The following is a 222,115-nucleotide window of genomic DNA, read 5'->3' as shown; positions in this document are numbered from 1 at the left end:
TACTGCAGGGGGGACCCTGTGGGAGAGTAGGACGCCGCCGAACTAATTGTGAATGGGGAAGCCCCGCACCGTGAGGTGCGGGGCTTCCCTGCGTTCGGGGCCTTCTACAGTGAGCGCCATGCGCTATGACATGGTTGTCTTCGACAACGACGGGGTACTCGTCGACAGCGAGCCGATATCGAACACGATTCTCGCCGCCTTTCTCACCGAACTGGGACACCCCACCACCTACGAAGAGTCGATCCGGGACTACATGGGCTCCGCGATGCACCGGATCCACGATCTGATCCTGGAGCGCTCGGGACAACGGCTGCCCGCTGACTTCGACGAGACATTCCACGCCCGTGTCTTCGCCGCCTTCGAAAGGGAGTTGAAGGCGGTGGCGGGAGTTCCCGACCTCCTCGCCGGGCTGGTCGCGGCAGGGGTGCCGTACTGCGTCGCCTCGTCGGGGAGCCATGAGCGGATCCGCGTGGGGCACCGTACGACCGGACTCGACCGATGGTTCGACGACGGCATCGTCTTCAGCGCGGAGGACGTCGGCCGCGGGAAGCCGGCGCCGGACCTGTTCCTGCACGCCGCGGAGCGGATGGGAGTGGCTCCCGGGCGGTGCGTGGTGATCGAGGACAGCCGGCTCGGCGTCGCCGCGGCCCGGGCGGCCGGCATGGACGTGTACGGGTTCACCGCCATGACGCCCGAGGACCGACTCACGGACGCTGACGGGCACTTCGCGGACATGGGTCAGCTGCTCGAATTGCTCGCGTGATCCGGCTATCCCCGGAGTGAGGGCGGGCCTACGCTGTGCCGCCATGACCGAAGCGACCGACCGGCGGCTGCGGCACGGCAGAGCGGCGCTGGCGCTGAGTTTCTGCGCACAAGGCGTGGCCTTCGCGCTCCTGGTGACCCGCATACCCGCCGTCCAGGACCGGTACGGCATCTCCGACGGCCTGCTGCCCGCCTTCCTGGCGGCCGTACCCGTCCTGGCCGGCGCCGGGAGCATCCTCACCGAGCGGCTGGTGAGCCGGGTGCCGGCGAGCGTGGTGCTGCGCTGGTCGCAGCCCGTGGTGCTGCTGTCTCTTCTGGCGGTCGCGGCGGGTCGGGAGATGTGGCAGGCGGCGGTGTCGCTCGCCGTGTTCGGCCTCGCCGTGGGCGCGCTCGACGCGTCCATGAACATGCTCGGGGTCAGCCTTCAACGGGCCTACGGGCGGAGCATCATGCTCGGCTTCCACGCGGCGTACAGCCTCGGTGGCATCGTCGGCGCGTCGCTCGCCTGGGCCGCGGCGCACTGGCACCTGCCCCTGTTCGTGTCCTTCCTGCCGGTCGTCGCGGTCCTGGCGCCGGGCATGCTCGTGGTGGGCCGCCGGTACGTGTCGGGCAAGGAGGGCACCGGGGCGGGCTACGCCACCGGCGGTGCGGCGTCCGGACGGGTGGGATTCCGGCTGCTGCTGCCGTTCTGCGTGGTGATGACGTTCGCGTACATCGGGGATTCGACGGTGTCGAACTGGGGCGCGAAGTACGTCCAGGACGTGGTCGGGAGCTCGGAGCAGACGGCGACGCTGCCGTACAACGTGTACATGGTGACCACGCTGCTGGGCCGCTCGCTCGGGGATCTCGGGGTGCGGCGGTTCGGGGCGGCGGCGGTCGTGCGGGGCGGGGCCGTGCTGGGGGCGGCCGGATTCGGGATCGTGGCGGCGGCGCAGGAGGCCGGGACGGCGCTGCTCGGCTTCACGCTGCTTGGGCTGGGCTTGTGCGTCCTGGTCCCGCAGACCTTCGCCGCAGCGGGGCGGCGGGTGTTCGAGGAGCACGGTCCCGGTGCGGCGGACACGGCGATCGCCCGGCTGAACGTCTTCAACTACGCCGGGTTCCTGATCGGCTCGCCGCTCGTGGGTGCCCTCGGAGACACCTGGAGCTACCGGGGCGCGATGCTGGTGCCGATGCTGCTCGTCCTGGCGACGCTGTTGTACGCCGGATCATTCGGCCCAGGAGGTGCCCGATACGGTGGCGGGCATGAGCGGCCGCGCACTCTTGATGTGGGACGAAGCAGTAACGGGGTATGACTTCGGGCCGAGCCACCCGATGGATCCGGTCAGGCTCGCGCTGACCATGGGTCTGGTGCGGGCGTACGGACTCGACCGGGTCGTCGACGTGGTGGCCGCCAGGCCGGCCGGGGACTCGACGCTGCGGCTCGTCCACCGTGAGGATTACGTGGCCGCAGTGCGCGCCGCCTCCGCCGATCCTGACTCGGCCGACGAGGCGTACGGTCTCGGGACGATGGACGATCCGGCGTTCGCCGGGATGCACGAGGCGTCGGCACTGATCGCGGGACAGTCGGTCGCGGCCGCCGAGGCGGTGTGGCGCGGCACCGCGGAGCATGCGGTGAACTTCGCCGGCGGGCTGCATCACGCGATGCCGGGCGGCGCGGCCGGCTTCTGCATCTACAACGACGCGTCTCTGGCCATCGCGCGGCTGTTGGAGCTGGGCGCCGAGCGGGTCGCCTACGTGGACGTGGACGTGCATCACGGGGACGGTGTGCAGGCGGCGTTCTGGGACGATCCGCGGGTCCTGACGATCTCCCTGCACGAGCATCCGCGGATGCTGTTCCCCGGGACGGGCTGGCCGGAGGAGACGGGCGGCCTGCGAGCCGAGGGTTCCGCGGTCAATCTCGCGCTGCCGCCCGGCACCGGGGACGCGGGCTGGCTGCGGGCGTTCCACGCCGTGGTGCCGGAGCTGCTCGCCGGCTTCCGGCCGCAGGTGCTGGTCACCCAGCACGGTGCCGACACCCATTTCGAGGACCCGCTGGCCCATCTGACGGTGTCGCTGGACGCCCAGCGGGCGGTCCAGCAGGCGTGCCACGCGCTCGCCCACGAGCATGTGGACGGCGGGCGCTGGGTGGCGCTGGGAGGCGGCGGTTACGCGGTCGTCGACGTCGTACCGCGGTCCTGGACGCATCTGGTCGGGATCGCGGCGCACGCCCCGGTCGATCCGGAGTCCGTGGTCCCGGAGTCGTGGCGGAGCGAGGTGTACGCGCGGACGCGGCAGTTGGGGCCGGGGCGGATGACGGACGGGCGGACGGTGTCGTGGCGGGAGTGGGAGGCCGGCTACGACCCGGCCGACCGGCTCGACCAGGCGGTCCTCGCGACGCGGCGGGCGGTCTTCCCGCTGCGCGGGCTCCTCGCCTAGGGGCAATGCCGCTGACTTTGCGGGCTTCCAGGGCATGCCGATCGGAGCATCGTTACAGGTCAGCAAATCGCGAACCCTGTTAGGTCAGCGGCATTGCCCCTAGGGGGTGTCCGCCCGGCGGGATGGCGGGCAGCTCGGCCGTTAGGCCAAGTGTGGGGTGTTCGCCGGGAATCGGGGCCGGCTCCGGCGGGTTGCGGGAGCATCGGCAGGGTGTTGAGCACCGGAGCATTGCGTGCGCATCTGCTGGCTGCCCGGCTGGCGGGGCCGGTGGCGACGGCGCGAGAGGACAGCCTGCGCAGCTACCGGCTCTTCGCGGTGCGCGACCCGCGGGTGACGCTCGGGCTCGACCCGGAGCGGGGCTGGGGCGAGCAGGACCTGCTCCGGCTGATGGCCGACAAATGCGGGGTGTCCGCCGATCCGGACCATGTCTCCGGGCCGGACGTGATCGACCCGGAGCGGACCCTTGCGGGGCTGGACGCGCTGGCCGAGCGGTTGCGGTCGGTGGCGGCGAGAAGGGAGCCGGTGCTCTTCGGCACCGGGCATCCGCACCGGCTGCTGGGCTTCTACGCCGGGCTGGCAGACGCCTTGTCGGCGGCCGGCTGTCTTGTTCTCACCCCCGCGCAGGGGCGATGTGTCGACATAACGACGCGGTTCGGGGTACGTACCTTCCACCTGGACTACGTACGGGGCGTCGCGCTGGTGCGCGAACCCGGGGTGCTGGGGCCCGGCAGTGTGACCGGCGCGCACACCCATTCCCCGCTGCCGGTTCGTGCCGTTCTGGAGGCTGTGGCGGAGTCCGGCGGGCCGCTTCCGGCTCTGGTCGTCGGGGACCACGGATGGGTCTGCGGGGCAGGTCAGCTGGGTATCGAGGCAGTCGGTCTGGCGGACACGGACGATCCCGCGCTGTTCGTGGGGGAGGCGGAGGGCCGGGTGTCGGTCGCCGTTCCGCTTGATGACGGCGTGCGGCCCGCGTACTACCGGCCGCTGACACGCTATGTACTCAATCGAGCGTGTCTGTCACAGTAGCGGCCCTTGGCGGCTCCTCTTCCCCACTCGCACCACCCGCCCCTAGTCTGGTGAGTGAGCGCGCAACGACGAAGAGTTACCGGAGGGGAAGCCGGTGCCCGGCGTGCGCGGAAGGTTCAGGTGGGTCATGGCTGCTGCTGGCGAGAGGCCTCTCAACGAGGTCAAGTTCCTGACCGTGGCGGAGGTCGCCTCGGTGATGCGAGTGTCGAAGATGACCGTGTACCGGCTGGTGCACAGCGGTCATCTGCCGGCGATCCGGGTGGGGAGGTCCTTCCGGGTGCCGGAGCAGGCGGTTCACGAGTACCTCCGGGAATCTTTTGTGGGGGTGGAATCAGCCTGACGTGTCCCTCGGATTACCTCCCTCACGCGGTGGCGGGTAGGCTAGGCCGACGTAGGTCGTGTGGGCCCAGACGCCCCGCACCGAGTGAGAAGAAGTGAGCGAGGGTAGTCGTGGGCTCTGTTATCAAGAAGCGGCGCAAGCGGATGGCCAAGAAGAAGCACCGCAAGCTGCTCAAGCGCACCCGCGTTCAGCGTCGCAACAAGAAGTAAGCGACGCTGTTTCGGGATCGGACCGCAGCCCTTCCGCCTTTCCGGCGGGAGGGCTGCGGTGCTTTTCCGTGTCGTCCTGTCCCGCTCGGCCGTGGTTTGCCAAAACCTTGCGCCACTCGGGCAGCACGCGGTCATCACAGCGCAACGTCAACCCGCTACGGTGGCGCGGAGGGCACCTCGGAGAGGACCGAAGGAAGGCGCTGATCTTGGGCAGGACCGTGCTCGTCACCGGGGTGGCCCGGCAGCTCGGCAGCCGTTTCGTACGGCGGATCCAACGCGAACCGGACGTGGACCGGGTCATCGCGGTCGATGCGGTCGCGCCCGACCACCATCTCGGTGGCGCCGAGTTCGTACGGGCCGATATCCGGCAGCCGGCCATAGCGAGGGTGCTGGCCGAGTACGCGGTCGACACGGTGGTCCATATGGACGTCACCGGAACGCCGCTGGGCTCCGGGGGCCGCTCGTCGGTCAAGGAGACCAATGTCATCGGCACCATGCAGCTGCTGGGCGCGTGCCAGAAGTCTCCGGCTGTGAAGCGGCTGGTGGTGAAGTCCAGCACCAGTGTGTACGGGTCGGCGCCCCGGGACCCCGCGGTGTTCACCGAGACCACCCCGCCGAAGTCGCTGCCCAGTGGGGGCTTCGCCAAGGACGCTGTCGAGGTGGAGGGCTATGTGCGGGGCTTCGCGCGCCGCCGGCCCGATGTGGCCGTGTGCGTGCTGCGTTTCGCGAACATCCTCGGCCCGTGCGCCGACTCGCCGCTCGCCGACTACTTCTCCCTTCCCGTCATGCCGACCGTGTTCGGCTATGACCCGCGCCTGCAGTTCGTCCACGAGGACGACGTGATCGACGTACTGCGGATCGCGGCGAACGAGCCGCGGCGCGCCACCCTCAACAGCGGCACCTTCAACATCGCCGGGGACGGGGTGCTGTTGCTCTCGCAGTGCTCGCGCCGGCTCGGACGGCCGACGGTGCCGGTGCTGCTGCCGGCCGTCACCTGGGTCGGCACGACGCTGCGCACGGTCGGGTTCACGGACTTCTCGCCGGAGCAGATCCGTCTCCTGACCCACGGCCGGGTGGTGAGCACCGTCCAGATGCGCGAGACGCTGGGCTTCGAACCGAAGTACACGACCGCGGAGGCCTTCGCGGACTTCGCGCGCAGCCGGGCGCCGGGCCTGCTGCCCCCCGAGACCCTCGCCCGAACCGTGGACCGGCTCTCCACCCTCGTGAGCAAGGAGCGCAACTGACATGGCCGACGCCAAGGTCATTCCCTTCGGTGACGAACCGAGGACGAGGAGGGCGGCGCCGAGACCCAAGGGCAAGGACGGGGCGATGAAGCGGCCGTCGGGCCGCAGCACGGCGCCGCTCGCGCCGGTGCCGGAACAGGCCGCCACACGGGAGGAGGAGACCTCCGGGGGCGCCCCGGACCCGGACGGTGCGCTCCCGGTGACGCCCGCAGAGGCCGCCGAGGCCGGTGCCGAGGGCAAGTGGGACCGGCGTATCGCGGGTGGTCTGGCGTTCCTGCGCCGCCGTATCACCGGTGAGTACGAGGTCGACGACTTCGGCTACGACAAGGAGCTGACGGACCAGGTCCTGATGTCCCTGCTGAGGCCGCTCTTCGACAAGTATTTCCGGGTCGAGGTCAAGGGCATCGAGAACATCCCGTCGGAGGGCGGGGCGCTCGTCGTCGCGAACCATTCGGGGACGCTGCCGCTCGACGGCCTGATGATGCAGGTCGCGGTGCACGACCACCATCCGGCGGGTCGGCATCTGCGGCTGCTCGCGGCGGACCTGGTGTTCGTGCTGCCGGTGGTGAACGAGCTGGCGCGGAAGGCGGGGCACACCCTCGCGTGCGCGGAGGACGCCGAGCGTCTCCTCCAGCGGGGCGAGGTGGTCGGCGTGATGCCGGAAGGCTTCAAGGGCATCGGGAAGCCGTTCAGCGAGCGGTACAAGCTGCAGCGGTTCGGGCGTGGCGGGTTCGTGTCGACGGCGCTGCGGGCGGGGACTCCGATCGTGCCGTGCTCGATCGTCGGGGCCGAGGAGATCTATCCCATGATCGGCAACGCGAAGATGCTCGCACGCGTGCTGGGATTCCCGTACTTCCCACTGACGCCGACGTTCCCGTGGCTGGGTCCGCTGGGTGCGGTGCCGCTGCCGACGAAGTGGACGATCCAGTTCGGTGAGCCGATCCCGACGGACGGGTATCCGCCGGAGGCGGCGGAGGACCCGATGCTGATGTTCAACCTCACGGACCAGGTCCGTGAGCAGATCCAGCACACCCTCTACAAGCTGCTCGTGCAGCGGCGGTCGGTGTTCTTCTGACGAAGTGACACCGACCGCCGGGGTGGGTCAGCCCGCGTCCTGGCCGTCGATACCGATGCCTGGCAGCAGGCCGGGCAGGATCGGGGGCAGGGTGACGTCCGTGTCGGGGGTCCCACTGCCGCCGGTGCCGGGCTGGCTGGGGCTGGTACCGGTCGTGGGCGGTTCGAGCAGACCGCCGGTGCTGCCGCCCAGCAGGCCGTCCTGCGCCGGTGCGGTGGAGCCGGATCCGGTGGTCGGCTGGGGCGTGGTGCGGGTGCCGTCGGCCGTGCCCGACGAGGCGGGCGCCGAGGGAAGCTGCCCCTCCGGGACCGAGGAGCCGGTCGCCGAGCCGCCGGGGCGGGCGTCCTCGGACTGCCGGCCCGGCTCGGGGGCGGCCGGCAGCAGCGACTGGAGCGGCGCGACCTCTTCGTCTATGGCGTCGAAGACCGAGCTCACCTCATTGCTGACGTCGGTCAGCTGAGGGGGCAGCTGCTGTCGGAGTCTGCTCCACCCGTCGCGGTGCGACTGGGTGAACGAGGACAGGGCCTGGATGGGGCCCAGGGAACCGTCCCGCTCGTACACCTCGTGGAGCAGCCGGTGGCCCTCGGTCGCGTCGTGCCGCATGCCGGTCAGGGCACGCCGGATCTCGCCGAGCGTCTCGTGGTCCAGTTCGGCGGCCCGGCCGCGTTCCATCAGTCGGCGGGCTTCGCTGAACCGGGTGGAGGCCTGGTCCAGATAGACGAGGCCGCGGTCGGCGTCGCCGTCCGTGATACCGAGCTTGATGTCCTCCATGCCCCGCTTGAGTCCGTACAGCGAGTCACCGGGGAGGGCGTCGGAGCTGGCAGCGGCGACCCCCCCGAACGCCCCCGCGGCCACACCGACGGTGAGGCCGCCCGCCGCGATGCCCTTGGACCAGCGGGAGCGGGGTCGCATCTTCCGGAGCGAGGCCGCCCGATGGGCGCCACGGCCGGTCCGCTGCTCGGGCAGGGGAGGGTCTGCCGTCGCACCGCTCCCGGCGAACATCGCCTCCATGGCGGCTACCAGCTGGGCACGCTGCACCACTTTGACCTCTGGGTCCATTTCCGGTGACGGCAGGGTGCCGAGACCATGGGCAAGGGTCAACATCCGGTCGCGCTCGGTCCGTTCGTCGGGACCACCGGGCTGTTCGGCCGCCGGGTCCTGGAGTGTCCGGTCCTCCAGGGCCTGGGCGAAGGCGTTCGCCCGCCGGTGCGGCGACACATGTGCGATCACTGGCGGCACCTCCTCTCGTCATGACGGTCGACTCCCCAAGGGGTCCGAAAGGTTGCCCGCCTTGAGCACATCCACACGAACGAGTGATTGGCTGCGGGCGTGGCGTGACCACAGGGAGCCTGCATCCCGCTCAACGAGCGGTGAGGCGCTTGGGTTACGGACGAAGGATGATCCGACCACAGCGTCATGAAAGGGTCACCAGCAGTGAGTAGAAAGGGAGTTGGGCCGTTCGGGGCAGCGGCCGCCGGTCAGCGGGCGTCGTCGGGCAGCAGCCGGGCCAGGGTGCGGACGGCCCGGTACTGGAGGGTCTTGATGGCGCCTTCGTTCTTGCCCATCACGCGGGCGGTCTCGGCGACCGAGAGGCCTTGGAGGAAGCGCAGTGTGACGCATTCCTGCTGCTGGGGGTTGAGCTTGCGGACGGCCTCCAGCAGGGCCGCGTTGGAGAGGGATTCGAGGACGGACTCCTCGGGGCTGCGCTCGACCTCGTTGGCGTCGAGCATTTCGCCCGTGGTCACTTCGAGCCGGAACCTGCTCGACTTGAAGTGGTCGGCGACCAGGTTGCGGGCGATGGTGACCAGCCAGGCGCCGAAGTCCCGGCCCTGCCAGGTGAAGGTGGAGATCCGGCGCAGGGCCCGCAGAAAGGTCTCGCTGGTCAGGTCCTCCGCGGTCGCCTTGCCGCCGACCCGGTAGTAGATGTACCGGTACACGGTGTCGCTGTACTGGTCGTACAGCCGGCCGAAGGCCTCGGCCTCGCCTGCCTGGGCGCGTTCGACCAGGTCCATCATCCGCGCGCTGTCGCTGTCCGCGCTGGGGCGGCGTGCCGTGGTCCCTGCGGCGCGCGCGGGGGTGCCCGAGGCGGTACGGGTGCCCGCCCGTCTCCCTACGGCCGCTCCGCCCTCGGCCAGGGCGTAGCACGGGCCGACCGGTCCGCTGGTGGCGGTGACCGGCACGGCGAAGGCGGGGACGGCGTACGCGGTGGGGACGAAGCCGCGCAAGTGGCCGAGGACCGTTGCGCGCAGCGTAGCCAGGCCCGAGGCGTCAACCCCGACGTGTGGGTACACGGGACTCCCAGAGGCAGAGCTTCCATCACGTGCAGTGCGGGACCGTTCACTCGTCGTGGCGACGTGTGGGTTCCCTTGTGCGTCTGAGGAGAATAACGCTTCGTGCAGGGACTGCTACACCGAGTTGCTCAAATCATCGATTCCGTCGCTTCTGTTACGTCTGGGCGGCGGATCAAGTAGCACTTTGTGAGCATTTGCTGATCGGGCGAGAACGTCATCTGCCTGATTGCGGAATGGGTTGTGCCCGCGAGGGATGCTGCGGGACCGCCGGGGGCCGGGGGCGGGCAGGCGGGAGCGCCTGCCCGGACGCATCCCGTGAAGCGGTGTCACGGGGCCCATTGGGGGCCGAGGGGCAGGTGGGACGGTCAGCGGCGACGGCGGTGCAGGGCGACCGCGGCGGCCGTGCCGCCCGCGATGGCGCCCACGCCGGCCGCAGCCGGGATGCCGACCTTGGCGGCCTTGCGGCCGGTGCGGTAGTCGCGCAGCCGCCAGTCGAGGGCGCGGGCGTGTTTGCGCAGTTTGGTGTCGGGATTGATCGCATACGGATGCCCGACGAGCGAGAGCATCGGAATGTCGTTCGCCGAATCGCTGTAGGCGGCGCAGCGCGAGAGGTCCAGGCCCTCGGCGGCGGCCAGGGCGCGCACCGCCTCGGCCTTGGCGGGGCCGTGCAGCGGTTCGCCCACCAGTTTGCCGGTGTACACGCCGTCGACGGACTCGGCGACGGTGCCCAGGGCGCCGGTCAGGCCGAGCCTGCGGGCGATGATCGTGGCCGTCTCGACGGGTGCCGCGGTGACCAGCCAGACCTTCTGGCCCGCGTCGAGGTGGGCCTGCGCCAGGGCGCGCGTGCCCGGCCAGATGCGGTCCGCCATGTACTCGTCGTAGATCTCCTCGCCGATGGACGTCAGCTCGGAGACCCGGTGGCCCTTGACGATCGACAGCGCGCTGTCACGGGCGTCGGCGATGTGCTCGGGGTCCTCGACGCCCGCCAGCCGGAACCAGGCCTGTTGCCAGGCGAACCGGACGAGTTCGCGGCGCTGGAAGAACTTGCGCTTGTACAGTCCGCGTCCGAAGTGGAAGATCGCGGCGCCCTGCATCACGGTGTTGTCGAGGTCGAAGAACGCGGCCGCGCGGTCGTCCCCGATGACGGGGAAGGCCTGTTCCTCGGGCTCGGCCGGTGCCGGTTCCCCCGCCGGTGCGAGCTCCTGCGACGTCTTGCGCGCTGCCTCGGCCGACGCCTCGCCCGCCAGCACGCTGCGTGCGGTTGCGGGGCGCCTACGAGGGGTGAGCCATCCCAATGCGGCCATGTCGTGAGCATAGCCAGTCTGTTCGGGCCTTCCGGCCCTGCCGGGGTGCGAAGGTGTGAACTCTCCGCGACCTGTGTGTTAAACGACCCGTTGGAGGGCGCCCGGACGGCCGACGGCGCGGCGGAGAATGGGGACATGAGTCCATTGCTGCGTCGCGGGAACAAGAAGCCGGCCGAGCGCCTGGTGACCCTGGTGGGGAAGCCGGGCTGTCATCTGTGCGACGACGCCCGGGTGGTGATCGAGAAGGTCTGCGCGGAGACCGGTGCCTCCTGGGAGGAGAAGGACATCGCCCAGGACGAGGCGCTGCACCGTGCCTACTGGGAGCAGATCCCGGTGGTGCTGGTGGACGGGGAGCAGCACACGTTCTGGCGGGTGGACGAGAACCGGCTGCGCCGGGCCCTCGGGGCGTGATCGCCGGGCGGACGGCCGTGCCGTGGTGCTCCGCGGGTGCTCGGGGACGTACCGGGGGCGCGGGTGTGAGCGGGGTGAGCGGCCATGCGCCCTTCGTGTTCCCGGCGCCGCCCCCTTCGGGCTTCCGACGCCCGGGGCTCCCGGAGAGTTCCCGGCGGCCGCGATCGGCGTGCGTGAGCCCGGTCACTTTGGACGGACAAACCGGACACCATCTTTGTGCACGTGTTCACAAAGACATAGCCTGCTGTCGACGGGGCGGCCATGGGTACGACGGCCGCCCGGAGCCTCGCTCATCCCGCAGGAGCACCGTGGCAACTGGCCGAACTCACCGACCGGCGACCCGTAGCCGAGGAATCCCCGAGGCCACCGTCGCCCGGCTTCCGCTGTATCTGCGTGCGCTGACCGCGCTCTCCGAGCGCTCGGTCCCCACGGTGTCGTCCGAGGAGCTCGCCGCCGCCGCAGGGGTCAACTCCGCCAAGCTCCGCAAGGACTTTTCCTACCTCGGCTCGTACGGTACGCGCGGCGTCGGTTACGACGTCGAGTACCTCGTGTACCAGATCTCCCGTGAGCTGGGGCTCACCCAGGACTGGCCGGTCGTGATCGTCGGCATCGGCAACCTCGGCGCCGCCCTCGCCAACTACGGAGGGTTCGCCTCCCGTGGCTTCCGGGTCGCCGCGCTGATCGACGCCGACCCCGCGATGGCGGGCAAGCCCGTCGCCGGCATGCCGGTCCAGCACACCGACGACCTCGAGAAGATCATCACCGAGAACGGCGTGTCGATCGGCGTCATCGCGACCCCCGCCGGGGCCGCCCAGCAGGTGTGCGAGCGGCTGGTGGCCGCCGGTGTCACCTCCATCCTGAACTTCGCGCCGACCGTGCTCTCCGTGCCGGACGGCGTCGACGTGCGCAAGGTGGACCTGTCCATCGAGCTGCAGATCCTGGCGTTCCACGAGCAGCGCAAGGCAGGCGACGAGTCCGGGGCCGACGCGACCCCGGTGCCTTCGTCGGCCGCGGCCCCCGACATGGGCGGTGCCGCCATCCGCACCGCCGCGCCGTCCGAGCGCAAAGGGCCGGACGGGGATGTTCCCGCGGTGATGCCGGCATGAGCCTCCTCGTGGTCGGCCTCAGCCACCGCAGCGCCCCGGTCAGCGTCCTGGAGCGGGCCTCGCTCGCCCCGGACGCGCGGGTGAAGCTGCTGCACGACGCCCTCGCCGCCGAGCCCGCGGCCGAGGCCACCGTGCTCTCCACCTGCAACCGCATCGAGCTCTACGCCGACGTGGACAAGTTCCACGCCGGTGTCGCGGAGCTGTCCACCCTGCTCGCGCAGCACAGCGGCGTGGGGCTGGAGGAGCTCACCCCCTATCTGTACGTGCACTACGAGGACCGTGCGGTCCACCACCTGTTCTCGGTCGCGTGCGGGCTCGACTCGATGGTCGTGGGCGAGGGCCAGATCCTCGGTCAGATCAAGGACGCGCTGGCCGTGGGACAGGAGCAGCACACCGCGGGACGGCTGCTGAACGATCTGTTCCAGCAGGCCCTGCGGGTCGGCAAGCGCGCCCACAGCGAGACCGGCATCGACCGGGCCGGCCAGTCCCTGGTCACCTTCGGCCTGGAGCAGCTCGCCGTCGACCGGCCGGTCGCGGAATGGGCTGCGGGCAAGCGGGCGCTGGTGATCGGCGCCGGCTCGATGTCCTCGCTCGCCGCGGCCACCCTGGCCCGTGCCGGAGTCGCCGAGATCGTCGTCGCCAACCGCACGCCGGAGCGTGCGGAGCGGCTCGTGCAGATCCTCAGCGAGCCCGGCGGCACCGGCGTCGCCGCCCGGGCCGTGGGCATGGACGACGTCGACGGCGAACTGACACGAGTCGACGTCGTGGTGTCCTGCACCGGCGCGACCGGCCTGGTGCTGACGGCGGAGGCCACCGCCGCCGCCGTGCCGGGTGCGTCCGAGGCGCTGGCCACCGCGGAGCGGGCCGCCGCGCAGACGTTCGCGGACGAGTCCGCCGCCGGTGGGCCGGAGCAGCGGATCGCGGCCGACGCCGAGGTCATCGCACGGCTCGCCACGCTGGAGCGGGTGCCCGAGAACCCGGCACCGGCCGCAGCGGAGGACGGCTGCCCGGTCGGGCTCGACGACCTCGCCGCGTCCGGCGTGGCCGCCGACGACATGGGCCTGCACGGCGCCTGGATGGAGAACGCCGCCGCCGACCGCCGGGGCGCCGTACGGCGTGCCGCCCCGGTGCGTGACACCGGACCGGTCCGGCTGGCGCTCCTCGACCTCGCCATGCCGCGCGACATCGACGCGGCCGTCCACCGCATCCCGGGCGTACGGCTGGTCGACATCGAATCCCTCGCCGAGGCGTCCGCCGACGCGCCGATGGCCGCCGACGTCGACCAGGTGCGGACGATCGTGTCCGACGAGGTCTCCGCCTTCGGCGCGGCCCAGCGCGCCGCGCACATCACCCCGACCGTCGTCGCACTGCGCGCCATGGCTGCCGACGTCGTCGCCGGGGAGATCGCGCGGCTCGACGGCCGGCTGCCCGACCTGGACGAGAAGCAGCGCGCCGAGGTCACCCAGACCGTGCGCCGCGTCGTCGACAAGCTCCTGCACGCGCCCACCGTGCGGATCAAGCAGCTCGCAAGCGAGCCCGGCGGCGCCGGGTACGCCGATGCGCTGAGGACTCTCTTCGACCTCGACCCCGAGACGGTCGCCGCCGTCAGCCGGGCCGATCTGAACGAGGCCGACATCAAGAACCGAGGGCGGTCATGACCGAGAAGGCATTGAGGCTGGGGACGAGGCGCAGCCAGCTCGCCATGTCCCAGTCGGGGCAGGTGGCGGAGGCGGTGAGCCGGGTCACCGGCCGCCCCGTCGAGCTGGTGGAGATCACCACGTACGGGGACACCTCCCGTGAACACCTTGCGCAGATCGGCGGCACCGGTGTGTTCGTCGCGGCGCTGCGCGAGGCGCTGCTCGCCGGCGAGGTGGACTTCGCGGTTCATTCGCTGAAGGACCTGCCGACGGCGCAGCCGGACGGCCTGGTGCTCGCGGCGATACCGCGGCGCGAGGACCCGCGCGACGTGCTGGTCGCGCGTGACGGGCTGTCGCTCGCCGAGCTGCCCGAGGGTGCCAGGATCGGCACCGGTTCGCCGCGCCGCATGGCGCAGCTCAACGCGTTCGCGCGCGACCACGGCCTGCGGATCGAGACCGTGCCGATCCGCGGCAACATCGACACCCGGGTCGGATACGTCCACAAGGGTGAACTGGACGCGGTCGTGCTGGCCGCGGCCGGCCTCAGCCGGATAGGCAGGCTGGGCGAGGTGACCGATTTCCTCCCGGTCGACGTCGTCCTGCCCGCCCCGGGCCAGGGGGCCCTGGCCGTGGAGTGCACCACCACGGCCACGGAACTCGTGGCCGCGCTCGCCGGACTCGACGACCCGCACACCCGGGCCGCCGTGACCGCCGAGCGGTCCCTGCTCGCCGCCCTGGAGGCCGGCTGCAGTGCACCTGTGGGTGCGCTGGCCGACCTGCTGGGCGACGGACAGGTTGTCAACGAAATGCGCCTGCGCGGTGTCGTCGGAACCACCGACGGATCCACGCTGGTGCAGCTGTCCACCACCGGTCCCGTGCCCTCGTCCGACGACGAGGCCGTGGCACTCGGGCGCGAACTCGCGGCCGAGATGCTCGCCAAGGGTGCGGCCGGTCTTATGGGGGAGCGAGCACTTTGAGCCCCACCACCGCATCTTCGGTCCACTCCGCACATGGGCAGGTCACTTTCCTCGGTGCCGGCCCCGGGGATCCGGGTCTGCTGACGCTGCGCGCCGTGGAGGCGCTCGGCAACGCGGACGTCCTGATCGCCGAGCCGCATGTGCTCGACGTCGTACGTGTGCACGCCCGGGCGGGCGTCACCGTGCTCGAGCAGGGCGCGACACAGCTGACGGTTGTTGACGAGACGTCAAAAACCGTCGGAGCGCCCGCATCGAGGGACGCGTCCAATCTTGTCATGGAGGCCGCGCGCTCCGGCAGGCGGGTCGTCCGTGCGGTGTCCGGCGACCCGGGACTGGACGGGAACGCGGGCGAGGAGATGCTCGCCTGCGCCTCCGAGGGCATTCCGTTCGAGGTCGTGCCCGGTGTCGCGGCCGCGGTCGGTGTGCCCGCGTACGCGGGTGTGCCGCTGCGCGACGCGATGGGCACGGACGTGCGGTTCATCGACGCCCGTACCGCCGACGCGCGGTGCTGGAACGAGGTCGGGGCGAGCGACGGCACGGTCGTGGTGTCGACCGCGCTGGACGCGGTGGCCGCGGCCGCGAGCGAGCTGGTCTCGGCCGGCCGCAAGCCGGACACCCCGATGACCGTCACCGTCGCCGGTACGACGACCCGCCAGCGCACCTGGACGGCCACGCTCGGCACCATCGCCCAGGTCCTGAAGCAGGCGAAGGTGCTGCCCTCGCCCGAGGGCCACCAGCCGGTGATAGCCGTGGTCGGGGAGCGCAGTGCCGCGGCGCAGCGCGACCAGCTCGCGTGGTTCGAGTCCAAGCCGCTGTTCGGCTGGAAGGTGCTCGTGCCGCGCACCAAGGAGCAGGCCGCCTCGCTCTCCGACCAGCTCCGCTCGTACGGCGCCGTGCCGCACGAGGTGCCGACGATCGCCGTCGAGCCGCCGCGTACCCCGCAGCAGATGGAGCGCGCGGTCAAGGGCCTGGTCACCGGCCGGTACGAGTGGATCGCGTTCACGTCAGTCAACGCCGTCAAGGCGGTGCGGGAGAAGTTCGAGGAGTACGGTCTCGACGCCCGTGCCTTCGCCGGTATCAAGGTCGCCGCGGTCGGCGAGCAGACCGCGAAGGCGCTGGTCGAGTTCGGGGTGAAGCCGGACCTGGTGCCGTCGGGCGAGCAGTCCGCCGCCGGTCTGCTGGACGACTGGCCGCCGTACGACCCGGTGTTCGACCCGATCGACCGGGTGTTCCTGCCGCGCGCGGACATCGCCACCGAGACGCTGGTGGCCGGGCTGATCGAGCTGGGCTGGGAGGTCGACGACGTCACGGCGTACCGCACCGTGCGCGCCTCGCCGCCGCCTGCCGAGACCCGCGAGGCGATCAAGGGCGGTGGATTCGACGCCGTGCTGTTCACCTCGTCCTCGACGGTGCGGAACCTCGTCGGCATCGCGGGCAAGCCGCACAACGTGACGGTGATCGCCTGTATCGGCCCCGCCACGGCGAAGACCGCCGAGGAGCACGGGCTGCGGGTCGACGTGATGGCGCCCGAGCCGTCGGTGCACAAGTTGGCCGAGGCACTCGCCGAGTTCGGCGCGCGGCGCCGGGCGGCGGCGCTGGAGGCGGGCGACCCGGTCACCCGGCCGAGCGAGCGCCGGCCGGGTGCGCGGAGGCGCCGCACGACCTGAGGCGGGCGGTGGAGCCTGATGGGCGGGACGTGACGGGCGGAACACAACCGGCCGGACCGTGGCCATCAGTTGCGTGACTGCCCGCCCCGGAGTGTGCCGGAGGGGGTACGGGAGCTTCCCGTGCCCCTCCGCCCGTGTCCGGCCGTCCTCCGGCAAGGTGTCGGCAAAGGCACCCCCGGCGGCGGCGTAGCGTTGGCGTATGACTGTGTACGGATCCTTTCCCGGCGCGCGGCCCCGGCGGCTGCGGGTCAACCCGGCGATGCGGCGCATGGTCGCCGAGACGCGGCTCCACCCGGCCGATCTGATCCTGCCTGCGTTCGTGAAGGAGGGCGCCGCCGAGCCGGTGCCGATCTCCTCCATGCCGGGCGTCGTCCAGCACTCCCTGGACACGCTGCGCAAGGCGGCGGTGGACGCGGTGTCGGCGGGCGTCTCCGGGATCATGCTGTTCGGTGTCCCGCTCGACGAGAAGAAGGACGGGGCGGGGACCGCGGGCACCGACCCCGACGGAATCCTGCAGGTCGCGATCCGTGCGGTGAAGGACGAGGTCGGTGACGAACTGGTCGTCATGTCCGACCTGTGTCTGGACGAGTACACCGACCACGGTCACTGTGGTGTGCTGGACGCCGACGGCCGTGTCGACAACGACGCGACGCTGGAGCGGTACGCCGAGATGGCCCAGGTCCAGGCCGACGCCGGTGTCGATGTCGTCGGCCCGTCCGGGATGATGGACGGTCAGATCGGGGTCATCCGGGACGCGCTGGACACCATCGGCAGGGAGGACGTCTCGGTCCTCGCCTACACCGCGAAGTACTCCTCGGCGTTCTACGGACCGTTCCGTGAGGCCGTGGCCTCGTCGCTGAAGGGCGACCGCAAGACCTACCAGCAGGACCCGGCCAACGTCCGAGAGTCGCTGCGGGAGCTGGCGCTCGACCTCGCCGAGGGTGCGGACATGGTCATGGTCAAGCCGGCGCTGCCGTACCTGGACGTCCTGGCGCGCGTCGCGGCCGAGGCCGACGTGCCCGTCGCCGCGTACCAGATCTCCGGGGAGTACTCGATGGTCGAGGCGGCCGCGGAGAAGGGCTGGGTCGACCGCGACGCAGCGATCATGGAGACGCTCACCGGCATCAAGCGGGCCGGGGCGAGCATGATCCTCACGTACTGGGCGACGGAGGCGGCGCGGAAGCTCGCGCGCTGAGCCGGCGCCGGTCGTGGCGAGGCCCCGCCGTCCACCCCCGGGACGGCGGGGTCTCGTCGTGCGGGGATCAGAGACGCTCCGGCGTCCGGATGCCCAGCAGGGCCATTCCCTGGTGCAGGGTGCGGGCGGTGAGGTCGCACAGGAAGAGACGGTTCTCGGCGACCTCGACCGGCGGCTCCGGCTTGATGACCGGGCACTTGTCGTAGAACGTCGTGTAGAGCGACGCCAGCTGGTACAGGTAGGCGGCCAGCCGGTGCGGCTCGTACGACGCGGCGGCCTCGGCCACGACCTCGCCGAACTGGTCCAGGTGCAGGGCGAGGGCACGCTCCGCGGGGACGAGTTCGAGCTCGGGGTGGACCGCCGGGCTGCGGTCGCCCGCCTTGCCGAAGATCGACCGGATACGCGCGTACGCGTACTGGAGGTACACCGACGTGTCGCCGTTCAGCGACACCATCTGGTCCAGGTCGAACTTGTAGTCCCGGGACGCCGACGTGGACAGGTCCGCGTACTTCACCGCGCCGATGCCCACCTGGGCTGCGCGCTCGGCGATCTCGTCCTCCGTGAGGTCCCTGGCCTTCTCGCGGACCACCGCGGCGGCCCGGTCGATCGCCTCGTCCAGCAGGTCGACCAGCCGGACCGTCTCACCCTCACGCGTCTTGAACGGCTTGCCGTCCTTGCCGAGGACGGTGCCGAACGCGAGCTGGACGGCCTTGACGTCCTCGTTCAGCCAGCCGGCCCGCCGCGCGGTCTCGAAGACCATCTTGAAGTGCAGCGACTGCCGGGCGTCCACGACGTAGAGCAGGCTGGTCGCCTTCAGGTCCTGCACGCGGTCGCGGATCGCGGAGAGGTCGGTCGCCGCGTAGCCGAAGCCGCCGTCGGACTTCTGGACGATGAGGGGGACGGGGTTGCCGTCGGGGCCCTTGACGTCGTCGAAGAAGACGCACAGCGCGCCGTTGGAGCGCACGGCGACGCCGGACTCCTCCAGCAGTCGGCAGGTCTCCGTGAGCATGTCGTTGTAGCCGGACTCGCCGACGACGTCCTCGTCACGGATGTCCATGTCGAGCTTGTCGAAGACCGAGTAGAAGTAGATCTTCGACTCGTCGACGAACTTCTGCCAGAGCGCCAGGGTCTCCTCGTCGCCCGCCTGCAGGTCGACCACCCGGCGGCGCGCCCGGTCCTTGAACGCGTCGTCGGAGTCGAACAGCGCCCGCGAGGCCTTGTAGAGGCGGTTCAGGTTCGACATGGCCTCCTCGCCGGAGACCGCGCCCTCGTCCTTGTGGTCCAGCTCGTGCGGGTGCTCGATCAGGTACTGGATGAGCATGCCGAACTGGGTGCCCCAGTCGCCGATGTGGTGCCGGCGGACCACCTTCTCGCCGGTGAACTCCAGGATCCCGACCATCGAGGCACCGATCACCGCGGACCGCAGGTGGCCGACGTGCATCTCCTTGGCCACGTTGGGCTGCGCGTAGTCGATCACGGTGGTGCCCGCGCCCTCGGCGTACGGGACGCCCAGGCGGTCGTCGGCGTGCCGCGCCGCGAGCGTCCGCAGGATCGCCTCGTCCGCCACGGTGATGTTGAGGAAGCCGGGGCCGGACACCTCGATGTCCTTGATCAGTTCGCTGCCCGGGAGGGACTCGACGACCTTGGCCGCCAGCTCACGCGGGTTCCCCTTGAGCTTCTTGGCCAGCGCCAGGATGCCGTTGGCCTGGAAGTCGGCCCGGTCGCTTCGTCGCAGCAGCGGGTCCGCGGAACCGGCCTCCGGCAGGGCTGCCGAGAGGGCGTCCGCGAGGCGCTGCTGGACGAGAGCTGCGAGGGAAGGGACCGAGGCCATGAGGTGCCGTTCCTGTCGATGGGTGCTTGGTGCGTACGGTTGTCAAGTATTCCATGGCGGGCCTTGCCGGTTCCCCGGAGAATTCCCGGAACACCCCCCGGAGGGACCCCGGAGGACGGCCCTGCGGAGGGCTCGGGGAAGTGCCGGGGCCACGCAACCGCGGAGGGGTCCCTTCCGTCTGGGACAATGGCGATTGCCGGCTTACGAGAAAGAAGGACGTGCCGATCGTGGCTCAGAGCGCTCAGAGCACCGAGACCGACTGGGTCTCCCGTTTCGCGGACGAGGTCATCGCCGAGTCGGAGCGTCGTGCGCCTGGCAAACCCGTCGTCGTCGCGTCCGGCCTGTCGCCCTCCGGCCCCATCCACCTGGGCAACCTCCGCGAGGTCATGACCCCGCACCTGGTGGCCGACGAGATCCGCCGCCGGGGGTACGAGGTCCGGCACCTGATCTCCTGGGACGACTACGACCGCTACCGCAAGGTGCCGGCCGGTGTCCCCGGCACGGACGCGTCCTGGGCCGAGCACATCGGCAAGCCGCTGACCTCCGTCCCGGCCCCGGCCGGCTCGGCGTACCCGAACTGGGCCGAGCACTTCAAGGCGGCCATGGTCGAGGCGCTGGCCGAGCTCGGCGTGCAGTACGACGGCATCAGCCAGACCGAGCAGTACACCTCCGGTGTGTACCGCGAGCAGATCCTGCACGCCATGAAGCACCGTGCGGACATCGACGCCATCCTCGACCAGTACCGCACCAAGCAGAAGGCCCAGGCGAAGAAGCAGCAGCAGAAGCCCGTCGACGAGGCCGAACTGGAGGCCGAGGAGGGCTCCGGCGCCGCGACCGAGGACGACGGCAGCGGCGGTGCGGGCGGCTACTACCCGTACAAGCCGTACTGCGGCAACTGCAACAAGGACCTCACCACGGTCACCTCGTACGACGACGAGACGACCGAGCTGTCCTACCGCTGCACCGCCTGCGACTTCTCCGAGACCGTCCGGCTGACCGAGTTCAACCGCGGCAAGCTGGTCTGGAAGGTCGACTGGCCGATGCGCTGGGCGTACGAAGGCGTGATCTTCGAGCCCTCAGGTGTCGACCACTCCTCGCCCGGCTCCTCCTTCCAGGTCGGCGGCCAGATCGTCGGCATCTTCGACGGCAAGCAGCCGATCGGCCCCATGTACGCCTTCGTCGGCATCAGCGGCATGGCCAAGATGTCCTCGTCGAAGGGCGGCGTGCCCACCCCGGGCGACGCGCTGAAGATCATGGAGCCGCAGCTGCTGCGCTGGCTGTACGCCCGCCGCAGGCCGAACCAGTCGTTCAAGATCGCCTTCGACCAGGAGATCCAGCGGCTCTACGACGAGTGGGACTCCCTGGAGCGCAAGGTCGCCGACGGCAGCGTGCTGCCCGCCGACGCCGCAGCGCACTCCCGGGCCACCCGCACCGCCGACGGCGAACTGCGGCGCACCCCGCGCCCGCTGCCGTACCGCACGCTCGCCTCGGTCGTGGACATCTCGGCCGGCCATGACGAGCAGACCCTGCGGATCCTCAGCGAGCTCGACCCCGAGAACCCGCTCACCTCGCTCGACGAGGCCAGGCCGCGCCTCGACCGCGCCGAGAACTGGATCACCACCCAGGTCCCGGCCGAACAGCGCACCCTGGTGCGCGAGGAGCCGGACACCGAGCTCCTCGCCTCGCTCGACGACACCGCCCGCGAGTCGCTGCGGCTGCTCCAGGAGGGCCTGGACACCCACTGGTCGCTGGACGGGCTCACCACGCTCGTCTACGGCGTGCCCAAGGTGATGGCCGGTCTGGAGCCCGACGCCAAGCCCACGCCCGAGCTGAAGGTCGCCCAGCGTTCCTTCTTCGCGCTGCTCTACCGGCTGCTCGTCAGCCGTGAGACCGGACCGCGCCTCCCCACCCTGCTCCTCGCCGTCGGCGCGGACCGGGTGCGCAAGCTGCTCGGTTCGTAACCGGCCGCCGGACGCGGAGGGCCGTCACCGGATGTTCCCGGTGACGGCCCTCGTCGTTGCCGGCGGCGGGTGCGCGGCGGTCTGCGTCCGTGGCCTTGTGCGTCAGGCCCTACGCGATGTGGTCCTCCAGCAGCTCGTTGTTGAACTGGGCCGTGAACCGCTCCATGTACTGGTTCAGCTCGCGGGACGGGAGGCGCAGCCCGTAAGCGGCCTCGACGTTCGAGGCGAAGGCGCCGGGCGTCGGCATGCCCTCACCCTCTATCGACTGCCGGAACACCTGGTACAGGTTCTCGTCCGAGGGCAGCGCCTCTTGCACGCCCTCCCCCAGTGGCCGCGTGCCGCCCGCCCCGTTCGGCACCTGGAACTGCGGCTCCGGTGCCTGCGCCTGGGCCGGTGCCTGTCCTGGCTCCGCCGTGCGCGGCTGAGGCACCGGCTCGGGTTCCGCGGTGCGCGGCTGCGGCACCTGGATCTGCTGCGGCTGCTGGTCGTACCGGGTCTGCTGCTCCGGCCCCGGGGCGTACCCGGGCGGCTCGTAGTTCGGGTCGTAGTTCGGGTCGTAGTCGCCCTGATAGCGCCCGTACTGCTCTGCGGCGAACCACTGGCTCGGGCCTTCCGCAGCGGCCGCGACCGGCGTCTGCGCGTGGGTGGCCCTGGTGGGCTCCAGCGCCGGTGCCGCAGGCTGCGCGGGCAGGAGTTGCGGCTCGATCCCTGCCGCCGCGAGGCCGGCCGGCGCGGTCTCCGCCAGCGGCACGCCGTACCGGGCGAGGCGCAGCGGCATCAGTGCCTCGACCGGGGCCTTCCGCCGCCAGGCGCGTCCGTACCGGGCCTGCAGCCTGGCCTGATAGATCAGCCGGTCCTGCTCCAGCTTGATCACCTGGTCGTACGACCGCAGCTCCCACAACTTCATCCGCCGCCACAGCCGGAACGTCGGCACGGGCGCCAGCAGCCAGCGGGTCAGTCGCACGCCCTCCATGTGCTTGTCGGCCGTGATGTCCGCGATCCGGCCCACGGCGTGCCGTGCGGCCTCGACGGCGACGACGAACAGCACCGGGATCACCGCGTGCATGCCGACGCCGAGGGGGTCGGGCCAGGCGGCTGCGCCGTTGAACGCGATGGTCGCGGCCGTCAGCAGCCATGCGGTCTGGCGCAGCAGCGGGAACGGTATGCGGATCCAGGTCAGCAGCAGGTCCAGTGCGAGGAGCACGCAGATGCCCGCGTCGATGCCGATCGGGAAGACGAGGGAGAAGGCGCCGAAGCCCTTCTTCTCGGCGAGTTCGCGCACGGCAGCGTACGAACCCGCGAAACCGATGCCGGCGATGATCACGGCACCGGCGACGACGACACCGATGAGTATGCGGTGTGTGCGTGTCAGCTGCATCGCGGCCACCCGCGATCCCCTCCCGTACTCGAATCCGGCGGCACACAGACTGGCACATGCCCGCGGAGCCCGCCCTCAGGGGGGAGGGCCGGGTTCCGCGGATCCGTGCGGAAGGCGGTGGAACGCGGTCACGTGAACGCGCCGGGTGACCGCGGTCATGGGAACGCGCCGGTGGAACCGGTCACTTGTTGGCGGCGGAGACCGCTGCCAGGGCGTCCTTGACGGCCTTCTTCGCGTCGTCGAGCATCTCGTCGTGCTCGGGCGCCGCGGCACCCTGGTAGCCGGCGCCGTTGTAGTCGAGGGTGATGACGACGTTCTCCGTCTTCACCACGATCACTTCGTACTTGAAGTTGGTGTCGGTCTTGCGGAGGTCGAAGGTGATCAGGCTGGCCTGGTCGCCCAGGCCGGACAGCTTCTCGTCCTTGACGTTCTTGGCGCCCTGCGTCTGCTTCGTGGCCGCCACCTGACGGTCGAAGGCCTCCTTGGCGCGCTCGTCGGCGCTGCCGAGGCTCTTGGCGGACTCCAGGCGCTTGAAGGAGACGTCCAGCCAGCGGTACTGGGAACCCTTGACGCCGTTGTCGTCCAGACCGTTCCAGGAGCAGCTGCCCTGGGTGCTGATCTCAGAGGACTTCCCGGCCGTGCCCGTGGCGTCCTTCGCCTCCGGGACGATGTCGTCGATCGTCTTCCCGGTGATCGCCTTGCAGGCGTCCGGCAGCTTCGCGTACTTCGCGGGCTCCAGCGGCTTGTCCGCCGACGGCTTGGCGGCGGACGGGGCGGCGGCGGCCGGGGACCCCTGGCCCTTCGCGGCTCCGGCGTCACCGCCGCCGTCGGAGTCGGACGAGCAGCCGGCGACGAGAAGCATGGCCGGAACGGCTGCGCAGGCGAGTATGCGGGTGAGTCGCGTGGCTGATCGGTGCATGTTTCCTTCGCTCATTCGTCGTCGGTCGTTCTCGCCGCTCGTCCGTACGTCGAGGCGCGTCGCCCGTCGGTACGCCGTCCGGTCCGCCCGCCACGGTACGCCGACGACGTCGCGGTCCGGAGTGATCGCTGTACGACGCAACTGCACGGGCGGGGGTGTCGGGGAGGGGGTCAGTCGTTGAACTGCTCGGCCAGTCCGTCGGCCAGGGCCTGGGCTTTTTCCTGTAGTTCCTTGCTGTCGGGGACCACGGTCACGACGGCGGGCTGCTCGGTGTACTGGATGGTCACGATGACGTTCGATGTGCGGAACACCACGCTGACGGTGCGGCTCTGCGCGGTGGAACCGGCCCGGCCCAGGACGTCGTTCAGGAACGCGGAATCGCCAAGATTGTCGAGAATGCGCGGTTTGAGGTCGTCGGGGGAGGCATTCGGGGACGGCGAACCGGGGGCAGGGGAGGAGGGGGTGGCGCCCGCCGCGGCGGTTCCCGTGGCCGGGCCTCCGGAGGCCTTGCCGGTGTTCCTGGCGGCGGCCCCGTCCGCGGCTCCGCCCGCCACCCCGCCGGTCGCCTTGCCGGGCGCCGCGGGTCCGGCCGGGGCGGGGAGTCCGGCGGCCGTGACCTGCTTCGCGTAGAGCGCGCGGGCGCGGTCGTCGTCGCTCACGGCGGGGTCGTAGGAGACCACGCGCTCGAAGTCGACGACGAGGCGGTGGGTGCTGTCCGGGGACTCCGACTTCCAGCGGCAGCCGACACGGCGGTCGGTGTCGTAGGTGAGCGCCGCGGTCCCGGCGTAGACCGTGGCGCGCTGCTCCTGCGGCAGGTCGGCCGGGACCGGCAGCATGTCCTTCAGGATCTCCCGGTCGACACTGCCGCAGGGCTCGCGAAGAGTGCGGTACTTGCCGGGCGGAGCCTCGGCCGGCTTGCTCGCGCCGATCTTCGGGTCCGCGGCGGAGGTGTCGTCCCCGGACGCGGCCGTGCAGCCGGTGACCAGTACGGCGAGCAGTGCGACACCGGATGCGTAGGCCTTGCGCTGCAAGGTTCCGGGCCCCCTTCGGACGGAAAAACGTTTGCCGCCGGGAGGCGGTCGCTGGAGACAATGTGTATCGCACGCACTGGTGCGGCCGCCGGTCTCCCGTCGCTTTTGCTGCCACTTGTCGCCAGTTTTGCGTTTTCAGTCTCATCGGGGGAATCGAGGAAGTGTGTCGTACATAGAGGTGCCCGGGGCGAAGGTTCCGATCCGGATGTGGACGGATCCCGCGACGGTCGAGGACGTCGCGATGCAGCAGCTGCGGAACGTGGCGACCCTCCCGTGGATCAAGGGCCTGGCAGTGATGCCCGACGTCCACTTCGGCAAGGGCGCCACGGTCGGCTCGGTGATCGCCATGCGCGGCGCGGTCTGCCCGGCGGCGGTCGGCGTGGACATCGGCTGCGGGATGTCGGCGGTCAGGACGTCGCTGACCGCGAACGACCTCCCCGGCGATCTGTCCCGTCTCCGCTCCAAGATCGAACAGACCATCCCGGTGGGCCGAGGCATGCACGACACCCCGGTCGACCCCAGTGGCCTGCACGGCTTTCCGACCGGTGGCTGGGACGACTTCTGGAGCCGCTTCGACGGCATCGCGGAAGCGGTCAGGTTCCGCCAGGACCGCGCGACGAAGCAGATGGGAACCCTCGGGAGCGGGAACCACTTCGTGGAGTTCTGCCTCGACGAGAACGGCTCCGTGTGGCTGATGCTCCACTCCGGCTCCCGGAACATCGGCAAGGAACTGGCCGACTACCACATCGGCGTCGCACAGAAGCTCCCCCACAACCAGAACCTCGTCGACCGCGACCTGGCAGTGTTCGTCGCGGACACCCCGCAGATGCAGGCGTACCGCAACGACCTCTTCTGGGCGCAGGAGTACGCGAAGTACAACCGGGCGATCATGATGACGCTCTTCCAGAACGTCGTCCGCCGGGAGTTCAAGAAGGCCAAGGTGACCTTCGACCCGGTGATCTCCTGCCACCACAACTACGTGGCGGAGGAGCGGTACGAGGGCATGGACCTGCTCGTCACCCGCAAGGGCGCGATCCGTGCGGGCAGCGGCGACTACGGCATCATCCCGGGCTCGATGGGAACCGGTTCCTACATCGTGCGCGGTCTCGGCAACGAGCTGGCCTTCAACTCCGCGTCCCACGGTGCCGGCCGCCGCATGAGCCGCAACGCGGCGCGGCGCCGCTTCTCGACGCGGGACCTGGAGGAGCAGACCCGCGGCGTCGAGTGCCGCAAGGACTCGGGCGTCGTGGACGAGATCCCCGGCGCGTACAAGCCGATCGAGAAGGTCATGGACCAGCAGCGCGACCTGGTCGAGGTCGTGGCGAAGCTGAAGCAGGTCATCTGTGTGAAGGGCTGAGGTCCAGCACATCACGTGATCGACGGGCCCCGGACTGCCGTCCGGCTTCGTGCGCAAAAGGAGAGCCGTAGGCCGGCGGCCTGGAGATCGAGGTGAAGACGACTCGGAACCGGCCGACGCTTCCCGCACGCCGACCCTCGGGCGGACCGCCTGAGGGTCGGCGTGCGGACAACTCGTGTCAGGTGGCGGAGGCAGTGGGCGCGAACCGTTCAACGCCGACTGGGTTCCGGGCCTCGTCTGCTTTGCCCGGCGAGGTCCACGACAACGAAATCACCTCCAGGTGATCGACGGGTTCCTGTACCCGGTGCGGACCCGGGTGCAGTGGCGCGACCTGCCCGAGCGGTTCGTGTCGCGGAAGACCGTCCACGAACACCACCGGTTGTGGTCGGCGAACGGCACAGGGGAGCGACATGCGCTGATCCCACTGCTCCGCCGGGCGGACGACCGGGCGCCAACGCCGACCCCGGCGCACAGCCGGAGCAACGGCCGGATGATCCTCGGGGAAACGTTCTATACCCCTGCAGCGCTGTCGGGGGCGGCGTCGTGGACGATCAGGGCGATCTGGACACGGTTGGTGACTTCGAGCTTGGCCAGGATGCTTGACACGTGTGCCTTGACGGTGGGGACGCTCATGAACAGCCGGGCGGCGATCTCCGCGTTCGTCCGCCCCTGACCGACCGCACGTGCGACGTCGTACTCGCGTGCGGCCAGACGCTCCAGTCGGGCCCGGGCCCGGGCCCGGGCGTCGGTGGCGGGCTCGGCCGGCGGGGTCCTGATCTGCGCGATCAGCTGCTGGGTGACTGCCGGGGACAGGACGGGGTCTCCGGCTGCGACACGGCGCACGGCGCCGACGATGTCGTTCGGCGGGGTGTCCTTGAGGAGGAAACCGGCGGCGCCGGCCCGCAGGGCGCGCAGGACGTAGTCGTCCGGGTTGAAGGTGGTCAGGACGATGACGGCCGGGGCGGTGGGGAGCGCGCGCAGGGCCTGGGTCGCGGCCAGGCCGTCGCGGACCGGCATGCGGATGTCGAGGAGGGCCACATCGGGGGCGTGTTCGGCGGTGAGGGCGACGGCCTCGTCGCCGTCAGCCGCTTCCGCGACGACGTCGATGTCCTCCACGCCGGCGAACATCACGCGCAGGCCCATGCGTACCAGTGGGTCGTCGTCGGCGAGCAGGAGTCGGATCACGCGGGCCACGGTATCCATGCCTGGAGGAGGAAGTCACCGGCACTGGGTCCGTGCCGCAGTTCGCCGCCTGCCAGCGCCGCGCGCTCGGCCAGGCCGATGAGGCCTCGGCCGGATCCCGGGACGGCACCGTCTGGCGTGCCGGGCGACGCCGGGCCTCCGGGGGAAGCTGCCGAGCCCGAAGGCCCGGACGGTACGGCGGGGTTGCGGACGATGATGTCCAGACCGGCGCCCCGTCCTCCGCTCACCTCGACGTAGACGGGGGCGCCCGGTGCGTGCTTGCGGGCATTGGTCAGGCCCTCCTGCACGATGCGGTAGACGGTGCGGCCCGCGAGCGCCGGGGCAGTGGCCGGCTCCTCGACGTCGACGTCCAGGCGGAGCCGCATGCCGGCGGCACGGGACTCGTCGGCGAGCCTGCCGAGGTCGGCCAGGGAGGGCTGCGGTGCCTCGGGGAGCGCTTCGCCGGAGGTCTCGTGGTGGGCCCCGGGAGCAGCCCGCGGTGCCGGGGCCGCGGACGGCGGGAGGGAGGGGTAGCGGTCGCCGGGAGTGCGCAGGAGTCCGATGACGGTACGAAGGTCCTCAAGGGCCTGGTGGGCGCTCTCCCGGATGACCCCCGCCGCACGCCCCACGTCGGTGGGATCGGGGGAGGAGTTGAGCTCCAGGGCACCGGCGTGCACGCTCAGCAGCGAGAGCCGGTGGGCCAAGACGTCGTGCATCTCGCGTGCGATGTCCTCACGGGCCCGTTGCTGCGCTTCCAGGGTCCGCCGGGTGGCTTCCTGATCGGCCCGCCGGGCGCGCTCGGTGAGGGCGGCCTCCCGCTTCCGGCGCGAGCGGACGAACCGGCCCCAGCCCACCGACAGGGCGACCAACGTCCAGGCGATGAGCAGGGTACCCAGGACCGCCGGGTCCAGGACGCTCGTACCGCGCCACGCCTGGGCCACGGCGACGGGAACCGCCGCGGCCGCCGCGAGCCAGGCCGTGACACGCACGGGGCGCAGTGCCGCGGCGGTGAACAGTGCGACCATCGCGGAGACCGTGACCGCCGGGGACAACAGCCCGAGTACGAGCGTGAGGACGGCGACGGCGACGGGAAACCGGCGCCGCCACCACAGGGCGCACGCCGCCCCGGCGGAGACGACCGAGCCGGCGTCCACGAAGACGAACCAGGGCTCGTACAGCGCGACGACTTTCACGACGGACAGCGACGGCGTGCCCGGGACACGAGGGAACATCAGCAGCGGATTGGCCGCGGTTCCGGCGAGCGCCACGGACAGGCAGACGGCGAACACCACGACGGTGACGTCGACGAAGCGCCGACGGGAGGCAGGGGGAGGGTGCACGGGGCGGAGCCTACGCGACACAAACCACGTAAAACCCTCGTCTCGACCTTCGTCAGGAAACCCCCTACCTTGGTCGGCCCGCCACCGGGTCCGGGCACCGCCCAAGGTCACCGACGCGCTCGACCAACTTCCGATGCGTGACGGGCGCGGCGGTTCCTAGCGTCGGGTCCATGAACACCGAACAGAGGCCCACACCCCTCATCACTCCCTGTGCCGCCGTCGGCACCACTGTCGCGGCACTGCCCGCAACGGCCGTACGGAAAGCGGGGCACGGCCGGTGAACCGCATCGCCAACGCCGCGGACCCGGCGGGCCCCGCACTGCGAGCCATCGGGCTCGGCCGGCGCTATCGGCGCGGATGGGCTCTGCGTGACTGCACCTTCCAGATCCCGGCCGGCCGGGTGTGCGCCCTCGTGGGTCCGAACGGGGCGGGGAAGAGCACCCTGCTCTCCCTGGCCGCCGACCTGCTGACCCCCACCGAGGGATCGATCCACGTCTTCGGCAGGTCCCCACAGGATTCCGGCGCCCGGGCCACGACCGCCCTGCTCAGTCAGGACAAAGCGCTCCTCCGCGGCTTCCGTGTTGCGGAGATCCTCCGGATGGGCCGCGAGATGAACCCGACCTGGGACCAGGCCGTCGCCGAACGCGTCGTCGCGGGCGGCGACATACCCCACCACGCCCGCGTCGGCTCACTCTCCGGGGGCCAGCACACCCGGGTGGCCTTGGCGCTCGCCTTCGGCAAACGCCCGCGCCTGCTGATGCTGGACGAGCCGATGGCCGACCTCGATCCGCTGGTACGGCGTGAGATGTCCGAACTCCTCCTGTCGGAGGCGGCCACGCACGGAACCACCGTCCTGCTGTCCTCGCACGTCGTCTCGGAACTCGAAGACGCCTGCGACTTCCTCCTTCTTGTCGGCTCCGGGCGCATCCGGCTGGCCGGTGACGTCGACGACCTCCGCGCCGCACACCGCCACGGTGCCGACGGCTCCGTCCCCTCCCTGGAACAGCTGATCATGACGTACCTGCGCGACCCCCTCCTGCCCGCGGTGGCCACACCGGCCGCCCGCCCCGAGCGCGTCGGGGGTGCGGCATGATCGGCGTACGAGGCGTCACCTGGCTGGTCTGGCGCCAGCACCGCGCCGCGCTGTGGGCCTTGCTCGCCCTGACCGTGCTCGTCGGCGGGTACCTCGCGTTCGGGGGGTACGCGTCGGCGGAGGCCGCCCGGGCGCTGGACGGGTGCGCCGGGCAGGCCGGGGCGCCGCAGTGCTCCCAGACCCTGATCGACTACCAGCAGGAGCACCAGTACCCGCTGCGCCTGCCACTCCAGTTGCTCCTGCTCCTCCCGCTGCTGCTCGGGGTGTTCCTCGGCGCACCGCTGTTCGCGCAGGAACTGGAGTCGGGCACCCTGCGCACCGCGCTGTCGCAGTCGGTGTCACGCGCCCGCCTGCTCCGGGCGAAGCTGGCCGTGCCCGTGACGCTGACCCTGGCCGCGGCAGGCGTGATCACCGCGTGTGCCACGTGGTGGTGGCATACGGTCGCCGGTGCGGTCGGCAGCAATTTCCCGTGGTACATGCCGATACCGTTCGATGCCGTCGGGCCCGCGCCCGTCGCCAAGGCGCTGCTGGTGCTGATGATCGGCGTCACGCTGAGCCTGTTGTTGCGGCGCACCGTCGTCGCCATGGCGGCCACCGGGGCGGTCGGCGGTTCCGCCTTGTTCGCCCTGGAGCAGGTCCGCGGCGGCCTGTGGCCGACGGTGACGGCGCAGCGGTCGGGCCTGGGCGTGGATGCGGCACCCGGCGACGCCTGGCTGTTCGACGACGGGCTGGTCGTGGCCGCCGGCCGACGCGTACCGCAGTCCGGCGAGTGCTTTGCTGCGGACAACTACAAGCAGTGCCTGGCAGGAAAGGGGGTCACCGGGCACTGGGCGGAGTTCCACCCGTCGAGTCACTTCTGGCCCCTCCAGTGGGCCGAGACGGGCCTGTGCCTGGCCGCGGCTGCGGCGCTGGCCGGCCTCTGCTTCTGGTGGACCCGGCACCGCCTCACCTGAAAGGTCCGTCGTCATCGACCCGCGGCTGGGCGCGCGATCCCCGGCCGACGCGGAGGACGGTCACCGCTCCCGGACGGCACCGCGAAGTACTGACCTGGAGATCCCGATGTTGCGAGCCTCGGCTGTCTCGGCCCACTGGGACGGTCGGGGCACGACCCCCTTCGCAGGGCGACGCTGAAACCGCGTAATGCGGTCACGGGCTTCGCCGTCAGAGCTCCCGGTGGACCTTCGTGTTGGAGGCCTGGGCGCGGGGGCGGAGGACCAGGAGGTCGACGTTGACGTGGGAGGGGCGGGTGACGGCCCAGGTGATGGTGTCGGCGACGTCGTCGGCGGTGAGGGGTTCCGCGACGCCGGCGTAGACCGTGGCGGCCTTCTCGGCGTCGCCGCGGAAGCGCGTGGTGGCGAACTCCTCCGTCTTCACCATGCCGGGGGCGATCTCGATGACGCGGACGGGGGTGCCGACGATCTCCAGGCGGAGGGTCTCGGCGAGGACGTGGGCGCCGTGCTTGGCGGCGACGTAGCCGCCGCCGCCTTCGTAGGTGGCGAGGCCGGCGGTGGAGGACAGGACCACGACCGTGCCGTCGCCGCTCGCGGTGAGGGCGGGCAGCAGGGCCTGGGTGGTGTGGAGGGCGCCGATCACGTTGACCTCGTACATGCGGCGCCAGTCCTCGGGGTCGCTGGTGGCGACCGGGTCGGCGCCGAGGGCTCCGCCGGCGTTGTTGACGAGGACGTCGACGGAGGGCAGCTCGGCGAGCGAGGCGGCGAAGGCGTCGACGGCGGCGCGGTCGGTGACGTCGAGGACGTGGGCGGTCGCCCGGTGGCCGGCCTCGGTCAGTTCGGCGGCGAGGGCCTCGATGCGGTCCTTGCGGCGGGCGGTGAGGACGACGTGGTAGCCGGCGGCCGCGAGGTGCCGGGCCGTGGCGGCCCCGATTCCGCTGCTCGCTCCGGTGACGACTGCGGTGCGGGAGGCGGCGGCGGTCATCTGGTACTCCTCGTGCCCTGTGATCGACGGTTGGCGCCAGGATAGGCGGTACGGGTACCGGCGGCCGTGGGGGCGTCGGCGGCCGCCGGCTCGTCAGCGGCAGGCCGTGGGGACGCCGGCGACTGTCGGGACGTCAGCGCCGTGGGGGCGCACGTGATCAGGCGGTGCCGGTGGGGGACACCCGGTGACGGAACCGGCCGAGAGCATGCGGGTCGCGTGCCACAGGGCCGGCCGGCGCCGGGACGGTGGGCCGGGGTCATTCCCCGGTCCAGCGGGCGAGGGCCGCGCGCAGCGCGGCATCGTCCGGCTGGTCGGCGGCCCAGGCGACGTATCCGTCGGGGCGGATCAGGAGCGTGGTGGGCCGGTCGCCGGTCCAGTGGGCGGGGACGGTCCGTCCGGGCGCCGGGTCGTCCGGGGACACGAGGACGAAGCGGCCCTTGCGGAGGAGTTCGTAGAGGCGGCCCTCCGCCAGGTGCAGATCGGGGACGCGTCGTCCGACGAGGCGGTGGGCGCCGCGCTCGGCGGGGTAGGAGATGCCGACGCCCGAGATCATGCCCACGGCCTTGTCCGCGACGGGACGCCATGTGCTGAGCAGTGCGGCTGCCGACCGGGCGGCGCGCTGGAGCGGGGTGTGCGCCATGGCGAGCCGGATGAGGGCGCCACTGCTGCGGAGCACCATGGCGCCGACGGGGTGGCGTTCCGCGGCGTAGCTGTCGAGCAGCGCCTCGGGGTCGTGGGTGTCGCCGCACAGGGCGGCGGCCAGCTTCCAGGACAGGTTGGCGGCGTCCTGCATGCCGGTGTTCATGCCCTGGCCGCCGGCGGGGGAGTGCACGTGTGCGGCGTCCCCGGCGAGGAAGACGCGTCCGGTGCGGTAGGCGGGGACCTGCCGTTCGTCGCTGTGGAAGCGGGACACCCAGCGGGCGTCGTGCATGCCGTGGTCGGTGCCGAGCGCCCGTCGGGCGATGTCCCGCACCTCGTCGAGGCCGACGGGTTCGGTGTCCGGCACCTGGCGGCTGCGGTCCCAGCCCATGACGCGGAACCACCCGTCTCCGAAGGGGATGAGGACGGCGAAGCAGTCCCCGTCGCCGGTGGCGGCGAGCACGGCGCCCGGCTGCTCGGTGAGCCGGACGTCGGCGAGGACCATCGAGCGGATCACGGACGAACCGGGGAAGGGCAGCCCGAGCGCCCTGCGGACGGTGGAGCGCACTCCGTCCGTGCCCACGAGATAGCGGGCCCGGAGCGTGGCGGACCGGCCGGACCCGTCGCGCACCTCCGCGGTCACCGAGTCCGCGTCCTGGCGCAGACCGGTGAGCTCGGTGCCGTACCGGAAGTCCACACCTGTGGACAGAGCGCGGCGCTCCAACAGCCGCTCGACTTCGTACTGCGGCGTGATCAGCAGGTACGGGAAGCGGGTGCGGAGTCGCGAGAGGTCGATGGCTGCCGTACCGAACAGGCGCAGACCGGTGGTCTTCGAGCCGGTGCCGACCAGTTCGTCGGCGAGGCCGCGGGCGTCGAGCAGTTCGAGCGTGCGGGCGTGCACACCGAACGCACGGGTCAGATTGCTGGTCCCGTCGGGCCGGCGCTCGACGAGGGTGACCCGCAGTCCTGCGGCGGCCAGGTCCCCGGCGAGTGTCAGTCCGGTCGGGCCCGCGCCCACGACGAGGACGTCGGCGGCGAATGGGGTTTCGCCGTCCTCGGTGTGCCGACGGGTGGTGCTGCTGCTTGCGGACTTGCCGTTCATGGCGGCCTCCTGAGCCGACGGGCGATCGTCGTCCGATCCCGTGCCAACGCTTGTTGGTCAACGCTTGTTGGCAATGTACGGCGGGGGAATCTGGCGTGTCAACACCCGTTGGCCTACAGTTGTTGACCATGACGACCGATGCCTCGGCGGCCCCTCGCCGCTCCGACGCCACCAAGGCCGCGATCCTCGAGGCCGCCCGCGAGCGCTTCGCCGCCGACGGCTACGAGCGGGCCACCATCCGCGCCATCGCCCGAGACGCGGACATCGACCCGTCGATGGTGATGCGGTACTTCGGCAACAAGGAGAGGCTGTTCGCCGCCGCCTCGGAGATCGATCTGCGTCTGCCCGAGCTGGGCGGACTCCCGGCCACGCACATCGGAGCCGTGCTCGCCTCGCACTTCCTCGACCGCTGGGAGCGCGACGACGTCCTCACGGCCATGCTCCGGGTCGCCGTGACCAACCAGGCCGGCGCCGAACGGATGCGCGCGGTCTTCGAGGAGCAGGTGGGGCCCATCGCCGCGGCCGTGTGCCCGGACCCGGCGGACGCACCCCGGCGGGCCGTGCTCGTCGCCTCCCAGATACTCGGCATGGCCATGGCCCGGTACGTCCTGCGCATCCCGCCCGCCGTCGCGATGGACCGCGAGGAGGTGATCGCCTGGCTGGCGCCGACCATCCAGCGCTACCTCACGGCGGAGCAGGCCTGACCCCGGGGCGCCGTAGGGTTCGGAAACGAAGCACGCGTCGGCGGGTGGCGCGCGGCGCCGGGGGCAATCCCGCTGCGCGCGGCAGGACTCGTGCGGGTGCGGAGACAGGGCGGACACCAACGAACGGCGAGCGATGGGCGAGCGGCAGCAGCGGCAGTCGGGAGACAGCGAGAGGGAGAAGCGGCGCCTGGGCGACGATGAGTGGGGGAAGCCGCGACCGGGCGGCGGCGAGCAGGCGGTGACGGGGCGATGACCGGGGCGATGACCGGCCGGAACGCGGGCACAGGAGGTGCCGGAGACGCAGGCGGTGCCGGCGCCGGGCGCCGTGCGCTGATGGCGGACATGGCCACCGAGACACGCCGGTACATGGCTGCCTACGCCCTCTTCAACCAGGCGGTCGCCGACACGCTCGGCCTCCACCCGACCGACCTGCAGTGCCTCGACCTCCTGGCCCTGGAGGCCGGACCCGTCACCACCGGACGGATCGGGGAACTGACCGGGCTCACCACGGGGTCGGCGACCAGGCTGGTCGACCGACTGGAGAAGGCCGGCTACGTCACCCGGCACCGGGACACCGAGGACCGGCGGCGCGTGCTCGTCGTCACCGTGCCGGAGCGCATGGCCGAGCTGGGCGAGGTGTGGCGGGAGCTGAACGGCCCGTGGTGGGAACTGATCGACACCTACGAGGACCGGGAACTCGCTCTTCTCGTCGCCCACATGCGCAGGACGGTGGAACTGAGCGCGGCGCAGATCCGACGCCTGCGCGACAGCGGCCCCGGGGGCGCCAGGGCCATGAGGTCCTGAGCGCGTCCGTGTCCTCTGCTCGTGGGGTACGCCGCGGCGCCTGACCGGGCACCTGCGGGACCACGGCCTCGCGGGACCGGGTCTCCAGTCACCGCGAGATCCCAGAGGAACGGAACCGCCTCGGCAGTCGCGTCGAAGACGGACAGCTCACCAAGCCACAGCCCGAGATCACTCAACGCTGAAGCGCTGGCTGCCGCATCCCCCGAAAGGCACGGCCCAAGGATGCAGGCCTCCAGCCGCGGGCCTCGCAGGTGAGGGCCCCCAGGCGTGCCGCCCTTTGTCCGAGGCCCGGGCCCTGATCCCAGGTCCGGGCTCTGATCCCAGGTCCGGGCTCTGATCCCAGGTCCGGGCTCTGATCCCAGGTCCGGGTCCTGACCCTAGGTCCGGGTCCTGGCCCTAGGTCCGGGTCCTGATCCCAGGCCCGGGTCCTGACCCCAGGCCCGGCCCTACGCCGCCGCGTCGCCGCCGAAGTCGCGCATCGCCGTTTCCACGATCTTCTCCAGGCGGGCGTGGTGGGCACCCCGCCAGTAGACGCGTCCGCAGTCCGGGCATTCGGCGAAGGCGTCGTACGTGCGTCGCGTGCCGTGTTCGAGGCGCTCGACGACGGTGTCCTTCGCGGCGTCCTTCAGTACGCCGTTGCACGCGGTGCACCGTGTCCACGGGGCGAGGGCCGGTGCGAACCGGGCGAGCACGTCGCGGAGTTGGTCGTCGGGGCGGTGGCTGTAGACGTATCCGCCGGCCCAGAGCTCACGCCGTCGCAGCAGCCCGCGGTCGCGGGACAGCAGGACCCGTCGTTCCCTCGCGGAGAGGGCGGCCAGGGCCGGATCGCCGATGTCCTCGCTCTCGTACGCCGCGTCGACGCCGAGCAGCCGCAACCGCCGGGCCAGCGTGCCGAGATGGACGTCGAGGAGGAACCGCAGCGGGGCGCCGGGCACATGCTGCGGCCGTGCCACGCCCAGTACTTCCACGGTCTCGCCCGCCCCCGGCACGTGCGAGACAGGTACCTCGCGGCCGTCGACGAGCAGCCGGCCCGCCTCGGTGAGGGGGACGCCGAGCGATTCGACGACGTGGCCGAGCGTCGACGAGCCGTCCGTCGTCACCGCCGTCCGCCCCTTGCGGCGTTCCGCGGCGACGAAGAGGTGCAGCTCGCGGGCGAAGGCGATGTGGATCTCCGGTCCGTTCACGCCGTCAGGATGCCATCGCTCCCGGGGCGTCAGCCAGGGCATTCTTCTTCCCCGTGCGCTCGTCCGGCCGGCCGTCCGGCAGCTCGCGGAAGGCGTCCGCATGCTCGTCCGCCCATGCGGAGTGGTCGACGCCGGCCGCGGCGGCCTGCTCGGCGAACGCCTGCAGATGGGCGGGGTCCGCGTAGAGGAACACCGAGCGGATTCCGTCCAGGGCGGCCGGGAAGCAGTCCGGATCGCCGAGGTCGCAGCGTATCCGCGGCACGCCGGGAGGCGGGGAGAGGCGCTCGGGGTCCGCCGAACCCGCCCGCACGGCAAGGCTCTTGGCGCGGAGCAGTCCGATGAGGGCGGTGGCGGTCCGGCCGCGGCTCCCGGTGACGAGAACGGTCATGGAAATACTCCTTCGTAGAGAAGAATCTGTGTGACGCAGATAAATATGGAGGGTGTCGGCTGCCCGTCAAACACCTTTCGTGCGGGCGCGCCCTGGCCTGCCTACAGTGAGGTATGAAGATCATCGACCTGGCGCCGGGAGACCCCCGGCTGTCCCGTGAAGCGCTTCCCGTGCTGCGCGAACTCCGCCCCCATCTCACCGAGGACCTCTTCCACGAGATCTACGAGGAGGGGCATCCCCAGGGGCTGCGCTTCAGCGCCGCGTACACCGACGACGCCACATGCGTCGGCGTCGCCGGCTGGCGGTTCGTGGTGAACACCGTCTCGCGGCGCAAGCTGTACATCGACGATCTGGTGACCGCCTCGGCCGCCCGGTCGTCCGGTGTGGGCCACGCGCTCCTCGCCTACCTGGAGGGCCGCGCCCGCGAGGCCGGGTGCACCAGCCTCAACCTGGACTCCGGTACCCAGCGCACCGACGCCCACCGCTTCTACTTCCGTGAGCGGATGGCCGTCACCGCGTTCAACTTCGACAAGCCGCTGGAGGGAACCGGCCCCGCGTCCGAACTGCCCTGAACCGGCCCGGTGCGCCCGGCGGGAGGACTCCGCGCCGGTGCTCAGTCGAGGACCGCCGACCTGAGGGCGGCCGGAGGCACACCCACGACGGCCGTGAAGTCCCTGACCAGGTGGGCCTGGTCGCTGTAGCCCAGGTCCGCGGCGATGCCGGGCCAGTCCACGCCGGACCCGCCGGGCACGGCCGATTCGGCGTGCTCCAGTGCCTCGTGGATGCGGTACCGGAGGATCACCCACTTCGGGCCGACGCCCACGTGGGTGTCGAACAGCCGTTGCAGGGAGCGCGGCGACAGGCCCTCGGACGCGGCGAGTGCGTCGACGCGGCGGATCGTGCGGTCCTCGCGCACTCGGTCGACCAGGGCCATCGCGAGGCCGGCGCGGGCATCGGGGCGCGGGCCCGCGGCGAGCAGGAAGGCGTCGAGCGCGGCCACCCGCGCGTCCTCGTCGTCCGGATCCAGGACGAGTGCGGTGTCACGGTCCGCGTCGGCCCCGGTGAAGACGTCCTGGAACGGCACCCGTCGGCCCGTCCACTCGCTCACGCGATGCGCCGGGGCGAATGGCCGGAAACCGCCGGGGCGGAACTGTACGCCGCACACCCGCCCGCGGCCTTCGAGCTTCTGCGTGAACATTTCCAGTCCGATGCCCGCCACCTCGCCGGCGGGCGGCCGGTCCGTGTACCGCTGGAAGACGAGGTTGACCGAGGGATGCGGCACGACCTGGGTGAGGAACGGTTCCTCCAGGTCCCAGTCGATCAGCCAGTAGTGCTCGAGGAAGGGCCGCAGCGCGGGGGCGGGGACGCGGCGCCGGAACCGGACGCGGGCGAACAGCCCGGCGGCGTCGACGATGCCCCGGGTGTCCCGCCGCGGCCCGGTCACGACACCGGCCCTCCGGCGATCACGGTGCCACCCTTCCGCTTCTCCAGAGGCCATGACGTCGGCACCGCAGTGTCGCGTTTCTTCAAGACGGGCGCGGTCACGGCTGCGTACGTTCGTCCCATGACGAACACGATCAGCGACCTGCTGGAGCGGGCCGTGGCGCGCGCCGTCCCGGTCGTCCGCGGCATCCCCGACGAAGCGCTCGACGCACCGACGCCCTGCGCCGAGTACGACGTGAAGGACCTGGTGGAGCATCTGCTCCAGGTCGTGGTGAACTTCCAGGCGCTCGCCGCCAAGGAGGAGACCGACTTCTCGCAGTCCCCCGAGCCGCTCGGCGGTGACTGGCGCGGCCACTTCGCCGAGGAGACCGCCCGGCTGGTCGAGGCCTGGGGCCGGCCGGGTGCCGACGAGGGCACCACGGGGAGCATGGGCCTTCCCGCCACGACGGTGGGCGGGATGGTGCTGCTCGACCTCACCGTGCACCCGTGGGACCTGGCCCGGGCAACCGGCCAGGAATTCGAGCCCGATCCGGCCGCCGTAGCCGCGCTCACCGGGGTGGTGACGGACCTGGCCCCCACGGCCCGGCAGATGGAGGTCTTCGCCGACGAGGTGCCGGTATCGGCAGGGGCTTCCGCCTTCGAGGCGCTGCTGGCACTCACCGGCCGCGACCCCCAGTGGCGCCGCTCAGGCGGGTGACCTCGGTCAGCCGAGTGACACCGCTCAGTCGAGTGACCCCCGGCGGACGAGCGACCCCGAGCCGGCCAAGGCACGGCGCGCTCCGACGCCCGCACCGCCCGGTACGGGCCGGAGAGCCGGACCGAACGCTCCGCCCCGGGCCCGGCGACGCCAGGGCTCAGGGCCAGACCAGGCAGTACGGCTGGTGTCCCGCCTCGTGCAGGCGGTGGCTGAAATCCTGCCATTCGTGCAGCAGTTGGTAGACGTTGTACGCGTCGCGCGGGCCGCCGCGGTCCGGGACGGTGGACCAGATGAAGGCCGCGGCGCCCACCGACTCCTCGCCGATCCCGCGCAGCGGGTCGACGACCGTCATGGGCAGTTTGACCACGGCATAGTCGGGGTGCAGCACCACGAGCTCCAGCGGCGGCACCTTGTGCAGGGGTATGCCCTGGATGCCGGTGAGGACCATCGCGGCCATCGTCTCCGGCTTGATCTTCGTGAACATGCCCCCCATGCCGAGCTCGTCGCCGCCGAGCTCCTCGGGGCGCATCGAGATCGGCACCCGGGCGGCGGTGGCTCCGTCGGGCGCGCCGAAGTACTTGTAGGTCACCCCCATCCGACCACCTCTGATTCCCGCATGCTCGTCGGACGTGGGAACCGGTGCGATCGGTTCCGTCGTGTCCGTTTCCCTGGCCCCCGCTGCGTCCGATTCGTGACCCTGCGCGTCGCGGCGGCGATGCCTGCCGCGCCCCTTACCGCCGGTAGGGGGGACCCCAGGGCGACGCGGACCCAGGTCGTCGGTCCCCTCGCCCAGTCCGCCACCGCGATGCATATCTCCACCCGACCACTCGCGGCCCCCGCCGCGCAACCCGATCATCGTGTCAGTGACCTCCCCCACGGTCGTGCAGTGAAACACCTGTCCGCAAGACGGTCCGGGCCTCTGACACCATGGCTACCGTGAGCTACCCATACCAGGCCCCAGTTTCGCAGACGCTGTTCGACCGCGCGTCCCTCGTGACGCCGGGCGGCGTGAACTCTCCCGTGCGCGCCTTCCGTGCCGTGGGCGGTACGCCCCGGTTCATGGTGTCGGGTGCGGGTCCGTACCTCACCGACGCCGACGGCCGGGAGTACGTAGACCTCGTGTGCTCGTGGGGTCCGATGATCCTCGGCCATGCGCACCCCGAGGTGGTCGAGGCCGTGCAGGCCGCCGTGGCGCGCGGCACGTCCTTCGGCACCCCCGGCGAGGGCGAGGTCGCCCTCGCCGAGGAGATCGTCGCCCGGATCGAGCCGGTCGAGCAGGTGCGTCTGGTGTCCTCCGGCACCGAGGCGACCATGTCCGCGATCCGGCTGGCCCGCGGGTTCACCGGGCGCGCCAAGGTGATCAAGTTCGCCGGCTGCTATCACGGCCACGTCGACGCGCTGCTGGCCGCGGCCGGATCCGGCGTGGCGACCTTCGCGCTGCCCGACACCCCCGGTGTCACGGGCGCGCAGGCGGGCGACACGATCGTGCTCCCGTACAACGACCTGGAGGCGGTCCACGAGGCCTTCCACGCGCACCCTGGCGAGATCGCCTGTGTGATCACGGAGGCGTCGCCGGGCAACATGGGTGTGGTCCCGCCGCTGCCGGGCTTCAACGAGGGCCTGAAGAGGGCGTGCGAGCGGAACGGCGCGCTGTACATCTCGGACGAGGTCATGACCGGTTTCCGCACCTCGAAGGCGGGCTGGTACGGCATCGACGGGGTGCGCCCGGACCTGATGACCTTCGGCAAGGTCATGGGCGGCGGCTTCCCGGCGGCGGCGTTCGGCGGCCGTGCGGACGTGATGGCCCACCTCGCGCCGGCCGGTCCGGTCTACCAGGCGGGCACCTTGTCCGGTAACCCGGTCGCGACGGCCGCGGGTCTCGCGCAGCTGCGACTGCTCGACGACGCGGCGTACGCGAAGGTGAACGCGGTCTCGACGCAGATCCAGCAGCTGGTCACGGAGGCGCTGGGCAAGGAGGGCGTGGTCCACCGGCTGCAGACCGCGAGCAACATGTTCTCGGTGTTCTTCACCGGCCGTGAGGTGCGCGACTACGACGACGCGAAGCGGCAGGAGGCCTTCCGCTTCAACGCGTTCTTCCACTCGATGCTGTCCCAGGGCGTGTACCTGCCCCCTTCGGCGTTCGAGTCATGGTTCGTGTCGACCGCGCACGACGACCGGGCGATCGAGCGGATCGCCGCCGCGCTGCCGGCCGCCGCCCGCGCCGCCGCGGAGGCCACGGCATGAGCGGCACCACGACCGTCGTGCACGTCGTTCGGCACGGCGAGGTCCACAACCCGGACGGGGTCCTGTACGGGCGGCGGTCCGGCTACCACCTGTCCGAGGTGGGCCGGCGGATGGCCGACCGGGTGGCCGAACACCTCGCGGCGCGCGACATCGCCTACGTCGTGTCCTCCCCCCTGGAGCGGGCGCAGGAGACGGCGGCGCCGATCGCCAAGTCGCACGGGCTGGACATCGCGACCGACGAGCGGCTGATCGAGGCGGCGAACATCTTCGAGGGCAAGACCTTCGGCGTGGGCGACGGCGCGCTGCGCAAGCCCGGCAACTGGAAGCACCTGACGAATCCGTTCCGCCCGTCGTGGGGCGAGCCGTACGTCGAGCAGGTCGTCCGGATGATGGGCGCGCTCGACGCGGCGCGGGACGCGGCACGCGGGCACGAGGCGGTCTGCGTCAGCCATCAGCTGCCGATCTGGATCCTGCGGAGCTTCGTCGAGCGGCGGCGGCTCTGGCACGACCCGCGGCGCCGGCAGTGCACGCTGGCCTCGCTGACGTCCTTCACGTACCAGGACGACAAGATCGTTTCGGTGGCCTACAGCGAGCCCGCGATCGAGCTGGTGCCCGAGCATCTGCGAGCCGGCGCCAAGCCCGTGAAGGGCAGGGCCAAGGCCTTCGGCGCGTAGGACGAGGCGGCCGGTCGCCTGGTCCTGCTCCTGGTCCGGGTCGCCGGTCACCGGGCCGCCGGGACTCGGGGTCCCCCGTGAGTCCTGGCCGTCACCTGAGCCTCGGCGGCAACATCCGCACTTTTTCATCCTTTCCCGTATCACTTCCACCAACTTGTACGGTTTACGGAAATCAGGGCGACTCTTCGGGAACCGCCCTGTCCCGTTCCCGCCTCTCTGTCGGTGTCCACAGCGACGGCATTCGGCCACGGCGAGCGTGCAGGGGGACGGCATGCGGGACATCAGTCGGAGGAGTCTGCTCGGTCTCGGCCTCGGAGTCGCGGCCGGCATGGGGATCGCGGGGTGCGGCGGCCCGGGAGGTCCGTCGTCCCGTGCCGGCGGACCCGGCAACGGGAAGGGCGGGGGCGGCGCTGCGAAGACGCGGCCCATCGGCGACGGCTCCACCGCCGACACCGGCAGGCAGCCGAACCAGCCCGAACCGCCCGTACCGCTCGAACCCGGCGCGACGCCGCCCCAGTTCGTGGTGTTCTCCTGGGACGGCGCGGGCGAGGTCGGCAACGGTCTGTTCCCGCGCTTCCTCGACCTCGCCGCAGACCACGGCGCGTCCATGACCTTCTTCCTCTCCGGCCTCTATCTGCTGCCCGAGTCGAAGAAGGACCTCTACCGTCCGCCGAACAACCCGGTCGGCGCATCCGACATCGGGTACCTGACCGACGCGCACATCAAGGACACCCTCGCGTGCCTCCGCCGCGCCTGGCTCGAAGGCCATGAGATAGGCACCCACTTCAACGGCCACTTCTGCGGCGGCTCCGGATCGGTCGCCCACTGGACGCCCGCGCAGTGGCGGAGCGAAACGGACCAGGCCGTGTCCTTCGTCACCCGGTGGCGCACCAATGGCGGGTGGACGGACCTCGACCCGCTGCCCTTCGACTACACGAAGGAACTCGTGGGCGGCCGCACTCCCTGCCTGCTCGGCCAGGACAACCTGCTGCCGACCGCCAGGAAGCTCGGCTGGCGCTACGACGCCAGCTCGCCCGGCGGCACCCAGCGCTGGCCCGTCGAACGGCAGGGCGTCTGGGACCTTCCCCTCCAGGCCGTGCCCTTCCCCGGGCACTCCTTCGAAGTCCTGTCCATGGACTACAACATGCTCGCCAATCAGTCGCGGAATTCCACCCAGGGAGTTCCCGCGCACTATCCCGGATGGCGGAAGCAGGCCACCGAGGCCTATCTCGCAGGATTCCACCGCGCCTACGAAACGAACCGCGCACCGTTCTTCATCGGCAATCATTTCGAACGGTGGAACGGCGGAATCTATATGGACGCCGTCGAGGAGGCGCTGAAGGGGATGGCGGGTGAGAAGGATGTGAGGCTGGTCTCTTTCCGTCAGTTCGTCGACTGGCTCGACGTCCAGGACGCGAAGATCCTCGCCAGGCTCCGCACCCTGGGAGTCGGCCAGCGGCCCGCCGGAGGCTGGAACGCTTTCCTTAAGTCGGTCTGACAAGGGACGACGAGGAGTTTTACGGGCAGTCAGGGGGGCGCGGAAGATCCCCCAATACGGTCATGCGAAACTTTTCACATGACCTTCAGCAGCGCCCTCCGCCGCCGCTCCCAGCGCCGTCGCGCCGCCCTGCTCATCGCGGGCACGGCCACTGCGGCCCTCGCCCTGTCCGCCTGTACCGGCGACGGCGCGAAGTCAGGAGGGGGTGGTGACACCAACTTCGTCACCAACACCGGCGGCATCTCGACGGTCGCCAAGGGTGAGCGGCAGGCGGGCCCCGAGCTGGACGGCAAGACGCTGGCCGGGGAGCCCCTCGACCTCGCCGCCTTCAAGGGCAAGGTCGTCGTGCTGAACGTGTGGGGCTCCTGGTGCGGCCCCTGCCGCCTCGAGGCGAAGCATTTCAAGAAGGTCGCGGAGGAAACCCGGGCGAAGGGCGTCCAGTTCGTCGGCATCAACACCCGGGACTTCACCGCCGGTCCGGCCGTCAAATTCGAGAAGGACTACGGAATCACCTATCCGAGCTTCTACGACCCGAACGGAAAGCTGATTCTCCGCTTCCCCAAGGGCAGTCTGAATCCGCAGGCGATTCCCTCCACCATCGTCCTGGACCGCGAGGGGAAGATCGCCGCGAGGTCCCTCATGGCCATCAGCGAGGAGCAGCTGCGCAGCATGATCGACCCGCTCATCGCGGAGAAGTGACCAGGTGAATGTGCTCGCCGCCGCACCCGGTATGAACGAGACCGTCTACAGCGGGGCCCTGCTGCTCGCGCTGCCCATCGCCGTACTCGGCGGACTGGTCTCGTTCTTCTCGCCCTGTGTCCTGCCGCTCGTGCCCGGCTACCTCTCGTACGTCACCGGTGTCAGCGGCACCGACCTCGCCGAGGCGCGCCGTGGGCGCATGGCGGCCGGAGCGGGCCTGTTCGTCCTCGGGTTCACCGCGGTGTTCGTGTCGACCGGGGCGCTGTTCGGCTACGCCGGCGTGACCCTGCAGGGGTATCGGGAAACGCTGTCGATGGTGCTGGGCGCCCTGATGGTCCTGCTCGGACTGTTCTTCATGGGGCTGATGCCGTGGCTCACGCAGCGCGAGTTCCGCTTCCATAAACGGCCGGTGTCCGGGCTCGTGGGGGCACCGCTGCTCGGCGCCCTCTTCGGCATCGGCTGGACGCCCTGCATCGGACCGACCCTGGCGGCCGTGAACGCCCTCGCCATCACGGAGGCGAGCGCCGCCCGGGGCGCCGTACTGACCGTGGCGTACTGCCTGGGACTCGGGCTCCCGTTCGTCCTGGCGGCCGTCGCCTTCCGCAAGGCGCTCGGTGCCTTCGGCTGGGTCAAGCGGCACTACACCTGGGTGATGCGGATCGGCGGCGGCATGATGATCGCGACCGGTCTGCTGCTGCTGACCGGTGCCTGGGACAGTCTCATCCAGCAGATGCAGACCTGGTCGGACGGCTTCACGGTAGGGATCTGAGGACATGGGTGAGACCAAGAGCCGTGGGCCGGTCGCGGCCGGGGAGCGGATGACGACGGCTCCGCAGGACGACGGCCCGGACGAGACGACGGGCGGGCCGGCTCTCGGCGTCATCGGCTGGGCCCGCTGGTACTGGCGCCAGCTGACGTCCATGCGGGTTGCGCTGATCCTGCTGTTCCTGCTGTCCCTGGGCTCCATCCCGGGGTCGCTGATCCCGCAGAACAGCGTCGACGAGATGAAGGTCGCCGCGTTCAAGGAGCGGCACGACACGCTCGCCCCCCTCTACGACAAGCTCCAGCTGTTCGACGTGTACAGCTCGGTGTGGTTCTCCGCGATCTACATCCTGCTGTTCGTCTCCCTCATCGGCTGCATCGTGCCCCGCACCTGGCAGTTCGTGGAGCAGCTGCGCAGCCGCCCCCCGGGCGCCCCGAGCCGGCTGACCCGGATGCCCGTCTACACCACCTGGCGCACCGAGGCCGATCCCGAGCGCGTACGGGAGGCGGCGCTCGCACTGCTCCGCAAGCGGCGTTTCCGCGCCCACACCGTGGACGACGCCGTCGCCGCCGAGAAGGGCTTTGTCCGAGAGGCCGGGAACCTCGCGTTCCATGTCGCGCTGATCGTCATGCTCGTCGCGTTCGCCTCCGGACAGCTGTTCAAGTCGGAGGGCGGCAAACTGATCATCGAGGGCGGCGGGTTCTCCAACACCCTCACCCAGTACGACGACTTCAAGTCCGGCTCCCTCTTCGACACCGACGACCTGGCGCCCTTCAGCTTCACCCTCGACCGGTTCACGGGCACCTACGAGAAGAACGGACCGCAGAAGGGCACCCCGCGCACCTTCGAGGCGGCGGTGACCTATGCGAAGGGCGCGTACGGCAAGGAGCAGAAGACCGTCGTCCAGGTCAACAAGCCGCTCCACGTGGAGGGCTCGAAGGTCTATCTGCTGGCGCACGGCTACGCACCGGTCGTCACCGTGCGGGACGGCAAGGGGCAGGTCGTCTACCAGAGCGCCGTGCCGCTGCTGCCGATCGACAACAACATCACGTCGACCGGCGCCATCAAGGTGATGGACGGCTACCGGAACGCCAAGAACCGGAAGGAACAGCTCGGGTTCCAGGCGTTCTTCGTCCCGACCTTCGCGGGCGCCGGCAACGGCACGATGTTCTCGCAGTTCCCCGCCCTGGACTTCCCGGTCCTGGCGCTCACCGCCTACCACGGCAGCCTGGGCGTGGACGCCGGTCTCCCGCAGAACGTGTACCGGCTGGACACCCGCAAGCTCACCCAGTTCAAGGACGCCAAGGGCCAGATCCTCAAGCAGCGTCTGCTGCCCGGCGAGACGATGACGCTTCCGGGCGGCGCCGGCTCGATCACCTTCGAGAAGGAGGTGAAGGAGTGGGCGAGCTTCCAGATCTCGCAGCAGCCCGGCAACTCCGCGGCGCTGGCGGGTGCCGTGATCGCCGTGTTCGGACTCGCCGCGTCGCTGTTCGTCCAGCGCCGCCGGGTCTGGGTCCGGGCCGTACGCGGCGAGGACGGGGTGACCGTCGTCGAGATGGCCGGCCTCGGCCGCAGTGAGTCCTCCAAGCTCCCCGAAGAGCTGGCGGACCTGGCCGTACTGCTCCACACCGAGACGCCCACGGCACCCGGCGCACCCGCGACCACCGGGACCGAAGAACCTGCCGCAGCAGCCGAAGGGGCTGACAAGTGACGCTCGCCGCCGCAACGAACGAGAACCTGGCGAACATCAGCAACGTGCTGGTCTATTCGTCGATGGCCGTCTACACCCTGGCCTTCTTCGCGCACATCGCCGAATGGCTCTTCGGCAGCCGCAGCAAGGTCGCCCGTACCGCGGCCGCGCTCACCGCGCCGAAGGAGACCGCGGCCCCCACGGTCTCCGTGCAGGTGAAGAAGGGCGGTACCACCGCCGTCGTCGACCGCCCCACGATCGTCACCCGGGCGGCGTCCGGCATCCGTGACGTACCGGACGGTCCCGGCGCCCACGGCGGCGACGCACAGGGAGACCTGTACGGCCGGATCGCCGTCTCGCTGACCACCCTCGCCTTCCTGGTCGAGGCGGGCGGCGTGGTCACGCGCGCGCTGTCGGTGCAGCGCGCGCCCTGGGGCAACATGTACGAGTTCTCCACCACCTTCTCGACGGTGGCGGTCGGCGCGTACCTGGTGCTCCTCCTCGCGAAGAAGAACGTCCGCTGGGTCGGACTGCCGCTCGTCACCACCGTGCTCCTCGACCTCGGTCTGGCCGTGACGGTCCTCTACACCGAGAGCGACCAGCTGGTCCCGGCACTCGACTCGTACTGGCTGTGGATCCACGTATCCACCGCGATCCTGTGCGGCGCCGTCTTCTACCTCGGTGCCGTGGGCACGGTCCTGTACCTGTTCCGCGACTCCTACGAGGCGAAGCTCGCGGGCGGCGGCAAGCCCGGCGCGCTGGCCACCTCCGTGCTGGAGCGGCTGCCCTCCGCGGCCGCCCTCGACAAGTTCGCCTACCGGATCAACGCCGCCGTGTTCCCGCTGTGGACGTTCACGATCATCGCGGGTGCGATCTGGGCCGGCGACGCATGGGGCCGCTACTGGGGCTGGGACCCCAAGGAGGTCTGGTCGTTCATCACCTGGGTCGCCTACGCCTGCTACCTGCACGCCCGGGCGACCGCCGGCTGGAAGGGTCGCAAGGCCGCGTACCTGGCGCTGATCGCCTTCGCGTGCTGGCTCTTCAACTACTACGGCGTGAACATGTTCGTGAACGGTCTGCACTCCTACTCCGGCGTGTGAGGCCCCCGCTCCGGAGTGTGAGGTAGCGGGTGGCCTGCCGTCGGGTCACGCTGGTGGTATGTCGGGATCGATCTCGTACGGCACCAGCGAGACCCACGACGGCACCCATGTCCTGCGTTTCGTCCTGCGGCTCCCGCACCCCCCGGAGCAGGTGTGGGCGGCGGTCGCGACTCCCGAGGGCCTGCCGGCCTGGCTGGCCGCCGCTGATGTCCTCGAACCCCGGCTCGGCGGCGCGGTCACCCTGCGCTGGCTCAACACCGACGACCGGGGTGCCCACACCGTCGCGTCGGGCACCGTCACCGCCTGGGACTTCGAACGCGTCGCCGAGTACACCGTCACCGTGCACGGCCGTATCCGCTTCCACCTCGAACCGGCCGGGGACAGGGCCACCGTCGTGCGCTTCACCAACGAGGTCCGCGGCTCCGACGAATACCGCCTCGACTGCCTGGCCGGCTGGCACAACCACTTCGAGTGCCTGATCGACGCCCTCGACGGCCGGCCCGCCGACTGGTCCGCCTGGACCCCGGAACGCTGGCTTCAGCTCCGGGAGGAGTACGAGAAGTAGTGATCCGCCCCTGATCCACCGGACACCCCTAGCCGGCCGTGATCGCGTCCAGTCGCCCCCGCAGATAGACGTGCGAGTCCAGTGAGCCGATACGGGTCCCCGGGTCGCATTCGTAGAAGTAGACGAGCGACATCAGCTCCTCGGACGGTGCCTCGGACGACGGCGGCAGCACCCGGTGGCGTCCCGCGGACCAGCGGCCCCCGGTCCAGCGGGCCATCAGATCGCCGATGTTGACCGTGAAGGCCTCCGGGTCGTACGGCGCGTCCTCCCAGCCGCCCTCCTCCGTCCACACCTGGAGCCCGCCCCGTCCCGCCTCCCGGTCGAGCACGGTGACCGTGCCGAAGTCCGTGTGCGGACCGATGCGGAACTGGCCGGGGCGCGGGGTGCCCACGACGTCCGTGCCCGGGTACCAGTTGACGTTGAACCCCCAGGTGGGGTGCCCGGTGTGCCGGGTGAAGTAGTCCTCGGGCCCGCCCAGCGCTGCGCCGAGCAGTTCCAGCAGCCGGTCCGACAGGGCCTGCATCCGCGCCAGGTACTCCTCGACCGGCGGCCGCAGGGCCGGCGCCTCGGCCGGCCAGGTGTTGGGCAGGAACCACTCGGCGTCCACCACCGGGTCCCCGGTCGGCGCCTCGGCCGCGAACGACAGCGACTCCTTCAGATCGGGCGGCGTCTCGGTCCCCTCGGCGTACCCGTTGGCCTCGGCCCCGGGTCCCAGCCAGCCGCGGCCGCCGACCTTCACCGCGTACACCCGCTTGACGTCCTCTTCCAGCCGGAAGAAGCCGCGTGCCGCCTCCCGGATCCGGTCGCGCAGCTCCCGCTCCACCCCGTGCCCGGTGACGAGGAGGAACCCGGCACTTCGCAGGGCCCGGTCGACGGTGGCGGCGATCCCGGCCCGTTCGCCCGGGCCGCCGGACAGCCAGGCGCGGAGGTCGACCGTGGGGATACGGGGCTGCTGCGTCATGGCCTCACTCTTCCCGCCGGAGGCACGGCGAAGCCCGGCGTTCAGCCCTTCGCCCTTCGAAGCCCTCGTTCAGCCCTTCGGGGTGTTGCCGTCCGGCTCGTCGCCGTTCTCGCGGCGCTTCAGCTCCTCCTCGCGGCGGCGAAGGTCGGCCTCCCAGTCCTTGAGGACCGCCTCGTCCTGCTTGGTCTCGTCCCGGAGGGACGCGAGGAACTCCGGATTGTCGTCGGGAGCCACCCACTTCGTACGGTGGTTGCGGTGCCACTGGGAGGGCGTGGAGCCGCCGGCCGGGGCGTGACGGAGCTTCCCGGCGGCGAACCAGACAATCGGGCCGACGATCGAGAACAGCAGGATGATGATCACCCAGATCACCTTGGGGAGGTGCTTCACCTCGTCCTCGGGCGTGTTCAGGCAGTCGATGAACGCATAGATCGTCAGCGCCAGGATCAGGATGAACGGAAGGTATCTGATCACGGTGGAGCGAGCCCCCCAGGAGCGGTTGCGGGGCGTGGGACGCCCCCGGTGACCGTTCCAGCCTAGTGGGTGGCGGATACTGGACGGCATGGCTTATGACGATCTTCGCTCGCTGCTCCGGGCTCTGGAGCGCGAGGGCGACCTCAAGCGCATCAAGGCCGAAGTGGATCCCCACCTGGAGGTCGGGGAGATCGTCGACCGGGTGAACAAGGCGGGCGGACCGGCGCTGCTCTTCGAGAACGTCAAGGGCTCCTCCATGCCTCTGGCGATGAACGTCTTCGGCACCGACCGGCGGCTGCTCAAGGCGCTGGGCCTGAAGTCGTACGACGAGATCAGCGAGAAGATCGGCGGCCTGCTCAGGCCCGAACTCCCGCAGGGCTTCGTCGGGATGCGCGAGGCGTTCGGCAAGCTCGGCGCGATGGCGCACGTGCCGCCGAAGAAGGTGAAGGCGGAGCACGCCCCCGTCCAGGAGGTCGTCCTCACCGGCGACGATGTCGACCTGGACCGGCTGCCGGCACTGTTCACCTGGCCCGAGGACGGCGGTTCCTTCTTCAACCTCGGTCTCACCCACACCCGCCACCCGGAGACCGGGATCCGCAATCTGGGCCTCTACCGGCTGCAGCGCCACGACAAGCGCACCATCGGCATGCACTGGCAGATCCACAAGGACAGCCGCAACCATTACCAGGTAGCCGCGCGACGCGGTGAACGGCTGCCGGTCGCCATCGCGTTCGGCGCTCCGCCCGCGGTGACGTACGCCTCGACCGCCCCGCTGCCGGAGGACATCGACGAGTACCTGTTCGCCGGCTTCGTGCAGGGCAAGCGGATCGAGATGGTCGACTGCAAGACCGTCCCGCTGCAGGTCCCGGCGAACGCCGAAGTGGTGCTGGAGGGCTGGCTGGAGCCCGGGAAGATGCTCCCCGAGGGCCCCTTCGGCGACCACACCGGCTTCTACACCCCGCAGGAACCCTTCCCGGCGCTCACCATCGACTGCGTGACCATGCGGAGGCGTCCGCTGCTCCAGTCGATCGTGGTCGGCCGGCCGCCGACCGAGGACGGCCCGCTGGGCCGGGCGACCGAGCGGTTCTTCCTGCCCCTACTGAAGATCATCGTGCCGGACATCGTGGACTACCACCTGCCCGAGTCGGGCGGCTTCCACAACTGCGCGATCGTCTCGATCGAGAAGAAGTACCCGAAGCACGCCCAGAAGGTCATGCACGCGATCTGGGGCGCGCACATGATGTCGCTGACGAAACTGATCGTCGTCGTGGACGCGGACTGCGACGTGCACGACCTGCACGAGGTGTCCTGGCGGGCGCTCGGCAACACGGACTACGCACGGGACCTCACCGTGGCCGAGGGCCCCGTCGACCACCTCGACCATGCCTCGTACCAGCAGTTCTGGGGCGGCAAGGCGGGTATCGACGCGACCGCCAAGTGGCCCGAGGAGGGGTACACGCGGGACGGCGGCTGGCCGGAGATGGTCGTCCCGGACCCGGCGACCGCCGAGCTGGTGACCAGGCGCTGGAAGGAGTACGGCCTGTGACGGCCGCCGAGGAGGTGCTGCAGCCCGGCCCCGTACCGCCGGGCGGCAAGGTCCGCGGGTTCCTGCGGCTCGTCATGATCGAGCACTCGGTCTTCGCGCTGCCCTTCGCCTACATCGCCGCACTCACCGCGATGTTCCTGCAGGACGGGCGGATCGACTGGGTCGCCCTGCTCCTCGTCACCGTGTGCATGGTGGGGCTGCGGACCTTCGCGATGGCCTGCAACCGCATCATCGACCGCGAGATCGACGCCCGTAACCCGCGCACGGCCGGCCGGGAGCTGGTCACCGGTGCGGTGTCGGTGCGCTCGGCCTGGACGGGCGCCGGCATCGCGCTCGTGCTGTTCCTCGGCGCGGCGGCGCTGCTGAACCCGCTGTGCCTGGCGCTCGCCCCGGTCGCGGTGATCCCGATGGTGGTCTATCCGTACGGGAAACGGTTCACCGACTACCCGCACGCCATCCTCGGACTGGCCCAGGCGATGGGCCCGGTGGGCGCCTGGCTGGCCGTCACCGGCACGTGGTCCTGGGACGCGGTGATCCTCGGGCTGGCGGTCGGCGTGTGGATCGGCGGCTTCGACCTGATCTTCGCCTGCCAGGACGTCCAGGCGGACCGCGCCGAGGGCGTGATGTCCGTGCCGGCCCGCTTCGGCGTCCCGGCCGCCCTGTACGGCGCGCGCGCCGCGCACGCCGTGACGACGGTCCTGCTGGTCTGGTACGCGCTGGCCACCGGCGCCGGTGCGTTCTTCTGGGCGGGCCTGGGGATCGTCACGGTGGCGTTCCTGTACGAGCACACGATCGTCCGCCCGCACGACCTGTCGCGGCTGAACCGCGCGTTCTTCACGGTGAACGGTTTCATCGGCGTGGTCCTTTTCGTATGCGCCCTGCTGGACCTCGTGGTGCGCGGTCTGACCGTGTAGTGCCGATGGGTGCCGGATAGGCTCGGCGCCATGAACAACGGCAAGCGCACCCCCTGGGTCGTGGGGGTCTCCGGGGCGTCCGGGACGCCGTACGCCGCTGCCGTGCTGCGCGGCCTGCTGGCCGCTGGTGAGAGCGTGGACCTGGTGGTCAGCCGGGCGTCGCGGCTCACACTGCTCGACGAGACGGGGATCGCGTTCCGCGACGCCCACTGGCGGGACGATCTGGCGGCGTGGCTGGCGCGGGGCGCGGACGGGAAACCGGACACGTTCCCCGGTGTGGACGTGTCGGACGTGCGGTACTGGGCGGCCGGGGATCTGGCGGCCGGGCCGTCCTCGGGGTCGTATCCGGCGAAGGGGATGCTGATCGTGCCGGCCTCGACGGCGTGCGTGGCCGGCGTGGCGCTGGGTCTGTCGAAGGATCTGCTGCAGCGGGCGGCGAGCGTCATGCTCAAGGAACGGCGCCGGCTGGTGGTGGCGGTGCGGGAGACTCCGCTGAACGGCCAGACGCTCAAGGCCCTGGTCGTGTTGGACGAGGCGGGAGCAGTGGTGCTCCCGGCCTCGCCGGCGTTCTACGCGGGGGCGACGCACATCCAGGATCTGGTGGACTTCGTCGCTGGGCGGGTGCTGGACGCGGCCGAGGTGCCGCACCGGCTGTACCGCCGCTGGGAGGGGGAACTGGGGGGTGCCCAGAACCGGCCGGACTAGTGCTTCCTGGAGCCGGCGGCGACGCGCGCGATGCGCTCCCGGAGCGGGGCGCGGCGGGCGGCTCGCGGCAGGTGGTGGGCACGCGAGCGGTCGGCCTCGTCCCGGAGCTCACGCATCCGGACGTACGCCATCTCGATCGTGTACACGGTGTAATCACTCCTGAAAGATCGTCGCTGATCCGATGAAGGATTCACAGGGTGTTGCCCTGTGTCGCCTTAGATTCTATACGTAAACTCGCGATATTGCTGAACAATGGAAGGCTTCAGGGTATGGACGCGGTGGACAGGCAGCTCATTCAGGCGCTGCGGGAGAACGGCAGGGCCTCGTATGCCGAGCTCGGCCGGCTCGTGGGCCTCTCCGGGCCCAGCGTCACCGACCGCATCAACCGCCTCGAGGCGGCGGGTGTCATCACGGGCTACCGCGCCACGGTCGACTCGGCCTCGCTCGGTCTCGGGGTGACGGCCCTCATCGGCATCTCGCTGTCCGACGCGGCGGACCACGAGGACGTGGCGCGCCGGCTGCGCGACCTCGCGGAGATCGAGGACTGCTGGTTCATCGCGGGCGACGACTCGTACATGCTCAAGGTGCGGGCGACGGACGTCGACGGTCTGGAGAAGACGATCCGCCGGCTCTCCGGCACCAAGGGCGTCTCGCGGACCCGCACCACGATCGTGCTCTCCACCAAGTGGGAGAACCGGGTCGGCGACCTGCCCGAAGAGGCCTGACGCGCGGCGTCGGTGCGGGTGCCTCCGCCGGAAGGGCGGGGAGTAACGTGGGCGAGGCCCGATTGGTTGACGTATGGGAGGCGGGCGCATGGACGCTGGGCTCAAGCGCGAGCTCGAGGAGAAGGTCCGGGCCGGTGAGCGGCTGACCCGCGAGGACGGCATCGCGCTCTACGAGTCGGACGACCTGGCCTGGCTCGGCGGCCTCGCCCACGAGGTGCGGACCCGCAAGAACGGCGACCTCGTGCGGTTCAACGTCAATCGCCACCTCAACATGACGAACGTGTGCACGGCTTCGTGCGCGTACTGCTCCTTCCAGCGCAAGCCGGGGGAGAAGGACGCGTACACCATGCGCATCGAGGAGGCCGTCCGTCTCGCCAGGACGATGGAGAGCGAGAACCTCACCGAGCTCCACATCGTCAACGGGCTGCACCCCAACCTGCCCTGGCGCTACTACCCGCGGTCGCTCAGCGAGCTGAAGAAGGCGCTGCCCAACGTCTCGCTGAAGGCGTTCACCGCGACGGAGATCCACCATTTCGAGACGATCTCCGGCCTGTCCGCCTCCGAGATCCTCGACGAGCTCATCGAGGCCGGTCTGGAGTCGCTGACCGGCGGCGGCGCCGAGATCTTCGACTGGGAGGTCCGGCAGCACATCGTCGACCACCGCACCCACTGGGAGGACTGGTCCCGCATCCACCGCCTCGCGCACGAGAAGGGTCTCAATACCCCGTGCACGATGCTCTACGGGCACATCGAGGAGCCGCGCCACCGCGTGGACCACGTGCTGCGGCTGCGCGAACTCCAGGACGAGACCGGCGGCTTCCAGGTCTTCATCCCCCTGCGCTACCAGCACGACTTCGTGGACATGAAGGACGGCAAGATCCGCAACCGGCTCCAGGCCCGCACCACGATGGCCTCCGGCGCCGAGGCGCTGAAGACCTTCGCGGTGTCCCGGCTGCTGTTCGACAACGTCCAGCACCTGAAGGTGTTCTGGGTGATGCACGGCCTCCAGACCGCCCAGCTGGCGCTGCAGCACGGCGCCGACGACATGGACGGCTCGGTGGTCGAGTACAAGATCACGCACGACGCGGACAACTACGGCACGCCGAACAAGCTGACCCGTGACGATCTGCTGGAGCTGATCAGGGACGCCGGCTTCCGTCCGGTGGAGCGCAACACGCGCTACGAGATCATCCGCGAGTACGACGGGCCGGACCCGGCGCGACGCGAGTCGCCCCAGCCGATGCGTGTCTGACCCGGCGTCGTCCGAGGACGCGATCGGGAAGCCCCGGCCTGTTCAGGCCGGGGCTTCCCCGTGTCCGGCCCGGGTTTCCCCTCTGCCGGTTCGCGGTGCATGAGGGGGCGAAAGCCTCTTGAGGGCAGCATGTGTAAGGGATAGCCTCCGCGCATGTCCCTTACGTTCGAGCTGGACCCGGCCGTCGACCCCGCCCTGCGCGAGGCGATACTCACCCTCTGGGCCGACGTCAGCAACGCGGGCGGAGCCGTCGGTTTCGTGCCGCCGGTCACCCCCGACGACATCCGGCCCGTCATGATCAAGAGCCTCGGTGATATCGCCGACGGTCGCAGCAGGCTGCTCGTCGGACGCGACGCACAGGGAGGGGTCGCCGCCACGGCGTTCCTCACCTTCAACACGCACCGGCTGATGACCCACTGGATCTGGGTCTACACGGTGATGGTCCACCCCCGCCACCAGGGCAAGGGGCATGGGCGGGAGCTGATGGCCGCCGTCGCCGACGCGGCCCGCGGCTTCGACGGCATCGACGCCATCCGGCTGGCCTGCCGGGGCGGAACCGGAGCCGACCGCTTCTACGCCTCCTGCGGCTTCAAGGAGGTCGGCCGGGTGCCCGGGGCCATCCGGGTGGCACCCGGTGACGACCGTGACGACATCACGATGCTCCTCCCGCTGAATTGATCGCCTTTGCGGCGTGTTTCACTAGTCGTGCGGTGCCCCCTCGCCGGGTGCTGCAGCAGTGCATTCGAGGGAGAAGAGAGAAGGCCAGCCGTGTCCGCTGCCAAGCCGAGTGCGACGATCCGGTACACCGCCATGCGACTGGGGATCTTCGTCGGCTGCTTCGCCGTCATCGCCGTCCTGGTCCGGTTCGGGCTGCTGCCGGCGGGTCTCGGGGACTCCAACTTCGTGTGGGTCGTCCTGTTGTCCCTCGTGGTGTCCGCGCCGCTCAGCTTCGTCCTCCTGCGCAGGCAGCGCGAGGAGATGTCCGAGCAGATCGTGGGGAAGGTCGACCGCGCCAAGGCGCGCCTGGAGGCCAACCGTTCCCAGGAGGACGACGCCGTGGACGGCGCCGTCCGCTGACTCCGGGCACCGCCGGCTCCTGGCACCGCCGTCGTCCGACGGCATCGGCTGCCGGTCGCACAGTACTTCCGGGTCCCGAGGCCCCGGTCCGAAGCATCCCTTCGGGCCGGGGCCTTCGGCGTTTCAACTGTGTGAAGTATCAAAGGACAGCTTTGAGGTTCTCAAAGTTCAAGTGTTAACGTGTTGGCCTTCCCCCACCTCACCAGGAGTGTGTTCTGTGCCCGCCAACGCGGCCCCCACGGCTACCACGGCCTTCCGCATACGTATGGCCACGATTCCGTTCTGGGCCCAGACCGTCGCCGGTCTGGGCCTCGGAGTCCTGCTCGGGTGGCTCGCCCGCAGCCAGGAGATCGGGTGGCTGCACACGACCCTCGACCAGGTGGGCAGCCTCTTCGTCCAGCTGCTGAAGCTGGCCGTCGCCCCGCTGGTGTTCTTCGCGATCCTGGTGTCGATCACCAATCTGCGGAAGGTCGACAACGCCGCCCGGCTGGCCTCCCGCACCCTGCTCTGGTTCATGATCACCTCGCTGATCGCCGTCTCGATCGGCCTCGCCATCGGACTGCTCACCGACCCGGGCGCCGGCACCGGCCTCACCGCCAAGGACGGGAGCAAGCCGGAGCGGGCCGGGTCCTGGACCGACTTCCTCACCGGCATCGTCCCGACGGACGTCGTCACGCCCTTCAGCGAGCTGAACGTCCTTCAGATCGTCTTCCTCGCCGCCGTCGCCGGCGTCGCCGCGCTCGCACTGGGCGACCGGGCCAAGCCGGTCCTCGCCCTCAGCGAGGCCGTCCTGGAGCTCCTCCAGAAGGCCCTGTGGTGGGTCATCCGGCTCGCCCCCCTCGGCACCGTCGGCCTCATCGGCTACGCCGTCGCCGACTACGGCTGGAACATCGTCGCCAAGTACGCGACCTTCACCGCCGACGTCTACGTCGGCTGCGCCCTCGTCCTCTTCGGCGTCTACCCGCTGCTGCTCGCGACCGTGGCCCGGGTCAACCCGCTGCGGTTCTTCCAGGCCGCCTGGCCGGCCGTACAGCTGGCCTTCGTCTCCCGCTCCTCGGTCGGCACCATGCCGGTCACCCAGCAGGTCACCGAGCGCCTGGGTGTGCCGAAGGAGTACGCCTCCTTCGCCGTCCCCTTCGGCGCCACCACCAAGATGGACGGCTGCGCCGCCGTCTACCCGGCCCTCGCCGCGATCTTCATCGCGCAGATCTTCGACGTGCCGCTGGGCATCCGCGAGTACGCGCTCATCGTGTTCGTATCCGTGATCGGCTCGGCCGCCACCGCCGGGCTCACCGGTGCGACCGTCATGCTGACCCTCACCCTCACCACCCTCGGGCTCCCGCTGGAGGGCGTCGGCCTGCTCATGGCCATCGACCCGATCCTCGACATGATGCGGACCGCCACCAACGTCGCCGGCCAGGTGGTCAGCCCCGTCCTGGTCGCCGCACGCGAGGGGATCCTCGACCGGGACGCCTACGACTCGGCGTCCTCGTCCCCGCTCGGCCCGGACCACCCGGCCGCCGAGCCCGCGCAGGCCGAGACCGCGCCCGCCGGGGGCGGCACCGCCCGCGAACCTGAGTCCGCCGCACCGGTCGCCGTCTGAGCTGTGCGGATGCCTGCGACGGCTGACAGGTGAGCGCCGTAGGCTACCCCCACGTAAGGGGGTTGTGTGAGAAGCAAGCGGATGCCGCGCGCCGTGCGGGAGCAGCAGATGATCGACGCTGCCGTCCAGACCTTCGGGCAGCGGGGGTATCGCGCCGCGTCCATGGACGACATCGCGGAGCTGGCCGGGGTCTCCAAGCCTTTGGTCTACCTGTACCTGAACTCCAAGGACGACCTGTTCACGGCGTGCATCCGGCGGGAGGCGACCGCGCTCGTCACGGCGGTGCGCAACGGCATCGACCCGGCCGCCCCGCCGGACCGGCAGCTCTGGGACGGGCTGTGCGCGTTCTTCGCGCACACCGGGCGGAATCCGTACGGCTGGGCGGTCCTGCACCGACAGGCCCGTACGCACGGTGAGCCCTTCGCCGCCGAGGTCGACGAGATGCGCGCCGAGATCGTCGCGTATGTGACCGAACTGATCGGTGTGGCCGCCGCCGAGGCCCAGCAGCACCAGCCCTTCACGGAGCGCGACATCGCCGGCCTCGCACAGTCGCTGGTCGGCGCGGCGGAGTCGCTGGCCGCATGGGCGAACGACTCGGAGGCGCTCTCGCCCCAGGACGCCGCGGCGACCCTGATGAACTTCGCCTGGGTGGGCCTCAGCGACCTCATGGGCGGCGGACGCTGGTCACCCCCGTCGGATGCTGCTCCGAAAGGGCGGCGATTCCTGTGGGAGGAGCGTGTTCCGGGAGAGGAGCGAGTCCCGGGGGAGGCACGGCGTACGGCGCGTTCCGGCGGAGAGCCGACGGACCGGCGGCCTCCGGGGGAGGGAGGCCCGGACCTGGCTCAGGGAGGGGACCCGGGCCGAAACCGGGACCAGGGCCAGGACCCGGGCCGGGCCCCCGACCGGCCCGCTGAGGGGCGGCTCTCCGAGCACGGGCTTCCGGGGGAGGGCCGCCGGCCGCTCGGCTGAATACTCGCCGGATTCCCTCGATCGATCGCGGGGAACCCGCCGGGCCCGGTCACGGGACGGGCCGTTCCCGGTGCCGGAAGGGCCTCTCCCGGTCCTGGCAGGTCGCGCCCCGGTCCTGGCAGGTCGCGCCCCGGTCCTGGAGAAAGGCCCGGGGTATCAGCCGTCCCCGCCCCGGAAAAGGCAGGAGCCCCGCTCCCGTACGCGATGTACGGGGCAGGGCTCCTTGGGTACTGCTAGGAGTCGGTAGCGATCGCCGACCGGGCAACTTAGGCCGGGGTGACGTTCTCCGCCTGCGGGCCCTTCGGGCCCTGGGTGACGTCGAAGTTCACGACCTGGTTCTCCTCGAGGGAGCGGAAGCCGGACGCGTTGATCGCGGAGTAGTGGACGAAGACATCCGGGCCGCCGCCGTCCTGGGCGATGAAGCCGAAGCCCTTTTCAGCGTTGAACCACTTGACGGTTCCGGTAGCCATAAGCCCTCCTTGGGCCAAAGGGTTGCCCTGCTCCAGAACCTGCAAACAAGTCTGAAAACTACAAAAGCCTGCGGGTCACATGCTCCGCAGGCTCTGTACTGCAAGGGAAACCAAACTGCAACTTGCGGCGAGCGTAGCACGCGGCCCGTCCACGGCGATAGAGGGAAAGATCACGTCACCCGGTTGCCGCACAGTGTTTGACCCGCAGGAACGAGGGGCAACGCACCCCCCGCAACTCACTGGTCGAACCCACGGCTAGTCTCGCCAGGTGGACAATGCAACCGGTGACCACCGGCCCCGCCGCAGCCGGCCGCGTGTCGGCCACATCCAGTTCCTGAACTGTCTGCCCCTGTACTGGGGACTCGCCAGAACCGGCACCCTCCTCGATCTCGAGCTCACCAAGGACACGCCGGAGAAACTGAGCGAGCAGCTGGTCGCCGGCGATCTCGACATCGGCCCGATCACCCTCGTCGAGTTCCTGCGCAACGCCGACCGGCTGGTCGCGTTGCCGGACATCGCGGTCGGCTGCGACGGCCCGGTCATGTCCTGCGTGATCGTGTCCCAGAAGCCGCTGGAGCGCCTGGACGGCGCCCGGGTGGCGCTCGGCTCCACCTCCCGCACCTCCGTGCGCCTGGCGCAGCTGCTGCTCGCCGAGCGCTACGGCGTGACCCCCGACTACTACCGCTGCCCGCCCGACCTGGGCCTGATGATGCAGGAGGCGGAGGCGGCGGTGCTGATCGGCGACGCCGCGCTGCGCGCCTCGCTGCACGAGGCGCCGCGCCTCGGACTGCAGGTCCACGACCTCGGGCAGATGTGGAAGGACTGGACCGGGCTGCCGTTCGTCTTCGCCGTGTGGGCGGCCCGCAAGGACTACCTGGCGCGGGAGCCGGAGACCGTGCGCGAGGTCCACGAGGCGTTCCTGGCGTCCCGCGACCTGTCCCTGGAGGAGGTCACCAAGGTCGCCGAGCAGGCGGCACGCTGGGAGGCGTTCGACGAGGGACTGCTGGAGCGGTACTTCACCACCCTGGACTTCCGGTTCGGGCCGGCGCAGCTGCGGGGCGTGCAGGAGTTCGCCCGGCGCACCGGTCCGTCGACCGGGTTCCCGGCCGACGTCGCGGTCGAGCTGCTGACCCACTGACGAAGGGCCGGGGCAGGGGCCTGGCCCCTGCCCCGGCCTCCTTCGCCCCGGTCGCCTCGCCCCGGTCCGTCGGAACGGCCTCAACGGCCCTCTACCGCCCCGCAGCCCCTAGCGCTCTCTGTGCTCCCGCAGCCCCCAACGGCCCTGGGCGGTCAGGACGAGGGAATGGGCGCCTGCATGTGCTCGCTGATCCACTTCATGGTGCCGTCGCCCATGCCGCGGACGTAGGTCCGGGCGTTGTGCTCCCCGTCCTGGATCTCCTGGAGCCGGGTCTTCACCGGGCCCTTGCCGTACGTTTGGATGAATTTCCGAACATTGCCGAGAACGGATTCCTTGGTGCCCACCTGGAACGCGAGATAGACGTCCGGGCCGTTCTTCGCCGCCAGTTCCCGGGCGAGCTTCTCCGGATTGTTCTCCTGCTTCTCCTTCTCGTGGCCGGCCCACAGCGGGGAGTCCGGCACGGTGTCCGGTCCGGAGGCGATCACCGCCTTGAATTTGTCGGGGTGCTTCAGCACGGACTTCAGGCCCACGAAAGCGCCCGACGACGACCCCATGAACGCCCAGCCGTCCCGGGACTTGAACGTGCGGAAATTGGCCTTCACGAAGTCGGGCACGTCCTCGGTCATCCAGGTGCCCATCTTCGGCTGCCCGGGGATGTCGCTGCCGTCGTAGTAGTACTTGTCGTCAGGGTTGAGGACCGGCATCACGACGATGAACGGCAGGCCCGTGCCCTCCTTCGCCCACTCGCTGATGCTGCTCTGCAGCTTCAGGTCGGTGCCCATCCAGTAGTTCTTGGGGTAGCCGTTGCCGCCGGGCAGGGCGATGAGCACCGGGAAGCCGCTCTTCGCGTACTTGGCGTCGAAGTACTCCTTGGGCGCCCAGACCCACACCTTGCCCGTGAAGCCCGACTTCTTGCCCACCAGCGTGGTCATGGCGATCTTGGTGCCGTCCTCGATGGTGTTCTGCGTGGTGAACTCCGCCTTGGGACCCGTCGGCAGCAGCGTCTTCTGTTCCACTTCGGGAACCGGCTCGCCCTTCTTTCCGGCGGCTTCCTTCGAGGCGGCCGGTGCGCTCGGGTTGTCGAAGCTGACCGGGTCCCCCTCTTCGGAACAGCCCGTCAACAGCACGGCGGAACCGATTACGGCGGCAGCTGTCAGGGTGGCGGTCAGGCGTTTCATCAGCGGGCTCCGAGAGTGCGTGTCGGCGAGGGGAGAGCGGGCCGGACAGACCGGCGGCCACGTGCCCGGACCGGGAGGCCGGGACAAGAGGTGCGAATGACGTTTTGAGAGATGTCGGAACGCGTGGTTCGGTTTCGCCTGGTCCCTTGCCGATCGCCGTGACCCGTCGCACGCCTTCGCGGCACCGGGTGCGCGACCGGCGAGAGCGGCCCGGAAGACGCGACCGGCCGGTCAGAGGCTCGTCACAGCGCTGGCGTAGGCTGTTTCGGTCCGTCCACACCCGCCGAAAGGGACACCCCGGTGACCGAGAAGGCCGACCTTCAGTCCGTCCTCGACCGTGCCGCAGAGGGTGGGCGGATCACCCCCGAAGAGGCGCTCGACCTCTACCGCTCCGCGCCGCTGCACGCTCTGGGCTCTGCGGCCGACGCCGTGCGCCGCCGCCGCTACGCCGGCACCGAGCACATCGCGACGTACATCATCGAGCGGAACATCAACTACACCAATGTGTGTGTCACCGCCTGCAAGTTCTGCGCGTTCTACGCCCCGCCGAAGGACACGGCGAAGGGCTGGACCCGCGATCTGGACGACATCCTGCGCCGCTGCGCGGAGACCGTGGAGCTGGGCGGCACGCAGATCATGTTCCAGGGCGGCCACCACCCGGACTACGGCGTCGAGTACTACGAGAAGCACTTCGCCGCCATCAAGAAGGAGTTCCCCGAGCTGGTCATCCACTCCCTCGGCGCGTCCGAGGTCGAGCACATGGCCCGGATCTCCAAGGTGTCCGTGGAAGAGGCCGTCCAGCGGATCCACGCCGCGGGACTCGACTCCTTCGCCGGTGCGGGCGCCGAACTGCTGCCGGCACGGCCGCGGAAGGCGATCGCCCCGCTGAAGGAATCCGGCGAACGCTGGCTGGAGATCATGGAGATCGCCCACGGCCTCGGCGTCGAGTCGACCTCCACGATGCTGATGGGCACGGGCGAGACCAACGCCGAGCGGATCGAGCACCTGCGGATGATCCGGGACGTGCAGGACCGGACGGGCGGCTTCCGGGCGTTCATCCCGTACACGTACCAGCCCGAGAACAACCACCTCAAGGGCCGCACCCAGGCCACCATCTTCGAGTACCTGCGCATGATCGCCGTGGCGCGCCTGTTCCTGGACAACGTCGCCCACATCCAGGGCTCCTGGCTCACCACCGGCAAGGAGATCGGCCAGCTCTCGCTGCACTACGGCGCGGACGACCTCGGCTCGGTCATGCTGGAGGAGAACGTGGTCTCCTCGGCCGGCGCGAAGCACCGCTCCAACCGGCTGGAGATCATCGACCTGATCCGCCGGGCGGGCCGGGTGCCGGCGCAGCGCTCGACGACGTACGAACACCTCGTGGTGCACGACGACCCGGCGAACGACCCGGTCGACGACCGAGTGGTCTCCCACCTGTCCTCGACCGCGATCGAGGGCGGCACCGCCCACCCCGAGCTGAAGCTCCTGGCCGCCGACTGAGCCCGGCCGGACCCGCTGTGCTGACGGTTCACACCGCCGCCCTGCTGCTGCCCGGCGGCGGCCTCCGCCCCGTGCCGCACGGGGCGGTCGCCGTCCGTGGACGGGAGATCGCCGCGGTGGGGGCGTACGACGACGTCATGGCCGCCCACCCGGGCGCGCGGGTGCGCCGCTGGCCCGGTGTCATGACTCCTGGGCTGTGCAATCCGTACGGGCCGGAACTGCTGGAGGACGCCTACCATCCCGACCCGCGTGAGGCGGCGGAGCTCGGCACCGAGCCGCTCACCGGCGCCGCGCTGGCCGCGCTGGACATGACCGACGCCCGCTGGGGAGCGAGCGCCCGGCGCGGGGCGCAGCGGCTGCTGGCGCACGGCACCGTCGCGGTCGCCGGTGCCCTGTGGCGGGAGCCCGTCCTGGACGCCGTCACCCGCGCAGGACTGCACCGGGAGGAGCGTTTCACCGAGCCCCCGGGGCCCGCCTCGCTGGACCCGTTCGCGGGCCGTCCGGTACCGGAGGCGTTCCTGCCGCCGCCGCTCGCGTACGAGGGCCGGTACGCCGATTTCGCCGTCTTCGACGTGCCGGCCGGCGGCGACCCGTACGAGACCCTGGCGGAGGCGGGCGCGGTGAGCTGCGTCGCGACGGTCCTGGGCGGCCGCCTGGTGTTCCGGCGGCGGTAGGGCGTCGCGTTTCCGCGGGTGCCCTGCAGGGACGGCCGGCGGCCGTCCCTGCGGTGTGCACCGATACGGGGCGGACCGGTGCAGGGCGGACCGGAGTACGACGGCGGACCGGTGCAGGGCCGGCCGGAGCGCGACGGCGCGCCCGACGGGTACGCCCCCGCCGGGGCGGCCCGAACGTGCCTGAGACAATGACGGAGTACCCGTCCGCACCCGAACCTGTGAGGCCGAACGCCAGTGACCCGCGCATTCCTGGACAAGCAGCCGCACGAAGTCGCCTCCATGTTCGACGGCGTGGCGGCCAACTACGACCTCACCAATGACGTGCTGTCGCTCGGCCAGGACCGCCGGTGGCGGAAGGAGGTCGCCAAGGCGGTGGACGCGCGCCCCGCGCAGAAGATCCTCGACCTCGCCGCGGGCACCGCCACGTCGTCGCTCCCCTTCGCCGCCACCGGCGCGTACGTCGTGCCCTGCGACTTCTCCCTCGGCATGCTCCGCGAGGGCAAGAAGCGGAACCCGCACCTGCCGCTCACCGCGGGCGACGCGACGAAACTCCCCTTCAAGGACGACACGTTCGACACCGTGACGATCTCCTTCGGGCTGCGGAACGTCGTCGACACGGACGCCGCGCTGCGGGAGATGCTCCGCGTCACCAGGCCGGGTGGACAGGTCGTCATCTGTGAGTTCTCCCAGCCCACTTGGGCGCCCTTCCGCACGGTCTACATCGAGTACCTGATGCGCGCCCTGCCGCCGGTCGCCCGCGCGGTCTCGTCGAACCCCGACGCGTACGTCTACCTCGCCGAGTCCATCCGCGCCTGGCCCGACCAGCCGGCGCTCGCGGCGCGTCTCCAGAAGGCCGGCTGGTCCCGTGTCGCCTGGCGGAACCTCTCGGGCGGCATCGTGGCGCTGCACCGCGGTGTGAAGGCGTAGCCACCCCGGGAGCCGTGGGCCCGCGTCCGGCGGACACCTCCTAGCCGAGGCTCAGCCGGTAGCAGTGGGCCGGTCGCCGTGACACCGGTGACGTGTACGTCTCGGCCTGCTGCATGCCGAGGCGGCGCGCCACCGCGATCGAGCGCTCGTTGGCCGCGTCCACCATCGCGACCACGCCGCCGACGCCCGCCGCGCGCGCCCGCTCCAGGGTGAGCTGCGCCGCGGCGGTGGCGTAGCCGTGGCCCCAGGCCCGGCGGGCGAGCCGCCAGCCGATCTCGATCTCACCGGCCGGGCCCCAGGAGTGCGGCCAGGGCTGGGCGCCGGTGAAGCCGACGAGCTCGCCGTCGCCGTCCAGCACGCTCCACAGACAGAAACCGAGCTCGGCGTCGTGCCTGCGCTGCCGGGCCGTCAGTTCCTCGTAGACCGACAGTTCCGCGGGCGAACCGCCGTGGAACTCCATGACGTCGGGGTCGGCGAAGACCCGGTGCCAGGCCAGGGCGTCCTCGTCCGTGGGCACGCGCAACTGCACGGCGGGAAGCGTTTCGCTCATGGGACAGCCCTTCGGTCGGTGGATCGGTACGCCCCCATAGACTGCACATGTCCAGTGCCTTTGAGCACATGAAATCGAGTCTTCGGGAGACCCCGCCGTGGCCGAGATCCTTTCCGAACGCACCGCGGATGTGATCGTCGTCGGGGCAGGCCCGGCCGGTTCCACCACCGCGTACTACCTCGCCAAGGCCGGACTCGACGTGCTGCTCCTGGAGAAGACGGCCTTCCCGCGCGAGAAGGTCTGCGGCGACGGGCTCACCCCGCGGGCCACCAAGCAGCTGGTGTCGATGGGCATCGACATCTCCGAGGAGGCCGGCTGGCTGCGCAACAAGGGTCTGCGCATCATCGGCGGCGGGGTGCGGCTCCAGCTCGACTGGCCGGAGCTCGCGAGCTACCCGGACTACGGACTCGTGCGCAAGCGCGACGACTTCGACGAGCAGCTGGCCCGGCAGGCGCAGAAGGCCGGTGCGCGGCTGTACGAGCGCTGCAACGTGGGCGCCCCGGTCGTCGACGACCGGACCGGCCGGATCACCGGTGTGCGGGCGAAGCTCGGCGAGGAGAAGAAGGACGTCACCTTCCACGCGCCGCTCGTGGTCGCCGCCGACGGAAACTCGACCCGCCTGTCCCTGGCGATGGGCCTCCACCGGCGCGACGACCGCCCCATGGGTGTCGCGGTCCGCACGTACTTCACCTCGCCCCGGCACGACGACGACTACCTGGAGTCGTGGCTGGAGCTGTGGGACCGGCGCGGGGGCCAGGAGCGGCTGCTGCCCGGCTACGGCTGGATCTTCGGCATGGGCGACGGCACGTCCAACGTCGGACTGGGCGTCCTCAACACCTCGGCCTCCTTCAAGGAGCTGGACTGGCGCGAGGTGCTCAAGGCGTGGTGCGCGTCGATGCCGGAGGACTGGGGCTACACCCCGGAGAACATGACCGGCCCCATCCGTGGGGCGGCGCTGCCGATGGCGTTCAACCGGCAGCCGCACTACACCAGGGGACTGCTGCTGGTCGGTGACGCCGGCGGGCTCGTCAACCCGTTCAACGGCGAGGGCATCGCCTATGCGATGGAGTCGGGACAGATCGCCGCCGACGTGATCGTCCAGGCGCACGCCCGCGCCACCCCGGCCCAGCGCGAACTGGCTCTGCAGGCCTACCCGAAGATCCTCAAGGACACCTACGGCGGCTACTACACGCTGGGCCGCGCCTTCGTGAAGCTGATCGGCAACCCCAAGGTGATGAAGGTGGCGACGCAGCGGGGCCTGACCCACCCGCTGCTGATGAAGTTCACGCTGAAGATGCTGGCGAACCTCACCGACCCCACGGGCGGCGACGCGATGGACCGCATCATCAACGGACTGTCGAAGGTCGCACCGCGCTCATGACGGGCCGCTGACGGGTCCCCGCGCGGGGAACAGCCGGGAGCGGGCGCCGGACAACCGGCGCCCGCTGGGCGGGGGGCCCGCGGGCGGTATTGGGCCCTGTGGCGGCTTCTTGCCCGGCGGTGGGCCCGCGGGCGGTATTGGGCCTTGCGACGGTTCCTTGCCCGGCGGTGGGCCCGCGGGCGGTATCGGCCCCTGTGGCGGCTTCCTGCCCGGCGGCGGGCCGCGCTCGGCAACGGATCCCCGGCTGCCGCGGGCGACTCCGTGGTCCGCGACCGTCTCGGGTACGAAAAGCGCGCCGGGCCGCCGCTCCCCGGAGGGAGCGGCGGCCCGTGCATGTGTGCGGTGCGCGCTGACCCGGCAGGGTCAGAGCATGCGGACCGCGCCGCTCGGCGGGTCCCAGTCGAGGCTGCGCTCGACGACGCCGGTACCGGAGTTCTGTGCTCCGACGAACTTGCCGCCGCCCACGTAGATCGCCACGTGGTACGAGCTGCTGCGGCCACCCCAGTAGAGGATGTCGCCGGGCTTCAGGTTGCTCAGCGAGACGGCGGTGCCGCGGGACGACTGGTCGCTGGAGATGCGCGGCAGCTCGATGCCGGCCTGACGGTAGGCGGCGCGCACGAGGCCGGAGCAGTCCCAGGCGTTCGGGCCGGTGGCCCCCATGACGTACGCGTCGCCGATCTGGGCGCGCACGAAGTTGACGACGGCGGCGGCGGAGCCGGTGTTGGTCTGCGGGGCGGTGGCCACCTTGCCGGCCGTGGTGGTGGCGTTGGCGGTGAGCGCCACGCGGGCAGCGGTGCGGCTGGCACGCTGAGCGGTGGACTCGGAGGCCCGCACGGTCTGGGCCGTCTTGCGGGCGGCCTCGGCCTTGCGGACGGCCTCTGCCTTGGCGGTCTTGGCGTCCTTCGCCGCCTGCTGCGTCGCGGCGTCCTGCGTGGCCTGCAGGTCCTGGTCGGCGGCGGCCTGCTGGACGGCCACTGCGGACTGGGCGACCGCGGTCGCGAGCCCGTCGGTGAGGGTGGGCATCTCGATGGTCTCGGTCACCGGCTCGGCGTTCGCCGCACCGGCCGTACCGGCGACCGCGATGGTGCCGAGGACGCCACCGGCAACTCCGGCTCGGAGCGCGAGCTTCGAAGCGCTGCGGCGCGGCTTCCGGTGGCTGGGTATGTGAGCGGTGGTGGACATGGGAACAACCGCTATCAGGGCGCGAGGGTTCCCTTCAAGAAACGTGTGTTGCGCCACAGTTGCCGCCGGAGTGGCCGAATCCGGTGAGCCGGGACCTTTATTGACGCCGTAACGGGCAAACCGGGCATGGGCGTTCAAGGCTGTGATCACGCACTTTCAGAAAAACGCCCGAATTGCCCCACGCTTACCACCTGTTCACGAGGATGGCCAAGCCCGCTTTTCTGGCCCGAAGTCGGGAGTGGTGTAGGTCACACTTTGGTGACGGTTCCGCGGCGGTCCGGGTTCGTGAACGGGTGAACGCGTCCACCCGTCGCCCGCCAAGCCCCCCTCGCGAGTGAGGGCGCTCCTTTATCAGCCCTCCGTGCCCGTCGCCAATTTGCCCGTAGTGGCCCCTGCTTGATAATGCAAGACCGCCCTGACCAGCGGTAACAGCTGTAGATGTCACGTCTGGTGATCACTTGAGTGCTTCTCGTATGAAGATCACCGCTCATCCGACTTCATGATCCTTCGCCAGGTGGTGGAGATCACAAAGACGGCCGGGTACCCCGTGTCGCAGATCACAGACCGGCGGGCATAGGATGCGCAGCAGCCGGGCTTGTGAACTGCCTCACATGTGCAAGATCCGCGAGGCGGCGACGCGTGTCCGGTGCGGTCCAACGGTCAAGGACGACTGGAAGGAGCGAGGAGCGTGAATGCCTACGCGCCCATCCTCGTGCTCGGCGCCCTCGGGGCAGGCTTTGCGATCTTCTCCGTGGTCATGGCCACGCTTGTCGGCCCCAAGAGGTACAACCGGGCCAAGCTCGAGGCGTACGAGTGCGGCATCGAGCCGACACCCACGCCGGCCGGTGGCGGCCGCTTCCCGATCAAGTACTACCTGACGGCGATGCTCTTCATCGTCTTCGACATCGAGATCGTCTTCCTCTATCCCTGGGCCGTCACCTTCGACGCCCTGGGGTTGTTCGGGCTCGTGGAGATGCTGCTCTTCGTGCTCACCGTCTTCGTCGCCTATGCGTATGTATGGCGGCGCGGCGGCCTGGAATGGGACTAAGGGTCTGAGGGGCCACCAATGGGACTCGAAGAGAAGCTGCCGAGCGGATTCCTGCTGACCACCGTCGAGCAGGCCGCGGGCTGGGTGCGCAAGGCCTCGGTCTTCCCCGCCACCTTCGGCCTCGCCTGCTGTGCCATCGAGATGATGACCACCGGCGCCGGCCGTTACGACCTCGCACGCTTCGGCATGGAGGTCTTCCGCGGCTCGCCGCGGCAGGCGGACCTGATGATCGTGGCCGGCCGGGTGAGCCAGAAGATGGCGCCCGTCCTGCGGCAGGTCTACGACCAGATGCCGAACCCCAAGTGGGTGATCTCCATGGGGGTCTGCGCCTCGTCGGGCGGAATGTTCAACAATTACGCGATTGTGCAGGGCGTGGACCACATCGTCCCGGTCGACATCTATCTGCCGGGCTGTCCTCCGCGCCCGGAAATGCTGATGGACGCGATTCTGAAGCTGCACCACAAGATCCAGACCTCCAAGCTCGGCGTGAACGCCGAGGAGGCGGCCCGTGAGGCGGAGGAAGCGGCCCTCAAGGCGCTCCCCACCATCGAGATGAAGGGGCTGCTGCGGTGACCGACGTCAACGGGCCCAACCCCGAGAAGGACCTCAGCGCCCAGAACCTCCCCGGCCAGCGCGGCGACCACGGGGAGGAGATCCGCGTCCAGCGCGGCATGTTCGGCGCGAACAACGGCGGCGACACCTCCGGCTACGGCGGCCTCGTCCGCTCCGTACGGCTGCCGGGGCCGGCCACCCGCCCCTACGGCGGATGGTTCGACGAAGTCGCCGACGAACTCGAAGGCGCCCTCGACGAACAGGGACTCCTCCCCGAGAACGCGATCGAGAAGACCGTCGTCGACCGCGGCGAGCTGACCTTCCACATCGCCCGCGAGCACCTCGTGCGGGTCGCCAGGACCCTCCGCGACGACCCCGCCCTGCGCTTCGAGCTGTGCACGGGCGTCTCCGGTGTGCACTACCCGGGGGACAAGGGCCGCGAGCTGCACGCCGTGTACCACCTGCGGTCGATCACTCACAACCGGCTGATCCGGCTGGAGGCGAGCGCCCCCGACGGCGACCCGCACGTCCCGTCCCTCGTCGCCGTCTACCCGACCAACGACTGGCACGAGCGCGAGACGTACGACTTCTTCGGCCTGGTCTTCGACGGCCACCCGGCCCTCACCCGGATCATGATGCCGGACGACTGGCAGGGCCACCCGCAGCGCAAGGACTACCCCCTCGGCGGCATCCCCGTCGAGTACAAGGGCGCCCAGATCCCGGCTCCGGACCAGCGGAGGTCGTACTCGTGACCACCCCACACGCCCACCACGCCTCACCGGGTCCCTCCGGGACGCACCCCTCGGACGCGGAAACCCGCGAGACCACCGAGGGCACCGTCTACACGGTCACCGGCGGCGACTGGGACGAGATCGTGCAGTCCGCCGCAAAGGCCGACGACGAGCGCATCGTCGTCAACATGGGGCCCCAGCACCCGTCCACCCACGGCGTGCTCCGCCTCATCCTGGAGATCGACGGCGAGACGGTGACCGAGGCCCGATGCGGCATCGGCTACCTGCACACCGGCATCGAGAAGAACCTCGAGTACCGGACCTGGACGCAGGGCACCACCTTCGTGACGCGCATGGACTACCTCACGCCGTTCTTCAACGAGGCGGTCTACTGCCTGGGCGTCGAGAAGCTCCTCGGCATCGAGGACCAGATCCCGGACCGGGCCACGGTCATCCGGGTCCTGCTCATGGAACTCAACCGGATCGCGTCCCATCTGGTGTGCATCGCCACCGGCGGCATGGAACTCGGCGCCACCACGATCATGATCTACGGATTCCGGGACCGCGAAATGATCCTGGACATCTTCGAACTGATCACCGGCCTGCGGATGAACCACGCCTTCATCCGCCCCGGCGGCCTGGCCCAGGACCTGCCCCCCGGCGCGATGGACCAGCTGCGCGAGTTCGTGAAGACCATGAAGAAGAACATGCCCGAGTACGACAAGCTCGCCACCGGGAACCCCATCTTCAAGGCCCGGATGCAGGGGATCGGGTACCTGAACCTGGCCGGCTGCATGGCGCTCGGCGCCACCGGCCCCATCCTGCGTTCCGCGGGACTGCCCCACGACCTGCGCAAGGCCCAGCCCTACTGCGGTTACGAGACCTACGACTTCGACGTCCCGACCGCCGACACCTGCGACGCCTACGGCCGCTTCCTGGTCCGCCTCGAGGAGATGCGCCAGTCCCTCCGGATCGTCGAGCAGTGCCTCGACCGGCTGGCGCCCGGCCCGGTCATGGTCGCCGACAAGAAGATCGCCTGGCCCGCACAGCTCGCCCTGGGCCCGGACGGACTCGGCAACTCCCTCGACCACATCAAGAAGATCATGGGCACCTCCATGGAAGCCCTGATCCACCACTTCAAGCTGGTGACGGAGGGCTTCCGGGTACCGGCCGGACAGACCTACGCCACCGTCGAGTCCCCCAAGGGCGAACTCGGCGCGCACATCGTCAGCGACGGCGGCACCCGCCCCTACCGGGTCCACTTCCGCGACCCGTCCTTCACCAACCTCCAGGCCATGGCGGCGATGTGCGAGGGCGGCCAGGTCGCCGACGTCATCGTCGCCGTGGCGTCCATCGACCCCGTGATGGGAGGCGTCGACCGATGACGGCCACACCGGCGAATCAGGGGGTCGCCCTGGGGATGCCGCAGCTCCCCGCCCCCGCCTACCCGGCCGACGTGCACGCCCGGCTCGCGTCCGACGCCGAGAAGATCATCAGCCGCTACCCGGACAGCCGGTCCGCGCTGCTGCCCCTGCTGCACCTCGTCCAGTCCGAGGAGGGGTACGTCACCCGCACCGGCATGACGTTCTGCGCCGAGACGCTCGGCCTGACCACCGCAGAGGTCACCGCCGTCGCCACCTTCTACACGATGTACCGGCGCAAGCCCTCCGGCGACTATCAGGTCGGCGTCTGCACCAACACCCTGTGCGCCGTGATGGGCGGCGACGCCATCTTCGAGGAACTCAAGGAACACCTCGGCGTCGGCAACAACGAGACCACCGAGGACGGCAAGGTCACCCTCGAACACATCGAGTGCAACGCGGCCTGCGACTTCGCCCCCGTCGTGATGGTCAACTGGGAGTTCTTCGACAACCAGTCACCGGAGTCGGCACGCCGGCTCGTCGACGACCTCCGCGCCGGCCGGGACGTCACCCCCACCCGCGGCGCCACCCTCTGCACCTTCAAGGAGACCGCCCGAATCCTCGCCGGCTTCCCCGACGAACGTCCGGGCGCCATCGAACAGGGCGGCGGCGCGGGTCCCGCCTCGCTCACCGGACTGCGCCTGGCCAAGGGCGAGCACCCGCAGGACACCGACCACGGCCGGATCGTCTCCCCGCGCGACGCCGAGGAGGGTGAGTGATGACCATGTCCACCGAAGAATACGGGGGCACCTCCCGGCCGGAGGCCGGAGGAGGGACCAGCCCCGAGAAGCTGCTCTCCCCGGTACTCTCCGCCTTCTGGGACGAGAGCGCCCCCTGGACGCTGGAGACCTACCGACGGCACGAGGGCTACGAGGGGCTGCGCAAGGCCCTCGCGATGTCCCCCGACGACGTGATCGGCTACGTCAAGGACTCCGGTCTCCGCGGCCGCGGCGGCGCGGGATTCCCCACCGGGATGAAGTGGCAGTTCATCCCGCAGGGCGACGGCAAGCCGCACTACCTCGTCGTCAACGCCGACGAGTCGGAACCGGGCACCTGCAAGGACATCCCCCTCCTCTACGCCAACCCGCACTCCCTCATCGAGGGCATCGTCATCGCCTGTTACGCGATCCGCTCCTCGCACGCCTTCATCTACCTGCGCGGCGAGGTCGTCCCCGTGCTGCGCAGGCTCCACGAGGCGGTCCGCGAGGCCTACGCGGCCGGCTACCTCGGCCGGAACGTGCTCGGCAGCGGACTCGACCTCGAACTCACCGTGCACGCGGGCGCCGGCGCGTACATCTGCGGCGAGGAGACCGCCCTGCTCGACTCGCTCGAAGGCCGCCGCGGCCAGCCCCGGCTCCGTCCCCCGTTCCCCGCTGTCGCCGGTCTGTACGCGTGCCCCACCGTGGTGAACAACGTGGAGTCCATCGCGTCGGTTCCCGCGATCCTGACCAAGGGCAAGGACTGGTTCCGCTCGATGGGGAGCGAGAAGTCCCCCGGCTTCACGCTCTACTCCCTGAGCGGACACGTCGCCCGCCCCGGCCAGTACGAGGCCCCGCTCGGCATCACCCTGCGCCAGCTCCTCGACATGGGCGGCGGCATGCGCCCGGGCCACCGGCTCAAGTTCTGGACGCCGGGCGGTTCCTCCACCCCGATGTTCACCGACGAGCACCTCGACGTGCCCCTCGACTACGAAGCCGTGGGGGCCGCCGGCTCCATGCTCGGCACCAAGGCCCTCCAGTGCTTCGACGAGACGACCTGCGTCGTCCGCGCCGTCACCCGCTGGACCGAGTTCTACGCCCACGAGTCCTGCGGAAAGTGCACCCCCTGCCGCGAAGGCACCTACTGGCTCGTCCAGTTGATGCGCGACATCGAGGCCGGCAAGGGCGTCATGGAGGACCTCGACAAGCTGAACGACATCGCCGACAACATCAACGGCAAGTCCTTCTGCGCCCTCGGCGACGGCGCCGCGTCCCCGATCTTCTCTTCGCTGAAGTACTTCCGCGCGGAGTACGAGCAGCACATCCGCGGGCACGGCTGCCCCTTCGACCCGGCCAGGTCGACCGCCTGGGCCGACGAGCACCTGGAGGTGAACGCATGACGGTAACCAGTGGCGCTCCCTCCGGGAGCGGCGAGGCCGTGGCCCCCGCCGAGGACCTGGTGACCCTCACCATCGACGGCATCGAGACCAGCGTCCCCAAGGGGACCCTGGTCATCCGCGCCGCCGAACAGCTCGGCATCGAGATCCCCCGGTTCTGCGACCACCCGCTCCTCGACCCCGCCGGCGCCTGCCGCCAGTGCATCGTCGAGGTCGAGGGCCAGCGCAAACCGATGGCCTCCTGCACCATCACCTGCACCGACGGCATGGTCGTCAAGACGCAGCTCACCTCGCCCGTCGCCGAGAAGGCACAGGTCGGGGTGATGGAACTGCTGCTGATCAATCACCCGCTGGACTGCCCGGTCTGCGACAAGGGCGGAGAGTGCCCCCTGCAGAACCAGGCCATGTCCCACGGGCAGGCCGAGTCCCGTTTCGACGGGCGGAAGCGCACCTACGAGAAGCCGGTGGCGATCTCCACCCAGGTGCTCCTGGACCGCGAGCGCTGTGTGCTCTGCGCCCGCTGCACCCGCTTCTCCCAGCAGATCGCCGGCGACCCGATGATCGAACTGGTCGAACGCGGTGCCCTCCAGCAGGTCGGCACCGGCGAGGGCGACCCGTTCGAGTCGTACTTCTCCGGCAACACCATCCAGATCTGCCCCGTCGGCGCGCTCACCTCGGCCGCGTACCGGTTCCGGTCCCGTCCGTTCGACCTCGTGTCGTCCCCGTCGGTCTGCGAGCACTGCGCGGGCGGCTGCGCGACCCGCACCGACCACCGCCGCGGCAAGGTCATGCGGCGGCTCGCGGCGTACGACCCCGAGGTCAACGAGGAGTGGATCTGCGACAAGGGACGCTTCGCGTTCCGCTACGCCCAGGGCCGTGACCGGCTCACCACCCCCCTCGTCCGCAACGCCGACGGCGTCCTGGAGCCGGCGGGCTGGCCCGAGGCCCTGGCGGCAGCCGCCGCCGGACTCACCGCCGCCCGCAGCCGGGCGGGTGTGCTCACCGGCGGCCGGCTCACCGTCGAGGACGCCTACGCGTACGCCAAGTTCGCCCGGGTCGCCCTCGGCACCAACGACATCGACTTCCGGGCCCGCGCGCACAGCGGCGAGGAGGCCGACTTCCTCGCCGCCCGGATCGCCGGACGCGGCCGGGACATCGACGGCACCGGAGTCACCTACACCTCGCTGGAGCAGGCGCCGGCCGTCCTCCTCGTCGGCATCGAGGCGGAGGAGGAGGCACCCGGAGTCTTCCTGCGGCTGCGCAAGGCCTGGCGGAAGCACGGCCAGCGGACCTTCGCCATCGCCTCGCACGCCACCCGCGGACTGGTGAAGGCGGGCGGCACCGTGCTGCCCGCCGCTCCGGGCACCGAGACCGAATGGCTCGTCGCGCTGGCCGCCGGTTCCGGACTGGACGAGGTCGCGGCCGCCGCGGCGGTGGCGCTGCGCACCCCCGGAGCGGTGATGGTCGTCGGTGAGCGGCTCGCGGCCGTCCCGGGCGCGCTCTCCGCCGCCGTACGGGCCGCCGCGGCGACGGGCGCGGAGCTGGTGTGGATTCCACGGCGGGCCGGGGAGCGCGGGGCGATCGAGGCGGGCGCCGTCCCCTCGCTGCTGCCCGGCGGCCGCCCGGCCACCGATCCGCGGGCCCGTGAGGAGGTCGCGGCCGCCTGGAACGTGCGCGAACTCCCGCTGCGCTACGGACGCGACACCGGCGGGATCGTCGAGGCCGCGCTCTCCGGTGAACTGGGCGCCCTGGTCGTGGCGGGCGTCGACCCCGACGACCTCCCCGACCCGGAGCGGGTGCTGCGGGCGCTCGACGAGGTCGGCTTCCTGGTGTCGCTGGAGCTGCGGCCCAGCGCGGTCACCGAACGGGCCGACGTGGTCTTCCCCGTCGCGGCGGTCGCCGAGAAGGCCGGCACCTTCGTCAACTGGGAGGGCCGCGTGCGGCTGTTCGAGGCCGCTCTCAAGCCCGACCAGATGACCCGGGCCGTGGCCCCGGCGGACGGCCGGGTGCTGCACATGCTGGCCGACGCGATGGACGTCGGACTGGCCCTTCCCGACGTGCGGTCCGCCCGCCTGGAGATGGACCGGCTCGGCGGCTGGCGGGGCGCCCGCGCCGAGGCGCCGCAGGAGTCGCCCGCGGCGCTGCCCGCCCCGGGCGACGGCGAGGCGGTCCTCGCCGGGCACCGGCTGCTGCTGGACCAGGGCCGGCTCCAGGACTTCGACGAGGCCCTGGCCGGCACCCGGCATGCCGCGGTCGCCCGGCTCTCCGCGGCCACCGCGGCCGAGACCGGGGTGGAGGACGGCGATGTGCTGGCCGTGTCCGGTCCCGCAGGCACGGTCCGGCTGCCGCTCCGGGTGACGGTCATGCCCGACCGGGTGGTGTGGCTGCCGCTGGACTCCGTGGGCCGCGGTGTCGCGGCCGACACGGGGGCCGGTCCCGGCGACGTCGTCCGTATCGCAGCTGCCACGGAGGTGGAGGCATGAGGTACCTCGCTGCCGAAGACCTGTCGATGTTCGGCACCGACCCCTGGTGGCTCGTCGTCGTCAAGGCGGTCTTCTGCTTCGCCTTCCTGATGCTGACCGTGCTGTTCTCCATCGTGTGGGAGCGCAAGGTCGTGGCCTGGATGCAGCTGCGCATCGGACCGAACCGGCACGGCCCCTGGGGTCTCCTCCAGTCCCTCGCGGACGGCGTCAAGCTGATGCTGAAGGAGGATGTGGTCGTCCGGCGCGCCGACAAGGTGGTGTACATCCTCGCGCCGATCGTCGCCGCGGTGCCCGCGTTCATGGCGATCGCCGTGATCCCGTTCGGCCCGGCCGGCAACGAGGTGTCGATCTTCGGTCAGCGGACCAGCATGCAGCTGACCGACCTGCCGATCGCGATGCTGTACGTCCTCGCGGTCGCCTCGGTCGGCATCTACGGCATCGTCCTCGCCGGCTGGTCGTCGGGCTCGACGTATCCACTGCTCGGCGGCCTCCGCTCGTGCGCGCAGATGATCTCTTACGAGATCGCGATGGGAGCGGCGTTCGCGTCGGTGTTCCTCTACTCCGGGTCGATGTCGACCTCGGCCATCGTGGAGGCGCAGCAGGACCGCTGGTTCATCGTGCTGCTGCCGGTGTCGTTCATCGTCTACATCGTGACGATGGTCGGTGAGACCAACCGGGCGCCGTTCGACATGCCGGAGTCCGAGGGCGACCTGGTCGGCGGCTTCAACACCGAGTACAGCTCCATCAAGTTCGCGATGTTCATGCTCGCCGAGTACATCAACATGGTCACCGTCTCGGCCGTGTCGGTCACCCTGTTCCTGGGCGGCTGGCGGGCGCCGGCCCCGATCTCCACGTACTGGGAGGGCGCGAACCACGGCTGGTGGCCGCTGCTCTGGTTCGTCATCAAGGTCCAGCTGCTGCTGTTCTTCTTCATCTGGCTGCGCGGCACGCTGCCGCGGGTCCGCTACGACCAGCTGATGAAGCTGGGCTGGAAGGTGCTCATCCCGGTCTCGGTGGCCTGGCTGATGCTGGTCGCGACCGTGCGGGTGCTCCGCAACGAGAACGTGGCCTTCCAGAGCATCCTCCTCTACGTGGCCGGCGGAGTCCTCGCCGTGCTGCTGCTCTCCTTCGTCGTCGACGCCTTCCGGGACCGGAAGGCCAAGGAGGCGACCGCGGGGAAGGCCGCGGGGGCCGCCGCCTTCGACCCGATGGCGGGAGGTTTCCCCGTCCCGCCGCTACCGGGACAGACCCTGCCGTCGGTGCCCCGCCGACGTCCGCGCCACGACCGCGAGCTGATTGTCAGTGGCGGCCCCACCAGTGACATTTCCGGGGGACACCCCCGAACCCCCGGCGACAGTGACGGAAAGGAGGCTGACGGTGTCTGAGGGGACCGAGGACAAGTTCCAGAATCCTGTGGCCGGCTTCGGCGTGACCTTCAAGGCCATGTTCAGGAAGCGGCTGACCGAGCAGTACCCGGAGGAGCAGAAGACCACGGCGCCGCGCTTCCACGGCCGGCACCAGCTCAACCGTCATCCGGACGGGCTGGAGAAGTGCGTGGGCTGCGAGTTGTGCGCCTGGGCCTGTCCGGCCGACGCCATCTATGTGGAGGGCGCGGACAACACCGACGAGGAACGCTACTCGCCGGGCGAGCGCTACGGCCGCGTCTACCAGATCAACTACGCCCGCTGCATCCTGTGCGGTCTGTGCATCGAAGCCTGTCCGACCCGTGCGCTCACGATGACGAACGAGTTCGAGCTGGCCGACAGCAGCCGCGCCTCCCTGATCTACACCAAGGAGGAGCTGCTGGCGGGCCTGGAGCCCGGCATGGTCGACACGCCGCACGCGATCCACCCGGGCATGGACGAGCAGGACTACTACCGGGGGCGGGTCACGCAGGCCGCGCCGGGCACCGTCCGGCAGGTCGCCGTCTCCAAGGGAGAGGAGCCCCAGGAGGGTGCCTCGGACTTCGGGGAGCAGGAGCCGGCTTCCAAGAAGGTGATCGACGCATGAACGCCATCGCCGCCACGGCCACCTCGACCGGTGAGGCGGTCCAGTTCTGGGTGCTGGGCACCGTCGCCGTGATCGGCGCGCTGTGCACGGTGCTGATGAAGAAATCCGTCCACAGTGCGCTGTGCCTCGCCGGGACCATGATCGTCCTGGCGGTGTTCTACCTCGCGAACGGGGCGTACTTCCTCGGCGTCGTGCAGATCATCGTCTACACCGGCGCGATCATGATGCTCTTCCTGTTCGTCGTCATGCTGGTCGGCGTCACCGCGGCGGACTCGCTGAAGGAGACGATCAAGGGCCAGCGGTGGTGGGCGGCGGCCTGCGGGCTGGGCTTCGGCATCCTGCTGATCGCCGGGATCGGCCACGCCTCGCTGACGGAGTTCAACGGCCTCGCGCAGGCCAATGCCGGCGGCAACGTCCAAGGCATCGCCGCACTCCTCTTCACCAAGTACGTGTTCGCCTTCGAGGTCACCGGCGCGCTGCTCATCACCGCGGCCGTCGGCGCGATGGTGCTGACGCACCGGGAGCGCACCGAGGCCGCCCGGACCCAGCGCGAGCTGTCCGAGAAGCGGGTGCGCGAGGGCAAGCACGTGCCGCCGCTGCCCGCCCCCGGCGTCTACGCCCGGCACAACGCGGTGGACATCGCGGGCCTGCTGCCCGACGGCACCCCGTCCGAGCTGACCGTCAGCGGCACGCTGCGGGATCGCGGCCAGATCCGTGACGTGTCGGCGAAGGCGCTGGCGGATCTCAAGGCGTTGGAGCGGCGCTCCGAGGAGCGTCTGGAGCGCACCGAGGAGGCCTCGAAGTGAACCCGGTCAACTACCTCTACCTCGCCGCCCTGTTGTTCACCATCGGCGCGGCCGGGGTGCTGATCCGGCGGAACGCGATCGTGGTCTTCATGTGCGTCGAGCTGATGCTCAACGCCTGCAACCTCGCATTCGTCGCGTTCTCGCGGATGCACGGCAACCTCGACGGCCAGATCATCGCCTTCTTCACGATGGTCGTCGCCGCGGCGGAAGTCGTGGTCGGCCTCGCGATCATCGTGTCGCTGTTCCGTTCCCGCCACTCGGCCTCGGTCGACGACGCCAGTCTGATGAAGCTCTGAGGGGTCGCTGAATCGTGGAGAACCTGATTGCGCTGCTGATCGCGGCGCCCTTGCTCGGAGCGGTCGTACTGCTGTGCGGCGGGCGGCGCCTGGACCGTGCCGGCCACTGGCTCGGCGCTCTCCTCGCGGTCGTGTCCTTCGTGATCGGCGTGGTCCTCTTCGCCGAGATGCTCGGCCGCAGTGCCGACGACCGGACGATGTACCAGTCGCTGTACACCTGGATTCCGGTGGAGAGCTTCCAGGCCGACGTGGCCTTCCAGCTCGACCAGCTGTCGATGACCTTCGTGCTGCTGATCACCGGCGTGGGCTCGCTGATCCACGTCTACTCGGTCGGCTACATGGAGCACGACGACCGCCGTCGCCGCTTCTTCGGCTATCTGAACCTCTTCCTGGCGGCGATGCTGCTGCTGGTCCTCGCCGACAACTACCTGCTGTTGTACGTCGGGTGGGAGGGCGTGGGCCTCGCCTCGTACCTGCTGATCGGCTTCTGGCAGCACAAGCCGAGCGCGGCGACCGCGGCGAAGAAGGCCTTCCTGGTCAACCGGGTGGGCGACATGGGCCTGTCCATCGCCATCATGCTGATGTTCACCACATTCGGGACGTTCACCTTCGGGCCCGTCCTCGCATCGACCGGTCGGACCAGCGAGGGCATGCTGACGGTGATCGGCCTGATGCTGCTGCTCGCAGCCTGCGGCAAGTCGGCCCAGGTGCCGCTGCAGTCCTGGCTCGGGGACGCCATGGAGGGCCCGACCCCGGTCTCGGCCCTCATCCACGCGGCCACCATGGTGACCGCCGGCGTGTACCTGATCACCCGGTCCGGCGCCATCTTCAACGGCGCCCCGGAGGCGCAGCTCGCAGTCGTGGTGGTCGGCGCGGTCACCCTCCTCTTCGGTGCGATCGTCGGTTGCGCAAAGGACGACATCAAGAAGGCGCTGGCCGGTTCGACGATGTCGCAGATCGGCTACATGGTGCTGGCCGCGGGGCTAGGCCCGATCGGCTACGTCTTCGCGATCATGCATCTGGTGACCCACGGCTTCTTCAAGGCCGGACTGTTCCTCGGGGCCGGTTCCGTGATGCACGGAATGAACGACGAGGTCGACATGCGCAAGTACGGCGGTCTCCGCAAGTACATGCCGATCACCTTCGTGACCTTCGGTCTCGGCTACCTGGCGATCATCGGCTTCCCGGGCCTGTCCGGCTTCTGGTCCAAGGACAAGATCATCGAAGCGGCGTTCGCGAAGGGCGGCACCGAGGGCTGGATCCTCGGCGGTGTGGCCCTGCTGGGCGCGGGCATCACCGCCTTCTACATGACCCGGGTCATGATCATGACGTTCTTCGGCGAGAAGCGCTGGCAGCCCGCGCCCGACCCGGAGACGATCCCCGGTATCGAGCCCGGCGCGGACGTGCACGCCGGCGACATGCCCCACCCGCACGAGTCGCCGAAGTCCATGACGATCCCCATGGTCGTCCTCGCCTTCGGTTCGGTCTTCGCCGGTGCCCTGTTCTCCGTCAACGACGCCTTCCTGAAGTGGCTGGAGCCGGTCACCTCGTACGAGCACGGGCACCCGCCGATCAGTGCCGGCGCGATCACCGCCGCGACGATCGTGGTGCTGCTGATCGGCGCCGGCCTCGCCTACGGGCAGTACGGCCGGCGGCCCGTCCCCGTGGTCGCCCCGCGCGGCAGCCTGCTCACCCGGGCGGCCCGCCGCGACCTGCTCCAGGACGACTTCAACCACATCGTGCTGGTGCGCGGCGGCGAGCACCTCACCCGCTCGCTCGTGTACGTCGACCACACCCTGGTCGACGGGGTCGTCAACGGCACGGCGGCCTCCGTCGGCGGGCTGTCCGGCCGGCTGCGCAAGCTGCAGAACGGCTATGCCCGCACCTACGCGGTCTCGATGTTCGGCGGTACGGCGATCCTGATCGCCGCCACCCTGCTCATGAGGGCGGTCTGACCATGGCATTTCCCCTTCTGACGGCGGCTGCGGCGGTTCCCGCGCTCGGCGCGGTGCTCACCGCCGCCGTGCCGGCCGCCCGCCGCACCGCCGCCAAGTGGCTCGCGCTGGCGTTCTCGCTCGTCACCCTGGTGGTGGCCGCGCTCATCGCGGTGCGGTTCGACCCCGCAGGCAGCCGCTACCAGCTCACCGAGTCCCACGCCTGGATCAAGGACTTCGGTGTCCGGTACGAACTGGGCGTGGACGGCATCGCGGTCGCCCTGATCGCACTCACCGCCGTACTGGTCCCGTTCGTCATCCTCGCCGGATGGCACGACGCCGACCCCCTGGAGACCAGGTCCCCGCGCTGGCGGCCCACCCAGGGCTTCTTCGCGCTGATCCTCGCCGTCGAGGCCATGGTGATCCTCTCCTTCGAGGCCACCGACGTCTTCCTCTTCTACATCCTCTTCGAAGCCATGCTCATCCCGATGTACTTCCTCATCGGCGGCTTCGGGGACCGCGCACACACGGGCGGGGACGAGGCGGCGGCCACCCAGCGGTCGTACGCGGCGGTCAAATTCCTGCTGTACAACCTGGCCGGCGGACTGATCATGCTGGCTGCCGTCATCGGCCTGTACGTCGTCGCGGGCAGCTTCTCGCTCACCGAGATCGCCGCGGCCCGTGCCGACGGCAGCCTGGAGATGGCGGCCACCACGGAACGGCTGCTGTTCCTCGGCTTCTTCTTCGCCTTCGCGGTGAAGGCACCGCTGTGGCCGCTGCACACCTGGCTGCCCAACGCCATGGGCGAGTCGACCGCCCCGGTCGCCGTGCTGATCACCGCGGTCGTCGACAAGGTCGGCACCTTCGCGATGCTCCGCTACTGCCTCCAGCTGTTCCCGGAGGCGTCGAACTGGGCCACGCCCGTGGTGCTCGTCCTGGCGCTGATCAGCATCATCTACGGGGCGCTGCTCGCCGTCGGCCAGCGGGACATCAAGCGTCTGGTGGCCTACGCGTCGATCTCACACTTCGGCTTCATCATCCTCGGCATCTTCGCGATGACCAGCCAGGGCCAGAGCGGCGCGACGCTCTACATGGTCAACCACGGCATCTCGACCGCCGCGCTGATGCTGGTGGCCGGATTCCTGATCTCCCGGCGCGGCTCCCGGCTCATCGCCGACTACGGCGGTGTGCAGAAGGTGGCGCCGGTACTCGCCGGCACCTTCCTGATCGGCGGACTCGCCACCCTCTCGCTGCCCGGACTGGCACCGTTCGTCAGTGAGTTCCTGGTCCTGGTCGGCACCTTCACCCGGTACCCGGCGGCCGGCATCGTCGCGACGCTCGGCATCGTGCTCGCCGCGCTGTACGTCCTCGTCCTCTACCAGCGGACGATGACCGGCCCGGTGAAGCCCGAAGTGCGGGCGCTGCCCGATCTCCGGGCGCGGGAACTGGCCGTGGTCGTCCCGCTGATCGCGCTGCTCGTCCTCCTCGGCGTCTACCCGAAGCCGCTGACCGAGGTCGTCGACCCGGCCGTGCAGTACACCCTCTCCGACGTCCAGAAGACCGACCCCAAGCCCGAGGTGGAGGCGGCCAAGTGAGCACCGCAACCGTTGTCCACAGCCTGTGGACGACCATGGCGGCCGAGCCGATCGACAGGATCCCGGCCCCGCACATCGAGTACGCCCAGCTCGCGCCCGCCCTGATCGTCGTCGGCGCGGCCGTCGTGGGCGTGATGGTCGAGGCGTTCGTGCCGCGCAGGGCCCGCTACCACACGCAGGTCTTCCTGTCCGTGGTCTCCCTGGCCGCGGCGTTCGCGGCGGTCGTCGCCCTCGCGGCCGGGGGCCACGGCACGACCAAGGCGAAGGTCGCGGCGATGGGCGCGATCGCCGTCGACGGCCCGGCACTGTTCCTCCAGGGGACGATCCTGCTGGCGGCGATCATCGCCGTCTTCACCTTCGCCGAGCGCCGGCTCGACCCGGCGGCCCACGGCAACCGTGTGGACTCGTTCGCCGCCCAGGCCGCGTCCGTGCCCGGCGGCGACAGCGAGAAGGCCGCGGTCAAGGCGGGGTTCACCACCACCGAGGTGTTCCCGCTCGTCCTGTTCGCCGTGTCGGGCATGCTCGTCTTCCCCGCGGCGAACGACCTGCTGACCCTCTTCATCGCCCTCGAAGTGTTCTCCCTGCCGCTCTACCTGCTGTGCGCGCTCGCCCGGCGCAAGCGCCTCATGTCGCAGGAGGCCGCGGTGAAGTACTTCCTGCTGGGTGCGTTCTCCTCCGCGTTCCTGCTGTTCGGCATCGCCCTGCTGTACGGCTACGCGGGCTCCGTCTCCTACGCCGCAATCGCCGAAGTCGTCGACGGCACGGTTGCGGAGACCGACCCGGCGCTTGCCACCACAATGGGCAACGACGTGCTGCTGCTCATGGGCTTCGCGATGGTGCTCATGGGGCTGCTGTTCAAGGTGGGCGCGGTCCCGTTCCACATGTGGACCCCGGACGTCTACCAGGGCGCTCCGACCCCGGTCACCGGCTTCATGGCCGCCGCGACGAAGGTCGCCGCGTTCGGTGCGATGCTCCGCCTGCTCTACGTGGTGCTGCCGGGACTGGCCTGGGACTGGCGCCCGGTCATGTGGGGCGTCGCGATCATCACCATGCTGGGCGGGGCGATCGTCGCGATCACCCAGACCGACATCAAGCGGCTGCTCGCCTACTCGTCCATCGCGCACGCCGGGTTCATCCTCGCCGGTGTCATCGCGGCCAACGAGCAGGGCATCTCGTCCGTGCTCTTCTACCTGGCCGCGTACTCGTTCGTCACGCTCGGCGCGTTCGCGGTCGTCACCCTGGTGCGCGACGCGGGGGGCGAGGCCACCCACCTGTCCAAGTGGGCCGGACTCGGCCGTCGTTCGCCGCTGGTGGCCGCCGTCTTCGCGGTGTTCCTGCTCGCCTTCGCCGGTATCCCGCTGACCTCCGGCTTCACCGGGAAGTTCGCCGTCTTCCGGGCGGCGGCCGAGGGTGGTGCGGGTGTGCTGGTCGTGATCGGTGTGATCGCGTCCGCGGTCGCCGCGTTCTTCTACATCCGGGTGATCGTCCTGATGTTCTTCAGCGAGCCCAAGCCGGAGGGCCCCACGGTCGCCGTCCCGTCGGCCTTCACCTCGCTGGCGATCTCCCTCGGCGTGGCCGTCACGGTGGTCCTGGGCGTGGCACCCCAGTACTTCCTGGACCTGGCGAACCAGGCGAGCGTGTTCGTGCGCTGACCGGCGGACACATCCACGCAGTGCAGCCCGGCCCCCCGACAGCGGGGAGCCGGGCTGCGCCCGTGGAGGGCGGGCGGCGCCGGGCTACTCGCCTCCGCTGCGACGCGGTGTGATCCTGGTGAGGTCCAGATCGGCGGTGAACGGAGCCGCCACCTTCATCCGCTCGCGGAAGATCCCGACGCTCGTGTAGGCGCCGGTGGCCGGTTCGAGCTCGAAGGCGTGGACCACGGCGAGGCCCTTCTCGTTCTCGACCCGCCAGTAGTGGGGGATGCCCGCTCGCGCGTACTTCAGCGGCTTGGTCTCCCGGTCCCGCGAGACGGAGTCGGCCGAGACGACCTCCACGGCCAGCAGGACGGCTCCGGCCGGGAAACGGGTCTGGTCCGCGTCCTCGACCACGTCGGCACGCACCACGATCACGTCCGGCTCGGGCCGGTTCTGGCGGTCGATGTCGATGGTGAACTCGCGGATGACCTCGTAGTCGTCCGGGGCCAGTGACTGGAGCTGCCATTCGAAGAAGCTCACAGCGCGCGAGTGGAAGAGAGTCTGCGGACTCACGAAGACCAGGCTCCCGTCGATCAGTTCCGTGTGGGGAGGCAGATTCGGAAGCCGGTCCAGGTCGTCGGCGGTCCAGCCGCCCTCCGGCGGCATCGGCCAGGTGGGGGTGGACGCCTTCGGGTCGACGCTCATCAGTGCTCCCATGGGACGGAGTCTCGCCGGTCCCTTCAGACTATCGACCGCAAACGGGCAGGCGGTTCCACGTACGTGGGAACGTCATCGTGCGCTTGACGTGGGCAGCCTGTGGAAAAGTCCGGACGTGTCGGCGGGGACGCCTATGGTGGAGCAAGTGGTGACGCCCGAGACACGGGGGATGACGATGGACGCGTCCGTGAGGACAACGGACAGCGAGGCGCTGGCCGCGCTGCGGCGGGTCTTCGGGTACGAGGCCTTCCGCGGCGAGCAGGAAGCCGTCATCGAGCATGTGGTGGCCGGCGGGGACGCCGTCGTCCTCATGCCGACCGGCGGCGGCAAGTCGCTCTGCTACCAGATCCCGTCCCTGGTCAGACCCGGCACGGGCGTGGTCGTCTCGCCCCTCATCGCGCTGATGCAGGACCAGGTGGACGCGCTGCGGGCGCTCGGTGTGCGTGCCGGGTTCGTCAATTCCACGCAGGACTTCGACGAGCGGCGCGTCGTCGAGGCCGAGTTCCTCGCCGGTGAACTGGACCTGCTCTATCTGGCGCCTGAGCGGCTGCGGCTCGACTCCACCCTCGGTCTGCTCTCGCGCGGGAAGATCTCCGTCTTCGCGATCGACGAGGCGCACTGCGTGTCGCAGTGGGGCCACGACTTCCGTCCCGACTACCTGGCCCTGTCGCTTCTCGGCGAGCGCTGGCCGGACGTCCCGAGGATCGCGCTCACGGCGACGGCCACGCCCGCGACGCACCAGGAGATCACCCAGCGGCTGGGTATGCCGAGGGCACGCCACTTCGTGGCGTGCTTCGACCGGCCCAACATCCAGTACCGGATCGTGCCCAAGGCCGACCCCAAGAAGCAGCTGCTGTCCTTCCTGCGCGAGGAGCACGCGGGCGACGCGGGCATCGTGTACTGCCTGTCGCGCAGCTCCGTGGAGAAGACGGCGGAGTTCCTCACCCGCAACGGCGTCGCGGCCGTGCCGTACCACGCCGGCCTGGACGCCGGCACCCGCGCGGCGCACCAGGCCCGCTTCCTGCGCGAGGACGGCCTGGTCGTGGTCGCCACGATCGCCTTCGGCATGGGTATCGACAAGCCGGACGTACGGTTCGTCGCCCACCTCGACCTGCCGAAGTCCGTCGAGGGGTACTACCAGGAGACCGGCCGCGCAGGCCGTGACGGGCTGCCGTCGACGGCCTGGATGGCGTACGGCCTGAACGACGTCGTGCAGCAGCGCAAGCTGATCCAGTCGGGGGAGGGCGACGAGGCCTTCCGCCGGCGGGCCGCCGCGCACCTGGACGCCATGCTCGCGCTGTGCGAGACGGCCCAGTGTCGCCGTGGCAATCTGCTCTCCTACTTCGGACAGGACCCGCGGCCAGGGGGCTGCGGCAACTGCGACACCTGCCTCACTCCGCCGGAGACCTGGGACGGCACCATCGCGGCACAGAAGGTGCTGTCCACGGTGGTGCGGCTGAAGCGTGAGCGCGGGCAGAAGTTCGGCGCGGTGCAGATCGTCGACATCCTGCTGGGCCGCCGCACCGCCAAGGTGATCCAGTTCGACCACGACCGGCTCTCCGTGTTCGGTATCGGCGAGGAGCTGGCCGAGGGCGAATGGCGGGGCGTGATACGCCAGTTGCTGGCGCAGGGGCTGCTCGCCGTCGAGGGCGAGTACGGGACGCTGGTGCTGACCGAGGAGAGCGGGTCCGTCCTCAGGCGGGATCGGGAGGTGCCGCTGCGCAAGGAGCCGAAGCGGCCGACGGCCGCGCGGCCCGCCCGGGGCGAGCGCAAGCCCGCGGCTGCGGCCGCCGAACTGCCACCGGAGCTGCTCCCCGCCTTCGAGGCCCTGAGAGCCTGGCGCGCCGAACAGGCCCGCGAGCAGGGCGTCCCGGCGTATGTCGTCTTCCACGACGCCACGCTCCGGGAGATCGTCACGGCCTCGCCCACGTCGGTGGCGGACCTGGGCCGGATCGGCGGCGTGGGGGAGAAGAAGCTCGCGACCTACGGGGAGGGTGTGCTGCGGGTGCTCGCCGCCCTGGAGGGGAACGCGGTCCCGTCCGGCACCCAGGGAGGGGAAGAGGACCCGGGCGGGCCCGCCCCGGCCACGGGCACGGAGCACGTCTCCGAGCCCGCCCCGGCCACGGGCGCGGAGCCCGAGCCGTACGACTGGCCCGAGCACGAGCCGGACGACTGGGCGTAGGAGCAGCACGGGAACGGCGTAGGAACGGCACGGGAACGCTCACAGGCCGCGCGCCGCAGGCCCCGACGTCCGCGTCGGAGCCCGTGCCCGCGGGTACGCGGTGTGCGTCCCCCGACGACGTGATCGGCCACGTCAGGCACTCCGGTGTCCGTGGACCGGGGTCCTCACGACCCTGTCGTGTGGTCATGCCCGCACACACGGAGGCGGCGCACAAGGAGACCCGCACGCACGGAGGCGGCCCGCCCCGGATCTGCGGCTCCCGGTTGGTCGTGCCCGAAGCCTTGACGCTGTACAGCGTCAGTGCTTCTCTCCTGTCACCGCTTACGCCGTAAGTTTCCGATACTGCCGTGGAGTGCTGGAGAGATGCCCGTGCGGACCACTCGGATCGGCCGACGGCGCACCGCCACCACCGTCCACCATCTCGACTGCGCCCCCATGCGTCCGATCGCCGGCGCACCGCTGGTGGCGCACTGCCTGCTGGTGCTGACCGGACGTGGTCTCGCCCTCGTGGACACCGGCCTCGGCTCGGCGGACGTATCCGACCCGCGGCGACTCGGCGGCCTCTTCCGCCGGGCCGCGCGGCCCGTGCTCGACCCGTGCAACACCGCGGCGCACCAGATCAAGGCGCTCGGCCACCACCCGGACGACGTGCACGACATCGTGCTCACCCACCTCGACCTGGACCACGCCGGCGGGATCTCCGACTTCCCGCGGGCGCGGGTCCACGTCATGGGCGACGAGTACCGCACGGCGATGCGGCGCGACACCCGCCTCGAAGCGAGCCGTTACGTGCCCGACCAGTGGGCGCACGGACCCAGGTGGGTCGTCCACGACCGCCCCGACACCGACTGGCTCGGACTGCCCGCCGTGCAGGTGATGCGGGCGCCGGACATCCTGCTCGTGCCGATGCCCGGCCACACCCGCGGTCACGCCGCCGTGGCGGTCCAGGAGCGCGACCGCTGGCTGCTGCACGCGGGCGACGCGTACTTCTTCCGCGGCGAGGTCGACCTGCGCCGGCAGCACTGCCCGGGCCTGGTAGCCCTCCAGCAGCGGTTCCTCGCGGACGACCACGAGCTGCGCGTCAGCGGGCTGGAGCGGCTGCGCGAGCTGCGCCGCGCCAATCCGACGCAGGTGCGGATGTTCTCGGCGCACGACGCCCACGAGTTCGAGCTGCTGAGGGACGGCTGAGGGGGTGTCCGGCCCTGATCCACCGGACACCCGTCGGTGCCTACGCGGCCGGGACCACGCGTCCCGTCACCTCGCCGAGGCCGATGCGCGTGCCGTCGGGGCCGGGCGCCCAGGCCGTCAGGGTGACCTCGTCGCCGTCCTCCAGGAACGTCCGCTTGCCTTCGGGGAGGTCGAGCGCGTCACGGCCGTTCCACGTCAGCTCCAGCAGTGAGCCGCGCTGCTGCACCTCGGGGCCGCTCACCGTGCCGGAACCGAACAGGTCGCCGGTGCGCAGCGAGGCGCCGTTGACCGTCATATGGGCGAGCTGCTGGGACGCGGTCCAGTACATGGAGGCGAACGGCGGCTCCGCCACCGTCCGGCCGTTGATCCGGACCTCGATCCGCAGGTCGTAGCCGCCCGGCTCGTCCTCGCCGGAGTCGTCCAGATACGGCAGCACCGGGACGTCCCGGGCCGGCGGCGCCACCCGGGCCGCGTCGAGGGCCTCCAGCGGGGTCACCCAGGCCGACACGGATGTGGCGAAGGACTTGCCGAGGAACGGGCCCAGCGGCACGTACTCCCAGGCCTGGATGTCCCGTGCGGACCAGTCGTTGAGCAGGGACAGCCCGAAGACGTGGTCCCGGAAGTCGCCGAGCGCCACCGGGCGGCCCTGCTCGGACGGGACGCCGACGACGAAGCCGACCTCGGCCTCGATGTCCAGCTTCACGGACGGGCCGAAGACGGGTGCCGGGTCGGTGGGCGCCTTGCGCTGGCCGGCGGGCCGCACCACGTCGGTGCCGGACACGACGACCGTGCCGGACCGGCCGTGGTAGCCGATCGGCAGGTGCTTCCAGTTCGGGGTGAGCGGCTCGCCGTCCGGGCGGAACATGCGGCCGACGTTCGCCGCGTGGTGCTCGCTCGCGTAGAAGTCGACGTAGTCGGCGACTTCGTACGGCAGGTGCAGGGTCACGGCGGAGAGCGGGTGCAGCAGCGGCTCGATCTCGGTGCGGTGGGACGGCACGGTCACCCAGGCCGTCAGCGCACGCCGGACGTCGCGCCAGGTGGTGCGTCCGGCGGCCATCAGGGGGTTCAGGGACGGCTGGTCCAGCAGGGACGCGTAGGGGGAGCCCAGGGCGTGGGCGGCCGCGCCCGCGTCCAGCACGTGGTCTCCGATCCGGACACCGACGCGGCGGCGCCCGGGCTCGTCCGGGGTGGAGAAGACGCCGTACGGAAGGTTGTGCGGGCCGAAGGGATCGCCCTCGGCGAGGTCGAGCGGGCTCTGCTCGGGCATCAGGGTCGTGCCTGCCTTTCCGCGGAGTCCGGGGTGTCGTGTGCCCCCCGGTGTGACGCATGTCGAGGGACACGTTACGTCGGGCCGTCACGCCAGGGCAGCGCGGCCGGTGAGTACCGGCGTCGCCCGTGTCCGTGGCGGTCGTTGCGGGGTGGTGCCGGGACGGGCGGACACGGCGCGCGGGGCATGCCCGTGCCGCGGCCGGCCCGGCGCGGGCACGCCCCGCCAGGGCGGTACGTGCCCGCGGCGCCGGTCACCCCGCGACGCGCGGGATCCGCTTCTCCCATGTCCGGTGGAAGACGACCTCGCCCGCCTCGCGGCACATCAGCGTGTCCGTGGTGATGAAGTCGTCCGCGTCGCAGGTGATCTCGGAACGGGTCTGGACGGTCACGTCCCAGCGGGAGGTGGGGCGGTGCATCCGGATCGCCCAGTCGGACCGGGTCCGGGCGGAGAGGGGGTCGTCGTCGAGGACCGTGTAGGTCTCGGAGGCGTCCTCGGTGACCTCCAGGCCGTCCGGGAGCACACGGGTGCCGCCGTGCCGGGGATCCACCTCCAGCCGCCATTCGCCGCGCGCCACGTCCCGGACGACCACCCGCGCGGGGCGCTGCTCCGCGGGCTCCGGGGCCGCCCCGGCGAGCGGCTCGGACTGTTCGGGCTCGGCGAAGGCGAGTCCGTCCTGGGAGGGGGACCGCAGCGGCAGCTCCAGGACGCAGCCCGCCGGGTCGAGGACGAAGCCGTCCGCGTGGGGCTGCGGCCAGACCCACGGCCAGTACGCGGAGGAGACGGCGAGCCGGATGCGGTGGCCGGGCTCGAACGAGTGGCCGATGCCGCCCAGTTCGAACTCGACGTCCTCCTTGGCGCCCGGCGGCCACGGTTCGGCTTCCTCGTGGCCGTTGCGCATCGCCAGGTTGAGCGCTCCCCGGGTGACCAGTGCGGACGAGCCGTCGGGGGCGATGTCGCAGAGCCGGGCGACCACCTGGCCGGCCGGTGCCTCGCAGCGCAGTCGCAGCCGTACCCGGGGTCGGCCGAGGACGTCGACCGGTTCATCGGCGACCGGGAACTCGAAGCAGGCCGACTTGGCGTCCTCGTCGCGCTGGTCGGGCGGCAGGTCCCCGTCGCGGCCGAGCGGCCGGACGGCTCCGGCGTCGATCCCGGTGTGCTGCGGGGACCGGACGACGACGGGTCCGCCCTGCATCCGGTAGGCGACGACGGACACCTGGGGGGACGGCCAGGCGGTGTCGGCGGCCCAGCGGCCGGGCGTCTGCGGGCTGTCGGTGCCGGGGCGGCGGGAGCCGCCGATCCAGGACCGCAGCAGCGGCTCGTCCATGATGCCGGTGTCCCGGCCCTTGAGGTGGTGGTCCCACCAGCGCAGCGTCTCCTGGAGGAAGCCGATCGCCGGTCCGGGGGGCAGTTCCTGGTCCGGGTAGTGGTGGGACCAGGGGCCGACGAGTCCCCGGACCCGGTCGGGGCCGAGCTGCTCGACGAGCCGCAGCACGGCGTCGCGGTGCGGATCGTGCCAGCCGCCGACGACGAGGACCGCGGCCCGGATCTCGCCTGCATCGGCTCTGAGGCCGCCGTGGTGCTGCCAGTACTCGTCGCGGGTCTGGTGCGCGAGCCAGGTGTGCACGGGGGGCTCGACCGCTTCGAGCCGCTTCAGCCACAGGTCGCGCCATTCCTTTCCGGCGTGCGCGGGGTCGGGTGGCCGCGCGGTGAAGGCGAGCGCGGCCGCCGCGCCGGAGTGCATCCCGGCGGCGAGGACCGAGCCGCCCAGGTAGTGCACGCCGTTGTCGTAGCCGTCGTCGGTGGAGCAGACGGCCACCACGGCCTTGAGCGGCTCGGGCGCGAGCGCGGCGATCCGCAGCGCGCGGAGTCCGCCGTGTCCGAGGCCGAAGGCCCCGACGTTGCCGTCGCACCAGGGCTGTTCGGCGAGCCAGAGGACGACGGCGGCGCCGTCCTCGTCCTCGGTCGTGTCGCGTGCGTCGCCGGGGACGCCCTCGCTGTTGCCGTGGCCGCGCACGTCGACGCGTACGGAGGCGTAGCCGTGGCCGGCATACCAGGGGTGCCGTTGCCGGTCCCGGGGCGCGGACCAGTCGGTGAGCCGGTCGGCCTGGTACTCCAGCAGGGCGGGGACGGGTTCGCCGGTCACCGGACGCCGGACACGGGCGTACAGGTGCGTGCCGTCCGGGAGCGGGATGCGGATGTCTTCGCAGGTGGTCTCGTACGGGAAGCGGGTGCGGATCTGCATGGCGTTCGACCTCGGTGGACGGGAATGCGCGGGGGGTGGGGGTCGGGGCGGCACGGAGGGGGTCGGGGCGCGGCACGGGGACCGATGACGCTTCGGAGTAAAAAGACTACTTCAGGTCATATCAACCGATCCGGAACATACCGGTGGTCACGGGAAGGCGCCCACGGCGATCGAAAGTCGACCGGATACGCTGACTTGAGTGAAGGCAGCGACACATCGACAATCCGTGTGATCGTCAGCAGACAGGAGTACCCCTCGTGACCGTCGTCGGGCCGTTCGGACTGAGCGTGCGGGACCAGGCTCTTGAGGCCGATGTCCAGACCGGGTTGGCGGCTGTCGAGGCGGGACTGCTCGATGCCACCAAGAGTGAGGTCCCGTTCATCACGGAGGCCGCGCAGCATCTCGTCCGCGCGGGGGGCAAGAGGTTCCGCCCGCTGCTGGTGATGCTCGCCGCGCAGTTCGGCGATCCGCACGCGCCGGGTGTCGTGCCCTCCGCGGTGGTGGTCGAACTGACCCATCTGGCGACGCTGTACCACGACGACGTCATGGACGAGGCGGACGTCCGCCGCGGCGTGCCGAGCGCCAACAGTCGCTGGGGCAACTCGGTCGCGGTGCTCACCGGTGACTTCCTGTTCGCCCGTGCGTCGCACATCCTCGCGGACCTGGGCCCGGAGGCCGTCCGGATCCAGGCCGAGGCGTTCGAACGGCTGGTGACCGGTCAGATCCTGGAGACCGCCGGTCCGCGCGACGGCCGTGACCCGGTCGAGCACTACCTCGAGGTCCTCGCCGGCAAGACCGGTTCGCTGATCGCGGTGTCGGGCCGGTTCGGCGCGATGATGGCCGGCGCCGACGAGCGGGTCGTGGACGTCCTCACCCAGTACGGCGAGCGGCTCGGCATCGCCTTCCAGCTCGCCGACGACGTCCTCGACATCGCCAGTGACTCCCACGAGTCCGGCAAGACGCCCGGCACCGACCTGCGCGAGGGCATCGCGACCCTGCCCGTGCTGCGACTGCGCGAGCAGGCCGCACAGCACGGCAGCCCGGAGGACCTGGAGCTGCTGGAGCTGCTCGACGGCGATCTCGCCGACGACGCCCGGCACGCGGAGGTGCTGGCCCGGCTGCGCGTCCACCCCGCGCTGGAGCAGGCCCGCCGGGACACCGTCCGGTACGCCGAGGAGGCGCGCGCGACGCTGGCGCCGCTGCCCGACGGCTTCGCCAAGGCGGCGCTGGTCGAACTGTGCGACGCGGTGGTCCACCGGGCCGGCTGACGCCCCGTTCGGGAACCCGCTGTTCACCTTCCCGGAAGGGCGCCGACGGCACCTGCGCGTTCGAGCAGCGGGACGTCCGGGCGGTGCCGGCGGCGGGATCGCCCCTTCCTTCGCCGTACCCGGCTCCGGGACCCCGCAGTGCGTCGCCCCGACCGCAGCGCGGTCACCGGAAAGGTGCTCCAAGCCGCCGGCCGGGGAGGGCGACATCCCCGAGCTCGACCTCCGGGCGACTCCGTCCGGTGCGCAGCACGGGCTGTTCTCGAAGACCGGCGAGATCCTCCGGCCTCCGGCTGGACACGGTGGGTGGCTTCGTCCCCGGCCGACGCCTGCCGGGGGCTCGGTCGTGGGCGTCCCCTACGGGGCGGACCACGTGTTCGTCCAGCGGTGACACAAGGGCCGGTGACGCCGAGCGGTCGAGACGCCCGGCCTCCGTGTCATCCCCAAGCAGTACGCCGAGTTGAGCCCGCGGGCTGACGCGCGGGGCAGGGGCGGTTTGGTCAGATGGTGGTACAAGGCGACCACGGAGGTAAGGCAATCATGGCACCGAACGACAGCGCACCGGTCACCGCCGTGACCGAGGAGCCCGGGGGGCGCCGGCGGAAGGCGGCGCGCTACCTGGTTCCGGTCACGGTGGCGGGCGTGGCCGCGGCGACCATCGGACTGGTCCCGGCACTGGCCGCGTCCGGTGACCCCGATCTGCCGAAGATCACCGCCCAGGAGCTCATCGAGAAGATCGCGCAGTCCGACACGGAGCAGCTCTCGGGCACGGTGAAGATCCGCACCGATCTGGGTCTGCCCTCGCTGGCCGGTCTCGACCTGGGGGCGTTCGCCCCGAGCGGTGCGGCCAAGGCTGACGGGGCGAAGGGTGACGGGGCGGCTGCCTCGCCCCAGGAGAAGCTGATGGAGCTGGCGTCCGGCACGCACACCGTGCAGGTCGCCGTCGACGGGCCGGACCGCCAGAAGGTCACCGTGACGAGCGGCGGCTCCGAGTACAGCATGATCCACAACGGCAAGGACGCCTGGATCCACGACAGCACCGCCAAGGAGGCCGTCCACTTCGAGACCGAGCCGGCGGGTCGCGGGCACAAGGACGAGCAGCCGCCGGTGACCCCGAAGGACATGGCGCAGGAGGTGCTGAAGGCGGCCGACAAGACCACCTCGATCACCGTCGACGGCACGGCCAGTGTCGCGGGTCGCGACGCCTACCAGTTGCTCGTCAAGCCCAAGCAGAGCGGTTCGACGGTCGGCGGCATCCGGATCGCGGTCGACGCCAGGACGGGCACGCCGCTGAAGTTCACCCTGACCTCGTCCGAGGGCGGGAAGGCCGTGGTCGACGCGGGGTTCACCACCGTCGACTTCGGCAAGCCGGCCGCGAGCACCTTCGTCTTCACCCCGCCCAAGGGCGTGAAGGTCGTCGAGGGCGACGAGGCGCACGACGCCCGCCCGGGCAAGGGCGCCGGCAAGGACAGGCACGACGGCCCGTCGCCGGAGGAACTGAAGGCGCTGGAGAAGGAGTTCGGCGGCCTCGCCCCGGACGGGGCCGAGGGCGTGAACGTGATCGGCGAGGGCTGGACCGCCATCGCCGAGATCAAGGCCCCCGGCGGCGCGGACGTGCCCACGTCGAAGGACGCCGAGAAGCTGCCGCCCGAGGCGGGCCGGCTGTTCGACGCGCTCGGCGACAAGGTCTCCGGCAAGTTCGGGTCGGGCACCATCTTCAAGACCCGACTGGTCAACGCCCTGCTCACGGACGACGGCCGGGTCTACGTCGGTGCGGTCACCCAGGACATGCTGGTGAAGACGGCCGACGCGGCCACCAAGTAGCCGTCGGCGCTCGGGGCGGCAGCGGCCCCGGGAAGACGGAGGACGGGGTTCCGCGCGCCACTCTGCGCGGAGAACCCCGTCCTCGTGTCCGGTGCCGGACCGCGGAGCCGACCCCCGTGACGGCTCCGCGGTCTGGTATCGACACGATACGTGCCGTTTCCTCTGCGGGACATTGTTGAAGCGGAATATTCCGGTGTCAATACGCTGTGTAATGCCCGCCCCTAGACTGGACGAGTGACCGCGATCCCCAATCCGCAGCGCCGCAGCGAGAAGTCACACCAGGCGATCCTCGCCGCCGCCCTCGCTCTGTGCGCGGAGAACGGATACGGGCGGGTCACCGTCGAGGCCATCGCCGCGCGCGCCGGTGTGAGCAAGAAGACGATCTACCGCTGGTGGCCCTCCAAGGGGGCGGTGCTGCTGGAGGCGCTGACGGACATCGTGGTCGCGAACACACCGTTCCGCGACACCGGAGATCTGGCCGCCGATCTGCACACCCACATCTGCGGGGTGGTGAAGCTGCTCTCCACCGCACCGCTCGGCCCCGCCTACAGCGGGATCCTCTCCGAGATGAGCCATGACGAGGACCTCGCGCAGTCGGTCAACGAACAGCTGGTCGGCCCGCGTGTCGAAGCTGCCAAGGAGCGACTGCGCAGCGCACAGCGGCAGGGAGACCTCGGCGGGGACGCGGACCTCGACCTGATCGTCGAGATGCTCTACGGGCCGGTCTACTACCGCCATGTGCTCCGCCGCCCCCCGCACACCCCGGAGCGCGTCCAGGCCCTGGTGGGGCGGGTGCTGCGCGCGTACGGCTGACGCGGTCCGCCGTCCGCCGTCAGGACAGGAACGACTTGGCGCGCGCCAGGGCGGCCGTGTCGTCCAGTACGTCGCCGGGGGCGCTGCCGACCCCCAGCAGCACACCGCCCCAGTTCATCCCCAGGTAGTCCGCGGTGCTGCGAAGGATGCCGACGAGTGGGTCGGCCTGTGTGTGATCGCTGTCGGCGAGCGCGGTGACGCCCCACATCGTGCGGCCGGCCATCCGCTCCTTGAAGTCCGCGCCCGGCACCCGCAGCCATCCCGACCAGTGGTCCAGGTAGCGCTTCACCGGCGCCGAGACGCTGTACCAGTACAGCGGTGAGGCGATCACCAGATCGGTCGCGGAGAGCGTGGCGTCGAGCAGGCGGGCGGCGTCACCCTCGGGCTCGGGGTGGACCCCGTCGCCCTCGTGCCGCAGGTCCTCGAACTCGGGCAGCTGCAGATCGGTCAGTCGCAGCCACTGCTGCCCGGTGTCCTCGGGCAGCTGCTCGGCGGCGACACGGGCCAGGGTCTCGGTGTTGCCGTCGGTGCGATTGCTGCCCAGCAGGAACAGGAAGGATCGGGACATGCTGTTTCTCCCCACATACGCCGCATACGGGTGACTCCATGCGTGTGCAGTATATGCACACGCATGGAGTCGTGGGGCCGGGCCGGGACAGCCGGCAGCGAGGACCGGCCGGGTCAGACGGCGAGTCGGCTCAGACGGCGAGCCGGCTCAGAAGACCAGCTTCCAGCTGTTGATGTATCCGGTGTCCAGCGCGGCCACGTCCTGGACCCTCAGCTTCCAGGCACCGTTGGCCGCCTCCGAGGAGGCGTTCACCGTGTACGTGGTGATGACGTTGTCGGCCGAGTCGCCGGAGCTGGAGTTCTTCAGCCGGTACGCCGTGCCGTCCGGTGCGATCAGGTCCACGACCAGGTCGCCCCGCCAGGTGTGCCTGATGTCCACGCCCACCTGCAGTGCCGCGGGGGCGTTGCCCGTGCGGCCGGCCACGGAGATCGTGGACGTCACCGCGGCGCCGTTGTCCGGAATCGAGACGTCGGTGCCGTTCTCGTACGCCTCCGGCGGGACCGTCGTGCCCGTGCCGAGCGTCCAGATGGCGTGGGCGATGGCGTCGCTGTTCCGGTCCAGGGCGGTGTCGTTGATGTTCGACGTGGTGTCGCAGGACGAGTGGTAGCAGCGGTCGAACGCCTGGCCGGACGTACCGCCCCACTTCTGGGCCTGCGCGGCCGTCTTGGTGCGGCCGGCGCCGGTGAAGAGCCCGCCGACCCGGATGCCCGCGTTCTTGAACGACGCGTGGTCCGAGCGTCCGTCGCCCTCGGTCTCTATCTCGGTTGCCACGCCGATCCCGGTGAACCAGTCCTTGAACACCTTCTCCAGTTCGGCGTCGTCGTCGTAGACGAAGTAGCCCGGGTTCGGCGAGCCGATCATGTCGAGGTTCAGGTACGCGGAGATCTTGGAGCGTTCGGCGGCCGGCAGGTTGTTGACGTAGTACCGCGAGCCGACCAGGCCGAGCTCCTCGGCGCCCCACCAGCCGAAGCGGAGGTGCTTCGTCGGCTGGAGCTGGGCCCGCGAGACGGCGAGCGCGGTCTCCAGGACGGCCGCGGAGCCGGAACCGTTGTCGTTGATCCCGGCGCCGGAGCTGACCGAGTCGAGATGGGCGCCGGTCATCAGCACCTGGTCGGGATCGCCGCCGGGCCAGTCGGCGATCAGGTTGTAGCCGGTGGCCCCGCTGGAGGTGAACTGCTGGAGGGTCGTGGTGAATCCGGCCGCGTCCAGCTTGGCCTTCACGTAGTCGATCGAGGCCTTGTAGCCCGTTCTGCCATGGGCCCGGTTGCCGCCGTTGGCGGTCGCTATCGACTGCAGCTGGGTCAGGTGCGCCTTGACGTTGGCGACCGGGATGTCCGGCGCGGCCGCCGTCGTGACCGGGGCCGCCGGGGCGGCCTGTGCGGAGGGGGCCACCAGGCCCGCGAGGGCGAGTGCGGCGGCCGCGGCGACGGCCGGTCGTATGGAGAGTCTCATGTGTGTGGGGGCTCCGAATTCCGTATGGGTTGGACGGAACGTGCGAGACGCCCTGCGGCTTCGGAGCCGCAGGGCGCTGGAGCAGATGGAGCGGGCGGAACGTCTGGAGCAGTTCGGCGCTGTGATGCGTCGTGCGTGCCTGATGTTCAGCGAGGGTTTGACTCTCCGTCAAGAGAAGAAACAGGACACCGTGGTTCGGCTATCGGACGCTCTCCGGCTCCGGTGCGTCCGCGGCGACGGCCGACGGGACCCGGGCCGCCGCGAGCGCGGCCCGCCCCTTGCGGGCGGTGCGCAGCGCGTCCCAGGTCAGCACGGTGAGCGCCAGCCACACCAGGGAGAAGCCGGCCCACCGCTCGGCGGGCATGGCCTCGTGGAAGTAGGCGACGCCGAGCAGGAACTGGAAGACCGGCGCGAGGTACTGGAGCAGGCCGAGCGTGGACAGCGGAACCCGGATCGCGGCGGCCCCGAAGCACACCAGCGGGACGGCGGTCACCAGACCGGTCGAGGCGAGCAGCGCGGAGTGACCGGCGCCCTCCGCGCCGAAGGACAGGCCGCCGTCGACGCCCAGCCACACGAGGTAGCCGAGGGCGGGCAGGAACTGGAGGGCCGTCTCCGCCGCCAGCGACTCCAGGGCGCCGATGTTGACCTTCTTCTTCACCAGGCCGTAGACGGCGAAGGAGAAGGCGAGCGTCAGGGAGATCCACGGGAGCCGGCCGTGTCCGACGGTGAGGACGACGACCGCGGCGAAGCCGGTGCCGACCGCGGCCCACTGGACCGGCCGCAGCCGTTCCTTGAGCAGCAATACGCCCATGGCGATGGTGACCAGGGGATTGATGAAGTACCCGAGCGACGCCTCGACCACCTGGCCGTCGTTCACGGCCCAGATGTAGACGCCCCAGTTCACGGTGATGACGGCGGCCGCGAGGGCGAGGAGCGCGAGCTTGCGGGGGGCGCGCACCAGTTCGCGCAGCCATACCCACCGGCGCAGCGCCAGCAGGGCGACACCGACCACCGCCAGCGACCACACCATCCGGTGGGCCAGGATCTCGACCGCGCCCGCGGGCTTCAGCAGCGGCCAGAAGAGGGGGACGAGTCCCCACATCGCGTAGGCGCCCATGCCGTACAGCAGACCTGCCCGCTGCTCGTCCGCTGCCTTCACTGGCCCTCCCCGTACCTCGCCGTTGCGTCGACGGTACGCGGCGGGAGCGTATCTGTCATGTCCGTTCCGGCATACGGTACTGACGCCGGTGGGGTCCGGTGTCCGGGACCGCCGTGGGCCGCGCAAGGAACGAGGTCCGGACCTGGTGAGCCAGGTCCGGACCTCGATGCGTTCCGGTTCTGCGGATGCGCATGCGGACGCGGATGTGAATGCGGATGTGCGTGCGGATCCGGGATCCGCGTCAGCCGATCACCGTCCAGGTGTCGTTGCCGGCGAGCAGCGCCGCGAGATCCCCCTTGCCGTGCTGTTCGATGGCCGTGTCGAGCTGCTCGGTCATCTGCTCGTCGTAGACGGGCCGCTCGACGCTGCGGAACACCCCGATGGGGGTGTGGTGCAGCGTGTCGGGGTCGGCGAGCCGCGACAGCGCGAACGCGGTGGTCGGGCTGGCGCTGCGCGCGTCGTGGACGATCACCCGCGACTCGTTCTCGGGGGTGACGTCGACGACGACGAGATCGCCGGTGGCCTCGTCGCGGACCACGCCCTTGGACAGGTCCGCGCCGAAGCGGACCGGCTGCCCGTGCTCCAGCCTGATCACCGCGTTCTCGGCCTGGTCCTTGTCCTTGAGGATCTCGAACGCGCCGTCGTTGAAGATGTTGCAGTTCTGGTAGATCTCCACCAGTGCGGTGCCCGGGTGGTCGGCGGCGGCCCGCAGCACCTCAGTGAGGTGCTTGCGGTCGGAGTCCACGGTCCGGGCCACGAACGAGGCCTCCGCGCCGATCGCCAGCGACACCGGGTTGAAGGGCGCGTCCAGCGAGCCCATCGGCGTCGACTTGGTGATCTTGCCGACCTCGGAGGTGGGGGAGTACTGGCCCTTGGTCAGACCGTAGATCCGGTTGTTGAACAGCAGGATCTTGAGGTTGACGTTGCGGCGCAGGGCGTGGATCAGGTGGTTGCCGCCGATGGACAGCGCGTCGCCGTCACCCGTGACGACCCATACGCTCAGGTCGCGCCGCGACGAGGCGAGCCCGGTGGCGATGGCGGGTGCACGGCCATGGATGGAGTGCATCCCGTAGGTGTTCATGTAGTACGGGAAACGGGACGAGCAGCCGATGCCCGAGACGAAGACGATGTTCTCCTTCGCCAGCCCCAGCTCCGGCATGAAGCCCTGGACTGCCGCGAGGATGGCGTAGTCACCGCAGCCGGGGCACCAGCGCACTTCCTGATCGGACTTGAAGTCCTTCATGGACTGCTTGGCCTCGGCCCTGGGCACCAGCTTCAGCGTCGGATTCGCCTCAGTCATCGATGGCCTCCTTGAGGGCTGTGGCGAGCTGCTCGGCCTTGAACGGCATGCCGTTGACCTGGTTGTACGACTGCGCGTCCACCAGGTACCTGGCCCGGATGAGCGTCGCGAGCTGGCCCAGGTTCATCTCCGGTACCACCACCTTGGGGTAACGCTTCAGGACCTCCCCGAGATTCCTGGGGAAGGGGTTCAGATGGCGCAGGTGCGCCTGGGCGATCCGGCCGCCCTCCTTGCGGATGCGGCGAACCGCTGCGGTGATCGGCCCGTAGGTGGAGCCCCAGCCCAGGACCAGGGTGCCGGCGCCGTCCGGGTCGTCGGCCACGAGGTCGGGCACCTCGATGCCGTCGACCTTCGCCTGCCGGGTGCGCACCATCAGGTCGTGGTTGGCCGGGTCGTAGGAGATGTTCCCCGTGCCGTCCTGCTTCTCGATACCGCCGATCCGGTGCTCAAGCCCCGGCGTGCCCGGCACGGCCCAGGGGCGCGCCAGGGTCTGCGGATCGCGCTTGTACGGCCAGAACACCTCGGTGCCGTCGTCCAGCGTGTGGTTCGGTCCCTGGGCGAACCGGACCTGCAGATCGGGCAGGTCGTCGACGTCCGGGATCCGCCACGGTTCCGAACCGTTGGCGAGGTAGCCGTCGGAGAGCAGGAAGACGGGCGTGCGGTACGTGAGCGCGATCCGCGCCGCCTCCAGGGCCGCGTCGAAGCAGTCGGCCGGCGTCTTCGGTGCGATCACCGGGACCGGGGCCTCGCCGTTGCGGCCGTACATCGCCTGCAGCAGATCGGCCTGCTCGGTCTTGGTCGGCAGGCCCGTGGACGGGCCGCCCCGCTGGATGTCCACGATCAGCAGCGGAAGCTCCAGCGACACCGCCAGGCCGATCGTCTCGCTCTTGAGGGCCACCCCCGGACCGGACGTCGTGGTCACCGCCAGCGAACCGCCGAACGCCGCGCCCAGGGCGGCGCCGATGCCGGCGATCTCGTCCTCGGCCTGGAAGGTGCGGACACCGAAGTTCTTGTGCTTCGACAGCTCGTGCAGGATGTCCGACGCCGGTGTGATCGGGTAGGAGCCGAGGTAGAGCGGCAGGTCGGCCTGCTTGCTCGCGGCGATCAGGCCGTAGGACAGGGCGAGGTTGCCGGAGATGTTGCGGTAGGTCCCCGTCGGGAAGGCCTGCGTCGCCGGGGCCACCTCGTAGGAGACGGCGAAGTCCTCGGTGGTCTCGCCGAAGTTCCAGCCCGCGCGGAACGCGGCGATGTTCGCCTCCGCGATCTCCGGCTTCTTCGCGAACTTCGACCGCAGGAAGGTCTCGGTGCCCTCCGTAGGCCGGTGGTACATCCACGACAGCAGGCCCAGCGCGAACATGTTCTTGCTGCGCTCGGCCTCCTTGCGGGACAGGCCGAAGTCCTTGAGCGCCTCGACGGTGAGCGTCGTGAGCGGCACCGGATGGACGCTGTAGCCGTCCAGCGACCCGTCCTCCAGCGGCGAGCTGTCGTAGCCGACCTTGGCCATCGGCCGCTTGGTGAACTCGTCCGTGTTGACGATGATCTCCCCGCCGCGCGGGACGTCGCCGATGTTCGCCTTCAGCGCCGCCGGATTCATCGCGACCAGCACGTTCGGCGCGTCGCCGGGGGTGAGGATGTCGTGGTCGGCGAAGTGCAGCTGGAACGACGAGACACCCGGAAGCGTCCCGGCGGGGGCCCGGATCTCCGCGGGGAAGTTCGGCAGCGTCGACAGGTCGTTGCCGAACGACGCCGTCTCGGAGGTGAACCGGTCACCCGTGAGCTGCATACCGTCACCGGAGTCACCCGCGAAGCGGATGATCACCCGGTCCAGGCGGCGGATCTCCTTGTCGGGCCCATCGGCGCCGGCGCCCTCGGCGGACCGCACGGCGGGCGCACCGCGCTGCTCCCCGACGACAGCCTCATGGCCCCCGTCGGACCGTTCCGACCCATCGGCCTGTCCGGCCGGGCTGCTGACCTGGCTGGTCACTGAACTGGACCTCCCTCGAGGCAGTGGGGTCTCCCCACCGGAGGTGGGGAGAGACTCGGGACCGGATCATCACCCGGCCTCCCCACCGCCAACCCTACGTCGGTAAGGGTCGCCTTCCTTGAGCCGCTCATATGGTGGACGACTTTTTGAGACGACCCTTCGTCATGGTTTGCCATGATTCCTCCGTCCGTCCGTCCTTGCCCGAAGACGCTCCGCATCGGCCCTCGGGTTGTCTTCCTCGGGTTGTCCTCGGTCGTGGTCGCCTGGTCGTCCTCGGTCGTGGTCCCGGGGACGGGTCGTGGTTCCCGGCTGTGCGGCCGCCGCCCGGGGAGCGGACTCCCGGATCAGGAATTCAGGTACGTCAGCACGGCCAGCACCCTGCGGTGGTCGCTGTCGCTGGGGGGCAGCCCGAGTTTCAGGAAGATGTTGCCGATGTGCTTCTCCACGGCCCCGTCGCTGACCACGAGCTGCCGGGCGATCGCCGAGTTCGTCCTGCCCTCCGCCATGAGCGCCAGCACGTCCCGCTCCCGCGGGGTCAGCCCGGACAGCACGTCCTGCTTCCGGCTGCGGCCCAGCAGCTGCGCCACCACCTCGGGGTCGAGCGCGGTGCCGCCCCCGGCCACTCGCACCACGGCGTCCACGAACTCCCGGACCTCCGCGACCCGGTCCTTGAGCAGGTACCCCACGCCGCTGCTGCTCCCGGCGAGCAGTTCGGTCGCGTACTCCTGCTCGACGTACTGCGACAGCACCAGCACCCCGATGCCGGGGTGCTCTCGCCGCAGCTCCACGGCGGCCCGCACCCCCTCGTCGGTGTGCGTGGGCGGCATCCGTACGTCGGCGACCACCACATCCGGCTGCTCGCCCTGGGCGACCAGGTCCCGCACGGTCTTCAGCAGGGCCTCCGCGTCCCCGACACCCGCCACGACCTCATGGCCGCGATCCGTGAGCAGCCGGTTCAGTCCCTCCCGCAGCAGCACCGAATCCTCGGCGATGACCACCCGCACGCTGTTCTCCACGACTCGCAGCCCCCATGTCTACGACGGCCCGGCACAGGCTCCGCCATTCGAACCGCACCAGCATCGCAGGAAACCGGCCCCGCGGCCGGGCGTTCCGGTCCTGGGTGGTGTCACTGCGGCGCGGGGCGTCGGGAGCAGGTGCAGGTGCAGGTGCAGGGGCGGGGCAGGGGCGTCGGCCGGGGAGCAGGGGCAGGGGAGGGACCGCTGTGAGGGGGTGACGGGGCCGGAACCGCCGGGGAGTTCCGGAGGACGGGAGCTCCGGAGGGCCGGGGTGCCTCGTAGAGGCCGGGGAAGTCCGGAAGGCCGGGGAAGTCCGGAAGCCGGGGTCCGGAGGCCCGGGAAGTTCCGCAGTCAGACGCGCCAGGGAAGTTCGCCCGTGACCGTGGTCGGGCCGCCGGGCGGGGAGTCGATGGCGAGACTCCCGTCGACCGCGTCGAACCGCTGGGCCAGGCCCGCGAGCCCGGACCCGGCGGACACGGCCGCCCCGCCCCTGCCGTCGTCGTGCACCCGGACGAGGAGCCGGTCGGCGGTCTTCCGGACGTCGACCGTGGCGGTGCCGGCCCCGCTGTGCTTGCTGATGTTCTGGAGCAGTTCGGAGACGGAGAAGTAGGCGATGGCCTCGATGGCCGCGGCGGGGCGGGCGGGCAGGTCGACGGTGACCGTGACCGGGACGGTGCAGCGGGCGGCGGCCGAGGAGAGCGCGGCGCCGAGTCCGCGGTCGGTGAGGACCGCCGGGTGGATGCCGCGGGCTAGGTCGCGGAGTTCCTGGAGGGCGAGCTTCACCTCACCGTGGGCTTCGCCGACCATGCGTGCGGCCGCTTCCGGGTCCTCCACGAGCTTCTCCTTGGCGAGTCCGAGGTCCATGGCGAGGGCGACCAGGCGTGCCTGCGCGCCGTCGTGCAGGTCCCGCTCGATGCGCCGCAGATCGGCGGCCGCCGTGTCGGCCACGACGACCCGGTCCGACTCCAGCTCGGCGATCCGCCGCTCCTGCTCGTCGGAGGGCGAGAGCAGGCCCCGCACCATCAGCCGGTCGCCGTCGGCGAGCAGCCGCACGGCGAACGGCAGCACCGGCCACAGCACGAACAGCCCCGTCAGTGTGACCGTGAACGTGAGTACCGCCCATGGCAGCTGCACGGTCGCGTACAGCACCGCCCGCCAGGCCACCGGGTCCTTCAGCCGCGCCCACAGCCAGGCGGGCGCCCCGCCGTGGTGCCGCACCCTGGCCGGGAAGGCGCTCGGCTCCTCCACCCGTACCCCGAGCAGCAGCCGGGCCCGCGCCCGCTCCAGCCGGCCGAGCTGCCGGGCACCCATCAGCGCGACCACCAGCAGCGGAAGTCCGATCATCGTGACCGACAGCCACACCCCCGTGATCACGAACACCGAGACCAGGGTGAAGGCCGGCAACGCCACCGGAAGACCGAGGAGGAGATGGGCGATCTCCTTCCAGGTGTGTGCGTCGTACGCGAACCGGGGGCGGGGGCGCCGCGTCCCGTCGTCGACTGGGCGTATCCCGGAGGCGTACGGTTGCTGCTGGTGAAGGGCATCGGCGGTCATGCCCGACAGCCTGCCCGGCCCGCTCCGCGGCCGCCATGGGGTGCCTGGGTGGACACGACGGGGGGCTAGCCCTACCCGTAGCGTGAGACGCCTGCTTACCCTCCCCTTATCAGGGCCTAGACTCCCGTGCGTACAGATCGTCGAATCGGGCCAGGGAGCGAGGGGCTGACGTGCCGGAAGAACCGACCGCTGCCGTGCTCGCGGCGGACTACTTCCAGAGTTACTCGGTCGTGGGTCTGCTCGCCGTCATTGGTGTGCTCTTCGTCGCGGTGGCATTCGGAGCGGGACGCCTGCTGCGGCCCGTCGTGCCCACCCCGGAGAAGCTGCTCACCTACGAGTGCGGTGTCGACCCGGTGGGGGAGGGCTGGGCCCACACACAGGTCCGGTACTACGTGTACGCCTTCCTGTACGTGATCTTCGCCGTCGACTCGATCTTCCTCTTCCCGTGGGCGACGGTCTTCGCCGAGGCCGGATACGGCGGCACGACGCTGGTCGAGATGTTCATCTTCCTCGGCTTCCTGGCCGTGGGACTGCTCTACGCATGGAAGAAGGGCGTCCTCGAATGGACGTGACCCCTCAGGCCCCCGAGCCCCAGCTGCTGCCCGAGCCCAAGCGGCTCGGAACCCTCGCACGCCTGGCCCCCGAACCCATGAAGGTGATCCTGAACTGGGGTCGCCGCTACAGCCTCTGGGTCTTCAACTTCGGCCTCGCCTGCTGCGCCATCGAATTCATCGCCGCGTCCATGGCACGGCACGACTTCATCCGGCTCGGAGTGATCCCCTTCGCGCCCGGCCCCCGCCAGGCCGACCTGATGATCGTCTCCGGCACCGTCACCGACAAGATGGCCCCCGCGGTGAAGCGGCTCTACGAGCAGATGCCCGAACCGAAGTACGTCATCTCCTTCGGAGCCTGCTCCAACTGCGGCGGCCCCTACTGGGACTCGTACGCGGTCACCAAGGGCGTGGACCAGATCATTCCCGTCGACGTGTACGTGCCGGGCTGCCCACCGCGCCCGGAGGCCCTGCTCCAGGGCATCCTCAAGCTCCAGGAGAAGATCGCCCGCGAGTCGCTCCACGAGCGGTATTCCCGGCACCACCGGCCGACCGCCGGCGCCCTCCGCAGCGGGCTCGTCACCCCGCCGCCCGCGCCCGGGGGCGGTGACGCCGAATGAGCACCTTCGAGACCTCCGAGGCCGAGGCCATCGACGGCTTCGTCGCCGCCGAACTGGCCTACGACCTGCTCACCGTCGACGTGGAACCCGCGGAGTGGGTGGCTGCCCTCAGCTTCGCCCGCGACCGGATGGAGTGCACCTACTTCGACTGGCTGAGCGCGGTAGACGAGCCCGGCACCGGATTCCGCGTCTGCGCCCATGTCGCCTCCCTCCAGGGAGGCCGGGTCCGCCGGCTGCTCGTCCGGACGACCGTGCCGCACGACGCCCCCGCCCTGGAGTCGGCGGTCACCGTGTACCCCGGCGCGGCCTGGCACGAGCGCGAGACCCACGAGATGTTCGGCATCGCCTTCGAGGGCCATCCCCACCTGGTGCCGCTGCTGCTCCCCGACGGCTTCGAGGGGCACCCGCTGCGCAAGGACTTCGTGCTCGCGGCCCGCGTCGCCAAGGCGTGGCCCGGCGCGAAGGAACCGGGCGAGTCCGAGCACGGCGGTCCGAAGCGCCGCCAGATGCTGCCTCCGGGTGTGCCCGACCCCAACGAGTGGGGCCCCCTCAAGGGCCAGCTCCCGCCGGCCCCCGCGCGCCCGGCCCGCACGCCCCGCGCGGGCGCCGCCGGGGCCCGCGCCGGCGCGGCAGCCGGTGCGGGTGCTGCCGGCGAGCGCCCGGCCCGCCGTGCCCGCACGGCTGCCGAGGGCTCCGCGTCCCAGACTCCCGCGGCGGCGCCCGCGGCCCCGCGCCGCGCCCGCACCGCGGCGGAGGGCTCCGCCTCGCAGGCGGCTGCGTCCGATGCCGTGTCCACGCCGCCGACGGGCCCGCGCCGCTCCCGCAGTGCCTCGGAAGGTTCCGCGTCCCAGCCGACCCCGGGCGCGGAGCAGCCCGCCGAGCCGACGCCGACGTCTGATGCGGCAGCCACCACGCCCGAGGGCCCTGCGTCTCCGGACACCCCGGCTGCTGCATCGCAGCGCCCGGCACCGCGCCCGCGTGCGGCCCGCAGCTCCGACGCCCCCTGGCACCACGCCCGCCCGGCGTTCGACGACGAGACCACGTCCGCCGCGGAGGCGGCTCCTTCCGAGTCGGCGGGGGCCGACGCCGAGGAGCGCGTGGACGAGGCGGGCCGGACCACGGCCTCCGGAACGGCCGGCGCGGCGGTCACACCGTCCGCCGGGAAGCCGGACGCACCCCCCGCCGAGGCCGACACGGCAGAGGACGCCGCCGCGCGGGACGCGCGGCGGGATGAGGACACCGACCCCACCGGAGGAGACGCGTGAACGACGCACTCGACGTCGCGCTGCGGCTGCTCGTCGTCTTCGTCGTGTTCCTGGTCATGCCGCTCGTGATCGGGCAGACCGAGCACAAGGTGATGGCCCATATGCAGGGCCGGCTCGGGCCGATGTACGCGGGCGGCTTCCACGGCTGGGCACAGCTCGTCGCCGACGGCGTGAAGTTCGCACAGAAGGAGGACGTCGTCCCGGCGAACGCCGACCGGCGGATCTTCCAGCTCGCGCCGGCCGTCGCGCTGCTGCCGTACCTGCTGGTGCTCGTCGCCATCCCCATCGGCCCGAGCGAGAGCGCGGTCGGCCAGGTCGTCGACGCGGGCATCTTCTTCGTCCTCGCCGTCATGGGTGTCGGCGTGCTCGGCTCGCTCATGGCCGGCTGGGCGTCCGCCAACAAGTTCTCCCTCCTCGGCGGCCTGCGCACCGCCGCCCAGCTGCTCGCGTACGAGCTGCCGATGCTGCTCACCGCCGGATCCGTCGCCATGGCGGCGGGCACCGTCTCGCTGCCCGGCATCCTCGACGCCTTCGAGTGGTGGTGGCTGCCGTGGCAGATCGTCGGCGCGGTCGTCTTCTTCGTGGCGGGCCTCGCGGAGCTCCAGCGGCCCCCGTTCGACATGCCGGTCGCCGACTCGGAGATCATCTTCGGTGCGTACACCGAGTACACCGGGCTGCGGTTCGCGCTCTTCCTGCTCGCCGAGTACGCGGGCATCGTGGTGCTCTGCGGTCTGACCACCGTCCTGTTCCTCGGCGGCTGGCACGGCCCGTTCGGCGCCGACGGACTGGGCTGGGTCTGGACGCTGCTCAAGACCGCCGTCCTCGCGTTCGTCGTGATCTGGCTGCGCGTGACCTACCCGCGACTGCGCGAGGACCAGCTGCAGAAGCTCGCCTGGACCACGCTCATCCCGCTCGCCCTCGCCCAGATCGCCCTCACCGGCATCGTCAAGGTGGTGATCCAGTAATGTCCCCGATCCCGGGAGCGGGCCTCGCCAAGGGCCTGGCGGTCACCCTGCGGACGATGACCAGGCGGTCCCACACCGCGCAGTACCCGGACGTGCAGCCCGAACTGCCGCCCCGTACCCGTGGCGTGATCGGTCTGTTCGAGGAGAACTGCACGGTCTGCATGCTGTGCGCCCGCGAGTGCCCCGACTGGTGCATCTACATCGACTCCCACAAGGAGACGGTGCCGGCCGCCACCCCGGGTGGCCGTGAGCGCAGCCGCAACGTCCTCGACCGCTTCGCCATCGACTTCTCGCTGTGCATGTACTGCGGTATCTGCATCGAGGTGTGTCCTTTCGACGCGTTGTTCTGGTCCCCGGAGTTCGAGTACGCGGAGGAGGACATCCGCGACCTCACCCATGAGCGGGACAAGCTGCGCGAGTGGATGTGGACCGTTCCGGCACCGCCCGCGCTCGACCCGGGGGCCGAGGAGCCCAAGGAGATCGCCGCAGCCCGCAAGGCCGCCGACAAGCTCGCCGCCGAACAGCAGGCAGCCGCCGAACAGCACGAACAGCAGGCAGTAGCCGATCAGCAGCCGCAGGCAGCCGCCGATCAGCAGCCGCAGGCACCCGCGGAACAGGCGGCAGCCTCCGGTCGGCAGGCGGCGCAGAAGCCGGCGGACCAGGCCGGCGAGCGCACCGCGGCCGGGCGGGACGCCGCCGAGACGGACAAGGGGACCGGCACCGGCACCACACCGGGCACCGCGCCCGGATCCGACGAGGGAGGCACCGCATGAACCACCACGCCGCCCTGCTCGCCGCCCAGGCGTCCGGCCCCGGCTTCATGTCCCCGACCGGCGTCGAGATCGCCTTCGTCCTCGTGGGCCTGGCCACCCTCGGGGCGGCCCTGATCACGGTCTCCACCCGCCAGCTGGTGCACGCCGCGCTCTGGCTCGTCGTCGCCCTCGGCGGACTCGCCGTGGAGTACCTCCTGCTCACGGCCGAGTTCATCGCCTGGGTGCAGGTACTGATCTACGTCGGATCCGTCGTCGTGCTCCTCCTCTTCGGACTGATGCTCACCAAGGCCCCCATCGGCCGCTCCCCGGACGCCGACTCGGGCAACCGGCCCGTCGCGGTCGCGGTCGCCGCCGTAGCCGCGGCCGCCCTCGTGTGGGTCGTCGTCGACGCGTTCCGCACCACCTGGATCGACCTCGACGGACCGGCCCAGGGCTCCACCAGGGTGTCCGGCGAGATCCTGTTCTCGCACTGGGTGCTGCCCTTCGAGGCACTGTCCGTGCTCCTCCTGGCCGCTCTCGTCGGCGCGATCGTCCTGTCCCGCAAGGACGCCACCAAGAGCGGTAAGGAGCAGCGCTGATGCACCTCGCCTACCCCGCCGTGCTGTCGGCCCTCCTCTTCTGCACCGGCCTCTACGGCGTGCTGGCCCGCCGCAACGCCATCCTGGTCCTGATGTCCGTCGAGCTGATGCTCAACGCCGTCAACCTCAACCTCGTCGCCTTCGACGTCTGGCTGCGCGACACCCTGCACGCGGGCCAGGCCCTCACCCTCTTCACCATCGCCATCGCCGCCGCCGAGATCGGCATCGGCCTGGCGATCGTGCTGGCGGTGTACCGCAACCGCGGCACCTCGGACATCGACCGGCTCCGCGACGCCGCCGAGGGCTCCGGCGACACCGCCCCCGAAGCAACCGCCCCGGCACAGAAGGCTGAGGCCGCCGCGTGACGACCACGACCCTCGCCGTCCTCGTCCCCCTCCTTCCGTTCCTGGGCGCCGTCGCCGGACTGCTGCTCGGCCGCACCGCACCCGGCTTCGTACGGCCTCTCGCCGTGCTGCCGGCCCTCGGCGCGTTCGCGCTGGCGGCCCTCGTCGCCGTACGCCAGGGCGGCGGCAGGCCGATCGTCGCCGCCACCGGGCTCACGCCGACCGGCTCCGTGCCGATCGAGCTGGCGCTCTACATCGACGGCTTCGCCGCGCTCTGCGCCGTCCTCGTGGGTCTGGTGGCCTCGTGCGTGCAGATCTACTCGACGGGCTACCTCCGCCACGACCCTCGCTACCCCTCGTACGCCGCGCTCGTCTCCCTCTTCACCTCCGCGATGCTGCTCGTCGTCTACTCCGGCGACCTGATGGTGCTGCTGGTCGGCTGGGAGATCATGGGCATCTGCTCGTACTTCCTCGTCGGCCACTACTGGGAGACGCCCGAAGCCCGCGCCGCCTCCCTGAAGGCCTTCCTGGTCACCAAGCTCGGCGACGTCCCCTTCCTCTTCGGCCTGTTCGCGCTCGCGATCGACGCCGGCTCGTTCCAGATCCCCAGGGTGCTCGGTGCCGTCGCAACCGGTTCGCTCGAGCACCCGACGCTGATCGCCCTGCTGCTCCTGGCCGGCGTCGCGGGCAAATCCGCGCAGTTCCCGCTGCACACCTGGCTCCCCGACGCCATGGCGGGCCCCACCCCGGTCTCCGCGCTGATCCACGCGGCCACCATGGTCGCCGCCGGCGTGTACTTCGTGGCGCGCCTGCTGCCGGTCTTCGCCGAGTCCGCCGCCGCGATGACCGTGCTCGCCGCCATGGCCGCCATCACCATGATCGGCTCGGCGCTCGCCGCGATCGCCCAGGACGACATCAAGCGCGTCCTCGCCTACTCGACGGTCGGGCAGCTCGGCTACATGACCGGCGCCCTGGCCTCCGGCGACCGTGGCGCCGCCGTGTTCCACCTCCTCTCGCACGGCGCGTTCAAGGCGCTCCTCTTCCTCGCCGCCGGCGTGATCATCCACGCGGCGGGCACGAACTCCCTCGCCGCCATGTCCCGCATGACCGGCCTCCCCAAGCGCATCCCGGACGCCTACTGGACGATGACCGTCGCCCTCCTGGCACTGGTCGCGATCCCGCCGTTCGCTGGCTTCTTCTCCAAGGAAGCCGTCCTCGTGGCCGCAGAGCACACCGCCTTCGGCCAAACCGAGGGCGTCCCGGCCGCCGCCGGCTGGACCGTCCTCGTCTCCGGCCTGATCACCGCGGTACTCACCGCGGCGTACGCGGCCCGCCTGTGGCTGCTCGCGTTCCGCGGCAGGGGGCACGAAGCCCCCGACCACGGCCGGCAGCCGCTCGCCATGACCACGGTGCTCTGGGTCCTCGCCGTCCCGACGGTCGGCTTCGGCCTCACCACCGGCTACCTCGGCCGCTGGTTCGACGGGGGCAGCCTCGCTCCGGCGCTGACCACCGCCGTGCTGTCCACCGGCCTAGCCGTCGCCGGAGGGGTCGTCACCTACGGCGCCTGGCGGGCCGTGTCAGCCAAGGCACTCGTCACGGCTCCGGCCGGCGGCGTCGTCCCGCACCCCGACGCCGAACCGGGAAAGGTCGAGGCCGAAGCGCTGCACATGCCGCACCCGGCCGCCGACCCGGCCGACCCGGGCAGGCTGCTGCTCGGCCCGCTGCACCGCCATGCCGCCGTCGGCTTCCACCTCGACGCCGTCTACGACACCCTGTTCGTCCGCCCCGTCCGGGCCGCCGCCTCGCTGGTCGCCTTCCTCGACCGCGAAGTCGTCGACACGTACGTACGCGGCGCGGGAACCGCCCCCCGGTGGTTCGGCTGGGCCGTACGCCGCGCCCAGACCGGCAATGTGCAGACCTACCTCGGTGCCCTGCTCGCCGGCTCCGTCGTCCTGGCGATCGCCGCCGTCGTCCTTGCCAACGTCAACGCCGGATCGTGAGCCGTGATCGATATCAGCGCATCCGTGATGCAGTTCCTTCTCGCGTTCGTCGTCGTCGGCCCGCTCATCGGCGCCGCCGCGGCCCTCCTGCCGGCCCCGCCCGGACTGAAGGGGAGGAGTCCCGAACAGGCCGTGCTCCGCCACGGCGTCACCGTCACCGGCGCCGTCCTCGCCGCGACCGTCGTCATCGCGCTCGGCTTCGACCACGACAGGCCGTCGACGATGCAGGCCACCACGGACATCAGCTGGATCCCCGCACTCGACGTGCGCATCCACCTCGGCATCGACGGCATCTCGCTCCCCCTCCTCGTGATGACCGCGCTGCTGACCTTTCTCTGCGCGCTGTACAGCTACTACAAGATGCCCGCGGGCCCCTCCCCGAAGGCCTTCGTCGCCCTGCTGCTCGTACTCGAGTCCGGCACCCTGGCGACCTTCGCCGTCCTCGACCTGCTGCTGTTCTTCCTGGCGTTCGAGATGGTCCTCATCCCGATGTACTTCCTGATCGCCCGCTGGGGAGGCGACCAGAGGCAGTCCGCCGCCTGGAAGTTCATCCTCTACACACTGCTCGGTTCCGTGGTCATGCTGCTCGGCCTGCTCCTCGTCGGGCTGAAGGCAGGCACGTTCGACATGGTGGCACTCGCCACTGACAACGGCCGCGGACTGACCCAGGCGACCCAGATCGCCGCGGTCCTCGCCATCGGTCTCGGCCTCGCCGTGAAGACCCCGATGTGGCCGCTGCACAGCTGGCTGCCCGACGCCCACACCGCCGCCCCCACCGTCGGATCCGTGCTCCTCGCCGGCGTCCTGCTGAAGATGGGCACCTACGGCTTCGTCCGCATCCTGCTCCCCGTCACCCCCGACGGCATGCTGGTCCTCGCGCCGTACCTCGCCGCGTTCGCCGTCATCGGCATCGTCTACGGATCCCTGGCCTGCCTGAACCTCGCCAAGCGCGGGGTGGGCGGCGACCTCAAGCGCCTCATCGCCTACTCCTCCGTCGGCCACATGGGCTTCGTGCTGCTCGGCATCGCCACCCTGACGGCGACCGGAGTGAACGGCGCGCTGTTCGCCAACATCGCCCACGGACTCATCACCGGCCTCCTCTTCTTCCTCGTCGGCGCGCTCAAGGACCGGTACGGCACCAGCGACCTCGACAGCCTCGCCCGGGAGTCCGGCGCCGCCCTCTACGGCCGCGCCCCCCGTCTCGGCGGCCTCGTGGTCTTCGCCGCCGTCGCCTCCCTCGGGCTTCCCGGACTCGCCGGGTTCTGGGGCGAGATGCTCGCCATGTTCGGCGCGTTCCAGCCAGCCGAAGGCCTCAGCCGCCCCGCCTTCCTCACCTTCATGGTGATCGCCGGCCTCGGCACCCTGCTCACCGCCGCGTACCTGCTGGTCGTCGTACGCCGCGTCTGCATGGGTGCCGCTCCCGCCCCCGACGCGCCGCCGCTCGCCGACGTCCAGGGGTACGAATTCGCCGCCTGGACCCCGCTCGTCGCCCTCACCGTCCTCGCCGGACTCTGGCCCGCGGTCCTCCTCGGCCTCACCGACCCGGCCGTCCAGCAGCTCCTCGCAGGAGGCAAGTCGTGACCGTGGCCGCTCCCGCCGTCACCACCGGTGCCGTCACCCTCGCCGGGGACCTCGTCCAGTCCGTCGACTGGCTCGCGATCGCCCCGCCCACCCTCGCCGCCGCCGTCGGCCTGATCGTCCTGGTCGCCGACCTGTTCCTGCCCGACGGCCGCAAGCAGCTCCTCGGAGCGCTGTCCGTCGCCGGCCTCGCCGCATCCCTGCTGCTCCTGGTGCCGCTCGCCCCCGGCGACCGCTCGACCTTCTGCCTGGTCGGCGATCCGGACGCGTGCAGCTACACCGCCGACCACTTCACCCTGGCCATCCAATTCCTGGTGTTCGGCGGCGCGCTGCTCGCCGCCCTGCTGTCGCTGACCGAGACCAAGGAGAGGCTCCCCGCGGGGGAGTACTGGTTCCTGCTGCTGTCGTCGGCGGCCGGCGCGGCCCTGCTGCCCGCCTCCCGCGACCTGGCCACGCTGGTCGTGGCGCTGGAGGTCGCCTCGCTGCCCGCGTTCGCCCTCGTCGGCCTGAAGCGCGGTGACCGGCTGTCCTCCGAGGCCGCCCTGAAGTTCTTCCTGTCCTCCGTCGCCGCGACCGCCGTGACCCTCCTCGGCGTCAGCTTCGTCTACGCCGCGACCGGCACCCTCCACCTCACCGAGATCGCGGGGCGGGTCGACGAGGTGCCCGGACAGTTCGGGACCCTCATCAGGACCGGCGTGATCCTCACCCTCGTCGGCTTCGCCTTCAAGACCGCCGCCGTCCCCTTCCACTTCTGGGTCCCCGACACCTACGTCGGCGCTCCGCTGCCCGTCGCCGGCTATCTGTCGGTCGTCGGCAAGGCGGTCGGCTTCACCGGACTGATCCTGGTCACGGTCATCGCGTTCCCCGACTACGCGGACGTGTGGGGGCCGGCGGTCGCCGTGCTCGCGGCGCTCACCATGACCGTCGGCAACGCGGCGGCCCTCCGCCAGTCCCCGGACCGCGACTTCAGCGCGGTACGGCTGCTCGCCTGGTCGTCCGTGGGCCAGGCCGGCTACCTCCTCGTGCCGATCGCGGCGGCCGCCTACTCCGGTGACCGCCTCATCGGTTCGACCGTCGCGTACGCCCTGATGTACGCGGTGGTGAACCTCGGCGCGTTCGCCGTCGCCGCACTCGTCGCCCGTACGCACCCGCGGAACCGGATCGCCGACTACCGCGGCCTGTACGCGACCCGGCCGCTCACGGCGCTCGCGCTCGGCTTCTTCCTGCTCTGCCTCGCCGGGCTGCCGCCGGGCATCATCGGTCTCTTCGCGAAGGTCACGGTGTTCTCCGCGGCCGTCGACGCGGGGCTGGGCTGGCTCGCCGTGATCATGGCGCTGAACGTGGTCGTCGCGCTCTACTACTACCTGCAGTGGACCGCGGTCCTGTTCCGCGCCCCCGAGGGAGAGGCCGCGCGGCCGCATGTCCCGGCGGCGATCACCGTCACGATCGGCATGACCGCCGTCGCCGGGATCGTGCTGTCCGTGGCCCCCCAGCTGGTCCTGCGGTTCGCCGCGGTGGGCCTTTTCTGACAAGAGCCGAAGAACGGCTTCGAGAGCGAGGAACGGCTTCGAGAGCCGGACAACCGCTTCCGAGAACGCCGAAGAACAGCGAGGAGCAACACCGTGCTGAGCGGATTCAAGGACTTCATACTCCGCGGGAACATCGTCTCCATGGCGGTGGGCCTGGCCGTCGGCTCCGCCTTCACCGCCGTCGTCACGGGCTTCAGCACCGCGTTCATCACTCCGCTGATCGGTGTGGCGACCGGCTCCGTCGGCGACTTCAGCGCGGCGACGTTCAACGTCAGCGGCGTGCACTTCCCCTACGGCAAGTTCCTGGCCGCCGCCATCGCCTTCGCGATCACCGCGGCGGTCCTCTACTTCCTCGTCGTCCTCCCGATGATGAAGGTCCAGGCGCGGTTCGACGGCGGCAAGCCCGTCGACATCAAGGCGAGGCTCCGGGACTGCCCCCGGTGCTACACCGCGATCCCCGGCATCGCCACCCGCTGCGCGCACTGCACCAGCGAGATCGAGCCCGACCCGGAGGCCCTGAGGATCGCCGGACTCGTGTCGAAGTCCTGAGCGCTCGCCCCACCCGAACGGAGTACGCCCGCGCCCCGGAGCAGCGGGAACCCCCCGCCTTCGCCTGGCGTTGACCAGGAGGGAAGGGTCCACTGGAAGGCATGGGTTCCCCAGCCGCACCACCTGGAGGGCGTACCGTGCACCGCCGGCACAACGGGCTCAGGACGGCCGTACTTCTCGGGGGACTGTCCGCGCTCATCATCCTGATCGGCAGCTTCTTCGGACGTACGGGTCTGATCATCGCGCTGCTCGTCGCGATCGGGACGAACGCCTACGCGTACTGGAACAGCGACAAACTCGCTCTACGCGCGATGCGTGCCCGGCCGGTCAGTGAATTCGAGGCGCCCGCGCTGTACCGGATCGTCCGCGAGCTGTCGACCGACGCCCGCCAGCCCATGCCGCGGCTCTACATCTCGCCGACCCAGGCGCCCAACGCGTTCGCGACCGGGCGCAATCCGCGCAACGCCGCGGTGTGTTGCACCGAAGGGATCCTGCGGATACTCGACGAGCGCGAGCTGCGCGGCGTCATCGGACACGAGCTCAGCCATGTCTACAACCGCGACATCCTGATCTCCTCCGTGGCAGGGGCGCTCGCCTCGGTGGTCATGTTCCTGGTGAACTTCGCCTGGCTGATCCCCATAGGCCGCTCGGACGACGACGAGGGCCCGGGACTGCTCGGCCTGCTGCTGGTCATGATCCTCGGACCGATCGCGGCCGCGGTGATCCAGCTCGCCGTGAGCCGCTCCCGCGAGTACGAGGCCGACGCCTCGGGTGCCAGGCTCACCGGGGACCCGCTGGCCCTGGCCGGCGCCCTCCGCAAACTCGACGCCGGTACGAAACAGCTGCCGCTGCCGCCCGAACCGCGCATCGAGACCGCCAGTCACATGATGATCGCCAACCCCTTCCGGCCCGGGCAGGGATTGTCGAAGCTCTTCTCCACGCACCCGCCGATGGCGGAGCGCATCGCCCGGCTCGAACAGATGGCAGGTCACCGCCCGTGAAAACGATCCTGAACGTCATTTGGCTGATCCTGTGCGGCTTCTGGATGTTCCTCGGCTACCTTCTCGCGGGCGTCCTGCTGTGCATCACGATCATCGGCATCCCCTTCGGCCTGGCCGCGTTCCGCATCGGCATCTACGCGCTCTGGCCCTTCGGTTACACCGTCGTCGACCGCCATGACGCGGGTGCCCCATCCTGCATCGGAAACGTGCTCTGGCTGATCCTCGCCGGATGGTGGCTCGCCCTCGGCCACATCGTCACGGGCATCGCCCTCTGCATCACGATCATCGGCATCCCGCTCGGTCTCGCGAACTTCAAACTGATCCCGGTGTCGCTGCTGCCCCTGGGCAAGGAGATCGTGCCGACCGACCAGCCGTTCGCGGCACGGTGAGCCGCCGGGCCGCGTACCCGGATCCTCGATGACGGCGGTGCCGAAGAGATCCTGGCCCTGTGCGCCGGCGCGGAGGGCTGCTTCGCCGACCCCGCCGACCCAGCCCCGCTGACCCGCCGGCGCCCGTACGCGACCGCTACGGCCTTCCCGGGTGTCGCCGGAGGGGCGGGGCTGTGTGAGGCCCTGAGCGAGGAGCCGGAGCACGGCTCGGTGCCCCTCGGGCTGCTCGTCGTCTCACCCCTGGATGGAGCCGTGCCCGGACTGCACGGCGCGATCGCGTATGTGACGCCCCGGCAAGCTCACGATCGCGCCGAGCGGTGCGCCCGTACCGCGTAGACCGCCGCGCCCACCGCCAGTACCGCCGCGCCCTGCACCACCGACGACACCGGCAGGGTGGCGGCGAGCACCAGGCATCCGAGGAGGCCCATCACGGGCACCGCGCGCCGCAGTGCCGTCGAAGGGAGCGTCCACGCGGAGGCGTTGGCGATCGCGTAGTAGACCAGCACCCCGAACGACGAGAAGCCGATCGCGCCCCGGATGTCCGCGGTGGCGGCCACGACCGCCACGACGGCGCCCACCGCGAGCTCCGCCCGGTGCGGCACGCGGAAGCGCGGGTGCACCGCCGCAAGTGGGCGGGGTAGGTGCCCGTCACGGGCCATCGCCAGGGTCGTGCGGGAGACACCGAGGATCAGCGCCAGCAGCGAGCCGAGTGCCGCGACCGCCGCGCCGGCCCGCACGACCGGGACCAGGCCCGGGACGCCCGCGGCACGTACCGCGTCGGCGAGCGGGGCGACCGCCTGCGCGAGCCGCTCGGCGCCGAGGACGGAGAGGAGGGACACGGCCACGAACGCGTAGACGACCAGGGCGATCCCGAGCGCGAGCAGGATGGCGCGCGGGATCGTGCGGGCCGGGTCGCGCACCTCCTCGCCGAGCGTGGCGATCCGCGCGTAGCCCGCGAAGGCGAAGAAGAGGAGGCCCGCGGCCTGGAGGACACCGCCCACGGTGACGTCCGCGCCGAGCTCCAGCCGCGCCGGGTCGGCGGCCGGCGAGCCGAGCGAGGCGACCACGACCGCCGCGAGAACGGCCAGCACCACGGCCACGATCGCCCGGGTCACCCAGGCCGACTTCTGGACCCCGCCGTAGTTCACCGCGGTGAGCGCCACGACCGCGGCGACCGCCACGGCGTGTTCCCGGCCGGGCCAGAGGTACGCGCCGACGGTCAGTGCCATCGCCGCACACGACGCGGTCTTGCCGACCACGAAGGCCCAGCCGGCGAGATACCCCCAGAACGGTCCGAGCCGTTCCCGCCCGTACACGTACGTTCCGCCCGACTGCGGGTGGAGGGCGGCCAGCCGGGCTGAGGAGACGGCGTTGCAGTAGGCGACGACCGCGGCCACCGCCAGGCCGACCAGCAGCCCCGTCCCGGCGGCACCGGCCGCGGGGCCGAGAGCCGCGAAGATCCCCGCGCCGATCATCGAACCGAGGCCGATGACGACCGCGTCGGGCACACCCAGAGCGCGCCGCAGTTCGTATGCCATGCGCGCACCCTACTGGCCGGCGCAACCGTCGCAGGCAGCTCCGGCGTCCGAACTCACAAGAGCGTACGAAAGGCAGGTATGCGGGACATGGGCTTCATCAGCTGGATCGTTCTCGGGCTCGTCGCCGGAGTCGTGGCCAAGGTGCTCCTGCCGGGCCGTGATCCGGGCGGGCTGATCGGCACCACGGTGATCGGCATCGCGGGTGCGTTCCTCGGAGGGTGGCTCTCCGCCCGCTTCCTGGACCGGCCGATCGTCAAGGAGTTCTACGACGGGGCCACATGGGCCGCGGCGATCGGCGGCTCGCTGGTGCTGCTGATCCTGTACCGGATCCTGTTCGGCCATTCGCGACGCAGCTGAGCCGGGGCCGCGACGCAGTTGGGCCGGGCAGCTACGCGACTGAGCCGGGCAGCTACGCGACTGAGCCGGGCCGCGACGCCACTGAGCCGTGCCGTGGGGTGGCCGGCGGACGGTCAGTCGTCCGGCCGGTCGCTCAACCCGGTCTGCCGCAGGGTGATGTTGAGCCTTCCGCCACCGCGCAGGCCGAGGTCCGGATCACCGGTCCCGGCGAGCACCCTGGGCACTCCGTGGTACGCGAAGCGGGACGGCCCGCCGAAGACGAAGAGGTCCCCGGAGACGAGTTCGACATCCTGGTAGGGCCGCCCGCGGCCCTCGGTGTTGCCGAACCGGAAGACACAGGTGTCGCCGATGCTCAGGGACACCACGGGCGCCCCGCATCGTTCCTCGCGGTCCTGGTGCATGCCCATCTTCGCTGTGGCGTCATAGAAGTTGATGAGCGCCGCGTCCGGTTCGTACGCGGTCCCGGCGGCCTCGTCCTGGTAAGCCGCGGTGACGGCTGCGCGGCCCAACGCGACCAGCCACTCGGGAAGTTCGGCCACCCGTGCGCCGTTCACGTCGTCGGCGGTGCGCGAGTAGCGGTAGGGCTGCCAGTGCCAGCCGAGGCACACCGTCCGTACGGACATCACGCCGTTGCCCGGGAGAACGGTGTGCCGGATCGGTACGGGCGCCCGAGCCCACGCGCGGCAGGCCGCGACGAGTTCGCGCTGACGACCCGGCGTCAGCCATCCCGGTACGTGCACGGCACCGGGTGCGATCACCGCCCGCGAGCGGGGGAAGAGCGCGTCAGTCGGCATGGTCCGGCTCCCCGGGGGCGTCCATGGCTGCGGACGGTAGCACACCGATCGCGCAGGGTATGATTCCGGCCGTCGGGACGCCGTGCAGGCGCCGACGAGGGTGACCGTCGCGGGCTGAGGTCAGAGGGTCGCCGCGAGGGCGGTCGAGGGTCTCGTACGGGGTCATGGCGAGAGTCCCTCCGCTTCCCGACGCATTGCTCCTCCGGTCTCCGCCCTCCACGATACGCCGGGTGACCTGCACCGTTCTGTGCCGTAATGCCTCGACGGCCCATCAGGTCCAGACCAAGTGAGCGGCCCTGCACACCCCCTGTGCGAAGCGGCCCGGTCCCTCGCGCCCGACAAGGGTTTTCCCCGTATCGGCTTCATCCCGCCGTTGCCTAGTGTCTGCGCACCGGTGGTTTTCAGCCTCTGATCAGGCGAATGGCAGAGGCGTGCGAATCATGAGGCTGCCGGTGGCGTCCCCCCGACCAGGGGCCGTCGCGCCGACGACGGCGAGTGGGCACCCCCAAGCCCCGGGTGCTGCGCTCTGCAACCCCCACGCGCATCGCAGCACCCGCGCCGTCGCCCGTGCACCGCACCGTCAGCAGCTCCGGCAACGCACCGGAGACGCCCTTGAAAGGGAACACCTTGAACGGTTCCAGGCGGAGACTCATATCCGTCGTGGCGGCCACCGCCACGATCCTCGGCGTCACGGCCACGTCCTCCGTGGCGCTGGCGGCCCAGGCGGCGCCCTCGCCGAAGCCGGCCCCTGCCTCCCAGGCCATGGCCGCACTGCCGTCCGCGCCGGTCGAGAAGGTCATCGTGACCTACAAGAACTCGACCGCGGAGGCCACTTCCAACACCGCCGCCAAGAGCGACACCGCGGACAAGGCCGAGGAGACCGGCGAGAGCCTCTCCTTCGAGCGCCGGCTCGCCGGCGGCGCCGCCCTCGTCGACCTGGGCAGCGGCACCAGCAAGCAGGACGTCGCCGAGGTCATGGCCGCCTTCAAGGCGGACCCGAACGTCGCCTCCGTCGAGCCCGACATCCGCGCCTACGCGATGGCGGTCACCCCCGACGACACCGAGTACACCAAGCAGTGGGACCTCTTCGAGGCCACCGGCGGCATGAACGTGCCCGGCGCCTGGGACAAGACCACCGGCTCCGGCGTCACCGTCGCCGTGATCGACACCGGCTACGCCGCCCACTCCGACCTCGCCTCGAACGTCGTCTCCGGCTACGACTTCATCTCCTCCGGCTCGGACGCCCGCGACGGCAACGGCCGTGACGGCGACGCCAAGGACGAGGGCGACTGGAACGCCACCGACGGCGAGTGCGGCGTCGGCTCCAAGGCGAGCAACTCCTCCTGGCACGGCACCCACGTCGCCGGCACCATCGCCGCGACCACCCACAACGGCAAGGGTGTTGCCGGCATCGCCTACGGCGCCAAGATCCAGCCCGTCCGCGTGCTCGGCAAGTGCGGCGGCTCCTCCGCGGACATCGCCGACGCCATCACCTGGGCCTCCGGCGGCAGCGTCCCCGGCGTCCCCGCCAACCCGACCCCGGCCAAGGTCATCAACCTGAGCCTCGGCGGCCCCAGCTCCAGCTGCCCGAGCGTCTACCAGAACGCCATCAACGGCGCCGTGTCGCGCGGCACCACCGTCGTCGTCGCGGCCGGCAACAGCAACGCCAACGCGTCCGGATTCACCCCGGCCAACTGCTCCAACATCATCAACGTCGCGTCCACCAGCCGCGAGGGCAACCGCTCGTTCTACTCGAACTACGGCAGCATCATCGACGTCGCCGCCCCGGGCGGTGAGACCCGCCGCGGCACCGACACGCCCGGCACCGTCACCACCCCCGAGAACGGCATCCTCTCCACGCTGAACTCCGGCACCACCACCCAGTCGCTGGAGAACTACAAGCCCTACCAGGGCACCTCGATGGCCGCGCCGCACATCGCCGGCCTCGCCGCGCTCCTCAAGTCGGCCAAGAGCACCCTCACCCCGGCCGAGATCGAGACCGCGATCAAGAACAACGCCCGTCCGCTGCCCGGCACCTGCACCGGCGGCTGCGGCACCGGCATCGCCGACGCCGCCAAGACGGTCGAGGCCGTCACCGGCACCACGCCCGGCGGCGCCACGTTCACCAACACTACGAACGTGACCATCGCGGACAACAGCACAGCCACCTCGTCGATCGCCGTCACCGGCCGCACCGGCAACGCCCCGGCCGCCCTCAAGGTCGGCGTCGACATCAAGCACACCTGGCGCGGTGACCTGGTCATCGACCTGATCGCCCCGGACGGCACCGTGCGGAACCTGAAGACCTCCTCCGGCTCCGACAGCGCCGACAACGTCCTCGCGACGTACACCGTCGACGCCTCCAGCGAGGTCGCCAACGGCACCTGGCAGCTGCGGGTCCGCGACGTCGCCTCGGGTGACACCGGCTACATCGACTCGTGGAGCCTCACCTTCTAAGAGGTGCCACAAAACTGAAAACAGCAGGTCAGGGGCCTGTCGTCGGTGAATCGCCGACGACGGGCCCCGCCGCCGTCCCGTCCGAATGCCGGACGCAGGGCCTGGACTCCGGCGGTTGACTTCGTATCCTCTGCACGCGGGCCCGTCGCGGAAGGACCCGGGGGAACGAAGTCCGCGCACACCAGAGGGTGGTGGTCGCACGTGGAGTCGGCGGCGTACCGCCACGCGCCGGACCGTCATGCTCCGGTCGGGCGGAGCGAACTTCTGGCACGCCTCGACAGAGTGCTGGCCACCCGCGGCCGCGCCCTGCTCAGCGGACCCGCAGGCGTCGGCAAGACCGAGGTGGCCCTCGCGGTGGCCGCCCGCGCCGAAGCCCGCGGCGAGACCGTCCTCCGGCTGGCGCCCCAGCCCGCCGACCGCTCCGTCCCCGGCGCCACGGCCGCCGCGCTCCTCGCCTCCGTACCGCCGTCCGCCCTCACCGGCCTGCCCGGCCCGCAGAGCGCCGCCGTCGCCATGCTCCGCCGCGAGGCCCCCATACCCGAGGGCGGCTGGGACCCCATCGCCCTGCGCCTCGCCGTCGCCCAGGTCCTGCGCTCCCTCACGGCCGAGGGCCCCGCCCTGCTCATCGTCGACGACACCCACCACGTCGACACCGTGAGCGCGGACCTGATCCGGTTCGCCCTCCACCTCGCGCCGCCCGCGCTCCGCGTCGTCGCCGTCGACACCCCGACCCTGGGCGCCCCGCCCGTCGGCACACCGCCCTACGGCGCACCGTCCTTCGCGGTGCCGCCCTTCGGCGCCCGGGAGCACCTTGCCCCGGCCTTCGGCGCCCAGACCGTGGCCGGCGGGGATTCCGGCCCGCACCCGATCCCCGACAGGGCTATCCCGGGCGGCCCGTCGGCGGGTACGCCGACTCACGGGGTCGTGCCGTCGGCCGGTGCGTCGGCGCAGGGGCTCGTGCCGTCGGTGGACACGCCGCCGCACGGCATCGTGACCTCGGCCGGTACGCCGATCGAAGGAATCCCGCCGTCGGGTGCGACGCCCTTCGCCGCCCAGTACCCGGGCACCACCCCCCAGTACCCGGGCACCACCCCCCAGGACGTGCCCGCGGCCCCCGCCCCCGAGGCACCCGCCCCGGCCGCCCCCGGCGCCCTGCCCTACGGCGTCGATCCGCCCGGACCCACGCTCCCCGGAGCCGCCCCCGCCTCCGTTCCGGCCCCCGCCCCGCAGTCCTCCGGCGCGCTCGTCCCGGGGACACCGGCCCTGGCAGGCGTACCCCTCCCTGCCCAGCGGCTCGGTGCCGATGTTCCCGGGGCCAGGCACTACGGCGCCGGGCAGCGGCTCGGCGCTTCCGAGGTCGGCCTGCCGGGCGACACCGGCGTGGCCGAACCCCTGTGGGCACCCTCCGAGGCGGACGTGCTGCTCGTGCCGCCCCTGCACGCCGACGAGATCGCCGAACTGCTCGTCCACCACCACCTGCCCGCCCGCATGGCCGGACGCATCCACCGCGCCAGCGGCGGCAATCCGCGCCTCGCCCTCGCGGTGGGCCACTCCCTCGCCGACACCAGGGCACGGGTCCACCACGCCGAGGAACTCCCGCTGTCCGGCCGCGCGCGGGACCTTGCACGCCAGATGCTCGCCTCCGTACCGCCGTCCGTCCACGGGACCCTTCTGCTCGCGGCGCTCGCGCTCCGCCCCACGGCGTCACTGATCCGCCGTACGGGCCGTCCGACCGCCGAAGCCGACCTCGCCACCGCGGAACGCGCCCACCTCATCTCCCTCACGGAGGACGGCGCCGTCACCTTCACCGCGGGCGTGCTCGCCTCCACTCTCGTCCACGACGCGTGCTGGACGCAGCGCAGTGCCGGCCACGCCGCCCTCGCCGCTGCGTCCGACGACCCGTTGGAGGCGGCCCGGCACCGCGCCCTCGCCACGGACGTGCCGGACGAGCGGATCGCCGCCGACGTCGCGGCGGCCGCCGATGCGGCCCGCCGCCGCGGCAACCGCGCCCTCGCCGCCGAGCTGGCGCTGCTCGCCGCCGAGTCCACCCCCGTCCACCACGGCGCCGAGCGCCTCACCCGGCTCGTGGAAGCCGCGGAGGAGGCGGCCCGGGCCGCCCGCTCCGACCTCGCCCGGCGCGCCGCCACCGAGGCGCTCGCCCGCGACGCCTCACCGCCCCAGCGCGTCCGGGTACGCATCGCCGTCCTCGACACCGCCGGACAGGGACTCGGGGACCTCGACGAGACCTATCTGCACGCCATGGAGGATGCCGCCGGCGACACCGCGCTCCGGGCCGCCGTCCATCTCAGGCTCGCGGTGAAGTACGTCCTCGCCGACGGCGATCCCGTCCGGTCGCGCGCCGCGGCGGTCGCCGCGGCCACCCTCGCGACCTCGGTCGGCGACCAGCGGACCGCTGCCAGGGCGCTGACCATACGCGCACGCATGGACCGCGTCCTCGGAGCACCGGAAGCCGAACGCACGCTTGCCGAGGCACGCACCCTCGAAATGCTCGAACAGCCGTCAGGTGTCCGCAACGCCGCCCAGATCCTGACCATCCGTCACGCACTCTTCGACGACCGTCTCACCGAGGCGCGCGAACAGCTCCACGCCCTGCTGCCGCTCGTCGAACGCCGCGGGCCCGTCGAGGACGCGATCGAGCTCTTCCGTACCCTCGCCGAGATCGAGGCCCGGCAGGGACTCTGCGCCGCGGCCGTCTCCCACGCGGGCAGGTCGCTCGCCCTCACGCTGGAAGCCGGACTCTCACCCGGCCCCGCGTGGTACGCCATCGCGATCGCCGAAACCGCCGGGGGCAGCTTCACCCGCGCGGAACACTACGCACGCCGCAGCGCCCAGGCCTCCGAGGAGGAGGGCGACCACGTGTTCCTCTCCCGCAGCCTGTACGCGCTGGGCCGGATCCAGCTCATCACCGGCGACGTGGCGAACGCCCTCGACACCCTCCGTCGCGTCCAGGACGGGGAACGCGCCCAGGCCACCGCCGACCCCTCCGTGCTCCGCTGGCACGAGGAGCTCGCCGAGGCCCTCATCGCCAACGACTGCCCCGAGGAAGCCGCTGGACTGCTCGCCTCCGTACGGCCCGTCGCGGAGCGGCTCGGCCGTACGACGGTGCTGCTCGGCTGCGACCGGGTACGCGCCCTCCGCCTCGCGGCGACCGGAAAGCCGGGCGAGGCGGTCGAACTCCTCGCCGCGGCCGCCGAACGCTACGCCGCCGCCGGCCTCCCGCTGGAGCAGGGCCGCGCCCTGATAGCCCTGGCCCGTGTCGAACGCCGCCGCCGCAGGAAGTCCCCTGCCCAGGCTGCGCTCCAGGCCGCCGCCGCGGTCTTCGAACGCGCCGGCGCACGTCCATGGCTCGCCCTGGCCAACGAAACACCGGCCCGCTCCGATGCACCCCCCGCCCAGGGCGGAGCACTGTCCCCCTTGTCCTCCCTCACCGAGGCGGAGCGCCGCCTCGCTCTGCTGGTCGGCCAGGGCGCCAGCAACCAGGAGGCAGCCGCCAAGCTCTACCTGAGCGTCAAGACCGTCGAGGCACGTCTGACCCGCATCTACCAGAAGCTCGATGTCCGCTCACGGGCCCAGCTCGCCACCGCGCTGAGCGCCCGGACCTCTCAGCCGGGTCTCTGAACGCCTCCGGCGCCCGTACGGTGAGGCGGCTCCCGTCGCGGTACGTCGGTGAAGGAACGCCTTCGCGGACGGCGTCGGCCGAGTCCTCCGGCCGGCCGTCCGCGCTCGACACGTACGCACACCGCGGCGCCATACGACGAGGGCACAACGCGGGCAGCCGTCGAGGCGGTCCTCGGCGATGTGCCCCGTTGTGCCCTTTCAGGGTCGGTCAGGGTCGGTCAGCCGCGTTCGTGCAGGCCGAAGACCTGGATCAGCGGTAGTTCACGAACTGGAGGGCGAAGTCGAAGTCCTTGCCCTTCAGCAGCGCGATCACAGCCTGCAGGTCGTCACGGCTCTTGGAGCTCACCCGCAGCTCCTCGCCCTGCACCTGGGCCTTGACTCCCTTCGGACCCTCGTCACGGATGATCTTCGCGACCTTCTTGGCGTTCTCCTGGGAGATGCCCTCCTGGATCGACGCGAAGATCTTGTACTCCTTGCCGGACAGCTGCGGCTCACCGGCTTCCAGCGCCTTCAGCGAGATGCCGCGCTTGATCAGCTTCGACTGGAAGACGTCGAGGATCGCGTTGACACGCTCCTCGGAGTTCGCCTGCATCAGGATCTTCTCGCCGGACCACGAGATCGAGGCGCCCACGTTCTTGAAGTCGTACCGCTGCGCGATCTCCTTCGCGGCCTGGTTGAGGGCGTTGTCGACCTCCTGCCGCTCGACCTTCGAGACGATGTCGAAACTGGAGTCGGCCATGTCCTGTGGCTCCTTGCATCGGATGTCGGGGATACGCCCAAAGCCTAGCCACCCCCGCACCCCCCACCCTGATCAATCCGGTGGCGAAGCACCCCCCGGCATCAGGTATTGTTTACGTCGTTGCCACGGGGAACCGCGAGAGCGCGGTCGATCCATAGGCGACATCCCATGGCGGTGTGCCCGAGTGGCCAATGGGAGCGGACTGTAAATCCGTCGGCTTAGCCTACCCAGGTTCGAATCCTGGCGCCGCCACGTGAAGAGATGGCCCCTGATCTGCGGAAACACGGATCAGGGGCCATCGGCGTATTGCGTGGCCGCAACGCAACCGTCTCGCGTGGTTCACGCTGGTATGTGACGGGGGAGGGAGCCCTGAGGGGCGGGCGGCCGATACCAGGGGGGCAATGCCGATGATGTTCGGGTACTCGGACGAGTGGTGGGTGCTGCTGCTGTTCCCGGCGGTGCTGTGGGTGCCGGCCGGGCCGTTCGCCATGGTGTCGCTGGGGGCGTGGTGCGCCTCGACGCCCGGACCGCGGCCTCGGCTGTGGTCGGTGCTGGTCCCGCTGATACCGGTGGTGACCTCGGCGATCTTCATGGTCTTCCCGCTGAGCAAGTGGGACCGGCCGGTGCGGGTGGACGGTGCCGTGGAGCCGCCGGCGCACTTGGACGAGTTCCTCGGCTACCTGGCCGTGTACGTCGGGGGCATCACGGTGCTGCCCTGGGTGCTCGGCTACGGCGTCGCACGCCTGCTGCGCTTCCTACGGGCCCGCCGGTGCGGCCCGGGGAAGCTTGTCCGGGGCGCTGCGCACGGCAACGGAGACTGACGCGGCGTAGTCGCGTCAGGGGCACGGCGCCGACCGTCCTGCGGGCACGCTCGGGCGCCCGGCTTCGCCGGGCCCGGGCCCGTCACGGGGCCGTTTGCCGCTTTCGCTTCGGATGGCTCACCGCGTCCTTCAGCTCAATTCCTCCTCAACTTCCTTGCCCGCCTGGGGCGATCACGGTTAGAAAAGCTTCGGTGACCGAGGGTGACAGGGCCCGGCGGTGGCGGCGCCTCGACGCTCACATTCGGCGAGCACTTCAACGCTCGTATTCAAAGGGGGAAATGAACGAGAAGTTCGCTGCCGCGGCTGCGGCCGCCTTTATGGCTGCGTCCCTGATGACCGTGCCGGCGGCCACGGCCACCGCACTACCGATCATCTGCAACCCGGGTGCCGGCCGCGCAGAGGGTCCGCGACGAGGATGCCGTGCAGAGGAATCCGCCGATCCTGCGATCAGGGAATCGCGGTCGGCGCAACACCGGACCGCTGTGGCGTTACCCACTGGTTTGTAAAGATGCGCAAAGCGGTGCCCAAATCGTGATCGCCGGCCCGGCTCGGAGCTGCTGACAATTCACCGTGCGGAGCCTAGGGTCGGCTCCGCCGGGCGACACTCGCGCTCCGGCCGCAGAGCTGAAGGTGATGCTTTCCGAGAGCACACTTCCGCACTCGAACCAAAGAATGATCAACGAGGTGCTGGAAGTGGTCACGGCAACTCGCCCGGGGGCGGCCGACATCGTGTTCATCGCCAGGACGGCCGTCGCGACGCACGACGCGCCGACCGAGTGGTGTCCACGGCCCCTGACCGGAGCACTGCCGGACCGGAAGCCACCGCGCTGCCGGGGAATTGCTCCGGTCCTTGCGTTCGCCACACCCCCGGCCCCCTGCGGCAGCGTCGCCGCTCTCCGGTCCGGGTCCGCTCACCGTATGTCCGACGATGCAAGGTATGTCTCTCCATGAAATCCTTGAAAGTTGCCTCCGGGTTCGCCTTCGTGGTGCTCGCCGCTGTTGTTGTCGCAGTGCTCGTCCTGACCATTTGGACGCCCGGTGACGACTCCGGTTCCTCGCGCAAGAAGGAGGACACGGCTCGGGCTTATACGGTGGCGGCGGATGTCGATCTCACGGGCTCGCCGACGATCGACCGCATCGGCAAGGACGGCCGGATCACCATCGGCGTCAAGGGAGACCAGCCCAACCTCGGCTTCTACGACTCCTTTACGAAGAAGTACTCCGGGTTCGACATCGAGATAGCCAAGATGGTCGCCGCCGACCTCGGATTCGGCGAGGACAAGATCGACTTCAAGACGGTCCCGTCGTCGGACCGCGAGAAGGCGATCGTCAACGGCCAGGTCGACTTCTACGTCGGCACCTACACGATCACCGACGAGCGCAAGCGCGTGGTGGACTTCGCCGGCCCCTACTTCATCGCGGGTCAGGACCTCCTCGTCAGAGCGCGGGGCACCGAGAGGGACATCAACAGCACCAAGGACCTCAAGGGCCGGACCGTGTGCTCGGTGACCGGATCGACGTCCATCAAGCGAATCCGGAGCGGGGACTACGACGCCGTTCCGGTCGAGTACAAGTCCTACTCGAACTGCGTGGAAAGCCTGCTGGCCGGCAAGGTCGACGCCGTCACCACGGACGACGCGATCCTCACGGGCTACGCCGTCGAGCACATCGGCGAGCTCCGCATCCTCGGTGAGAAGCTGTCCGAGGAGCCGTACGGGGTCGGCCTGCTCAAGGGGGACTCGGTCCTGCAGAACGCCATCACGGCCGCGCTGAAGAAGCACGCGCAGAACGGCGACTGGAGGAAGGCGTACGACTCCACGCTCGGCAGGTCCGGGTTCGGCATCCAGATGCCGCCGATCGGCTGACGTCGGCCCCCACATTCTGAAATGGCCCCTGATCTGCGGAAACGCGGATCAGGGGCCATTTGTGCAGTGATGCTGAGCCGGTGCGGGCAGTGCAGGACCGTCGGCCGTCTCGCGTCGGGGCACCCGCTGAGGCTCCCGGTGGGGACGGCCTCGTTCAGCCGTGCTGGTGAGGGACTGCAGTGGCGACGGTTACGGCACCGAGACCAGGATGATCACGAAGTTGCTGTCGAAGTTCCTCGGGAAGAAGAAGTCGCAGTGGTGGCGGCTGTCCCAGCCCCTCCAGCTGGAGCAGCGGTTGTCGACCCTGGTGTCGTTCGCGGCGAACGCGTCGGCCGCCGGCAGCACGCCGAGTACGAGCCCTGCGACGCCTGCCGAGACTGCAGCAATGATCCTGCGGCGCATACCCACGCACCTCCGAGCATCAATCGCTTACGGGACTTTTATCCCGTATCCACCCTCCACCCGTCTCGGAGCACTGTCAAAAAGAGAGCGGAACGGCCGCCGCGCGACTGGTCCGCCGAGTGGAGCGGTCCCGCTGGACATCCCTGTGCGGTCTCTGCGCGCAGCCCGTAACCCGTAGCTCAACTCTTGCTCAGGAAAGCCCACTTGGACCGAGGGCCGTGCTGAACTGACCGGAGCGGACGGTGCATGGGAGGGGCGTCCGCTCTCGAACGGCAGGAGGTTTCGATGCGCAGGACAGCGGCGCTTCTCGCCGGCGGAGTCCTCCTCTGCGGCGCCCTGACGGCGTGCAGCAGCGGCGGCCTCGTCCGCACGGCGGCCGAGGCTCCCCCGAAGCTGCAGCCGACGGCCGGGACCAGTGCCCGGACCGGTACCCCGACCGTGGCCGTCGCGGTTCCGGGCGCGAGCCCCGTGGCGCCGCCCGGCGGCCACTCGAGCGCCGACCGGAGCTCCGGGAGCAGGGTGAGCGAGACCGTGCCGTCCGCGCTTCCGGACGAGCGGCCGATGGCCCGTGTGGCCGGCGCGACGGGCAGCGTGCAGATACCCGTGGAGGGGACCGTCGGTCCGGGAACCGTGTCCGTCGGCGTGGTGTGCCGGGGTGAGGGGAGGGTGACGGTCAGGCTGCTGCCGAAGGACGTCACCTTCACTCACGAGTGCGAGGCGAAGGAAGCGAGCGGTACGTACGACCTCATCGGAATGGTGACATCGCATCCCGGCTCGTGGCTGTCCGTCACGGCGTCCTCGGGTGTGCGCTGGTCCCTGGCGATGGGAGAGGTGTCCGAGTCTTCGGCGCCGGCGGTGTGAAACGGGACGGCTCCCTGCCGGCGCCGCGGAGGGCGCGAACAGGGAGCCGGTCGTACGCGGCTCGGCTCAGCCGAAGAGGTTGAAGTTGTTCCAGCCCGTGCCGATCTTTATGCGGCTGGAGAGGTTGAACGGCTTGGTGGACGAACCACTGCCCGGGTAGACGTACAGCGTCCCGTCGGACGCCCGGACGATGAAGTCCGACTTGCCGTCGCCCGTGAAGTCGCCGGGGGAGACGTAGGCGGTGAAGTTCCAGCCGGTGCCGATCTGGACGCGCGCCTTGAAGGGGGTCGTGGACACGCCGGTGCCCTTGTACATCCACATCCGGCCCTGCGGGTCGCGGGCCAGCAGGTCCGCCCTGGCATCGCCGCTGTAGTCGCCGTGGCCGATGACGATGTAATTGCCCCAGCCGGAGCCGACCTTGGTCTTGCTGCCGAAGGTGCCGTCGCTGCGGCCCTTGAAGAGCCAGAGGTTGCCGGCCGCGTCGGTGGCGTTCAGGTCGGCCTTGCCGTCACCCGTGACGTCACCGGTGACGGTGATGTTCTTGTAGCCGCCCCAGCCGCTGCCGATGAGCACCCAGTCCTGGATCTCGGTGCTGTACGTGAACAGGTAGCCCTCGAGGTCCCGCAGGATGAGGTCGACGATGCCGTCGTCGTCCGTGTCGGCCTGACGTGCCAGGTCGGCCCCGGGGATGGCGCTCCAGAACTCGCCCGCGCCAAGGCGGTTGCCGCGGGAGATGTAGACGTAGGAGTCGCCGTTGGTCTTACGGGCGAACAGGTCGGCGAGGTAGTCGCCGTTGTAGCTGATCTCGGGGCCGCCAGCCACCTGCCGGGCCGGCTTCGACAGTGCCTGCTGACTCCGGGCCTCACGGTACTTGGTGAGGGCGGCGCTCGTCTCGGGGCTCACGACGTCGTACGGCGTGGGCGGCGTGACGGCCGGAGCGGCCTGGGCGGCGGGGGCGCCGGCGAGGACTCCGGCGCCGAGCGCGAGGGCGGCCACGGCGGCAGGGAGGGCCTTGCGGACTCTCCGGGGCATGGATCTCACACAGATCTCCTGTCGATCGACAACACGGCCGTGTGGCATGGGCGGTGCGCACGTCACGGGCCGGTGGGCAAGAAAGGTCCGGAGAAGAGAGAAGGCCGTCGTACGGAAGGCGCACGGAAAGGCGCGTGGTCGATTCGGACGCGCACATCTGCGGGCATGTCCGGTGGACACGCGGAACGTTCATCCCCCCACCCCAGGATGGCCGATCCTACAATCACTCTCCTTGCGCGTCACCAGGCAATAAAGGGAACGCTCCTGACGCCGGAAAGCGATCGGCCCGGCTTCCGGGAAAGCGAACGGCTCCGCTCCTCGCCGTGCGAGGAGCGGAGCCGTCATTGCGTCCGGGGGTGTCAGCCGAAGAGGGTGAAGCTGCCCCAGCCTGTGCCGATCTTGAAGCGGCTGGAGAGCTTGAACGGCTCGGTGGCGGAGCCGCGGCCCGGGTAGCCGTACATCGTGCCGGTCTTGTCGACGACGATGAAGTCCGCCTTGCCGTCGCCCGTCATGTCACCGGTGGACACGTAGTGCTTGAAGTTCCAGCCGGTGCCGATCTGGACGCGCGCCAGGAAGGGCGAGCTGGAGCTGCCGGTGCCCTTGTACATCCACAGGCGCGCCTGCGGGTCGCGGGCCAGCAGGTCGGGCTTGCCGTCGCCGCTGTAGTCACCGCGGCCGATGACGGTGTAGCTGCCCCAGCCGGAGCCGACCTTGGTGCGGGCGCCGAACGTACCGTTGCCGTTGCCCTTCCACAGGTAGAAGTTGCCGGCCGCGTCGGTGGCGTTCAGGTCGACCTTGCCGTCGCCGGTGACGTCACCGGTGACGGTGAGGTTCTTGTACGAGCCCCAGCCGGATCCGATCGTCACGGGCGTGGTGCTCTTGGCCAGCCCGGCGTACAGCACACCGTCCCAGCGACGGAACAGCAGGTCCGGCTTCTTGTCGTTGTCGAGGTCGGCCTGGCGGACCGTGTCGAAGGCGTTCCAGAAGGATTCCATGTACTGCTGGCCGCCGAGAGAGGTCCCCCGCGAGTAGTACATGTAGGCCTTGCCGTCGGACTTGCGGGCGAAGAGGTCCGCACGGTCGTCGCCGTTCCAGGACGTCTCGTACGCGGCGCCGCCGAAGCGGGCGCTCTTGCCGTTCGTGGCTCCCTTGGCCACCTGGGCGATGACCCGTGCGGCCGCGTCGGCCGGCTGCGGGTCCGCGGCCTGCGCCGCCGGCGCCGAGGCCAGTGCGGCGCCGCCGAGCGTGATCGCGGCCAGGGCCGCGGGCAGCGCCTTGCGCATCGTGCGCGAAATGGATGTCACTCGGTCTCCCGTTGATGAGCGGAAAGCTCAAAGCGAGGGACGGCCGACGGAGTCGCAGCGCGAAACGGTGCGCGCGCATGCCCGACTGACGGCAAGAAAGTGTGTTCCCCCCACCTTGGCTAGTTGATGGTACAAGCGAGCCGTACGCCCGGCGCGGGGGATTACGCGGGTGTGACGTCCGTTACGAGACGAAGACGAGGGAACGCCCCGGCCGCGCGAGAGCGATCGGGGCGTTCCGCTGCGAACCGCGTGGCCCGGCCTCAGCCGAAGATGTCGAAGCTGTTCCAGCCTGTGCCGATCTTGAAGCGGCTGGAGAGCTTGAACGGCTCGGTGGCGGAGCCGCGGCCCGGGTAGCCGTACAGCGTGCCGCTCTTGTCCCGGACGAGGAAGTCGGACTTGCCGTCGCCGTTCATGTCGCCGGTGGAGACATAGGCGGTGAAGTTCCAGCCGGTACCGACCTGGACGCGGGCCTTGAACGGGGTGGTGGCGTTGCCCGTGCCGATGTACATCCACAGGCGGGCCTGCGGGTCACGGGACAGGATGTCGGGCTTGCCGTCGCCGCTGTAGTCGCCGTGGCCCATGGAGGTGTAGCTGCCCCAGCCGGAGCCGACCTTGGTCTTGGCGCCGAAGGTGCCGTTGCCGTTGCCCTTCCACATCCAGAAGACGCCGGCCGTGTCGGTGGCGTTCAGGTCGGGCTTGCCGTCGCCCGTGACGTCACCGGTGATGGTGATGTTCTTGTAGCCGCCCCAGCCGGAGCCGAGATCGGCGCTGCTCCCGTTGTGGCTGGTCGTCACGGCCATGCCGCCGGCCTCGTCACGGAACAGGAGGTCGATCTCACGGTCGCCGTCGACGTCGGCCTGAAGGATGACGTTGATCCCCTTGTAGCCGTCGATGAACTCCGGCGCGCCGAACGAGGTGCCCTGCGAGTAGTACGCGTAGCCGAGGAAGGTGTCCTTGTTGCGGACCATCAGGTCCGCCTTGTTGTTGCCGTCGAGGGTGATCTCGTCGGCGGCGCCGGCGAAGCGCGAGGGACCCTGGGCCGCCTTGGCCTTGGCGGCGTGCTGTGCGGCGTTCGCGGCCGCACCGGTCTTGGGGGTCTCGGCGGCCACGGCGGCCGGCGCGGCCGCGAGGGCGGCGCTGCCGAGGGTGATTGCGGCCAGCGCCGCGGGAAGGCCCTTGCGGATCCTCCGGGAAATGGACGTCACTCAGATCTCCTGTGTTCCAACAGCCGGGACGCACGATTGCGCGCGACTGAGCAGCAAGAATCGAGGAAAGAGAACGGGGCTGGTCAGATGCCGCGAGTCGAATCGCAGGCACACCCCATACGTGAAAAGGTCCCCCCACCTCAGGTTGTGAATGGTATATCCCGGGATCTTTGTGTGTCACTCGGTATCACCAACCTCCGGTGACATCTGTGTTGACGGCAGGGGAACGAATGCGGTTGCCAGCCACGGCTGTTCGTTCCGGAAGTCGTCATATGGCTTTGGTCGCAGTCCACTTGTGCAGGGGCCGACAGGCGCGGTAGGCCCTGGGGCACCGCCAACCGCGGCTTCCGGAACGGCCGTCGGGGCGGACGGCGGTCATCCGGGACAACTGGTTTCAGCCACGGGGCGTTTGGCGCGAGGCGGAACGAGCAGGCGTCGGCCGGGAGCCGGGAGCCGGGAGCCGGGAGCCGGGAGCCGGGAGCCGGGAGCCGGGAGCCGGGAGCCGGGAACGGGAACGGCCCCGACCGCGTCCGGGGACGAGGTCGGGGCCGTTCCGTTAGGCCGGAGGCAGGCTCAGCCGAAGAGGTCGAAGCTGTTCCAGCCGGTGCCGATCTTGTAGCGGCTGGAGAGGCTGAACGGCTGGGTCGACGAGCCGCGGCTCGGGTAGCCGTACAGCGTGCCGTCGGACGCCCGGACGATGAAGTCGGACTTGCCGTCACCCGTCATGTCGCCGGTCGAGGCGTAGGCGGTGAAGTTCCAGCCGGTGCCGACCTGGACCCGGGCCTTGAACGGCGTGGTGCTGTTGCCGGTGCCCATGTACATCCACAGGCGGGCCTCCGGGTCGCGGGCCATGAGGTCCGGCTTGCCGTCGCCGCTGTAGTCGCCGTGGCCGATCACGGTGTAGCCGCCCCAGCCGGAACCGACCTTGGTCTTACCGGTGAAGGTGCCGTTGCCGTTGCCCTTCCACAGGTAGAAGTTGCCGGACGCGTCGGAGGCGTTCAGGTCGATGTTGCCGTCGCCGGTGACGTCACCCGTGGTGGTGATGTTCTTGAAGCCGCCCCAGCCGGTGCCGATGGTGCCGTCGCCGGGGTGCCCGGCGGCGGTCGTGTAGAGGGCACCGTCGATGCCGCGGAGGATGAGGTCCGGGACGCCGTCCTTGTCGAGGTCGCCGGACTGGCGGACGACGTTGAAGACGTCCCAGAAGTTGCCCAGGTCCTCGCGGGCGCCGAAGGTGGTGCCCTTCGAGGAGTAGACGTAGGCCTGACCGCTGTTCTTCACGCGGACGAACAGGTCCGCCATGTTGTCGCCGTCGAAGCTCGGCTCCGCGGTCGTGGCCGTGAACCGGGACGGGGCGGCCTTCGTGTCGGCCTTCAGCTGCTTCACGGCCTCGGCGGGCGTGGGTGCCTCGGCGGCCTGGGCGGCCGGGGCGGCCATGAGGGCCGCGCTGCCGAGGGTGACGGCGGCGAGCGCCGCGGGAAGGGCCTTGCGGACCTTCTGGGAAATGGACGTCACTCAGATCTCCATGTGATCCAACGGCGCGACGCACACGGAAGTGTGCACCGGCCGAGCAGTAAGAGCCCGAGCGAGGAGAAGCGCGAGGGTCTGACCTATGGCGGCGCGGCTTGACGGCGCACTCGCGCCATGGTGGACCCGTCGAACATGTGCCCCCACTCAGTGCGTTGATGCTACAACCGGGTAGCCCGCCCATCGCACGGGCGTTCGTTACTGCTGTGCAACAAACGCAGCGGGGTGACGCCGACCCTCAATGTTCCGAAATGCCTCAATTCCCCGCAACGTCCTTGACCGCCACGGCCACCGGCACCTGACCCGAGATCAGTTCGAGCGTGAGTCCGGCCGTCGCGGGGGTGTCGACGAGCTCCGCGAGGACGGTCGCCACGTCGTCGCGGGGGACGGGGCCGCGGCCCGTCGAGGCCTCGAGCCGGACGAGGCCGGTGCCCGGGTCGTCGGTGAGCATGCCAGGGCGCAGGATCGTCCAGTCCAGCTCGGTGAGCGAGTGCACATACGCGTCGGCCGCGCCCTTCGCGCGCAGATACACGTCGAAGACCTCGTCGCCCGGGTGGCCGGGGTCCGCCCCCATGGAGGAGACGACCAGGAAGCGCCGGACGCCGGCCAGGACCGCCGCGTCCGCGAACAGCACGGCGGCCGCGCGGTCCACGGTGTCCTTGCGGGCCGTTCCGCTGCCCGGCCCGGCTCCCGCCGCGAAGACCGCGGCGTCCGCGCCCCGCAGCACGTCGGCCACCTCCGACACGGACGCCGACTCCAGGTCCAGCACGGCCGGCTCCGCGCCCGCCTGCCGGAGATCACCGGCCTGTTCCGGTTTGCGGATGATCCCTACCGCTTCGTCCCCGCGCGCCGCCAGCAGCCGTTCCAGCCGCAGCGCGATCTTTCCGTGTCCTCCGGCGATGACAGTGCGCATGCCTCGACCGTAAGGCCCGGACGCGCGCGGCGCAGGACGGTCGTCCCCGCACGGTTCCCGGATGCCCGGGCAGGGCCGGGGCCTGCGGCCGCTCAGGCTCCGGGCTGCTCCGGCCTGCCCTGACGGGGCAGGTCCAGGGCGACCGCCGCGGCCGAGTCGCAGTACTCGCGGACCGCGCTCGTGCGGGCCACCACCCGGCCGCGGTGGATCACCACCCTGCTGTACGCGAGGGACAGCACCCCCGTGAGCCGTTCGCCGCGGACCGCCAGCAGCTCCGCCGGGAACCCCGCCTCCACCCGGACCTCCGGCAGGCCCATGGCCTCCCGTGCGGCGGTCGACACGGCGGCGTACGCCTCCTCGGCGCGCAGCCCGCCCTGGGACGCCAGCAGATACGCGGCCTCCAGGGGATCCCCTCGGCCGACCGGGTTGCCTGCGTCCCGCAGGGCTCCGCTGCCCGCCGCGACCCGGACGCCGGCCGCGCGCAGCAGCCGGACGGGGGCGTGGCCGGCGCCGCGCTGCTCGACGCCCGGGCAGTCGCCCTGGGGCAGGCACACCACGGTGACCCCGGCGGCGGCGAGCTGGTCGGCGGCGCGGGCGGCGGCTCCCTCCGGCAGCCGGGACAGGCCCGCGCACGGGCCGATGGCGACTCCGGGCCGCAGCCCGCCCGTCATCGCCGCCAGCCGGGCGAGCCGGGCCGGGTCGGCGCCGTCGGTGTGCAGATCGACGGGACAGCCGTGCTCGGCGGCGACCTCCAGTACGGCCTCGACGTATCCGGCGGGGTCGGGGTCGAGGTCGGGGCAGCCGCCGACGACACCGGCGCCCATCTTCACCGCGTCCCGCAGCATGGCCAGCCCGTCGGCGCCGGCGACGCCGGTGAGGAGCCGGGGGACGGCCACGGCGGTGAGGTCGGCGAGCCCGCGCATCGAACGACGGGTCTGCAGTACGGCCTCCAGGGCGTCGAGCCCCTGGACGTCGTCGATGCGGACGTGCGAGCGCAGGGCGGTCGAGCCGTGGCCGAGCTGGAGCAGCGCGGCCTCGGTGGCGCGCCGCTGGACGTCCTCCGTGACGTACGACAGGGGCCCCGGGGTGTCGGCGGTGAGGGCCGTGTCGCCGTGGGCGTGCGGTTCGGCGGGGGCGGGGAGGAGCAGGAACCCGGTCAGGTCGACCCGGGCTGACGGTGCGGTGAGACTGCCGGCGGTGCCCACGGCCTCGATGCGTCCGCCGCTCAGCCGGACGTCCACCGTGCGTCCGTCGGTGAGCCGGGCACCGTGAAGCAGCAGGGTGGTGGTGTCGGCGGTGGCGCCGTCGGAAGGCTGAGGCCGGCTGTCGGGCATCGCGCTCCTGATGGTGCTCGGGGTGCGTGTTCGGTGTGCCGTCCGGTTGTTCGTGGGCACAAGATCACGCAGCGTGAGTCGAGCCTAGGGGCGGGCCGTCCCGGCATCGAGTAGGAGCGCAATAGTCGTACCGGAGTGGCCACGAGTGGCGTACGGGGCGGGTGGGATGACGGCCCGAAGGCGTGCCGCGAGCGGGACGGGCGGCTGCCGGCAGGAGGGTGGCGGGGCACGGTACGAGGTGCGGAGAGGGCGTCGTCCCGGCGCGACGGCGACTCGGTCGCCGCCCCCGGATACGGATTTGGGTGAACGGCCGCGGACCGTGTAATGTCTTCATCGCTCGCCCCAATAGCTCAGTCGGCAGAGCGTCTCCATGGTAAGGAGAAGGTCTACGGTTCGATTCCGTATTGGGGCTCTGGTGTCAGGTGATCCTCACCTTCGGGTGAGGGGATCTATGGCATCAAAGCGGTGTAGCTCAGTCGGTAGAGCAAGCGGCTCATAATCGCTGTGTCACCGGTTCAAGTCCGGTCACCGCTACACACAGTAGCCGATTGTGGGGTCGGTCCTTCGATCGGCTACTCTTTCTTGCGTTCATCCGTCCATCCGTCCGTCAAGGAGCACTCACGTGGCTGCCACCGACGTCCGCCCGAAGATCACGCTGGCCTGCGTGGAGTGCAAGGAGCGGAACTACATCACCAAGAAGAACCGGCGTAACAACCCGGACCGTCTTGAGATGAAGAAGCACTGCCCTCGCTGCAACGCGCACACCGCGCACCGCGAGACGCGATAAATCAGGCTCGTATACGAGGCCGCCCCCGATCGGGGGCGGCCTCGTGTCGTTTGTTCCGGAATACGGATTCGGCAGTCGGATCCTTTCGCCATACGGAACGGTCAGCTCAGTCAGCACAGTCAGCAGGAGGAAGGCCATGGCGCTCGACCAGTCTTTCGTGGGGCGGACCTATCCGCCCACGGCGCCGTACGAGGTCGGCCGGGAGAAGATCCGCGAGTTCGCGACGGCGGTGGGGGACACGAATCCCGTGTACACCGACCCCGACGCGGCCAAGGCGCTGGGCCACTCCGATGTGATCGCTCCGCCGACGTTCGTGTTCGCGATCACGTTCCGGGCCGCGGGCCAGGTCGTCGAGGACCCGCAGCTCGGCCTGGACTACAGCCGGGTGGTGCACGGTGACCAGAAGTTCGCCTACACGCGGCCGGTGCGCGCGGGCGATCGCCTCTCGGTGACCTCGACCATCGAGGCGATCAAGTCCCTTGCGGGCAACGACATCCTGGACATCCGCGGTGAGGTGCACGACGAGTCCGGCGAGCACGTCGTGACGGCGTGGACGAAGCTGGTCGCCCGGGCGGCCGAGGAGGAGGGCCGATGACCGCGAGGATCGCCTACGACGAGGTCGAGGTCGGCACCGAACTGCCCGCGCAGTCCTTCCCGGTGACGCGCGCCACGCTCGTCCGGTACGCCGGTGCCTCCGGGGACTTCAACCCCATCCACTGGAACGAGAAGTTCGCCAAGGAGGTCGGGCTGCCGGACGTGATCGCGCACGGCATGTTCACCATGGCCGAGGCGATCCGCGTCGTGACGGACTGGGCCGGCGACCCGGGCGCGGTCGTGGAGTACGGGGTCCGTTTCACCAAGCCGGTGGTCGTGCCCAACGACGAGACCGGCGCCCTGATCGAGGTCGGCGCCAAGATCGGGGCGAAGCTCGACGACAACCTGGTACGGGTCGACCTGACCGCGGTCGCCGACGGGCAGAAGGTCCTCGGCATGTCCCGCGCGGTGGTCCGTCTCGCCTGAGGCTGCCGGAGAAGCACGCCGGAGAGTCCCTCCGGCGGGCCGGCCGTGGAGGGGACAGCCCGCCCCCCGATGGCCGTGCGGCCGTGTGGCGAGCCTCACGTCCTTCCCGCGTACCGCCCCGCACCCCGGGGCGCCTGCACGGGCCCCGATACTCTGGGCCCGTGCAGGAACTCCATGACGCCCCCCTCGCCCCCCTGACCACCTTCCGGCTCGGCGGGCCCGCGAACCGGCTCGTGACGGCCACTACCGACGACGAGGTGATCGCCGCCGTCCGTGAGGCGGACGCCGCCGGTGCGCCGTTGCTCGTGATCGGCGGCGGCAGCAACCTCGTCATCGGGGACAAGGGCTTCGACGGCACCGCGCTGCGGATCGCCACGAAGGGCTTCGCCCTCGACGGGACGCGTCTGGAGCTCGCCGCCGGGGAGGTCTGGAGCGACGCCGTGACGCGGACCGTCGAGGCGGGCCTGGCCGGCATCGAGTGTCTGGCGGGCATCCCGGGCTCGGCGGGTGCCACGCCCATCCAGAACGTGGGCGCGTACGGCCAGGAGGTCTCCAGCACCATCACCGAGGTGGTGGCGTACGACCGCCGCAGCGGCGAGACGGTGACCCTCGCCAACGCCGAGTGTGAATTCTCGTACCGGCACAGCAGGTTCAAGCAGTTCCCCGACCGGTTCGTCGTGCTGCGGGTCCGCTTCGAGCTGGAGGACGCGGGCGGGCTGTCCGCGCCCGTCAAGTACGCGGAGACGGCCCGCGCCCTGGGTGTCGAGGCGGGGGACCGGGTCGACGCCGCCCTCGCCCGCGAGACCGTGCTGAAGCTGCGCGCCGGCAAGGGCATGGTGCTGGACCCCGAGGACCACGACACCTGGTCGGCCGGCTCGTTCTTCACCAACCCCATCCTGACCGCGGCCGAGTACGAGACCTTCGTCGCCCGCGTGCACGACCGGCTCGGCGACGGCGCCACGCCCCCCGCGTACCCGGCGGGGGACGGCCGCACCAAGACGTCCGCCGCCTGGCTGATCGACAAGGCGGGATTCACCAAGGGCTACGGCACAGGCCCGGCGCGCATCTCCACCAAGCACACGCTCGCCCTGACGAACCGGGGCGAGGCGACGACCGAGGACCTGCTCGCACTGGCCCGCGAGGTCGTCGCCGGGGTCCGGGACGCCTTCGGTGTGACCCTCGTCAACGAGCCGGTGACGGTCGGCGTCACGATCTAGCGGGTGTCCCACGGGGGTCAGTACGCGACCCCCACCGCCTGCTTCACCGCCGCGGGGTCGTCGAGCAGCGCGAGCATCGCGTGGGCCACGTCCGCGCGGCCGATTCCCGTCGCGCCCCGCGGATTCCCGCCGACGACGGTCCGGTAGACCCCGGACACCGGGCGGTCGAGGAGCCGGGGCGGACGGACGACGGTCCAGTCCGTGGCGCTCGCCCTGACGGCGTCCTCCATGGCGGCGAGGTCCGCGTAGACGTCCCGGTAGACGGCTCCGACCAGCGGGGTGACGATCCTCCGGTTCAGGAACGGTTCACCGTCCGGGACGGGGCCCAGCGGTGAGGCGCTGACGGCGAGGAAGCGCCGCACGCCCTCCGCCTCCATGGCGCGCAGCACGGGGCGGGTGATCTTCGTCGCCGTTCCGGCGTCCTTGCGGGTGCGGGCGCCCAGTCCCGACAGCACGGCGTCCCGCCCGGTGACGGCCTCGCGCAGAGGTTCGGGGTCGTCGAGCCGGGGCGCGATGTGGACGTGGACCCCGGTGAGGGGTACGTCCAGGCGTGCGGGGTCGCGGACCACGGCGGTGACCTCGTGACCGGCGGCGACTGCCTGCCGGACGATCTCCCGGCCGATGCCGCCGGTCGCCCCGAAGACGGTCAGTCTCATGATGAACCCCCGAAGAGTAGTGGGTGAGTGCTTACTCACCTCTAGGGTGGGTAAGCACTCACCCACTCGTCAAGACCCGAACGAATGCCAGGCCTGAAAGGGGCAGTGATGCAACCCGCTCGGACCCGCATCCTCGACGCGGCGGTACAGCTCATGCGGACCGTCGGACTCGCCCGCGCGACCACCAAGGAGATCGCGAAAGCGGCGGAATGCTCGGAGGCCGCGCTCTACAAGCACTTCGCGAGCAAGGAGGACCTCTTCCTCCACGTGCTGGAGGAACGCCTCCCCAGGCTCGGCCCGCTGCTCGCCGGGCTGGCCGAGGACCCCACGGCCCGCGGCGTCGAGGAGAACCTCGTCGAGGTCGTCCGCAGCGCCGCGCTCTTCTACGAGTCCACCGTGCCCATCGGTGCGTCGCTCTTCGCGGAGCCCACCCTGCTGCGCCGCCACGCGGAGGGGGTGCGCGACCTGGGTTCCGGCCCGCACCGGCCGCTCGAAGCGCTCGCCGCGTACCTGCGCGCCGAGCAGGACGCCGGCCGGATCGCGCCCCGCGCCGACCCCGAAGCCGCCGCCGCCCTGCTCATGGGCGCCTGCATGCAGCGCGCGTTCCTGCAGGCCTTCCCCGACGGCCTGCCGGTACCGCCGCTGGACACCTTCGCGCCCGCCCTCGCCCGTACGGTCCTGAGCGGCATCGGCGGTAATTCCGTTGCCGGGGATTCTCCGGAGCCGTCACGCTGACCGGCATGACAGGACCTGTATGCAGCTGAGGCTGCGCCGCTTCCAGCCGCGTATCGGACCCAGGGAGTACCGCGTGGTGCAGCCCTGGACGCCGCTGCGCCACACCACGCTCTCGGACCCGTTCGTGGAATGGGGGAACTTCATCGGCGACCACGACGGGCTGTCCCGGCTGGCCGCCCTGTTCTCCTTCGCCGCATACTCCCGGCACACGATCGTCCACGTGCCGCTGAAGAAGGACGTGGACGACGACCTGCTGTTCCCGCTCCACTACGTCGACCTGGTGCTGGTCCACCACTCCCTGGGACTGCGCAGGTCCGAGTGGCCGGCCCTGAGGGCGCGGCTCGGCGGCGGCGCCGGCACGCCGCTCACCGTGCGCACCGACGAACGCCGCACCTCCTTCCACGCCGCCGCGTGGAAGGAGCGCGACCACCACAGGGACATGCGCGACTGGTTGCTCGCCGACGTGCGGGCGGACACGCTCTTCCTCGTCGGCAGCCGGGACGTGTTCGCCTCCGCGTCGAAGGAGTTCGAGTACGCGGCGTGCAAGGGCCCCTGGCAGAAGGACGCCGTCAAGGGCCACCGGGCGCTCGTCGCGGGCCTGGACGGGCTGCTGTGGCCCGACGACGACTGGCGGCGCCGGCCGGAGATCGCCGTCCTCTTCCAGGGCTTCCCGCCGTATCCGCACTTCAGGCGGCCGGGGCGGACCTCAGCCAGTCGTCGACCCCGTCGAGCAGCTTGACCTTCACCTCGTCCGGCGCGACCGAGGCACGGACCGACTGGCGGGCCAGTTCGGCGAGCTCCTCGTCGGTGAAGCCGTGGTGCCGGCGCGCCAGTTCGTACTGGTCGGCCAGCCGGGAGCCGAAGAGCAGCGGGTCGTCCGCGCCGAGGGCCATCGGAACGCCCGCGTCCCACAGCGTGCGCAGCGGGACGTCCTCGGGCTTCTCGTAGACGCCGAGTGCCACGTTCGAGGAGGGGCAGACCTCGCAGGTCACGCCGCGTTCGGCCAGTCTGCGCAGCAGCCGGGGGTCCTCCGCGGCCCGTACGCCGTGGCCGATCCGCGCCGCGTGCAGATCGTCCAGGCAGTCGCGGACGCTCGACGGGCCGGTGAGCTCCCCTCCGTGCGGGGCGGCCAGCAGCCCGGCCTCCCGGGCGATCGCGAAGGCCCGGTCGAAGTCGCGCGCCATGCCGCGCCGCTCGTCGTTGGAGAGGCCGAAGCCGACGACTCCCCGGTCGGCGTACCGGACCGCGAGCCGGGCGAGCGTACGGGCGTCCAGCGGGTGCTTCATGCGGTTCGCCGCGACGAGGACCCGCATACCGAGGCCGGTGTCCCGGGAGGCGGTCTCCACGGCGTCCAGGATGATCTCCAGGGCGGGGATCAGCCCGCCGAGCCGGGGCGCGTACGAGGTCGGGTCGACCTGGATCTCCAGCCAGCCGGAGCCGTCCGCGAGATCCTCCGCGGCGGCCTCGCGCACCAGCCGCCGGATGTCGTCGGCGTCACGGAGACAGGAGCGCGCCATGTCGTACAGCCGCTGGAACCGGAACCAGCCGCGTTCGTCGGTGGCCCGCAGCTTGGGGGGTTCGCCGCCGGTCAGCGCGTCGGGCAGGTGCACCCCGTGCTTGTCGGCGAGCTCCAGCAGTGTGGTGGGCCGCATCGAACCGGTGAAGTGCAGGTGCAGGTGGGCCTTCGGCAACAGGCGGACGTCTCGTACTTGCTCCATTGAGGGATCCTGCCGCACGAGTCCGCCGCGGGGCAGCCCCTTTCCCCGATCGGGTTCTTGCCCGAACGCAGTGACGGGCCCCCGGCCGAAGCCGGGAGCCCGTCCGCTCGCCTGCCGGATCCGGCAGGCGGTGCCTGAGCGCGACGCCTAGCTAGTCGCGCGCCTCCGCGAGCAGCTTCTGCATGCGGGAGACACCCTCGACCAGGTCCTCGTCGCCCAGTGCGTAGGACAGTCGCAGGTAGCCGGGCGTGCCGAAGGCCTCGCCGGGGACGACCGCGACCTCGACCTCGTCAAGGATCAGCGCGGCCAGCTCGACCGAGGTGGCGGGGCGCTTGCCGCGGATCTCCTTGCCGAGCAGACCCTTCACCGACGGGTACGCGTAGAACGCGCCCTCCGGCTCCGGGCAGACCACGCCGTCGATCTCGTTCAGCATGCGCACGATGGTGCGGCGCCGGCGGTCGAACGCGGCGCGCATCTCGGCGACCGCGTCGAGGTCGCCGGACACGGCCGCGAGGGCGGCGACCTGCGCCACGTTGGACACGTTGGAGGTGGCGTGCGACTGGAGGTTGGTCGCGGCCTTCACGACGTCCTTGGGGCCGATGACCCACCCGACCCGCCAGCCGGTCATGGCGTAGGTCTTCGCCACGCCGTTGACCACGATGCACTTGTCGCGCAGCTCGGGCACCAGGGCCGGCAGCGAGGTGAACTCGGCGTCGCCGTAGACGAGGTGCTCGTAGATCTCGTCGGTCAGCACCCACAGGCCGTGCTCGTGGGCCCAGCGGCCGATCGCCTCGGCGTCGGCACGGCTGTAGACGGCGCCGGTCGGGTTGGAGGGGGACACGAACAGGACGACCTTGGTCCGCTCGGTGCGTGCGGCCTCCAGCTGCTCGACCGAGACGCGGTAGCCGGTGGTCTCGTCGGCGACGACCTCGACGGGGACGCCGCCCGCCAGCCGGATCGACTCGGGGTAGGTGGTCCAGTACGGGGCCGGGACGATGACCTCGTCACCCGGGTCCAGGATCGCGGCGAAGGCCTCGTAGATGGCCTGCTTGCCGCCGTTCGTCACCAGGATCTCGGCGGGGTCGACCTCGTAGCCGGAGTCCCGCAGCGTCTTCGCGGCGATGGCGGCCTTGAGCTCGGGAAGGCCGCCGGCGGGCGTGTAGCGGTGGTACTTCGGGGTGCGGCAGGCTTCGACGGCGGCCTCGACGATGTAGTCGGGCGTCGGGAAGTCGGGCTCACCCGCACCGAAGCCGATCACGGGACGCCCGGCGGCCTTCAGGGCCTTGGCCTTGGCGTCGACGGCGAGGGTCGCGGACTCGGAGATCGCGCCGATGCGGGCGGAGACCCGCCGCTCGGACGCAGGAGTGGCAGCGCTCATACGAGCCATCGTCCCAGACCCGGTGGGCCCCCGGTACATGGGTTCCGAAGACCGGACACCTCCGTTCCGGAGCCGCGGGCCGGGGCCCCGGAAGCGCTTCCGGCGGTATCTGTTCGACGCCATGCCCTCTGACCACGTACACTCACTCCTCGTTGGCCCTCAGCAGCCACTCCGCCTCGTGCACTCGGAGCACTCGGTCGGATGCGGTAGGTTGGGGGAACCACAAAGGGTCGTAGCTCAATTGGTAGAGCACTGGTCTCCAAAACCAGCGGTTGGGGGTTCAAGTCCCTCCGGCCCTGCTACACACACCTTCGCCAGGATGTGTGCGCATGTACGTACTGCATTGCACCGCCGTGCGGCTCCACCGGGCGCGGCACGGCCACGACCCGGAATCAGGTGAGAAACGTGACGGACGCCGTGGGCTCCATCGACATGCCTGATGCCCAGGACGAGGCAGCAGAGTCGAAGAAGTCGCGCAAGGGCGGCAAGCGTGGGAAGAAGGGCCCGCTGGGCCGTCTCGCGCTCTTCTACCGACAGATCATCGCAGAGCTCCGCAAGGTCGTCTGGCCTACGCGTAGCCAGCTGACGACCTACACGAGCGTCGTCATCGTCTTCGTCGTCATCATGATCGCTTTCGTGACCGTGATCGACTACGGTTTCCAGGAAGCCGTCAAGTACGTCTTCGGCTGATCCCGCGAAGGGCGCCTCTCCGGCGCCCGCTTTCGCATGTTCCACCCATCTGTATCCAGGAAGAAGCAGCCACCGTGTCTGACCCGAACCTGAACGACGCCGGCGAGTCGGTCGAGTCCGCCGAGGACGAGCTCGACATCGTGGAGGCGGCCGACGAGGACCAGGCCGAAGCTGCTGACGCCGGCGAGTCCGCCGAAGAGGCCGCGGTCCACGCCGAGGACGAGGACGCCCCGACCGTCGAGGCCGAGGCTGCCGAAGAGGCCGTGGAGTCCGAGGAGGAGCCGGCCGAGGCCGCTCCCGTCGACCCGATCGAGGCGCTGCGCCAGGAGCTGCGGGGCCTCCCGGGCGAGTGGTACGTGATCCACACCTACGCGGGCTACGAGAAGCGCGTGAAGGCGAACCTGGAGCAGCGTGCCGTCTCGCTGAACGTCGAGGACTTCATCTACCAGGCCGAGGTGCCCGAGGAAGAGATCGTCCAGATCAAGAACGGCGAGCGGAAGAACGTCAAGCAGAACAAGCTCCCCGGCTATGTGCTGGTCCGCATGGACCTGACGAACGAGTCGTGGGGCGTCGTCCGCAACACGCCCGGCGTCACCGGCTTCGTGGGCAACGCCTACGACCCGTACCCGCTGACCCTGGACGAGATCGTCAAGATGCTCGCCCCCGAGGCCGAGGCGAAGGCCGCCCGTGAGGCCGCCGAGGCCGAGGGCAAGCCGGCTCCGGCCCGCAAGCTCGAGGTCCAGGTGCTGGACTTCGAGGTGGGCGACTCGGTCACCGTCACGGACGGTCCGTTCGCGACCCTCCAGGCCACGATCAACGAGATCAACGCCGACTCGAAGAAGGTCAAGGGCCTCGTCGAGATCTTCGGCCGCGAGACCCCGGTCGAGCTGAGCTTCGACCAGATCCAGAAGAACTGACTCTTTCTGGAACACGATCCTCCGAACAGGTCGGGCGGGCTTTCACAGCCGCCTGACCTGCTCGGTTTTTGGCCGCACAGTGGTACCCGTTATCGTGGTGCGGTATGCCTCCATCCGGATGACCCGGATGTGGGCGGAAAACTCTCACTAGGACCCGGAGAGAGCAATGCCTCCCAAGAAGAAGAAGGTCACGGGGCTTATCAAGCTCCAGATCCAGGCCGGCGCCGCCAACCCGGCTCCGCCGGTCGGCCCCGCGCTGGGTCAGCACGGCGTCAACATCATGGAGTTCTGCAAGGCCTACAACGCCGCGACCGAGTCGCAGCGCGGTTGGGTCATCCCGGTGGAGATCACGGTCTACGAGGACCGTTCCTTCACCTTCATCACCAAGACTCCGCCGGCGTCGCGCATGATCCTCAAGGCCGCGGGCGTGGAGAAGGGCTCCAGCGAGCCGCACAAGACCAAGGTCGCGAAGCTCACGCGTGACCAGGTCCGCGAGATCGCCACGACCAAGATGCCGGACCTGAACGCGAACGACCTGGACGCCGCCGAGAAGATCATCGCCGGCACCGCTCGTTCCATGGGCATCACGGTCGAGGGCTGACAGCCCCCGTAACCCCTTCAGTGGCAGGGCCAGCGCCGGCCCGGACCACGACTCCACGCTCAAGACAAAACAGGAGCAGAAGTGAAGCGCAGCAAGACTCTCCGCGCTGCGGACGCCAAGATCGACCGGGACAAGCTCTACGCCCCGCTCGAGGCCGTCCGTCTCGCCAAGGAGACCTCCTCCACCAAGTTCGACGGTACCGTCGAGGTGGCCCTCCGCCTGGGTGTCGACCCGCGGAAGGCCGACCAGATGGTCCGTGGCACCGTGAACCTTCCGCACGGCACCGGTAAGACCGCCCGGGTCCTGGTCTTCGCGACCGGCGACCGTGCCGAGGCCGCGCGTGCCGCGGGCGCCGACATCGTCGGCGCCGACGAGCTGATCGACGAGGTCGCGAAGGGCCGCCTGGACTTCGACTCGGTCGTCGCCACCCCGGACCTCATGGGCAAGGTCGGCCGCCTCGGCCGTGTGCTCGGTCCGCGTGGTCTGATGCCGAACCCGAAGACCGGCACCGTGACGATGGACGTGGCCAAGGCGGTCACCGAGATCAAGGGCGGCAAGATCGAGTTCCGCGTCGACAAGCACTCGAACCTGCACTTCATCATCGGCAAGGTGTCCTTCGACGACACCAAGCTGGTGGAGAACTACGGCGCCGCGCTGGAGGAGATCCTCCGTCTGAAGCCGTCCGCCGCCAAGGGCCGGTACGTCAAGAAGGCCTCCATCACCACCACGATGGGCCCCGGCGTCCCGGTCGACCCCAACCGCACCCGCAACCTCCTCGTCGAGGAGGACCCGGCCGCGGTCTGAGCCTGACGGCTCACCGAGTGGCATCGGGCCCCGCACCTTCCACAGGTGCGGGGCCCGATTTGCTTGTCGGCACCCCCTTCACGTACTGTTCCACGGAAGCCAAAGACCGCTGGTTGTCGCTGTTCCCGTGAGGGGGCGGTGGCCGAAGGATCCGCTGAACGTGGACGGCCCGCGCAGGTGACAGAGGAGAGCTCCCGGACATCGTCCGGTCGAGCGAAGCCCCGTGCGCCTGCGCCCGGGGCGTTTCGTTTTGTCAGCTCCTTCCGAGCGGTCCTCATCACCCGGAAGGAGGCCGACGCTCTATGGCAAGGCCCGACAAGGCTGCCGCGGTAGCCGAGATTGCGGAGCAGTTCCGCAGCTCGAACGCTGCTGTGCTGACCGAGTACCGGGGTCTCACCGTTGCGCAGCTGAAGACGCTGCGCCGCTCGCTCGGTGAGAACGCCCAGTACGCCGTGGTGAAGAACACGCTGACCAAGATTGCGGCCAACGAGGCCGGGATCACCGCGCTCGACGAGCACTTCGCTGGTCCGACCGCGGTCGCCTTCGTCACCGGTGACCCGGTGACGTCGGCCAAGGCCCTGCGTGACTTCGCCAAGGACAACCCGAATCTCATCATCAAGGCCGGTGTCCTTGAGGGCAAGGCGCTCTCCGCCGATGAGATCAAGAAGCTTGCGGACCTCGAGTCCCGCGAGGTTCTGCTCAGCAAGCTGGCCGGCGCGTTCAAGGGCAAGCAGTCCCAGGCTGCCTCGCTCTTCCAGGCGCTGCCGTCGAAGTTCGTCCGCACCGCGGAAGCGCTTCGCGTCAAGCTCGCCGAGCAGGGCGGTGCCGAGTAATTCGGCTCGCGCATTGATCCGCGCCGCCTAGTGCGCGGGTCGTAGCGGGCCGTTACGCCCGCCTTTCGATACATCTCGGCACCTGCCGAATTAGTGGAAGGATCGCCCATCATGGCGAAGCTCTCTCAGGAAGACCTGCTCGCTCAGTTCGAGGAGATGACCCTCATCGAGCTCTCCGAGTTCGTGAAGGCCTTCGAGGAGAAGTTCGACGTCACCGCCGCCGCCGCGGTCGCCGTTGCCGGCCCCGCCGGCCCGGGCGTCGCTCCCGAGCAGGAGGAGGAGAAGGACGAGTTCGACGTCATCCTCACCGGCGCCGGCGACAAGAAGATCCAGGTCATCAAGGTCGTGCGTGAGCTGACCTCCCTGGGTCTGAAGGAGGCCAAGGACCTCGTCGACGGCACCCCGAAGCCGGTCCTCGAGAAGGTCAACAAGGAGGCCGCCGAGAAGGCTGCCGAGTCCCTCAAGGCTGCCGGTGCGGCCGTCGAGGTCAAGTGACCTTGTTGAGTCTCTGACTCGCTGCCAAGCGCCGCAGGGCGCGTGGCATCACCAAGGGCGATCACCCGTTCGGGTGGTCGCCCTTCGGTGTTCCGGGCGGCGCTGCGTTGCCATGTCGTTGTCGGCGGGTATGGTGATCTTCGCCGTGCGCCCCGTACAGTCCCCCACAGGCCGTGACGATCGCAGGAGCCCGGGTGGCCTGGGGGGCCTTGACGAACCGCACGCAGCGCGCAATTCTCAGGACGCGTCGTCACAACGATCCGGATCCGAGGCATGGATCGACGGCGAAGAGGGAAGCTTTGTCGCAGGTGTTGAGAAGAACGAGGGTCTCTCAGAACCCGCACTGGACATCAGTGGGCCGTATGGCTACACTGACCCTTTGCGCTGCCTGTTAGCTGCCTCCTGCCCGTCACCAGGGGCATGCCCACGCTGGAGCATCATCGGCCGAACCGTCCTGACCTGGCCTTTTGGCCGGATCGGGATCGTCCGTCATGGTGCCTGGCTTGGGACCGGTACGCGCGTAGTGAGTCCGAGCCCTCGGAAGGACCCCCTCTTGGCCGCCTCGCGCAACGCCTCGACCGCCAATACGAACACCGGCGCCAGCACCGCCCCGCTGCGCATCTCCTTTGCAAAGATCAAGGAGCCCCTCGAGGTTCCGAACCTCCTTGCGCTGCAAACCGAGAGCTTCGACTGGCTGCTCGGCAACGCCGCATGGAAGGCTCGCGTCGAGGCAGCTCTCGAGAATGGACAGGACGTCCCCACCAAGTCCGGTCTGGAAGAGATCTTCGAGGAGATCTCGCCGATCGAGGACTTCTCCGGGTCGATGTCGCTGACTTTCCGCGACCACCGTTTCGAGCCGCCGAAGAACTCCATCGACGAGTGCAAGGAGCGCGACTTCACGTACGCGGCGCCGCTCTTCGTCACCGCAGAGTTCACCAACAACGAGACCGGTGAGATCAAGTCCCAGACGGTCTTCATGGGCGACTTCCCGCTCATGACGAACAAGGGCACGTTCGTCATCAACGGCACCGAGCGTGTCGTGGTGTCGCAGCTGGTCCGCTCGCCGGGTGTCTACTTCGACTCCTCCATCGACAAGACGTCCGACAAGGACATCTTCTCCGCCAAGATCATCCCCTCCCGGGGTGCCTGGCTGGAGATGGAGATCGACAAGCGCGACATGGTCGGTGTCCGTATCGACCGCAAGCGCAAGCAGTCCGTCACGGTCCTCCTGAAGGCGCTCGGCTGGACCACCGAGCAGATCCTCGAGGAGTTCGGCGAATACGAGTCGATGCGCGCCACCCTGGAGAAGGACCACACCCAGGGCCAGGACGACGCGCTGCTCGACATCTACCGCAAGCTGCGCCCGGGCGAGCCCCCGACGCGTGAGGCCGCGCAGACGCTGCTCGAGAACCTCTACTTCAACCCGAAGCGCTACGACCTCGCGAAGGTCGGCCGCTACAAGGTCAACAAGAAGCTCGGCGCCGACGAGCCGCTGAACGCCGGCGTGCTCACCACCGCCGACGTCATCGCCACCATCAAGTACCTGGTCAAGCTGCACGCGGGCGAGACCGAGACGGTCGGCGAGAACGGCAACTCGATCGTCGTCGAGACCGACGACATCGACCACTTCGGCAACCGTCGTCTGCGCAACGTCGGCGAGCTCATCCAGAACCAGGTCCGCACGGGTCTGGCGCGTATGGAGCGCGTCGTGCGCGAGCGCATGACCACCCAGGACGTCGAGGCGATCACGCCGCAGACCCTGATCAACATCCGGCCGGTCGTCGCCTCCATCAAGGAGTTCTTCGGCACCAGCCAGCTGTCCCAGTTCATGGACCAGAACAACCCGCTGTCGGGTCTGACCCACAAGCGCCGTCTGTCGGCGCTGGGCCCCGGCGGTCTGTCCCGTGAGCGGGCCGGCTTCGAGGTCCGTGACGTGCACCCGTCGCACTACGGCCGCATGTGCCCGATCGAGACCCCTGAGGGTCCGAACATCGGTCTGATCGGTTCGCTCGCGTCGTACGGCCGTGTCAACGCGTTCGGTTTCGTCGAGACCCCGTACCGCAAGGTGGTCGACGGCCAGGTCACCGACGAGGTCGACTACCTGACCGCCGACGAGGAGGACCGCTTCGTCATCGCGCAGGCCAACGCCGCGCTGAACGAGGACCTCCGCTTCGCCGAGCCCCGCGTGCTGGTCCGCCGCCGTGGCGGCGAGGTCGACTACGTGTCGCCGGCGGACGTGGACTACATGGACGTCTCCCCGCGCCAGATGGTGTCGGTCGCGACCGCCATGATCCCGTTCCTCGAGCACGACGACGCCAACCGTGCCCTCATGGGCGCGAACATGATGCGCCAGGCCGTGCCGCTGATCACGGCGGAGTCGCCGCTGGTCGGTACCGGCATGGAGTACCGCTGCGCCGTCGACGCCGGTGACGTCATCAAGGCCGAGAAGGACGGTGTGGTCCAGGAGGTCTCCGCGGACTACATCACCGTCGCGAACGACGACGGCACGTACACCACGTACCGCGTCGCGAAGTTCTCCCGGTCCAACCAGGGCACCTCCGTCAACCAGAAGGTCGTCGTCGACGAGGGCGACCGCGTCGTCGAGGGCCAGGTCCTCGCCGACGGCCCGGCCACCCAGCAGGGTGAGATGGCCCTCGGCAAGAACCTGCTCGTGGCGTTCATGCCGTGGGAGGGTCACAACTACGAGGACGCGATCATCCTGTCGCAGCGCCTCGTGCAGGACGACGTCCTCTCCTCGATCCACATCGAGGAGCACGAGGTCGACGCCCGTGACACCAAGCTCGGCCCGGAGGAGATCACCCGGGACATCCCGAACGTCTCCGAGGAGGTCCTCGCCGACCTCGACGAGCGCGGCATCATCCGCATCGGTGCCGAGGTCGTCGCCGGCGACATCCTGGTCGGCAAGGTCACCCCGAAGGGTGAGACCGAGCTGACCCCGGAGGAGCGCCTGCTCCGCGCGATCTTCGGTGAGAAGGCCCGTGAGGTCCGTGACACCTCGCTGAAGGTGCCGCACGGCGAGACCGGCAAGGTCATCGGCGTCCGCGTCTTCGACCGCGAGGAGGGCGACGAGCTGCCGCCGGGCGTGAACCAGCTGGTCCGCGTCTACGTCGCGCAGAAGCGCAAGATCACCGACGGTGACAAGCTCGCCGGCCGTCACGGCAACAAGGGCGTCATCTCCAAGATCCTCCCGATCGAGGACATGCCGTTCCTGGAGGACGGCACCCCGGTCGACATCATCCTCAACCCGCTGGGTGTCCCGTCCCGAATGAACCCGGGACAGGTCCTGGAGATCCACCTCGGCTGGCTCGCCAGCCGCGGCTGGGACGTCTCCGGCCTCGCCGACGAGTGGGCCCAGCGCCTCCAGGCCATCGGCGCCGACCAGGTCGCCCCGGGCACCAACGTCGCGACCCCGGTCTTCGACGGTGCCCGCGAGGACGAGCTGGCCGGTCTGCTCCAGCACACCATCCCGAACCGGGACGGTGACCGCATGGTGCTGCCGACCGGTAAGGCCCGGCTGTTCGACGGCCGCTCCGGCGAGCCGTTCCCGGACCCGATCTCGGTCGGGTACATGTACATCCTCAAGCTGCACCACCTGGTCGATGACAAGCTGCACGCCCGGTCGACCGGTCCGTACTCGATGATCACCCAGCAGCCGCTGGGTGGTAAGGCCCAGTTCGGTGGCCAGCGCTTCGGTGAGATGGAGGTGTGGGCGCTGGAGGCTTACGGCGCCGCGTACGCCCTCCAGGAGCTGCTGACCATCAAGTCCGACGACGTCACCGGCCGTGTGAAGGTCTACGAGGCCATCGTCAAGGGCGAGAACATTCCTGAGCCCGGCATCCCCGAGTCCTTCAAGGTGCTCATCAAGGAGATGCAGTCCCTGTGCCTCAACGTGGAGGTGCTGTCCTCGGACGGCATGTCCATCGAGATGCGCGACACCGACGAGGACGTCTTCCGCGCGGCGGAGGAGCTCGGCATCGACCTGTCCCGGCGCGAGCCGAGCAGCGTCGAAGAGGTCTGACGGGTCTGGCGGGGACTCTCACGAAGAGCCCCCGCCTCCCCGGGACCCCGTACAGACCAAGATTGAGACTCGACCCCGAAAGAGGGATTGACGAACAGTGCTCGACGTCAACTTCTTCGACGAGCTGCGGATCGGCCTGGCGACCGCGGACGACATCCGACAGTGGTCCCACGGTGAGGTCAAGAAGCCGGAGACCATCAACTACCGCACCCTGAAGCCCGAGAAGGACGGACTCTTCTGCGAGAAGATCTTCGGCCCCACCCGGGACTGGGAGTGCTACTGCGGCAAGTACAAGCGCGTCCGCTTCAAGGGCATCATCTGCGAGCGCTGTGGCGTCGAGGTGACCCGCGCCAAGGTGCGTCGTGAGCGGATGGGCCACATCGAGCTGGCCGCTCCCGTCACCCACATCTGGTACTTCAAGGGCGTTCCGTCGCGGCTGGGCTACCTGCTCGACCTCGCCCCGAAGGACCTGGAGAAGGTCATCTACTTCGCGGCGTACATGATCACGTACGTCGACGAGGAGCGCCGCACCCGTGACCTGCCCTCGCTGGAGGCCCACGTCTCCGTCGAGCGCCAGCAGATCGAGAACCGTCGCGACGCCGACGTGGAGGCCCGCGCCAAGAAGCTCGAGACGGACCTCGCCGAGCTCGAGGCGGAGGGCGCCAAGGCCGACGTGCGCCGCAAGGTGCGCGAGGGTGCCGAGCGCGAGATGAAGCAGCTGCGCGACCGTGCCCAGCGCGAGGCCGACCGCCTCGACGAGGTGTGGAGCCGCTTCAAGAACCTCAAGGTCCAGGACCTGGAGGGCGACGAGCTGCTCTACCGCGAGCTGCGTGACCGCTTCGGCACGTACTTCGACGGTTCGATGGGTGCCGCGGCGCTGCAGAAGCGCCTGGAGTCCTTCGACCTGGAGGAGGAGGCCGAGCGCCTCCGCGAGATCATCCGTACCGGCAAGGGCCAGAAGAAGACCCGTGCGCTCAAGCGCCTCAAGGTCGTCTCCGCCTTCCTGCAGACCAGCAACAGCCCCAAGGGCATGGTGCTGGACTGCGTCCCGGTGATCCCGCCGGACCTGCGTCCGATGGTGCAGCTGGACGGTGGCCGCTTCGCGACCTCCGACCTGAACGACCTGTACCGCCGTGTGATCAACCGCAACAACCGACTGAAGCGTCTGCTCGACCTCGGTGCCCCCGAGATCATCGTGAACAACGAGAAGCGGATGCTCCAGGAGGCCGTCGACGCGCTGTTCGACAACGGCCGCCGCGGCCGCCCGGTCACGGGCCCCGGCAACCGTCCGCTGAAGTCCCTCAGCGACATGCTGAAGGGCAAGCAGGGTCGATTCCGTCAGAACCTGCTCGGCAAGCGTGTCGACTACTCGGCGCGTTCCGTCATCGTCGTCGGCCCGCAGCTGAAGCTGCACCAGTGCGGTCTGCCCAAGGCCATGGCGCTGGAGCTCTTCAAGCCGTTCGTGATGAAGCGCCTGGTCGACCTGAACCACGCGCAGAACATCAAGTCGGCGAAGCGCATGGTCGAGCGCGGCCGCACGGTCGTGTACGACGTGCTCGAAGAGGTCATCGCCGAGCACCCGGTGCTGCTGAACCGTGCACCGACCCTGCACCGCCTCGGCATCCAGGCCTTCGAGCCGCAGCTGGTCGAGGGCAAGGCCATCCAGATCCACCCGCTCGTCTGCACCGCGTTCAACGCGGACTTCGACGGTGACCAGATGGCCGTGCACCTGCCGCTGTCCGCGGAGGCGCAGGCCGAGGCCCGCATCCTGATGCTGTCCTCGAACAACATCCTCAAGCCCGCCGACGGCCGTCCGGTGACCATGCCGACCCAGGACATGGTGCTGGGCCTGTTCTTCCTCACCACCGACGAGGAGGAGCGGGAGGTCCGCGGCGAGGGCCGTTCGTTCAACTCCACCGCCGAGGCGATCATGGCGTTCGACGCCCGGGAGCTCTCGCTCCAGGCGAAGATCGACATCCGCTTCCCGATCGGCACCGTCCCGCCGCGCGGCTGGACCCCGCCGGTGGACGAGGACGGCGAGACCACCTGGCAGCAGGGCGACAGCTTCCGGCTGAAGACCACGCTGGGCCGGGCGCTGTTCAACGAGCTGCTGCCCGAGGACTACCCGTTCGTCGACTACTCGGTGGGCAAGAAGCAGCTCTCCGAGATCGTCAACGACCTGGCCGAGCGCTACCCCAAGGTCATCGTGGCGGCGACGCTCGACAACCTGAAGGCGGCCGGCTTCTACTGGGCGACCCGTTCCGGTGTCACCGTCGCCATCTCGGACGTCGTCGTCCCCGAGGCCAAGAAGGCGATCGTCGCCGACTACGAGGCCCGGGACGAGAAGGTCCAGAAGCAGTACGAGCGCGGTCTGATCACCAAGGAGGAGCGCACCCAGGAGCTCATCCAGATCTGGACCGAGGCGACCAACAAGGTCGCCGAGGCGATGAACGAGAACTTCCCCAAGACGAACCCCATCTTCATGATGGTTGACTCGGGTGCCCGAGGAAACATGATGCAGATGCGGCAGATCGCCGGTATGCGTGGTCTGGTGTCGAACGCGAAGAACGAGACCATCCCGCGGCCCATCAAGGCGTCGTTCCGTGAGGGTCTCTCCGTGCTGGAGTACTTCATCTCCACCCACGGTGCCCGTAAGGGTCTCGCCGACACCGCTCTGCGTACCGCCGACTCGGGTTACCTGACCCGTCGTCTGGTGGACGTCTCGCAGGACGTCATCATCCGCGAGGAGGACTGCGGCACCGACCGCGGCCTCAAGCTGAAGATCGCCGTCAGGTCCGAAGAGGGCGTGCTGCGCAAGGCCGACGACGTCGAGACCAGCGTGTACGCGCGCTGCCTCGCCGAGGACGTCGTCGTCGACGGCAAGGTGCTCGCCCCCGCGGGCGTGGATCTCGGTGACGTGCTCATCGGCCAGCTGGTCGCGGCCGGCGTGGAGGAGGTCAAGACCCGCTCGGTCCTGACCTGTGAGTCCGCCGTCGGTACCTGCGCCATGTGCTACGGCCGTTCGCTCGCCACCGGCAAGCTGGTCGACATCGGTGAGGCGGTCGGCATCATCGCCGCGCAGTCCATCGGTGAGCCCGGTACCCAGCTGACGATGCGTACCTTCCACACCGGTGGTGTGGCCGGTGACGACATCACCCAGGGTCTGCCGCGTGTCGTCGAGCTCTTCGAGGCCCGTACCCCGAAGGGTGTCGCCCCGATCTCCGAGGCCTCCGGCCGCGTCCGGATCGAGGAGACCGAGAAGACCAAGAAGATCGTCGTCACCCCGGACGACGGCAGCGACGAGACGGCGTACCCGATCTCGAAGCGTGCCCGTCTGCTGGTGGGCGAGGGCGACCACGTCGAGGTGGGCCAGAAGCTCACCGTGGGTGCCACCAACCCGCACGACGTGCTGCGCATCCTCGGCCAGCGGGCCGTCCAGGTCCACCTGGTCGGCGAGGTCCAGAAGGTCTACAACTCGCAGGGTGTGTCGATCCACGACAAGCACATCGAGATCATCATCCGGCAGATGCTGCGCCGTGTGACGATCATCGAGTCCGGCGACGCGGAGCTGCTGCCGGGCGAGCTCGTGGAGCGCTCGAAGTTCGAGACCGAGAACCGTCGTGTGGTCACCGAGGGCGGTCACCCCGCCTCCGGCCGTCCGCAGCTGATGGGTATCACCAAGGCCTCGCTCGCCACCGAGTCGTGGCTGTCGGCGGCGTCCTTCCAGGAGACGACCCGGGTTCTGACCGACGCGGCGATCAACGCCAAGTCGGACTCCCTGATCGGCCTCAAGGAGAACGTCATCATCGGTAAGCTCATCCCGGCCGGTACGGGTCTGTCCCGCTACCGCAACATCCGGGTCGAGCCGACCGAGGAGGCCAAGGCCGCGATGTACTCGGCCGTCGGCTACGACGACATCGACTACTCGCCGTTCGGCACCGGCTCCGGCCAGGCCGTTCCGCTGGAGGACTACGACTACGGTCCGTACAACCAGTAAGGCGGCTCACGTCTGACGAAGGGCGGTCACCCCGTGGGGTGGCCGCCCTTCGGCGTGTGGTGCGGCGACCGCGCGGTCACGGCGGAGCCGGAGGCGGCCTGGCCACGCGGGGCCGGCCACTTCTTCCGGCCAAGGGACGAATGTGCCCGCTGCCGAGCCGGCGGGACCGTCGGCACGGGCGGGCCGAAGGGTGCTCGGATCACCGACCTGTGAAGGCTGCTGCGTACGATCACCCAGGTCAATGCACGTCAATCGGCGATTCGAGGGCCATACGCACATCGGGTACGGATGTCCCTCACCTCCGAGGCGTCAACGCCCTCTGCCCGATCCGACATCACTGAGAGCAGGCACGACATGCGATGGACCGTCCACGGCGAGCGCACGCTCCACGACACCCCCTGGGTGCGGCTGCGGTCGCTGGACGTGGAACAGCCGGACGGCGCTCGCGCCGACTACCACGTCGTACGGCTGAGGGACATCGCCGTCACGGCGGCCGTGGACGAGCGGCGGCGAGTCCTGATGATGTGGCGCCACCGCTTCGTCACGGACACCTGGGCCTGGGAGCTGCCCATGGGCCTGGTCGAGGACGGCGAGAGCCCCGTGGACGCCGCGGCACGGGAACTGGAGGAGGAGACCGGGTGGCGCCCGGAGGAGATGCGGGAGCTGATCTACGCCCAGCCGGCAGCCGGGATCACCGACTCCCAGCACTTCGTGTTCCGTGCGGACGGAGCGCGGCGCGTCGGCGAGCCCACGGAACGCAACGAGTCGGACCGGGTGGAGTGGATACCGCTGGCCGACATCCCCGGCCTGATCGCCCGCCGGGAGATCGTCAGCGGCGCGACGCTGGTCGGCGTGATGGCGCTCCTGCTGGACGTGAGGGACTAGCCCGGGAGCCCGCGCCTTTCCCGGGCCCGCGCCCCCCGTGCCGCTCCCGGAAGGCCCCTCAGCCCTGCGGCGGACCGAACCGGTCGATGTCGGCCAGGATGCTTCGCTTCCGAGCCGGTGAGTCGGTGATCTCCTTGCGGGTGAACCGCGTCGGGTCCTTCGCGTACATCTCGCGCCTCTGATTCCCCGTCTGCGGCCGGGAGCACCCCGGCCGCAGACGTTTTCCGGCGCCACCCGTTCGTACGGGACCCGGACGGGATCCGCGCTGTGCGCTGCGCGGACGGCGCAGGCGTCATTCGTACGGCCGAGGTGACTGCGGGCGAGTGCGGCTCGGGTCGCGCGTTCTCGCACCTGGGGTGTGCGTCCGCATTCGAGGGTGCGGTGGGCCGTGTTGGCGGGGCGCGTCCGGGAGTGGCTGCGTTAGGCTACCGATATCGAACACGTATTCGAGAAGGTGGCTATTCTGGCGGACCCCGGGGTGCCGGTGGGCGAGAAGGGGAGTGCGATGGGCAGTAGTGCCGGTGAACGGATGGCCGACGTGGTGGCCGCCGTGGTGGAGGTGGCGGCCGAGGCGGGGGAGGCCGGGGCGTACACCGCGGACATGGCCCGTACGCTCACCGCGGTCGTGAGCAAGGTCGGTGCACGCGTGGCCGTCGATGTGGAGGTGCGCGGGTTCGCCGCCGGCTGGCGTGAGGCGATGGATCTGGCCGCCGGGGCGCCGGCGGATGACGCCGGGGTCCTGTACATGCCGGGTCCGGGAGCCTCCCGGCAGGGTGGCCATGATGTGGAGCCCTGACGCACATGAGCATTGCGCGTGAGCGCGCAACTTAAGCGACGCCTCATTCCTGACAAAATCCACACAGGAAGCCCTCGCAAGCGGGTAATTCTGTGCGCGCAAGCGCGCTACCCTAATCCTGCTTCGGAGGGAGGCGACACTCATGACCATCAGCGAACTGGAGCAGTTCGCGGGCTGGGTCGAGGACCTGATCCGGCGGCGCGGTTTCGACATCGACAGTCCCCGTGGTGGTGGGAAGTCCCGCCTCGCGGACGAGGCGGGCGTGCACCGGGCGGCGATCACCCGCCTGCTGCAGCGCCAGAGCATGCCCGATCTGGAGACGACCCGGCGGCTGGCCCATGTACTGGACGTTCCGGTGCGCGAGATGCTGATCCGCTCGGGCCGGCTGACCGAGGAGGACCTTCCCCTCCCCGGACCGCCCCGGACCGCGTCCGCCGGCGGGTCCGGGGTCCGTCCGCTGACCCTCGAAGAGGCCGCGATCGGTCTGGGCGTCCCGCCCGAGCAGCGCGAGATGTTCATCAAGGTCGCCGGCCAGTTCCTCCCGGCTGCGGCGTCCTCCCAGCGTGAGCAGCGGATGACCCCTCTCGTCTCCGACTGACGTGTCGTATGGGCCATTTGACGAACCGTCTCATCCGCGAGCGCTGTAAAGCCGAGTAAACTGTCCCGGCCTGTCTCCCCCCACCCCGTACAGGCGGACGTCGTCGGAGACCGGCGGCACCGGCAGTGATGGGACCCGAAAGTGAGACGGTATGGCCGAGGGCGAGGAGCGCTCACGGCCGACCGACGAATCATCGGCCAAGAGCCGTCCCCGCGCCCCGGGTGACGAGCCGTCACCGCTGACCCCGCCGCCGGACGACCTGCCCGGCCTGCTGGCCTCCCTCGGCGAACACCTCAAGGACCACGCGCCCGAGGACGTCGTCGTGCTCTTGCGTTCGGAGATCGAACGCCGTGAGCTCCGCGCGTACGCCAGTGGGTGGCGGGACGCGGCGGCCGAGTACGAGCCGGCGCTGCACGCGGCCCAGGCGCGCAGGCTGACCCTGGTCGGCCGTACGCCGGGCCAGGCCGCGGTGATTCCCTTCCCGCAGGACCGCCACGAGCGCGAACAGGCGCTCAGGGGCTTCCCAGAGCCGCGCCGGCCCATGGGAGGGGACGGCGCGGCGGGCGGCCCCTCGGAGCCGCCGGAGCGGGGTCCGACGCCTCGGCCCGCGCCCTCCAGTGGGTCCGCGTCCTCCAGTGGGTCCGCGTCCGCCGGGCGCGCCGTGCCGGAATCCGGGGTCGACGACGTGCCCCCGCCGCCGGCCGGTGCGGTCCCGCACGTGCCGCCACGGGCCGACGCCGCGGGGCCCGTCCGGTCGGCGTCCTCCCGCGTGGAGCCGCTGTCCTCCGCTGCCGACGGCGGCGCGCCCCCGGCCGCCGTGGACCGTCCCGGCGGCCGATCCGGCGATGGTTCCGCGATGGATGCGGGGCATGCGGGGCATGCGGGGGCGAGCCTCGTGGAGGCCCCGAAGAACCCTGCGAAGAGGGGTCCGACGGAGGGCTCCGGCCCTACGGGGGAGGCGGAGAGCCGCCCGAAGGGGACGGAGAGCCCTACGGGGGAGGCGGAGAGCCCTGCGAGGAGAGCCGAGGGGTCCGCGAAGGAATCGGCGACGGGTCATGTGGAGGCCGCCGCCGGGTATGCGGGGAGGGGGCGGGGGAACCGCCGTCCAGGGGGCGCGGGTGAGGGCCCGGGGGAGGTGTTCCCGGAGAACGCGGCCGGGAGCGCGGCCGGGGACCTCGCGCAGGTCCTGGGGAAGGAACAGGGCCCCGGGGAGAGCCGTGCCGCGGATCCTGGACCGCAGCCCTCCGGTGCCCCCGCGGAGGCGCCCTCGAAGGCGCCCCGGAAGGCCCGCCGGAGGACCAGCCGGGGCATCCGCCCGGAGGCCCGTGCGCAGCCCTCCATGGGCTCCCCTGAGCGATCCCAGGCGAATCCGTCCGTCGGCTCCCTGGACCGGGCGCCCGCGAATCCCTCCGCAGGCTCCCGGGAGCCGACCCCCGAGAACCCCTCCGCCGGCCCCCAGGGGCAGGCCCCCGCGAATCCCTCCGGGAAGCCCGCCTTCGTACGGAAGAGCCGTACGTCGAAAGTTCCGACGATACCGAGACTGCGCCCCCCGCGGCCGCCGCGCCCGTACCGTTCGCCGGGACCAGGCGACGATGCGCGATGATCCGTCCGTCCGTCGGAAGGGTGGCGCATACGCAGTGCATCGGAGGGACTCCCGCGCGCAGGCATTTGTTTTGACCGGAGTCCATGCGCTAGGTACGCTCAGACCTTGTGCCTGGGGTGTGCCTGGGCTCCCGTGCGTGCCTTCAACCGCGTGGCGAGCCTGAACCGGCCACCGTAATCTGCGCCCATTTCGCTTCGTGCGGGGGCTCGCAGCATTCGACACACCCGACCGCGTGGGTCGGAGAACGTTCCAGGTTAGCTTTACCCATACGGCACACAGAAACCGGAGAAGTAGTGCCTACGATCCAGCAGCTGGTCCGCAAGGGCCGGCAGGACAAGGTCGAGAAGAACAAGACGCCCGCCCTCGAGGGTTCCCCTCAGCGTCGCGGCGTCTGCACGCGTGTGTTCACGACCACCCCGAAGAAGCCGAACTCGGCCCTGCGTAAGGTCGCGCGTGTGCGTCTGACCAGCGGCATCGAGGTCACCGCTTACATTCCGGGTGAGGGACACAACCTGCAGGAGCACTCCATCGTGCTCGTGCGTGGTGGCCGTGTGAAGGACCTGCCGGGTGTTCGCTACAAGATCATCCGCGGTTCCCTCGACACCCAGGGTGTCAAGAACCGCAAGCAGGCCCGCAGCCGTTACGGCGCCAAGAAGGAGAAGTAAGAATGCCTCGTAAGGGCCCCGCCCCGAAGCGCCCGGTCATCATCGACCCGGTTTACGGTTCTCCTCTGGTGACCTCGCTGATCAACAAGATCCTGCTCAACGGCAAGCGTTCCACCGCTGAGCGCATCGTCTACGGCGCCATGGAAGGCATCCGCGAGAAGACGGGCAACGACCCGATCATCACGCTGAAGCGCGCCCTCGAGAACGTCAAGCCGGCGCTCGAGGTCAAGTCCCGCCGTGTCGGTGGTGCCACCTACCAGGTTCCGGTCGAGGTCAAGCCCGGCCGCGCCTCCACCCTCGCGCTGCGCTGGCTCGTGGGCTACTCCCGCGCCCGTCGCGAGAAGACCATGACCGAGCGTCTGATGAACGAGCTGCTCGACGCCGCCAACGGCCTCGGTGCTTCGGTCAAGAAGCGCGAGGACACGCACAAGATGGCCGAGTCCAACAAGGCCTTCGCGCACTACCGCTGGTAGTCGCACCCCACATCGAGAGACCGAGAGAAGACTGAAGCCTTATGGCTACCACTTCGCTTGACCTGGGCAAGGTCCGCAACATCGGGATCATGGCCCACATCGACGCGGGCAAGACGACCACCACCGAGCGCATCCTGTTCTACACCGGTGTTTCGTACAAGATCGGTGAGGTCCACGACGGCGCTGCCACGATGGACTGGATGGAGCAGGAGCAGGAGCGCGGCATCACGATCACGTCCGCCGCGACGACCTGTCACTGGCCGCTCGAGGACGTCGATCACACCATCAACATCATCGACACCCCGGGCCACGTCGACTTCACGGTCGAGGTGGAGCGTTCGCTCCGTGTGCTCGACGGTGCCGTCACGGTGTTCGACGGTGTGGCCGGTGTCGAGCCGCAGTCCGAGACGGTGTGGCGTCAGGCCGACCGTTACGGCGTGCCCCGCATCTGCTTCGTCAACAAGCTCGACCGGACCGGCGCCGAGTTCCACCGCTGCGTCGACATGATCTCGGACCGCCTCGGCGCGACCCCGATCGTCATGCAGCTTCCGATCGGTGCCGAGGCCGACTTCAAGGGCGTCATCGACCTCGTTCGCATGAAGGCTCTGGTGTGGTCCGCCGAGGCCACCAAGGGCGAGATGTACGACGTCGTCGACATCCCGGCCACCCACACCGAGGCTGCCGACGAATGGCGCGGCAAGCTCCTCGAGACGGTCGCCGAGAACGACGAAGAGATCATGGAGCTGTACCTGGAGGGCGAGGAGCCCTCCGAGGAGCAGCTGTACGCCGCGATCCGTCGCATCACCATCGCGTCCGGCAAGTCCAAGGACACCACGGTCACCCCGGTGTTCTGCGGCACTGCGTTCAAGAACAAGGGCGTCCAGCCCCTGCTCGACGCGGTCGTGCGCTACCTCCCGTCGCCGCTCGACGTCGAGGCCATCGAGGGCCACGCCGTCAGCAACGCGGAAGAGGTCGTCCGCCGCAAGCCGTCCGACGAGGAGCCGCTGTCGGCGCTGGCGTTCAAGATCATGAGCGACCCGCACCTCGGCAAGCTCACCTTCGTCCGGGTCTACTCGGGCCGCCTGGAGTCCGGCACCGCGGTGCTGAACTCCGTCAAGGGCAAGAAGGAGCGCATCGGCAAGATCTACCGCATGCACGCGAACAAGCGTGAGGAGATCGACTCGGTGGGCGCCGGCGACATCATCGCCGTCATGGGTCTGAAGCAGACCACGACCGGTGAGACGCTGTGCGACGACAAGAACCCGGTGATCCTGGAGTCCATGGACTTCCCGGCGCCGGTCATCGAGGTCGCCATCGAGCCCAAGTCCAAGGGTGACCAGGAGAAGCTGGGTGTCGCCATCCAGCGTCTCGCGGAGGAGGACCCCTCCTTCCAGGTTCACACCAACGAGGAGACCGGCCAGACCGTCATCGGCGGTATGGGCGAGCTTCACCTCGAGGTGCTCGTCGACCGTATGAAGCGTGAGTTCAAGGTCGAGGCCAACGTCGGCAAGCCGCAGGTCGCGTACCGCGAGACCATCCGCAAGACGGTCGACCGCGTCGACTACACCCACAAGAAGCAGACCGGTGGTACCGGTCAGTTCGCCAAGGTGCAGATCGCGATCGAGCCGCTCGAGGGTGGCGACACCTCGTACGAGTTCGTCAACAAGGTCACCGGTGGCCGCATCCCCAAGGAGTACATCCCCTCGGTGGACGCCGGCTGCCAGGAGGCGATGCAGTTCGGCATCCTGGCCGGCTACGAGATGACGGGCGTTCGCGTCACGCTTCTCGACGGTGCCTACCACGAGGTCGACTCCTCCGAACTCGCGTTCAAGATCGCCGGTTCGCAGGCCTTCAAGGAGGCCGCGCGCAAGGCCAGCCCCGTGCTGCTCGAGCCGATGATGGCCGTCGAGGTCACCACGCCCGAGGACTACATGGGTGAGGTCATCGGCGACATCAACTCCCGCCGTGGCCAGATCCAGGCCATGGAGGAGCGTGCCGGCGCCCGAGTCGTCAAGGGCCTGGTGCCGCTGTCGGAGATGTTCGGCTATGTCGGCGACCTCCGCAGCAAGACCTCGGGTCGCGCAAGCTACTCGATGCAGTTCGACTCCTACGCCGAGGTTCCGCGGAACGTCGCCGAGGAGATCATCGCGAAGGCCAAGGGCGAGTAACTCTCCCGAGCACACGCTTTAGGCTTGACACCGACCGCCGGGGAACAACCCGGAACATCACGGGGGATTTCCCCGGCGGCCGGCACCCCAGCAAAGATCACCTGGCGCCGATGAAGTAAGGCGTACAGAACCACTCCACAGGAGGACCCCAGTGGCGAAGGCGAAGTTCGAGCGGACTAAGCCGCACGTCAACATCGGCACCATCGGTCACATCGACCACGGTAAGACGACCCTCACGGCCGCCATTACCAAGGTGCTGCACGACGCGTACCCGGACCTGAACGAGGCCTCGGCCTTCGACCAGATCGACAAGGCTCCTGAGGAGCGCCAGCGCGGTATCACCATCTCCATCGCGCACGTCGAGTACCAGACCGAGTCGCGTCACTACGCCCACGTCGACTGCCCCGGTCACGCGGACTACATCAAGAACATGATCACCGGTGCTGCCCAGATGGACGGCGCCATCCTCGTGGTCGCCGCCACCGACGGCCCGATGCCGCAGACCAAGGAGCACGTGCTCCTGGCCCGCCAGGTCGGCGTTCCGTACATCGTCGTCGCCCTGAACAAGGCCGACATGGTGGACGACGAGGAGATCCTGGAGCTCGTCGAGCTCGAGGTTCGTGAGCTCCTCACCGAGTACGAGTTCCCGGGCGACGACGTTCCGGTCGTCCAGGTCTCCGCGCTCAAGGCCCTCGAGGGCGACAAGGAGTGGGGCGAGAAGCTCCTCGGCCTCATGAAGGCCGTGGACGAGTCCATCCCCACCCCGCCGCGTGACACCGACAAGCCGTTCCTGATGCCGATCGAGGACGTCTTCACGATCACCGGTCGTGGCACCGTCGTCACCGGTCGTATCGAGCGTGGTGTCCTCAAGGTCAACGAGACCGTCGACATCATCGGTATCCGTCCGGAGAAGACCACCACCACGGTCACCGGCATCGAGATGTTCCGCAAGCTGCTCGACGAGGGCCAGGCCGGTGAGAACGTCGGTCTGCTGCTCCGTGGCATCAAGCGCGAGGACGTCGAGCGCGGCCAGGTCATCATCAAGCCGGGCTCGGTCACCCCGCACACCGAGTTCGAGGCCCAGGCCTACATCCTGTCCAAGGACGAGGGCGGCCGCCACACGCCGTTCTTCAACAACTACCGTCCGCAGTTCTACTTCCGTACGACTGACGTGACCGGTGTTGTGACCCTCCCCGAGGGCACCGAGATGGTCATGCCGGGCGACAACACTGAGATGAAGGTCGAGCTCATCCAGCCCGTCGCCATGGAGGAGGGCCTGAAGTTCGCCATCCGTGAGGGTGGCCGGACCGTCGGCGCCGGCCAGGTCACCAAGATCGTCAAGTAATTTCCTGACGGTTTGACCTGGTAGCTCGCTCCACGAGCTCCACACCGTAGGGCCCCGGGATTTCTCCCGGGGCCCTACGGCCGTTTCCGGGCCGCAGCCTCGGTTCTGCGTCGCCGACGCCCTGATGCCTTCGGGCGTCGCCTCGATGCTGCGGCGGAGTCCGCCGAGGCGGAACGCGGTGATCTCTTCCGCCCGCCCGCCCCGAGGGGCTACGGCCGCCAGAGCCAGGGGAGTCCGTCCGGCCCGATTCCCGCCACCACCGGACCGCCCCGCGCGGACACGTGCAGGGCAGGACCCTCCAGCGTCACCGGCCCGGGTATGGGACGTACGGGCCCGCCGTCCACCAGCAGCTGGACGGTTCCCGTCTCGTCCCTGCCGAGCAGCACCGGCGCGGCCGGGCTGCCGGCCGCCACCACCGCGCCGTACCCGTCGAAACGCAGGCCCGGGGTGCGGGTCGCGGTGAGCCGGTTCGTCGCGGGCCCGCGGTAGTACAGGCTGTCGCCGCCGAGCGCGGCCAGTGGGCCGCCCGGCTCCGGCAGGCGGGTCGGCGGCTGCAGCCCCTCCGGTGTCCAGTGGTGCACGGTGCCGCGACCTGCCGCGTGGACGTGGACGCCGCCCGACGGGCCGACGGAGACCGCCAGGCCGTCCTGGATCTCCTCGGCGGGCCCGCCGCCGAGGTCCCGCCAGCCGCTCCAGCGGCCGTCCGCGCTCCGGACGCGCGTACTGACGTGCTTGTCGGCGTTCCGTACGAAGAGGTGGACCCGCCCGTCCGGGGCGGTCACCGCGACCGGCACACCGATACGGCGGCCGCGGTCGGGCACCTTCTCCGGATTGCCGAGCGACACCCAGGCGCCGAAGCCGGCCCCGGCCCGCCGCTGCTCCAGGAGCACGATTTCCCGTGTGTTCGCCGCTCCACGCCCGCCCAGGGCGGAGAACCGCAGGCCGAACACCAGCTGCCGGCCGTCCTTCAGCACGGTGTGCCCGAGGACGGGTGCGAGCGGCCCGCCGCCCAGGTCGTCGGGGGAGCCCCAGCGTCCGCTGCCCGGGGCGGTCTCCCGCCACCGCACGGCACGCAGACCGAGCACGCCGTACGCGGCGAGCCGTCCGCCGGGCTCCGAGGCGAGGGCCGGGCGCGCCCCGGGATAGCGGTAGTGGGTGGCCCGCACCCATCCCTTGCGGTTGCTGAGCGGGCGGGTCCCGCCGACGTTGTAGTCGCCGCAGCCTGCCGCGTTCCCGCACTTCCAGTCCGGTGCGCCGCCGTACGGGACGAGGCGCGCGGCCTTGTCCCTCAGGACCTTCGGCGGGAGGTTCTTCGGCCAGTGGCGGTTGTAGTAGCCGCGGTACGAGGTCACCGCGAACGCCGGTACCTCGCCGCCGCTGTCCGTCGCCTCCGCGACCCAGCGGATCATCGCGGCCCAGGTGAAGCCCGCGGCGGCGGTGTGGTCGCCGTGGTCGGAGTAGCCGATCTGCTCGCTGTCCCGGCGGCGGGTCTCCTCGTCGCTGTCCTGGATGTCCGGATCAGGGTCCAGTGTCTGGACGACCGTCGGGCGGTACGCGGCCATCAGCCCGGCGAGTACGTCGATCAGCTCGTCGTGGTCGTACTCCTCGGTGCCCGTGGCGGGCGAACCCGTCGCCGCGACCGTCCGCAGCGTCATGCCGCGGTCCCTCCAGAGGCTCGGCAGACCCATGTCCCCGTAGCGGGTGTGCATGCCCAGGTTGAGGAAGACCAGGTCGATCCTGCGGCCCCGGTGCGCGAGCATGTTCACCTCCGCCGTGTGGCCGGAGCGGAGCTTCGCGACGTACCGCTGCCACGGGGTGAACACCGGCAGGCCCAGCATGGCCGCGTAGGCCTGGCGCAGGCCCTGGTGCCGGGCGGCGGAGTAACGGGGCTTGTCGGCGGGCGGATCGGGCCTGCCCGGCGTCTTGTTGACGCCGTCGGCGTCGCCTGCCGTGACGTACACGCACACCAGCGGCACGCCGGAGTCCAGCTGGTGCCGGGTGTCCGGGTTCATGAAGTACAGGTCGTCGTCCGGATGCGCCAGCACCTGCATGAGCTGCGCCCGGCCGTGCGAGGCGATCGCCTTCCCGGGGGCGGGGTCGGCGGTGGGGCCCTTGCGGCGGGTGGCGGGTACGGAGCAGGCGCCCAGGACGGCCGCCGTCGCCATTCCTACGACGCCCCCCAGTACGCGGCGTCGTCCGGGCCGAGGCAGCCCGGTTCCGGGTGTGTCGCTCACGCGTGCCGCTCCGTCCGTCCCCCCGCAGCAGACGCCGCGTGCTCCGATCATGTGGTCCGATGAGCTAGACGGCTTGCGAGGTCCCAGGGTTGTCACGCGTGCGGGTTCCGGGTGCCCGGGATGGCCGTGAGGACGTCCACCGGCAGTCTGCGGGCCCACCGGCCGGGCCTCGTGTGGTCGTCTACGTGAGGGTCGGCACCCCGCCGGGCCCCGTGTGGTCGAGACGTACGTCCGGCAGCCCCCTGAGCCATCCTTCGCCGATCTCCGCGAGGGCCGCGGCGTCCGGCGGTGTCCGTCCGAGACCGACCACGAACCGGACCGAAGCATGGCCCGACCGGAAGGCGCGGGGCCAGGCGTGGGCGTCCGGCGCACCGGCGTCGTCCAGAGCCGTGAGGAGGGCGCGCATCCGGCCGCGGACGCGTCCGAGTGTCTCGTCGGAGAGGCGGACGGTCAGCACCGCCCAGGCCGCGTGCCGCCGGTGCATCGGCGGTGGCGCCAGCAGCGCGGGCCGGGGGTCGGCGCCGGTGCGGGCGGCGTCGTCGAGGACGTCCCACGCCTGGTAGAGCTCCTGCGCCAGCAGGTCCCGGCCACCGGGCCCGATCTGGTCGGAGCACGGGCGGACCGGCGCCGTGGGGGTCAGGACGGTGACGGGGAGTGCGATCGGCAGCCGGGTGCCCGGTGCGAGCTCGCCGACCGGGTCCCGCCAGTCCCATGCGGCCCAGGTGGCGAAGAACTGCCGGAGCAGGTCGTCGCCTTCGAGGCCGGGCGACTCGCGGACGGTCCGCGCGGCGAGCAGGGCCCAGGCGAGACCCGGCAGGCCTCCGAAGGGCGCGGAGTCCAGGCCGCGTGCCCTCGCCCAGGCCTTGACGGCACGGGCGAGCCCGGCGAACGCCGCGTGACGGGCTCCGACCGAGGTCCGGACCGTGTCCGCATCACTCACCGCGCTCAGCGCGACAGCCGCCGCCTCGCCGAGCCCGGTGCGGCGCGCGACGGCCTCCTCGGGAGGGAGGTCACCGGTGCCGACCACGACGAGGTCGACGCCCAGGTCCCCCACCTGGAAGCGCAGGCCCGGGACGCGTGCGCCGCGCACCTCGCGCAGCCGGTCGGCGTCCGGCACCGCGGCCGCCACCCTGGCCCGTACGTCCGCCATGTCCACGGTGCCGGGCAGCGCGGCGACCAGGTCCAGGTCGGCGTCCGGGAGGGCGCAGCCCATGCGCCGTGATCCGACGACGTGCACGACTCCCTCGGGGAGGGCCTCGGAGACGCGCTGCGCGGTACGGCGCGCCGACCCCTCCCGGTCCGCTCCGTCCCGCGCCACGACGTCGTACGTCATGGCGTCCTGCGGCTCGGCGTCCTGCGTCATGGCGTCGTGCGGTTCGGCGGCGGGCCGCGGGGCGCTCTCCCGCCGGGCGGCGTACGGGCCGCCGCCGGTGCCGACGCGGGGGGCGTCGGCATCGGGGAAGCCGGGGTCCGTCCCTTCCGGCAGCCAGCGCACTTCGCCGGTGCCGAGCGCGACCGTGGCCCGCGGCCGCATCGGTTCGCCGCCGCGGCGGGAGAGCAGGACGAGCTCGCCGACGCGCGCGGTCATCGCGTCGAGCCGGTCCGTGCATTCGGCGGCGACGGTGTGCGGGTCGGTGGTGCGGCCCAGGCTCAAGTGGGGCGTGTAGCCGTGGTGGCGTCCGCGGCAGCGGGGGAACCGGCGTTCCAGGGCGTGGCGCAGGTCCGCCCACGGCTTCTCGTCGGCGGCGGCCGGATCGAGCCAGACGGTGGCGTCCTCGCGATGGCCGAAGGTGTGGATGCCGTCGAGGCGTGCCGTGAAGGGCGCGACCTCGGCCGCGGCGGAGGCGAGCAGCGGCGCGGCGGCCTCGAAGTCGGACTCCGGGACGAACCCGAAGAGGACGTTGACGTGCGGCGGCCAGCGGTGGATCTGCGGGTCGTGAGCCCGGCGCAGCTCCTGGAGCGGCGGCCACAGTTCGCGCGGCGGCAGCCAGGCGACGGCGGTACGCGGGGTCGGCGGCGCGTCGAGGGCGTCCGCGGTCCCGGGGTCCGCGCCGAAGACGAGTTCGGCCTCGACCCCGTAGTGGTCCGAGATGTACAGCCCTTCCGGGGTCGGCGTGTCCCCGCGCAGTGCCGCGGCTCCGACGTGGAGGCCGTCGGCGCGCAGCAGGATCCGGTCGAGCCGGGAGACGCGGCCGGTCAGCGAGGACACCGCGGCGAGCGGGTTGACGCCCGGGTCGAAGGTCGGGGTCCGGTCGTCGGACCCGTGGACCTCGGTCCAGGCGTCCCGTACTCCGAGGGTGAGCGCCGGGCCGTCGCTGCCGTCGTTGAAGTCGCCGAGCAGCACCACGTCGCCGTCGACGCCGGCGAGCCCTTCGGCGAGCCGGGCGAGTTCCGTCTGCCGACGGCCGGCGCCGTCGTCCGAGTGGTCGCTGCTGAGATGGGTGGTGGCGACGACGAGCGGCCCGGCGGCGGTCTCCACGGTGAGGGCGGTCACGGCCTTGTGCGGGCCGAGGACATGGCGGCCGGCCTCCCGTACGGGGAGCCTGCTGAGCAGCAGCACTCCGCTGTCGTCGACGTCCCTCCCGGAGGGGTCGGTGCCGAGTGTGTAGTGGGCCCGTACCCAGGGGGCGCGCAGCAGCATGGCGAAGAGCTCGGGCTCGACCTCCTGCAGGGCGATGACGTCCGCGTCCGCCTCCTCCAGGGCGGCGAGCAGCAGGGGCCGGCGCCGGGCGGTGTCGATGCGGTCGCTGTCGTACCGGTCCCACAGGGTGTTCCAGGTGAGCACGCGCAGTCCCGGCGCGGGCGGCGCGTCGCCCGGTGCCCCGGCGGGTGCCCAGCCCCGTCCGGGGGCCCAGCGGTACGGGGTGCAGGCCGTGAAGAACGGTGCCCGCAGCCGTCGCGGATCGCGTGTCCGGCCGGCGTCCGTGGCGTCGATGCGGTCGATGCCGGTGGCGCGGTCCCAGACCAGTTCGCCGTCGGCCTCGACGAACAGCACCCGGTGCCAGGGGATGTCGCCGCCGGGCACGAACGCGGGCAGCGGGACGCGCTTGGGCGCGGCGCCGCGCTGGTTGATCCCGAGCACGAACCGTGCGGGGTCGAACCGCGGGTCCCAGCGGACGCGGTGGTAGATCTCCTCGCTGGTGCGCATCTACGTCTCCTCCTCCACGGTCCCACCGCGCAGGAGGCGCGTGGTGTCCCGGGCGGTTCCGTGGGCGCGCCCGGCGCCGGGGCCCTCACAGCGCCGCGAGGCGCCTCTTGCCCGCGGTGCGTCGCCTGTCGGTGGTGCGTCGCCTGGTCGTGGTGCGCTTCCTGTCGGTGGTGCGCCGCCTGGGCGTGGTGCGCTTCCTGTCGGTGGTGCGTCCCCCGGCCGCGGGGTGCTCCCTGTCGGTGGTGCGTCCCCTGCCCGCGGCGCTTTTCCCGGCCGCATCACGTCCCGCAGTCGGATCACGTCTCCACCTCGTAGTGGAGCGACCCGTCGGTGTCCTCCACGGACCCGTGTGCGCCGATGTACCGGGTGCGGTGGGCCTGGCCGGGGTAAGGCGGGGTGAAGCGGCGGAGCTGCGAGGCCAGTACGTCGGGCGGCACCGGGTGGGCCCGTCCGGCGTTGCGCCGGACCAGTTCGTCCTCCTCGACCAGCACCACCGCGTGCGTGATCAGCGCGTCGCGGCGGTGCGCGACCGCGTGCACGAGGGAACGCTGCTGTGGATTGAGGGAGGTGGCGTCCCACACCACGGTCCCTCCTCGGGCCAGCGCGGAGTCGAGCAGCTTCAGCCCCTCGCGGAGGACGTCCTGGTTCTGCCGCTGGTCGGCGCGGGAGCCGCGCGCCTCGCGCAGGGCGTCGAGCGAGAGGAGGGTGCCGCCGCGTGCCGCCCGCGCGGCGAAGGTGCTCTTGCCGCTGCCGGAGGGCCCGACCAGCTGGACCAGCCGGGGGAAGTCCCCGGAACGCCACCGCCAGGTCGCCGCGACGGCCTCCTCGGCCGTGCCGATCCGCCCCAGGGTCCAGGCCTCGCGGGCCTCGGCCCAGCAGCGGTCGGCCTCGTCGGGGCCGAGCCCGGCGAGCGCCTCGCGCAGACCGGTGCGCAGTGGCCCGAGCGGGTCCTCGCCCATGAGCCCGGCGTCCTCTGCGTGCAGCGCGGACCAGTCGGCCTGCTCGCGTGCCCCGGCGTCCGTCGCGACCGCTCCGGCGACCGCGTGCAGCACTCCGAGGTCCGCGGCGAGGGCCATCCGGGCGAGCCCGGTCCGCCGGTCGTCGTCGGGGTACGGGCGGTGCAGCGCCGCGTGGAGTCCGACGACGTCGGCGACGCGCCGTGCGAGCGGCATGCCGACGGTGGCGGCGAGCCGGGCCGCGACCTCCGCGCGCCGCCGGCCGTGCAGCAGCGCTGCGAGGACGCCGATGAGCCGAGCGTCCCCGGTGCGCCCGAGGACGTCGAGCCGGGCCGCCGTGCCGGCGACCGACTCGGCGGTGTCCGTGACGTCGACGCCGACCGCCCGGGCCAGGGCCGCAGCATCGGGTGCCGCGCCGGACCGTACGTCCCACAGCGCGGCGGCCGGGCCGAGCCCGTTCTCCACGACGGCGGTGTGCATCCAGTGGGTGCCGGTCTGCACGTGCCCGGCGCGCACCCACTTGGCGACGTGCCGGCGGAAGTCCTGCCGCGCGAAGCCCCGGACGGTGCGTACGACGTACCCCTCGTGCCGGGTGAGGTCCAGCCGCAGCCGGCGCAGCGCCCGCTCGTCGAACTCGCCGCGCCAGAGGACCCGTGGCACGGGCACCCCGAGCCGTCGCAGGAACCGCACGGTGCGGTCCCAGTCCAGGCACCGGTCCCGGTCGTCCCACACGGAGAAGCCGTAGAACCAGCTCCCCAGGTCGTCGTAGGGGAGGGAGTGCCGGGCGTACATGTTCTCCCCGCACACCCGCCAGCCCTGCGGGATCCCGGCGCCGATCCGCCCCTGGAGTCCCTTCACCCACGCCCGGGACGGATGGTGCCCGGAGTCCAGCGACCGGGCGTGCAGCCCGTCGGCGTACAGCGTGGTGTTCTCCCCGTCGAGCTTCTCGGTGACCACGACCTCGTGACCGGCCAGGCCCGACAGGTCCCCGGCCCGCACGTCGTCGGCCGCCGCCCCCGGCGACCACGGCAGGTGCGGAGTCCGCGGATACTGCGTACGCATGATGTCCGGCCCCCCGATGAACATTCTTGTGCCGGCTCACTGTAGGAGGGCGGGGGAGGCGGCTTCGAACGAATAACCGGCGACGGCCGGTCTCCGGTGGCGTCCGCCTGCGCCTTCCGCCGTGAAGGACCGGACAGCCCGACGAGGAGGGAAGTCCGGGGACGCAGCAGACGGCACCGAGCACCGTACGCCCGCCGCGGACGCCCCTCCCGCCTCCTGCGCAGCGGTGTGCGCCGCGCTGCGTGGGGCGTCGCGCTCCGCGCCGTTGCGGCACTGCTGCTCGTGGCCGGGAACCGGTGGTGGAACCGCTCGGAGGAGCCGCCCTACGAGGGCGCGGCGGACCCCGAGGCACGGATCTCCTACCGGGGTGAGGCGCCAGGGCAGGACGTCCGGGACTTCCTCACGGTGCTCCTCCAGCGGATCGCCGAGAAGGACCTGGCGGGGATCGAGGCGCTCACGGCGGGCTACAGCGGCGGGGACATCGGCGGTCCGCCGCCGTTCGTGCTGCCGCTCGCCGACGACGCGAGCGGCGAGGTCGTGGCCGAGGTCGACCCGGTGCGGCGCAACGAGCCGCTGCCCTCCCGGCCGGCCTACCCGAAGGACGGGGTGTCCGAGGCACGGCTGACCTTCGTCGCCACGGGTGAGACCCTGAAGGTCCGGCTCGCCCGGATCGACGGTGTGTGGTGGGGCTTCCCGCAGGACGAGGGCCCGGACTGATTCCCCGGGCGGGCCACGCCTCGCCGCACCGGGGTGTCCGGCCCCGCGGGACCGCGGTGACACACGACACACGCGCTCGGCGCGCGCGGTTTGACATGCACCACCGGCCGGGTAAGGTCTTCGCCCCGATTGGCACCCCGGGTGCCCCGTATGGCAGACTGTCGGGGTTGCTCGGTTGAGTGCCGATGCTGCGCGCCTCCCGCCGGGAGGACCGGAAGCGAGTCCCACAGTACTCGTCGTCCCAACTGCCGTAAGGCAGCGCTGGGGCGGACGTACGGGAATCTTCCGGGAAGTGTCAGCGGGGCCCCGGCCAGGCGCCTGGTGGGACCTCTTCCCCCGAACCCCTTCCACAGGGAATCCGTCCGCGGACACCTGCGTAGCGGGAGCGCGACACGCCCGACCGCGTGGGTCGGGGAAGAGGGTGGAACACCGGGCTCCAGAGCGTTACGAGAGACAGGACTACGAAGTAGCCATGGCGGGACAGAAGATCCGCATCCGGCTCAAGGCCTACGACCACGAGGTCATCGACTCCTCGGCGAAGAAGATCGTCGAGACGGTGACCCGCACTGGTGCGTCGGTCGCGGGCCCGGTGCCGCTGCCCACTGAGAAGAACGTGTACTGCGTCATCAAGTCGCCGCACAAGTACAAGGACTCGCGCGAGCACTTCGAGATGCGCACGCACAAGCGCCTCATCGACATCCTCGACCCCACGCCGAAGACGGTTGACTCGCTGATGCGTCTCGACCTGCCGGCCGGCGTCGACATCGAGATCAAGCTCTGAGGTGACGCGCGAGATGGCTAAGCAGATCAAGGGCGTCCTGGGCGAGAAGCTCGGCATGACGCAGGTCTGGGACGAGAACAACCGTGTCGTCCCCGTGACCGTCGTCAAGGCCGGGCCCTGCGTCGTTACCCAGGTCCGCACCAACGACACCGACGGCTACGAGTCGGTCCAGATCGCCTTCGGCGAGATCGACCCGCGCAAGGTGAACAAGCCCCTCAAGGGCCACTTCGCCAAGGCCGACGTGACCCCGCGCCGCCACCTGGTGGAGCTCCGCACCGCAGACGCCTCCGAGTACACCCTCGGCCAGGAGATCACCGCTGAGGTCTTCGAGGCGGGCGTCAAGGTCGACGTCACCGGCAAGAGCAAGGGCAAGGGCTTCGCCGGTGTCATGAAGCGCCACAACTTCCGTGGCCTGGGCGCCGGACACGGCACCCAGCGCAAGCACCGCTCGCCCGGTTCCATCGGTGGCTGCGCCACCCCGGGCCGTGTGTTCAAGGGCCTCCGCATGGCGGGCCGTATGGGCAACGAGCGGGTCACCACCCAGAACCTGACCGTTCACGCCGTTGACGCGGAGAAGGGCCTGCTGCTCATCAAGGGCGCGGTTCCTGGTCCGAACGGCGGCCTCGTCCTGGTCCGTACCGCGGCCAAGGGGGCCTGAGGTAACCGATGAGCACCATTGACATCCTTTCGCCTGCTGGCGACAAGGCCGGGACCGTCGAGCTCCCCGCGGAGATCTTCGACGCCAAGGTCAGCGTTCCGCTGATCCACCAGGTCGTCGTCGCGCAGCTGGCCGCTGCCCGTCAGGGCACGCACAAGACCAAGACCCGTGGCGAGGTCCGCGGTGGCGGCAAGAAGCCGTACCGCCAGAAGGGCACCGGCCGCGCCCGTCAGGGCTCGACCCGTGCGCCGCAGTTCGCCGGCGGTGGCGTCGTCCACGGCCCCGTGCCGCGTGACTACTCGCAGCGGACCCCGAAGAAGATGAAGGCCGCCGCCCTGCGTGGCGCCCTCACCGACCGGGCCCGTCACTCCCGCATCCACGTCGTCTCCGGCGTGGTCGAGGGTGCCGCTTCCACCAAGGCCGCCAAGACGCTGTTCGGCAAGATCTCGGAGCGCAAGAACCTGCTCCTGGTCGTCGAGCGCGCCGACGAGGCCGCGTGGCTGTCCGCCCGCAACCTGCCCCAGGTGCACATCCTGGAGCCGGGCCAGCTGAACACGTACGACGTGCTCGTCTCCGACGACGTGGTCTTCACCAAGGCCGCCTTCGAGTCCTTCGTGTCTGGCCCCAAGGCCGCTGACAACGAGGGGAGCGAGGCCTGATGGCCGAGATCACCAGCAAGACCTTCACGGACCCGCGAGACATCCTCGTCAAGCCGGTTGTTTCCGAGAAGAGCTACGCGCTGCTCGACGAGAACAAGTACACGTTCATCGTCGCGCCCACCGCCAACAAGACCCAGATCAAGCAGGCCGTCGAGGCGGTCTTCTCGGTCAAGGTCACCGGGGTCAACACGATCAACCGCCAGGGCAAGCGCAAGCGCACCCGCACCGGTTTCGGCAAGCGCGCCAACACCAAGCGCGCCATCGTGACCCTTGCCGAGGGCAGCCGAATCGACATCTTCGGCCAGGCCTCCTAACGGAGCGCCCTGGTCCGATATCGGACGAGGACTGAGAAATGGGTATCCGCAAGTACAAGCCGACGACTCCGGGCCGTCGTGGCTCCAGCGTCGCCGACTTCGTCGAGATCACGCGGTCCACGCCGGAGAAGTCGCTGGTCCGCCCCCTGCACAGCAAGGGCGGCCGTAACAACACCGGTCGTGTGACCGTCCGTCACCAGGGTGGTGGCCACAAGCGTGCCTACCGCCTGATCGACTTCCGTCGCCACGACAAGGACGGCGTGCCGGCCAAGGTCGCTCACATCGAGTACGACCCGAACCGCACCGCGCGCATCGCGCTCCTGCACTACGCGGACGGCGAGAAGCGCTACATCCTGGCCCCCCGCGGCCTGCAGCAGGGCGACCGGATTGAGAACGGCCCCGGTGCCGACATCAAGCCCGGCAACAACCTGGCGCTGCGCAACATCCCGGTCGGTACCACCCTGCACGCCATCGAGCTGCGTCCGGGCGGCGGCGCCAAGTTCGCCCGCTCGGCCGGTGCGTCCGTGCAGCTGCTGGCGAAGGAGGGCTCCATGGCCCACCTGCGCATGCCGTCCGGTGAGATCCGCCTGGTCGACGTCCGCTGCCGCGCCACTGTCGGCGAGGTCGGCAACGCCGAGCAGTCGAACATCAACTGGGGCAAGGCCGGCCGTATGCGCTGGAAGGGCGTCCGCCCGACCGTCCGCGGTGTCGCGATGAACCCGGTTGACCACCCGCACGGTGGTGGTGAGGGCAAGACCTCCGGTGGTCGCCACCCGGTCTCCCCGTGGGGTCAGAAGGAAGGCCGTACTCGTTCGCCCAAGAAGGCGTCGAACAAGTACATCGTCCGCCGCCGCAAGACGAACAAGAAGCGCTAGGAGCGGGTTTAGATGCCGCGCAGTCTCAAGAAGGGGCCCTTCGTCGACGACCACCTCATCAAGAAGGTGGACGCCCAGAACGAAGCCGGCACCAAGAACGTCATCAAGACCTGGTCCCGTCGCTCGATGATCATCCCGGCCATGCTGGGCCACACGATCGCGGTGCACAACGGCAAGACCCATGTCCCGGTGTTCGTCACCGAGTCCATGGTCGGCCACAAGCTCGGCGAGTTCTCGCCGACTCGCACCTTCCGCGGCCACGTCAAGGACGACCGGAAGTCGAAGCGCCGCTAATCGCGGGGTGTGAACGACTATGACTTACACCGAAGGGACAACCATGGAAGCCAGGGCTCAGGCGCGGTACATCCGCGTCACGCCCATGAAGGCCCGCCGTGTGGTGGACCTCATCCGTGGCATGGACGCCACGGAGGCCCAGGCGGTCCTGCGTTTCGCTCCGCAGGCCGCGTCTGTGCCGGTCGGCAAGGTGCTGGACAGCGCCATCGCCAACGCCGCGCACAACTACAACCACACGGACGCCTCCTCGCTGTTCATCAGCGAGGCGTACGTCGACGAGGGCCCGACCCTGAAGCGGTTCCGTCCGCGTGCCCAGGGCCGTGCCTACCGGATCCGCAAGCGGACCAGCCACATCACCGTGGTCGTCGCCAGCAAGGAAGGAACCCGGTAATGGGCCAGAAGGTAAACCCGCACGGGTTCCGGCTCGGCATCACCACCGACTTCAAGTCGCGCTGGTACGCCGACAAGCTGTACAAGGACTACGTCAAGGAAGACGTCGCCATCCGTCGGATGATGACGTCCGGCATGGAGCGCGCCGGAATCTCCAAGGTCGAGATCGAGCGCACCCGTGACCGTGTCCGCGTGGACATCCACACCGCCCGCCCGGGCATCGTCATCGGCCGCCGTGGCGCCGAGGCCGACCGCATCCGCGGCGACCTCGAGAAGCTCACCGGCAAGCAGGTCCAGCTGAACATCCTCGAGGTCAAGAACCCCGAGGTCGACGCCCAGCTGGTGGCCCAGGCCGTTGCCGAGCAGCTGTCCTCCCGCGTCTCCTTCCGTCGGGCCATGCGCAAGAGCATGCAGTCCGCCATGAAGGCCGGCGCCAAGGGCATCAAGATCCAGTGCGGTGGCCGTCTCGGCGGTGCCGAGATGTCCCGCTCGGAGTTCTACCGCGAGGGTCGTGTGCCGCTGCACACGCTGCGCGCGAACGTCGAGTACGGCTTCTTCGAGGCCAAGACGACCTTCGGCCGCATCGGCGTGAAGGTCTGGATCTACAAGGGCGACGTCAAGAACATCGCCGAGGTCCGCGCCGAGAACGCCGCTGCCCGTGCCGGCAACCGCCCGGCCCGTGGTGGCGCCGACCGCCCGGCCCGTGGTGGCCGTGGTGGCGAGCGTGGCGGCCGCGGCCGCAAGCCGCAGCAGCAGAGCGCCGCTGCCGAGGCCCCCAAGGCCGAGGCCGCTGCCGCTGCTCCGGCCGAGAGCACCGGAACGGAGGCCTGACCGACATGCTGATCCCTCGTAGGGTCAAGCACCGCAAGCAGCACCACCCGAAGCGCAGTGGTATGTCCAAGGGTGGTACGCAGGTTGCGTTCGGCGAGTACGGCATCCAGGCGCTGACCCCGGCGTACGTGACGAACCGTCAGATCGAGTCCGCTCGTATCGCGATGACCCGTCACATCAAGCGTGGTGGCAAGGTCTGGATCAACATCTACCCGGACCGCCCGCTGACCAAGAAGCCTGCCGAGACCCGCATGGGTTCCGGTAAGGGTTCCCCGGAGTGGTGGGTCGCGAACGTCAAGCCCGGTCGGGTGATGTTCGAACTGTCCTACCCGAACGAGAAGATTGCGCGTGAGGCTCTCACTCGTGCGGCCCACAAGCTGCCGATGAAGTGCCGGATCGTCAAGCGCGAGGCAGGTGAAGCGTGATGTCGGCCGGTACCAAGGCGTCCGAGCTGCGCGAGCTGGGCAACGAGGAGCTTGTCGCCAAGCTCCGCGAGGCCAAGGAAGAGCTGTTCAACCTCCGCTTCCAGGCGGCGACCGGTCAGCTCGAGAACCACGGCCGTCTGAAGGCGGTCCGTAAGGACATCGCCCGGATCTACACCCTGATGCGCGAGCGCGAGCTGGGCATCGAGACGGTGGAGAACGCCTGATGAGCGAGAGCAACGTGACTGAAGAGAAGACCGCTCGCGGTTTCCGCAAGACCCGTGAGGGTCTTGTCGTCAGCGACAAGATGGACAAGACCGTCGTCGTCGCCGTCGAGGACCGTGTCAAGCACGCGCTGTACGGCAAGGTCATCCGCCGTACCAACAAGCTCAAGGCGCACGACGAGCAGAACGCCGCGGGTGTCGGCGACCGCGTCCTCCTCATGGAGACCCGGCCGCTGTCCGCGACGAAGCGCTGGCGCGTCGTCGAGATCCTCGAGAAGGCCAAGTAATTTCCGTCAGGAAATTCACCTAGGCAAGCACATCCCTCCTAGGGGGACTCCCTAGGAACAGTTCCGCCAGGCTCCGCAGGGGCTTCATCCGAAGCCCCTGCGGGGAACCGGCAGACGATCAGGAGATAGACGTGATCCAGCAGGAGTCGCGACTGCGCGTCGCCGACAACACTGGTGCGAAGGAAATCCTTTGCATCCGTGTGCTCGGTGGTTCCGGTCGCCGCTACGCGGGCATCGGTGACGTCATCGTCGCCACCGTCAAGGACGCGATCCCCGGTGGCAACGTGAAGAAGGGCGACGTCGTCAAGGCTGTCGTCGTGCGCACCGTCAAGGAGCGCCGTCGTCCGGACGGCTCGTACATCCGCTTCGACGAGAACGCCGCCGTCATTCTGAAGAACGACGGTGACCCTCGCGGCACCCGCATCTTCGGCCCGGTCGGCCGTGAGCTGCGCGAGAAGAAGTTCATGAAGATCATCTCGCTCGCGCCGGAGGTGCTGTAAGCATGAAGATCAAGAAGGGCGACCTGGTTCAGGTCATCACCGGCAAGGACAAGGGCAAGCAGGGCAAGGTCATCGCGGCCTTCCCCCGCGAGGACCGCGTCCTGGTCGAGGGTGTCAACCGGGTCAAGAAGCACACCAAGGCGAACCAGCCCGGCCGCGCTTCGCAGGCCGGCGGCATCGTGACCGTCGAGGCCCCGATCCACGTGAGCAACGTTCAGCTCGTCGTGGAGAAGGACGGCAAGAAGGTCGTGACCCGCGTCGGTTACCGCTTCGACGAGAACGGCAACAAGATCCGCGTTGCCAAGCGGACGGGTGAGGACATCTGATGGCTACCACCACGACTCCGCGTCTCAAGACGAAGTACCGCGAGGAGATCGTCGGCAAGCTGCGTGACGAGTTCAAGTACGAGAACGTCATGCAGGTTCCGGGTCTCGTCAAGATCGTGGTCAACATGGGTGTGGGCGACGCCGCCCGCGACTCCAAGCTGATCGAGGGCGCGATCCGCGACCTCACCACGATCACCGGCCAGAAGCCGGCCGTCACCAAGGCCCGTAAGTCCATCGCGCAGTTCAAGCTGCGCGAGGGCCAGCCGATCGGTGCCCACGTCACCCTGCGTGGCGACCGCATGTGGGAGTTCCTGGACCGCACCCTGTCGCTCGCGCTGCCGCGCATCCGCGACTTCCGTGGTCTGTCCCCGAAGCAGTTCGACGGTCGGGGCAACTACACCTTCGGTCTCACGGAGCAGGTCATGTTCCACGAGATCGACCAGGACAAGATCGACCGGACGCGGGGCATGGACATCACCGTGGTCACCACGGCGTCCAACGACGACGAGGGCCGCGCCCTCCTTCGTTTCCTCGGCTTCCCGTTCAAGGAGAACTGACCGTGGCGAAGAAGGCTCTGATCGCTAAGGCCGCCCGCAAGCCGAAGTTCGGTGTGCGCGCGTACACCCGCTGCCAGCGCTGCGGCCGGCCGCACTCCGTCTACCGCAAGTTCGGCCTCTGCCGCGTGTGCCTTCGTGAGATGGCTCACCGTGGCGAGCTGCCGGGCGTGACCAAGAGCTCCTGGTAACAGCCCACTTCGGGTTGATACGGGACTCTCGGTAAGCAATGGGGCCGGCAGGTGCCCTCTCCACATGCCGTAGGCTTGTGGGGTTGGGCGTCTGCCGCCCTCGATCGCCCGCGGGCGCTGCCCGCTAGCACAATGAATGCTTACTACGCCGTAGGTCCCCGTGCCGCACCCGTCCCGCCCAAGAGCGGGGAGAGGGATGGCACAGATAGGAAACCCCGGCGAGAGAGGCCGAAGGCCAATTCATGACCATGACTGATCCGATCGCAGACATGCTCACGCGTCTGCGTAACGCGAACTCGGCGTACCACGACTCCGTCGTGATGCCGCACAGCAAGATCAAGTCTCACATCGCGGAGATCCTCCAGCAGGAGGGCTTCATCACGGGCTGGCGTGTCGAGGACGCCGAGGTCGGCAAGAACCTCGTCCTCGAGCTGAAGTTCGGCCCGAACCGCGAGCGCTCCATCGCGGGCATCAAGCGGATCTCGAAGCCCGGCCTCCGGGTCTACGCGAAGTCCACCAACCTGCCGAAGGTGCTCGGCGGCCTCGGCGTGGCGATCATCTCCACGTCGCACGGTCTGCTGACCGACAAGCAGGCGCAGAAGAAGGGCGTGGGTGGGGAAGTCCTCGCCTACGTCTGGTAATCGGGAACGGAGGAAAAGCAATGTCGCGTATCGGCAAGCTCCCCATCCCGGTTCCCGCCGGCGTGGACGTCACCATCGACGGCCGTACGGTCCAGGTGAAGGGCCCCAAGGGCTCCCTGACCCACACCGTTGCCGCGCCGATCGAGATCGTCAAGGGCGAGGACGGCGTTCTGAACGTCACCCGTCCGAATGACGAGCGGCAGAACAAGGCGCTGCACGGCCTGTCCCGCACCCTGGTGGCGAACATGATCACCGGTGTGACCCAGGGATACGTCAAGGCGCTCGAGATCAGCGGTGTCGGTTACCGTGTCGCCGCGAAGGGCTCCGCTCTGGAGTTCTCGCTGGGCTACAGCCACCCGATCCTGGTGGAGGCCCCCGAGGGCATCTCCTTCAAGGTCGAGTCGCCGACCAAGTTCTCGGTCGAGGGCATCGACAAGCAGAAGGTCGGCGAGGTCGCCGCCAACATCCGCAAGCTGCGGAAGCCCGACCCGTACAAGGCCAAGGGCGTCAAGTACGCGGGCGAGGTCATCCGCCGCAAGGTCGGAAAGGCTGGTAAGTAAAGCCATGGCATACGGTGTGAAGATCGCCAAGGGTGACGCCTACAAGGCTGCCGCCAAGAAGCGCCGCCACATCCGCATCCGCAAGAACGTGTCGGGTACGGCCGAGCGTCCGCGCCTCGTCGTGACGCGCTCGAACCGCCACATGGTCGCGCAGGTCATCGACGACCTCAAGGGCCACACCCTGGCGTCGGCGTCGACCCTCGACGTTGCGATCCGTGGTGGCGAGGGCGACAAGTCCGCGCAGGCCAAGCAGGTCGGTGCCCTGGTCGCCGAGCGTGCCAAGGCCGCCGGTGTCGAGGCTGTCGTGTTCGACCGTGGTGGCAACAGGTACGCCGGGCGCATCGCCGCCCTGGCGGACGCCGCCCGCGAAGCCGGGCTCAAGTTCTGAGCCGGTTCCGTAGCTAGCGGAAACAGAGAGAGGTAAATCCAATGGCTGGACCCCAGCGCCGCGGCAGCGGTGCCGGTGGCGGCGAGCGGCGGGACCGGAAGGGCCGTGACGGCGGCGCAGCTGCCGCCGAGAAGACCGCGTACGTTGAGCGCGTCGTCGCGATCAACCGCGTCGCCAAGGTTGTGAAGGGTGGTCGTCGCTTCAGCTTCACCGCGCTGGTCGTGGTGGGCGACGGTGACGGCACCGTGGGTGTCGGTTACGGCAAGGCCAAGGAGGTGCCGGCCGCCATCGCCAAGGGCGTTGAGGAGGCCAAGAAGCACTTCTTCAAGGTCCCCCGTATCCAGGGCACCATCCCGCACCCGATCCAGGGTGAGAAGGCCGCGGGCGTCGTCCTGCTCAAGCCGGCTTCCCCCGGTACCGGTGTTATCGCCGGTGGCCCGGTGCGTGCCGTGCTCGAGTGCGCCGGCGTTCACGACATCCTGTCGAAGTCCCTGGGCTCCGACAACGCGATCAACATCGTGCACGCGACCGTGGAGGCCCTGAAGGGTCTGCAGCGTCCCGAGGAGATCGCGGCCCGCCGCGGTCTGCCGCTCGAGGACGTCGCCCCCGCGGCCCTGCTGCGTGCGCGTGCGGGAGCGGGTGCGTAATGGCCCGTCTCAAGATCACGCAGACGAAGTCGTACATCGGCAGCAAGCAGAACCACCGCGACACCCTGCGCACCCTGGGCCTCAAGCGCCTGGGTGACACGGTCGTCAAGGAGGACCGCCCCGAGTTCCGCGGCATGGTGCACACCGTCCGCCACCTCGTGACGGTCGAGGAGGTCGACTGATCATGGCGGAGCAGAACCCGCTGAAGATCCACAACCTCCGTCCCGCCCCGGGCGCCAAGACCGCCAAGACCCGTGTCGGTCGTGGTGAGGCGTCGAAGGGTAAGACGGCCGGTCGTGGTACCAAGGGCACCAAGGCCCGCTACCAGGTTCCGGAGCGCTTCGAGGGTGGCCAGATGCCGCTGCACATGCGCCTCCCGAAGCTGAAGGGCTTCAAGAACCCGTTCCGCACCGAGTTCCAGGTCGTGAACCTGGACAAGCTGGCCGCGCTCTACCCGCAGGGTGGCGAGGTCACGGTGGCCGACCTGGTCGCCAAGGGTGCCGTTCGTAAGAACCAGCTCGTCAAGGTCCTGGGCCAGGGCGAGATCTCCGTGGCGCTGCAGGTGACGGTCGACGCCGTCTCCGGCTCCGCCAAGGAGAAGATCGCCGCCGCCGGCGGCACCGTCACCGAGCTCGTCTGAGACGAGCCGATGGCTTGAACGCATCGACCGGGGATGCCCTCTCTGAGGGGGCATCCCCGGTTGGTCGTTCCAAGGGGGGCACCGTCGCCGGTAAGGTGGCGTGCACTGTTGCTGCAACACCTGGGGCTTGGCCCCGGGCCGCCTGACCCCGGTCGGGCGGCTTTTGACTGATACGTATTCGTCGAACCTCAAGACCGTCACCTCTGACGCATAGCGCGGGGGTCGCAGGAGGCACCGTGCTCACCGCGTTCGCCCGGGCGTTCAAGACGCCCGACCTGCGCAAGAAGCTGCTCTTCACGCTCGGCATCATCGTGCTGTACCGGCTCGGGTCACAGATCCCGATCCCTGGTGTGAGCTACAAGAACGTCCAGATCTGTGTCGACCAGGCCCAGCAGGGCAACAGCCTTTTCGGCCTGGTGAACATGTTCAGCGGTGGCGCACTGCTGCAGATCACGGTGTTCGCGCTCGGCATCATGCCGTACATCACCGCCAGCATCATCCTGCAGCTGCTGACTGTGGTCATTCCACGGCTTGAAGCCCTCAAGAAGGAGGGCCAGGCGGGTACGGCGAAGATCACGCAGTACACCCGCTACCTGACCGTGGCGCTCGCCATTCTGCAGGGCACCGGCCTGGTGGCCACCGCCCGCACCGGCGCGCTCTTCAGCGGCTGCCCGGTGGCCCGTGAGATCGTCCCCGACCAGTCGATCTTCGTCACCGTCACCATGGTCATCACCATGACCGCCGGTACCGCCGTGGTCATGTGGCTGGGCGAGCTCATCACCGACCGCGGTGTCGGCAACGGCATGTCCATCCTGATGTTCATCTCGATCGCCGCCGGCTTCCCGGGCGCGCTGTGGGCCATCAAGCTCCAGGGCAAGCTCGCCAAGGGCTGGATCGAGTTCGGCACCGTCATCCTGGTGGGCCTCGTCATGGTGGCCCTGGTCGTCTTCGTCGAGCAGGCCCAGCGCCGGATCCCGGTCCAGTACGCGAAGCGCATGATCGGCCGCCGTTCCTACGGCGGTACCTCCACCTACATCCCGCTGAAGGTGAACCAGGCGGGTGTGATTCCCGTCATCTTCGCGTCGTCGCTGCTCTACATCCCGGCGCTCATCGCACAGTTCTCCAGCTCGGACTCTTCCTGGAAGAACTGGATCGCCACGTACTTCACCAAGGGCGACCACCCGTACTACATCACCGCGTACTTCCTCCTGATTGTCTTCTTCGCGTTCTTCTACGTGGCCATCTCGTTCAACCCCGAGGAAGTCGCGGACAACATGAAGAAGTATGGTGGCTTCATCCCGGGCATCCGGGCCGGTCGACCTACTGCCGAGTATCTGAGCTACGTGCTCAACCGGATCACTTGGCCGGGCTCGCTGTATCTGGGTCTGATCGCTCTCGTCCCAACGATGGCGTTGGCAGGGTTCGGCGCGAACCAGAACTTCCCGTTCGGCGGGACGAGCATCCTCATCATCGTGGGTGTGGGTCTGGAGACCGTGAAGCAGATCGAGAGCCAGCTCCAGCAGCGCAATTACGAAGGGTTCCTCCGCTGATGCGAATCGTCCTCGTCGGACCGCCCGGTGCCGGCAAGGGAACGCAGGCTGCGTTCCTCGCCAAGAACCTGGCCATCCCGCACATCTCCACGGGTGACCTCTTCCGGGCGAACATCAGCCAGGGTACGGAGCTCGGCAAGCAGGCCAAGGCGTTCATGGACGCCGGCAACCTGGTGCCGGACGAGGTCACCATCGGGATGGCCAAGGACCGCATGGAGCAGCCGGACGCCGAGGGCGGCTTCCTGCTGGACGGCTTCCCGAGGAACGTCTCGCAGGCCGAGGCGCTGGACGAGATGCTCAAGGCCGAGGGCATGAAGCTGGACGCGGTCCTGGACCTGGAGGTCCCCGAGGACGAGGTCGTCAAGCGGATCGCGGGCCGCCGGATCTGCCGCAACGACAGCGCGCACGTCTTCCATGTGACGTACACCCCGCCGAAGCAGGAGGGCGTCTGCGACGTCTGCGGCGGCGAGCTGTACCAGCGCGACGACGACACCGAGGAGACGGTGCGCCGCCGGCTGGAGGTCTACCACACGCAGACCGAGCCGATCATCGACTACTACCGGAACCAGGGTCTGGTCGTCACGATCTCGGCGCTCGGCAAGGTCGACGAGGTGACCGCGCGCGCCATGTCCGCCCTCAAGGGCGAACAGGCCGCCTGACATACGTATCGAGCGCTACGGCCGCGGTGTCCCGGTGACGCCGCGGCCGTAGTGTTGGGCTTCAAGACTTCAGAGGTGGAAGGCACGCAATGGTTGAGCTGAAGACTCCCGAGCAGATCGCGAAGATGCGCGAGGCGGGGCTGGTCGTCGCCGCCATCCATGCCGCCACTCGTGAGGCGGCCGTTCCCGGGGCCAGCACGAAGGACCTGGACGAGGTCGCCCGCAAGGTGATCGCCGAGCACGGCGCGAAGTCGAACTTCCTGGGCTACGGCGGATTCCCGGCCACGATCTGCACCTCGGTCAACGAGGTCGTGGTCCACGGCATCCCCGACGAGAAGACCGTCCTGAAGGACGGCGACATCATCTCCATCGACTGCGGCGCGATCGTCGACGGCTGGCACGGCGACGCCGCGTACACCGCGTTCGTGGGCAGCGGTCATGCTCCGGAGCTGATCGAGCTCTCCCGGGTGACCGAGGAGTCGATGTGGGCCGGCATCGCGGCGATGAAGAAGGGCAGCCGCCTCGTCGACGTGTCGCGTGCCATCGAGTCCTACATCCGCCGCCAGCCCCGCCCGGCCTCCGGCAAGTACGGGATCATCGAGGAGTACGGCGGGCACGGCATCGGTTCCGAGATGCACATGGACCCGCACCTGCTGAACTACGTGGACAAGCGCCGGCTCCTCGGCCGCCACAACCCGAAGCTGGTCCCCGGCTTCTGCCTGGCCATCGAGCCGATGGTGTCGCTGGGCACCGCACGCACCGAGGTGCTGGAGGACGACTGGACGGTCATCACGACCGACGGTTCCTGGTCCTCGCACTGGGAGCACTCCGTCGCCCTCACCGAGCAGGGTCCGCTGGTCCTGACCGCGCCGGACGGCGGAAAGGCGAAGCTCGCGGAATTCGGTATCACGACCGCTCCGGACCCCCTCGCCTGACCTGCGCTTAACGATCTCCACGACTGGGCAGAGATTCCCGATTCGTCTTTTGGGATGCCCTGACGTAGACTGATGCGTCGGCTCTCGTGTACCCCCATGCTTTGCGCGGCGGGACGGGAGTCGATCAAGGTAGCCGATTCGAAGGGCGAAGCGTGGCCAAGAAGCAAGGTGCCATCGAGATCGAGGGCACTGTCATTGAGTCTCTGCCGAACGCCATGTTCAAGGTGGAGCTTCAGAACGGTCACAAGGTCCTCGCGCACATCAGCGGCAAGATGCGGATGCACTACATCCGTATTCTTCCGGATGACCGGGTCGTGGTGGAGCTCTCCCCGTACGACCTGACGCGTGGGCGGATCGTCTACCGCTACAAGTAGATCTTGCCCGCACCCCCTCCCGTGGGGTGATGGCACTGACCCGGAGAACCTCACATCCCATGAAGGTCAAGCCGAGCGTCAAGAAGATCTGCGACAAGTGCAAGGTGATCCGCCGCCACGGCCGGGTCATGGTCATTTGCGACAACCTGCGCCACAAGCAGCGCCAGGGCTGACGCACGCCGACCTGCACTTCGCAGTTCATTCGCGCGACGCAAGCAATACGTACATACGCAGAGTCCGCCCAGCCCGGAAGGGTCGGCGACACCTCCGGCGGGGGCCGGGGACCCGGACGTACCACTGCTTCCACGGAAGCGGTCGGCGGCCAGGGAACGGCTCTGCGGAAGACCTCCGACAACACACAGGAGCCATTGAATGGCACGCGTTTCCGGTGTTGACATCCCGCGCGAGAAGCGTGTGGAGATCGCACTCACCTACGTCTTCGGTATCGGGCGCACCCGGTCCAAGGAGATCCTCGACGCCACCGGCGTGAACCCGAACACCCGCGTTCGTGACCTGGCCGAAGAGGACCTGGTCAAGATCCGCGAGTACGTGGACGCCAACCTCCGCACCGAGGGTGACCTCCGCCGCGAGATCCAGGCCGACATCCGCCGCAAGGTCGAGATCGGCTGCTACCAGGGTCTGCGCCACCGTCGTGGCCTGCCCGTCCGCGGTCAGCGCACCAGCACCAACGCCCGCACCCGCAAGGGCCCGCGTCGCGCCATCGCCGGCAAGAAGAAGCCGGGCAAGAAGTAGTCCACAGCGGACGACTGTCCAAACGGTCTTCGCTCGTAGGACCGACCACCTCCACGGGAGAATTGCATGCCCCCCAAGGGACGCCAGGGCGCTGCCAAGAAGGTGCGCCGCAAGGAAAAGAAGAACGTCGCTCACGGCCACGCGCACATCAAGAGCACGTTCAACAACACCATCGTTTCGATCACCGACCCGACCGGCAACGTGATCTCCTGGGCCTCCGCCGGCCACGTCGGCTTCAAGGGCTCGCGCAAGTCCACCCCCTTCGCCGCGCAGATGGCCGCCGAGTCGGCCGCCCGCCGCGCGCAGGAGCACGGCATGCGCAAGGTCGACGTCTTCGTCAAGGGTCCCGGCTCCGGCCGTGAGACCGCGATCCGCTCCCTCCAGGCCACCGGCCTCGAGGTCGGTTCGATCCAGGACGTCACCCCCACCCCGCACAACGGCTGCCGTCCGCCGAAGCGCCGCCGCGTCTGACGCACGCCTTCCGGCGGGCGAGCCCTCTGCTGGGGGTGTGGGGGTCGCCCCCCACATGCCGCGGTACGGCTGCCGTCCGCCGAAGCGCCGCCGCGTCCGACGCACGGCCGCTATGGGGATTCGGGCGGTACGGCCCTTCAGGGCCGTGCCGCCCGTACCCTTGCAGAAGAAGAGGGCGTCAAATAGCGGGCGCCCCCGACTGAAGGATCTGATCCACACATGCTGATTGCTCAGCGTCCCTCGCTGACCGAAGAGGTCGTCGACGAGTACCGCTCCCGGTTCGTGATCGAGCCGCTGGAGCCGGGCTTCGGCTACACCCTCGGCAACTCGCTCCGCCGTACGCTCCTCTCCTCGATCCCCGGTGCCGCCGTCACCAGCATCCGGATCGACGGTGTCCTGCACGAGTTCACCACCGTGCCGGGCGTCAAGGAGGACGTCACCGACCTGATCCTGAACATCAAGCAGCTGGTCGTCTCCTCCGAGCACGACGAGCCGGTCGTGATGTACCTGCGCAAGCAGGGCCCGGGTCTGGTCACCGCCGCCGACATCGCCCCGCCGGCCGGCGTCGAGGTCCACAACCCCGACCTGGTCCTGGCCACGCTGAACGGCAAGGGCAAGCTGGAGATGGAGCTGACCGTCGAGCGCGGTCGCGGCTACGTCTCCGCCGTCCAGAACAAGCAGGTGGGCCAGGAGATCGGCCGTATCCCGGTCGACTCCATCTACTCGCCGGTGCTCAAGGTCACCTACAAGGTCGAGGCGACCCGAGTCGAGCAGCGCACCGACTTCGACAAGCTGATCGTCGACGTCGAGACCAAGCAGGCCATGCGCCCGCGTGACGCCATGGCGTCCGCCGGCAAGACCCTGGTCGAGCTGTTCGGTCTGGCCCGCGAGCTCAACATCGACGCCGAGGGCATCGACATGGGCCCGTCCCCGACGGACGCCGCCCTGGCCGCCGACCTTGCGCTGCCGATCGAGGAGCTGGAGCTCACGGTCCGCTCCTACAACTGCCTCAAGCGCGAGGGCATCCACTCCGTGGGTGAGCTCGTCGCCCGCTCCGAGGCCGACCTGCTCGACATCCGCAACTTCGGTGCGAAGTCGATCGACGAGGTCAAGGCGAAGCTGGCCGGCATGGGCCTGGCCCTCAAGGACAGCCCGCCCGGATTCGACCCGACCGCTGCCGCCGACGCCTTCGGCGCCGACGACGACGCGGACGCGGGCTTCGTCGAGACCGAGCAGTACTGATAGCTGCCCGCAGGCGTCCGCCTGCGGGGTCCTGACACCGGTACCTGATACGGCCGGTGCAGATCACAAGGAGAAACACCATGCCGAAGCCCGCCAAGGGTGCCCGTCTGGGCGGCAGCGCCGCGCACGAGAAGCTGCTTCTCGCGAACCTCGCGAAGTCGCTGTTCGAGCACGGCCGCATCACCACGACCGAGGCCAAGGCCCGCCGCCTGCGTCCGGTCGCCGAGCGCCTGATCACCAAGGCGAAGAAGGGCGACATCCACAACCGTCGCCTGGTGCTGCAGACGATCACGGACAAGGGCATCGTCCACACGCTCTTCACCGAGATCGCTCCGCGCTACGCCGAGCGCCCGGGTGGCTACACCCGCATCACCAAGATCGGCAACCGTCGTGGCGACAACGCCCCGATGGCTGTGATCGAGCTGGTCGAGGGTGAGATCGCGAAGAAGGCGACCGTCGCCGAGGCCGAGGCCGCCGCCAAGCGTGCGGTCAAGGAGGCCGAGGAGGCCAAGGCCGAGGAGACCAAGGCCGAGGACGCCGCCGAGGCTCCGGCCGAGGAGCAGAAGGACGCCTGAACCGCGTTCTGAAGGCTGACGGACGGGCCCGTCCCCCGCACGGGGGGCGGGCCCGTTCGGCTTGAGAGGATGGATCGCGTGAGCGATGAGGTGGAGCCCGGTCACGTCCGGGTGCGGCTGGATCTGTCGTACGACGGCAAGGACTTCTCCGGCTGGGCCAAGCAGGCCCGCGGGCAGCGGACCGTGCAGCAGGAGATCGAGGACGCGCTGCGCACCGTGACGCGGTCGTCCGAGACGTACGAGCTGACGGTCGCCGGACGCACCGACGCCGGTGTGCACGCCCGTGGTCAGGTCGCCCACGTCGACCTGCCGGAGACGGTGTGGGCCGAGCATGCGGAGAAGCTGCTGCGGCGGCTCGCCGGCCGGCTGCCGCACGACGTCCGGGTGTGGAGGGTCGCGGAGGCCCCCGCGGGCTTCAACGCGCGCTTCTCCGCCGTCTGGCGGCGCTACGCCTACCGCGTGACCGACCACCACGGCGGGGTCGATCCGCTGCTGCGCGGCCATGTGCTGTGGCACGACTGGCCACTGGACGTCGACGCGATGAACGAGGCCGCGGAGAAGCTTCTCGGCGAGCACGACTTCGCCGCGTACTGCCGCAAGCGCGAGGGTGCGACGACCATCCGTACGCTCCAGCAGCTCAGCTGGGAGCGGGATGCCTCCGGGATCATCACCGCGACCGTGAAGGCCGACGCCTTCTGCCACAACATGGTGCGCTCACTGGTCGGCGCGCTGCTGTTCGTCGGCGACGGACACCGCCCGGCGGACTGGCCGGCGAAGGTGCTGGCGGCGGGCGTACGGGACTCCGCGGTCCATGTCGTACGCCCGCACGGGCTCACGCTGGAGGAGGTCGGCTACCCGGCCGACGAACTGCTCGCCTGGCGCAGCCGCGAGGCCCGGAACAAGCGGACCCTCCCCGCCGGCGGCTGCTGCTGAGCCGGTTCCCGGGCCGTCGGCGCGGCGGCCCGGACGGTCACTGCTGCTGCTGGGCGGCCGCGGAGGCCTGCTGCTGGCCCCGGGCCCAGATCTGACGGAACGTGAACTCGGCCAGGTCGTTGCCGGTCTGGAAGGCTGCCGTGTCGCCCTGGGTGACGCGCTTTCCGTTGGTGAAGCCGGTGTACGTGAAGTACGCGTAGCGGCCCACGCTGTTGGTGGTGCGGCGGCACACGGTGGAGTGGCAGAACTGCGGCACCCCGTTGCCGGACAGCGGCGCGATCGCGCCGTTGGCCTCGGCCTTGGCCCGGCCCGCCAGGTCGGCCTCCTTGAAGACCGCGACGCCGACGGTGACCGCCATGCCGTCCTTGGTGTAGGTGGCGCGGATGACCTCCTGGCAGCCGTTGCGGGTGAGGACCGTGCCGAGGGAACCCTCGGTGGCCGACGCGCAGTTGGTGGTGCGGCTCACCGGGCCCTTGGCGTAGACACGGTCGCCCATCGTCAGCTTCTTGCCGGGGAAGAGGGTGTCCGGGCCGAGCGGGGCCTTGTCCTTCTCGGCGGAGGAGATGAACTCCTTGGGGTCCGGCGGCGGCGGAGGCGCCACGGACGAGAAGGTCGGCGCCGGCTGGCCGCTCTGGCCGGGCAGTTGTTCCGGCGCCGGCAGGTTGCCGGAGGCCGCGGCCGGACCGGGCTTCCCGCCGCTCGCCGACACGATGGCGGTGGCCACGACCGCCACGACGGCCGCGGTGGCGACGGCGCCGCCCGCCATCCACAGTATCTTTCTGCGCTGGGTGCGCGCCTCGGCCTGATCGGCCAGCGCGGCCCAGTCGGGGGTCCCCCCTTGCCCATAGTTCATGCCGCGCATCCTAAGCGCCCCACCGGAAAACGTGTTGGGGCGGACGGGGCGGCCCTGGAGAATGCGGGGCATGGGACATGTAGAGGCGGCGCATCTCGAGTACTACCTGCCGGACGGGCGGGTGCTGCTCGGAGATGTGTCGTTCCGGGTCGGTGAGGGTGCGGTGGTCGCTCTGGTCGGCGCCAACGGCGCCGGCAAGACGACACTGCTGAGGCTGGTCTCGGGGGAGCTCCAGCCGCACGGGGGCACGGTGACGGTCGGCGGCGGTCTCGGTGTGATGCCGCAGTTCGTGGGTTCGGTGCGGGACGACCGTACGGTCCGTGACCTGCTGGTGTCGGTGGCGCAGCCGCGGATCCGGGAGGCGGCGCGGGCGGTGGACGCGGCCGAGCACGCGATCATGACCGTGGACGACGAGAAGGCGCAGTTGCGGTACGCGCAGGCCCTGAGCGACTGGGCGGAGGTGCGCGGGTACGAGGCCGAGACGCTCTGGGACATCTGCACGACGGCCGCGCTCGGCGTCCCGTACGAGAAGGCGCAGTGGCGCGAGGTGCGCACGCTGAGCGGCGGTGAGCAGAAGCGTCTGGTGCTGGAGGCGCTGCTGCGCGGGCCCGACGAGGTGCTGCTGCTGGACGAGCCGGACAACTATCTGGACGTCCCCGGCAAGCGCTGGCTGGAGGAGCGGTTGAAGGAGACCCGCAAGACGGTCCTCTTCGTCTCCCACGACCGGGAACTGCTGGCGCGCGCGGCGGAGAAGATCGTCAGCGTGGAGCCCGGCCCGGCCGGGTCGGACGTGTGGGTGCACGGCGCCGGCTTCGGCACCTTCCACGAGGCACGGCGGGAGCGGTTCGCGCGGTTCGAGGAGCTGAGGCGCCGCTGGGACGAGGAGCACGCGCGGCTGAAGGCGCTGGTGCACCGGCTGCGGCAGCAGGCGGCGATCAGTCCCGACATGGCCTCGCGCTACCGGGCGATGCAGACCCGGTTCCGGAAGTTCGAGGAGGCGGGGCCCCCGCCGGAGCCGCCGCGCGAGCAGGAGATCACCATGCGGCTGCGCGGCGGACGGACCGGTGTGCGGGCGCTGACCTGCGAGAAGCTGGAGCTGACCGGTCTGATGAAGCCGTTCGACCTGGAGGTCTTCTACGGCGAGCGGGTCGCGGTCCTCGGGTCGAACGGTTCCGGCAAGTCGCATTTCCTGCGGCTCCTGGCGGGCGAGGAGGTGGCCCACACCGGCGCGTGGAAGCTGGGCGCGCGGGTCGTCCCCGGGCACTTCGCGCAGACCCATGCCCATCCGGAGCTGGCCGGTCGCACGCTGGTCGACATCCTGTGGAAGGAGCACGCCAAGGACCGCGGCGGTGCCATGTCGGTGCTGCGCCGCTACGAGCTGGAGCGGCAGGGCGACCAGTCGTTCGACAAGCTGTCCGGCGGGCAGCAGGCGCGTTTCCAGATCCTCCTGCTGGAGCTGGCCGGTACGACGGCCCTCCTGCTGGACGAGCCGACGGACAACCTGGACCTGGAGTCGGCGGAGGCCCTCCAGGAGGGGCTGGAGTCGTACGAGGGCACGGTGCTGGCGGTCACCCACGACCGCTGGTTCGCCCGTGCCTTCGACCGTTGTCTGGTCTTCGGTTCCGACGGAGTGGTGCGGGAGACGGCGGAGCCGGTGTGGGACGAACGGCGGGTGGAACGGGTGCGTTGAGACGGTCCGTGACCGGCGGCGGGTCATACGGGCGTGGCGGTGGGGCACGCCCCTAGCATCTGCGCATGAAAACGGCCAAAGCGAACGAAACGTCACCGGTTGTGGAGTGGTTGCTGCAGCCCGCATCCTGGGTCTGCCGGGCCACGGCCGGTGTGCTGCTGATCGTCGTCCCCCTTGATGCGGTGAGGAAGCCCTGGGCGGGTTTCGACAACGCCTTCGTGGTGCAGGCCGGGCAGGCGCTGCTGGACGGCAGGTCGCCGTACGCCGACGAGCGGTTCCTCTATCTGCCGAGTGCGGCCATCGCCGCCGTGCCGGAGGCGCTGCTGCCGCAGGAGGTGCTGCGCTGGCTGGTGCCGGAGGTGGTGCTGATCCTGCTGCTGGCGGGCTGGTGGTGCTCGCTGCGGATCTTCTCGGTGCCGGTGGGCAGCCGGTTCGCCGCGCTCGGTGCGGGCGGGCTGGCGCTGTGCTTCGCGCCGTTCGCCCATCTGGTGATGCTCGGCAACTGGACGGCCGTGTCGGCGGCGGCGCTGCCGCTCGCGCTGCTGCTCGCGCACCGGTCCCGGTGGGTGGGAGCGGGGGTGGTCATCGGGGCGGCCGTCGCCCTGAAGCCGATGCTCGTGCCGGTGCTGGTGGTGTTCGTGCTGGCCCGGCAGTGGAAGGCGCTCGCGGCGGCGGTGCTGCTTCCGCTGGGGGCCTCGGCCGCAGGGGCGCTGCTGATGCCGGACCCAGGCCTCTTCCTGACCCGTACGCTGCCGTTCCTGCTGCGCGGCCAGGACGAGATGGCGATGCTGTGGGACGCCTCTCCGGTCGCGGTGCTGCCGCGGCTGGGGGTGCCGGAGCCGGTGGCCTTCCTGGTGGCGGTGGGTGCCGCCTGGCTCGGTCTGTGGTGCGCCTGGCGGCGCTGGCGGCAGGACGACCCGGGGCCGCTGCGGCTCGTGGAGACCGCCACGATGCTGATGCTCGCCACGTTCCTGGTGTCGCGGCCGTCCTTCGAGCACTATCTGCTGGTGGTGCTGCCGCTGCTGCTGGCCTCCGCCGCGGTGCCGGGCTCGGCGCCCCGGACGCCGTGGTTCTGGATCGCGCTGGTGCCGCAGGTGGGCGGTTTCCAGTGGCCGTACGTGTCCGAGGTGGACAACCGGCGGGCGTTCAAGGACTCGGCCGCCCTGTGCGGTCTGGCCGCCACGCTGATGTGGTGCTGCCTGCGCCGGCCTGCGCCCGGCACGGCGGAAACGGAACGTGTGGAGGTGCCCGAGCCGGCCGCAGCGCCGGGCGAGGACCTCGTTTTGACCCGTCCGGGGCACGGCGGGTAAGCTGCTGGTTCGTTATGCGTATTGGCTTGCTCAATCTCACGAGAGTGGCTTCTACGCCGGCTCACCGGGCCGATGACCAGCGGTAGGCACTCGGGTTGCGTCCCCGACGTGCGACCAGGGCTGTCGTGATCGTCCGTGGTGGCCTTGTCAGGACCCGTCTCCTGGGCCTCGCGGCCCCAGGAGATACCCACCACTGAAGAAGCGAAGGCTACGACCGTGCGTACGTACAGCCCCAAGCCCGGCGATGTCACCCGCCAGTGGCACGTCATCGACGCCCAGGATGTCGTCCTGGGTCGTCTGGCGACCACTGCCGCCACCCTTCTGCGGGGCAAGCACAAGCCGATCTACGCGCCGCACGTTGACGCTGGTGACTTCGTCATCATCATCAACGCCGACAAGGTGCACCTGTCCGGCAACAAGCGGACCCAGAAGATGGCGTACCGCCACTCCGGCTACCCGGGTGGTCTGCGTTCCGTCCGCTACGACGACCTTCTCGCGAACAACCCCGAGAAGGCCGTGGAGAAGGCCGTCAAGGGCATGCTCCCGAAGAACTCCCTGGGCCGTCAGATGCTCTCGAAGCTGAAGGTCTACTCGGGCGACCAGCACCCGCACGCTGCCCAGCAGCCGGTGCCGTTCGAGATCACCCAGGTCGCGCAGTAAGTCCGGCCACCCCCTAAGACTGAAGAGAATCTGAGGAGAATCGTGGCCGACGAGACCACTTTCGACGTCGCCGAGGGCGAGGAGACCTACGCCGAGGTCACCACCTTCGAGTCCGAGGCCCCCGTCGAGGGCGAGTACACCACCGAGTCGATGGCGTCCCGCTTCGGCGAGCCGCAGCCTGCGGCCGGCCTGGGCCGTCGCAAGAACGCCATTGCCCGTGTCCGGATCGTTCCGGGCTCCGGCAAGTGGAAGATCAACGGTCGCACCCTTGAGGACTACTTCCCCAACAAGGTGCACCAGCAGGAAGTCAACGAGCCGTTCAAGGTCCTGGAGCTGGACGGTCGTTACGACGTCATCGCCCGCATCGCGGGTGGCGGTGTCTCCGGCCAGGCCGGTGCCCTGCGCCTGGGCGTCGCCCGTGCGCTGAACGAGGCGGACGTGGACAACAACCGCGGCCCGCTGAAGAAGGCCGGCTTCCTGAAGCGTGACGACCGTGCGGTCGAGCGCAAGAAGGCCGGTCTGAAGAAGGCGCGCAAGGCGCCGCAGTACAGCAAGCGCTAATCCGCCTGCTTGCCATCACGGCATACGTTCGCCCCGGCGGCACACCACGTGCCGCCGGGGCGCCCGTTTAGGGCCAGTGCCGGGCGTCGCAAGGGGGCGCCCGGTGGATCGCAATGGAGGACAGCAGTGGGACGACTCTTCGGCACGGACGGTGTGCGCGGTGTCGCGAACGCGGATCTCACGGCGGAGCTCGCGCTCGGCCTGTCGGTCGCCGCGGCACATGTGCTCGCCGAGGCGGGCACCTTCGAGGGCCATCGGCCGAAGGCGGTGGTCGGCCGCGACCCCCGTGCGTCCGGGGAGTTCCTGGAGGCCGCCGTCGTGGCGGGCCTCGCCAGTGCGGGTGTCGACGTCCTCCGTGTCGGTGTGCTGCCCACCCCGGCCGTCGCGTACCTGACCGGTGCGCTGGGCGCCGACCTCGGCGTGATGCTCTCCGCGAGCCACAACGCCATGCCGGACAACGGCATCAAGTTCTTCGCGCGCGGCGGCCACAAGCTGGCCGACGAGCTGGAGGACCGCATCGAGACCGTGTACGAGGAGCACCGCACCGGTGCCCCCTGGAACCGCCCGACCGGTGCGGGCGTCGGCCGGGTCACGGACTACGACGAGGGCTTCGACAAATACGTCGCACACCTCATCGGTGTGCTGCCGAACCGGCTCGACGGTCTGAAGATCGTCCTCGACGAGGCGCACGGCGCCGCCGCCCGGGTCTCCCCGGAGGCGTTCGCGCGGGCCGGCGCCGAGGTCGTCACGATCGGCGCCGAGCCGGACGGCCTGAACATCAACGACGGCTGCGGCTCCACCCACCTGGACCTGCTGAAGGCCGCCGTGGTCGAGCACGGCGCGGCCCTGGGCGTCGCGCACGACGGTGACGCCGACCGCTGCCTCGCCGTGGACGCCGAGGGCAACGAGATCGACGGCGACCAGATCCTCGCGGTGCTGGCGCTCGCCCTGCGCGAGGCCGGCCGGCTCCGCAACGACACCGTCGTCGCCACGGTCATGTCCAACCTCGGCTTCAAGATCGCCATGGAGCGCGAAGGGATCGAGCTGGTCCAGACCGCGGTCGGCGACCGGTACGTCCTGGAGTCGATGAAGGAGCACGGTTACGCGCTCGGCGGCGAGCAGTCCGGCCACGTGATCGTCCTCGACCACGCGACGACCGGCGACGGCACCCTCACCGGTCTGATGCTGGCGGCCCGCGTCGCCGCCACCGGACGTTCGCTGGCCGACCTGGTGTCCGTCATGGAGCGTCTGCCGCAAGTCCTGATCAACGTCCCGGACGTCGACAAGTCCCGTGTCTCCACGTCGGCCGAGCTGTCCGCGGCGGTCGCCGACGCCGAGCGCGAGCTCGGCGCCACCGGCCGCGTCCTGCTCCGCCCCTCCGGCACGGAACCGCTGGTCCGCGTCATGGTCGAGGCGGCCGACATCGAGCAGGCCCGCGCGGTCGCTGGCCGGCTCGCGGACGCGGTGAAGTCCGCGCTCGGCTGACCGGGAACCGCGCGGGGAGCCGTTCGGGGGAACGGCGGGTGTCGCGCGGTGGGGCCGGGAGACCCGGCTCGTACGTTCGGACGGTATGACGTACGTATCCGGAGACCGTCCATCCGGCCCCACCAGGCGCGGCGCCCTCGCCGGGCTCGTCGGTGGGGCCGGCGCCGTGATGACCGCGGGATGCACGCTGTCGGGCGCGCCGACCGCGAGCGGCCCCACCGCCAGTCCGACGGCGTCGGCCTCCGCTGCGGCGAACGCCGCCACGCCCGGGGTGATGACGCTCTTCGACGATCCCGCGTTCAACTTCAACGGGCTCCTCGCGCTCGGCGGGTCCGGCTACGGAGCCGCCGAGGTGGGCGAGGTGCTCACCGCCGTGAACGCGATCAACAAGGCCGGCCTCTCCTCGCAGAGCTACGTCGAGACCTTCAGGAAGCTCGGCGACCAGCTGATGGCGGCCCCCCCGGGCAGCAAGCCCGACCGGGAGACCCGGCGCTTCCGTGCGCTGCGGGCCGCCCAGTACTACGGCCAGGCGCTGTTCTTCGTCCTCGGCTCCGACGCCCCCGGCAGCGAGGAGCAGCTCTACAAGGCCGGTCGCGGCGCCTGGGACACCTTCTGCAAGCTGTGCGCGATGCCGCCGGTGACGGCGAACGTCCCCTACGGGAAGTCGCCGCTCCCGGTGTGGTTCTTCCGGCCGGACGACTCCGGCAAGCGGCGGCGCACCGTGATCCTCACCAACGGCAGCGACGGCCAGAACGTCGACATGTGGACGTACGGCGTCCAGGCCGCCCTGTCACGCGGCTGGAACGCACTGGTGTACGACGGGCCGGGCCAGGGCCAACTGCTCTTCGTCGACCAGGTGGTCTTCACATCCCGCTGGGAGAACGTCGTCTCGCCGCTGCTCGACTGGCTGTCCGCCCGCGACGACGTGGACACCGGCAACATCGCGCTGACCGGACTGAGCATGGGCGGTGACCTGGCACCCCGGGCCGCGGCGTTCGAGGAGCGGATCGCCGCTCTGGTGGCGATGCCCGGCTGTCTCTCGCCGTGGCTGGGCTTCCCCCCGGAGATCCGGCAGATCCTCACGCCGAGCAAGGAGGACACCAACGCCATCTGGAACAAGGAGGTCGTCCCCGCACTGACCCCCGCCGAGGCCGCGACGCTGAAGAAGCGCATGGAGCCCTTCTCCGTCCCGGTGATGCTCGCCGCCCGCCAGGGCAGGATGTTCACCGACTTCTACACCCCGGCCACCCGCGTCGAGGCCATGGACATCACCGACGTCGTGGGCCGCATCAAGACGCCCACGCTGGTGCTGGACTACGACTACGAGCAGTTCTATCCCGGCCAGCCGCGCGAGATGTTCGACAAGCTGACGGCACCCAAGGACTACGTGAAGCTCACCACGGCCACCGGTGCACAGCTGCACTGTTCCCCGATGGCCCCGCAGCAGCACTGCGACGTGGTGTTCGACTGGCTCGACGCCACGCTCGGCTAGCCGGACACCCCCAGGCGGTCACAGTTTGCGCAGCGACAGCCGCTGGACCTTGTGGTCGGGCCCCTTGCGGACGACCAGGGTGGCCCGCCCCCGCGTGGGCGCGACGTTCTCCAGCAGGTTCGGCCCGTTGATCGTGCGCCACATGGTGCGTGCGTAGTCGAGCGCCTCGTCCTCGTCGACCTGGGTGTACTTGCGGAAGTAGGAGTCCGGGTCCTGGAAGGCCGTGTCGCGCAGCTTCCGGAAGCGGTTGAGGTACCAGCGTTCGATGTCCTCGGGGCGGGCGTCCACGTACACACTGAAGTCGAAGTAGTCGGCCAGGCCCACCCTGGTGCGGCCGTCCTTGCCGGGCAGGGCCGGCTGCAGCACGTTCAGCCCCTCCACGATGAGGATGTCGGGGCGGCGCACGGTGAGCCGCTCATCGGGCACGATGTCGTACAGCAGGTGCGAGTAGACCGGCGCGGTCACCTCCTCCTTGCCCGCCTTGATGTCGGCGACGAACCGGGTGAGGGCCCGCCGGTCGTACGACTCGGGGAACCCCTTCCGCGACGTCAGACCGCGCGCCCGCAGCTCCGCCATGGGGAGCAGGAACCCGTCGGTGGTCACCAGCTCCACCCGCGGATGCTCCGGCCAGCGGGCCAGCAGCGCCTGCAGCAGCCGTGCGACGGTCGACTTGCCCACCGCGACGCTGCCCGCGACGCCTATCACGAACGGCGTGCCGCGCTGCGCCCCGGTCTCCCCGAGGAAGGTGTTCAGCGCGCCCCGCAGCTCGCCGGTGGCCTGCACGTACAGGTTCAGCAGCCGCGACAGCGGCAGGTAGACGTCCCGCACCTCGTCGAGGTCGATGACATCGCCGAGCCCGCGCAGCCGCTCGACCTCCTCGGCGGTGAGGGGCAGCGGCGTCTTGTCGCGCAGCGCGCTCCACTCGGTCCGGGTCAGATCGACGTATGGCGTCGGCTCCGTCTTGCGGTGGGCGCTTCGTGGCGGCGAAGTGATCACAGGGCCATTGTCGTGTCTCCGGGGCCGCTGTGGGGGGTGGGGTCGGTCACGCGGGGGTGCGCGGGACTCGGAGATTCGGATGATCCCTGGCGCCCGTAGTGAGAGTGCCGTCGTGCCTTTCAGGTGTGGGTCGAACAGGGGGCCGACTGTCAGTGCCCGGTATCGGTGGCAGAGAATCCAGGGATGCACGGTCTACCCGTGGCGCTCGGATTCCGCGACGACAAAGGCACTGCGAATCGAGCGGGAACAAGGGTATTTGCGGCTTCCAGACGTTCCGGGGGTGGCGAATATGAAGAGGAAAAGGGACACCCTGTGAAAAAAGCCGCCACATGTCTGCGTTCGGCCGGCGCTTTCGTGGCTCTGGGCACCGCGCTCACCACCGGCTGCACCGCTGTGGGCAGCAACGGCGGGGGCACAGCCGATGGCGGCCTGCGCGTTCAGATCGAGCCGAGTGCGCAGGCAGGGGCGCTAGCGGGGCTGACCTCGATGGTTCTTGGCCCGAAGGACGTGCCTGGCCATACCGTCGTGGTGCCGGGGGCGAGTGAGCGCATCGCCGCGAAGGACGTGCGCATCGGCGAAGGCTCCTGCGAGGCATTCGCCCATGCCATGTCCGGCATAGCCAACGGCAGTCCGGTGTCGACCGAGATCCGGGAGGCTGCCGGAGCAGCCGGCTCCACACTGGTGGCCCTCGCCTCGTACGGACAGAAAGGCGATGCGGAAGCGGTACTCGCCGCCATCAGCGATGCGTCCACCAAGTGCTCTGGCGGGTTCCCACTCGAGATCAAGGGCGTGACACAGCAGGTCACGAAGATCACCCGGGAGCTGGCGCCCGCCGGTGCCGATCAGGCGATGGCTTTCACCGTGACGGCCGAGAAGGACGGGGCAAGGACACCGGTGAAGGTCGTCGTGCTACGGAAGGACGCCGTCGTCGTCACGTTCAGCACCCGGCGTACGGCGCCGCAGCAGAAGGAAGGGAAGGACGTCCCCTTCCCTGCAGAGGTCGTCGACGCCCAGATGCTGCGGCTTGCCTGAGCCGGCCCATCGGAGGCACGACCGGACACAAAAGCCGTCACCGGCCGGTGGAACCGGCCGGTGACGGCTTTTGTGAAGAGGCCTCCCGGTTTCTGTGCCGCCGGGAGCGCCTTCGGCGAGGTCAGCCGAAGGCTTTCGTGCTTCCCCATCCGCCGCCGGTGACGGTGGCCGCGCTGCCGCCCGACGTGCTGGTGCAGGTGTAGAACCGGATGGTGCCGTCGGCGGCCAGGGCCCAGATGTCGGGAATGCCGTCACCCGTGGCGTCGGGCGTGCCCATCATCAGCGGGATGCCGGTGGCGCTCCATCCGGTGCCGTACTGCGCGTCGGTCCCGTTCAGCGAGGCCGCGGCGCTGCCCAGCGAGCTCAGGAGAGTGCCGCCCCCAGAAGCGGCCTTTCCATGGCGAAGCATCAGACGGCTGTCGGCGAAGTTGCGGTAGACGAGGTCTGCCTCGCCGTCCGCGTTGACGTCCCCGACGTTCACCAGGTCGAGCTGGTCCCATCCCGTCGCCGCGAGCTTGGTGGCGCTCATGAACGTTCCGCCGGTGTACCCGACCAGAGCCCACAACTCGCCGCCCGCGGTCGCGAGCACGTCCGGGCGCCGGTCGTTGGTGATGTCACCGGTCGCGAGGATCTGAGTGAACGCGCTGGGAGAGGGGGCACCGGCCGGAAGGACCAGTTCCAGGCGCTCCTCGATGTCGACGCTGCCGTAGCCGTCGCCGCGGTAGAGGTACAGCTTCCCGTCGGGCATCCGGGCGATCAGGTCCTGGATGCCGTCACCGGGCAGGAAGTCGCCGTTGTGGGTGATGAGCGCCGGGTTGCCGTTGGCATCCTTCCAGTAGCCGGAGTATCCCTCCGTCGACTCCAGGTTGTCCCCGCCCTTGTGGGCGGCGGGCAGCGACGTGTGGATGTCGCCGGTACGCGTGGACGAGAAGAGCCGCAGGTCGCCCGCCGAGTTGGCCATGAACAGGTCGGGCTGGCCGTCTCCGTTCGCGTCACCGGGGGCATCCCCGTTGTCCCGCGGCTTCACGTAGAACGTGTACGCCGTCGGTTCGGACACCTGGCCGGCGGTGTCCACGGAGCGCACGTACAGCACGTTGGCCCCTGCGACCGGAGGTGCCAGCGTGAGGGTGGCACCCGCGGGAGGGGTGACGGTCACGCTCTTGCTGTAGGTCGTGGTGTTGAACGAGTACTCGTACCTGACGATGTCCGTGCTGCTCCGGGGGCCGAAGGTGAACTGCCCGGTTTCGCCGAACCTGACGGTGGACCAGGTGTTGCCGTCCTCGCCCGGGGGCGGGAACACGGCGGACGTGACCTCGGGCGAGTCCGGGCGGGTGGAGTCGTAGACGAAACCGCACACCCCGCTGCTAGGGCTCCACGGTGAGGCGGCACCCGTGGAGTCGATGGACCGTACCCGCCAGCCGTACGTCTTCCCGTTGGCGAACTTGCTGGAAAGGATGGTGACGTCGGCCAGACCCTGGCTGGTGGGCGTCCGGTGGCTGTCGACGATCTGCGTCGACCCGGTCCACACCTCGAAGTGCAGTTCCAGCAGATCACCGTCGTGGTCGCCACCGACGGCGGAGAAGTTCAGATCGCTCTTGCCGACCGAACCGTAGGGCAGGGTCGTGTCGCAGTCCGGGCCCGGCGTCATGGCCAGGCTCGTCGGCGCAAGCGGCTTCCGGTTGTAGACGATAGTGATCTTGGGTGCGGCTTCGCCTTCGGCCTGGAACTTCTTCCACGGCGTGGTGGAGACCTCGTCCCCGGCCTTCAGACCGATGTTGACGCTTGTCGCTCCTGTGTCGGCCGCGACCTGAGCCATGGCCTTGCCCTCGAAGGTGACATAGGAGTCGGGGCACGAGCTGTTGTAGCCGTGGGCGAATGACTTCGCATCGAGCTGCGTGCGCCAGACCGGCTGGTTGTTCCAGGTGTTGGAGGAGGAGATGCCGTCGGTGTGCCACACCTGCATCTCCCGACCGGTGCACGACCACGCGTAGGTCTCCAGCAGCCTGATCTCGGCGGAGATGACCACCGCTCCCTTGAAGCTGGAAGTCCAGCCCAGGCGGAACAGGGACCGGGACAGTCCCCAGGTGTCCGCCTCGTAGCCGACACGGGCCTCGGTGGTGCCGGTGTTGTAGTTGGCGCCGTCGTAGAAGCTGGAGTTGGGGTACTTCTTGTAGACGGTCGTCCAGTTGTGGGTCTTACCCGTGATCGAAGGGTCGACAAAGACCGGCCAGACGGTGTTCTCGCCGGTCAGCAGACCGGTGTCCGGGGTGACGGTCAGTGTGGCAGCCGTGCTTCCCTCGCCGACGAGCCCCGCGTCGCCGATTGCGGTGTGGGTTCCGGGCTGGGGCCCCTTCAGCCCGGTCAGGGCGAAGACCTGCTCGCTACTGGGCGAGTTGCCGGTGGTCGTCACGGAACGGAAGGCGGCGTTGCGGACGCCGCCGCCCCATGTCGTGCCGGTCTTGCCGTACGCGGACTGCTGGGCAGTGCCGTCGGCACTCGGACTGGGCTCGGGATCCGTGGAGGACGGCGTGGGCGAAGCCGACGCCCCGGGGTTGGGTGGGTCGGTCGCCTCCGGCGCCGCCGTGTCCTCGCCATACTCGCCGCTCGGGAAGGTGGGCGGAGGCCCGGGCGGCTCCTCGGAGTACGAGGGCGACGGGTACGTGCTGGGGGTCGGCTCCGACGGCTGGGGGTCGCTTCCCTGCGTCTCGGCCGGGGTGCCCGCCGAGTCCCACATGTACGGGGTGGGAGAGACCGCGACCTCCTTGCCGGACTGGTCCTTCGCCGTGACCACCTTCGTGATCGGGTCAAGGCGGAACGTCAGGTCGGGGGAGGTCAGCCGGTAGGTCAGTTTGCTCAGCTGGGCCTGTGCCGCCGCTTCGGCGCTGTGCACCACGAGGACGTGGTTGAAGCCGCTGTCCTTCGCGGTCAGCAGCAGGTCCACCCCGGCGAACACGTTTTGGTACAGAGCCCTGGAGCCGTTGACGACAGGCTCGGGAAGTGTCCCGGGCCAGCTCACGGTGACCTCGTGCCCGGAGGAGAAGAACGTGACGAGGTCCGTGTACGTCGCGTCGTCATCCGCAGCCGGAACCACTTGGTCGGCGCCGCGGGCAACGGTGAAGACGGCTCGGTGCACGGATCCGGAGGCTGCTGTCTCCTTCCGCGTGCTCGTGCTCTTGCCGCCGCCGGCGGAGAACACCACGGGGTCGGCCGCCGCCTTGGGCGCCCAGCCGTCCTTCGTGCGCTTCAGCCGGGTGTCGATCGGCTTCCAGACCCCGTCCACCTTGGCGCGGACGGGCGCGCCGTGGGCAGTCAGCTCGAACGTGCGGTTGGGCAGGGCGTACGTCGTCGACGTGGCGCTGCGCAGCGCGGTGACCTCGACCCGCTTCCCGGTGCGCACGGCCTCGGCCTGCGCGGCGCTCTCGTCGCGCTGGTCGGCCGGCTTCGCCGCCTTCCGCTCGGGGGCGTCTTCCCCGAGACCCATGTCCGGTCCCAGAAGACCGAAGCCGAGAGCGGCGGCTACGAGAGTCGCCACCGCTGCCGCGGCACGCCGGGGCCGGCCCCGGATGAGACGACGACGTTCCGGACGATCCACGGTTCTGGCTTCCCTCCCTGGACGGCCTCGCACATCGGAGTGGGCGAGCGCCGCGACCTTGCTTGTGGACCTCGCCCCTTCGACGGGAAGGGGGCGCAGCGGTCTGCATGGGGGCATGGACCGGGCCGAGGTGCGGCAGAAGCATGACTGATTGCCCTCTTGCCATCCACATACGTGATCACCACGTGAAGGGAAGGTCACCCGTCCGGGAAAGAGCATTCCGCCGACGCGCCCCTGCATCTGTGGACGGCCGACGGGCACAAAGAGGCAGTGCTCGGGCTACGAAAACATCCTGTTGCAGGCATAACGCCTTTCGCGATCCTCCCATTCGGAATCCAATGTTCGTAGATGTCTGCTTCAAAATGAAATGGTCTTTCTGATGGGTGAGGTGTCAATCCATCCCGCTCTGATGTCAGTCCGTTTGATCTAGGCCTGAATGATCCGTGACGGAAATCACTGATGTTTATGCACATTTGACGGAACGTGAAGCGATGGCTGAGCATCACCCCGTCAAATCGAGCCAGAGCCTGCAGGTGAGAGCCCTACGGCGTCTGAAGTGGAACAACTGTGGGGGGCTTCGGCCGTCGTGTGGGGATCGCTTTCGTGGAGCGGCCGGGGTAGCGTGCCCGGCACGCGGGCCGAACGGCGCAGAAGAGCGCGGGCCCGTGCCGGTGTGATCACATCGGTTGCCGTCGCACTGACAGTGGGACTGCTGCCGGGCGCCTACGCCGCGCCGCCGGACAGCGACCGCGTCGCTCTCGACCTCGTCGACCTCCCCGCCACCACCCCCGCGGTGGGCACGGACGGCGGCGGCCTCGCCGACATGACGACGAGCGAGGTTCCTCCGGCCGACGAGTACGAGCCGACCAAGACGGCTGCCCCCGCAGGCGCATCGGCCACGCAGCCCGTGACGGATCTGACCGCGGGCGAGACGGTCCCGGTCGGCTCCCTGCCCATCGAGGTCGGTGCACCCGAGAACGCAACAGCCACAGAGGCCGACGCGCTCGAGGGCGACTGGCAGGTCGCCCTGGCCGACCAGGCAGACCTGGCCGATCGTGATATCGAAGGCGTGGTCTTCACGGTCACCCCGCCGGACACGGCGACCGGCAACGCCAAGATCGTGCTGGACTACACCCAGTTCGCCGAGCTGTACGGCGCCAACTGGGCCGACCGCCTCCAGTTCGTGAAGTACCCGGCGTGCTTCCTGTCCACCCCGGAAGTCGAGGGCTGCTCCGAGCCGACCGAGGTCGACACCCAGAACGTCGTCACGGCGAAGCCCGGCGACACGCAGGGCGACGGCGTGCTCGACGGTGAACGTCAGGTCGAGGCGACGATTCCCGTCGAGGCCCTCACCGACCCCACCGACCCGCCGGTCACGCCCTCGTCCGCGACGAGCAGCGGCACGGTCACCGATGCGGTGTACCGGCCGTCCTCCTTCCAGACCTCGGCCGTCGCGACCTCCGCGGGTTCGGGCTCTTCGGTGATGGTCGCGACCTCGTCCGGCAGTGGCGCCAAGGGCGACTTCTCGGCCACCCCACTGGTGAGCGCGGGTTCCTGGGCGGCCGGCAACCAGTCCGGCTCCTTCACGTACACCTACAACCTCCAGGTGCCGAGCGTGCCGGGCGGCCCGTCGCCGAACATCGGGTTCGGGTACAACTCGCAGGTCGTCGACGGCCGTACCTCGGCGACGAACAACCAGGCCTCGTGGATCGGTGACGGCTGGGAGTACAACCCGGGCTCCATCACCCGTACGTACCGCGCGTGCCGGGACGACCGCGAGAACTCCGCGAACAATGCCAACCGCAAGACAGGCGACCTGTGCTGGGGTTCGTACAACGCGACCCTCACGCTGGGCGGAACGACCACCGAGCTCGTCCTGGACGACGCGTCCTCGCCCTTCGGTGACGAATGGGTGACCGCCAACGGCGACGGTTCGCGCGTCGAACTCCTTCGGGACACCAATTTCAACAACGGTGACAACGACGGGGAGTACTGGCGCGTCACCACCCGGAACGGCACGCAGTACTACTTCGGCCGACACCGGCTCCCCGGCTGGAGCGACCACGGCGGCGACCCCGACGACCCGGTGACCAACTCGGTCCTCACCGTGCCGGTCTCCGGCAACCAGTCCGGCGAGCCCTGTTACAACGCCGCCTTCACGGACTCCTTCTGCAAGCAGGCCTGGCGTTGGAACCTCGACTACGTCGTGGACCCGCAGGGGAACGCCATGTCCCTGTGGTGGGGCCGCGTCACCAACTACTACGCGCAGAACCTCAAGTTCAAGACGCCGGTCTCGTACCACCGCGACGGCTACCTCAAGCGCATCGACTACGGCCAGCAGCAGAACACGCTGTTCAGCGCCGACCCGATCGCACGGGTCAACTTCAACCTCCAGGAACGCTGCTTCGCCGAGGGGTCCCTCACCTGCGACGACAGCAACTTCACTTCCGGCGACTGGGCGAAGAACCGCATCTGGTACGACACGCCGGCCGACCTCTACTGCTCGGGCGCCTCGGGCAAGGAGTGCTTCGTTGCCGTTCCGACGTTCTGGTCGCGCAAGCGCCTGGCGTCGGTGACCACACAGGTTCAGCGAACCGAGGGCTCCACGGCACTCTCACTGGTGGACGAGTGGGTCCTCGGACAGTCGCTTCCGGCCGAGCGCACTGACGAGGGTACGGCCCTGTGGCTCGACTCCATCACTCGCAAGGGCTACGGCACCGATGGGAAGACCGTCAGTCTTCGCCCGGTGACGTTCATCCCGAACATCACCCCGATGCCCAACCGCGTCAAGGAGGGGGCGAACGACCCCAACCCGACGTTCGACCGGCTGCGCATCGAGCGGATTGTCAACGAGTACGGCGGCGAAACCAAGGTCGACTACAAGGACCGCACCGGCGCCTGCGCCACCGGCACGGGATCCCCGAATCCCCACGAGAACACGGGGCTCTGCTTCCCCGCCTACTGGCATCCCGACCCGGACAAGTCCGACGAGAACATCGACTGGTTCAACAAGTACGTCGTCGAGAACGTCCAGGAGCTGCCCGGCGTCAAGGGAGTGGAGCCCGTCTCCACGTCGTACGAGTACGTCGGCGGCGGCGCCTGGGCACTGAACCAGGCAGAGTTCTCCAAGAAGAAGACACGCACCTACGACCAGTGGCGCGGCTTCGGGCTCGTCCGCACGAAGAAGGGCGCCGACTCCTCGACGGAGTACCGCCAGTCCCAGCGCTCCATGAGCGAGACCCGTTACTTCCGAGGCATGGACGGCGAGCCGCTGCCGGACGGCAGCACCCGCAACGTCACGGTGCTCGACGCTGACAGCCAGGAGATCGCCCGGGACGGCTTCGCCCTCCAGGGCAGGGTGGCGGAAACCCTCACCTACACCAAGGACGGCGGAACCCTCCTCACCCGTGACGTCGACTACCCGACGTACACGGAGCTCGCCTCGCGCACCCGTGACCTCGGAGTTCCCCCGCTGAAGGCGTATCGGGTCCAGGAGGACTACTCCATCTCGGTTGCCCAGTCCTCCGGCACGGGCGACGATTCCCGCAACTCCCGTACGACGAAAACCGACACGACGTACGAGCCGGCATACGGCCTCCCGGTCAAGGTCGAGGACCTGGGGGACACCGGCAAGACGGGCGACGAGTCCTGCTCCGTCATGTCCTACGTCCACAACACAGCCGGCCACCTGATCGGCCTCGCCAAGGAGACCCTGACCACCGCCGGCACATGCGCCGACGCGGCCACGGCTCCCGCATCCGCCTGGATGTCCGGATCGCGCGTCGCCTACGACGGCGGAGCATTCGGCGCGACCCCGACCGTGGGCCTGGCCACGTCCACGTGGGACATCAGCGGCAGCGGCGGCAGCTGGACTCCCGGCGCCACGGTCACCCACGACTCCTACGGCCGGCCCACGTCCACGACCGACGCCGTCGGCAACCGGGACACCACTACCTATACCCCCTCCACAGGCCAGGCGTATGAGGTCACCTCCACGAACGCCCTCGCCCAGTCCTCGACGAAGGACGTCGAGCCGGGCCGTGGTGTCGTGCTCAGGGAAGCCGATGCCAACGGGCGTGCGACCACGGCCGAGTACGACGCGCTGGGCCGGATCACGAAGGGGTGGACAACTTCCCAGCCCACAACTCAGGACCCGTCCGTCAAGTTCACGTACAACGTCGTGCCCAATGAGCCGGTCTCGGTAGTCAGTTCCACTCTCGGTGACGACGGTACCTACAGCGACTCCGTCGTCTTCTACGACGGTCTGGGCCGCGAGCGGCAGAAGCAGACTGGCGCAGTGGGCGAGGGGCGTCTGATTACGGACACTCTCTACAGCGCCAACGGCACAATCGAGCGGACGAACAACGCGTACTACGCCACAGGCGAGCCGCAAAAGGTGATGTTCGAGAAGGACTCGGACTTCAACGTGCCGAACGCGACGTACTACGCGTACGACGGCCTGGGACGGGTGCTGTCGGAGACTCCGATCGAGGACGGCACCGCAAAACCTGACAGATCCACGCGGTACGAGTACGGCTACGACTACTCCACGGTGATCAAGCCGACGGGTGCGGCCTCGCAGCGCAGCTATACGGACGCCCTCGGCCGCGTAGTCCGCCTGGACACATTCACCGACACAGCGCGTGAGGCCTTTCGGTCGACGACGTACGAGTACGACGTCCGCGGCGACAGGGTGAAGGCGAAGGACCCCAACGGCAACGCCTGGTCATGGGCCTACGACGCTCGCGGCCGGCAGGTCTCGGCGATCGACCCGGACACCGGTACCACCACCACGACGTACGACGCGTTGAACCGTCCCGTCACCACCACCGACGCGCGCGGCACGACGGTGTGGACCGGATACGACAAGCTCGACCGGATCACCGAGCAGCGGCTGAACTCCTCGACCGGCACGCTGCTGCAGTCCAACACTTACGACACCGTCCTCGGCGCGGTCGGCCTCCCGGCCACCGCCACCCGCTACACCGACGGGCTCGCGTACACCAGCACCGTTACCGGCTATACCAACGACTACCAGCCCACGGGCAAGAAGGTCACGCTGCCGGCGTCCATCGCCTCCTCCTATGGTCTGGCGGAGACTTACAGCTACTCGTACGAGTACAGCAAGACGGGCCTGCTGAAGTCGGCGACCGTCCCGGCGGCTGGTGCCCTTGGCCAGGAAAAGGTCGTCACCCGGTACAACAAGGACGGCCTTCCGGTCTCGACGTCGGGCCTGGACTGGTACACCGCCGAGACGAGCTACAGCACCCACGGTCAAGTGCTGCGAACCGTCAGCGGTGAGCTGCCCCACCGGGTGTGGACCACCAACCTCTTCGACCAGAAGACCGGCCGGCTGACGCAGAGCCTCGTCGACCGGGAGTCGATCAGCGACACCACGACGGTGCTCGGCCATCGCGTCAACAACCGCACCTACAAGTACGACAACGCGGGCAACGCCACCTCAATCAGGGACACGCACGACTCGGTCACCGACCAGCAGTGCTTCACCTACGACGTGCTCGGCCAGCTGGCGGAAGCGTGGACCGCACCGAGCTCCTGCCAGATGGCCAACAAGTCCACTGCGGAGCCGAAGTACGCAGACGGCACCACAAACGTCACCGCGGCCCACAACGGCTACTGGAAGAAGTACGAGTTCGACAAGCTCGGCAACCGAACCAAGCTCACCGAGTACGACCCCGCTCTGGACTCCAGCAAGCACGCCACCACGACCTACACCTACGGCAAGAAGGAGAACGAAACCGGGCCGATCCTCCAGCCCCACACCCTGACGTCGACGAAGACGACCACGACCGCGGACGGCGCGCCCGCGCCCCAGATCGCCCCGGACACCACTCTCACCTACGACGCGGCCGGTAACACGACCTCCCGTGTGTTCGGCGCCGACGGTCAGACGTTGACGTGGACGTGGGACGGCCAGGTCGAGAAGGTCACCGGTTTCGGTGACAACGGTGCGGGAGCCTGGCTGGGTCTGGCCGGCAAATGCCTCGACCTGTCGTCAGGTTCGACCGCGGCGGGCACTCCGCTCCAGCTGTACTCCTGCAACGGCTCCAAGGCCCAGCAGCTGCGTATCGACCCGGCCTCCAACACGGATGCCTCCAAGGGATCGCTGAAGATCCTGGGCCACTGCGTGATCCCGAAGGACGGCGGCACGGCCGACGGAACTCCTGTCGTCATCGGTACCTGCACGGGTGACGAAGACCAGAAGTGGATGCCGGTCGCCACGGGTCACAAGCTCAAGCACGTCTCCTCCGGCAAGTGCCTGGTGGTCCCCGGCGGCAACTCCACCAACGGTACGGACCTCCAGCTGGGCACTTGCGACACCAGCGGTGCGGCCCAGTCCTGGACCCCGTCGAACGAGACGACCTACATCTACGACGGCGCAGGCCAGCGCCTCATGGCCGTGAGCGCAAGCGAGCACACCCTCTACCTGGGTGACACCACGGTCGCCACCTCGGCGAGCGGAGCACTGTCCTACACAGAGCGCTACTACGCCCAGCCCGGCGCACCCACCGTGATGCGCCACGTCCTCGGCACCGGGACGCCCGAACTGTCGGTCCAGGTCGCCGACCACAACGGCACCGCCTACGCCAACGTGACGCTGACCGCCGGCAACGCCGTGAAGTTCGACACGACCGACCCGTTCGGCGTCAAACGCGGCGAAGCCCCCAGCGCCTGGCGCTCGCATCGCTCCTACATCGGCGGTGACGACGACACCAGCACCGGCCTTGTCCACCTGGGCGCCCGCGAGTACGACCCGACGACCGGCCGGTTCCTGTCGGCCGACCCGATCCTCGACATCGCGGACCCGCTTCAGATGAACGGGTACACCTACGCCTACGGCAACCCGATCTCCTTCAGCGACCCATCGGGCCTTTATGCCGGCCCGTGCACTCCGGACTGCCATGAATACGACGGCGGTAAGGAGACGATCACTTACGACGACGGAAGCCAGAAGATCGAGGATTCCGTCAACCACACGGTGACGATCCGGGAATGGAGCTACGGAAATAGTGGCCTGCAGTCCTGCACAAGGGCGTCCAACGCCATGGGCTGCACCGGGGGCTACTCCAAGGCCGCCAAACAACACGACGGAGGTCTGGCTGCCCAGATAAGTGCGATGGAGGCGCTCCACGGGGTTCTCGATCTCATCGGTGTGATCCCTGGCGCCGGCATGCTCTCCGATATTGGGAACGCGGCAGCCTACGCGTACGAGGGCAACTGGAGTGAGGCCGCCTGGAGTGCCTTCGCCTTCGTGCCGCTGGCGGGCGACGTCGGCCAGGCAATCCGAAAAGGCCCCAAGTGGCTGCGGAAGCTGTTCAAGAACCCTGACCGAAAGGGCTGGCATTCTGTCGCCTCCGAATGTGTCAGGCGTGACAGTTTCGTCGCTGGCACAAAGGTGCTCATGGCCGACGGATCAACCAAGCCGATCGAAGAGCTCGAAGTCGGAGACGAGGTCGTCGCCACCGACCCGGAAACCGGGAAAACCGAGGTCAAGAAGACCACAGCGGTGATCATTACTGAGGACGACAAGGCATACGTCGAACTCACCATCGCCGCCGGAGACCGCTCCCCGACCCTGACTGCCACAGATCACCACCCCTTCTGGTCCGAATCCGAACACCGCTGGATCGAAGCCGGCGACCTGAAGCCGGGCATGAGCCTCCGCACGGACAACGGATCAACCGTGAAGCTCACGGTTACCCGCAGCTACAGCGCCCACCAGGTCACGTACAACCTGACCGTCGCCGACCTGCACACGTACTATGTGCTGGCGGGGGCCACGCCGGTTCTCGTTCACAATTCTGGGGGGTGTGGATGGGCGACACGTCAAGAGACCGCTGGTGATGTCGCTCAGAAATACACCCCGGGCCAGTCAACGCGGGATCCTGCATCGCAGTGGTATCACGAGGAATTGAGTGACCAGGAGCTTCTGGACTCGATCAACAAAGCTGCAGAAGGGGACGGGATAGCCGTCTCGCGCGGAGGAACCATCCTTGGAGGGCATCATCGCTGGGATGAGCTCCAAAGGAGAATTCAGGACGGGCGTATCGACCCAGACACGCCAATCCGTATCGACGTTTTGGGTGAGGACTGATGCTCCGATGTCTGTGATTCGTGCGACTGACTCCGACTTCCGGGTGTGTCAGATCAGTTTCGATACGCTGCTCGAAATCCAACTGGAGGCGGAGGAGCGAGGCTGGGCGACTCGGTGGACCTCCGTGGATGCACTCCGCAGCCAGGTCAAGGAAGGAAGCGTCGTCCTTCAGTCGCTGATGCGTGAAGAGAGGGGGGGAATGGTGCGGGCCTACCGATGCCTTCTCCTGTTCTCGACTGTGGAAGACGGAGATGCTGGGGGAGTTGCCACGATCGATCTCGATCCGGCGAGGTACGAATCGTTGGAGCGGCTTGATCGAGACCCGGATGTACGGAAGGTTCTGGCTCGAATGTTCTCCCTTGCAATGGGCGGGATTTCAATGGTCTCGAAGAAGTAGTGGACTCTCCTGATCTGCGGGCAGAGTTGCGGTAGCGGCGATTGGAACGACGACTTCTTGGTGACTGCTCAGGGGGTTGTCGTTCAGAGAGGGAATTCGCACGCTGCTGGGGTGCGCAGACTCGGGCCAATTCGCGCATCGACGAGATCAGCAATCGAAGAACAATGAACGAAGAAGGGTCTGCCGGAGATACTTCCGGCAGACCCTTCTGGGTTGGTTGACGCTGAGGTTGAAAGGGTGGGGTGACAGGGCTAGGGAGGCTGCACTTCCAGTCCGGTCTCGGCGATGAAGCCGTCGAGGACCTTGGGTCGGCGTTGGATGTCGCGCAGGCGGTTCTTCACGAGTGGGGTGAGGTCGTCGATCGTGCGGGGTGCGAGGTTGGCCAGGGACTTCTTCAGGTGGGCCCAGACGCCTTCGACGGGGTTGAGGTCGGGCGCGTAGGGCGGGAGCTTGACGATGGTCAGCCAGTCGGTGTTGCGTTCGCAGAACTCCCGCAGGGACTTGGCGTGATGGGTGCTGGCGTTGTCCCACACCACGATCAGCGGGGCACCGCCGAGCTGCCGCCGGGCAGAGGTCAGCAGGTCCGCGAACTCGCGGGCCCGGAAGCCCTTCTTCCCGCCGGTACGGCCCCGGTACGTCTGCGTCCGGTAGATCAGCCTGGTCTCGCGGCCCGGTCTGACGCAGACCATCCCGGCCATCAGGACCCGGCCCGAACCCTTGCCCGTCACCCTGACCAGCGGCGTCCTGCCCCGCCGCGACCAGGTCCGGCCCTTGCCGGGCTTCAGGTCCTGTCCGGCCTCGTCCTCGAAGGCTATCCACGCGCCCAGGAGCTGGGCCGTCCTCTTACCCGCGACCACTGCTCCTCCCGCCACCGCTCCACAGCCGCGTCATCGCGCTCGACGGCCCGGTGGACGGGCACCTGCGGTGACCAGCCCAGCCGGTGCAGCAGATACGACACCCCGCGCGGGGTGTACCGGTAGCCGAACAGGCGATGGATCAGCTCCGCCACCCGTGCCAGCGTCCAGCGCTGGTCCTCGCTCCAGCCGTGCACGGCCGGTCCGGCCTCCAATTCGACTTGCAGTTGCTCCGCCTGGTCATCGCTGAGCTGACACGGAAAGCCACCAGGCCCCTTGGACACCAGAGCCGCTCTGCCGCCCTCCCGCCAGGCCGCGTGCCAGGCGTACGCCGACTTCCGCGACACCCGTAACCTGCGGGCCACCTCCGGCGGCCGCACCCCCTGCTCGAACATCTCCGCGGCCTCGAAACGCAGCGCTTCACGCTTCGCCCGCCCCGTAGCGGTCAGACCGCCACCATCCGCATACCTCATGACGATGACGTAGCACCGCCAACCTCCGCTGTCACCCCACCCTTTCAACCTCAGCGGCAACGCTGACGGCAACGTCAGCGGACGACGGCTGCGGCGGGTGGGTCGTTGGGGTCGTCGTCGGTCAGGCCGAGTGCCTCGCCCAGGGTGTCGATGGCTTGGCGTTGCAGGCGGAGTCGGACGTGGGCGTAGACGCCGGCGGTGACGCCGATGTGGGCGTGGCCGAGGAGTTCCTTGATGACGACGAGGTCGACGCCCTGCTCCAGGAGCAGGGTTGCCGTCGAGTGCCTGAGGTCGTGGAAACGGATGGTCCGGAGTCCTGCTCTACGAAGGAGCCGACGGAAGCGGCGCGTGAGGTTGGTCGGGTCGAGGGGGTTGCCCGTGGGGGTGGTGAACACGAGGCCGGTCTCCGCCCACCCCGTTCCGGCGGCCCTTCGCTCTTCCAGCTGCCGTTCCTGATGGATCTTGAGGGAGTTGATGCATTCGGTGGGGAGGGCGATGCGGCGTTCAGAGGCACGGGTCTTGGTGTGCAGGACGGTCAGGCCGCCGGTGCGGGTGCGCTGGAGGGAGCGGTGGACGCTGGCGGTGCCGCCGTCGAGGTCGAGGTCTTCCCAGTGCAGCCCGAGGAGTTCGCCCTTGCGGAGCCCGGTACGCAGGGCGAGTTCGTACAGCGCGTGTAGCCGGTCACCGCTGGCTGCGTGCAGGAACTGCCGGGCCTCGCTCGCGGTGAAGGGCTTGAAGCGCCGAGGGCGAGGTGCGGGGGTCTTGATGTTGCGGGCGACGTTGCGGGGCAGGTCGTCTTCGCGGACGGCATGTTCCAGGGCGGACTTGAGGACCGAGTGGATGTAGGTCACGGTCAGTGGGGAGAGCCGCTTGTCGCAGCACTGGTCGATGGCGCAGCACTGCCGCCGGACCGTGTCCCTTCCCTGGGTGCAGCACTGGCAGGTGGTGCGGAGTCCGTCGAGGAAGGCGCGAACGTCGCGGGCGGTGAGCCGGGCGAGCTTCTTGGCCCCGAGGCCGGGGATGAGGTGGAGGCGGATGCAGGAGGCGTAGCGGGTGTGGGTGTTCTCCCGTACCTGGTGGACGGCGACGCCGTTGAGCCAGTACGTCAGGTACGCGCTGACGGTGCTGTCGGCCGCCGCCACGGGCAGGCCAAGGTTGCTGGCGGCGATCTTCTCGGTCAGCTTGGTCAGCGCTTCCTTGCGGGTGGTGCCGTAGACGCGCACGCGCTTTCGGGTGTTGCCGGGGGCGAGGACGTATCCGGCGGCTTCCCAGCGGCCGTCCTTGCGCTGGTAGACGGTTCCGTCCCCATTGGCGCGGGAGCGGCTGCGGCGAGATGAGATGGGGCGCGGGGTGCTCATCAGACGGCTTCCTGTTCGAGTCGGGTGCGGATGAAGTCGGTGAGGGCGTGGGTGGGGATGCGGCGGGCGCGGCCGAGGGTGATCGAGGTGAGTTGGCCGGAGCGGAGCAGGTCGTAGACGGCGGAGCGGCCGAGTTGGAGGCGGGCCATCACTTGCGGAACCGTCAGCAACTCCAGTTCCGGGCTCGCACCCGAGTGGAGGACGATGGGCGGGGGCGGGGCCATCAGCAGCCCCCTTCGGCGATGAACCGCCGTTCCAGTTCCCGGCGGTGCCAGATGGCGGCGGCGAGGAGTGCGGCGCCGGGGCGGTAGCCGGTGCCGAGGTAGGCCCAGTGGCCGACGACGAGGGTGGTGTCCGGGTCGGGCTCGGGCAGGCCGACGTGGGCGCGGGCCTGTTCGGTGCGCCAGGCGCGGCGGGCGGCGCGCAGCGCGCCGAGGGTGGTGGAGTAGCTGCGGGACTTGGTGGAGAAGTGGCCGCGGAAGCCGAGCATGTGCGCCCACTTCCAGAGCTTCAGATCGGCGAACTCCGGCAGCTTGCCCAGCTCCCAGCAGGTGCGGATCATCTGCCGCACGTGTCGGGCGACCGCGAGGCGCGGCAACGGCCGGGCCTGCCCGGTGCCGTCGCAGGCGGTGCACGGGAGCGGGGTGCCGTGGGGCAGGAGGGTGGCTCCGCGTCCCTGGCAGGGGCGGCAGAACAGGGCGCGGTCGAGGGTGCCGGACGCGTCGGCGGACTTGGTGGCGTACTTCGCCACGTAGGCGGCCACGGCCTGATCACTGAATTCTGTGTCCGCGCCGAAGGCCGTGATCTCGCGTACGTCGAGCTGTTCGCCCCAGCCGAGTTCGCGTTCCCCGACCGCATCTGACTCGACCGTGACGCGGACCCGGGCGGCGGCGGCGCGTACGGCGTCGGTGAGCACGGCGACGTTGGCGTACGGCGGCGGGGGCTGACTGGTGCCGTCGGGGCCGTCGAGTCGGATGACGGCGTGGAAGTGGACCAGGCCGCGCTGCTGGTACTCGGCGACCTTGGCGAAGGAGACCCGCAGGACTGCGTGGGCGGCTTTCTGGGTCATGCCGAGTCGGGCGGCGAGCTCGCGGCGCAGGTAGGTGGTGAAGCGGGCCCACAGGGTGGAGGCGTGGGCGTTGAACAGGACCGCGCCCGCGTAGTCGTACGTCGCCGGATTGAGCGGCGTTCCGAGCAGGGGGTCCGTGGGTTCGTGGAGCTTGCGGCAGCGGCAGGGACGGATGTCGCCGCCGGGGGTGGTGGGGCGGTTGTGGACGGGGCCGAAGGATGGCGGGGTGAGGGTGGCGAAGACGCGGGGGTGGGTGCGGACGGTGTCGGGGACGGTCTTGCCGCCGGAGAGGCCGGCGCGGATGAGGTGGTAGGTGTCGGCGGCGTAGATGCGGGAGCAGGCCGGGCAGCGGGAGGAGCGGCGGTTGCCGCAGGCGGTGAGCAGGCTGCCCGTGGGCTCGGCGGAGGAGGTGTAGGTGCGGAGTACCTCGCCGGTCGTGGTGTCAATGGTGGCGGTGTGGCCGGTCAGGCGGACGGGTTCGGTGCAGCCGCCGAGGCGTTCGATCTGCTGCTGTGCGCGGTCGAAGTCGGGGTGGTTGACGAGGTAGAGCAGGTCCCGTACGGCGGGGCTTGCCACGTGGCGCAGGTCCAGGGTGACCATTCGGGGCGTGTCCCTTCTGTCGGGGTGGGGCCCCGAGCCGCAACCGGCCATGAATGTGGACGTGTTGGTGCTGCTCGGGGCATGACGAACCAGGCCCATCGGGTGGGCGTGGATTCCAGGAGGTGATCCGGCCGGTGGCCGGGGTGGCTCAGAGCTGAGCGAGGGCGGCGGTGGCCACCGGCAGGGCGACGCCCATGCGGGTTGCGAGCTGGGCGGCGGTGACCGGTGTTCCGTGCTCGGCGTGGTGGGTGTCCGCGATGCGCCGGGCCGCATTCAGCAGGGCGGCGGGCAGGGCGGGGCGGGAGCCCGTGGCAGGCGCTTTGGCGACAGCCGGGGCGGGGGCGGAGTCGGGCACCTCGATCACGGGAGGTGCTTCGGCCGGAGGCGGCGCAGGTGTCGCGGCGGGGACCGGCTCAGGGGCCGGGGTTGCGGTCTCGGGAGCGGGCGCCGTGGTGGGCACCGGTTCAGCGAGGGGCGCGGGGGCTGGGGTAGGTGTGTTGGCGTCCTCCGGGTGTGCGGCGGTGTGGAAGTGGGCGAGGAAGGCGGGGCCGACGTGGCCCCAGCCCAGGAGCAGGAGCGGGGCGACGGTATCCAGGCAGGCCCGTCCGTAGCGTCCGGTCAGCAGGGGCTCGGCGGTGTTCAGCGCGAGGGTGAGCAGCCCGCACAGGTGCAGCAGCCGGGTGCCGGCCTTCAGTTCCGCCTTGGGGACGCCGCGCAGGGCCAGGAACCGCAGCGCGACCAGGAGGCCGACGACGGACAGGTCCACCATGGGGGCGATCAGCGGCGCGATCAGGCGGGGCACGCCGAGCCGCAGGGCGAGCGCCCAGACGTTGCCGAAGGAGAAGACGAAGGCCAGGACCGCGATCACGGCCATCACCACGGTCACGGTGCGCCGGGTGAACCGTTCCTCCGCCATGCGCGGGACCTCCTCTCAAAGTGTCGGGATCAGGGCGTTCAGGGCTTGGACAGGGAGACGGCCGGACCGTCCGGCCCGTCGTCGTCGCCGGGGGGCGTGTGGCCGGTGGTGTCGAGGAGGACGTCCAGGCACAGGGCGGGGTCGGCGGTCAGGTGGGAGGTGGCTTCCGCGATGCGGGCGGCGTCGGCGTCGGGGACGTACGGGGTGCGGATGCGGGTGAAGCCGGGGCGGCCCTGCATTGCCATCACCGCGACCCCGACGTATGCGGGGTCCTGCAAGGTGACCGGGCTGGCGTCGGGCCAGTTGCGGATGTCGTCGCCGAGTGCTGCCACCGCGGCTTCCACGGTCTTCTGCGCGAAGGACAGGCCGATGGGGCACACGTCGCGGATGAAGGTCGGGATGGCGTCGCCGGTGGTCTTCTGGCTGATCAGGATGGTCAGGATGCCGACGCTGCGGCCCTTCTTGACCAGGTCCTCCACCAGCCGGGCGTTCTCCGCCGTCAGAGCGCCCAGACGTTTCGTCTCGGCGTCGCTGCCCTTGTACTCGCGGAAGAACGTGTGCGCCTCGTCGATGAGGACCACCGTGAGCGGCCACAGCCGCGAGGGGCCGACGTGCCACATGTTCTTCACGCCAAGCACGTCACGGATCACCGAGGACCGCCGACGGCGCAGCGCCACCAGGCGCTTGAACAGTGCGTTGGCCTCGTCCAGGTCGTCACCGCAGAACGCGAACATCCGCTTGACCAGGTCCGCGTAGTCGCCTTCCTCGGCCCGCGATACCTTCCCGTCGAAGCCCACGATCTGCACGGCCGCCGACGGCGCGAGGTCACAGACGAACTTGTTGAGGGTTGAGGTCTTGCCCGCACCGGGGGTGCCGGCCACGGTCACCCCCGGCACGTTCGCCAAGGACACGCACACCGGTGCGGCGTACTCGTCCACGCCCAGTTCCCAGCGCGCGACGTCCTCCGGCGGGCGGCCGGTGGGCCGGTGCTCGGTCGGCGTGGTCAAAGGGTCGGAGCGCACGCCACGGATCACCACCTTGCCGGGGCCGTCCGGTAGGACGGAGACCCGCGTGCACCGCCAGGCATCCGCCAGGAACCGTGCCGCCTTCTGGTACTCCTCCAGCCCGACCTGCGGCAGGGTCTTGGCCCGTACGATCACGCCGAACCGGTCCGGCTTGACCTTGATCTTCGGAGTCAGCACCCGGGGCGCGGGGGCGGGGCCGTCCTTCTGTGCGGTGATCTGTGCCATCAGGCCCGGGGTCTTGTCGGTGACCGTCAGCCCGGCCATCCGAGCGAGCCGTACCCAGCCCCAGCGGACCCGCACGGCCTGCCGCATGCTGACCCGCGTGCCCCGGTCGGCGCGCACGTAGCGCACGACGCCCCAGCACAGCCAGACGCCCGCCAGCACGGCCACGATCAGCAGCACCTGCGGCGCGCGGTCGGTCAGGTCCTCCACGTCAGTCCCCCTCGGTCTCGGATATCAGGCGGAGCATGTCGGCCAGGTCCAGCCCGGCCGCTTCCGCTGGGGTCAGGCCGAGCCGGGCGAGCACCGCACCGGATGCGGCGAACGTCGCCTTGCCCTCGGTGCCCGGCAAGGGGCGCAGCGCGTGCAGCCTCCGCTGCGGCCCCTGGCTGTCGAAGCCGGTCACTTGGCCGCCTCCGCCGCGACCAGTTCCAGGCGGGCGGCGCGGTAGGCGACGCCGTCGGAGAGCTGCCCGTTGAAGATCCGCGCCCACGGGGTCGCGAACAGCTCCACCGGCCGCACCATCACGCCCGGCTTCAGCCCGGCTGCCAGACCGGACTCCGGGACCGTGATCTTCAGGACCTCGGCTCGGCCGTCCTCCATGAGCATCACGGTCACCGTGTACAGCGACGCGCCGGTCTCCCGGTCGGTGGCGACCTCCCCGGTCTGCTGGTCTTTGATCTTCAGCACCGGCTCGGTGCCCGCGATGCACACCGCCGACGGCAGCAGAGCAACCCGGATTCGAGACATGGCCATGCCATCACATCCCTTGATCGATGGAGCCGCTTGATCGGCCCACCAGGAGCATAAGGAGATAATCGCTTAACTTGTAAGGTCGATTAGATTGTGAAGCCGATCAAGTTGTGAGGCGATCAAGCGGGGAACACGTGGATGTGCCTGTAGCGCTATGGCTGGCTGGCGATACCGTGGTGGCATGACCCTGCCCTTGGACGAGGACTCCCGGCCGCCGTATCTCCAGGCCGCCGAGGCTCTGCGGGACGCGATCCTGAACGGCGAGTTCCGCCCCGGCGAGCGCCTGCCCTCGGCCAACGTGCTGCGGGACCGGTTCGGCGTCTCCAGCTCCACCGTCCAGAACGCCCTGCGCGTGCTCAAGCAGGAAGGGCTCGTCTACTCCCAGCTCGGTCGGGGCAGCTACGTCAGCGCCTCAGCCGACCAGAGCGCTGGCCCAGCCGACGACCACGGCGGCGCCGAGTCCGAAGGCCCGGACTGGCCGGTCGACCTCATCCGCAACGAAGACAGCCGCCCGCCGTACGTTCAGGTGGCCGACATCCTCCGTCGGGAGATCGAGGAAGGCACCTATCCGCCCGGCTCTCAGCTACCTCCCGCCCGTGAGATCCAGGAGCGTTTCCAAGTCGCCAACTCCACCGCGCAGAACGCCTACCGGAGCCTCAAGCAGGCAGGACTCGTGTACGCGGTCAAGGGGCGCGGCGTCTTCGTACGCCCGGCTCCGGAGCCGGGCAAGTATCACGGGCCGATCACCAACTACCTGCTGCGGGAGAAGGTCGACCGCGAGGCCAGCGCAGCCGCAGCCGAGTTCGCCGACCTCAGCGATGACGAGCTGCTAGAACGGGAAGCGGAGCTGGACCGGCGATGGGTCACGATCCGCGAGGAGCACCAGCGAGTCTTCAACGAGCGCCGGAAGATCAAACGCGAGAAGAGCCGACGCGGCCTGTTCCTGCCACACATCCACGACGACGATGCGGACTCGGATATGTCGCCACGCGAGAAGCTGGAGGCCGCACTGGCCGAGTCGAAGAAGCGGCGGCAGTAGGGCCCCTGACGGCCAGGCTGACAGCTCGGCCCGTGGCCCGTGGGTTGTGGCCCGTGGGTTGTCGGATCCCAGCTGATGCCTGACGTTCTGGTCCCAGGTGATGCTTGACGGTGGGCCTAGACAACGTAGGGAGCCCCGTGGGGCTTGTTCGCTTTCACGTTACGGACCGGGACGTCGGTCGTGCGCCGGATCACCCGGACCTGGCCATCCAGATCGACGGTGATCGTGGAGTCTGAGACGTGCAC

202 protein-coding genes, 4 tRNA genes and 3 pseudogenes are annotated in these 222,115 nt (G+C 70.0%); 150 read left to right on the top strand and 59 right to left on the bottom strand.

Annotation, left to right across the window (positions count from 1 at the left end; genetic code table 11):
* Positions 1 to 118: 118 nt before the first annotated feature.
* The 8 genes from ACZ4Z5_RS20560 to ACZ4Z5_RS20525 all read left to right on the top strand — a co-directional run bounded on the left by ACZ4Z5_RS20560 (position 119) and on the right by ACZ4Z5_RS20525 (position 7,071).
* Complete coding sequence (locus ACZ4Z5_RS20560) at positions 119 to 763, top strand: HAD family hydrolase (RefSeq protein WP_468264701.1); 645 nt, start codon at positions 119 to 121, stop codon at positions 761 to 763.
* A 43-nt stretch (positions 764 to 806) separates the two neighbouring features.
* Positions 807 to 2,054 carry an MFS transporter gene (locus tag ACZ4Z5_RS20555; protein WP_468264699.1) on the top strand — a complete coding sequence of 416 codons (1,248 nt, stop codon included), beginning with the start codon at positions 807 to 809 and terminating at the stop codon, positions 2,052 to 2,054.
* Entirely contained in the window at positions 2,005 to 3,177 is a 1,173-nt protein-coding gene (locus ACZ4Z5_RS20550) for an acetoin utilization protein AcuC (RefSeq protein WP_468264697.1), read from the top strand. Before ACZ4Z5_RS20555 ends, ACZ4Z5_RS20550 begins: the two co-directional genes overlap by 50 nt.
* A gap of 210 nt (positions 3,178 to 3,387) precedes the next feature.
* Complete coding sequence (locus ACZ4Z5_RS20545; protein ID WP_468264695.1) at positions 3,388 to 4,203, top strand: phosphatase; 816 nt, start codon at positions 3,388 to 3,390, stop codon at positions 4,201 to 4,203.
* Between the two features lie 127 nt (positions 4,204 to 4,330).
* Complete coding sequence (locus ACZ4Z5_RS20540) at positions 4,331 to 4,543, top strand: helix-turn-helix domain-containing protein (protein ID WP_242329139.1); 213 nt, start codon at positions 4,331 to 4,333, stop codon at positions 4,541 to 4,543.
* A 110-nt stretch (positions 4,544 to 4,653) separates the two neighbouring features.
* Complete coding sequence (locus ACZ4Z5_RS20535; RefSeq protein ID WP_003948845.1) at positions 4,654 to 4,752, top strand: 30S ribosomal protein bS22; 99 nt, start codon at positions 4,654 to 4,656, stop codon at positions 4,750 to 4,752.
* Between the two features lie 206 nt (positions 4,753 to 4,958).
* Complete coding sequence (locus tag ACZ4Z5_RS20530; protein ID WP_468264693.1) at positions 4,959 to 5,996, top strand: NAD-dependent epimerase/dehydratase family protein; 1,038 nt, start codon at positions 4,959 to 4,961, stop codon at positions 5,994 to 5,996.
* 1 nt (position 5,997) lies between these two features.
* Entirely contained in the window at positions 5,998 to 7,071 is a 1,074-nt protein-coding gene (locus ACZ4Z5_RS20525; RefSeq protein WP_468264691.1) for a lysophospholipid acyltransferase family protein, read from the top strand.
* A 27-nt stretch (positions 7,072 to 7,098) separates the two neighbouring features.
* On the opposite strand, the gene ACZ4Z5_RS20520 is transcribed toward ACZ4Z5_RS20525, so the two are convergent.
* The 3 genes from ACZ4Z5_RS20520 to ACZ4Z5_RS20510 all read right to left on the bottom strand — a co-directional run bounded on the left by ACZ4Z5_RS20520 (position 7,099) and on the right by ACZ4Z5_RS20510 (position 10,666).
* Positions 7,099 to 8,301: a DUF5667 domain-containing protein gene (locus ACZ4Z5_RS20520; protein WP_468264689.1), complete on the bottom strand. Its 1,203-nt coding sequence runs from the start codon at positions 8,299 to 8,301 to the stop codon at positions 7,099 to 7,101.
* Between the two features lie 248 nt (positions 8,302 to 8,549).
* Positions 8,550 to 9,362: an ECF subfamily RNA polymerase sigma factor, BldN family gene (locus ACZ4Z5_RS20515; RefSeq protein ID WP_468264687.1), complete on the bottom strand. Its 813-nt coding sequence runs from the start codon at positions 9,360 to 9,362 to the stop codon at positions 8,550 to 8,552.
* Positions 9,363 to 9,727: 365 nt separating this feature from the next.
* Positions 9,728 to 10,666: an HAD family hydrolase gene (locus ACZ4Z5_RS20510; protein ID WP_468264685.1), complete on the bottom strand. Its 939-nt coding sequence runs from the start codon at positions 10,664 to 10,666 to the stop codon at positions 9,728 to 9,730.
* 135 nt (positions 10,667 to 10,801) lie between these two features.
* On the opposite strand from ACZ4Z5_RS20510, the gene ACZ4Z5_RS20505 reads away from it, so the two are divergent.
* From ACZ4Z5_RS20505 to hemB, 6 genes are all read left to right on the top strand, one after another.
* Positions 10,802 to 11,077, top strand: coding sequence for a glutaredoxin family protein (locus ACZ4Z5_RS20505; RefSeq protein ID WP_468264683.1), 276 nt, complete (start codon positions 10,802 to 10,804; stop codon positions 11,075 to 11,077).
* 308 nt (positions 11,078 to 11,385) lie between these two features.
* Positions 11,386 to 12,183, top strand: coding sequence for a redox-sensing transcriptional repressor Rex (locus tag ACZ4Z5_RS20500; protein ID WP_468264681.1), 798 nt, complete (start codon positions 11,386 to 11,388; stop codon positions 12,181 to 12,183).
* Positions 12,180 to 13,841, top strand: coding sequence for a glutamyl-tRNA reductase (locus ACZ4Z5_RS20495; RefSeq protein ID WP_468264679.1), 1,662 nt, complete (start codon positions 12,180 to 12,182; stop codon positions 13,839 to 13,841). Before ACZ4Z5_RS20500 ends, ACZ4Z5_RS20495 begins: the two co-directional genes overlap by 4 nt.
* Positions 13,838 to 14,797, top strand: coding sequence for a hydroxymethylbilane synthase (hemC, locus tag ACZ4Z5_RS20490; RefSeq protein WP_468264677.1), 960 nt, complete (start codon positions 13,838 to 13,840; stop codon positions 14,795 to 14,797). The genes ACZ4Z5_RS20495 and hemC overlap by 4 nt, the downstream gene beginning before the upstream one ends.
* Entirely contained in the window at positions 14,794 to 16,464 is a 1,671-nt protein-coding gene (locus tag ACZ4Z5_RS20485) for a bifunctional uroporphyrinogen-III C-methyltransferase/uroporphyrinogen-III synthase (protein ID WP_468264675.1), read from the top strand. Before hemC ends, ACZ4Z5_RS20485 begins: the two co-directional genes overlap by 4 nt.
* Before the next feature lie 199 nt (positions 16,465 to 16,663).
* Positions 16,664 to 17,659: a porphobilinogen synthase gene (gene hemB / locus ACZ4Z5_RS20480; protein ID WP_468264673.1), complete on the top strand. Its 996-nt coding sequence runs from the start codon at positions 16,664 to 16,666 to the stop codon at positions 17,657 to 17,659.
* Between the two features lie 67 nt (positions 17,660 to 17,726).
* On the opposite strand, the gene argS is transcribed toward hemB, so the two are convergent.
* The gene (gene argS / locus ACZ4Z5_RS20475; protein ID WP_468264671.1) at positions 17,727 to 19,490 is read right to left on the bottom strand and encodes an arginine--tRNA ligase; all 1,764 of its coding nucleotides are present in this window, start codon (positions 19,488 to 19,490) and stop codon (positions 17,727 to 17,729) included.
* A gap of 218 nt (positions 19,491 to 19,708) precedes the next feature.
* On the opposite strand from argS, the gene lysS reads away from it, so the two are divergent.
* Positions 19,709 to 21,451 (top strand): lysine--tRNA ligase, encoded by a 1,743-nt coding sequence (gene lysS / locus ACZ4Z5_RS20470; protein ID WP_468264669.1) that lies wholly within the window; start codon positions 19,709 to 19,711, stop codon positions 21,449 to 21,451.
* 109 nt (positions 21,452 to 21,560) lie between these two features.
* Here lysS and ACZ4Z5_RS20465 read toward each other — a convergent pair whose 3' ends face one another.
* The 3 genes from ACZ4Z5_RS20465 to ACZ4Z5_RS20455 all read right to left on the bottom strand — a co-directional run bounded on the left by ACZ4Z5_RS20465 (position 21,561) and on the right by ACZ4Z5_RS20455 (position 24,779).
* The gene (locus ACZ4Z5_RS20465; RefSeq protein ID WP_468264667.1) at positions 21,561 to 22,829 is read right to left on the bottom strand and encodes a DUF2637 domain-containing protein; all 1,269 of its coding nucleotides are present in this window, start codon (positions 22,827 to 22,829) and stop codon (positions 21,561 to 21,563) included.
* Positions 22,830 to 23,010: 181 nt separating this feature from the next.
* Positions 23,011 to 23,748 (bottom strand): DUF3558 family protein, encoded by a 738-nt coding sequence (locus ACZ4Z5_RS20460; protein WP_468264665.1) that lies wholly within the window; start codon positions 23,746 to 23,748, stop codon positions 23,011 to 23,013.
* Positions 23,749 to 23,918: 170 nt separating this feature from the next.
* Complete coding sequence (locus tag ACZ4Z5_RS20455) at positions 23,919 to 24,779, bottom strand: DUF3558 domain-containing protein (RefSeq protein WP_468264663.1); 861 nt, start codon at positions 24,777 to 24,779, stop codon at positions 23,919 to 23,921.
* A gap of 163 nt (positions 24,780 to 24,942) precedes the next feature.
* Here ACZ4Z5_RS20455 and ACZ4Z5_RS20450 point away from each other — a divergent pair, with 163 nt between their 5' ends.
* Positions 24,943 to 26,136 carry an RtcB family protein gene (locus tag ACZ4Z5_RS20450; RefSeq protein WP_468264661.1) on the top strand — a complete coding sequence of 398 codons (1,194 nt, stop codon included), beginning with the start codon at positions 24,943 to 24,945 and terminating at the stop codon, positions 26,134 to 26,136.
* 175 nt (positions 26,137 to 26,311) lie between these two features.
* A pseudogene (locus ACZ4Z5_RS20445) lies at positions 26,312 to 26,533 on the top strand (transposase); the annotation flags it as partial.
* Between the two features lie 113 nt (positions 26,534 to 26,646).
* On the opposite strand, the gene ACZ4Z5_RS20440 reads toward ACZ4Z5_RS20445, so the two are convergent.
* Entirely contained in the window at positions 26,647 to 27,339 is a 693-nt protein-coding gene (locus tag ACZ4Z5_RS20440; protein ID WP_468264659.1) for a response regulator transcription factor, read from the bottom strand.
* Positions 27,318 to 28,658, bottom strand: a complete 1,341-nt coding sequence (locus ACZ4Z5_RS20435; RefSeq protein ID WP_468264657.1) for a sensor histidine kinase — start codon at positions 28,656 to 28,658, stop codon at positions 27,318 to 27,320. The genes ACZ4Z5_RS20440 and ACZ4Z5_RS20435 overlap by 22 nt, the downstream gene beginning before the upstream one ends.
* Before the next feature lie 277 nt (positions 28,659 to 28,935).
* Between ACZ4Z5_RS20435 and ACZ4Z5_RS20430 the strand changes: the two genes are divergently transcribed.
* Positions 28,936 to 29,751, top strand: a complete 816-nt coding sequence (locus ACZ4Z5_RS20430) for an ABC transporter ATP-binding protein (RefSeq protein WP_468264655.1) — start codon at positions 28,936 to 28,938, stop codon at positions 29,749 to 29,751.
* Positions 29,748 to 30,704 (top strand): ABC transporter permease subunit, encoded by a 957-nt coding sequence (locus ACZ4Z5_RS20425; protein WP_468264653.1) that lies wholly within the window; start codon positions 29,748 to 29,750, stop codon positions 30,702 to 30,704. The genes ACZ4Z5_RS20430 and ACZ4Z5_RS20425 overlap by 4 nt, the downstream gene beginning before the upstream one ends.
* Positions 30,705 to 30,912: 208 nt before the next feature.
* Here the strand turns inward: ACZ4Z5_RS20425 and ACZ4Z5_RS20420 are convergent, their stop codons facing one another.
* Entirely contained in the window at positions 30,913 to 31,686 is a 774-nt protein-coding gene (locus ACZ4Z5_RS20420) for an SDR family NAD(P)-dependent oxidoreductase (protein WP_468264651.1), read from the bottom strand.
* A 256-nt stretch (positions 31,687 to 31,942) separates the two neighbouring features.
* Positions 31,943 to 33,460: pseudogene (locus ACZ4Z5_RS20415) on the bottom strand (FAD-dependent oxidoreductase); the annotation flags it as partial.
* Positions 33,461 to 33,555: 95 nt separating this feature from the next.
* Between ACZ4Z5_RS20415 and ACZ4Z5_RS20410 the strand changes: the two are divergent.
* Together ACZ4Z5_RS20410 and ACZ4Z5_RS20405 are read left to right on the top strand one after the other, a co-directional pair.
* The gene (locus ACZ4Z5_RS20410; protein ID WP_468264649.1) at positions 33,556 to 34,131 is read left to right on the top strand and encodes a TetR/AcrR family transcriptional regulator; all 576 of its coding nucleotides are present in this window, start codon (positions 33,556 to 33,558) and stop codon (positions 34,129 to 34,131) included.
* Between the two features lie 333 nt (positions 34,132 to 34,464).
* Positions 34,465 to 34,935: a MarR family winged helix-turn-helix transcriptional regulator gene (locus ACZ4Z5_RS20405; protein ID WP_468264721.1), complete on the top strand. Its 471-nt coding sequence runs from the start codon at positions 34,465 to 34,467 to the stop codon at positions 34,933 to 34,935.
* Between the two features lie 446 nt (positions 34,936 to 35,381).
* Here ACZ4Z5_RS20405 and ACZ4Z5_RS20400 read toward each other — a convergent pair whose 3' ends face one another.
* Entirely contained in the window at positions 35,382 to 36,119 is a 738-nt protein-coding gene (locus ACZ4Z5_RS20400) for a Mut7-C RNAse domain-containing protein (protein WP_468264647.1), read from the bottom strand.
* A 4-nt stretch (positions 36,120 to 36,123) separates the two neighbouring features.
* On the bottom strand, positions 36,124 to 36,507 hold the full coding sequence (locus tag ACZ4Z5_RS20395) for a hypothetical protein (protein ID WP_468264645.1): 384 nt from the start codon (positions 36,505 to 36,507) through the stop codon (positions 36,124 to 36,126).
* A gap of 113 nt (positions 36,508 to 36,620) precedes the next feature.
* Between ACZ4Z5_RS20395 and ACZ4Z5_RS20390 the strand changes: the two genes are divergently transcribed.
* On the top strand, positions 36,621 to 37,079 hold the full coding sequence (locus ACZ4Z5_RS20390; RefSeq protein WP_468264643.1) for a GNAT family N-acetyltransferase: 459 nt from the start codon (positions 36,621 to 36,623) through the stop codon (positions 37,077 to 37,079).
* 41 nt (positions 37,080 to 37,120) lie between these two features.
* Here the strand turns inward: ACZ4Z5_RS20390 and ACZ4Z5_RS20385 are convergent, their stop codons facing one another.
* A complete protein-coding gene (locus ACZ4Z5_RS20385; protein ID WP_468264641.1) occupies positions 37,121 to 37,951 on the bottom strand; it encodes a DUF6597 domain-containing transcriptional factor in 831 nt (276 codons plus the stop codon).
* Between the two features lie 120 nt (positions 37,952 to 38,071).
* On the opposite strand from ACZ4Z5_RS20385, the gene ACZ4Z5_RS20380 reads away from it, so the two are divergent.
* Positions 38,072 to 38,647 (top strand): TIGR03086 family metal-binding protein, encoded by a 576-nt coding sequence (locus ACZ4Z5_RS20380; RefSeq protein WP_468264639.1) that lies wholly within the window; start codon positions 38,072 to 38,074, stop codon positions 38,645 to 38,647.
* Between the two features lie 157 nt (positions 38,648 to 38,804).
* Here ACZ4Z5_RS20380 and ACZ4Z5_RS20375 read toward each other — a convergent pair whose 3' ends face one another.
* Positions 38,805 to 39,458: a hypothetical protein gene (locus ACZ4Z5_RS20375; protein ID WP_468264637.1), complete on the bottom strand. Its 654-nt coding sequence runs from the start codon at positions 39,456 to 39,458 to the stop codon at positions 38,805 to 38,807.
* A 116-nt stretch (positions 39,459 to 39,574) separates the two neighbouring features.
* Here ACZ4Z5_RS20375 and hemL point away from each other — a divergent pair, with 116 nt between their 5' ends.
* From hemL to ACZ4Z5_RS20335, 8 genes are all read left to right on the top strand, one after another.
* On the top strand, positions 39,575 to 40,891 hold the full coding sequence (gene hemL / locus ACZ4Z5_RS20370) for a glutamate-1-semialdehyde 2,1-aminomutase (RefSeq protein WP_468264635.1): 1,317 nt from the start codon (positions 39,575 to 39,577) through the stop codon (positions 40,889 to 40,891).
* The gene (locus ACZ4Z5_RS20365) at positions 40,888 to 41,565 is read left to right on the top strand and encodes a histidine phosphatase family protein (protein ID WP_468264633.1); all 678 of its coding nucleotides are present in this window, start codon (positions 40,888 to 40,890) and stop codon (positions 41,563 to 41,565) included. The genes hemL and ACZ4Z5_RS20365 overlap by 4 nt, the downstream gene beginning before the upstream one ends.
* Positions 41,566 to 41,836: 271 nt before the next feature.
* Positions 41,837 to 43,063 carry a polysaccharide deacetylase family protein gene (locus tag ACZ4Z5_RS20360; RefSeq protein WP_468264631.1) on the top strand — a complete coding sequence of 409 codons (1,227 nt, stop codon included), beginning with the start codon at positions 41,837 to 41,839 and terminating at the stop codon, positions 43,061 to 43,063.
* Between the two features lie 78 nt (positions 43,064 to 43,141).
* Positions 43,142 to 43,762 carry a TlpA family protein disulfide reductase gene (locus tag ACZ4Z5_RS20355; RefSeq protein WP_468264629.1) on the top strand — a complete coding sequence of 207 codons (621 nt, stop codon included), beginning with the start codon at positions 43,142 to 43,144 and terminating at the stop codon, positions 43,760 to 43,762.
* A 31-nt stretch (positions 43,763 to 43,793) separates the two neighbouring features.
* On the top strand, positions 43,794 to 44,531 hold the full coding sequence (locus ACZ4Z5_RS20350) for a cytochrome c biogenesis CcdA family protein (protein WP_468264719.1): 738 nt from the start codon (positions 43,794 to 43,796) through the stop codon (positions 44,529 to 44,531).
* Positions 44,532 to 44,535: 4 nt separating this feature from the next.
* Positions 44,536 to 46,236 carry a cytochrome c biogenesis protein ResB gene (gene resB, locus ACZ4Z5_RS20345; RefSeq protein WP_468264627.1) on the top strand — a complete coding sequence of 567 codons (1,701 nt, stop codon included), beginning with the start codon at positions 44,536 to 44,538 and terminating at the stop codon, positions 46,234 to 46,236.
* Positions 46,233 to 47,315, top strand: coding sequence for a c-type cytochrome biogenesis protein CcsB (ccsB, locus tag ACZ4Z5_RS20340; RefSeq protein WP_468264625.1), 1,083 nt, complete (start codon positions 46,233 to 46,235; stop codon positions 47,313 to 47,315). Before resB ends, ccsB begins: the two co-directional genes overlap by 4 nt.
* 58 nt (positions 47,316 to 47,373) lie before the next feature.
* Positions 47,374 to 47,880 (top strand): SRPBCC domain-containing protein, encoded by a 507-nt coding sequence (locus ACZ4Z5_RS20335; RefSeq protein ID WP_468264623.1) that lies wholly within the window; start codon positions 47,374 to 47,376, stop codon positions 47,878 to 47,880.
* Positions 47,881 to 47,908: 28 nt separating this feature from the next.
* Here ACZ4Z5_RS20335 and ACZ4Z5_RS20330 read toward each other — a convergent pair whose 3' ends face one another.
* Complete coding sequence (locus tag ACZ4Z5_RS20330) at positions 47,909 to 48,841, bottom strand: isopenicillin N synthase family dioxygenase (protein WP_468264621.1); 933 nt, start codon at positions 48,839 to 48,841, stop codon at positions 47,909 to 47,911.
* A 69-nt stretch (positions 48,842 to 48,910) separates the two neighbouring features.
* Positions 48,911 to 49,312, bottom strand: coding sequence for a PLD nuclease N-terminal domain-containing protein (locus ACZ4Z5_RS20325; protein ID WP_468264619.1), 402 nt, complete (start codon positions 49,310 to 49,312; stop codon positions 48,911 to 48,913).
* Between the two features lie 88 nt (positions 49,313 to 49,400).
* Between ACZ4Z5_RS20325 and ACZ4Z5_RS20320 the strand changes: the two genes are divergently transcribed.
* Genes ACZ4Z5_RS20320 through ACZ4Z5_RS20310 form a run of 3 tightly spaced genes read left to right on the top strand, consistent with a single transcriptional unit; the run spans position 49,401 to position 52,477 of the window.
* Positions 49,401 to 50,858, top strand: coding sequence for a menaquinone biosynthesis decarboxylase (locus tag ACZ4Z5_RS20320; protein WP_468264617.1), 1,458 nt, complete (start codon positions 49,401 to 49,403; stop codon positions 50,856 to 50,858).
* A complete protein-coding gene (gene mqnP / locus ACZ4Z5_RS20315) occupies positions 50,855 to 51,772 on the top strand; it encodes a menaquinone biosynthesis prenyltransferase MqnP (RefSeq protein ID WP_468264615.1) in 918 nt (305 codons plus the stop codon). The genes ACZ4Z5_RS20320 and mqnP overlap by 4 nt, the downstream gene beginning before the upstream one ends.
* Positions 51,773 to 51,802: 30 nt before the next feature.
* Positions 51,803 to 52,477: a UbiX family flavin prenyltransferase gene (locus ACZ4Z5_RS20310; RefSeq protein WP_468264613.1), complete on the top strand. Its 675-nt coding sequence runs from the start codon at positions 51,803 to 51,805 to the stop codon at positions 52,475 to 52,477.
* Here the strand turns inward: ACZ4Z5_RS20310 and ACZ4Z5_RS20305 are convergent.
* Positions 52,474 to 52,623 (bottom strand): hypothetical protein, encoded by a 150-nt coding sequence (locus ACZ4Z5_RS20305; RefSeq protein WP_468264723.1) that lies wholly within the window; start codon positions 52,621 to 52,623, stop codon positions 52,474 to 52,476. The genes ACZ4Z5_RS20310 and ACZ4Z5_RS20305 overlap by 4 nt on opposite strands.
* 123 nt (positions 52,624 to 52,746) lie before the next feature.
* On the opposite strand from ACZ4Z5_RS20305, the gene ACZ4Z5_RS20300 reads away from it, so the two are divergent.
* From ACZ4Z5_RS20300 to ACZ4Z5_RS20275, 6 genes and pseudogenes are all read left to right on the top strand, one after another.
* Positions 52,747 to 53,202 (top strand): Lrp/AsnC family transcriptional regulator, encoded by a 456-nt coding sequence (locus ACZ4Z5_RS20300; protein WP_031077173.1) that lies wholly within the window; start codon positions 52,747 to 52,749, stop codon positions 53,200 to 53,202.
* A gap of 88 nt (positions 53,203 to 53,290) precedes the next feature.
* Complete coding sequence (gene mqnE, locus ACZ4Z5_RS20295; protein WP_468264611.1) at positions 53,291 to 54,454, top strand: aminofutalosine synthase MqnE; 1,164 nt, start codon at positions 53,291 to 53,293, stop codon at positions 54,452 to 54,454.
* Between the two features lie 153 nt (positions 54,455 to 54,607).
* Positions 54,608 to 55,132 carry a GNAT family N-acetyltransferase gene (locus tag ACZ4Z5_RS20290; protein WP_468264609.1) on the top strand — a complete coding sequence of 175 codons (525 nt, stop codon included), beginning with the start codon at positions 54,608 to 54,610 and terminating at the stop codon, positions 55,130 to 55,132.
* 90 nt (positions 55,133 to 55,222) lie between these two features.
* A complete protein-coding gene (locus tag ACZ4Z5_RS20285) occupies positions 55,223 to 55,531 on the top strand; it encodes a DUF4229 domain-containing protein (protein ID WP_468264607.1) in 309 nt (102 codons plus the stop codon).
* A 265-nt stretch (positions 55,532 to 55,796) separates the two neighbouring features.
* Positions 55,797 to 57,134, top strand: coding sequence for a dicarboxylate/amino acid:cation symporter (locus ACZ4Z5_RS20280; protein ID WP_468264717.1), 1,338 nt, complete (start codon positions 55,797 to 55,799; stop codon positions 57,132 to 57,134).
* Between the two features lie 81 nt (positions 57,135 to 57,215).
* Positions 57,216 to 57,833: pseudogene (locus tag ACZ4Z5_RS20275) on the top strand (TetR/AcrR family transcriptional regulator); the annotation flags it as partial.
* Positions 57,834 to 58,369: 536 nt separating this feature from the next.
* Here the strand turns inward: ACZ4Z5_RS20275 and ACZ4Z5_RS20270 are convergent.
* Complete coding sequence (locus tag ACZ4Z5_RS20270) at positions 58,370 to 58,573, bottom strand: cold-shock protein (protein WP_003967102.1); 204 nt, start codon at positions 58,571 to 58,573, stop codon at positions 58,370 to 58,372.
* Between the two features lie 268 nt (positions 58,574 to 58,841).
* On the opposite strand from ACZ4Z5_RS20270, the gene ACZ4Z5_RS20265 reads away from it, so the two are divergent.
* A complete protein-coding gene (locus tag ACZ4Z5_RS20265; RefSeq protein WP_468264605.1) occupies positions 58,842 to 59,711 on the top strand; it encodes a menaquinone biosynthetic enzyme MqnA/MqnD family protein in 870 nt (289 codons plus the stop codon).
* Between the two features lie 152 nt (positions 59,712 to 59,863).
* On the opposite strand, the gene ACZ4Z5_RS20260 is transcribed toward ACZ4Z5_RS20265, so the two are convergent.
* Positions 59,864 to 60,889: an alpha/beta hydrolase gene (locus ACZ4Z5_RS20260; protein ID WP_468264603.1), complete on the bottom strand. Its 1,026-nt coding sequence runs from the start codon at positions 60,887 to 60,889 to the stop codon at positions 59,864 to 59,866.
* Positions 60,890 to 61,189: 300 nt separating this feature from the next.
* Between ACZ4Z5_RS20260 and mqnC the strand changes: the two genes are divergently transcribed.
* From mqnC to ACZ4Z5_RS20245, 3 genes are all read left to right on the top strand, one after another.
* The gene (gene mqnC, locus ACZ4Z5_RS20255; protein ID WP_468264601.1) at positions 61,190 to 62,389 is read left to right on the top strand and encodes a cyclic dehypoxanthinyl futalosine synthase; all 1,200 of its coding nucleotides are present in this window, start codon (positions 61,190 to 61,192) and stop codon (positions 62,387 to 62,389) included.
* Between the two features lie 17 nt (positions 62,390 to 62,406).
* Positions 62,407 to 63,063, top strand: coding sequence for an imidazolonepropionase-like domain-containing protein (locus ACZ4Z5_RS20250; RefSeq protein WP_468264599.1), 657 nt, complete (start codon positions 62,407 to 62,409; stop codon positions 63,061 to 63,063).
* Positions 63,064 to 63,297: 234 nt separating this feature from the next.
* On the top strand, positions 63,298 to 63,990 hold the full coding sequence (locus ACZ4Z5_RS20245) for a demethylmenaquinone methyltransferase (protein WP_468264597.1): 693 nt from the start codon (positions 63,298 to 63,300) through the stop codon (positions 63,988 to 63,990).
* A gap of 40 nt (positions 63,991 to 64,030) precedes the next feature.
* On the opposite strand, the gene ACZ4Z5_RS20240 is transcribed toward ACZ4Z5_RS20245, so the two are convergent.
* Complete coding sequence (locus tag ACZ4Z5_RS20240) at positions 64,031 to 64,540, bottom strand: GNAT family N-acetyltransferase (RefSeq protein WP_468264595.1); 510 nt, start codon at positions 64,538 to 64,540, stop codon at positions 64,031 to 64,033.
* A gap of 97 nt (positions 64,541 to 64,637) precedes the next feature.
* Between ACZ4Z5_RS20240 and ACZ4Z5_RS20235 the strand changes: the two genes are divergently transcribed.
* Positions 64,638 to 65,921 (top strand): geranylgeranyl reductase family protein, encoded by a 1,284-nt coding sequence (locus ACZ4Z5_RS20235; RefSeq protein ID WP_468264593.1) that lies wholly within the window; start codon positions 64,638 to 64,640, stop codon positions 65,919 to 65,921.
* 363 nt (positions 65,922 to 66,284) lie between these two features.
* Here ACZ4Z5_RS20235 and ACZ4Z5_RS20230 read toward each other — a convergent pair whose 3' ends face one another.
* On the bottom strand, positions 66,285 to 67,103 hold the full coding sequence (locus ACZ4Z5_RS20230; protein ID WP_468264591.1) for a C40 family peptidase: 819 nt from the start codon (positions 67,101 to 67,103) through the stop codon (positions 66,285 to 66,287).
* Between the two features lie 688 nt (positions 67,104 to 67,791).
* Between ACZ4Z5_RS20230 and ACZ4Z5_RS20225 the strand changes: the two genes are divergently transcribed.
* From ACZ4Z5_RS20225 to nuoN, 14 genes are read left to right on the top strand one after another with little or no spacing between them, the layout of a single operon-like run.
* Positions 67,792 to 68,151: an NADH-quinone oxidoreductase subunit A gene (locus ACZ4Z5_RS20225; RefSeq protein ID WP_468264589.1), complete on the top strand. Its 360-nt coding sequence runs from the start codon at positions 67,792 to 67,794 to the stop codon at positions 68,149 to 68,151.
* 18 nt (positions 68,152 to 68,169) lie between these two features.
* Entirely contained in the window at positions 68,170 to 68,724 is a 555-nt protein-coding gene (locus ACZ4Z5_RS20220; protein ID WP_023547484.1) for a NuoB/complex I 20 kDa subunit family protein, read from the top strand.
* Positions 68,721 to 69,455, top strand: a complete 735-nt coding sequence (locus ACZ4Z5_RS20215; RefSeq protein WP_468264587.1) for an NADH-quinone oxidoreductase subunit C — start codon at positions 68,721 to 68,723, stop codon at positions 69,453 to 69,455. Before ACZ4Z5_RS20220 ends, ACZ4Z5_RS20215 begins: the two co-directional genes overlap by 4 nt.
* Positions 69,452 to 70,819, top strand: a complete 1,368-nt coding sequence (locus ACZ4Z5_RS20210) for an NADH-quinone oxidoreductase subunit D (protein ID WP_468264585.1) — start codon at positions 69,452 to 69,454, stop codon at positions 70,817 to 70,819. The genes ACZ4Z5_RS20215 and ACZ4Z5_RS20210 overlap by 4 nt, the downstream gene beginning before the upstream one ends.
* Positions 70,816 to 71,574: an NADH-quinone oxidoreductase subunit NuoE gene (gene nuoE / locus ACZ4Z5_RS20205; protein WP_468264583.1), complete on the top strand. Its 759-nt coding sequence runs from the start codon at positions 70,816 to 70,818 to the stop codon at positions 71,572 to 71,574. The genes ACZ4Z5_RS20210 and nuoE overlap by 4 nt, the downstream gene beginning before the upstream one ends.
* The gene (gene nuoF / locus ACZ4Z5_RS20200; protein ID WP_468264581.1) at positions 71,574 to 72,953 is read left to right on the top strand and encodes an NADH-quinone oxidoreductase subunit NuoF; all 1,380 of its coding nucleotides are present in this window, start codon (positions 71,574 to 71,576) and stop codon (positions 72,951 to 72,953) included. The genes nuoE and nuoF overlap by 1 nt, the downstream gene beginning before the upstream one ends.
* Complete coding sequence (locus ACZ4Z5_RS20195; protein ID WP_468264579.1) at positions 72,950 to 75,433, top strand: NADH-quinone oxidoreductase subunit G; 2,484 nt, start codon at positions 72,950 to 72,952, stop codon at positions 75,431 to 75,433. The genes nuoF and ACZ4Z5_RS20195 overlap by 4 nt, the downstream gene beginning before the upstream one ends.
* Complete coding sequence (gene nuoH / locus ACZ4Z5_RS20190) at positions 75,430 to 76,818, top strand: NADH-quinone oxidoreductase subunit NuoH (RefSeq protein WP_468264577.1); 1,389 nt, start codon at positions 75,430 to 75,432, stop codon at positions 76,816 to 76,818. Before ACZ4Z5_RS20195 ends, nuoH begins: the two co-directional genes overlap by 4 nt.
* Positions 76,811 to 77,443, top strand: coding sequence for an NADH-quinone oxidoreductase subunit NuoI (gene nuoI, locus ACZ4Z5_RS20185; RefSeq protein ID WP_468264575.1), 633 nt, complete (start codon positions 76,811 to 76,813; stop codon positions 77,441 to 77,443). Before nuoH ends, nuoI begins: the two co-directional genes overlap by 8 nt.
* A complete protein-coding gene (locus tag ACZ4Z5_RS20180; RefSeq protein WP_468264573.1) occupies positions 77,440 to 78,249 on the top strand; it encodes an NADH-quinone oxidoreductase subunit J in 810 nt (269 codons plus the stop codon). The genes nuoI and ACZ4Z5_RS20180 overlap by 4 nt, the downstream gene beginning before the upstream one ends.
* Positions 78,246 to 78,545 carry an NADH-quinone oxidoreductase subunit NuoK gene (nuoK, locus tag ACZ4Z5_RS20175; protein WP_069927518.1) on the top strand — a complete coding sequence of 100 codons (300 nt, stop codon included), beginning with the start codon at positions 78,246 to 78,248 and terminating at the stop codon, positions 78,543 to 78,545. Before ACZ4Z5_RS20180 ends, nuoK (ACZ4Z5_RS20175) begins: the two co-directional genes overlap by 4 nt.
* A 14-nt stretch (positions 78,546 to 78,559) precedes the next feature.
* Positions 78,560 to 80,500, top strand: coding sequence for an NADH-quinone oxidoreductase subunit L (nuoL, locus tag ACZ4Z5_RS20170; RefSeq protein ID WP_468264571.1), 1,941 nt, complete (start codon positions 78,560 to 78,562; stop codon positions 80,498 to 80,500).
* A 2-nt stretch (positions 80,501 to 80,502) separates the two neighbouring features.
* Entirely contained in the window at positions 80,503 to 82,074 is a 1,572-nt protein-coding gene (locus ACZ4Z5_RS20165; RefSeq protein ID WP_468264569.1) for an NADH-quinone oxidoreductase subunit M, read from the top strand.
* 35 nt (positions 82,075 to 82,109) lie between these two features.
* On the top strand, positions 82,110 to 83,726 hold the full coding sequence (gene nuoN / locus ACZ4Z5_RS20160; protein ID WP_468264715.1) for an NADH-quinone oxidoreductase subunit NuoN: 1,617 nt from the start codon (positions 82,110 to 82,112) through the stop codon (positions 83,724 to 83,726).
* A gap of 84 nt (positions 83,727 to 83,810) precedes the next feature.
* On the opposite strand, the gene ACZ4Z5_RS20155 is transcribed toward nuoN, so the two are convergent.
* Positions 83,811 to 84,413 (bottom strand): Uma2 family endonuclease, encoded by a 603-nt coding sequence (locus ACZ4Z5_RS20155; protein WP_468264713.1) that lies wholly within the window; start codon positions 84,411 to 84,413, stop codon positions 83,811 to 83,813.
* A 181-nt stretch (positions 84,414 to 84,594) separates the two neighbouring features.
* On the opposite strand from ACZ4Z5_RS20155, the gene recQ reads away from it, so the two are divergent.
* Positions 84,595 to 86,607, top strand: a complete 2,013-nt coding sequence (recQ, locus tag ACZ4Z5_RS20150) for a DNA helicase RecQ (protein ID WP_468264711.1) — start codon at positions 84,595 to 84,597, stop codon at positions 86,605 to 86,607.
* Between the two features lie 363 nt (positions 86,608 to 86,970).
* Entirely contained in the window at positions 86,971 to 87,795 is an 825-nt protein-coding gene (locus ACZ4Z5_RS20145) for an MBL fold metallo-hydrolase (protein ID WP_468264567.1), read from the top strand.
* Positions 87,796 to 87,835: 40 nt separating this feature from the next.
* Here ACZ4Z5_RS20145 and fahA read toward each other — a convergent pair whose 3' ends face one another.
* Both fahA and ACZ4Z5_RS20135 read right to left on the bottom strand, forming a co-directional pair.
* Positions 87,836 to 89,062 carry a fumarylacetoacetase gene (gene fahA, locus ACZ4Z5_RS20140; RefSeq protein ID WP_468264565.1) on the bottom strand — a complete coding sequence of 409 codons (1,227 nt, stop codon included), beginning with the start codon at positions 89,060 to 89,062 and terminating at the stop codon, positions 87,836 to 87,838.
* Between the two features lie 253 nt (positions 89,063 to 89,315).
* Positions 89,316 to 91,307 (bottom strand): CocE/NonD family hydrolase, encoded by a 1,992-nt coding sequence (locus ACZ4Z5_RS20135; protein ID WP_468264563.1) that lies wholly within the window; start codon positions 91,305 to 91,307, stop codon positions 89,316 to 89,318.
* 257 nt (positions 91,308 to 91,564) lie between these two features.
* Here ACZ4Z5_RS20135 and ACZ4Z5_RS20130 point away from each other — a divergent pair, with 257 nt between their 5' ends.
* From ACZ4Z5_RS20130 to ACZ4Z5_RS20120, 3 genes are all read left to right on the top strand, one after another.
* Positions 91,565 to 92,575: a polyprenyl synthetase family protein gene (locus tag ACZ4Z5_RS20130; RefSeq protein WP_468264561.1), complete on the top strand. Its 1,011-nt coding sequence runs from the start codon at positions 91,565 to 91,567 to the stop codon at positions 92,573 to 92,575.
* A 537-nt stretch (positions 92,576 to 93,112) separates the two neighbouring features.
* Positions 93,113 to 94,396, top strand: coding sequence for a LolA family protein (locus ACZ4Z5_RS20125; protein WP_468264559.1), 1,284 nt, complete (start codon positions 93,113 to 93,115; stop codon positions 94,394 to 94,396).
* A gap of 234 nt (positions 94,397 to 94,630) precedes the next feature.
* Positions 94,631 to 95,209 (top strand): TetR/AcrR family transcriptional regulator, encoded by a 579-nt coding sequence (locus ACZ4Z5_RS20120; protein ID WP_468264557.1) that lies wholly within the window; start codon positions 94,631 to 94,633, stop codon positions 95,207 to 95,209.
* Between the two features lie 19 nt (positions 95,210 to 95,228).
* On the opposite strand, the gene ACZ4Z5_RS20115 is transcribed toward ACZ4Z5_RS20120, so the two are convergent.
* From ACZ4Z5_RS20115 to ACZ4Z5_RS20085, 7 genes are all read right to left on the bottom strand, one after another.
* Complete coding sequence (locus ACZ4Z5_RS20115) at positions 95,229 to 95,777, bottom strand: flavodoxin family protein (RefSeq protein WP_468264555.1); 549 nt, start codon at positions 95,775 to 95,777, stop codon at positions 95,229 to 95,231.
* 147 nt (positions 95,778 to 95,924) lie between these two features.
* Entirely contained in the window at positions 95,925 to 97,229 is a 1,305-nt protein-coding gene (locus ACZ4Z5_RS20110) for a M28 family metallopeptidase (protein ID WP_468264553.1), read from the bottom strand.
* A gap of 199 nt (positions 97,230 to 97,428) precedes the next feature.
* Positions 97,429 to 98,388 (bottom strand): EamA family transporter RarD, encoded by a 960-nt coding sequence (gene rarD, locus ACZ4Z5_RS20105; protein WP_468264551.1) that lies wholly within the window; start codon positions 98,386 to 98,388, stop codon positions 97,429 to 97,431.
* A 241-nt stretch (positions 98,389 to 98,629) separates the two neighbouring features.
* Positions 98,630 to 99,688: a 2-oxoacid:ferredoxin oxidoreductase subunit beta gene (locus ACZ4Z5_RS20100; RefSeq protein WP_468264549.1), complete on the bottom strand. Its 1,059-nt coding sequence runs from the start codon at positions 99,686 to 99,688 to the stop codon at positions 98,630 to 98,632.
* Complete coding sequence (locus ACZ4Z5_RS20095; RefSeq protein ID WP_468264547.1) at positions 99,681 to 101,672, bottom strand: 2-oxoacid:acceptor oxidoreductase subunit alpha; 1,992 nt, start codon at positions 101,670 to 101,672, stop codon at positions 99,681 to 99,683. The genes ACZ4Z5_RS20100 and ACZ4Z5_RS20095 overlap by 8 nt, the downstream gene beginning before the upstream one ends.
* A gap of 344 nt (positions 101,673 to 102,016) precedes the next feature.
* On the bottom strand, positions 102,017 to 102,676 hold the full coding sequence (locus ACZ4Z5_RS20090; RefSeq protein ID WP_468264709.1) for a response regulator: 660 nt from the start codon (positions 102,674 to 102,676) through the stop codon (positions 102,017 to 102,019).
* Positions 102,677 to 103,039: 363 nt separating this feature from the next.
* Positions 103,040 to 104,242 carry a sensor histidine kinase gene (locus ACZ4Z5_RS20085; RefSeq protein WP_468264545.1) on the bottom strand — a complete coding sequence of 401 codons (1,203 nt, stop codon included), beginning with the start codon at positions 104,240 to 104,242 and terminating at the stop codon, positions 103,040 to 103,042.
* Positions 104,243 to 104,412: 170 nt separating this feature from the next.
* Between ACZ4Z5_RS20085 and ACZ4Z5_RS20080 the strand changes: the two genes are divergently transcribed.
* From ACZ4Z5_RS20080 to ACZ4Z5_RS20020, 13 genes are all read left to right on the top strand, one after another.
* Complete coding sequence (locus ACZ4Z5_RS20080) at positions 104,413 to 104,814, top strand: NADH-quinone oxidoreductase subunit A (RefSeq protein ID WP_468264543.1); 402 nt, start codon at positions 104,413 to 104,415, stop codon at positions 104,812 to 104,814.
* Positions 104,805 to 105,413: an NADH-quinone oxidoreductase subunit B gene (locus ACZ4Z5_RS20075; protein WP_468264541.1), complete on the top strand. Its 609-nt coding sequence runs from the start codon at positions 104,805 to 104,807 to the stop codon at positions 105,411 to 105,413. The genes ACZ4Z5_RS20080 and ACZ4Z5_RS20075 overlap by 10 nt, the downstream gene beginning before the upstream one ends.
* On the top strand, positions 105,410 to 106,678 hold the full coding sequence (locus tag ACZ4Z5_RS20070; RefSeq protein WP_468264539.1) for an NADH-quinone oxidoreductase subunit C: 1,269 nt from the start codon (positions 105,410 to 105,412) through the stop codon (positions 106,676 to 106,678). The genes ACZ4Z5_RS20075 and ACZ4Z5_RS20070 overlap by 4 nt, the downstream gene beginning before the upstream one ends.
* Positions 106,675 to 107,643, top strand: a complete 969-nt coding sequence (locus ACZ4Z5_RS20065; protein WP_468264537.1) for a complex I subunit 1/NuoH family protein — start codon at positions 106,675 to 106,677, stop codon at positions 107,641 to 107,643. Before ACZ4Z5_RS20070 ends, ACZ4Z5_RS20065 begins: the two co-directional genes overlap by 4 nt.
* Positions 107,643 to 108,416, top strand: coding sequence for a NuoI/complex I 23 kDa subunit family protein (locus tag ACZ4Z5_RS20060; protein ID WP_468264535.1), 774 nt, complete (start codon positions 107,643 to 107,645; stop codon positions 108,414 to 108,416). Before ACZ4Z5_RS20065 ends, ACZ4Z5_RS20060 begins: the two co-directional genes overlap by 1 nt.
* Positions 108,413 to 108,994 carry an NADH-quinone oxidoreductase subunit J family protein gene (locus tag ACZ4Z5_RS20055; RefSeq protein ID WP_468264533.1) on the top strand — a complete coding sequence of 194 codons (582 nt, stop codon included), beginning with the start codon at positions 108,413 to 108,415 and terminating at the stop codon, positions 108,992 to 108,994. Before ACZ4Z5_RS20060 ends, ACZ4Z5_RS20055 begins: the two co-directional genes overlap by 4 nt.
* Positions 108,994 to 109,359, top strand: a complete 366-nt coding sequence (gene nuoK / locus ACZ4Z5_RS20050; RefSeq protein ID WP_468264531.1) for an NADH-quinone oxidoreductase subunit NuoK — start codon at positions 108,994 to 108,996, stop codon at positions 109,357 to 109,359. The genes ACZ4Z5_RS20055 and nuoK (ACZ4Z5_RS20050) overlap by 1 nt, the downstream gene beginning before the upstream one ends.
* The gene (locus tag ACZ4Z5_RS20045) at positions 109,356 to 111,338 is read left to right on the top strand and encodes an NADH-quinone oxidoreductase subunit 5 family protein (RefSeq protein WP_468264529.1); all 1,983 of its coding nucleotides are present in this window, start codon (positions 109,356 to 109,358) and stop codon (positions 111,336 to 111,338) included. The genes nuoK (ACZ4Z5_RS20050) and ACZ4Z5_RS20045 overlap by 4 nt, the downstream gene beginning before the upstream one ends.
* A 3-nt stretch (positions 111,339 to 111,341) precedes the next feature.
* Positions 111,342 to 112,919: a complex I subunit 4 family protein gene (locus ACZ4Z5_RS20040; RefSeq protein WP_468264527.1), complete on the top strand. Its 1,578-nt coding sequence runs from the start codon at positions 111,342 to 111,344 to the stop codon at positions 112,917 to 112,919.
* Positions 112,916 to 114,445 carry an NADH-quinone oxidoreductase subunit N gene (locus ACZ4Z5_RS20035; protein WP_468264525.1) on the top strand — a complete coding sequence of 510 codons (1,530 nt, stop codon included), beginning with the start codon at positions 112,916 to 112,918 and terminating at the stop codon, positions 114,443 to 114,445. The genes ACZ4Z5_RS20040 and ACZ4Z5_RS20035 overlap by 4 nt, the downstream gene beginning before the upstream one ends.
* Positions 114,446 to 114,538: 93 nt before the next feature.
* Positions 114,539 to 114,994 (top strand): large conductance mechanosensitive channel protein MscL, encoded by a 456-nt coding sequence (locus ACZ4Z5_RS20030; protein WP_468264523.1) that lies wholly within the window; start codon positions 114,539 to 114,541, stop codon positions 114,992 to 114,994.
* 137 nt (positions 114,995 to 115,131) lie between these two features.
* Positions 115,132 to 115,995, top strand: a complete 864-nt coding sequence (gene htpX / locus ACZ4Z5_RS20025) for a zinc metalloprotease HtpX (RefSeq protein ID WP_468264521.1) — start codon at positions 115,132 to 115,134, stop codon at positions 115,993 to 115,995.
* On the top strand, positions 115,992 to 116,384 hold the full coding sequence (locus tag ACZ4Z5_RS20020) for a YccF domain-containing protein (protein WP_468264519.1): 393 nt from the start codon (positions 115,992 to 115,994) through the stop codon (positions 116,382 to 116,384). Before htpX ends, ACZ4Z5_RS20020 begins: the two co-directional genes overlap by 4 nt.
* Before the next feature lie 299 nt (positions 116,385 to 116,683).
* Here ACZ4Z5_RS20020 and ACZ4Z5_RS20015 read toward each other — a convergent pair whose 3' ends face one another.
* Positions 116,684 to 117,922: an APC family permease gene (locus ACZ4Z5_RS20015; protein WP_468264517.1), complete on the bottom strand. Its 1,239-nt coding sequence runs from the start codon at positions 117,920 to 117,922 to the stop codon at positions 116,684 to 116,686.
* An 87-nt stretch (positions 117,923 to 118,009) separates the two neighbouring features.
* On the opposite strand from ACZ4Z5_RS20015, the gene ACZ4Z5_RS20010 reads away from it, so the two are divergent.
* A complete protein-coding gene (locus ACZ4Z5_RS20010) occupies positions 118,010 to 118,279 on the top strand; it encodes a GlsB/YeaQ/YmgE family stress response membrane protein (protein WP_468264515.1) in 270 nt (89 codons plus the stop codon).
* Positions 118,280 to 118,392: 113 nt separating this feature from the next.
* Here the strand turns inward: ACZ4Z5_RS20010 and ACZ4Z5_RS20005 are convergent, their stop codons facing one another.
* Complete coding sequence (locus ACZ4Z5_RS20005) at positions 118,393 to 119,073, bottom strand: alpha-ketoglutarate-dependent dioxygenase AlkB family protein (protein WP_468264513.1); 681 nt, start codon at positions 119,071 to 119,073, stop codon at positions 118,393 to 118,395.
* A gap of 762 nt (positions 119,074 to 119,835) precedes the next feature.
* Between ACZ4Z5_RS20005 and ACZ4Z5_RS20000 the strand changes: the two genes are divergently transcribed.
* The gene (locus tag ACZ4Z5_RS20000; protein ID WP_468264707.1) at positions 119,836 to 121,530 is read left to right on the top strand and encodes a S8 family peptidase; all 1,695 of its coding nucleotides are present in this window, start codon (positions 119,836 to 119,838) and stop codon (positions 121,528 to 121,530) included.
* Between the two features lie 282 nt (positions 121,531 to 121,812).
* Positions 121,813 to 125,169: an AAA family ATPase gene (locus ACZ4Z5_RS19995; protein ID WP_468264511.1), complete on the top strand. Its 3,357-nt coding sequence runs from the start codon at positions 121,813 to 121,815 to the stop codon at positions 125,167 to 125,169.
* 250 nt (positions 125,170 to 125,419) lie between these two features.
* Here ACZ4Z5_RS19995 and ACZ4Z5_RS19990 read toward each other — a convergent pair whose 3' ends face one another.
* Complete coding sequence (locus ACZ4Z5_RS19990; RefSeq protein ID WP_468264509.1) at positions 125,420 to 125,908, bottom strand: YajQ family cyclic di-GMP-binding protein; 489 nt, start codon at positions 125,906 to 125,908, stop codon at positions 125,420 to 125,422.
* A gap of 170 nt (positions 125,909 to 126,078) precedes the next feature.
* On the opposite strand from ACZ4Z5_RS19990, the gene ACZ4Z5_RS19985 reads away from it, so the two are divergent.
* The 3 genes from ACZ4Z5_RS19985 (at position 126,079) to ACZ4Z5_RS19975 (ending at position 128,594) form a co-directional block, all read left to right on the top strand.
* Positions 126,079 to 126,160, top strand: a tRNA-Tyr gene (locus ACZ4Z5_RS19985).
* Positions 126,161 to 126,309: 149 nt separating this feature from the next.
* Positions 126,310 to 126,729 (top strand): hypothetical protein, encoded by a 420-nt coding sequence (locus tag ACZ4Z5_RS19980; RefSeq protein ID WP_468264507.1) that lies wholly within the window; start codon positions 126,310 to 126,312, stop codon positions 126,727 to 126,729.
* 947 nt (positions 126,730 to 127,676) lie between these two features.
* Positions 127,677 to 128,594 (top strand): glutamate ABC transporter substrate-binding protein, encoded by a 918-nt coding sequence (locus tag ACZ4Z5_RS19975; protein WP_468264505.1) that lies wholly within the window; start codon positions 127,677 to 127,679, stop codon positions 128,592 to 128,594.
* Between the two features lie 189 nt (positions 128,595 to 128,783).
* Here ACZ4Z5_RS19975 and ACZ4Z5_RS19970 read toward each other — a convergent pair whose 3' ends face one another.
* Complete coding sequence (locus ACZ4Z5_RS19970) at positions 128,784 to 128,996, bottom strand: hypothetical protein (RefSeq protein ID WP_468264503.1); 213 nt, start codon at positions 128,994 to 128,996, stop codon at positions 128,784 to 128,786.
* Between the two features lie 285 nt (positions 128,997 to 129,281).
* On the opposite strand from ACZ4Z5_RS19970, the gene ACZ4Z5_RS19965 reads away from it, so the two are divergent.
* Positions 129,282 to 129,857, top strand: coding sequence for a hypothetical protein (locus ACZ4Z5_RS19965; protein ID WP_468264501.1), 576 nt, complete (start codon positions 129,282 to 129,284; stop codon positions 129,855 to 129,857).
* A gap of 66 nt (positions 129,858 to 129,923) precedes the next feature.
* Here ACZ4Z5_RS19965 and ACZ4Z5_RS19960 read toward each other — a convergent pair whose 3' ends face one another.
* From ACZ4Z5_RS19960 to ACZ4Z5_RS19935, 6 genes are all read right to left on the bottom strand, one after another.
* Entirely contained in the window at positions 129,924 to 130,889 is a 966-nt protein-coding gene (locus ACZ4Z5_RS19960) for an FG-GAP repeat domain-containing protein (RefSeq protein ID WP_468264705.1), read from the bottom strand.
* Positions 130,890 to 131,248: 359 nt separating this feature from the next.
* Positions 131,249 to 132,193: an FG-GAP-like repeat-containing protein gene (locus tag ACZ4Z5_RS19955; protein WP_468264499.1), complete on the bottom strand. Its 945-nt coding sequence runs from the start codon at positions 132,191 to 132,193 to the stop codon at positions 131,249 to 131,251.
* 260 nt (positions 132,194 to 132,453) lie between these two features.
* Positions 132,454 to 133,398, bottom strand: coding sequence for an FG-GAP repeat domain-containing protein (locus ACZ4Z5_RS19950; protein ID WP_468264497.1), 945 nt, complete (start codon positions 133,396 to 133,398; stop codon positions 132,454 to 132,456).
* Between the two features lie 573 nt (positions 133,399 to 133,971).
* The gene (locus ACZ4Z5_RS19945) at positions 133,972 to 134,910 is read right to left on the bottom strand and encodes an FG-GAP-like repeat-containing protein (RefSeq protein ID WP_468264495.1); all 939 of its coding nucleotides are present in this window, start codon (positions 134,908 to 134,910) and stop codon (positions 133,972 to 133,974) included.
* 268 nt (positions 134,911 to 135,178) lie between these two features.
* On the bottom strand, positions 135,179 to 135,835 hold the full coding sequence (locus tag ACZ4Z5_RS19940; protein WP_468264493.1) for an NAD(P)H-binding protein: 657 nt from the start codon (positions 135,833 to 135,835) through the stop codon (positions 135,179 to 135,181).
* A gap of 92 nt (positions 135,836 to 135,927) precedes the next feature.
* On the bottom strand, positions 135,928 to 137,169 hold the full coding sequence (locus ACZ4Z5_RS19935) for an amidohydrolase family protein (RefSeq protein WP_468264491.1): 1,242 nt from the start codon (positions 137,167 to 137,169) through the stop codon (positions 135,928 to 135,930).
* A gap of 339 nt (positions 137,170 to 137,508) precedes the next feature.
* Between ACZ4Z5_RS19935 and ACZ4Z5_RS19930 the strand changes: the two genes are divergently transcribed.
* The 6 genes from ACZ4Z5_RS19930 to ACZ4Z5_RS19905 all read left to right on the top strand — a co-directional run bounded on the left by ACZ4Z5_RS19930 (position 137,509) and on the right by ACZ4Z5_RS19905 (position 140,193).
* Positions 137,509 to 137,581: transfer RNA gene (locus ACZ4Z5_RS19930), tRNA-Thr, on the top strand.
* A 49-nt stretch (positions 137,582 to 137,630) separates the two neighbouring features.
* Positions 137,631 to 137,703 (top strand) — tRNA-Met (locus ACZ4Z5_RS19925).
* Positions 137,704 to 137,791: 88 nt separating this feature from the next.
* Positions 137,792 to 137,956 (top strand): 50S ribosomal protein L33, encoded by a 165-nt coding sequence (gene rpmG / locus ACZ4Z5_RS19920; RefSeq protein ID WP_003948671.1) that lies wholly within the window; start codon positions 137,792 to 137,794, stop codon positions 137,954 to 137,956.
* 136 nt (positions 137,957 to 138,092) lie between these two features.
* Positions 138,093 to 138,551 carry an FAS1-like dehydratase domain-containing protein gene (locus ACZ4Z5_RS19915; RefSeq protein WP_468264489.1) on the top strand — a complete coding sequence of 153 codons (459 nt, stop codon included), beginning with the start codon at positions 138,093 to 138,095 and terminating at the stop codon, positions 138,549 to 138,551.
* Entirely contained in the window at positions 138,548 to 138,976 is a 429-nt protein-coding gene (locus ACZ4Z5_RS19910) for a MaoC family dehydratase (RefSeq protein ID WP_468264487.1), read from the top strand. Before ACZ4Z5_RS19915 ends, ACZ4Z5_RS19910 begins: the two co-directional genes overlap by 4 nt.
* A 161-nt stretch (positions 138,977 to 139,137) precedes the next feature.
* The gene (locus ACZ4Z5_RS19905; RefSeq protein WP_468264485.1) at positions 139,138 to 140,193 is read left to right on the top strand and encodes a UDP-N-acetylmuramate dehydrogenase; all 1,056 of its coding nucleotides are present in this window, start codon (positions 139,138 to 139,140) and stop codon (positions 140,191 to 140,193) included.
* A 17-nt stretch (positions 140,194 to 140,210) separates the two neighbouring features.
* Here the strand turns inward: ACZ4Z5_RS19905 and ACZ4Z5_RS19900 are convergent, their stop codons facing one another.
* On the bottom strand, positions 140,211 to 140,849 hold the full coding sequence (locus tag ACZ4Z5_RS19900) for an NAD(P)-dependent oxidoreductase (protein ID WP_468264483.1): 639 nt from the start codon (positions 140,847 to 140,849) through the stop codon (positions 140,211 to 140,213).
* Between the two features lie 108 nt (positions 140,850 to 140,957).
* Here ACZ4Z5_RS19900 and ACZ4Z5_RS19895 point away from each other — a divergent pair, with 108 nt between their 5' ends.
* The gene (locus tag ACZ4Z5_RS19895) at positions 140,958 to 141,584 is read left to right on the top strand and encodes a TetR/AcrR family transcriptional regulator (RefSeq protein ID WP_468264481.1); all 627 of its coding nucleotides are present in this window, start codon (positions 140,958 to 140,960) and stop codon (positions 141,582 to 141,584) included.
* Between the two features lie 19 nt (positions 141,585 to 141,603).
* Entirely contained in the window at positions 141,604 to 142,323 is a 720-nt protein-coding gene (locus ACZ4Z5_RS19890) for a hypothetical protein (protein ID WP_468264479.1), read from the top strand.
* On the opposite strand, the gene ACZ4Z5_RS19885 is transcribed toward ACZ4Z5_RS19890, so the two are convergent.
* Positions 142,271 to 143,302: an adenosine deaminase gene (locus tag ACZ4Z5_RS19885; RefSeq protein WP_468264477.1), complete on the bottom strand. Its 1,032-nt coding sequence runs from the start codon at positions 143,300 to 143,302 to the stop codon at positions 142,271 to 142,273. The genes ACZ4Z5_RS19890 and ACZ4Z5_RS19885 overlap by 53 nt on opposite strands.
* 151 nt (positions 143,303 to 143,453) lie before the next feature.
* Positions 143,454 to 144,680 carry a pyridoxal phosphate-dependent aminotransferase gene (locus ACZ4Z5_RS19880; RefSeq protein ID WP_468264475.1) on the bottom strand — a complete coding sequence of 409 codons (1,227 nt, stop codon included), beginning with the start codon at positions 144,678 to 144,680 and terminating at the stop codon, positions 143,454 to 143,456.
* 226 nt (positions 144,681 to 144,906) lie between these two features.
* Between ACZ4Z5_RS19880 and ACZ4Z5_RS19875 the strand changes: the two genes are divergently transcribed.
* The 16 genes from ACZ4Z5_RS19875 (at position 144,907) to tuf (ending at position 165,589) form a co-directional block, all read left to right on the top strand.
* Positions 144,907 to 144,979: transfer RNA gene (locus ACZ4Z5_RS19875), tRNA-Trp, on the top strand.
* A 106-nt stretch (positions 144,980 to 145,085) separates the two neighbouring features.
* Positions 145,086 to 145,370, top strand: coding sequence for a preprotein translocase subunit SecE (gene secE / locus ACZ4Z5_RS19870; protein ID WP_468264473.1), 285 nt, complete (start codon positions 145,086 to 145,088; stop codon positions 145,368 to 145,370).
* Between the two features lie 74 nt (positions 145,371 to 145,444).
* A complete protein-coding gene (gene nusG / locus ACZ4Z5_RS19865) occupies positions 145,445 to 146,287 on the top strand; it encodes a transcription termination/antitermination protein NusG (protein ID WP_468264471.1) in 843 nt (280 codons plus the stop codon).
* 166 nt (positions 146,288 to 146,453) lie between these two features.
* Positions 146,454 to 146,888, top strand: a complete 435-nt coding sequence (rplK, locus tag ACZ4Z5_RS19860) for a 50S ribosomal protein L11 (RefSeq protein ID WP_468264469.1) — start codon at positions 146,454 to 146,456, stop codon at positions 146,886 to 146,888.
* An 81-nt stretch (positions 146,889 to 146,969) separates the two neighbouring features.
* Positions 146,970 to 147,692, top strand: coding sequence for a 50S ribosomal protein L1 (gene rplA, locus ACZ4Z5_RS19855; protein ID WP_468264467.1), 723 nt, complete (start codon positions 146,970 to 146,972; stop codon positions 147,690 to 147,692).
* 302 nt (positions 147,693 to 147,994) lie between these two features.
* Positions 147,995 to 148,525 (top strand): 50S ribosomal protein L10, encoded by a 531-nt coding sequence (rplJ, locus tag ACZ4Z5_RS19850; protein WP_468264465.1) that lies wholly within the window; start codon positions 147,995 to 147,997, stop codon positions 148,523 to 148,525.
* A gap of 111 nt (positions 148,526 to 148,636) precedes the next feature.
* A complete protein-coding gene (gene rplL, locus ACZ4Z5_RS19845) occupies positions 148,637 to 149,020 on the top strand; it encodes a 50S ribosomal protein L7/L12 (protein WP_468264463.1) in 384 nt (127 codons plus the stop codon).
* A gap of 553 nt (positions 149,021 to 149,573) precedes the next feature.
* The gene (gene rpoB, locus ACZ4Z5_RS19840) at positions 149,574 to 153,059 is read left to right on the top strand and encodes a DNA-directed RNA polymerase subunit beta (RefSeq protein ID WP_468264461.1); all 3,486 of its coding nucleotides are present in this window, start codon (positions 149,574 to 149,576) and stop codon (positions 153,057 to 153,059) included.
* A gap of 97 nt (positions 153,060 to 153,156) precedes the next feature.
* Positions 153,157 to 157,056: a DNA-directed RNA polymerase subunit beta' gene (locus tag ACZ4Z5_RS19835; protein ID WP_468264459.1), complete on the top strand. Its 3,900-nt coding sequence runs from the start codon at positions 153,157 to 153,159 to the stop codon at positions 157,054 to 157,056.
* Between the two features lie 354 nt (positions 157,057 to 157,410).
* Positions 157,411 to 157,941 carry an NUDIX hydrolase gene (locus ACZ4Z5_RS19830; protein WP_468264457.1) on the top strand — a complete coding sequence of 177 codons (531 nt, stop codon included), beginning with the start codon at positions 157,411 to 157,413 and terminating at the stop codon, positions 157,939 to 157,941.
* 454 nt (positions 157,942 to 158,395) lie between these two features.
* On the top strand, positions 158,396 to 158,737 hold the full coding sequence (locus tag ACZ4Z5_RS19825; protein ID WP_468264455.1) for a hypothetical protein: 342 nt from the start codon (positions 158,396 to 158,398) through the stop codon (positions 158,735 to 158,737).
* A 142-nt stretch (positions 158,738 to 158,879) separates the two neighbouring features.
* Positions 158,880 to 159,335, top strand: a complete 456-nt coding sequence (locus tag ACZ4Z5_RS19820) for a helix-turn-helix domain-containing protein (RefSeq protein WP_468264453.1) — start codon at positions 158,880 to 158,882, stop codon at positions 159,333 to 159,335.
* Positions 159,336 to 161,231: 1,896 nt separating this feature from the next.
* Complete coding sequence (gene rpsL, locus ACZ4Z5_RS19815) at positions 161,232 to 161,603, top strand: 30S ribosomal protein S12 (protein WP_003948652.1); 372 nt, start codon at positions 161,232 to 161,234, stop codon at positions 161,601 to 161,603.
* Positions 161,604 to 161,605: 2 nt separating this feature from the next.
* A complete protein-coding gene (gene rpsG / locus ACZ4Z5_RS19810; RefSeq protein WP_468264451.1) occupies positions 161,606 to 162,076 on the top strand; it encodes a 30S ribosomal protein S7 in 471 nt (156 codons plus the stop codon).
* A gap of 41 nt (positions 162,077 to 162,117) precedes the next feature.
* Positions 162,118 to 164,244, top strand: a complete 2,127-nt coding sequence (gene fusA, locus ACZ4Z5_RS19805) for an elongation factor G (protein ID WP_468264449.1) — start codon at positions 162,118 to 162,120, stop codon at positions 164,242 to 164,244.
* Positions 164,245 to 164,395: 151 nt separating this feature from the next.
* Entirely contained in the window at positions 164,396 to 165,589 is a 1,194-nt protein-coding gene (gene tuf / locus ACZ4Z5_RS19800; protein WP_468264447.1) for an elongation factor Tu, read from the top strand.
* A gap of 209 nt (positions 165,590 to 165,798) precedes the next feature.
* Here tuf and ACZ4Z5_RS19795 read toward each other — a convergent pair whose 3' ends face one another.
* The 3 genes from ACZ4Z5_RS19795 to ACZ4Z5_RS19785 form a co-directional block, all read right to left on the bottom strand.
* Complete coding sequence (locus tag ACZ4Z5_RS19795; RefSeq protein ID WP_468264703.1) at positions 165,799 to 167,754, bottom strand: PIG-L family deacetylase; 1,956 nt, start codon at positions 167,752 to 167,754, stop codon at positions 165,799 to 165,801.
* Between the two features lie 250 nt (positions 167,755 to 168,004).
* On the bottom strand, positions 168,005 to 170,971 hold the full coding sequence (locus ACZ4Z5_RS19790) for a poly(A) polymerase (RefSeq protein WP_468264445.1): 2,967 nt from the start codon (positions 170,969 to 170,971) through the stop codon (positions 168,005 to 168,007).
* Positions 170,972 to 171,267: 296 nt separating this feature from the next.
* Entirely contained in the window at positions 171,268 to 172,989 is a 1,722-nt protein-coding gene (locus tag ACZ4Z5_RS19785) for an RNA ligase family protein (protein WP_468264443.1), read from the bottom strand.
* A 228-nt stretch (positions 172,990 to 173,217) separates the two neighbouring features.
* On the opposite strand from ACZ4Z5_RS19785, the gene ACZ4Z5_RS19780 reads away from it, so the two are divergent.
* From ACZ4Z5_RS19780 to truA, 32 genes are all read left to right on the top strand, one after another.
* Positions 173,218 to 173,706 carry a hypothetical protein gene (locus ACZ4Z5_RS19780; RefSeq protein ID WP_468264441.1) on the top strand — a complete coding sequence of 163 codons (489 nt, stop codon included), beginning with the start codon at positions 173,218 to 173,220 and terminating at the stop codon, positions 173,704 to 173,706.
* Between the two features lie 472 nt (positions 173,707 to 174,178).
* Positions 174,179 to 174,487: a 30S ribosomal protein S10 gene (gene rpsJ / locus ACZ4Z5_RS19775; protein WP_003948644.1), complete on the top strand. Its 309-nt coding sequence runs from the start codon at positions 174,179 to 174,181 to the stop codon at positions 174,485 to 174,487.
* A gap of 13 nt (positions 174,488 to 174,500) precedes the next feature.
* The gene (gene rplC, locus ACZ4Z5_RS19770; protein WP_468264439.1) at positions 174,501 to 175,145 is read left to right on the top strand and encodes a 50S ribosomal protein L3; all 645 of its coding nucleotides are present in this window, start codon (positions 174,501 to 174,503) and stop codon (positions 175,143 to 175,145) included.
* Between the two features lie 8 nt (positions 175,146 to 175,153).
* Positions 175,154 to 175,804: a 50S ribosomal protein L4 gene (gene rplD / locus ACZ4Z5_RS19765; protein ID WP_468264438.1), complete on the top strand. Its 651-nt coding sequence runs from the start codon at positions 175,154 to 175,156 to the stop codon at positions 175,802 to 175,804.
* Entirely contained in the window at positions 175,804 to 176,118 is a 315-nt protein-coding gene (rplW, locus tag ACZ4Z5_RS19760; protein WP_468264436.1) for a 50S ribosomal protein L23, read from the top strand. Before rplD ends, rplW begins: the two co-directional genes overlap by 1 nt.
* Positions 176,119 to 176,156: 38 nt before the next feature.
* The gene (gene rplB, locus ACZ4Z5_RS19755) at positions 176,157 to 176,993 is read left to right on the top strand and encodes a 50S ribosomal protein L2 (protein WP_468264434.1); all 837 of its coding nucleotides are present in this window, start codon (positions 176,157 to 176,159) and stop codon (positions 176,991 to 176,993) included.
* A gap of 12 nt (positions 176,994 to 177,005) precedes the next feature.
* Positions 177,006 to 177,287, top strand: coding sequence for a 30S ribosomal protein S19 (gene rpsS / locus ACZ4Z5_RS19750; protein WP_166628878.1), 282 nt, complete (start codon positions 177,006 to 177,008; stop codon positions 177,285 to 177,287).
* Between the two features lie 43 nt (positions 177,288 to 177,330).
* A complete protein-coding gene (gene rplV, locus ACZ4Z5_RS19745) occupies positions 177,331 to 177,678 on the top strand; it encodes a 50S ribosomal protein L22 (protein WP_468264432.1) in 348 nt (115 codons plus the stop codon).
* On the top strand, positions 177,678 to 178,508 hold the full coding sequence (rpsC, locus tag ACZ4Z5_RS19740; protein ID WP_468264430.1) for a 30S ribosomal protein S3: 831 nt from the start codon (positions 177,678 to 177,680) through the stop codon (positions 178,506 to 178,508). The genes rplV and rpsC overlap by 1 nt, the downstream gene beginning before the upstream one ends.
* Positions 178,509 to 178,513: 5 nt before the next feature.
* Positions 178,514 to 178,933 carry a 50S ribosomal protein L16 gene (gene rplP / locus ACZ4Z5_RS19735; protein WP_468264428.1) on the top strand — a complete coding sequence of 140 codons (420 nt, stop codon included), beginning with the start codon at positions 178,514 to 178,516 and terminating at the stop codon, positions 178,931 to 178,933.
* Positions 178,933 to 179,157, top strand: a complete 225-nt coding sequence (gene rpmC, locus ACZ4Z5_RS19730; RefSeq protein ID WP_030759371.1) for a 50S ribosomal protein L29 — start codon at positions 178,933 to 178,935, stop codon at positions 179,155 to 179,157. Before rplP ends, rpmC begins: the two co-directional genes overlap by 1 nt.
* Positions 179,157 to 179,441, top strand: a complete 285-nt coding sequence (rpsQ, locus tag ACZ4Z5_RS19725; RefSeq protein WP_067283945.1) for a 30S ribosomal protein S17 — start codon at positions 179,157 to 179,159, stop codon at positions 179,439 to 179,441. Before rpmC ends, rpsQ begins: the two co-directional genes overlap by 1 nt.
* A 131-nt stretch (positions 179,442 to 179,572) precedes the next feature.
* A complete protein-coding gene (rplN, locus tag ACZ4Z5_RS19720) occupies positions 179,573 to 179,941 on the top strand; it encodes a 50S ribosomal protein L14 (protein WP_055718836.1) in 369 nt (122 codons plus the stop codon).
* Positions 179,942 to 179,943: 2 nt separating this feature from the next.
* The gene (gene rplX / locus ACZ4Z5_RS19715) at positions 179,944 to 180,267 is read left to right on the top strand and encodes a 50S ribosomal protein L24 (protein ID WP_023587023.1); all 324 of its coding nucleotides are present in this window, start codon (positions 179,944 to 179,946) and stop codon (positions 180,265 to 180,267) included.
* Positions 180,267 to 180,824, top strand: coding sequence for a 50S ribosomal protein L5 (gene rplE, locus ACZ4Z5_RS19710; RefSeq protein WP_468264425.1), 558 nt, complete (start codon positions 180,267 to 180,269; stop codon positions 180,822 to 180,824). The genes rplX and rplE overlap by 1 nt, the downstream gene beginning before the upstream one ends.
* A gap of 2 nt (positions 180,825 to 180,826) precedes the next feature.
* Positions 180,827 to 181,012, top strand: a complete 186-nt coding sequence (locus tag ACZ4Z5_RS19705; protein ID WP_003956452.1) for a type Z 30S ribosomal protein S14 — start codon at positions 180,827 to 180,829, stop codon at positions 181,010 to 181,012.
* 242 nt (positions 181,013 to 181,254) lie between these two features.
* Positions 181,255 to 181,653: a 30S ribosomal protein S8 gene (rpsH, locus tag ACZ4Z5_RS19700; RefSeq protein ID WP_345039145.1), complete on the top strand. Its 399-nt coding sequence runs from the start codon at positions 181,255 to 181,257 to the stop codon at positions 181,651 to 181,653.
* Between the two features lie 20 nt (positions 181,654 to 181,673).
* Positions 181,674 to 182,213, top strand: coding sequence for a 50S ribosomal protein L6 (gene rplF / locus ACZ4Z5_RS19695; protein ID WP_468264423.1), 540 nt, complete (start codon positions 181,674 to 181,676; stop codon positions 182,211 to 182,213).
* 4 nt (positions 182,214 to 182,217) lie between these two features.
* Positions 182,218 to 182,601: a 50S ribosomal protein L18 gene (rplR, locus tag ACZ4Z5_RS19690; protein WP_468264421.1), complete on the top strand. Its 384-nt coding sequence runs from the start codon at positions 182,218 to 182,220 to the stop codon at positions 182,599 to 182,601.
* Between the two features lie 41 nt (positions 182,602 to 182,642).
* A complete protein-coding gene (gene rpsE / locus ACZ4Z5_RS19685; RefSeq protein ID WP_030201551.1) occupies positions 182,643 to 183,248 on the top strand; it encodes a 30S ribosomal protein S5 in 606 nt (201 codons plus the stop codon).
* Positions 183,248 to 183,430 (top strand): 50S ribosomal protein L30, encoded by a 183-nt coding sequence (gene rpmD / locus ACZ4Z5_RS19680; RefSeq protein ID WP_468264419.1) that lies wholly within the window; start codon positions 183,248 to 183,250, stop codon positions 183,428 to 183,430. Before rpsE ends, rpmD begins: the two co-directional genes overlap by 1 nt.
* 2 nt (positions 183,431 to 183,432) lie before the next feature.
* On the top strand, positions 183,433 to 183,888 hold the full coding sequence (gene rplO, locus ACZ4Z5_RS19675) for a 50S ribosomal protein L15 (RefSeq protein ID WP_468264417.1): 456 nt from the start codon (positions 183,433 to 183,435) through the stop codon (positions 183,886 to 183,888).
* A gap of 236 nt (positions 183,889 to 184,124) precedes the next feature.
* Entirely contained in the window at positions 184,125 to 185,438 is a 1,314-nt protein-coding gene (gene secY, locus ACZ4Z5_RS19670; protein WP_468264415.1) for a preprotein translocase subunit SecY, read from the top strand.
* Complete coding sequence (locus tag ACZ4Z5_RS19665) at positions 185,438 to 186,097, top strand: adenylate kinase (protein WP_468264413.1); 660 nt, start codon at positions 185,438 to 185,440, stop codon at positions 186,095 to 186,097. The genes secY and ACZ4Z5_RS19665 overlap by 1 nt, the downstream gene beginning before the upstream one ends.
* A gap of 89 nt (positions 186,098 to 186,186) precedes the next feature.
* The gene (gene map / locus ACZ4Z5_RS19660) at positions 186,187 to 187,032 is read left to right on the top strand and encodes a type I methionyl aminopeptidase (RefSeq protein WP_468264411.1); all 846 of its coding nucleotides are present in this window, start codon (positions 186,187 to 186,189) and stop codon (positions 187,030 to 187,032) included.
* A gap of 152 nt (positions 187,033 to 187,184) precedes the next feature.
* Positions 187,185 to 187,406: a translation initiation factor IF-1 gene (infA, locus tag ACZ4Z5_RS19655; protein WP_003956442.1), complete on the top strand. Its 222-nt coding sequence runs from the start codon at positions 187,185 to 187,187 to the stop codon at positions 187,404 to 187,406.
* Between the two features lie 59 nt (positions 187,407 to 187,465).
* On the top strand, positions 187,466 to 187,579 hold the full coding sequence (gene rpmJ, locus ACZ4Z5_RS19650) for a 50S ribosomal protein L36 (protein ID WP_003956441.1): 114 nt from the start codon (positions 187,466 to 187,468) through the stop codon (positions 187,577 to 187,579).
* Between the two features lie 199 nt (positions 187,580 to 187,778).
* Positions 187,779 to 188,159, top strand: a complete 381-nt coding sequence (gene rpsM / locus ACZ4Z5_RS19645; RefSeq protein ID WP_468264409.1) for a 30S ribosomal protein S13 — start codon at positions 187,779 to 187,781, stop codon at positions 188,157 to 188,159.
* Positions 188,160 to 188,225: 66 nt separating this feature from the next.
* Positions 188,226 to 188,630 (top strand): 30S ribosomal protein S11, encoded by a 405-nt coding sequence (gene rpsK, locus ACZ4Z5_RS19640; protein WP_003948617.1) that lies wholly within the window; start codon positions 188,226 to 188,228, stop codon positions 188,628 to 188,630.
* 219 nt (positions 188,631 to 188,849) lie between these two features.
* Positions 188,850 to 189,872, top strand: a complete 1,023-nt coding sequence (locus ACZ4Z5_RS19635; protein WP_003956430.1) for a DNA-directed RNA polymerase subunit alpha — start codon at positions 188,850 to 188,852, stop codon at positions 189,870 to 189,872.
* Between the two features lie 80 nt (positions 189,873 to 189,952).
* Positions 189,953 to 190,447: a 50S ribosomal protein L17 gene (gene rplQ / locus ACZ4Z5_RS19630; RefSeq protein WP_468264407.1), complete on the top strand. Its 495-nt coding sequence runs from the start codon at positions 189,953 to 189,955 to the stop codon at positions 190,445 to 190,447.
* Positions 190,448 to 190,525: 78 nt separating this feature from the next.
* The gene (gene truA, locus ACZ4Z5_RS19625; protein ID WP_468264405.1) at positions 190,526 to 191,380 is read left to right on the top strand and encodes a tRNA pseudouridine(38-40) synthase TruA; all 855 of its coding nucleotides are present in this window, start codon (positions 190,526 to 190,528) and stop codon (positions 191,378 to 191,380) included.
* A gap of 37 nt (positions 191,381 to 191,417) precedes the next feature.
* On the opposite strand, the gene ACZ4Z5_RS19620 is transcribed toward truA, so the two are convergent.
* On the bottom strand, positions 191,418 to 192,233 hold the full coding sequence (locus ACZ4Z5_RS19620) for a hypothetical protein (protein WP_468264403.1): 816 nt from the start codon (positions 192,231 to 192,233) through the stop codon (positions 191,418 to 191,420).
* Positions 192,234 to 192,303: 70 nt separating this feature from the next.
* On the opposite strand from ACZ4Z5_RS19620, the gene ACZ4Z5_RS19615 reads away from it, so the two are divergent.
* From ACZ4Z5_RS19615 to ACZ4Z5_RS19590, 6 genes are all read left to right on the top strand, one after another.
* Positions 192,304 to 193,923, top strand: coding sequence for an ATP-binding cassette domain-containing protein (locus ACZ4Z5_RS19615; protein ID WP_468264401.1), 1,620 nt, complete (start codon positions 192,304 to 192,306; stop codon positions 193,921 to 193,923).
* 65 nt (positions 193,924 to 193,988) lie between these two features.
* Entirely contained in the window at positions 193,989 to 195,233 is a 1,245-nt protein-coding gene (locus ACZ4Z5_RS19610) for a glycosyltransferase family 87 protein (RefSeq protein ID WP_468264399.1), read from the top strand.
* 216 nt (positions 195,234 to 195,449) lie between these two features.
* Positions 195,450 to 195,893, top strand: coding sequence for a 50S ribosomal protein L13 (gene rplM, locus ACZ4Z5_RS19605; RefSeq protein WP_310765027.1), 444 nt, complete (start codon positions 195,450 to 195,452; stop codon positions 195,891 to 195,893).
* Between the two features lie 42 nt (positions 195,894 to 195,935).
* Entirely contained in the window at positions 195,936 to 196,454 is a 519-nt protein-coding gene (rpsI, locus tag ACZ4Z5_RS19600; protein WP_468264397.1) for a 30S ribosomal protein S9, read from the top strand.
* 126 nt (positions 196,455 to 196,580) lie between these two features.
* Positions 196,581 to 197,939 (top strand): phosphoglucosamine mutase, encoded by a 1,359-nt coding sequence (gene glmM / locus ACZ4Z5_RS19595; RefSeq protein ID WP_468264395.1) that lies wholly within the window; start codon positions 196,581 to 196,583, stop codon positions 197,937 to 197,939.
* Between the two features lie 85 nt (positions 197,940 to 198,024).
* Positions 198,025 to 199,431 (top strand): alpha/beta hydrolase family protein, encoded by a 1,407-nt coding sequence (locus ACZ4Z5_RS19590; RefSeq protein ID WP_468264393.1) that lies wholly within the window; start codon positions 198,025 to 198,027, stop codon positions 199,429 to 199,431.
* Positions 199,432 to 199,449: 18 nt separating this feature from the next.
* On the opposite strand, the gene coaA is transcribed toward ACZ4Z5_RS19590, so the two are convergent.
* Positions 199,450 to 200,427, bottom strand: coding sequence for a type I pantothenate kinase (coaA, locus tag ACZ4Z5_RS19585; RefSeq protein ID WP_468264391.1), 978 nt, complete (start codon positions 200,425 to 200,427; stop codon positions 199,450 to 199,452).
* A 198-nt stretch (positions 200,428 to 200,625) separates the two neighbouring features.
* Between coaA and ACZ4Z5_RS19580 the strand changes: the two genes are divergently transcribed.
* On the top strand, positions 200,626 to 201,459 hold the full coding sequence (locus tag ACZ4Z5_RS19580) for a hypothetical protein (RefSeq protein ID WP_468264389.1): 834 nt from the start codon (positions 200,626 to 200,628) through the stop codon (positions 201,457 to 201,459).
* Positions 201,460 to 201,580: 121 nt separating this feature from the next.
* Here ACZ4Z5_RS19580 and ACZ4Z5_RS19575 read toward each other — a convergent pair whose 3' ends face one another.
* Positions 201,581 to 204,940 (bottom strand): DNRLRE domain-containing protein, encoded by a 3,360-nt coding sequence (locus ACZ4Z5_RS19575; protein WP_468264387.1) that lies wholly within the window; start codon positions 204,938 to 204,940, stop codon positions 201,581 to 201,583.
* A gap of 784 nt (positions 204,941 to 205,724) precedes the next feature.
* Between ACZ4Z5_RS19575 and ACZ4Z5_RS19570 the strand changes: the two genes are divergently transcribed.
* Together ACZ4Z5_RS19570 and ACZ4Z5_RS19565 are read left to right on the top strand one after the other, a co-directional pair.
* Positions 205,725 to 213,167, top strand: a complete 7,443-nt coding sequence (locus tag ACZ4Z5_RS19570) for a polymorphic toxin-type HINT domain-containing protein (RefSeq protein ID WP_468264385.1) — start codon at positions 205,725 to 205,727, stop codon at positions 213,165 to 213,167.
* Between the two features lie 7 nt (positions 213,168 to 213,174).
* Positions 213,175 to 213,564, top strand: a complete 390-nt coding sequence (locus ACZ4Z5_RS19565; protein WP_383226482.1) for a hypothetical protein — start codon at positions 213,175 to 213,177, stop codon at positions 213,562 to 213,564.
* A gap of 251 nt (positions 213,565 to 213,815) precedes the next feature.
* On the opposite strand, the gene ACZ4Z5_RS19560 is transcribed toward ACZ4Z5_RS19565, so the two are convergent.
* From ACZ4Z5_RS19560 to ACZ4Z5_RS19525, 8 genes are all read right to left on the bottom strand, one after another.
* Positions 213,816 to 214,891, bottom strand: a protein-coding gene (locus ACZ4Z5_RS19560; RefSeq protein WP_468264383.1) for an IS630 family transposase whose coding sequence is annotated in 2 segments (ribosomal slippage) — positions 213,816 to 214,423 and positions 214,423 to 214,891 — 1,077 coding nt in all. Because the reading frame shifts where the segments join, the coding sequence is not laid out codon by codon here.
* A gap of 74 nt (positions 214,892 to 214,965) precedes the next feature.
* Positions 214,966 to 216,249 (bottom strand): tyrosine-type recombinase/integrase, encoded by a 1,284-nt coding sequence (locus ACZ4Z5_RS19555; RefSeq protein WP_383226485.1) that lies wholly within the window; start codon positions 216,247 to 216,249, stop codon positions 214,966 to 214,968.
* Positions 216,249 to 216,473 (bottom strand): helix-turn-helix domain-containing protein, encoded by a 225-nt coding sequence (locus ACZ4Z5_RS19550; protein ID WP_383226487.1) that lies wholly within the window; start codon positions 216,471 to 216,473, stop codon positions 216,249 to 216,251. The genes ACZ4Z5_RS19555 and ACZ4Z5_RS19550 overlap by 1 nt, the downstream gene beginning before the upstream one ends.
* Positions 216,473 to 217,918, bottom strand: a complete 1,446-nt coding sequence (locus ACZ4Z5_RS19545; RefSeq protein ID WP_468264381.1) for a replication initiator — start codon at positions 217,916 to 217,918, stop codon at positions 216,473 to 216,475. Before ACZ4Z5_RS19545 ends, ACZ4Z5_RS19550 begins: the two co-directional genes overlap by 1 nt.
* A gap of 148 nt (positions 217,919 to 218,066) precedes the next feature.
* The gene (locus ACZ4Z5_RS19540) at positions 218,067 to 218,834 is read right to left on the bottom strand and encodes a DUF2637 domain-containing protein (protein WP_468264379.1); all 768 of its coding nucleotides are present in this window, start codon (positions 218,832 to 218,834) and stop codon (positions 218,067 to 218,069) included.
* Positions 218,835 to 218,872: 38 nt separating this feature from the next.
* On the bottom strand, positions 218,873 to 220,291 hold the full coding sequence (locus tag ACZ4Z5_RS19535) for an FtsK/SpoIIIE domain-containing protein (RefSeq protein ID WP_468264377.1): 1,419 nt from the start codon (positions 220,289 to 220,291) through the stop codon (positions 218,873 to 218,875).
* 1 nt (position 220,292) lies between these two features.
* Positions 220,293 to 220,484: a hypothetical protein gene (locus ACZ4Z5_RS19530; RefSeq protein ID WP_468264375.1), complete on the bottom strand. Its 192-nt coding sequence runs from the start codon at positions 220,482 to 220,484 to the stop codon at positions 220,293 to 220,295.
* Positions 220,481 to 220,834 carry an SCO3933 family regulatory protein gene (locus tag ACZ4Z5_RS19525; protein ID WP_468264373.1) on the bottom strand — a complete coding sequence of 118 codons (354 nt, stop codon included), beginning with the start codon at positions 220,832 to 220,834 and terminating at the stop codon, positions 220,481 to 220,483. Before ACZ4Z5_RS19525 ends, ACZ4Z5_RS19530 begins: the two co-directional genes overlap by 4 nt.
* Before the next feature lie 178 nt (positions 220,835 to 221,012).
* Between ACZ4Z5_RS19525 and ACZ4Z5_RS19520 the strand changes: the two genes are divergently transcribed.
* Complete coding sequence (locus tag ACZ4Z5_RS19520) at positions 221,013 to 221,870, top strand: winged helix-turn-helix domain-containing protein (RefSeq protein WP_468264371.1); 858 nt, start codon at positions 221,013 to 221,015, stop codon at positions 221,868 to 221,870.
* The last annotated feature ends 245 nt before the right edge of the window (positions 221,871 to 222,115 follow it).

It is taken from the genome of Streptomyces sp. NPDC030222, from assembly GCF_055573115.1.
This window is presented reverse-complemented; position numbering and strand designations above follow the sequence as displayed.

Bases quoted from the DNA above. Each gene is read 5' to 3' on its own strand.
- ACZ4Z5_RS19935 (WP_468264491.1), bottom strand. From the start codon at position 137,169: ATGCCCGACAGCCGGCCTCAGCCTTCCGACGGCGCCACCGCCGACACC.
- fusA (WP_468264449.1), top strand. From the start codon at position 162,118: ATGGCTACCACTTCGCTTGACCTGGGCAAGGTCCGCAACATCGGGATC.
- rplO (WP_468264417.1), top strand. From the start codon at position 183,433: ATGGCGGAGCAGAACCCGCTGAAGATCCACAACCTCCGTCCCGCCCCG.
- ACZ4Z5_RS20240 (WP_468264595.1), bottom strand. From the start codon at position 64,540: ATGAGCGAAACGCTTCCCGCCGTGCAGTTGCGCGTGCCCACGGACGAG.
- ACZ4Z5_RS20060 (WP_468264535.1), top strand. From the start codon at position 107,643: ATGTCCCCGATCCCGGGAGCGGGCCTCGCCAAGGGCCTGGCGGTCACC.
- ACZ4Z5_RS20260 (WP_468264603.1), bottom strand. From the start codon at position 60,889: ATGAAACGCCTGACCGCCACCCTGACAGCTGCCGCCGTAATCGGTTCC.
- ACZ4Z5_RS19790 (WP_468264445.1), bottom strand. From the start codon at position 170,971: ATGCGCACCAGCGAGGAGATCTACCACCGCGTCCGCTGGGACCCGCGG.
- ACZ4Z5_RS20010 (WP_468264515.1), top strand. From the start codon at position 118,010: ATGGGCTTCATCAGCTGGATCGTTCTCGGGCTCGTCGCCGGAGTCGTG.
- nuoE (WP_468264583.1), top strand. From the start codon at position 70,816: ATGACGGCCACACCGGCGAATCAGGGGGTCGCCCTGGGGATGCCGCAG.
- rpsC (WP_468264430.1), top strand. From the start codon at position 177,678: ATGGGCCAGAAGGTAAACCCGCACGGGTTCCGGCTCGGCATCACCACC.
- ACZ4Z5_RS20380 (WP_468264639.1), top strand. From the start codon at position 38,072: ATGACGAACACGATCAGCGACCTGCTGGAGCGGGCCGTGGCGCGCGCC.
- ACZ4Z5_RS20505 (WP_468264683.1), top strand. From the start codon at position 10,802: ATGAGTCCATTGCTGCGTCGCGGGAACAAGAAGCCGGCCGAGCGCCTG.
- ACZ4Z5_RS20015 (WP_468264517.1), bottom strand. From the start codon at position 117,922: ATGGCATACGAACTGCGGCGCGCTCTGGGTGTGCCCGACGCGGTCGTC.
- ACZ4Z5_RS20300 (WP_031077173.1), top strand. From the start codon at position 52,747: ATGGACGCGGTGGACAGGCAGCTCATTCAGGCGCTGCGGGAGAACGGC.
- ACZ4Z5_RS20115 (WP_468264555.1), bottom strand. From the start codon at position 95,777: ATGTCCCGATCCTTCCTGTTCCTGCTGGGCAGCAATCGCACCGACGGC.
- ACZ4Z5_RS20100 (WP_468264549.1), bottom strand. From the start codon at position 99,688: ATGACTGAGGCGAATCCGACGCTGAAGCTGGTGCCCAGGGCCGAGGCC.
- resB (WP_468264627.1), top strand. From the start codon at position 44,536: ATGGGTGAGACCAAGAGCCGTGGGCCGGTCGCGGCCGGGGAGCGGATG.
- ACZ4Z5_RS20270 (WP_003967102.1), bottom strand. From the start codon at position 58,573: ATGGCTACCGGAACCGTCAAGTGGTTCAACGCTGAAAAGGGCTTCGGC.
- ACZ4Z5_RS20195 (WP_468264579.1), top strand. From the start codon at position 72,950: ATGACGGTAACCAGTGGCGCTCCCTCCGGGAGCGGCGAGGCCGTGGCC.
- fahA (WP_468264565.1), bottom strand. From the start codon at position 89,062: ATGCCCGAGCAGAGCCCGCTCGACCTCGCCGAGGGCGATCCCTTCGGC.
- ACZ4Z5_RS20365 (WP_468264633.1), top strand. From the start codon at position 40,888: ATGAGCGGCACCACGACCGTCGTGCACGTCGTTCGGCACGGCGAGGTC.
- ACZ4Z5_RS19575 (WP_468264387.1), bottom strand. From the start codon at position 204,940: ATGGGTCTCGGGGAAGACGCCCCCGAGCGGAAGGCGGCGAAGCCGGCC.
- nuoK (WP_468264531.1), top strand. From the start codon at position 108,994: ATGCACCTCGCCTACCCCGCCGTGCTGTCGGCCCTCCTCTTCTGCACC.
- rpmC (WP_030759371.1), top strand. From the start codon at position 178,933: ATGTCGGCCGGTACCAAGGCGTCCGAGCTGCGCGAGCTGGGCAACGAG.
- ACZ4Z5_RS20005 (WP_468264513.1), bottom strand. From the start codon at position 119,073: ATGCCGACTGACGCGCTCTTCCCCCGCTCGCGGGCGGTGATCGCACCC.
- ACZ4Z5_RS20280 (WP_468264717.1), top strand. From the start codon at position 55,797: ATGGCCACGATTCCGTTCTGGGCCCAGACCGTCGCCGGTCTGGGCCTC.
- ACZ4Z5_RS20425 (WP_468264653.1), top strand. From the start codon at position 29,748: ATGATCGGCGTACGAGGCGTCACCTGGCTGGTCTGGCGCCAGCACCGC.
- ACZ4Z5_RS19880 (WP_468264475.1), bottom strand. From the start codon at position 144,680: ATGAGCGCTGCCACTCCTGCGTCCGAGCGGCGGGTCTCCGCCCGCATC.
- ACZ4Z5_RS19590 (WP_468264393.1), top strand. From the start codon at position 198,025: ATGACGTACGTATCCGGAGACCGTCCATCCGGCCCCACCAGGCGCGGC.
- rplB (WP_468264434.1), top strand. From the start codon at position 176,157: ATGGGTATCCGCAAGTACAAGCCGACGACTCCGGGCCGTCGTGGCTCC.
- ACZ4Z5_RS20355 (WP_468264629.1), top strand. From the start codon at position 43,142: ATGACCTTCAGCAGCGCCCTCCGCCGCCGCTCCCAGCGCCGTCGCGCC.
- rpmJ (WP_003956441.1), top strand. From the start codon at position 187,466: ATGAAGGTCAAGCCGAGCGTCAAGAAGATCTGCGACAAGTGCAAGGTG.
- ACZ4Z5_RS20495 (WP_468264679.1), top strand. From the start codon at position 12,180: ATGAGCCTCCTCGTGGTCGGCCTCAGCCACCGCAGCGCCCCGGTCAGC.
- ACZ4Z5_RS20180 (WP_468264573.1), top strand. From the start codon at position 77,440: ATGAACGCCATCGCCGCCACGGCCACCTCGACCGGTGAGGCGGTCCAG.
- ACZ4Z5_RS20220 (WP_023547484.1), top strand. From the start codon at position 68,170: ATGGGACTCGAAGAGAAGCTGCCGAGCGGATTCCTGCTGACCACCGTC.
- rpsG (WP_468264451.1), top strand. From the start codon at position 161,606: ATGCCTCGTAAGGGCCCCGCCCCGAAGCGCCCGGTCATCATCGACCCG.
- nuoN (WP_468264715.1), top strand. From the start codon at position 82,110: ATGGCGGCCGAGCCGATCGACAGGATCCCGGCCCCGCACATCGAGTAC.
- ACZ4Z5_RS19830 (WP_468264457.1), top strand. From the start codon at position 157,411: ATGCGATGGACCGTCCACGGCGAGCGCACGCTCCACGACACCCCCTGG.
- ACZ4Z5_RS19975 (WP_468264505.1), top strand. From the start codon at position 127,677: ATGAAATCCTTGAAAGTTGCCTCCGGGTTCGCCTTCGTGGTGCTCGCC.
- rpmD (WP_468264419.1), top strand. From the start codon at position 183,248: ATGGCCCGTCTCAAGATCACGCAGACGAAGTCGTACATCGGCAGCAAG.
- ACZ4Z5_RS20110 (WP_468264553.1), bottom strand. From the start codon at position 97,229: ATGAGACTCTCCATACGACCGGCCGTCGCCGCGGCCGCCGCACTCGCC.
- ACZ4Z5_RS20055 (WP_468264533.1), top strand. From the start codon at position 108,413: ATGAACCACCACGCCGCCCTGCTCGCCGCCCAGGCGTCCGGCCCCGGC.
- ACZ4Z5_RS19940 (WP_468264493.1), bottom strand. From the start codon at position 135,835: ATGCGCACTGTCATCGCCGGAGGACACGGAAAGATCGCGCTGCGGCTG.
- ACZ4Z5_RS20510 (WP_468264685.1), bottom strand. From the start codon at position 10,666: ATGGCCGCATTGGGATGGCTCACCCCTCGTAGGCGCCCCGCAACCGCA.
- rplP (WP_468264428.1), top strand. From the start codon at position 178,514: ATGCTGATCCCTCGTAGGGTCAAGCACCGCAAGCAGCACCACCCGAAG.
- recQ (WP_468264711.1), top strand. From the start codon at position 84,595: ATGACGATGGACGCGTCCGTGAGGACAACGGACAGCGAGGCGCTGGCC.
- ACZ4Z5_RS19895 (WP_468264481.1), top strand. From the start codon at position 140,958: ATGCAACCCGCTCGGACCCGCATCCTCGACGCGGCGGTACAGCTCATG.
- ACZ4Z5_RS19525 (WP_468264373.1), bottom strand. From the start codon at position 220,834: ATGGCCATGTCTCGAATCCGGGTTGCTCTGCTGCCGTCGGCGGTGTGC.
- ACZ4Z5_RS19610 (WP_468264399.1), top strand. From the start codon at position 193,989: ATGAAAACGGCCAAAGCGAACGAAACGTCACCGGTTGTGGAGTGGTTG.
- ACZ4Z5_RS20320 (WP_468264617.1), top strand. From the start codon at position 49,401: ATGGCTTATGACGATCTTCGCTCGCTGCTCCGGGCTCTGGAGCGCGAG.
- ACZ4Z5_RS19990 (WP_468264509.1), bottom strand. From the start codon at position 125,908: ATGGCCGACTCCAGTTTCGACATCGTCTCGAAGGTCGAGCGGCAGGAG.
- ACZ4Z5_RS20540 (WP_242329139.1), top strand. From the start codon at position 4,331: ATGGCTGCTGCTGGCGAGAGGCCTCTCAACGAGGTCAAGTTCCTGACC.
- ACZ4Z5_RS20390 (WP_468264643.1), top strand. From the start codon at position 36,621: ATGAAGATCATCGACCTGGCGCCGGGAGACCCCCGGCTGTCCCGTGAA.
- mqnE (WP_468264611.1), top strand. From the start codon at position 53,291: ATGGACGCTGGGCTCAAGCGCGAGCTCGAGGAGAAGGTCCGGGCCGGT.
- ACZ4Z5_RS19540 (WP_468264379.1), bottom strand. From the start codon at position 218,834: ATGGCGGAGGAACGGTTCACCCGGCGCACCGTGACCGTGGTGATGGCC.
- ACZ4Z5_RS20155 (WP_468264713.1), bottom strand. From the start codon at position 84,413: ATGAGCGTCGACCCGAAGGCGTCCACCCCCACCTGGCCGATGCCGCCG.
- ACZ4Z5_RS19900 (WP_468264483.1), bottom strand. From the start codon at position 140,849: ATGAGACTGACCGTCTTCGGGGCGACCGGCGGCATCGGCCGGGAGATC.
- rplL (WP_468264463.1), top strand. From the start codon at position 148,637: ATGGCGAAGCTCTCTCAGGAAGACCTGCTCGCTCAGTTCGAGGAGATG.
- rpsE (WP_030201551.1), top strand. From the start codon at position 182,643: ATGGCTGGACCCCAGCGCCGCGGCAGCGGTGCCGGTGGCGGCGAGCGG.
- ACZ4Z5_RS19520 (WP_468264371.1), top strand. From the start codon at position 221,013: ATGACCCTGCCCTTGGACGAGGACTCCCGGCCGCCGTATCTCCAGGCC.
- rplE (WP_468264425.1), top strand. From the start codon at position 180,267: ATGGCTACCACCACGACTCCGCGTCTCAAGACGAAGTACCGCGAGGAG.
- ACZ4Z5_RS20560 (WP_468264701.1), top strand. From the start codon at position 119: ATGCGCTATGACATGGTTGTCTTCGACAACGACGGGGTACTCGTCGAC.
- ACZ4Z5_RS19970 (WP_468264503.1), bottom strand. From the start codon at position 128,996: ATGCGCCGCAGGATCATTGCTGCAGTCTCGGCAGGCGTCGCAGGGCTC.
- ACZ4Z5_RS20460 (WP_468264665.1), bottom strand. From the start codon at position 23,748: ATGCACCGATCAGCCACGCGACTCACCCGCATACTCGCCTGCGCAGCC.
- ACZ4Z5_RS19915 (WP_468264489.1), top strand. From the start codon at position 138,093: ATGGCGCTCGACCAGTCTTTCGTGGGGCGGACCTATCCGCCCACGGCG.
- ACZ4Z5_RS19795 (WP_468264703.1), bottom strand. From the start codon at position 167,754: ATGGCGACGGCGGCCGTCCTGGGCGCCTGCTCCGTACCCGCCACCCGC.
- nuoH (WP_468264577.1), top strand. From the start codon at position 75,430: ATGAGGTACCTCGCTGCCGAAGACCTGTCGATGTTCGGCACCGACCCC.
- ACZ4Z5_RS20085 (WP_468264545.1), bottom strand. From the start codon at position 104,242: ATGACCGCCGATGCCCTTCACCAGCAGCAACCGTACGCCTCCGGGATA.
- ACZ4Z5_RS19565 (WP_383226482.1), top strand. From the start codon at position 213,175: ATGTCTGTGATTCGTGCGACTGACTCCGACTTCCGGGTGTGTCAGATC.
- ACZ4Z5_RS20525 (WP_468264691.1), top strand. From the start codon at position 5,998: ATGGCCGACGCCAAGGTCATTCCCTTCGGTGACGAACCGAGGACGAGG.
- ACZ4Z5_RS19635 (WP_003956430.1), top strand. From the start codon at position 188,850: ATGCTGATTGCTCAGCGTCCCTCGCTGACCGAAGAGGTCGTCGACGAG.
- rpsK (WP_003948617.1), top strand. From the start codon at position 188,226: ATGCCCCCCAAGGGACGCCAGGGCGCTGCCAAGAAGGTGCGCCGCAAG.
- ACZ4Z5_RS20335 (WP_468264623.1), top strand. From the start codon at position 47,374: ATGTCGGGATCGATCTCGTACGGCACCAGCGAGACCCACGACGGCACC.
- ACZ4Z5_RS19820 (WP_468264453.1), top strand. From the start codon at position 158,880: ATGACCATCAGCGAACTGGAGCAGTTCGCGGGCTGGGTCGAGGACCTG.
- ACZ4Z5_RS20165 (WP_468264569.1), top strand. From the start codon at position 80,503: ATGGCATTTCCCCTTCTGACGGCGGCTGCGGCGGTTCCCGCGCTCGGC.
- ACZ4Z5_RS19665 (WP_468264413.1), top strand. From the start codon at position 185,438: ATGCGAATCGTCCTCGTCGGACCGCCCGGTGCCGGCAAGGGAACGCAG.
- hemL (WP_468264635.1), top strand. From the start codon at position 39,575: ATGGCTACCGTGAGCTACCCATACCAGGCCCCAGTTTCGCAGACGCTG.
- rplX (WP_023587023.1), top strand. From the start codon at position 179,944: ATGAAGATCAAGAAGGGCGACCTGGTTCAGGTCATCACCGGCAAGGAC.
- rplC (WP_468264439.1), top strand. From the start codon at position 174,501: ATGGCTAAGCAGATCAAGGGCGTCCTGGGCGAGAAGCTCGGCATGACG.
- ACZ4Z5_RS20290 (WP_468264609.1), top strand. From the start codon at position 54,608: ATGTCCCTTACGTTCGAGCTGGACCCGGCCGTCGACCCCGCCCTGCGC.
- argS (WP_468264671.1), bottom strand. From the start codon at position 19,490: ATGGCCTCGGTCCCTTCCCTCGCAGCTCTCGTCCAGCAGCGCCTCGCG.
- ACZ4Z5_RS20410 (WP_468264649.1), top strand. From the start codon at position 33,556: ATGACGACCGATGCCTCGGCGGCCCCTCGCCGCTCCGACGCCACCAAG.
- nuoF (WP_468264581.1), top strand. From the start codon at position 71,574: ATGACCATGTCCACCGAAGAATACGGGGGCACCTCCCGGCCGGAGGCC.
- ACZ4Z5_RS19555 (WP_383226485.1), bottom strand. From the start codon at position 216,249: ATGAGCACCCCGCGCCCCATCTCATCTCGCCGCAGCCGCTCCCGCGCC.
- ACZ4Z5_RS20125 (WP_468264559.1), top strand. From the start codon at position 93,113: ATGGCACCGAACGACAGCGCACCGGTCACCGCCGTGACCGAGGAGCCC.
- ACZ4Z5_RS19890 (WP_468264479.1), top strand. From the start codon at position 141,604: ATGCAGCTGAGGCTGCGCCGCTTCCAGCCGCGTATCGGACCCAGGGAG.
- ACZ4Z5_RS19785 (WP_468264443.1), bottom strand. From the start codon at position 172,989: ATGCGTACGCAGTATCCGCGGACTCCGCACCTGCCGTGGTCGCCGGGG.
- ACZ4Z5_RS20330 (WP_468264621.1), bottom strand. From the start codon at position 48,841: ATGACGCAGCAGCCCCGTATCCCCACGGTCGACCTCCGCGCCTGGCTG.
- rpsM (WP_468264409.1), top strand. From the start codon at position 187,779: ATGGCACGCGTTTCCGGTGTTGACATCCCGCGCGAGAAGCGTGTGGAG.
- ACZ4Z5_RS19980 (WP_468264507.1), top strand. From the start codon at position 126,310: ATGCCGATGATGTTCGGGTACTCGGACGAGTGGTGGGTGCTGCTGCTG.
- ACZ4Z5_RS20420 (WP_468264651.1), bottom strand. From the start codon at position 31,686: ATGACCGCCGCCGCCTCCCGCACCGCAGTCGTCACCGGAGCGAGCAGC.
- ACZ4Z5_RS20000 (WP_468264707.1), top strand. From the start codon at position 119,836: ATGGCCGCACTGCCGTCCGCGCCGGTCGAGAAGGTCATCGTGACCTAC.
- ACZ4Z5_RS20395 (WP_468264645.1), bottom strand. From the start codon at position 36,507: ATGACCGTTCTCGTCACCGGGAGCCGCGGCCGGACCGCCACCGCCCTC.
- ACZ4Z5_RS20555 (WP_468264699.1), top strand. From the start codon at position 807: ATGACCGAAGCGACCGACCGGCGGCTGCGGCACGGCAGAGCGGCGCTG.
- ACZ4Z5_RS20145 (WP_468264567.1), top strand. From the start codon at position 86,971: ATGCCCGTGCGGACCACTCGGATCGGCCGACGGCGCACCGCCACCACC.
- ACZ4Z5_RS19550 (WP_383226487.1), bottom strand. From the start codon at position 216,473: ATGGCCCCGCCCCCGCCCATCGTCCTCCACTCGGGTGCGAGCCCGGAA.
- rplQ (WP_468264407.1), top strand. From the start codon at position 189,953: ATGCCGAAGCCCGCCAAGGGTGCCCGTCTGGGCGGCAGCGCCGCGCAC.
- hemB (WP_468264673.1), top strand. From the start codon at position 16,664: ATGACTGTGTACGGATCCTTTCCCGGCGCGCGGCCCCGGCGGCTGCGG.
- ACZ4Z5_RS20070 (WP_468264539.1), top strand. From the start codon at position 105,410: ATGAGCACCTTCGAGACCTCCGAGGCCGAGGCCATCGACGGCTTCGTC.
- ACZ4Z5_RS19620 (WP_468264403.1), bottom strand. From the start codon at position 192,233: ATGAACTATGGGCAAGGGGGGACCCCCGACTGGGCCGCGCTGGCCGAT.
- ACZ4Z5_RS20310 (WP_468264613.1), top strand. From the start codon at position 51,803: ATGAACAACGGCAAGCGCACCCCCTGGGTCGTGGGGGTCTCCGGGGCG.
- ACZ4Z5_RS20440 (WP_468264659.1), bottom strand. From the start codon at position 27,339: ATGGATACCGTGGCCCGCGTGATCCGACTCCTGCTCGCCGACGACGAC.
- rpsQ (WP_067283945.1), top strand. From the start codon at position 179,157: ATGAGCGAGAGCAACGTGACTGAAGAGAAGACCGCTCGCGGTTTCCGC.
- ACZ4Z5_RS20360 (WP_468264631.1), top strand. From the start codon at position 41,837: ATGCGGGACATCAGTCGGAGGAGTCTGCTCGGTCTCGGCCTCGGAGTC.
- ACZ4Z5_RS20230 (WP_468264591.1), bottom strand. From the start codon at position 67,103: ATGTCCACCACCGCTCACATACCCAGCCACCGGAAGCCGCGCCGCAGC.
- ACZ4Z5_RS20375 (WP_468264637.1), bottom strand. From the start codon at position 39,458: ATGCATCGCGGTGGCGGACTGGGCGAGGGGACCGACGACCTGGGTCCG.
- ACZ4Z5_RS20465 (WP_468264667.1), bottom strand. From the start codon at position 22,829: ATGCAGCTGACACGCACACACCGCATACTCATCGGTGTCGTCGTCGCC.
- ACZ4Z5_RS19965 (WP_468264501.1), top strand. From the start codon at position 129,282: ATGCGCAGGACAGCGGCGCTTCTCGCCGGCGGAGTCCTCCTCTGCGGC.
- ACZ4Z5_RS20075 (WP_468264541.1), top strand. From the start codon at position 104,805: ATGGACGTGACCCCTCAGGCCCCCGAGCCCCAGCTGCTGCCCGAGCCC.
- hemC (WP_468264677.1), top strand. From the start codon at position 13,838: ATGACCGAGAAGGCATTGAGGCTGGGGACGAGGCGCAGCCAGCTCGCC.
- rplF (WP_468264423.1), top strand. From the start codon at position 181,674: ATGTCGCGTATCGGCAAGCTCCCCATCCCGGTTCCCGCCGGCGTGGAC.
- rplK (WP_468264469.1), top strand. From the start codon at position 146,454: ATGCCTCCCAAGAAGAAGAAGGTCACGGGGCTTATCAAGCTCCAGATC.
- ACZ4Z5_RS20550 (WP_468264697.1), top strand. From the start codon at position 2,005: ATGAGCGGCCGCGCACTCTTGATGTGGGACGAAGCAGTAACGGGGTAT.
- ACZ4Z5_RS19885 (WP_468264477.1), bottom strand. From the start codon at position 143,302: ATGGAGCAAGTACGAGACGTCCGCCTGTTGCCGAAGGCCCACCTGCAC.
- rplD (WP_468264438.1), top strand. From the start codon at position 175,154: ATGAGCACCATTGACATCCTTTCGCCTGCTGGCGACAAGGCCGGGACC.
- map (WP_468264411.1), top strand. From the start codon at position 186,187: ATGGTTGAGCTGAAGACTCCCGAGCAGATCGCGAAGATGCGCGAGGCG.
- rpsJ (WP_003948644.1), top strand. From the start codon at position 174,179: ATGGCGGGACAGAAGATCCGCATCCGGCTCAAGGCCTACGACCACGAG.
- rplJ (WP_468264465.1), top strand. From the start codon at position 147,995: ATGGCAAGGCCCGACAAGGCTGCCGCGGTAGCCGAGATTGCGGAGCAG.
- ACZ4Z5_RS19910 (WP_468264487.1), top strand. From the start codon at position 138,548: ATGACCGCGAGGATCGCCTACGACGAGGTCGAGGTCGGCACCGAACTG.
- rpsS (WP_166628878.1), top strand. From the start codon at position 177,006: ATGCCGCGCAGTCTCAAGAAGGGGCCCTTCGTCGACGACCACCTCATC.
- ACZ4Z5_RS19615 (WP_468264401.1), top strand. From the start codon at position 192,304: ATGGGACATGTAGAGGCGGCGCATCTCGAGTACTACCTGCCGGACGGG.
- rplV (WP_468264432.1), top strand. From the start codon at position 177,331: ATGGAAGCCAGGGCTCAGGCGCGGTACATCCGCGTCACGCCCATGAAG.
- ACZ4Z5_RS19545 (WP_468264381.1), bottom strand. From the start codon at position 217,918: ATGGTCACCCTGGACCTGCGCCACGTGGCAAGCCCCGCCGTACGGGAC.
- rplR (WP_468264421.1), top strand. From the start codon at position 182,218: ATGGCATACGGTGTGAAGATCGCCAAGGGTGACGCCTACAAGGCTGCC.
- rplW (WP_468264436.1), top strand. From the start codon at position 175,804: ATGGCCGAGATCACCAGCAAGACCTTCACGGACCCGCGAGACATCCTC.
- ACZ4Z5_RS20350 (WP_468264719.1), top strand. From the start codon at position 43,794: ATGAACGAGACCGTCTACAGCGGGGCCCTGCTGCTCGCGCTGCCCATC.
- rpsH (WP_345039145.1), top strand. From the start codon at position 181,255: ATGACCATGACTGATCCGATCGCAGACATGCTCACGCGTCTGCGTAAC.
- ACZ4Z5_RS19960 (WP_468264705.1), bottom strand. From the start codon at position 130,889: ATGCCCCGGAGAGTCCGCAAGGCCCTCCCTGCCGCCGTGGCCGCCCTC.
- ACZ4Z5_RS20135 (WP_468264563.1), bottom strand. From the start codon at position 91,307: ATGCAGATCCGCACCCGCTTCCCGTACGAGACCACCTGCGAAGACATC.
- ACZ4Z5_RS20405 (WP_468264721.1), top strand. From the start codon at position 34,465: ATGGCGGACATGGCCACCGAGACACGCCGGTACATGGCTGCCTACGCC.